Source organism: Fulvivirga maritima, assembly GCF_021389955.1.
Taxonomy (GTDB): Bacteria; Bacteroidota; Bacteroidia; order Cytophagales; family Cyclobacteriaceae; genus Fulvivirga; species Fulvivirga maritima.
Window position 1 is genome coordinate 1,112,572 of sequence record NZ_CP089980.1, and the last position, 230,686, is coordinate 1,343,257.

Sequence of the window (230,686 nt, forward strand, 5' to 3'; positions counted from 1 at the left end):
CCTGAAGTGCTGACCTGCTCCGCCATAACTCAAGCCGGCATGGATGATATCATAATGCTGATTGATAAATATTACTCACACATGCAGCCTTATTTATCTCAGCTTAGAAAACAGCAAAACATTAGCTGGCTCCATGAAAACATTAGCTTTTTATTGAAGCAAAGTTTTTATACCACTCCAGAAGTAAAGCAACAAATTAAAGCAATGGAAAACGAAGTCGGCAAAGGCTCTATTACTCCTCAGGCGGCTGCGCGGAAGCTTTTGGATTTACACCATTAGAATAGGCTGGCAAAATAGAACGAAGACTGTTGGTCACTAACAGAACCATCAGCATTCTTTACTTTAAAGTGATAGGTCTTTTCCACCACCTCACCTACCTGATGATCTGCCGGCGAGGAAAACAATGGCCCATCGCAAACAAAGGAATGAAACTCTCCATTTTCACCACATACATCTACCCCAGCGGGCACTGCTCTAAGCCATTCCTGACTAATTAACCTTCCTACTTGTGAGGTTTGAAAATGCTTTTTATTGGCAGCGCAAATCCGGGTCTTGTAGCCTTTATTCAGAAATTCATTGATCAAATCTTGAGATTTCTCTTTCCATAACGGGTAAACTCCCTGCATACCCGCACTGGCCAGCTTGGCATCTCTAAAGGCTTTGAGGTCTTCTAAAAAAATGTCTCCATACATAATTAGCTCCACTCCTTCTGATTTAAGCTGTTGAATATATTCAGAAATCAGCTTTTCATAAGTGGCATGACTATCATCTTTATGCAAATAGAGCTTTTTTAAAGGAAGGCCTAATGCTGCTGCTTGCTTCTCTATCAAATGTTCAGGCACACCATGCAGCCCCACTCGCTTAAGTTCAGCATCTATAACCGTGTGCAAATGATGGATTTGATACTCATTACTACGGATTATACGATCCAGGGCAAGCATAGAGTCTTTACCTCCACTCCAGCTGATTGATATTTTAGGCTTATTATTAATAGAAAGGCGATTTATTTCTTCTTTTTCTTAAAACCATAAGGACAATGTCTGCAACCACTTTTACAACAATAGCCACGCTTTAAATGATAGGCCTCTGTAAATACATAGAGTCCGTTTTCAATATAAAACATGGCTTCATTATCCTTATTTTTCTTATTCATACAGCATTATAACACGCTAACAGGCTTTTTATCTTCATCTATGGCTACAAAAGAAAATTCACCGGTAATGGCTCTTTCTCTATCTTCTGTATACATCTGCTCTATGAAAATATCTACCCTCACTTTCAAGCTTGTGTTCCCTACTTTTATCACTTCGCCAATCAACTCAATGAGCGTACCTGATGGTATAGGGTGATTAAAATCTACTCTTTCCGATGATACAGTAACCACTCTTTTTCTCGAAAATCTGGTAGCAGCTATAAAAGCCACTTCATCCATAAGCTGTAAGGCTGTGCCTCCAAAAAATGTATCATAATGATTTACAGTGCCCGGAAATACCGCTTTAAACACTGATGTTCTGGAATGAGCTATTCTCTCTTCTAAGTTTTGCATATAAAAAATTATAGTTGATATATCCTGTTCCCTTATGGTTAGCCGGGAATAATTCAGGATAAAAAATTTCACTTAATATCTCAGCTGATTCGGCTATGCTTGGTCCTGGTCTGTTAAAGAAATGGTTGCCGTCTGCCACATACACTTTTCCGTTTTTCACCGCCTTAAGATCACTCCAGCCTTCTTTTTCTGACAGAAGGTGCATTTCCTCCATTGATCTATCCACACCAAAGCCGCAAGGCATTACCACTATGATATCAGGATCTGCTTCTGCCACCTTTTCCCATTTATGATAATGTGAATGTTCTCCATTTTGAGCGAATAGACTTTCTCCTCCGGTCAGCTCCACCAATTCAGGAATCCAATTACCTCCAAGCATAAGCGGAGATATCCACTCCACCATAGCTACAGTGGGCTTATTTTTAACATTGGCTACTTTATCACGGATAGCATTGAACCGCTGAGCAATATTATCTACTAATTTCTGCGCTCTATTTTCTACCTCCAACACTTTTCCTACTCTAAGAATATCAGCAAAAATATCCTGAACCACATTGGGCTGCAGGCTTACTAACTGAGGATTAGAAGAGGTAAGCTTACAAACCGCATTTTCAACATCTTGCAAGCTTACAGCACATATATCACAGAGAGACTGAGTGAGAATAACATCAGGATTAAGCTGCTCTAACAACTCCTCATCAATATTATAAACAGACAATCCCTCTTTGAGCAAATCAATAACGCTATTATCTATCTCTTCGCTAGAGCGGTTAGTGTCAAACTTAGGCGCGGTAAGCACCGGTAGTTTTTCCACCCACAGCGGATAGTTACACTCATGCGACCGACCTACCAACATATGGCCAAGGCCAAGCGCCGCTACTATTTCAGTACTACTGGGAAGAAGAGATACAATGCGTTTCATATTATTTCAATTATTTAAAATAAAAACCATTAGGGCCTATACCTACCTGATAAGAAGTTTGCTCCTGACCAGAAGTAGAATAAACATAAGCAGAGCCTGCAGCTGTAAAGCTTGGAGCCTCAGCAGCCAGCACATTACCAGACACAGGATCAACACCTAAGCCATAAAAGCTACCTTCAAATATAGGGGTACTGGGAAGACTTGTATCATCTATTGACATAGAATAAACACCGCCATTGTAATTATAGTAAAGCTGATCTTCGGAAGCATTAATCAAAAGCTTAGTTATAGCTCCAGAACTCTGTTCTACCTCTACCATCAAATCAACTTCATCATCAGCATCTATTCTAGCCAAATAGCCGGAGCTTATTGCATTATATAAGTCATCATATCCTTCAATGATTCCTGCTCCTGAAACCCATAAATCTCCATTATTATCCAATTGAATTGAATTTGGATTAGCACCAACTTCGATCTTTTTTACTACCTCATCTGCAGCTACGTCGATAACAGCTATAGTATTATCAGTTCCATACCCTCCACTATTTACCACGTACACTTCATCACCTCTTCTCACTAACTTATCTGCTCCTACACCAGTACTAACTGTATTTGTTATTTCATATGTATGCAAGTCAATGATTTTCACTGTCCCAACTATACCTCCTTCTCCCCAGTCAGTAACATAGGCTTTATCATCATCTATTTTTAAAAAATATCTAGGAGAAACTAATCCATCTTCACCAGTAATGGTGGCAATTGAAGTCATTGAGTTAATGTTAATCACCTCTATTTTAACAGACCCCTGCACTATAATAAAACCAATTGAATCTGCGATATACATTGACTGAGCCTGATCACCTAATGGCCTACCTATATACGTAGAGAATACATCATTAAAAACCTTAGCTGAATCTCTGTTGTAGTAAGAAAGACTAGCATCACCACTACCAAAGTTTCCTTCATTAATGATGAAATATCCATTATCTCCCATCGGAGAAATACTTGTTGGCCTGGGATCTCCGTCATCATCAGAACAGGATATTATTGAGATGCTTAAAAGCAGCACCATTAGTTTTAAGTAAAACTTGTTTTTCATAGTTATAATCTAATTAAATTGATATTGAATACTTATTTGATAATGCCTGCCAGGCATAGGTCTGCCACTTCTAATTTCATAAGCCTGGTCTAGCATATTTTTAACACTTCCGCTAAGGCTTACACTATGCTTACCCAAGCTTTGCATATAAACAAGAGATAAATCACTGGTAGCAAAAGCATCTATACTTAAAGTGTTATCTCCTGTAGTGGCTTGCTCGCCAGTGTACTTAAATAAATACACAAGTGAAAGGTTTTTATAGTTGCTACTCAGTGAAACAGAAGCCTGATTTTCAGGAGTATAAATGGTTTGTTTGTGCAATTGAGTTTCGTCTTGCACTGAACCTACCTTTTCTTTGGTAGCCTTAGTATAGGCATATTTACCTGTTGCCTGAAGGCTCCAATTGGGCAAAATATTATAATGGTATTTAAGGCTGAGTTCTACACCTCTTGACTGTAACTGCTCTACATTTTCAGGCAGCCATATACTTCCTCTTGGCACCCATTGAATCCAATTATCAATGACGTTATAGAACCCTGTAAACTCAGCCTGAAGATTGGCTTTTTGAAAAATGAACCCCTGCTCTACGCTCCATCCTTCTTCCGGAATGAGATCTAAATTTCCTGTAGCCCCACTACCTGTCCAGTAGAGGTCATTAAAAGTAGGAACTCTGTAGCTGCGAGCAACCTTAGTTTTAGTCTGCCACTCAGGGCTAATGAAGTACTGCAGGCCTAATGAAGGAAGGAAAGGCACCAACTCGTCATCAATATATGACTGACGAGCCATAAGATTAACTTCCAACTTTTTCATCAACAGCCATTTTGAACCCACAAAAAGCGCCAGCCTATGTCTGTCAGGAATATTGCTACCATAACTTTCTGTCTCAGCCTGATCATAGGTGTAATTGAAACCTACCTGCAGCTCATGATTAGGCTTAAGCCTGAAAATCTTATGAATATCATTGATCCAGGTATTTGACTTGCTAATAGATGCCGGAGCTACATAATCCTTATAATTTAAATAATGATTAACCAGTCCTGAACGTATTTCAAACACACCTTTAGGCCTATTATTCTGATAATGAACTACGGCTCTATGAAATTCATCGGTTTGCGTTTCTATGGCTTTGCCTCCCAAAGAAGCAGCATTAGGCAAATGAATGTCATTATACTGATACCAATATTTAGCTGTTATGCTTTGGCTTTTAGGCAAATCAAAATACCACTCACTCATTACCCCGCGCTGATCTACCTGAGCGTTATCCATTTCCTCTTCTCTGTTGTTAAATCGATTAAAAAATTCGAAATCATTATCAGCCTGATGGGTAAATGCTCGCACTTTAGCCTTTACTATTCCTTTTCCATAGCTGAGGTTAAGGCCTGTGTATTGTTTACCAAAACTGCCGAACTGCTGAAACAGACTCCCGCCAACTCCCTGATGTATATTTTTAAGATCTGTATTAATATGAATAGCACCACCCAAAGCGCCTGAACCCAAAACAGATCCGGAGCCTCCATATTGAATGGCTACATTATCAATAAATGAAACCGGCACCAGAGTAAGGTCTAAAGATCCGTTCATGGGACTTTGCAGGTTGAGCCCTTCCCACATTACAGGAGTATGATTACTACCTGTACCTCTAACTGAAGGCGTAGATAATCCGCCAACACCATAAGACCTGATATTTAACCCACCAGCCTTGGTTAACAGCTCGGCCATATTGCCTCCTTGTCTGTTTTTTAGGTATTGAGAACTGACCGTCTCTATCTTTTCACCAGTCTGAAAATCCTGTATTCTTTTATCTTCAATGCGCACTTCCTGCAAAGTGACAGCAGTAGTATCTTGCCCGTAAGCAGTATAACAGCAAGCAGATAAGAATATTAGGCAAAAGAAATTCCTCATAAATCATCATTCATGAAGCTTTAAGTAGGGAAACAGGAAGGTGCACCAGAAATTAAGCATGGGTCATCTGCCTGAAGCCATAACTCCCGAAAGCTTCGTTGTTAATTGAATATGGCAGGTCTCCTGGCTTGCTCTTCATCATCAGCCTTCCCATCTTTTATGACAGTGACTTTAAGAGTGAATGATGAACACAAATGAGCTTACAGTTGCGGGTACAGCTCCGGAATTTTCTTACAAATCACCGGATTCCCTTTTAATTATTACCTCCTGTAACAGAGGCGATAAACCAAAATTCTCAGCAAAGGTAGCTAAAGATTTATTTAAACCAACAAAGCTTCTTACTTGCACATTAATTTCATAAAACTGTATGTTTGCCTTAGTCATTTACTTTAGCCCACTTTATAAATGAATAAAATTTACCCATACTTTTTCCTTGTCACCTGCCTTTTATTTGCCTGTAATCAGAAACAGGAATCAGCAGAATCTGCACAGCAGAGTTCCGCATCGAAAGAAACGGTAGCCTTAGAAGATGCCGTTAACTTCTCCATAAGGAGACAAGGAAAAGTAACTCACATAGAAGTAAAAGAGCCTTACCAAGGGGCGAGCACTCCCGCTCATTACCTGCTAGTACCCAAAGGAGAAACGGTTCCCGAGCACAGCGAAGAGACAGTGGTAATCCGCACACCGGTATCAAGAATAGTCTGTACGGCCACAGTACACCTGCCTGCTTTAGAAATGCTTGGTGTAGAAAATACGCTGAAAGGCTTCCCCAGCACTCAATTTATTTCTTCTGAAGTACTGACGAAAAGAGTAGAATCTGGCGAGATTAAGGAGTTAGGCATAGACACCAAAATAAATATGGAAACCCTTACAGAGATAGACCCCGAGGTGGTTTTTGGCTACACTATGAATGGAAACTCTCAAGATCTGGAACAAATCAGCCGATTAGGAATACCTGTAGCCCTCCAAGTCGCTTACCTGGAAGAAACCCCACTGGGAAGAGCGGAATGGATTAAGTTTATCGCTGAGTTTTTCGACAAGTCTGACCTGGCTGAAGAGAAATTTCAAGAGATAAAAAAGCAATATTTAGCTGTGAAAGAAAAGGTGAAAAATATAACACATAAACCTACTGCCTTTACCGGTGTTATTTATAATGATGTTTGGTATATGTCTGGCGGAAATAGCTGGGCCGGCCGCTTTTTTGAAGCCGCAGGTATAGACTATTTATGGAAAGATGATGAAAGCACAGGCAGCCTCTCTCTGGCTTTTGAAGCGGTGTATGAAAAAGCAGCTGAGGCCGACTTATGGATAGGTGCCGGTCAGTATAAAAGTCTGCAAGAGCTTACCCAGGCCAACCCGAGATATAGTGAGTTTGAGTCTTTTAAAAACAATGAAGTATACGCGTATATAAAAAGGATTAATAAAAATGGAGGGAATGATTACTTTGAAACCGGAGCTGCTCGCCCTGACTTAATTCTGAGTGATCTGGTGAAAATAGCACACCCTGAATTACTTCCTGAATATGAAACCTACTTCTATCAAAAACTGAATTAATTTGAACGCTTTGCTATCCGACAAACGAAAATATACTATCTCGCTTTGGGTAGCATTGCCTCTGTGTATTTTCATTTTATTTACATTAGACCTTTTTTTAGGCAGTGTACACATCCCTGTAGATGAAATTCTGGAGATCATCTTCACCGGAGAAGGCTCTAAGACCAGCTGGACTAATATCATCTGGCAGTTTCGCATGCCACGAGCTACTACTGCTCTATTAGTAGGTATAGCGCTTTCCGTGAGCGGCCTGCAACTACAAACGCTTTTCAGAAATCCGCTGGCCGGGCCCTTTGTGCTGGGCATCAGCACTGGTGCCAGCCTAGGCGTAGCACTACTGGTAATGGCCGGAGCTATTTTAGGAACCGCTTTCTCCTTTTACATGAACAGCTGGCTCATTATTCTTGCCTCCACCATAGGCTCATCGCTGGTATTATTTCTGGTTTTAGCGGCCTCTTTTAAAGTTAGAGACAGCATGACCTTGCTCATTATTGGTCTCATGTTTGGCAGCTTCACCGGCGCCATAGTAAGCGTACTCCAGTTTTACAGTAATTCCGAAGAAATAAAAATATACCTTATCTGGACCATGGGCAGCCTGGGCCGTCTTTCATGGGATCAGATTATGATACTCATTCCCGTAATCATAGCGGGAATAGCCCTCTCGTTTTCCATGATTAAGCCCCTCAACACACTTCTCCTTAGCGAAAACTATGCGCTTAGCATGGGAGTTAATATTAAAAAAGTGAGGCTAATGATCATCATCAGCACCAGCATATTGGCAGGCAGTGTCACGGCTTTTTGCGGCCCTATAGCCTTCATAGGTCTGGCCGTACCGCACCTTACACGCCTTTTGATCAACACCTCCGACCATAAATACACTCTGCCGGCAGTAGCCATGGGCGGAGTAATCACCATGCTGATTTGTGACATTGTATCCCAAATTCCTAACAGCGAATTTATACTACCTATCAACGCAGTCACCTCACTAATTGGCGCGCCAGTAGTGGTTTGGGTGCTTATCAGAAAGAAAAACGTTAACCGGGCTTTTGGCAAATGATACCTATAGATAACGACGATATAGCCCTGATCCTGAAAGACCTCACTGTTGGGTATGCTAATAAGAAGAAAATAACACCCATTCTCCAAGGCATTAATCTGAAGCTACCTTACGGAAAGCTGATATGTTTTATGGGACCTAATGGCGTGGGCAAATCCACCTTATTAAGAACCATTTCAGGCATACAAAAACCAATATCAGGTCAAATTTTAATAGATAGGCAGGAGATAAGTAGCATGACATCAGAAATGATGGCTAAAAACATCAGCCTGGTTTTAACTGACCGAATAAATGCAGGCAACCTAACAGCCAGAGAGGTGATAGCTCTTGGCCGCTATCCATATGTGAATTGGAATCTTAATTTTAGCAAAAAAGACCTAAAGGCCATAGAAAAGGCCATTAAGCTTACTGATAGCGCCGATTTTATAGACAAAAAAACTTACGAGCTCAGCGATGGGCAGCTACAAAAAGTAATGATAGCCCGGGCTCTGGCTCAGGATACACCTATCATTATATTAGATGAACCTACCGCTCATTTAGACCTGAACAATAGGGTGGCAGTAATTAATTTATTAAAAAAGCTGGCTAAAAACACAGGAAAAGCCATTCTTATGGCCACTCATGAGCTGGATTTAGCATTACAAACGGCAGATCGGTTATGGCTGGCCGGCTTCAACATCCCCATTATTTCTGGTATTCCGGAAGACCTAGTTTTAAACGGAGCCATTGATCATGTTTTTAAATTGAAAGGCTATGATCTGAGAACCGGGCAATTAGAAAAAAGAAGCCTGGGTAAAAAAGTGAACCTCACAGGGCAGGGACATGAATACCTTTGGACAAAAAACGCGCTGGAGAGAAATGGCTTTGAACTCGACCTCAACGCTAAACATACTATTTCTTTTACATTGGAAGGCAATGAAATTACCTGGCAGCTGGAAGGTGAAGGCATTGCTATAACGAACAGCCTGGAAGATCTCATTATAAATCTTAACAAGGCCTTTAAAAACTAAAAAGGGCCTCCCTTTTAAATAAAAAACACTGAAATACAGTTACTTATCAGTATTAAAGCATAAAATAAAACCCCGAAATTAGCTATATAAAGCTTTTTTCGGGGTTTTTGATTTGTTAAATTGTAGTGCCTAATCACAATTAACACTGCAATATATGAGAGATCAAGAGCTTTTCCAACCGCAAGATTACTTAACTCCAAAATGGTACTTATTCAAGAATAGCAAATTAGGTAAGGTTTATAATACTATTCCTTGGAGTCAACTTTCAGAATGTTTGCCAAAGGAAAATAGAGGCCCAGGCGCACCCCGCTGGTTTTCGGCCCAAGGCATGTTTGGTCTAATGTTTCTAAAATCTTATTTAAACCTGAGTGACGAGAAGTTAATAGAACGATTTAATACTGACTGGAGCCTTCAGCTTTTTTGCAATAAATTGTTGGATGATAACCAAAGAATTAAGGATAAGGCCATTTTAAGTAGAATAAGGACGTATATGGCTGATAATACTGATTGGCAACAACTTCAGGAAGTACTCATTCATCATTGGAAAAGAGATATGAATAATACGCATGTTCTCTTAATGGATGCCACTTGCTATGAAAGTTATATTCGTTTTCCTACCGACGTTAAGCTAATCTGGGAAAGTTGTCAATGGGTGTTTGAAAAACAGCTTTACAGATGGTGTAAAATATTAGGTGTAAAGAGGCCTCGCTCCAAATATATAGATCAAAAACGCAAGCAGATGTCTTACGATCGTAGTCGAAAAAAGACATACAAAGCTGGACGCAAGCGTAAAAAGGCATTGATATATCTACTGTCCAAAGGGCTTGGACAGCTGCAGTACTTACTCAATGAAAACCCACAAATACAGCTTCACTTTCAAGAGCGATCATACCTAAAAACAATAAAGAAGGTACTTGAGCAACAGCAATTCTTGCAGCATCATCCAGCTAAAGAATTGAAAAACAGGATAGTATCGCTTCCCAGACCTTATGTCAGGCCTATCGTACGAGGCAAAGAAACTAAAAGGGTTGAGTTTGGAATGAAAGCCCACATGCTTCAGGTTGACGGCATCTGCTTTATTGATGCCATGGAGTTCAGGGCATTCAATGAAAGTACCAGACTAAAAATAAGTAGTTTAAAACATAGATCGATATTTGGCTCCCTTCATCAGCTGGGGGCGGATCGTATTTATGCCACTAACGCCAACAGAAAGTATTTAACAGTAAGGAAAGTGTTCACTTGCTTTCCAAAGAAAGGCCCCAAGGTAAACAAACCTCAGGAAAGCAAACTCAGAAGCCTCATCTCTAACCAGAGAGCAACCGTGATGGAAGGAAGCTTTGGTACCCATAAAACGGCTTACGGCCTGAATAAAATCAAGGTTAAGGGAGAAAAACGAGAAATGATACATGTATTCTTTGCCGTTATGATGGCCAATGCTGTTAAGATGAGCAAAAAGAAATCAGAAGACATACCACTACTTCAGGCCGCCTAAACCTAAATCAGAAAAGCCCCAGGGATCGGTGTGTCTATACTATTCTAAATCGATATTCCTTCAGATTTATTAATAAAACCACTCACGATTTTGCACTTTTCGAAGACGCTAAAGCGGAAGGTGTTCAGATTTATAACAAAAAAAGCTGGACTTAATCAGTCCAGCTTTTATATCTTGTTTTGATTTATGCAATTATCAAGGGAGGCCTAAAAAAGGCAGCACTTCTGAAAAATGCTGCCTCTAATTGAATTATGAAATTTTATTGACAGTCAGCCGACAAGGCATCTCCTTCTATATTCCAATTAACTACCAAAATACCTCTTGCTATCTGATTACAGTATTCCAGGCCATGGGCACTTAAAGTTACACCTGGCAGAACCGTTTGCTCAGACCATCCTTCAAGCGTATCATCATAGTTAGCCACTGAAAGGTTAGCATTATACAGCATCGCATTCATATTATTAACTGCTGTGATATCCCAACTTCCTAAACTCTGATCAAAGGAAGAAGCTCCCTGAAACATTCCAGCCATGTTTGTAACACCACCTACATCCCAGCTGCCTACCTCTTGATTAAAGGAAGTAGCTAAGAAAAACATGAGGCTCATATTTGTAACATTACTCATGTTCCAGTCATTCAAATCACCATTAAATAGAGTAGCCTCATAAAATGCCCTGCTCATATTGGTGACATTACTTAAGTTAGGAGTGTCTTCATAGTTACCTACCACATTAGCACACCCATAAAAAGCACTACTAAAACTTCTCCATGCTATATTACCCCACTGCTCTATAGTCATAAGCTTCTCCGAATTGGCATCTGTTGATTCCTCAAATTTTATTCCCGGAAAAGAACCTGTTATCTCTACATAATATGTGCCTGCCTCTGCATATTCATGAGTAGCATCATCGTTCACCTCGTCATCGTTAGTTCCATCTCCCCAGTTCACATTATAATTAGAAGAAAAATCTGGGTTAACAGGAATAGTAATGCTTTCATTATCTGACTCTGTTTTCCAGGTGGTAACAAAGCCTACAAACTCATTGACATCATTAAGCGTAACCACTACTGATACGGTCTGAGACTCCGCTCCTTCAGCTGACACTTCTACCGTAGCATTTAACTCCTGATTGGTTTCATAATCAAACAAAGCTACATCAGCCACGAAAAGCTCTCCCGTTTCCTCATCAATAGTAAAAGAACCTTCAGGGTCTTCGGTAGCAATAGCAAAGGCCAATGTGCCTTCATTAACTTCGGCAGTTATTGAACCCAGAGAAGCATTTTCTTCAGGGTTTTCATCTATAGTAAGAGAAAAATCGCTGGCAGTAATTACTATTTCCGTCTCTTCTTCTCCACTTCCTCCTCCGCCATTGCCAGGAGTACCAGGACCAGGAGCAGGCGTTACATCACTGCTGTCATCATCTCCACACGCTGCAAATAAAAAAATAAATCCAACGCACAACAGACTTCGAAAATATCTTAAACTCATCTTAAAAAATTATTATTTGTAAAAAAATCACATATTCTGTCTCTAAAAAATCTACCACCCAACTACAAACAACTTAAATGACGGTGTTTACCCAACTGTCTTCATGCTCGAAGACCATATTAACACCCACTCAAAAGCATGAAATAAGGCCAATGGAAAACAATTTTACGCCACCTCACTTCTTAATATAATGGAATGAAACTTTTGAATAATCAAATTAACGAAAATCTACCGACCGATGACAAGCCACAATCGACGAAATGAGTTAATTATCCATAAACGTTCGTCTCATTTTTATTTCGTAAATGATTGATGATCTTTACTATAACTAAAAAAGGCCTATGAAACATATAGTAATTATTGGCAATGGAATATCAGGCATCACTGCTGCCAGGCATATTAGAAAAAAGAAGCGATTTTAGAATCACGGTTATTTCAGCTGAGTCAGAGCATTTTTGGTCGCGCACTGCCTTAATGTACATTTATATGGGCCACATGAAATATGAACACACTAAACCCTATGAAGATGGGTTTTGGAAGAAAAACGACATAGACTTAGTGTATGATTGTGTTTCTACCATCAATATTGAAGAAAAAAGCCTACAACTAACCAAAAACAAAAGCCTGACTTATGATGCTTTAATACTTGCCACAGGCTCGCAGCCCAATACATTTAATTGGCCAGGGCAAGATGCAAAAGGAGTCTGTACTATGGTAAGCTTGCAAGACCTTGAGAACATTCAGAAGCATAGTGCTAATATTTCAAAAGCAGTAATAGTAGGCGGAGGGCTCATAGGCGTAGAAATGGCAGAGATGCTGCGTTCAAAATCAATCCACACTACTTTTTTAGTTAGAGAAAAACGGTTTTGGAATAATACCTTGCCAGAACAAGAGGCTGATTTAGTAGGCCAACATATATTAAAACATGAAGTAGACCTGAGGCTATCCTCGGAGCTTAATGAAATAATTACGGATAACCATGGCCAGGTAAAAGGAGTCGTCACCTCAACAGGAGAAACCATTGAGTGTCAATTTGTAGGTATCACTGCGGGAGTACACCCCAATATTGACTTGGTTAAAAATACTGATATAAAGACGAACAAAGGCATTTTAGTGAATCAGTTTTTACAAACCAACATCCCTGATGTATATGCCATAGGCGATTGTGCGGAGCAAACACAACCTACCGCTAACCGTTCAGCTATAGAGCAAGTATGGTATACCGGTAAAATAATGGGTGAAACTGTAGCCCAAACTATCTGCGGTTCGCCTAAAGCTTACCAGCCTGGGCCGTGGTATAACTCAGCTAAGTTCTTTGACCTTGAATATCAGACCTACGGCAATGTTCCTAACTCACCGCAACCCGATGAAAAAAGATTTTATTGGCAACACCCTTCAGGCAGCCATGCCTTGCATTTTTCATTTCAGGCTAAAACCAACATCTTTTTAGGCGTTAACTCTATTGGTATAAGACTAAGGCATAATTTGTTTGACAACTGGCTTAGAGAAGAAGCAAGCATACAACATGTGATTAAAAATCTTAAAGCGGCCAATTTTGATCCTGAGTTTTTCACTTCACATGAGAAAGAGATTACAGACCTGTTTAATCAACAATATCCTGAGTTAAAAGTGGAATTTTCAAAAAGAAAAAGAATAGCTGGCATTTTCTAAACCAATCAACCTATGCGTATCCTATTGATTCAAAAAACAGGAATGAGCTTATTTATATTGGCCTGCGCCATTTTAATAGCCATGTTATTTATAAACAAATATGAGCTCTCTAACTCCCAATTAGAAAAAGCCTTATCTAAAAATGACTATTCCAAAGCTGCCAAATACCTTACTTCCATATTAAACAAGGAATACACTTCCAGTATCACCTTCAATGCAGACCTTGAAAAGTCACTCGACCGTGCTAACCAAAAAATTAAAAATACATTTAAAATATCCGATAGCAATCTGGAACGTAGCATGGCCAGCTTCTCTAATGAAAACATCACCTTTAACAATGACCTCATCAAGCTACCGAATGACAGCATCAATAATTACAAAAAAGAAAAGCTGCAATCTTATACCAGCTGGATGAACGGGAAAACTTTCGAAACCAAGGCCGCATTAAAAGAAGAGCTACAAGGAACCGTACAAAACATAAACGGAAGCATTGTTAGCAATCTGGGTTTCGATAATTATAAAATCAACACCTTAAAGCTTTCTATTACGCGAGCGGCTAACAGCACTCCTATTCGCAAAAACCCCATGATTTGGCTTTGCCTCACTATTGGGCTGGGCATATTAGGAGCACTGCTTTACATCCTGCCTAAGCTAAGGCTGCTGCCAGGCATTAAAAATGACGGTGTATTCCACAGCTCCCACACTAGCAGAGGCTGGCTCGGTTACAGCATAGGCATTGCTCTTATTTTGTTTTACATCCTGCTCTATTGGTACCCCGAATATATGACCAACTGGATGCTGATGGTAGATCCGGTCAGCAAAACCTTAAATGGAGGCCCTGCCAGTCAATGGTTTTTCTACGGCTTGTTATACACTCTTGCCATTATAGTGATGGGAGTACGAATGTTCATTAAATACAGGCATAGCAAATACCACCTGGCAAGAACAAGCTCTGTTATCTTCTTCCAAACGGCCTTTGCCTTTTTGATACCAGAAATACTCATACTACTGCACCAACCCAGCATGGACCTGAAAAATATATGGCCTTTGAACTATACTTTTTTCTTTGATTACAATATTGAAAACCTGATTAATAGCGGAGGACTGGGACTATTCATGTTAGTTTGGGGCATTGTATTGGTACTCATTGCCGTACCTGTAATTACCTACTTTTATGGCAAAAGATGGTATTGCTCCTGGGTGTGTGGGTGCGGCGGTCTGGCCGAGACTTTGGGAGACCCTTACAGACAATTATCAGATAAATCTTTGAAGGCCTGGAAAATAGAACGGTGGATGGTACATGGCGTCCTTGCCTTTGCAGTTATCATGACCATTGGCACGTTATATACCTATTTTAGCGGAAGCGGTAGTCTCTTAGGATTAGACACTTACTATATTCGTTCCGTTTACGGATTCCTCATAGGCTCTGTATTTGCGGGCGTGGTAGGCGTAGGTTTTTACCCTGTAATGGGTAGCAGGGTATGGTGCCGTTTCGGATGTCCGCTGGCTGCCTACCTCGGAATCATTCAAAGGTTCAAATCTCGATTTAGAATCACCACTAACGGCGGGCAGTGTATTAGCTGTGGTAACTGCAGCACATACTGTGAAATGGGCATAGATGTACGCTGGTACGCGCAACGAGAGCAGAATATTGTGCGAGCATCTTGTGTGGGCTGTGGCGTTTGTGCTTCCGTTTGCCCCAGGGGAGTACTAAAACTAGAAAATGATGATCCTGGCAACCGGTTTGAAAAACCCATTGTAATCAGTAAAGAGAAAATTGAAATCACTAACTAAAACTGACTTACCTAAAACCAATGCATTAGCATCAGCTAATCTTCAGTGAACCGAGGCAATGTAAAAGAGAAAGTGCTGCCTTTTTCCAGCTCACTATGCACATGAAACTCTCCATTATTATCCTTAATGAGCTCCTGACAAAGAATCAGGCCCAAGCCACTTCCTTTTTCATTAGAAGTACCAGCCTGACTGTCTTTATGCCCTAAATCAAATAAACGATCAATATATTCCTGAGACATTCCCACTCCATTATCTATTACTGAAACTTTTACTTTATCACCATAATTAAAAGCGCGTATCTTAATCTCTCCATCAGGATATGAGAATTTGATGGCATTACCAATAAGGTTTCTGATCACAGTATGAATAGAATTAATATCTGCAAGTGCCATTAAATCACTCTCACTATAATCTGATAATGTAATTTTTTTTGATGCGGCGGTAAGAGTATAGAGTTCAATATTTTTAGTAATCAAATCATTGATATCTACCTTAACCAGTTCTAACTTTTGTGTTTTGGTTTGCCTGATGGACCATGCTAAAAGATTATCGAGCAGCTCACTAAGGTTATTTAATGAATGATTGATTTTACCTCCCATTTGTTGAATATCCTCTTTGGAAAGCATATCTATATTATTCACCAACAGATTAGAAAAGCCTTTGAGAGAATTTAAAGGACTCTTAATATCATGCGAGATAATAGAAAAAAGCTGATCCTTTCCCTTATTCATTCGCAAAAGATTTTCTTTCTGTAATTGTATTTTAGCGTTTTTAAAGGCTAATACATCCTTCTTATTTTTATTAGATTGATAGGCCCAATACACTAATAAAAGAATTATAAGCACCAATATAATCACAGAAATGAGGGCATAAGTCAATATGTCTTTTTGCCGCAAGTTAGCTTGTTGTATCTGTTTATCTTTCTGCAATAACTTTATCTGATTTTCCCGATCTTCAGCATTGTATTGTTGCTTGAGCTCTTCCAGGTGCTGATTGTTATTCTCCCTTAATAATGAATCACGAGCATCAGTATTGAGTTTGAGGTAAGCATAAGCCTTTTCATAATCGCCCTGCAACTCTGCAATCCGCATTAGAGTGTTACTGGCGTTTTCCAAGGCTATGTTGGAGTGTGTTTTTATAGCCAAGTCCAGGGCTACTCTGGCGGTATCATAGGCCTGGTGAAGCTTCCCTGTTTGCAGGTAAACATTAGCTATGTCCAGCCTATTCTCTATTAAAAAAATATCATTATTAACTTCTATATACAAATTACCCGCTATTCTATAATAGTCTAGCGCACGATCATACTGCTTATTTTCCTCCATTATTTTACCCAGATTCCCATAAGCAGTTCCTAAATCCTTCTTATCGCCTCTTGCTTGCTTTATTTCTAAAGATTTAAGGAAGTATTCTTCTGCCTTTTCCAAATCATCAAAATACTGCAGATAAACTAATCCAATATTATTTAAGGCTTGAGCCTCTCCTTTGAGGTCGTTGACCTTTTGGAACATATGCAGCGCTTCCGTAAAGTACTGCAATGCTTTTTCCCAATCTCCGGAATAGCCATAGACAATACTAATATCATTAATAGCATTGCCTATCCGCACACTATCACTCAGCTCCTTGTAAATATTGAGCGACTTAAAAATATATTCCAGCGCAACATCATATTGCCCCTTATCCCTTTTTAAGCGCCCCAGATTGATGAGGGCATCTCCAAGGCTTTCTTTATGACCTAGTGCTTCGGCTTCATGCAAACATCTTTCAGCATAGTATAAAGCAGAATCAAGATCAGAATTCTGATAAGCCATAGACAAACTAATCAAACCTTTGATTTTAACGGTATCATCTGCGTTCAAAATCAAGGCTCTGAGGCTATCCACCTTATGCGCCTGACCTTTAGCTGTAAACACGCCTAAAACACAGTACATCAAAATATTAGCTCTCACTAAGAATCTGGGCATCATTAATTTACATATTACTAAACAACGGCGGTAAAAATCATACTTAAATGATTCTTGACAAAAAATATCTCAAGTTTTCATGCTAAAACGATAAAATATTTTTTTTAATACAGCTTTTACCAAAAAATAAAAGGCTGCCGGGAGTCCGGCAGCCTTTCTTAGCTTAAGGTTTTATTATCTATTATGATTTATTGCCTTTGTCTTTAGAGCCACTAGAGCTACCGCCTGGTTTGGCAATAGATTCTCTCATTTCGGTATCCGCTTTGATATTATCCATTTTATAATAATCCATAATACCGAGGTTTCCGGTTCTAAACGCTTCAGCCATTGCTTTAGGCACATCTGCTTCAGCTTCTATTACTTTGGCTCTAGCTTCTTGAGCTTTCGCTTTCATCTCTTGCTCATGCGCTACCGCCATGGCTCTTCTTTCTTCAGCTTTAGCTTCAGCCACCTTCAAGTCAGCAGAAGCCTGATCTGTTTGTAGCTTAGCACCAATGTTAGTACCTACATCCACATCAGCAATATCAATGGAAAGAATTTCAAAAGCCGTACCGGCATCAAGCCCACGCTGCAATACCAGCTTAGATATTTTATCAGGATTTTCCAGCACTTCTTTGTGCGTACCGGCAGAACCGATAGAGGTAACAATACCCTCACCCACACGAGCAAGAATAGTATCTTCACCAGCACCACCTACTAACTGCTGAATGTTAGCCCTTACCGTAACCCGTGCTATAGCTATCAGCTGAATACCATCAGCCGCTACTGCTGCTACTTTAGGAGTGGTAATTACCTTAGGGTTTACTGATATTTGCACCGCTTCAAAAACATCTCTACCAGCCAAGTCAATAGCTGTAGCTTGCTTGAAAGTAAGGTTTATATTGGCTTTATCTGCTGAAATAAGCGCTTTAATAACCGATGGCACATGTCCACCCGCCAGGTAGTGAGTCTCCAGCTCTTTAGTGGTAACGGTAAGACCTGCTTTAGTAGCAGTAATTAGTGAGTTAACCACCACGCCGGGAGGCACCTTTCTAATTCTCATAAACATAAGCTCGAACAAGCCTACTTTTACATTTGAGAATCGGGCAGTAATCCATAGCCCTACAGGAATAAAATAAAGAAATACGAAAAAAACGACGATCCCCAGGAAAACAATGAGGACTATGCCGATACCTGATAATTCCATGATTAAGTAATTGGTTCTACAAAAATATTATTAGTACTAATTTTTATGATTCTTATTTTGGTACCGCTATCCAGGTAATTACCTAAAGATTTTACTTCAAATAGTCCGTTCGTAAACTCAGCCTTACCTATGGGTTTAAGTGTAGATACAGCTACACCTTCATCTCCCACTTTCAATACACTGGTAAGTCCTTCATTTACCTTACTGGAAATAGTATCTTTTAACGAAAATTTTTCCCAGGTACGACCTTTAAAACTGAAGTATAATGATACACCTAATAAAATGGAACCACCTGCTGTGAGCCATATGCCCGCATCTACACCAAAGTAGACAAAGCCTAAATAAAGTCCGAACAAAGCAGCCAAAAAACCAAGAAGACCTACAAAAGTAGTTCCTGGTACGAAAAGGACTTCAACAATAATTAACCCTATTCCTACTATAATAAGGGCTGTAACAGTAATCCATTCTAACATAAGAGAGCACTTAGTGCGATAAAAGTAGTAAAATTATGGAAGCTGTACTGCTTTCCATTCAGTTTTTTTCATAGCCAGATAATGTGAATGAGCCTCATCAAAATATAATTTATCATAGATCAAAGGAATTACATCTACACCATGTAAATCGATTACGCCATATTTATTGAACTTTTTCACAATGACGCTTCCATTACCCAGGTCTACCAGCTCATCATATTTAGGATTAACAATGAGCCTGCCCGCCTTATTGATAAGGCCTTTTTTACCATTTTTGATGATTACATAACGACCATTGTTCTCATGATAAACAGAATCATAGTCAAAAGAAGAAACCTTATTTCCCTGAGCATTAATAAGCCCCATGCCTGAACTGGTTTCTGCTATACTAAGTCCATCCTGAAAACCGCTTACCCAATCATATAATGGCTGCACTACTATTCGCTCTCGTTTATCTATAAAGCCCCATCGGCCCAGAAGCTTGATAGCCGCCAGTTCTTCACTGAAATTACCTACATCATCATATCGGTTAGCTATTCGAAGCCTGTTTTGGTTATCAATAAATCCATACTGCCCATTAATCTTTACTGGATAAAAACCTTCTGTAGGCTTTCTTACTTCCTGATATTTCTCATTACCAGAAGGCTTATTTAATATTCGCCCTTCAAAATCTACCTTCCAAACTGATCCTTCGCTGAGGTACTCCAAGAGGTAATTATCAAAAACCTCCACTTTATTTTGTGTAAAATAAACGGTACCTTCTTCAAAGCTCTTTAGGTTAGTCAGGTTTCTATCTAACTCCAGGTAATAATCATCATTTATAATTTTAATAAACTTCGGCTGCGGAAAAACAATCCATCGGCCTACTTTATCTATAACTCCGTACTCGCCATGAAACTTCACCATCAGGTAGCCATCAATAACCGGAGTTACTTCATCATAAACACAGTGAATCACCTCATCACCAGCCCTATTAATAAACCCCCAATATTCACCTTTTTTTACAGGATAAATATAGCTGGTCTCCGGCCCGATGTTATCATACAGCTGAGTAGACTTCTTCACTCCATGCACATCATATAAAGACCATTTTTTCACTCCGCCCACTTTCTCTCTGCAATAGATCATATCATTACTCAGATATACAGAATCAAAGCGAGCGCTAAGCACCTCTTTAGCATCTTGAGTCATTACTCCCCATTTTTGCTGTTTGCGAAAGGCCACTAAACCTTCAGGAGTATAAACCAATCCATCAATATTTTTAGGAGTCAGCGCGTTACCAACGCTATCTATAAGCCAGGTTTTTTCATTACAATACACCTGCAGATAATCTTCATTTACAGGCTCTATATCATCAAAAGCAAATTTATCTATCTCCTTTTGTTCCTGATCCAAAATCAGCCAGGTATTAAAATCCAGCTTTTGGGGCACCTCTCCGGTAAGGTCAAAATCTTTACTTCCGATAGGGCTAACCATCACCCCATTAGTATTTACCAGGCCTCTTTCATGGTTTTGAAACACCACTGCATAGCCTGACTTAAACGGGCTGATGCTGTCTAAGGTAAAGTCAACCACCTGCTTGCCATTATCATTATAAATGGCCGTTTTATTATCTTTATTTCTTACCGCATAGCGCAGATTTCCCAGCGGAATTATCTCTTTATAACTTAGTGGAATAATTTCCTTTCCACCCAGGTCAACCACCCCATAAAGGTATTCTCTGCCATTTTTATTAGAAACTATAGCTCTTAGGTCAGAAATAGTAATAGAGGCATATTTAAATGGCAATACTATTTTACCTTCAGTAGAGATTGCTCCTAAAAACTCTCTTTGAGAGATCTTTCCCTTCTTAGCTGCTATAAGTAAACGCTTGCCAGAAGGATAAATTTGCATGTATTCAGGCTCAGTAATTATTTCATTACCCAAGCTGATTAGCCCCCAACCTTCTGAGGTTTTATAACCAATAGTATTATTAATCACCTCCAAACCACCTTTGCTCCAGCCCAGAGATTCATACTTAGCAGGTATAACAACGTTGCCCTCGGTATTTTTCAGCCCTTGCTTACCATGATCCTCAAAAAGCTTATACGGATCTCCGGCAATGGATTCAAAACCAAAGGAAAATAAGAAAACAGTAAGATTAAAAAGTAAGAATAAGTGTTTCATCCTCAATGTCGTGGTCATGACAAAATAGCTAATTTTTGCGATATTTGCTCTAAATAATTTGGGATAAACCCGTGCATCACATTTTGCGACTGCAATATAAAAAATTAGAACCATGTATATAGAGCAATTGTATACTTCTTGCCTTGCCGAGGCTGCATATTACATTGAATCTGAGGGGGAAGCGACTATTATTGATCCACTTCGTGAAATTCAGACCTATGTAGATATGGCCCACCAGCGTGGCGCGAAAATCAAATACGTTTTTGAAACACATTTTCATGCTGATTTTGTTTCCGGACATATCGATTTAGCAAAAAAAACCGGAGCCACCATTATTTATGGCCCTAAAGCTCAGCCAGCATATGATGTATACACCGCTCAGGATGGAGAGGTATTTACTATAGGAAAACTTACTATAGAGGTGCTTCATACCCCTGGACATACCCCCGAGTCATCTTGCTTTTTACTGAAAGATGAAGAGGGTAAGAACCATGCTGTTTTCACAGGAGACACCCTATTTGTAGGTGATGTGGGCCGCCCTGACCTGCTTGATGGTGTTATGACCAAAGAAGAGCTGGCAGGCATGATGTATGACTCACTGAATAATAAAATAAAACCACTGAGTGATGACGTAATTGTATACCCTGCTCATGGCCCTGGATCTGCTTGTGGCAAAAACATAGGTAAAGAAACTTTCTCTACTATTGGCAACCAGAAAAAGACTAACTACGCCCTGCAGGAAATGACCAAAGAAACCTTTATTAAAAAGGTTACAGATGGGATTTTGCCTCCTCCTAAATATTTCTTTGAAGATGCACGTATTAACAAAGAAGGCTATTCATCTATTGATGATATCATTGCGAGAAACAATCAGGCACTCTCAGAAGATGCTTTTAAAGCTGAAATTGAAAATGGTGCCATCATACTAGACACCCGTAAGCCTGATAATTTCGAAAAAGGTTTTATTCCTGGAGCTATTAACATTGGGCTTAATGGCCAGTATGCCGTATGGGTAGGCTCTTTACTGAACATCAACCAGCCATTGGTATTGGTGAGTGAAGAAGGCATGGAAGAGGAAGCCATAATCCGCCTTGCCCGTGTGGGGTATGAAAATGTAAAAGGCTACCTGGCCGGAGGCATAAGCAGCTGGAATGAAAGCCTGGATACGGTAGAAAGTGTAAGCCCGAAGCAGGTGAAGCTGACTAATGAAATATTAGATGTAAGAAAGGGAGGAGAATTTAACAATGGCCATATAGAAGGAGCTCAACTGGTGACTTTATCAGAGATGCCTGCTAACCTGGAAGGATTAGATAAAGACAAAACCTATTATGTGCATTGTGCCGGAGGATACAGAAGTATGATCGCCTCTTCACTTATGAAGAGAGCCGGTTTTAAAAATCCTATTAATGTATACGGAGGTTTTAAGGCCATGGAGGAAGCCGGCTTACCGGTATTACTTCCTACTGAAGCTTAAAAAAATCAGGCTGGAATGGGGTAAGAGACCAATTTATAGAACTTATCCCTTTCCTTTTTATTTCTCTCGTTCGGTTCTCTAATGTATTTTTCCGTAGCTGCCACAGCACACAACTCATTTAATGAATAGCGCTCACCAATAATTTCATTAGGCAAATAATCGTATTCATCCAGCAGATACCTGTACACTTTTGCCAGCTTCTTTTTATTTTTTACAGCGCTATATACTTCCAGCAGATCAAGAATAGATCCTTCCTTATAAAGCACTTCATGTAAAGATTCTGCGAGAAAACGGCTTTTAGTCGATAGCATAAGATGCAAAACTGATTAAACAGGCCAACGAATTTCGAAATAATTCATGTAATATTCAACTAAAATATTCTTTTTCAGCTGTGTCTCTAACCTCCATCATCCCCATAAAATAATATTAAAACCTTTTTAATTATGGTTCGTAAAATGGAATATGAGATTTTTAATTTCCATATTACTTTGGTTCATACTACTGGCTCTTTGTTGGCCTTTAGCCATAGTGGCTTTCTTTGTATGGCTTATTTTATTACCCTTCCAACTTTTGGGCTTTGCTATTGGTGGAGTATTTAAAATAGTAGAAGCCATTTTGATGTTCCCTTTCAGAGTAGCCGGTCGCATGACTCGCTAAGCATTTGCGTCAAGCTAAGCATTGACCTCATTTGATCTTTGAAACAATTACATCAACAAATCACCACCAGGCTTTCTACCAATAGTACGGATCGGCTATCAGTTATTTTTATTAAGAAACTACTGTTATTCGGTTGGTTACAGGCCATTTCGTGCATCTTTCCAGTGATTATATTTCTTTCGCTGGCACTTTCTTCGTGGGCATCGGGCTACATTCCTCGTTATGACCTACTACTTATCATCTGCATTCTGGCTCAGTTTATCATGTATAAGACAGGCCTGGAAACTAAAGATGAGGTTTACGTTATCACCATGTTTCATGTGCTGGGGTTGATCATGGAACTTCATAAGGTGCATCATGGCTCATGGTCATATCCAGAAGCTGCTTATTCTAAGTTTTTCGGAGTGCCTTTATACTCTGGCTTTATGTATGCCAGTGTAGGCAGTTATATATGTCAGGCCTGGCGAAACTTGCAGCTACGCACTTTGCGCTGGCCCAATAAGTTATTAGCCATAACCATAGGTGCGGCCATCTATCTGAACTTCATCACCAATGCTTTCTTGCCAGATGTGAGGTTATATATTGCAATAGCCCTCATCATTATATTTTGGAGAACCAAATTTAGCTTTACTCTTGGCGAAAGCACCCATAAAATCTTCGCTATTCTATCCTTCATCCTCATCGGCTTTTTCATATGGCTAGCAGAAAATATAGCCACTTTTTTAGGTGCTTGGCGATATGCTTATCAGCACAATGGCTGGCAAATGGTAGAATGGCATAAAATCACCTCCTGGAGCTTATTGGTCATTGTAAGCATTATTATAGTAGGACAGCTGAAAATTTTCAAAAAAGAAGTTTTCTAACTTTTAAAACATCACGTTTCATTGCAACCGTTTGCGCTCCTCAAAATCGTATAATCTTTTCTAAAACAGCTTCTAACACTGATTTTCAAAGCCAAATTTGAAAACAGCAGCCTCAAAAATGAGTTAGATATTCAATACCTTAGTGAAAAATAACTAAATGCACAGTTCAATGTTAAAATATATACCTCATGCTTTACTGCTGGCATTTTTGACTATAAATATATCATGTCAAATGGCTGTAGAATCAGAAGCACCGCTAATTGTTCAATCTCCATCGGGAGATAATTCTGTATCCTTTTTTATTAATAAAGAAGGAGAAGCAGGCTATACTGTAATGCATAAAGACCAAGCAGTGATAGACTCTTCTTGGGTGAGCTTTGACTTCACCAATATGCCTTCTATTAAAGGAGATCTAAAAGTAGTTAATACTTCTACTGACACTAAAAACGAAACCTGGCCTATGCCATGGGGAGAACAGAAGGAAGTAACTAACCATTACAATTCGCTTACTGTAGAGTTACAAGAGACCTCCGAGCTACAAAGGAAGTTCTCGGTAATTTTTAAAGTGTACGATGATGGTATTGGCTTCAGATACTCCTTCCCTGAACAGGAAAACATGAGCGAAGTATTGATAGCTAATGAAAATACTGAGTTCCAACTCACAGGTGATCATACCGTATGGTGGCAACCTGGAGACTGGGACATCTACGAGCACTTATACAATAAATCTAAGTTTTCAGAAATTGATGCCACCACCAAAAGGGATCATCCTAACCTGGCTCAGACTTACATTCCAGTGAATGCAGTAAACACTCCTGTAACCATGAAAACAGCTGAAGGCTTATACCTAAGCTTTCATGAGGCCAGTCTGATCAACTACTCTGATATGACTTTACAGGTAGATCCTGCTACTTTTAAAATGAAGAGTAACCTGGTTGGTTCTGAAAACACAGAATACAAAGTAAAACAACAAACACCTTTCAATACACCTTGGCGTACCATTCAAATAGGCGAAAGAGCAGGTGATCTTATTGAATCTAAGCTGATCGTTAACCTGAACGAGCCTAATAAGCTGGGAGATGTTTCTTGGTTTAAACCTATGAAGTATGTAGGCATCTGGTGGGAAATGCACCTGGATAAGTCTACCTGGGACATGAGTGCTCAGCAGAACATGGGATCATTCACAGACAATGCTAAACCTCACGGAAAGCACGGAGCCACCACTGAAAATGCTAAATATTACATTGATTTTGCTGCTAAAAATAATATTCATGGCATTTTGGTAGAAGGCTGGAATACTGGCTGGGAACACTGGATTGGTTTTGAAGACAGAGAAGGCGTTTTTGATTTTGTAACTCCTTACCCTGATTATGACCTGGAAGAAGTAGTGCGCTATGGAAAAGAAAAAGGGGTAGAACTGATTATGCACCACGAGACTTCTGCTGCTCCACGTACTTATGAGCAACAAATGGATACTGCCTATAATCTGATGGAAAGCCTGGGCATTCATTCTGTAAAAACAGGTTATGTAGGCAAGATCATTCCTAAAGGAGAATATCATCATGGTCAGTGGATGGTAAATCATTATCAAAAAGCACTGGAAACAGCAGCTAAACATAATATAGCTATCAATGCTCATGAGCCTATAAAAGCTACTGGGCTAAGAAGAACTTACCCTAATTTTATAGCCAGAGAGGGCCTTAGAGGTCAGGAGTTTAATGCCTGGGCCAGTGATGGCGGCAACCCTCCTAACCACCTGCCTACTATTGCTTTCACCAGAATGCTGGGCGGACCTATTGATTATACACCGGGTATTTTTAACATTAAATTAGATCCCTGGAAAAAGGACAATCAGGTAAATACCACCCTGGCGCAGCAACTGGCTCTATATGTAGTTATATACAGCCCTGTACAGATGGCCGCTGATCTACCCGAATATTATGAAGCTCATGATGATGCTTTGCAGTTTATAAGAGATGTAGGAGTTGATTGGGATGAAACTAAAGTTCTGAATGGCGAAGTGGGAGATTTTGTAACTATCGCCAGAAAAGAAAAAGGCACTGATAAATGGTTTGTAGGATCTATTACAAATGAAGAGGCCAGAGAACTGACCATTAATCTGGACTTCCTGGATGATGGCAAAAACTACAAGGCCACTATTTATGCCGATGGCGAAAATGCACACTGGGATGATAACCCTACTGAATATGTAATTAGTAGCGAAGAAGTAAACAAGAATTCACAACTTCAACTTAAGCTGGCTCCCGGCGGTGGGGCTGCCATAAGCATTTTACCTCTTTAATACCACAGAGGTAATTGATAAAATCAAAAAGGCCAGAATTTATACTAGAGCACTTTGCACTATTATAAATTCTGGCCTTTCCTTTTGATAAATGTAAAGAGCTTATTCTTCCTTACACGTTTTCATAATTTCATTCACCTCTTTTACGTTAAGCATGCCTTCAGACCTGCCCCAAGAGTTATAGATAAATGTGGTTATTTCAGCAATTTCCAGATTAGTAAGTCGAGCATTACCGGGCATCACCTGATCAAACACTTTACCGTTTATAGTGATTTCACCATACATTCCATTCTTAATGATACAAGGCACTTCTTTTATTCTGCCATCTAAATAATCAGAGTCTTTTAAAGGTGGATATAAAGAAGCCAGCCCCTCACCACTATCCTGATGACAATTACTACAGTGCCTGTCATACAATTCCTTCCCAGCATAAATGTACTGATCAAGCTTAGCATCACCTGTAGAAACCATCGGTTCCTTTTTAGGCTCACTCACCTTAGTGGTAGACTCAGTGGAATTGTTTGAAGATCCTCCACACGAAAACAAAAAGCCAGAAGCCGCTATAAGCAAAAATAAATTTCTCATATCAACCTTCTTTTCTAAGTACTTCTATGTCTTTCATTAACACATTAACATCATCTGGCTTAGTACCATCATATATGCCTCTAATGTGTTTGTTTTTATCTACCAAAATAAAGGCTCCGCTATGAATATAGCCACCTGGCTCTGAAGGGTCTTCTGAAGCGCTTACCATATAACTGGTTTGTCCCAGCTGGTAAATGGCGTCTTTATCTCCGGTAAGAAAGTGCCATTTGTCGGTATTTTCTACTCCTAATTTTAATGCAAATTCTTTTAACACATTCACACTGTCATGCTTAGGATCTATAGTGTAAGAAACCAAGGCTACATCAGACACATTTTGGATAGAGTCATAGATACGAAGCATCTGAGCATCCATTTTAGGACAAATAGTAGGGCATGAAGTAAAGAAAAAGTCCGCTACATATATTTTATCTTTAAAAGTATCATTACTCACCCAGTTGCTATCCTGATCTACAAATTTAAAATCAGCTATAGTATGGTATACAGTATCTGTTTCACTGTATTCATGTCTTCCTAAATAAGGTAATTTCTTATCCCCAGACTCTTGTGATCCACCGCACGAGACAGCCAATGCAGCTATTATTACTGCTAAAATTATTTCAAACTTCCTTTTTTTCATTTTTCTCTCTTACTTTTTTGTATAACCTGATGGCTAACATCAGAACTACCGTAAAACCGATTAGCCCCGCCAAGCCCCAAACCATACTTAGTGCATTTTTTAATATTATGATAAAGACAATACCTACCAGTAAAATGGTGGCTACTTCGTTCCAAATTCTTAATTGCTGTGAAGAATATTTATAAACATCCTTCTGTAAGGATTTATATATTCTATGGCAAATAAAATGATAAACGTAAAGCAGCAATACCAGCGTGAGCTTGATGTGCATGAACCCTTGTGATAGGTAAGCAGGCACATAACTGAGTACCCAAGTACCGAAGATCAAAGTAAGAATGGCTGATGGCCAGGTTATACCAAACCACAGCCTGCTGCTATTTCTTTTGTATTCTTTTATGAGGATAGACCTGTCAGGCTCAGGTTTTTCACTGGCTTCCACCTGATAAATAAATAGCCTGACTATGTAAAATAGCCCGGCAAACCAGGTTACAATAAATATAACGTGTAGTGCTTTTACGTATAACATTTGGCGCCAAAGTTAAGCACCAAATGCCAGTTTAAAGCGGATCATAGGGAGAATCTTTATATGACATCACTTCTATATCATCACCTACTTTAATTTCACCAAACTCTATAGGCACTGCATGTTGACCAAATACCACTTTACCATCTACCTTTTGTTTGGCCAAAGTAGCCAAAGGTTCTTTTCCTCGCTGCCCGGTAACAGGATCTATAGTGGTAAGCACACACCTGACGCAAGGCTTTAAGCCTCTAAAGTTATTATTCCCGATTTTAAAGTCTTTCCAACGCAGCTCATCATAAGCTTCTCCTCCAGAAAAAATAAGATTTCCTCTAAATCGATCAACACTCAGATGCGTTCCTGCTTTCTCATTAATGTCATGGACTGACTCCGAGCCTACCATAAGTATAGGATAGCCATCAGCAAAGCTTACCGTTTCCTCTCCCTTAGCCCATTCTGCACTTATTTTTCTTTGTGATGAATCAGGCATATAAACGACTTTGCAAGCCAGCCCGGCCTTTTCCCCGATCCAGCTGCCCCAGTCCTCCTCACATTCAACAGCATCTACTGTATCATCCCAAATCGACACTTTCACGGGCTTGCCATCTTTGTACTCAAAAGGAATGGTGAGGCAATCACCAGATTCCCGGTCTTTAATTTTAAAGCCATTTACCTCCATAGTCACTGCAAATGACAATAGCTGGCTGTGCTTCCTAGCTGTAATAAAACGGTTATTTTCATCTACTAACATATAGCGCCTGTCATACTGAAGGCCACGAGGCTCTACTTTAGCTTCGTTAAGCCGTACGCCAGGCAGAGATTTAATAGGGTAAATTATTATTTCATTTAGGAACATAACCGATTTTTTAAAACCTTATTAATCAAATAAACCAGATAGAGTACTGCTAAGTTTATGCCACGCCTAAATGTATTATAAACCGGTAAGCCTTTCCAGGTCTGTTCCTTTAAGATCTTCCAGAATATCAATATCATTAAGCAGCTTGGTTTGACTGCAAGTAAGCCCATTTTTATCAATCAGCTTCATGGTTTCACTAAACACATTAGGAGTACTCCAGTGGCTCAGATCAAACACATCATGTAACTGTTTCATGCCAATAAGGTAATAGCCACCATCCTTAGCCGGACCTACCACCACATCAGAACTCTCCAGTTTTTTAAAAGCAGTATTTATAAGGTCTACACTCAAGTCATAAAGGTCCGTTCCTATAAGGCATACAGACTCATAGCCAGACTGGAAAGCCCTACGAAAGGCATTGGACATTCTCTCGCCTAAACCATCACCTTGTTGCAAAAACTTTTGATATGTGTCAGCGTCCCACTGATCTTCTTCATCAATAAAACCTGAATAATAAACCGCTCTATCAATCTCCTCCAGCTTATCAGTAACTACCTGAGTATGAATAAGTAGGTTTAGATACACGTTTAAAGCTCGCTTATCTCCAATAGATTTTGCTAACCTGGTCTTCACTTTTCCTATTTCAGGATTCTTTACAAAAATTATCAATAGCTTCTTCATTCGTGCTTCGGTAAAATGTGAAAAGAAAATTGCACTCTTTCCTTTAAATAAATTTCATAAAACAAATAAAAAATAACAACTCCGTACTCCATTCCTGTTAACCAAAGTTTTTCACTAAAGCCTGTTTGTGAATAACCTAGGTAACTGAAAAATATCATAAAACTCCATACTACTACAAAACGGTATTGTGTAAACACCGCCAAAGCCAATAATGGAGTGATATACCAAGGATGTATAGTAGTAGAAAAGAGTAAGTATATGAAAAGACACCAAAGCATAATACCTGGTGTTACAGTGCTGTATTTATGTTTATAAGTGTAAAACAAAACAGAAAACAGGGTAAGCAATGGCAATATTTTACCGGCCACCCCTATAATATTATAGCCTACTGCTCTAAAGCCCACATAACGGACCAAATAATAGATGCTGGCATTGAATTCAAACTTCTGAAAATATAACGCCAGACTGGAAGTCATACCATGAATAAGATCAGGGCGAGCCATTGGCATAAAAACCAAGGCTGTAAATAGTAAAATCATTCCATAGTAAGATAAGCATCTTTTGAAGGGAAGATATCGGAGAAATACTGGCAGGAAAATTAAAGGAATAAGCTTAGTGGCTATAGCCAAAGCCATAAATAAGGCCGAAGGCCACAATTGATTTTTGTTAAAGAAGTAAATACTCAGTAACAAGAAAAAAATCATGATGGCTTCGAAATGTAAATTGCCAGTGAGTTCTATAATCACCAACGGGTTCAGCGCATACAATAAGGCATTGCGAACCTCTAAACCGTACTTCTTTAACAAAGTTATAAGCAAGAAAATACTTCCACATTCTGCTGAAATTATAAACACCCGCATAACAATTGCGCTCCCCATCACTGAATTAGGGAACAGTTTAACAGCCAACCAAAAAACATCTTGAGCTATCGGCGGGTAGACAGTGTAATACTCGGGAGAATTAAGCAAGGCAAATAGCCGACTGGTAATGCCAGGCACATTTTCACTACCAGGCTGCATATAATAACTCGGCAACTGAGCAAAGGGCTCTATACCATGTATCAGCAAGCGGCCATCCCAAACAAAACGATATATATCATCTGAAAGCACAGGTATATCTAGTATAAATAAAAGTCTAAATACTATTCCAACTGCTATGAGCCAGCCTACTTTTGATGTTTCCAGAAAGGTGATTAACGCCCCGTAACATATAAAAAGAACGGTATAAGCACCTATTAACTCCAGGCTATCATGCCGCTCAACTTTAAGTATTAAAAATCCATAAGCCAACAAAGAAATCAGTATTGCTAAAGACACAATCAGATACCGCTTTCTCTTATCCACGTTTTATTGGTTTTACTGAAAACATAAACACTAAGGCAAATCCCACACTAAGCATAAAATGAAATAATATTAATTTATAATCATTAAGATAAAACCCTAAAGCCACTCCAAAAGCAAAGTACAAACTCATAACTGCTTCCATTAAAGCAAGCATACTCCACTTAGGCTTAACATAGACATTCCCAGCCCAGGAGTCCTTACTCGAAATTACATTAAATTTAGGTGTTCTCACAAAAGGCGTTTTCTTGCCCAGCCAGCCTTCCATTACTGCTAATCCGTTATGCAGAGACAACCCCATTGAAACGACTAAAAAGGGGATAAAAAGCTTCAAAAAACTCCGCAGATGACCTCCTCGCGAGTTTACAGTGGCAACCAGATAGTAAAAAGCTATGGAGAAAAAGCCAATCAGCAGCACCCATCCATATGTGAATACCTTTTGATAATATTCATTCTGAGCAGATAAATACAGTAAAGGCACGCTAAGAACCGCAGAAATAAGCACACACATAAACACCGAGCTATTGAACAAGTGGAAAAAAGCATGGATTTTATTTACCCAACTCATGTTTGCAGATAACACCTTTCCAAAATGTTTTCTGGCGGTTTCTGCTGCTCCTTTATTCCATCGATATTGCTGAGATTTGATTGCAGACATAATTACCGGCAGCTCCGCCGGAGATTCAAACCGCTCCAGATATTTAAACTTCCAGCCTTTCAGCTGTGCTCTATAGCTTAGATCAAGATCTTCTGTAAGTGTATCCGCCGACCAGCCTCCGGCCTCTTCAATGCAACACTTCCTCCATATACCGCCAGTGCCATTAAAATTAATAAAGCTACCTGCATGCTGTCTACCTACCTGCTCTACAGAAAAATGCGCATCCAGAGCAAAAGCCTGGAGTTTCGTCAAAAAAGAATAATCTCTATTGATATGCCCCCAGCGTGTCTGAACCATGCCGGTATCATCAAAAAACTCACTCAATGCTGTCTTCAAAAAGTAAGAATCGGGCAAAAAGTCAGCATCAAAAATGGCAATATACTCTCCTTGCGCCAAGGTTAAGCCGTGCGCCAATGCCCCAGCTTTAAAGCCAGTTCTATCAGACCTGGTAATATGTTTTATGTCTACACCTTTAAGCCTCCACTCATTTACTTTAGCATCAATAACACCCACCGTTTCATCAGTAGAATCATCTAGCACCTGAATTTCCAGCAATTCTTTGGGGTAGTCAAAAGAGCAAACAGAATCTATTAAGCGTGCGATTACATATTTTTCATTATAAACAGGCAGCTGCACCGTCACTTTAGGGTATTCCTTTAGCGGAATTGTGCGCTTCTTTTTAACAGCTCCATTAATATAATGCCAGCTAAGGTGTAACTGTCCGATGCTAAACAAGCATATAAAAAGCAATGACAGCACATACAGCACCAATATTGTAATTTCAAAAATCATAAATACTTAAAAATAGTCCATATGATTTTATAGCCAGCCATAACAGTTCCTTTTATAGTACCTGATATTTTTGAAAAGCCTATTCGCTGTCTGTAATTAACGGGCACCTCCACACATTTCATCTTTTGCTTAGCTGCCTTGAGTTGCATTTCTACCGTCCACCCATAAGTCTTATCCTGCATATCTAAGGCCAATAACTGATCATATTTAATAGCCCTAAAAGGACCCAAATCAGTAAACCTCACTCCATACAATAATCGTAACAGGCGAGTGGCCAGCCAGTTTCCAAATATTTGCTGGGGCGTCATAGATCCCTTTTCCTTTGCCCCCTGAGCTCTAGAACCTATTACCAAATCGGCGTCTTCTTTGATAATAGGATTGATTAGATTGACCATCTCTTCCGGATAATCAGAATGATCTGCATCTAAAAAGACTACTATATCAGTATCTGCCAGCTGCTGCAAGTACGCAATGCCTTTGAGGCAAGCACGGCCATATCCTTTCTCAGGTTCCTTTAACACTGTAGCTCCTGATTGCAGCGCCACCTTTTCAGTATCATCAGTAGAAGCATTGTTCACCACTATCACCTCCTTCACTAAATCCTTAGGAATTTCATTAATCACCTCACCCACACCATTCTCTTCATTAAAAGCAGGGATAATGACACGTACTATTGGTGGTTCATTCATAAGCAAGCGAGCTAATACAGTTACACTAAAACAAAAAAGTGTCTTAACTTATAGACTTTCTATAAGCTAAGACACTTAATATGATTATCAAGCTTAAATTAATAAGCTCTCGCAAATAATACTTTCCTCTTAGAAGGTTTTCCTGAGTAAATACAAACGCCTTCCTCTTCCTCAGCATCCATAGGAATACACCTGATAGTTGCTTTGGTTTCTTCTTTAATTTTCTCTTCTGTTTCGGCAGTACCATCCCAGTGAGCAGCTACAAAACCTCCCTTTCCATCAAGCACTTCCTTAAACTCATCATAAGAAGATACTTCTGTAGTCAACTCCTCTCTAAAGTTCATGGCCTTAGTGTAGATGTTCTTCTGAATATCTTCAAGCAAATCAGTGATATACTGAACAGCCTCATCTTTGGCTACAACCTTCTTCTCTTTAGTATCTCTTCTGGCTATTTCTACAGTACCATTTTCTATATCTCTAGGGCCTATGGCTATTCTTACCGGAACCCCTTTCATTTCATATTCGGCAAACTTCCAACCCGGAGAGTTAGTATCTCTATCATCAAACTTAACGCTAACACCAAGTTTTAAAAGCTCTTGTTTAAAGCCATCAGCCACTTCTCTAATACTCTCTAACTGCTCTTCAGTTTTAAAAATAGGCACTATCACTACTTGAATAGGCGCCAATTTTGGAGGCAATACTAGTCCTTCATCATCAGAGTGCGCCATTATGAGTGCGCCCATTAACCTGGTGCTCACTCCCCATGAAGTACCCCATACGTGCTCTAGCTTACCTTCTTTATCGGCAAATTTCACATCAAAAGCCTTGGCAAAATTCTGCCCCAAAAAGTGAGAAGTTCCTGCCTGAAGGGCTTTACCGTCTTGCATGAGCGCTTCAATACAGTAAGTATCAATAGCTCCAGGGAATTTTTCACTTTCTGTTTTCACCCCTTTCACTACAGGCATAGCCATAAATTCTTCAGCAAAAGTGGCATATATATTAAGCATTTGAACAGTTTCCGCCTCCGCTTCTCTTCTGGTAGCATGCGCGGTATGTCCTTCTTGCCATAAAAACTCTGCTGTTCTAAGAAAAAGTCTGGTTCTCATCTCCCATCTCACCACATTAGCCCATTGGTTTACCAAAATAGGCAAATCTCTATATGACTGAATCCAGTTTTTATAAGTACTCCAAATCACTGTTTCAGAAGTAGGCCTTACTATGAGCTCCTCCTCCAGCTTGGCATCTGGGTCTACTACCACTCCACTGCCATCTTCAGCATTCTTCAATCGATAATGCGTCACTACGGCACATTCTTTTGCGAACCCCTCTACGTGATCAGCTTCTTTACTTAAATAACTTTTAGGCACAAAAAGCGGAAAATAAGCATTAGTATGCCCTGTGTCTTTAAACATTTTGTCAATAGCAGCTTGCATTTTCTCCCATATGCTATATCCATACGGTTTTATGATCATACAACCTTTAACAGCCGAATGCTCTGCCAGATCAGCCTTTTTTACTAATTCGTTGTACCACTTAGAGTAATCCTCACTTCTTTTTGGAAGTCCCTTCGCCATAATGATTTTTGGTATAAAATTTGATGTATTTTAGATTAAAAATCCAATTGTGCGACAAATATACAGATATTCTGTGCTTAACATATATCTGTTTTTTGGAATTGTCGTATAAAGGATTATGTTTATATACAAAACGAGGACAGCCATGAATACATACCTTAAAAAAATTTCCGTAGTAATGGGCCTATCGCTGCTTTCAATACCGGCGGTATTCGCTCAGAATAAAGAATATGATGACTTGTACTTTAACTCTGATGACAGGGTGAAGGTGAAAAAAGTGAAAGCTGAGGATAAAGTAGTTCAAGATATCAACGAGGTAGAGGAACTATCAACAGATCCTACATCAAGTTATTCTGCTAAAAACGTTAATCCAGAGTATATCGCTCGCTACCAATCAAAATCTCAAGAAGATTATAATAGTAACAGTGAATATGCTGAAGATGAGTATTATGACGAAGATTATAATAACAACACCAGCAATCCTAACTATTCTACCACCACATATAGCAATAACAACTACAACAACCAAATACCGGTAAGAGACCGATTTGGCAATGTAAATTATTATAACAGCTATTCAGACGTATACTATAGTGACCCTTTCTATTATCAAGGCACTGCGTTTGATCCTTTCTACAGACCTTACTATGGATATGGTGGCTTTAGAGGGTCAATGTACAGACCATATAGATCTGGCTGGAATGTTTCTTTAGGCTTTGGCAACACCTGGGGCTGGGGTGGTGGCTGGTATTCAGGAGTTTCAGTAGGATATGGCTGGGGTTCTTATGGCGGTTATTATGATCCTTTCTTCTATGATTCATTCTACGGCTATCCTTCTTATTATAACAGATATTATGGAGGATACTACGGTGGTTATTACGGATACCCTAGAAATGTAGTGGTAATCAATAACTATGAATCAAGAAGTGACAGAACCTTCAAAAGAGGTGCTTCTACATCAAGAAGCAGAGTAGCTACTACTAACAGAAGTAGATCTTCTTCTAGTAACGGAAGAACAAGCACCGTTTCAAATGGAAGAACCGCTTCTACAAGCAGAGATTATAGCAACACGCAAAACAGATACTACAGAAGATCAAGACAGTCTGTAAGTTCAGCTAGTAACAACCGTTCGTCTACTGGCTCAAGAACATCTTACAACTCTAGATCATCAAGATCTTCTACATCTAACTACAATACGTCTAACAGTTCTTCTAGAAGTGGCAGAAATTATAATTCCAATTCTTCTTCTAGCAGATCTTCTACTAACCGTAGTTACAGCGCACCTAGCAGATCAAGTAGATCTTCTACTCCAAGCTATAACAGATCTTCAGGTAGCAGAAGTAATAACAGCTACAGTGCACCTTCAAGATCTAGAAGTTCTAGCAGCTCAAGAAGCTATTCTCCTAGCAGCAGAAGCAGTAGTTCTGGCGCCAGCAGAAGCAGCGGCAGATCTAGCTCAGGCGGAAGTCGCTCAAGACGAGGTAACTAAGATTATAAAGACGGAAATTTAGTTTTAAATCATGAAAATCACGAAAAAGCTTATTTTTATAAGCATGGCACAGCTTTGCCTTGTTTTTATAACAAAAGCACAAGATATAACCACTCCATTAAGTATTAACTATTATGACGCCGGTAATTTTGCAGGTACTGCATTATCGCTAAGCAGAACTTATAATGGAGGTAGCGCCCGTATGCAGGGATTAGGAGGAGCACAGGTAGCTCTAGGAGGTGACATTAGCTCTGCATCGTCTAACCCAGCTGGACTGGGCTTCTTTAATCGCTCAGAATTCTCTTTTAGCCCTACGTTTAATGTTCCTAGCACAAGCTCTAACTACCTGGGAATGTCTACTGACGACTCCAGGCTCAATCTTAATTTCGCTAACCTGGGAGTGGTATTAAATCACTCAAAGGGAGATTTAGTACAGAGCAAGTGGCGTGGAGGTTCATTTGGAATCAGCTTAAACCGTATGGCTGATTTTCAACAGCAAATTACTTATGAAGGCTCTAGTTATAACAGTGAATACTTAAGAGATAAAAATGGCGATTTCATTTTAGACGAAAACGACAACAAAATACTTTCTTTAGATCCTACTGCTCCAAAAGACTTCATTGAATACACTGTCCTTAACTCAGATTATTCTGTCAACCCAGACAACGAAATAACATTTACAAATGATTTAACTGATCTTGCGTATAGAACTTATCTAATTGACATCTTCAATGAAGGAGGTGATGACTTTGTTGATAGAGATATTTACCAAACAGATGGCAACGGCAATTTAATTGAAGATCAAGACGGCTTTTACATACCCGCTTACCCTGAAGAAGGATTAGAAACCAGACAACAAGAAAGCATTAAATCAAGAGGAGGCATTTATCAGGTATCATTAGCTTACGGTGGAAATTATAACGACAGAATTTATTTTGGAGGAGGTTTAGGTATTCTTTCTTTAAATAGAGAAGTAGAACGAGAGTACATAGAACAGCCTACGCAGACTACCTTAAGGCAGCTTACCCTGACTGATAACTACAATCAAAATGGTATTGGTATCAATGCTACTTTAGGTTTTATTGCCCGACCTATTAATACATTACTTATAGGTGCTACTTACACAACTCCAAGCTATTATAGCATAGAACAGACACAAGAAACCACCTTATCTGCTAGCTATACAGGGGCAACATCTTATAGGTCTGAATATGAAGAGCACGGATTTATCTATGATAACTTCAATTACAACCTCAGAACCCCATCCAGATTATCTGGAGGATTAACTTACTTCTTAGGCAAAAGAGGTTTTATCACCGGTGATTTCGAAAGAGTAAATTATGCAGGGGCCAATTTATCGGGTGCTAGCGACGGTGTGAGCTTTCAACTCGACAACGATGATATTGACAGACTTGAAGCAACTTATAATTACCGAGCTGGTATAGAGCTTAGGTTTAATACCTTCAGAGTAAGAGGTGGTTATTCTTATTTTGGAGACCCTATAAGCGATAATGATATAGATGAAAGCATTAGTCAAGTATCTCTAGGTGGAGGAATCAGAACCCAAGATTACTTTATTGACTTAGCTGTAAGAAGAGTAATTAACAATGAATTTGGAGTTTCTCCTTATGCAGGAGCTCCTCAAGCATTGGTAGAAAACAACAGAACTGCTGCTACTATTTCAGTAGGGTTTTTCTTCTAAAAAACATTCATGACTAGTCCTAAAAAAAGGCTGATTAGAAATTCTAATCAGCCTTTTTTTATTTTTTCTATTAAGTTCTGTAATCCTTCTTTTGAAGACCAACTTATGACAGCACGCTCATAAAAGGGCTTTCTTTTCTGAAACAGCTCTTCCAGAATGTCATTCACATTTTGAGAGTCTGAATGAAGCTTTGGCCGTTTACTCACTTCCATCTGCCCCATTCTGGCCACGAGCTCTGCTACTGTTTCATCGATAAATATGCTTAAAGCATGTTCATTAATAAAATCCATATTATCAAAAAAACAAGGCACTCCCCCTCCGGTAGACAAAATGCAGTGCTCATTACTTTTCAAAATAGACTGCAAAGTCATACACTCTATTTGCCTGAAATAATTCTCTCCCTCTTTAGAAAAGATTTCAGCAATACTTCGCCCCTCATTTTTCACAATTTCCTCATCCATATCAATAAAGGAGAGGTTCATTTCTTTCGCCAACAGTTTACCTACAGTGGTCTTGCCACTGCCAGGCATACCTATGAGAACTATATTTTTATTGAGCAAGGGCATTCACCTCATCCACTTCAGGCACATCGTTATAATGCCATTTACCTAAAACTACGCCATCATGAAGCATCATTACTCCAGGATTAGCCCTTATCATCGCTTTTAATACTGTAGCATCTGTCAGATAAAATGGCGCTGCCAGCTGGTATTCATGTCTAAACGCCTCAAAGTCATCAGGATTGGCAGAGGTCAGAACTATTGGCTCAATCCCTGCTTTCAAGTTATCAACTAAAGCAGTAATTTCTTCCATATGCTCTTTATTGGTCTTTTTTGTATCATAAAATACTAACACCAACTTATTGCCTTTAAAACTTTCCATGGTATAATCTTCGCCCTCCGGACTTATAGCCTGGTAATCTGTTATTTTAGGGGTAGATTCCTTTTCATTTATCACTTCAGATGAAACATACTCGTAGCCATCATCTGGCATCAAGTATTTTTGAGAGGTCACTTCCCCTCCATCCTTATCTGTAAAAGTATATTCAATAATAGGAGATTCTTCCGCCTTCATATTTGCGGGCAAGCTATCTCCTATTTTATAGGGTCTAAAATCTATATAAGGCAAATGCTCAATAGCATAAATACCAATTATAAAACTGAGTACAGTAACACCTCCTACAATGAAATGCCCCACTTTAGCAGGCAACTCCTGAGCGTATTGCTTTCTATACCAGAAAAGGTGCAATACAAAAACCATAAGAATCACATCTTTATAAAAAGACTGCCATGGATCTAGCGGAATAGCATCGCCAAAACACCCACAGTCTGTCACTTTATTGAAATAAGCAGAGTAGAAGGTCAGAAAGGTGAAAAACACCATAAGCCCGAGCAGCACCCAGGTAGTGATTTTCATTTTATAATTTAGCAATACAGCAACACCTAGCACCACTTCCAGCACTATCATGATAAGACCTATTACTAAAGCGGCCGGAATGAAAATCTCGAAGATAGATCCAAAATCTGTAGAAAAAACATCAAAGTATTCTTCTAGCTTAATTTTAGTACCAATAGGATCATTTAGCTTTATTAAACCAGAAAAAATAAATAATGCTCCCACGAAAACCCGTGAAAAAATGTCAATTGCTTTTCTAATCATTTTTAATGTAGTTAAGCTTTATCAATGAAAAAACAGAATAATTAATCATATCCTGATAATTTGCTTTTACACCTTCAGAAACCAGGGTTTTACCTTGATTATCCTCTATTTGCTTCACTCTGAGTAGTTTCATAAGAATAATATCTGTGATAGAACTCACTCTCATCTCTCTCCACGCCTCTCCATAATCATGATTTTTATTCATTAGCAAATCCAAGGTCTCCTCCACAATACGATCATACACTGGCTCCAATTTTTCATAAGGAATCTCTAGCGCATCATCATCTATCAGTTCCATTTGAATAACGGCCATGATACAGTAGTTAATAATACCTACAAACTCAGAGGTAATATCTTCACCAACCTTTTGCATACCCCCTTTTTCTTGTATGGAACGTATACGTTGGGCCTTAATGTAAATCTGATCTGTAATGGAAGGCAATCTCAAAATCCTCCACGCAGTGCCATAATCTTTTGTTTTCTTTTCGAAAAGTTCTTTACACTGCTCTATAACCTGCCTATATTCGCTAACGGTTTTATCTATCACCGGTAATGCCTGTTTTTAAATTATTATTTTATTTCAAAAGTGGGGAAAGATACAGTTTTTTCAAATAAAAGTACGCTTAACATTAGCGGAAATCTACTTAGCCTGGCCAAGCCTGTGGTCATGGGAATATTAAATGTTACACCCGATTCTTTCTTTGATGGCGGACAGCATAACACGGAGAAAGAAGCCATAAAAAAAGCAACTCAGCTACTACAAGATGGCGCTGACATGATTGACATAGGCGGCTATTCTTCTCGGCCTGATGCTATTGATATTTCTCCTGAAGAAGAGATAAAAAGGATAGTACCTACTATAAAAAACATAAAATCAGAATTTCCTAAGAGCATTATTTCCATAGACACTTTTAGGGCTAATGTAGCAGAAGCAGCAATAAATGCGGGAGCAGACATTATAAATGACATTTCCGGAGGCACACTAGATGATACAATGTTTGATACTGTAGCCCAACTAGATGTTCCCTACATACTTATGCATATGAAAGGCACACCTCAATCTATGCAAAAAGAAACCGCCTACGATGACCTACTTTTAGACATCCTTGATTTTTTTCAAAAAAGTTTGAGCAATCTTCGTGAAAAAGGCGTTAAAGATATAGTACTGGATCCTGGATTTGGTTTTGCAAAAACAGTAGATCAAAATTATGTATTACTAAAAAATTTACACTATTTTGATTCTTTAGGGCTACCTTTGTTAGTAGGCATCTCTCGTAAATCTATGATTTACAAGGAGCTTAACATTGAGCCTGCAGAAGCACTCAATGGAACTACTGTATTAAACACTATGGCCCTGATGAACGGCGCTAAAATCTTAAGGGTTCATGATGTAAAAGAAGCTGTGGAGGCTGTAAAACTTTTTAATTTGACATATAACTAAATAAATTGATATTACTTTTTAGCATAGGTTTTTTAGAAGTAAGTTGGGTTGACATCTTCGATATTATGCTGGTAAGTGTGCTACTTTACCAGGTATACAAACTTATGCGCGGAAGTGTAGCTGTAAAAATCTTCCTCGGCGTATTATCTCTTTACCTTTTATACCTGATTGTACGCGCCCTGCAAATGGAGTTGCTAGGCTTGATTCTAGGGCAATTCATGGGAGTAGGTGTGTTAGCCGCTATTATTCTATTTCAGCCAGAGATCAGAAAATTCTTATTACTAGTCGGTAAAACCACTGACTTCAACAAAGGAGACTTTTGGAATAACCTTTTTATTTGGAAGAAAAGAGCCGCGAAAGAAACGTATAACATCACTCCTATAATAGAAGCTTCAAAAACACTTGGAGGATCTAACACAGGAGCACTAATAGTAATATCAAAAGACTCAGAGCTCAAATTCTACGCTGAATCAGGTGATATTATAGATGCGCAATTATCAAAAAGGCTACTTTTATCTATTTTTAACAAATACAGCCCACTGCATGATGGCGCTGTGATTGTATTCAAAGGAAAAATAAAAGCTGCCAGATGTGTGCTGCCAGTATCTGAAAGTGATAGCTTACCTGCACAGTTTGGTTTGAGACACCGTGCAGCATTAGGTATGTCTGAAGTAACTGACACCATAGTGCTCATTGTATCTGAAGAAACAGGACAGTTTTCTTTGGCAAGAAATGGCAAGCTTACTCATAACTTATCACCGCAAGAGCTTAGGAAAAAAATAAATGATTACCTGCACTCAGAAGAGCAAAAAGAAGCAAAAGAAGAGGAAGTAGTAGAAAAAGAAACTTCTAAAATAAAAGGAGAAGCTAAAGCAGGCATTTAACCTATAAAAAAGGCCGCCTCTAAGTGGGCGACCTCATTCATTTTATTTTATCACTTTAAGCTCTTTACCAACTTCGGTAAATGCTTTAATGGCTTTATCTAAGTGTTCTTGATCGTGAGCAGCTGATATCTGCACCCTGATTCTGGCTTGCCCTTTGGGCACTACAGGATAAAAGAACCCTATCACATAAATCCCTTTTTCTAACAAGCTTTCTGCAAATTGTTGAGCCAAAGGTGCATCATATAACATAATAGGAACTATAGGATGCTCACCTGGTTTTATATTGAATCCTGCTTCAGTCATCGCTTCTCTGAAGTATTTAGTATTCCACTCCAGCTTATCTCTAAGGTCTGTAGTTTGGCTTAGCATATCTATCACAGCAATAGACGCCCCGGTTATTGAAGGTGCCAGTGTATTTGAAAACAAATAGGGTCTTGACCTTTGTCTTAACAGTTCCACTATTTCCTTTCGAGCAGCGGTAAATCCTCCTGAGGCTCCGCCAAGCGCCTTACCTAATGTTCCTGTAATAATGTCGATTCGGCCCATTACATCTCTATACTCATGCACACCTCTACCCGTTTTACCCATAAAGCCAGTGGAGTGACACTCATCAGACATCACTAATGCTCCATACTTATCTGCCAGATCACAGATTTTATCGAGCTGCGCAATCGTTCCGTCCATAGAAAACACACCATCAGTCACTATTATCTTTTCTTTAGCTCCTGCCTCGTCTGCTTCTTTCAACTTAGCTTCCAGATCAGCCATATCATTATGATTGTATCTGTAACGCATGGCTTTACACAGTCTTACACCATCAATAATAGATGCATGATTTAGTGAGTCAGAAATAATAGCATCTTCAGGACCTAAAAGAGGCTCAAAAACTCCTCCATTGGCATCAAAAGCAGCAGCATAAAGTATGGTATCTTCCATACCTAAAAACTCAGAGATCTTGTCTTCTAACTCTTTATGAATATCCTGCGTACCACAGATGAAACGTACCGAAGACATTCCAAAACCATGAGTATCAATAGTAGCTTTTGCTGCCTTTAGCACTTCTGGGTGAGAAGAAAGTCCTAAATAATTATTAGCACAGAAGTTAATCACTTCTTTCCCTTCAGTAGTTTTAATATCAGCTCCCTGCGGGGTAGTGATCACTCGCTCACTTTTATATAATCCGGCCTCCTTAATAGAAGCTAATTCTTTTTCTAATTTTAACTTCAGCGTATCGTACATAGGTTATTCTTCTTTTTTTGGTCTTTTCTTAATTACAGGTCTGGGTTTGGCCTTTGGCTTTTTCTCTTCTTCTGTAGCCTCAGGATTTATCTCTTCTTCCTTAGTTTTTATAACAGGCTTTTGCATTTTCGGTTTAATAACCGGCTTTACCTTCTTTACTGGCGCATCTTCATTAGGATGTTCCTCTTCACCCGATTTTTTAGGAATTTTGGGTCGCACCATTTTTGGCTTCACAGGTTTTGGCTTAGCTTCTGCTACATTATCCGAATCTTCATTTTTGGGCTTGCTTTTCATCTTCGGCTTCATTACTGGCTTCACCTTTTTTACTCCTTCCGCCTTTTCACTTTCCTCTTTAGCGGAAGCAGCTGGCTTGGTCATTTTTGGCCTTACCATTTTAGGTTTCGGCTTAGCCTCACTCCTCTCTTCTTCGTCTTTCGGAGTAATTTTTGGTTTACCCATTTTGGGCTTCATCACAGGCTTAGCCTTAGCAGCTTCACCACTTGTAGTTGCCCCCATTTTCGGCTTGGCCATTTTCGGTTTACTTATCTTTGGCTTTGCCTCCTCCTCAGTCTCTGCAGACTGAATAGTTTTTGGTCTTACTGGTGCTTTTCTTTGAGGCTTCACCTCTGCCACCTCTTCAGTAAAAGGAAACTTCCGTCTCAACGGGTTCAATAGAAACTTCTTTTGAGAAGTAAAACTATCAGGGTGAATCTGCTCAAAAATACCTTTAAGATTTGCCCAAAGAGCCTCATCCTGCTCTTTAAACTGATCATTATTGATCTTCTTTTTATATAAATATTCCTCGAAGCTCATTAAGGCAAATATATAAATTTATGACGTAGATAAGGTTTGCTCTTAAGGATCATTTGCTTTAAAGGTTTTTTGGTAATTTCGCACCACAAAAAAATAGATAGACGTGATGGACAGAATTCTTGTAACAGGTGCATGTGGACAATTAGGATCTGAATTAACCTTAGCCCTTAGAGAATTATATGGAAATGAAAATGTTATAGCATCAGATGTAAGACCTGCCGAAGGAGATCTTTTGAATGGCCCTTGCATTATACTCAATGCTATGGATAAAAGTGATGTTGAAAATGCCATTGATGACCACCAGATCACACAAATCTATCACTTAGCAGCCATACTCTCTGCCAAGGGAGAAAATGACCCGAAATTTGCCTGGGATTTGAATATGACCAGCTTGCTTAATATTTTGGAACTGGCTCGCGATAAAAACCTTGATAAAATCTATTGGCCCAGCTCCATAGCCGTTTTCGGACCAGATACACCAAAGGACAACACACCTCAAAACACTATAATGAGCCCCACCACTGTGTATGGAATAAGCAAATTAGCCGGTGAAAGATGGTGCGAATATTTCCATAATAAGTTTGGAGTGGATGTAAGAAGCCTAAGGTACCCAGGCCTTATTGGCTATAAAGTAAAACCCGGAGGAGGAACCACAGACTATGCCGTGGACATTTTCTACAAGGCACTGGAAGAAAATAAATACGAAAGCTTTTTAGAGGCAGACGCGTACTTGCCTATGATGTATATTAACGATGCCATAAAAGCTACCATCAACCTAATGCAAGCCAAGTCTGAAGATGTAAAGGTGAGATCCAGCTATAACATTTCGGCTATGAGCTTCTCTCCTGAAGAAATTGCTGCTGAAATAAAGAAATCTCTTCCTGATTTTAAAATTTCTTATCAACCAGATTTCAGGCAAAAAATAGCCAGTTCATGGCCCAACTCAATAGATGACTCTCAAGCTAGAGCTGACTGGAACTGGCAGCATGAATATGACCTTTCAAAAATGACATTATCAATTTTAAAAGGCCTTAAAGAATTACTCAACAATTAATTTACCTGTTTTAGTAAGTGAACCTGTAGTTAATTTAATTACATAAAGTCCACTTCTTAATCCAGAGCTAATTACCGTGTAACCAGCTTCTGCATGACTTTCCTGAGCATAAAGCAGCTGGCCTGCACCTGAATATACTTCTAAATTTAAGGCTTCAGAATTGTCGGCTCCTGTATATATTTTCACATCTTGCCCTTCTGCTGCAGGAGATGGGAATATGGCAAAGGACTTTACACTGGTATTGAAAACGGCCTTTATAGCCACGTTATGCTCCGTTCCGTCATAATCTGTTTGCAACAAGCGATAGTAAGATGTACCATAAATCGGATTTCTGTCTAAAAATGAATAGCGTTGCTCATCACTAGTAGTTCCTCTTCCAGCTATTTGCTCTATATTTTCAAATACCTTACCGTCTGTAGATCTTTGTATAGTAAAGTAGTCATTATTTTCTTCTGAGGCTGTAGCCCAAATTAAATTAACATTTCCATCAACTAACTCATAATTAAAAGAAAGCAATGTAATAGGTAATGGCGCACTCCCATTATTTTGAACAAAATCATAAATATCAGGGAAATCATTTCTTAGATCATTATCAACATCCTTTTCAGAACTATCAGGCACAAAATCTCCGGCCACTCCAGAATATGATCCTGCGTAAACATTTCCTGTACCGGTATAATCTCCTTGATTAGAAGAGCCAGACTTATAAAAGTCACCACTTACCACCAAACTACCAGATGAAGCCAGTTCTATTTTATTAGCCATTGTAAGATTTCCTAATATTATCATCACTGCACCCGGATCAATAACCAGATTCATCGATTTATTAGTAAAAACAACATCTCCGTACACTACCAATGTATCAGATACTGTAAAATCGTAAGCATCTCTATTAGACTGAAAACTTAAGGCAGTAACTGATCCTGGCGCTGGAGCAGGTGCTGTACCCACACTTATATATCCATTTATTTGGAAATTTCTAGCCACAACAGGCAAATTGGCAGTTTCTGGCGCTGAACCATCCACCCAAGAGCCATTTGAAGACCACGAGCCAGTATAATTATTTTGGGAAACCTCTTGAGCCTCTGCGTAATAAGAAGCCACTACCATCAACACAAATCCTACAATCGCTTTCATAATTCTAAATGTTATATTCTTTTATTTAAAAAAGACATTAAAAGTAACCTATGTAAGTTACAAGCTTAATTTTAATTATTTCCCATAAATACGAAATATAACCTGCAATCAGATTTAAAAAGATTGGATTTTTTCAACATTTCTCCACGTATTACATTTTTACACGAAATAGTAATACATAAATTATTTTATTTTATGTTATTTATTACATCAAAATTGATCAGTTTTTCCTTTCCTCATTCTCTCGTATATTTGGGTCAAACATTCAAGAAGTGCTATGAGCTTATATCAGAACCTTACTGAAGCCATTGAAAATGGCATTTTGACTATTACCATCTCAAGACCTGAAAGCTTAAATGCTTTAAATACTGAGACTTTAGACGAGCTAAGAACAGCCATACAAGAAGTATATGACAATAAAGAGATAAGAGGAATTATAATAACGGGGTCTGGTGAGAAGTCATTCGTAGCCGGCGCTGATATTAAAGAAATTGCTCAGCTCAATGAACTCAACGCCAGAAAATTCGCAGAAAACGGACAAGAAATATTCTCTTTAATAGAGCAATGTGAAAAACCGGTGATTGCTGCTGTTAATGGATTTGCTTTAGGCGGAGGGTGTGAACTTGCTATGGCTTGCCACATAAGAATTGCCTCTGAAAATGCCAAATTTGGGCAACCAGAAGTAACTTTAGGCATCATTCCAGGATACGGGGGTACACAAAGACTTACCCAACTAGTAGGTAAAGGAAAGGCTCTTGAGCTTATTACTACCGGAGATATGATCAGTGCTAACGAAGCCAAGAGCATTGGCTTGGTAAACCACGTGGTAGAAACGCAGGATGAACTCATGGAGCTCAGCAAAAAAATCATGTCAAAAATAGTATCCAAAGCTCCTCTGGCTGTAGGCATGGCTATCAATTGCGTTAATGCCTTTTATGCTGAGGAAAACGGATATCAGACGGAAGCCAATAGTTTTTCTAACTGCACTAAAACAAAAGATTTTCAGGAAGGAACCACAGCCTTTATAGAAAAAAGAAAGCCTGAGTTTGAAGGCGAATAGAGATTCTTCTTTATGAGTAAAATAAAGAGCTTGGCGAGCCAAACCGCTATCTACGGTATTAGTAGTATTTTAGGTCGGCTCCTAAACTACGCGCTTGTCCCTATTCATACAGACTTATTTCCTAACCCTAATGATTTAGGAGTAGTAACGGGTCTTTATGCCTATACAGCTATATTTTTAGTTCTCTATACTTTTGGTATGGAAACGGCCTTTTTTAGGTTCGCCACTAAAGATAACAAGGAAGATACCTATAACATTACGGCTTCCTTTGTCTTCTTTTGTAGCACTGTTCTATCTATATTAATATTTTTATTTTCAGACACACTAGCTGCCTGGGCGGGCTATCCTGATTCCTCCAACTTAGTGACGTGGCTAGCCATTATTTTATGGATAGATGGACTACTTGCCATTCCTTTTGCACGAATAAGACTTGAAAATAAAGCCAAGCTGTTCGCTACGGCCAGAATAATCAATATAGTAATTAATGTAGGCCTTCAGGTTTTATTCCTCTATCTAATACCACTAATAATAAGAAAAGGTTGGACAGGAGCTGAGTGGTTGCAAACGGTATATGATCCTGACTTAGGCATTGGTTACATCTTTTTAGCCAACCTAATTGCTAACATATTACTACTTGGTATACTCGGCAAATGGCTATTAAAGGTGAAACTCACCTTCAACTCACAAAAGCTGAAGCCCATATTAATATACGCCTCTCCTATTCTCCTCACAGGGCTAGCTGGCATGCTTAACGAGCAACTAGACAAAATATTAATAGAGAAGTTTCTGCCTGACCACTTTTATGACGACATGACCAGTACGGCAGCAGTAGGAGTATATGGCCAGACTTTCAAGCTCAGTATTTTCATGATGCTGGCCATTCAAGCATTTAGATATGCAGGAGAGCCTTTCTTTTTCAGCAATGCAAAAGACAAAAAGGCACCTGAGTTATTTGCTAAAATCATGCACTACTTTGTACTGTTAAGCCTGCTTATTTTCCTTATGGTTAGTATAAATGTAGAGTTAATTGGTTTTGTATTCCTAAGGAGCTCCACCTACAGAACGGCATTATACCTTGTACCGATACTACTTTTAGGCAAACTCTTTTATGGAATATACATGAACCTGAGCATTTGGTTCAAACTTACAGACCAAACCATGTACGGCACTTACTTCAGTATTTTTGGTGCAGCCATCACTATTATAGGAAATATCTTACTTATTCCCGTCATTGGTTATACAGGCAGTGCCATAACATCAGTATTATGTTATCTTTGCATGACTATCATCTGCTATAGGATTGGTAATAAGAAATACCCTATCCCATATAACTTCAAGATTTTATCAGTATACATAATAATAGCCTGCATAATAGCTGCTGGCACACAATTATTTAAACTGGAGAACTTTTGGATGGATAGCATTGTAAAGTTGGCAATATCTTTGTCTATAGTGATGTTTATTTACTTTATAGAAAAACCCAAACTGGTAAAGAGATAACACTCTTATTTTTTTAGTGTAGAAACAAAAAATAAACGCAAACAATGAATATAATAATACCGATGGCCGGCCGTGGGACCAGGCTTCGTCCGCATACACTTACTGTTCCGAAACCCTTAATGCCTATTGCAGGAAAACCCATCGTAAGGCGATTGGTCGAGGATATTGCTAAGGTGTGCGATGATCAATTAGATAAAATAGCATTCATTATAGATCGTGATTTTGGCCCTCAGGTAGAAGAAGATTTAATCAAAATATCCGAAGCTGCAGGAGCCGAAGGCATCATCTGTTACCAAGATGATAAATTTGGAACTGCTCATGCCGTTCTGTGCGCCAAAGAATTACTGGAAGGAAATGTAATTGTGGCTTTTGCCGACACTTTGTTTAAGGCAGATTTTAAATTAGACACTTCTCAAGATGGTATCATTTGGGTCCAGCAAGTAGAAGATCCATCTGCTTTTGGCGTAGTAAAGCTTGATGATGACCGTGTTATCACAGATTTCATTGAAAAACCACAGACCTTCGTATCTGACTTAGCCATTATAGGTATCTATTTCTTTAAGAGTGGAGAAACCCTACACAGTGAGCTACAGTACTTGGTAGATAATAAAATTCATGACGCTAAAGGTGAGTACCAACTTACCGTAGCTCTAGAGAACATGAAAAAGAAAGGGACTAAATTTGTTCCTGGTCAGGTTACAGAGTGGTTAGACTGCGGTAATAAAGACGCCACAGTTTTTACCAATATGCGTTATTTAGAATACCTTAAAGACCACGATCACAACCTTATCTCAGAAAGCTTTAAGCAAAAGAACTGTGTTATAATACCCCCTGTATATATTGGAGACAACGTAGAAATAGAAAATTCAGTAATTGGACCTTATACCTCTATTGGTGCTAACACCATTATTAAGAGCTCTATTGTGAAGAATTCTATTATTCAGACCAATACTAAAATAAATAATGCCAACTTCAAAAACTCGATTTTAGGAAATTTCGTTACTTTTGAAGGTAAATCGGATGATTTTAGTATAGGAGATTACAATAGTTTTCAATAATATTCTCTATGGGCTGGAGCAAAAAGAACTTTATCATACATATTATTTTTTGTGCTATTATAGTTTTAATAGCCCCAACCCAGAGTATAGCTCAAAAAAACAAAAACAAAGGTAATAACTCTGCATCTAAACTAAGAGATGCAGAGTACTACTTTACTGAAGGTGAAAAATACTTCATACTGGAAGATTACGCCAAAGCACTCGTACTCTTCCAAAAATCATTAGATGTAGCTCCAGACAACGCCACCGTCCATTATAAAATAGCTCAAATCTATGCCGCCGGGCAAGAGATGGATAAAGCGCTTATAAACATCAAAAAAGCGCTGGACTCTGACCCCGACAATAAGTACTTCTATGTACTTGCCGGCGAAATCCACACTCAGATGGGCGATTTTAAGAATGCAGCCTCTACCTATGAGCAAATGACCTCCACAATAGAGGATACGGATCAGTACCTCTTCGAGCTGGCAGCCATTTACCTTTATCAGCAAGACTACGACAAGGCTGTAGAAGTTTACGACAGAATAGAGAAACACTACGGTCCCAATGAAGACGTAATATCTCAAAAACAAAAGATATACCTAAGTAATAAAGAATTTGATAAGGCCTTGCAAGAAGGTCAAAAACTTATTGATACTTACCCTGAAGAAGAGCAATTCGTTCTTAACCAGGCAGAGGTTTTACTATCCAATAACAAAACCGAAGAAGCCAGAATCTTACTTAAAAATTTCTCAGAGCAGAACCCTGATAACAGCATGAAGTCCAGGTTGGTTCTTTCTGAGCTAGACCGTAAAGAAGGTGATATGGAAGGCGCTATTGCTAATATGGAAATAGCATTTAAAGATCCCTCTCTTGATATTCAGGAAAAAATACAGATTCTGGCAGAATACAGAGTATCTATGACTCCTGAAGAGTTGAAAAACTCAGGCGTTAAACTTGCTGAATTATTAGTAGAAGCTCACCCCGAAGTGGCAGACTCTCACATTATATATGCAGACATACTACAGACAGTGGGAGAATTACCTCTGGCTAAAGATGCTTACCTTAAGTCTTTAGAGCTAGACCAGTCTAATTTCGCCGTATGGCAAAATATATTGCAAATATTCATTCAGCAAAATAAAATGGACAGCGTGCTCCTTTTTTCTGATCAGGCATTAGAGCTGTTTCCTAATCAGGGCTCATTATATTACTTCAATGGTTACGCCAACCTCCGCAAGCAAAACTATCAAGAAGCAGTATATGCATTAGAGCAAGGCAAGCGCCTTTCCAGCTCCAACTTATCATTAGTAAGTGCCTTTAACAGTATGCTAGGTGATGCCTACAATGGCACCGAGCAATTTGCCAAATCTGATAAAGCCTATGAAGCCGCATTAGATTTCGACCCTGAAAACTATGCTATTTTAAACAACTACAGCTATTTTCTTGCTCTAAGAAAAGAAAAGCTTGATGAAGCAGAAAAAATGGCGGCTAAAACCGTAAAGAACAACCCGGATAATGCTACTTATTTAGACACTTATGCTTGGGTACTTTTTACTAACGGCAAATACAAAGAGGCTAAAAAAATTATAGAGCAAGCAATAAACACAGGAGAGGTTACCGCTGTTTTTCATGAGCATTATGGAGACATCCTCTATAAACTGGGGCAGGTAGATGCCGCAGTAAAACAATGGCAAAAGGCCAAAGAAATGAATCCAAAATCTGAACTAATAGACAAAAAGATCGCTGACAGAAAACTATATGAATAAACTTCCCCTAATCCTAATAGTAAGTCTCCTTATCTTTTCTTCGTGTAGCAAAAAAACAACCGGAATAAAATGGAATTTTCTGGATAAGAATAAGCTGGACGTTCAACAGGTAGATTTTGATTACTTTTCAGGAAAAGCCCGCATAGATTTCAAAAATGGAGATACAGACCTTAAGGCTAAAGCCAATATCCGTATCAGAAAAGATAGTGTCATTTGGATTTCCTTCTCAGCTGTAGGCATACAGGGAGCCCGCTGCCTCATTAATCAAGACTCCATAACCATCATGAATATGATGAAAAAAGAATACTCTGTATTTAATTATGACTCTTTGAGTAAGCAATTTAATTTTGAGATTAATTATGCTACTATACAAGCCATAGCATTAGGCAATTTAGTAGTGCCACGTAGTAAAAATGATGAGGTAGAGAAAAAAGAAGACTTCTATTTGCTGAAACAAAAACAGGGGCACATAGATGTGGACAACTACGTTAACTCTAAAACCATGAAAGTGGAGAGGATACAAATGACTGAAAAAGGATCTAAAAATACAGCTGAAATGAAATACAGTGATTTTCAGATGCTTGAAAAGCATGCCTTTCCTTATTCTGGGTTAGTATCTATTTTATATTCAACCAAAAAAGGCACCTTAAACACTGTTATAGAGTTGGAATACAGTAAAGCAGAAATTGAAGACAAAGAACTCAAGTTTCCTTTTAGCATCCCAAATAAGTATGAGCGTAAGTAAAAACCTGAGTCTAATTTTCGTATTTATTCTATTTTGTGGAGTTTCTACTTCTTTTGGGCAAAAATCAAAAGCTCAGTTACAAAAAGAGAAGCAGGACAACCTTAAGAAAATAGAAGAAGCTGAGAAAATCCTGAAAGAAACCACAGGTAAAAAGCAAAACACTCTGGGCCAGCTCAATGCGCTTAATCAAAGAATTAAAACGCAAGAAGACCTTATAGGATCTATCAGAAAAGAAATCACTTTACTTACTGAAGAGATAGAAGAAAACAATCAGATTATCTCTTCTCTGGAGCAAGATCTCGAGAAATTAAAAGAAGAATATGCAGCCATGGTCTACGCCGCACACAAGGCTAACCAGGGATTTAATAAGCTGACTTTCATTTTTTCGGCCAAGTCATTTAACCAGCTACTCATGCGCCTCAAGTATATGGAGCAATATAGTGATGCCAGAAAAAATCAAGCTGAAGAAATAGTAAAGGTTCAGGAAACACTGGGAGCTCAGGTTACAGTTATTGAGAATAAAATGACTGAGAAAAATGACCTTTTAGCCGAGCAGCTAGAAGAGAACAAGAGCCTCTCAAGCCTGAAACAGAACCAAAACCAACTGGTTAAAAACCTTCAGAGGCAGGAAAATAAGCTAAAAGATGACCTTACAGAAAGAAGAGAAGCTGTAGCCCGACTAGATAAGATCATCAACGATATTATAAAAGAAGAAATGGCCAAGGCCAAGGTAGCCGAAAAGAAAGATACCGAAGCCAGCCTCAAACTCGCCAATCAGTTTGCAGATAACAAATCAAAATTACCATGGCCGGTATCAGGCTTTGTATCTCAGAAATTTGGAAGACAAAACCACCCCGTATTAAAAAGCATAGTCTTAAATAATACAGGCATTTACATACAAACCAAGGAGAATGAAAAGGTAAAAACAGTATTTACTGGTGAAGTAAAAACCGTGGCCTTTGTACCCCTGATAGGAAACACTGTAATTGTCACCCATGGTGGCTACTTCACCGTATACGCTGGTTTAAAAGATGTATTTGTTAAAAAAGGGCAGGAAATTTCTACAGGACAAGAGATAGGCACTATACTCACTAATAAAGATGGTGTTTCCGAATTGCGTTTCGAAATATGGAAAAACTCGCAGGCCACAGATCCACAACAATGGCTAACCAGAAAATAAAAAACGAACTTTTTACATCTTAAATATCTTTTATAACAAACAAACGTTTTTTCACATGGAATATTTATGTATATCTTTGTGAGAAGCCGAATTTTGAATATTTACAAAACTAAGGCACACTGAATTCTCGTATATCAGTGAATAGAAAAGTAGAAAAAAACATTTAATTTAAATAAAGACGGAAATGAATAGCATGTTAGCATTTATGCCTGGAGGCTGGGAATGGGTAGTAATCATCCTGGTAGTATTAATATTTTTTGGTGCTAAGAAAATACCTGAACTGGCTCGTGGTCTTGGTCGTGGAATCAGAGAATTCAAAGATGCTACCAATGAGATTAAAAGAGATATTGATGACTCCTCAAGAAGAGACGAAGAGTACAGAAGAAGAGATGAGGAATATAGAAGAAGAGAAGAGGAAAAACCACGTGATATTCCTCAGGAGAATGTAAGATAATTCATTTTCATTTCAACTGATCTATTCAATCAATAAGCTCAAAACAACCCATTGGAACTATATACTTCTTTAAATCTTATACAAGAAGATTTAAAATCAGGAAAAACTACGTGCTGTGAGCTGGTGGAGTATTATCTAAAAAACATTGAAGACAATAAACATCTTAATGCCTTTTTAGAAGTATACACTGAAGAAGCTAAAGACGCAGCCAAAAAAGTAGACGTTAAAATAAAAGAAGGCACTGCAGGCCCACTAGCCGGACTGGTAGTATCTATAAAAGATGTACTATGCCATATAGATCATGGTTTGCAGGCATCTAGCAATATCCTGGAAGGATTCCAATCTCAGTTTAATGGCACTGCCATACAAAGGCTTATTGATGCGGATGCTATCATTATTGGCAGAACTAATTGCGATGAATTTGCTATGGGTTCTTCCAACGAAAATTCAGCTTTCGGACCTGTATTAAATGCCATTGATAATGAGCGCGTTCCTGGAGGCTCTTCAGGCGGTGCCGCAGTATCAGTGCAAGCAGATATGTGCCTGGTAGCACTAGGCTCCGACACAGGCGGATCCGTAAGACAACCCGCCGCTTTTTGTGGCGTTATTGGCCTTAAGCCAACTTATTCAAGAATTTCAAGGCATGGGCTTATGGCCTATGCCTCCTCTTTTGACTGCATAGGACTTTTAGCGAAAAATGTAGATAGCATAGCTGCTACGCTAGAAGTAATTGCCGGGGCCGATGACTATGACAGTACCGTTTCTCAAAAACCAGTACCTGAATATTCAAAAAACCTCGCGCCAGAACCTCAGTACAAAATAGCTTATATCCGTGAAACCATGGAAACAGAAGGCATTAACCAAGAAGTTAAGGCCAAGACTGTAGAAGCTATTGAAAAACTTAAGCAAAACGGCCATGAAGTAGAGGTTGTAGATTTTCCTCTTTTAGATTATCTGCTGGCCACCTATTACATACTTACTACTGCTGAAGCGAGCTCTAACCTATCACGCTATGACGGTGTGAAGTATGGCTTCAGGAGTCCTCACACCCATGATCTGGAATCTATGTATAAAAAAACCAGAAGTGAGGGATTTGGTCATGAAGTAAAAACAAGGATCATGTTAGGAACCTTTGTGCTTAGTGCCAGCTATTATGATGCGTACTATACTAAAGCACAAAAAGTAAGGAGAATGATAAGAGACGAAACAAAAAAAATCTTATCTAAATATGACTTTATTGTGTTACCTACCACCCCCACTACTGCATTTAAGTTAGGGGAACATAGCGAAGATCCCTTAGAAATGTACCTGGCTGATTTATTTACCGTTCAGTCATCTGTAAGCGGGCTACCTACTATTTCCATACCTAATGGAAAAGACAAAGGTGGATTACCTATAGGTCTTCAGATAGTATCTGATGACTTTCAAGAAGAAAAAATATTAGCATTTTCGGACTATTTAATCAATCTCAATTGAGAAGACATTTCACGGCACTATTATTTTTTTGCGCATCGTCTGTTTCGTATGCCCAATATGACCCATCAGTTTTTGATGCGTCCATTTTTGATAGAACCATAAGCGTATCTCGTGCTCCTGAAAAAGAGGATAACTCATCTATTGACCTGGCCATGTTCGAGACTGATTCTCTCGGAGATTACTATTTCCCTGAATCAGAGTACGAATTTATTCCTGGCGAAGTAGATTTTGATGTTATCAAGGATAGGTTATCATGTATTGAAAATGAGATTCCATTACATTATAATGAAAGAGTTCATGCCTTTGTAAACTACTTTGCGGTAAAAGACCGTGAGTACACGCGCATGATCCTTAAAAAGGAAAAACCTTTACTTCCCTTTATTTGAAAAGTACTTGAAGAAGTACAATATGCCGGAAGAGCTGAAATACTTATCTGTAGTAGAATCAGGCCTTAACCCAACGGCCGTTTCCAGAGCTCAGGCAGTAGGCCTTTGGCAGTTTATGTCCTTCACAGGAAGACACTTCGGCCTGCATCAGGACTGGTACATGGATGACCGTATGGATCCAGATAAATCTACTGAAGCAGCATGCCGATACCTAAAGCAATTGTATAACATGTTTGACGATTGGGAGTTAGCTATTGCTGCTTATAATACCGGACCAGGAAACGTGCGTAAAGCCATAAGAAGATCAGGGTATAAAGAGACTTTCTGGGAAATATATCCTTACCTTCATAGAGAAACCAGAGCTTATTTACCTCAATTTATAGCTATTGATTATATCATGAGTTATGCTCATGAACATAACTTCCTGGAAGACAATCTGGAATATCAAATAGAATCTGATACCGTAAGAGTTTCTAACTATCTCCATTTTCAAACATTCGCTAACCAGGTTAACCTTTGTCTTGATGACATCCAAAAGCTGAATCCGGGTCTTAAGCGTAATGTAATACCTGAAAATGTAAAGAACTATCCTTTTAAAGTGCCTGCTGATATTAAGGCTGACTATATGAGCAGCATGACTGCCATACTTGACTCAGCTTCCAAAGTAGGTAAAAAGGAATTGGAATATCTTGCTCGTAATACCGTAGGTAGTACTTATGGTAGAGATAAGCTAGTGTATAAAGTGAGATATGGAGATGTACTGGGTAAAATAGCTCAAAGATATAATGTAAGGGTTAGCGACATTAAAAAATGGAACAACCTACACAGTAACACTATTCGCATTGGTCAGAGATTAGCCATTTGGCAAAATGGAGGACAACCAGTACCTAGTTCTGCTCCGCGGACTACCGTAGTAAGCACTAATGCCGATGGTTCTAAATTTTACGTAGTGCAGCCTGGCGATACACTTTGGGACATCTCCAGAAGGTTTAATAACATTACTTTAGCCGAACTAAAACAAATGAATCAGCTAAAATCAAATGATATTAAACCAGGACAGAAACTAATTGTTAGCAAATAGTACGGAATCTCCGTCGCTAACAATTATTAAATCTTTCTGCTTTTGATAGTGACGGAATTACCTTTGTCGGGTTATTACTATAGAAAACAATGAATTAGGTGCGGCCTTTACCAGGGGCCGGAAACAATTATCAGCAATGAAAAATATCAGCTTAATAACCTTAATAATTTTAATTATTGCCGGCTGTTCCGGTACAGGTAAAAAAAACAAAGGGCTACTGCCTGATGCCAGTGGTGGTGCTGGAGAAATTATCATAGTAATGGACTCTGCCCAATGGAATGGAGAAGTTGGGGATGCCATAAAAACTACGTTTAAGCAAGATGTGCCCGGCCTTCCTAGAGAAGAGCAAATGTTCAAAATCAACCATGTTGATCCTCGCAAACTAACTAGCTTCTTAAAATCTGTTAGAAACCTCGTTTTTGTGATGACTACTGATGACAATAGCGCCGGTTCTAAAATATTAAGGAACTACTTCACTAAATCATCATTAGACAGAATTAATAAGGACGAAAATCTTTTTATCCATACGGCTGACGATGAATATGCTAAAGGACAAGAAGTGATGTATTTATTCGGCCAAAGCAGTGAATTACTGGCTCAACATATAAGAGAGAATAAAAATAGTCTTCAAAAATTCTTTAATCAGGCAGAAAAAGAGAGACTTTCAAAAACATTATTTGCCAATTCTCCTAAAGGACTTACTGAGCTACTAGAAAAAGATCATGGCTGTACCATGACGCTTCCTTTTGCCTATAAACTGGCCGTAAATGAAGATGGTTTTGTGTGGTTCAGACAAATGAATGCTGAAAATGATAAAAACATATTCATCACTTATCGTCCATATACTTCAGAAAGTATCTTTCAAAAAGATCAACTCATTCAATTAAGAGATTCTATTGCTAAAAAGCAGCTTTTTGGTGACCCTGATGAACCTAACTCTCACCTCATTACAGAAACCAATGTATCACAAGTACCAGTGGAAGTAGAGCACCAAACCTTTAAGGGCAAATACTCTATGCAAATGAAAGGAATCTGGAGAACTAATAATGTAACAATGGGTGGTCCGTTTATCAGCTACACCATTTTAGATGAAGAACAGAACCGAATTTACTACATAGAGGGCTTTGTTTATAGCCCTGGAAAAAACCAACGTGAATACATGAGAGAAATGGATGTTATTTTATCCACTTTCGACACAAAAGGCTCTCCTCAAGCTTCGGCTAAATAAGCTTTCTTTTGTACCTTTAGATTCAAAAGAACAATAATTCTAAATTTATTCCTGTAAGCACATCACCGTATGGCACGGTGATGTATTTGGAGCATATTACGCCTATTTTATACTTTGCTAATCATTACTTATGGCTATAAAAATAAGAAAAGAAGATGCCCTCAATTACCATTCTCACAACCAGCCTGGTAAAATTGAGGTAGTACCTACTAAGTCACTTAGTTCGCAACTAGACCTCGCCCTGGCTTACTCACCAGGCGTGGCAGAACCCTGTAAAGAAATAGCAGCTAACAAAGATGATTCCTATAAATACACATCTAAAGGTAATCTGGTGGGAGTTATTTCTAACGGAACAGCCGTTTTAGGGCTGGGAAACATTGGAGCAGACGCCTCCAAGCCTGTTATGGAAGGTAAAGGAGTATTATTTAAAAAATTTGCAGGTATCGATGTTTTTGACATTGAGATCAATGAAGAAGACCCTGACAAATTTATTGAAATAGTAAAATCTCTGGAACCTACTTTCGGTGGTATTAACCTGGAAGACATCAAAGCTCCTGAAAGCTTTAAGATAGAACAGGAGCTCAGAAAGCAAATGAGTATTCCGGTAATGCATGATGATCAGCATGGTACTGCTATCATTTCGGCCTCTGCCCTACTCAATGCGCTGGAAATCATTGATAAAAAAATTCAGGATATAAAAATAGTGGTTAACGGTGCAGGTGCTGCTGCTATTGCTTGTGTGAAATTGTATATCTCTTTAGGAGCTACTAAGGAGAATATAATCATGTGTGATAGTAAAGGAGTGATCAACACCCGAAGAACCAACTTAGACGAAACCAAATCTGAATTTGCCATAGATACTGAAGTGGATACTCTTCAGGAAGCTATCAAAGGAGCTGATATGTTCTTAGGCCTTTCCATTGGAGATATCCTTACGGCTAATGACCTGGAAGGAATGGCAGAAAACCCTATTGTATTTGCACTTGCCAATCCTAACCCTGAAATTGGTTATGATTTGGCTATGAGTACGCGGGAAGATATAATTATGGCTACGGGCCGTTCAGACCATCCTAATCAGGTGAACAACGTATTGGGCTTCCCCTACATTTTCAGAGGAGCATTAGATGTACGAGCCACTTCTATTAATGAAGAAATGAAACTAGCGGCTGTTCATGCCATTGCCAATTTGGCCAAGCAGCCTGTTCCTGAGCTCGTGAATAAGGCTTATGGAGATAACAAAATTCAATTTGGCAAAGAGTATTTAATACCCAAGCCTTTAGATCCAAGACTGATCACCACTATTTCTCCTGCAGTAGCTAAGGCTGCCATAGAAACTGGTGTGGCCAGAGCTGAAATAACTGACTGGGAAAAATATCATATTGAACTTCAGCACAGAATAGGTATTGATGAGAAATTAATGTCTCGCATTATCAACAGAGCTAAAAAACAGCCACAGAGAGTTGTTTTTGCTGAAGCGCATGACCTAAAAATACTGAAAGCAGCTCAGATCTTGCAAGATGAAAAAATTGCTTGCCCTATCTTATTAGGTAATCGTGAGTCTATTCAAAAGCTTATTGAAGAGCATAATTTAGACCTACAAGACTCTACTATTATTGACACGGCTGAAGAAAAGGATAAAATCGAAAAATTCGCCGTTTCTTATTATGAGAAAAGAAAGCGCAAAGGAGTGACTTTAGCAGAAGCTAAAAAACTGATGCGCGAAAGGAATATGTATGGCTGCATGCTGGTAGAACATAATGAAGCCGATGCTATTATTTCTGGTCTTACTAAAGATTATCCTAAAACCATCCTCCCTGCTTTACAAATTATAGGCATGGAAAAAGAGGTAAAGAAAGTGGCCGGTATGTATATCATAGTAAACAAAAAAGGAACTTTCTTCTTTGCTGATACTACTGTAAATGTAGACCCTACTCCGGAAGAGTTGGTAGACATTATTGGCATGACAGCGCGAGGTGTTAAATTCTTTGATATTGAGCCTAGAGTAGCTATGCTTTCTTACTCAAACTTTGGCAGCAGTAAAGGAGACGTGCCTGACAAAGCGAAAAAAGCAGTACAGCTGGCTAAAGAAAAATTCCCTGATCTTATTATTGATGGTGATATCCAAGCCAATGTGGCTATAGATAAGGAAATGCAGCAAAGCAACTATCCTTTCAGCGCATTAGCAGCAAAAGGAGCTAATACACTGATTTTCCCTAACCTGGCTTCAGGTAATATTGCCTATAAATTATTAATGGAAATAGGTGGAGCTGAAGCTATTGGCCCTATTTTGTTGGGTATGAATAAACCTGTTCATATATTGCAGCTTGGTAGCTCTATTAGAGAAATAGTAAATATGGCCGCCATAGCAGTAGTAGACGCGCAGTTATATAAAAAAAACAACCCTAAATAATGATCACCTATCTCAAGGGAAAATTAGTTTATAAAGACCCAACTTATGTTATTATAGATGTTAATGGAATCGGGTACCACGTGAATATTTCACTTGGTACCTACTCCAGCATCAAAGACGCAGAAAACATCTTACTTCATACTTACTTACATATAAAGGAAGACTCTCATACTCTTTTTGGCTTTGCTGATGAAAATGATAAAAAAATGTTTTTGAACCTGATCTCTATTTCAGGAGTAGGACCTAGTACAGGGCTTATGGTTCAATCATCACTTTCAGCGGCAGAATTACAAGAAGCTATTGTAAATGAAGAGGTTAAAACCATTCAGGGAGTAAAAGGAATAGGAAGTAAAACTGCTCAAAGAATCATTCTGGAGTTAAAGGATAAACTGAAAAAAGATACTTTAATTCAAGGATCTGATAATTTAAAACCATTATCACACAATACTGTCAGAACTGAGGCGTTATCCGCCTTACTAACGCTTGGCATTAATAAATCTTCTGCTGAAAAAAGTATAGATCGCATCCTTAAAAATTCGAAAAATACAATTACATTGGAAGAATTAATCAAGCTTTCATTAAAAAACGCCTAGACTAAACCAACTTTTAGTGTTGATATTTAAGAGATTTCATAAGTCGCTCTTTGCTACATTATGTGCTTTTGTAATTTGGGTGGGACTAGACTATTCTGTAAGCTCTAAAGGTCTCAACTTTAGTTCAATAGAAAGTTTGGAATACTTCCTGCTTCAGGAGCAAGATACTACTAAACAAGATACTCTGAAGCGAGATTCTGCACGTAATGTACCGTATACTCCCTCCAGACAGCCGAACTATCAGCCTAGCGACAGATACGGAGATCCTTTTAGTAATTCTACGAGTTCTTCTCCGTTAATGTTACAAGATCCTGCTAGTTTACAGCTAGATGTAGACATAGATACAAGCATGAATTACACCATCTATGAAAAAATAGGTGATGTAAACTACAGGCCTACTTCTTCTATGACTTTTGCGGAGTTTAAACAATATCAGGAAAAACAACAGCTAAAAGATTATTGGAAAAGTCGGTCTGAAGGACTTGACGGAGAGAGTGCCGTAAGTGGCAGAAATTTGATTCCCCCGATTTACATCAGCCCGGTCTTCGACAGAATATTTGGAGGTACTTATGTAGAAATCATACCCAGAGGTTTTGTAACGCTAGACTTTGGTGGCAGATGGCAAAGAATAAGCAACCCTAACATTCCTATAAGACAGCAGAGAAGCGGTGGCTTTGAGTTTGACCAGCAGATAAGCATGAATGTAGTAGGTAAAGTTGGGGAGAAACTTCAGGTAACAGCCAATTTTGACAACAATAACTCCTTTGACTTTGAAAATAACCTCAAAGTAGAATATACAGGTTATGAGGAAGATATCCTGCAAAAACTAGAAATAGGAAATGTAAGCTTACCCCTTAATAACAGTTTGATTACAGGAGCTCAAAACCTTTTTGGTATCAAGGCTCAAATGCAATTTGGAGACTTATATGTAACCACTGTGGCCTCTACTCAAAGAGGTAAGTCAGAGTCAATAACTATAGATGGCGGTGGTGCCCAGGGTCGTGAGTTTGAAGTACAAGCCTCTAACTATGACGAAAACAGACACTTTTTCTTAGGACATTTTTTCCGCGATAATTACGAAGACTGGTTATCTACTATTCCTAACATTAACTCAGGTGTAAATATTACTCGACTAGAAGTATATGTAGTTAACACCAATAATAATACTCAGACCTTAAGAAATGTGGTGGGTCTTATGGACTTAGCTGAGCCTGACACTGAAAACTTATATAGAGATACCTGGAGTAATGGAACTGCTACCCTGGCTAATGCCAATGGAGCCAATAGCTTGTTTGAAGCCATTTCTGGCATTACTAAAAATGCTGACCAGGTAGATGGTGCATTACAAGGGTTAGGTCTGGAAGATGGCCTTGATTATGAAAAAATCACTAGTGCGCGTAAACTGGATTTAAGTGAATACACTTACCATACTAAGCTCGGTTATGTAACCCTTAATAGAAGGTTACAAAATGATGAGGCCTTAGCCGTAGCCTATCAGTATAGCTATAGAGGACAAAACTATCAGGTGGGTGAATTATCAACAGACTACAGCAGCCGACCTGAGGATAATGTAATATTCTTAAAATTATTAAGACCTAAGAAAATAAGCATTACTGATAACCAAAATTTCCCTGTGCCTACCTGGGATTTAATGATGAAAAACATCTATAACCTTAGCGGCACTAATATAGAAGAGGAAGGTTTTGAACTAAGAGTAATTTACCGGGATGACAATACTGGTATTGATAACCCTCAACTACAGGAAGGTACTGAGGCCAGTCAAGATCCACTGATCAGACTGCTTAACCTGGACAGGCTAAACCAGAACGAAGACCCGCAGCCTGATGGTAACTTTGATTATGTAGAGGATGTAACTATTGATTCAGAAAATGGCCTTATCATATTTCCGGACCTGAAGCCCTTTGCAGATCCTCTGAGAGAAGCATTTCAAAGTGATCCACCGGGAAGGCAGCAGACTTTAATTGACAAATATGTCTATGATGAGCTTTATGAACAGACCAAAATTGACGCAGAACTCGTATCCAACAAAAATAAATATGTAATAGTAGGTAAGTATCAGGCAGGATCCTCAACCGAAATAGTTATTCCCGGATTTAATATCGCCGAAGGCTCTGTGAGAGTCTACGCCGGAGGATCTCCACTACAAGAAGGAGTAGATTATCAGGTAGACTATACTTTTGGAAAGGTAAATATCTTAAATGAAGGCGTACTCAACTCAGGAAAGCAAATCACTATTTCTTATGAAAAAGCCGATTTATTCAACTTCCAATCAAGAACGTTACTGGGTGCCCGTTTTGACTATAAATTAGATGATGATGTAACTTTTGGAGCTACCTTACTCCACCTAAATGAAAGGCCGCTAATTTCAAGAATAAGCGTGGGTAATGAACCTATCAGAAATACCAAATATGGTTTTGATGTTAACGTGCAAAAGGACTCGCGCTTTCTTACCAAAATGTTGGATAAGCTCCCACTCATTCAGACTAAGGAACCTTCAAGCATTTCATTTAATGCTGAATTTGCACAGTTAATACCCGGCACCTCAAACATAGTAGATGGAGAAGGTACTTCATATATTGATGACTTTGAAAGCTCGGCCACGCCATATTCTCTCAGCAATCCTACCACCTGGAAACTCGCGGCTACACCGGAAACTGATGACAACCGCTTCTTTGGAGAGTCTGCAGACCTGGAAAATGGATACAAAAGAGCTCGCTTAGCCTGGTATACTATTGACAACCTCTTTTACCGTAATGACAGGAGAAAGCCTGACAACATTACTGATGAGGAACTGGAAAACAACTATGTGAGACAAGTTATTCCGCAAGAGATTTTTCCTAATAGAGATCAAAATGTAATTAACATTCAACAGACCTTTGACTTAGCCTATTACCCGGCAGAAAGGGGCCAATATAACCTTAATAGCAATGAAACTAATAACGACGGTGTATTCACTAATAATGCCAGCATAAGAAGAAACTGGGGAGGTATAACCAGTGCTATTAATACTGAAATAGATTTTGACAAAGCCAATATTGAGTATATTGAGTTTTGGCTTATGGATCCGTTCATTAACAATGCTAACGGAAACATTAATGATGGTAGAGGAAACAACAGACCCAATACTACCGGTGGAGACATGTACTTTAACCTGGGTACTATTTCTGAAGACGTTATTCCTGACAATAAACATGGCTTTGAAAACGGCCTCCCGGCAGATGGGTATTCCCTTGATGCACCTGAAGGAGTTGAAGAGATCAGCCCGTGGGGATATACCACTACTCAGCAGTTTCTAACTAATGCTTTTGACAACTCACAATCAGCAAGAGCTAATCAAGACGTAGGACTAAATGGTATGGGTAATGACAAAGAGAGAAACTACCCGCAATACCCTCAAAAATTCAGACAATTAGAAGATCCTGCAGGTGATGACTTTAACTACTTTTTAGGAGATGAATTAGATCAAAGAAATGCAGGTATACTAGAAAGGTATAAGAGCTTCAATGGTATGGAGAACAACTCCCCCGTAGTTTCTAACAATAATGCACTTTACACAGAATCTGGTTCTACCCTTCCTGATAATGAAGACCTTAACGGAGACAATACCCTAAACACGCTTGAAGAATACTACGAGTATAAAGTAGATCTTAATCCGGGAGATTTGGAAAACAATGATTACGTGGTAGATCAGGCTACTACAGATGAAGGAGTCAATTGGTACCTGTTCAGAATACCTATTAGACAATCAAACCTTAACAGCTACGGTAATATTTCAGGATTTAAATCAATAAAATACATAAGAACCTATCTCACTGACTGGCAAGAACCGGTAGTACTTAGAATGGTTAATTTCCGATTTGTTGCCAGCCGCTGGAGAAGATACACTAACCCTATAGAAGATGCCGATTTTGGAACTATAGATGATAACAACCTGGGATATGATGACCTTACCGTATCTGTAGTGAATGTTGAAGAAAATGGAGCAGGTAGCATTAACACCTCTCCATATGATACCCCTCCCGGCATAAACAGAGATAGAGATAATACTTCTTCAGTAGAAAGAAGGCTTAACGAGCAGTCATTACAGCTAACTGTAGAAGGTCTGGAAGATGGTCATGCCGCTGCGTCATTTAAACAAGTGGCCTTTGACTTGATCAACTATGGTAGAATAAAAATGTTTTTACATGCTAACAGTGAAAATGCTGCTGATGATGAAGTCACAGCCTTCCTGAGATTAGGATCTGATGTTGATTCTAACTACTATGAGATTGAAGTGCCACTCAAAATTTCGAATCCATCCTCTTCTGATCCTGAAGTAATATGGCCAGAAGAAAATGAAATAGATATGGACATGGATCAGCTCTACTCACTAAAAGCTGACCGTGACGCTGATGGAATAAGCAAAAGAGAACTCTTCCCGCTAGATGGGCCAAGAGTGGTAGGCAATAACAGGATAAGGCTTCGGGGTAATCCGGATATGAGTGCGGTCACCTGGCTTACTATCGGGGTACGGAACCCTAAAGATGACGGGCAAACCAAAGATGCCATAGTCTGGGCTAATGAGCTCCGAGTCACAGACTTTGACCGAACGAAGGGCTGGGCTGCCAATGCCACCTTAAATGCCAAACTTGCCGATTTCGCTAATATTACCGCTACTGCACGACATACTACTTTTGGTTTTGGGGGTATTCAATCAAAAATTGCCGAAAGAACCAGAGAGGAAACAACGGCTTATGATGTGTCTGCTAATGTGAATGTAGACAAACTTCTGCCTGATCAATTAGGTCTAAAAATACCCATGTACGTCAGTTATGAAAAAACTACTATCAAGCCAAAATTTGACCCTGCTAACCCTGATATAACACTAGAAGCCTCTTTACTTAATAAGAGTGTAGAAGAAAAAGCAGAATATGAAAGCATAGTTACAGACATTACTACAAGGAAAAGTATCAACTTTACTAACGTAAGAAAGGTTAAAACTAACCCTGAAGCCAAAAAGAGGATTTATGATATAGAAAACCTATCCTTTAGCTATGCTTATAGCGAAATGGAAAGGCACAACTTTAATCTTAGGGAGCAGCTTTACAGGAACTATAATGCATCTATTGCTTATAATTACAGTACACAATCCAAACCTTGGGAGCCTTTTCAGAATGTTAAATTCTTAGACAAGTCATACCTACAACTTATTAAAGACTTCAACATAAACTTCCTCCCAAGTAATATTGCTGTGAGAGGAGAGCTTCAGCGTAGACTGGAAAAAACAGTTTATAGAAACAGTGAGAACGTATCTAGCCAGACTAACTTTGAAAAGTACTTCTACTTTAATAGAACTTATAATCTACAGTGGGATCTAACCAAGAACCTAACACTTGATTATAATGCCCGTGCAGCTGCTGTAATAGATGAACCGGACACTGACCCTAATGGAGGTTTAAGCCAGTCCTCCAGGGAGCTAATAACTGCTGATCAGTATCAAGATTCAATCATGACCAACCTTAAAAATCTGGGTCGATTGAAAAACTTCGATCAAAGCATTAGTGCCAATTATCATTTACCAATAGATAAAATTCCTTTGACTGACTGGGTAGCCACAGATTATCAATATCAGGCCGGTTATTCCTGGACAGCAGGGCCATTATATACAGAACCAGAAGATCAAGCATTGAATTTTGGTAATACCTTGCAAAACAGTAGAGATAATACAGCCAGAGGAAAATTAGATCTGGTTAAACTTTATAACAAAGTAGGTTTCCTTAAAAAGATTAACAACCCTACCAGAAATACCAGAAGAAGCTCTCTAAGAAGAAACCAGGCTCAGGATAGCACTGAGACTAAGCAATCGGAAAATAAATTCGGAAAAGGCTTCTTAAGAATGCTTATGGCGGTAAGATCTATTAATGGTACCTATACCTTAAGGGAAGGAACTTTATTGCCCGGTTATACAGGTCGCCCTTTCCTATTTGGCATGGACAGCAGCTTTAATGAACCTGGCTGGGGCTTCATTCTGGGTTCACAAGATCCATCGATCAGATATCGCCTGGCAGATAAAGGTTTAATAACAAGAAACACTGATCTTACAACACCATTCACTCAAACAAAAACAGTGGACTATAATATAAAAGCGAATATAGAGCCATTTAAAGACTTAAAAATTCAGCTTAATATGCAGAAAACTAAGAGTTCTTCGTATCAGGAAATATTCCATATGAACGCTGACTCTACTATGTTTGAGAGTATTGGTCAGACCAGAAGCGGCGCCTATTCTGTTTCTTTCTTAAGTATTGCCACGGCATTTAAGCGAGATGACAGTAGAAATAACTCTCCCGTATTTCAGGATTTCGAACAATACAGAATGGAAATCCTGGATGAATTTGAAAGAAATACTGGGGTAAGATATGATACTAACTCACAAGATGTACTTATTCCTGCTTTTATAGCGGCATATTCAGGCAAAAGCCCTAATAGTGTTAGTTTGAGCCCATTCCCAAGAACACCATTACCCAACTGGAGAATTGATTATGCTGGATTAGGAAAAATAAAGGCATTGGCTAAAATATTTCAGTCTATCTCCATCACACATGGTTATCAATCAGACTATACAGTATCTAACTATAGTAGTGAAGTTTCTTATTCTGATGGCATAGACTTAACCAATGGAATTGAATCATATAACCGTACACAGTTTGCTCGAGACATAGATGGCGAGTTCAACCCTATGTACTTCATAGATCAAGTGGTCATTCGCGAACAATTTGCTCCGCTAATAGGTGTCAACGTTAGAACCAAAAGCAGACTATCTGTAAGGGCCGAATACAAAGTAGCTAGAGATGTAGCCTTGCAGGTAACTAATGCTCAGGTTACAGAAATGAGAAGTAACGATGTAGTATTAGAAGTAGGTTTTACTAAAGCGAATTTCAAACTTCCATTTAAATCTCAAGGAAGAGTTATTTCTTTAAAGAACGACCTTACATTCAGACTGAATGTAACCGTACGAGATACGGAAACCATACAAAGAAAAATAGATGAAGTGAACACAGTTACTGATGGTAATTTAAACTTTCAATTAAGGCCAAACGTTAGCTATGTTCTAAATGAAAAGCTAAACATCCAATTTTACTTTGAAAGAAGCATTAATGAGCCAAAAATATCTAGCACGTTTAGAAGAACTACCACCCGAGCTGGCTTCCAATTACGATTTAGTTTAGCTCAGTAAAATTTTAGCATTACAAAATAAGGATGTATTTTTGGCCATTAACTTAATAAAGCAACTTATGAACATACCTGAATCATTAAAGTACACAAAAGACCACGAGTGGGTGAAAATTGAAGGCGACACAGCCACTGTGGGTATCACTGATTTTGCTCAGAGCGAACTAGGTGATATTGTTTATGTGGAAATTGAAACTGAAGGAGAAGAAGTAGAAAAAGGAGAAGTTTTCGGTACAGTAGAAGCTGTAAAAACGGTATCTGATCTGTTTATGCCTATTAGTGGTACAGTAGAAGAAGTAAATTCTGAACTAGAATCTGCTCCAGAATTGGTAAATGAAGATCCTTACGAAAAAGGTTGGTTAATCAAAATAAAAATAACTGACACTGATAGTTCAGAATTATTATCTGCCGAAGAATACAAAGAAGTTATAGGAGGATAAGACGTGAATAAATACCTCATTGGAGCGTTTTTATGGTCTCTCCTCATTTTAGTTCTTACACTTACACCAGGAGAGTCCGTTCCCGACGTCAGCCTGTTTGACTATGATAAGCTAGGGCATGCATTTATCTTTTTTGTATTGTCTTTTTTATCAATAAACGGCATTTACAGACATCCTAGATGTCAAGCGCGTATCACTAAGGCAGTGGTAATTGGGGTATTATTTTCAGCATTTTATGGGTTCGCTATAGAACTCATTCAAAGCGTTATTCCTGGTAGATCTATGGAAGCTATGGATGCCGTAGCCAATATAATTGGATCTATTTTGGGATTATCTTTGTTCTACCTAATGAATAAGCTTAGAACATAAGCTATTAATAAATTTTATTTTGTATATTTGAGTAATACACTCATTAAATTTTTAACACGAAAAAGAGTAGATACAACTAATAATGGAAGCTAAAAAGAGTAAAAAAGCCGACTTGAGAGGAAAATCTGGGCTTTTCTTCCAGATAGGTCTGCTGCTTGCCATGTGTCTTGTAGTTTTTGCTTTTGAATTCAAAAACTATGACGAAGGCGCACAAGTAGAAACCGCTCAAGTCCAAGACGATTTTGAAGACTTGTTGGAAATACCACCAACAGAGCAGCCGCCGCCACCGCCACCAAAAGTTCAGCAACCTGAAATTATAGAGGTTCCTGATGAGGAGGAAATCGAAGAAGAAATTGAAGTTGACCTTGATGTGGAAATTACCGAAGAAGAAGTAATTGAAGACATCATCGTTGAAGAAGCTCCTGAAGAAGAGGTAGCTGAAGAGATCTTCCAAATAGTAGAAGACCCTGCTACACCTCCTGGAGGATACCCAGCATTCTACAAATTTGTAGCTGACAAGTTAAAATACCCAGCTCAAGCAAGAAGAATGGGTATTGAAGGTAAAGTATTCGTTCAGTTCGTAGTAGATACCGACGGAACTTTAACTGACGTTCAGGCTGTAAAAGGTATCGGAGCTGGTTGTGACGAAGAAGCTGTAAGGGTGATTAAAAGTGCACCTAAGTGGAGTCCTCCAAAGCAAAGAGGTAAGCCTGTTAAACAAAGAATTATTCTACCTATCACATTTAAGTTAGGTTAAAAAATACAAGAGCCCGATAGTCATCGGGCTTTTTTTATACCCTTCCCATCCTTACATAGCTTATTCTACTATTCGAGCCTGTACCCAAGCATGCTCAAATAAATGCAGTAAAAGCTAACCTCTGATCTAAATATCAATACAGAAACTACTGTAGCGCGTTAAGCCTAGTTATTCCTAGCCAGATAAGTATTATAGGGCCTCCCTTTTAAATAAAAAACACTGAAATACAGTTACTTATCAGTATTAAAGCATAAAATAAAACCCCGAAATTAGCTATATAAAGCTTTTTTCGGGGGTTTTTGATTTGTTAAATTGTAGTGCCTAATCACAATTAACACTGCAATATATGAGAGATCAAGAGCTTTTCCAACCGCAAGATTACTTAACTCCAAAATGGTACTTATTCAAGAATAGCACCTTGGGGAAAGTTTATAATACTATTCCTTGGAGTCAACTTTCAGAATGTTTGCCAAAGGAAAATAGAGGCCCAGGCGCACCCCGCTGGTTTTCGGCCCAAGGCATGTTTGGTCTAATGTTTCTAAAATCTTATTTAAACCTGAGTGACGAGAAGTTAATAGAACGATTTAATACTGACTGGAGCCTTCAGCTTTTTTGCAATAAATTGTTGGATGATAACCAAAGAATTAAGGATAAGGCCATTTTAAGTAGAATCAGGACGTATATGGCTGATAATACTGATTGGCAACAACTTCAGGAAGTACTCATTCATCATTGGAAAAGAGATATGAATAATACGCATGTTCTCTTAATGGATGCCACTTGCTATGAAAGTTATATTCGTTTTCCTACCGATGTAAAACTACTTTGGGAAAGCTGTCAATGGGTGTTTGAAAAACAGCTTTACAGATGGAGTAAAATATTAGGTGTAAAACGGCCTCGCTCCAAATATATAGATCAAAAACGCAAGCAGATGTCTTACGATCGTAGTCGAAAAAAGACATACAAAGCTGGACGCAAGCGTAAAAAGGCATTGATATATCTACTGTCCAAAGGGCTTGGACAGCTGCAGTACTTACTCAATGAAAACCCACAAATACAGCTTCACTTTCAAGAGCGAGCATACCTAAAAACAATACAGAAGGTACTTGGGCAACAGCAATTCTTGCAGCATCATCCAGCTAAAGAATTGAAAAACAGGATAGTATCGCTTCCCAGACCTTATGTCAGGCCTATCGTACGAGGCAAAGAAACTAAAAGGGTTGAGTTTGGAATGAAAGCCCACATGCTTCAGGTTGACGGCATCTGCTTTATTGATGCCATGGAGTTCAGGGCATTCAATGAAAGTACCAGACTAAAAATAAGTAGTTTAAAACATAGATCGATATTTGGCTCCCTTCATCAGCTGGGGGCAGATCGCATTTATGCCACTAATGCCAACAGAAAGTATTTAACAGTAAGGAAAGTGTTCACTTGCTTTCCAAAGAAAGGCCCCAAGATAAACAAACCTGAGGAAAGCAAACTCAGAAGCCTCATCTCTAACCAGAGAGCAACCGTGATGGAGGGAAGTTTTGGTACCCATAAAACGGCTTACGGCCTGAATAAAATCAAGGTTAAGGGAGAAAAACGAGAAATGATACATGTATTCTTTGCCGTTATGATGGCCAATGCTGTTAAGATGAGCAAAAAGAAATCAGAAAACATACCACTACTTCAGGCCGCCTAAACCTAAATCAGAAAAGCCTTAGGGATCGGTGTGTCTATACTATTCTAAATCGATATTCCTTCAGATTTATTAATAAAACCACTCACGATTTTGCACTTTTCGAAGACGCTAAAGCGGAAGGTGTTCAGATTTATAACAAAAAAAGCTGGACTTAATCAGTCCAGCTTTTATATCTTGTTTTGATTTATGTAATTATCAAGGGAGGCCTATTATATTAATATCTGATACTGTATATCGAAAACTTAAGGAAGATTGATTATTAGAAGATAAACCCTATAACCAGACCGGCAAGAATAATTACTGGAGGAGGAATCTTAGTGAACAGCAAAAGCGCGAAGGTGCAAACCGTAACGGATATATTTAATAAATTCATCTCCAAAGGTAAAAACATTAAAACAGCGGCAGACACCACCATACCCGCACTAGCAGCATTAATTCCTTCAAGAGAGGCCTTGACTATACGATATTTCTTTAAGCTCTCCCAGAAGCGAATAACAAAGAATATAAGAAAGGTACCAGGTAAGAAGATACCAGCAGAGGCAGCTATTGCACCAAGTACTTGCCCACCTACCCCATACTCCTTCATAGACAACGCTCCTATATAAGAACAAAATGAAAATACAGGCCCAGGAACAGACTGCACTAAAGCATAACCAGATAAGAATTCTTGAGAGGTTAGGTAATGCTTGAACTCAACAAACTCACCATATAGAAAAGGAATAAGCACTTGTCCACCCCCAAAAATCAAACTACCATTACGATAAAAATTCTCTAAAAGCAGAATAGGCCTATATCTAGTGAAGTGACCTAATACAGCAATAAACACAAAGAAGCCAGCCCATAAAATAAAATTTGCCCAGCGTATATTTATTCCTTTCTTTTCCTCAATAGGTTGAGCCTTATATTTTAAAGCAGTGAAAGCTCCTCCTATTATCAACATAATAGGGAAGGCAAACGGCGAGCCCGACCCAAAGGTTAATGAACCCGTTAATGCCAACAACCATAGCACCGCCGATGTCTTGGTTTTTACAACTTTATGAGAAATCTTCAACCCCGCGTATGCGACAAAGCCCACGGCCATAGGCTGGATAAAACGAGTAAATTCGGTAGACTCCAACTGAGAGATGGTAATACCCGCAATAGTCATAATAGTTACTGCTGGTATCATCCAAACCAGCAAAGTAAGGTAGGCCAGATTGGGCCCTCCTATTTTAAAACCAATTGCCGTTACAGTCTGTGTAGAAGTAGGTCCCGGAAGAATCTGACACAAGGCATTAAGCTCTATTAAGTCCTCTTCTGTGAGATATCCCCTCTTCTTGACCATCAGATCAAACATAATAGCGATATGCGCCTGTGGACCTCCAAATGCACTCACAGCCAAAACTAATACATCCCGAAGGAATATCAAATATCGAACTCGCTTGAACAAAGCCTCTTTTACTTCTTTAAGCCTATTTCCGCTAATCGCTGATTTAGAAATTCTCCAGCAGTAATGTCATCAAATTGCTTAGGGTGATCAGCATCAATACAATTATCTAAACATGTCAAATCCATATCAGAACGCGGGTGCATGAAGAATGGAATAGAAAAACGACTACTTTTCATTTGATCCTTGGGCGGGTTAACCACTCTATGAATAGTAGATTTCAATTTCTTATTAGTAAGCCTCTCGAGCATATCCCCTACATTAACTACCAACTGTTCGGGTAAAGCAGTAATCGGAATCCATTCGCCATCTCTCCTTAGAACTTGTAAGCCATCAGCACTTGCTCCCATGAGCAAGGTGATTAAATTGATATCACCATGTTCTGCTGCTCTTACAGCATCTTCAGGAACTTCTTCAGGGTTTTCTATAGGAAAGTAATGAATAGGTCTTAAAATACTGTTTCCGTTCTTCACCTTATCGTCAAAATAGTTTTCCTCAAGCCCTAGATATAAAGCAATAGCACGAAGCATTTCCACTCCAGTTCTTTCAAGTCGCTCGTAAACTTCCAGGCCTATTTCCAAAAATTCAGGCAACTCCTTCACGGCTACATTATCAGGATACTCTTCTTTTATAGGATCTCCATCAGTTACCTCTTGACCAATATGGAAAAATTCCTTTAGGTCACCGGTTTTTCTTCCCTTAGCATGCTCCTTTCCTTTCCCCACATAACCGCGTTGTCCTGCTAAGCCCTCAATTTCATATTTCTGCTTAACGTCATCAGTCAAGGCAAAAAATTGTTTTATGCTGCTGTATAAGTTTTCAGACATTTCATCAGTTAGATAATGTCCCTTAATAGCCACAAATCCAATGTTATTGTAAGCGTTACCTAAATCTTCTACAAACTGCTTACGTTGAGCTTCAGTACCATTCCTAAAATCATTTAAATCTAACGATGGCACCTCATCATATAAAATATCAGGCATATTTATTCATTTTTGGGTTCAACCCTGCTAAAATACATGAAATAATCGTCAATTCATCAACTCATAAAAGGTAAACTAAGTAGTATAGATTGAATTAAAACATGATTTTCAGCATAAAAAAAGCCCTACTCACAAAGTAAGTAGGGCTTTAATATATTATTCTTTACAGTTAGACTTTGATCTCAACATCAACTCCACTAGGTAATTCTAATTTCATTAATGCATCAACAGTCTTAGTACTGTTAGAGTAGATATCAACTAGTCTTTTGTAAGTACATAGTTGAAACTGCTCTCTTGATTTCTTATTAACGTGAGGTGATCTCAACACAGTAAACTTCTCCTTTATTGTAGGAAGAGGAATAGGTCCACTTACTACAGCTCCGGTAGTTTTTACCGCTCTTACGATCTTCTCAGAAGATTTATCAACCAAATTATGATCGTATGACTTTAATTTTATTCTAATTTTTTGATTCATAACTTTATTAATTAACGGCCGCTCCTTTTACCTCTTCAATTACCTTTTCTGCCAAGTTCTTAGGAACTGGATCGTAATGAGAGAATGTTAATGATGCAGTTGCTCTACCAGAAGTAATAGTTCTTAAATCAGTTACATATCCGAATAATTCAGACAATGGAACATCAGCTTTAATTACTTGTGAATTACCTTTAGTATCCATACCTCTCATCAAACCTCTTCTCTTGTTCAAGTCACCAGTAACAGATCCCATGTACTCTTCAGGAGTTACAACTTCAACTTTCATTACAGGTTCTAGCAATTGAGGTCCAGCTTTTTTAGCTGCAGCTTTGAAACCTAATCTTGCTGCTAATTCAAAAGACAATGCATCTGAATCCACATCATGGAAGCTACCATGGTATAATTCAACTTTCATTGCTTCGATAGGATATCCTGCCAAAGGTCCATTTACCATCGCTTGCTCAAATCCTTTTTGAACAGCTGGGATAAATTCTTTAGGGATAACACCACCAGTAATACTGTTTACAAATTGTAAACCTGGTTTGATATTACCATCTTCATCAGGATCAGCCGGGCTAAGTTTGAATACGATATCCGCAAACTTACCTTTACCACCAGACTGCTTCTTATATACTTCCTTATGATCAACTAAAGTAGTAATGTCTTCTTTGTATGCTACCTGAGGAGCACCTTGGTTAACCTCTACTTTAAATTCTCTTTTCAGACGATCCATGATGATGTCAAGGTGAAGCTCTCCCATTCCTCTTAGGATAGTTTGACCTGTTTCTTCATCAGTGTTTACTTGTAATGTAGGATCTTCCTCTACCAACTTAGCGATAGCCATACCCATTTTATCAACATCGGCCTGAGTTTTAGGCTCGATAGCATAACCAATTACTGGCTCAGGGAATACCATTGACTCTAGAACGATCTTATTACCTTCGTCACAAAGAGTATCTCCGGTTTTGATATCTTTAAATCCTACTACGGCAGCAATATCTCCAGCGTGTAATTTCTCAATTTGATTTTGCTTATTAGCATGCATTTGGAAAATACGAGAGATACGCTCTTTCTTATTTGTTCTTGTATTGAATACATAAGAACCTGAATCTAATAATCCAGAATAAGAACGTACAAAGCAAAGTCTACCAACAAATGGGTCAGTAGCGATCTTAAATGCAAGTGCACTAAAAGGAGCTTCTGTAGATGGTCTTCTTGATATTTTTTCTTCAGTATCAGGATCAGTACCAACGATGTTATCTCTATCTAATGGAGACGGTAAAAGTTCCATTACATAGTTAAGCATTGTTTGAACACCTTTGTTTTTGAAAGCTGATCCACAAAGCATAGGAACGAAAGCTAAATCAATAGTAGCTTTTCTTAAAGCAGCTATTACTTCGTCTCTAGTTATAGATTCAGGATCTTCAAAATATTTTTCCATCAAAGTTTCGTCGTATTCAGCTACGGCCTCCAATAGGTGCTCTCTGTAACTGTCTACTTCTTCTTTCATGTCGGCTGGAATCTCTACCTCGCTAAATGTCATACCAAGGTCTTCATCATTCCAAACCATAGCTTTCATTTCCACTAAGTCTACAACTCCTTTGAATCCAGCTTCAGCTCCGATAGGCAACTGTAAAGGCACAGCCTTAGTTCCTAACATCTCCTTCACTTGCTTACATACATTCAAGAAGTCTGCTCCATCACGGTCCATTTTATTAACGAAACCGATTCTAGCCACTTTGTAGTTATCAGCTAATCTCCAGTTAGTTTCTGACTGAGGCTCTACACCATCAACAGCACTAAAAAGGAACACAAGACCATCTAATACTCTTAATGATCTGTTTACCTCTACTGTAAAGTCAACGTGTCCTGGAGTATCTATAATGTTAATGTGATACTGCTCTCCGTTATAAGGCCAAAATACAGTAGTCGCAGCTGAAGTAATTGTAATACCTCTTTCCTGCTCCTGCTCCATCCAGTCCATGGTAGCTGCACCGTCGTGAACTTCACCGATTTTGTGGCTTACACCAGTATAATAAAGAATACGTTCTGTAGTTGTTGTTTTACCAGCATCGATGTGTGCAGCGATACCTATGTTTCTTGTTAATCTAAGATCTCTTGCCATTTTAAAAGATATTAAAATCTAAAGTGTGAAAATGCTTTATTTGCTTCAGCCATTCTGTGAGTATCATCTTTCTTTTTCACAGCTGCTCCTTCACCCTTAGAGGCAGAAATAATTTCACCAGCAAGTCTATCTCGCATGGTTTTTTCACCTCTTAATCTAGAGTAACGAATCATCCACTTAATACCTAGAGTAATCTTTCTATCAGGACGCACTTCCATAGGAACTTGAAAAGTTGCACCTCCGACTCTTCTACTCTTCACCTCTACAGAAGGCATGATGTTATTCAATGCTTTCTTCCAGGTTTCAAGACCATTTTCACCAGTCTTATTTTCTACTTGCTCTATAGCTTCATAAAAAATGTTATAAGCAATACTTTTTTTGCCATCCACCATTAGGTAGTTTACAAACCTGGTAACAAGTGTATCTTGAAACTTAGGATCTGGCAGAATATACCTTTTCTTTGGTTTAGCTTTTCTCATTCTATTCTACTGATTTATTTTTTTGGCCTTTTAGCACCGTACTTTGATCTTCTTTGCAGCCTACCATTTACTCCGGCTGTATCCAGCGCACCACGAATAATGTGATACCTAACACCTGGTAAATCTTTTACTCTACCACCTCTAATAAGCACGATAGAGTGCTCTTGTAGATTGTGACCTTCACCAGGAATGTAAGCGTTAACTTCCTTACCATTAGTAAGTCTAACCCTTGCTACTTTTCTCATAGCCGAATTCGGCTTCTTTGGGGTAGTTGTATATACCCTTGTACATACTCCTCTTCTCTGTGGACACGAATCAAGAGCTGGTGACTTCGATTTGGACACCAATTTCTTTCTCCCCTTTCTTACCAATTGTTGAATAGTAGGCATTATATAATCTTTAGTTTTATACCTTTTTTAAAATTCGGACTGCAAAGGTAAAAAAAACAGTCCAATTATTCAAATAGTTTAAATAAATTAATTATCAATTATAAACAAGACTTTCCCGCTTTTTGTGAAGAAAGTCTTGTTTTGAATATCCTTTTATAAAGCTTATCAGGCTTCGCCTACCGTTCCCCCGAAATTCAAGGGAAACTTAGGTGCCTCTTCAGTCTTTTTTATAGGGCCGAACGTATCTTCATATCTTTGAATATTATCATTCAAGGCATTTAGTAAACGTTTGGCATGCTCTGGAGTAATCACGATCCTGGATTTAACCTTGGCCTTTTGTACTCCTGGCATAAGACGAATAAAGTCTATTACAAACTCACTATTAGAGTGAGCAATCATCGCCAGATTAGCATATACACCTTCAGCTGTTTCTTCTGAAAGCTCTATATTGATCTGATTAGGATTATCTTTCTTTTCTTTATTATCGTCAGCCATTTCTAATTAGTTGTTCTGAAGTTCCTTTTGCTTGGCTTCTTCGTTAGAAGCTACCAAACCATCATACTCCTCTTGTGAACCTACAATTACATCTTTGAAAGATCTCTGACCTGTTCCTGCAGGAATTAAGTGTCCTACAATTACGTTTTCTTTCAAACCTAACAGGTGATCTGCTTTACCTCTAATTGCCGCTTCACTCAATACTTTAGTTGTCTCCTGGAATGATGCTGCTGATAAGAAACTTTCTGTTTTCAATGAAGCCTGAGTGATACCTTGTAATGTTGGCTTAGATACCGCTGGCATAGCTTCTCTAACCTGTACAAGTTTCAAATCTTTACGCTTCAATGTAGAGTTCTCATCTCTAAGTTCTCTAGGAGTTACAATCTGACCTGGCTTGAAGTTTTCAGAATCACCGGCATTGGTAACTACTTTCTTATCAAGTACTAAGTCATTTTCTTCTCCAAATACAAACTTATCAACTATCTCATTAGTCAAGAAACTGGTATCTCCTGAATCAAGAATCTGCACTTTCTGCATCATCTGACTTACGATAGCCTCAATGTGCTTATCGTTTATCTTCACACCTTGCAGACGGTAAACTTCCTGAATCTCATTCACTAAATACTCTTGTACTGCTGTTGGTCCTTTAATAGCCAAGATATCAGCTGGAGTAATTGCTCCATCAGATAATGGATAACCTGCTTTTACAAAGTCATTATCCTGTACAAGTATGTGTTTAGATAGTGATACCAAATATCTCTTCTTAATACCATCCTTAGACTCGATGAAGATTTCTCTGTTACCACGTTTGATACCTCCGTAAGTTACTACACCATCTATCTCAGAAACTACAGCTGGGTTTGAAGGGTTTCTTGCTTCAAACAATTCTGTAACTCTAGGAAGACCCCCTGTAATATCTCTTGATTTACCCATAGTTCTTGGAATCTTAGCAAGAATTTGTCCCGCTTTGATTTTATCTCCATCGTCCACAGCTAAGTGGGCTCCTACAGGTATGTTATAAGATTTACCATCGTTCTTACCATTAATTCTAATGGCAGGGTTCTTAGTTTTATCTTTAGTATCAGTAATTACTTTTTCTCTGTGACCAGTTTGCTCATCAGATTCTTCTTTATAAGTAATTCCTTCTATAATAGATTCGAATTCAATAGTACCATCAAACTCAGAAAGAATAACCGCGTTATAAGGATCCCAGAATACAAGCTCATCACCTTTTTCAACCTTTTGACCTTCTTTCACTTTCAAGAAAGCTCCATAAGGCACATAGTTGGTCATCAGTACTGTTCCTTTCTTCTCGTCAACCACTTTGATCTCACCAGTACGTCCCATGATTACTTCTATCTTCTCACCTTCTTTATCAGTGGTTTTGATAGTTCTAACTCCTTCGAACTCGATAACACCATCAAATTTAGCTTTGATGTTTGCATCTACTGCAATGTTAGAAGCAGTACCCCCAACGTGGAAAGTTCTAAGTGTAAGCTGAGTACCAGGTTCACCGATTGACTGTGCTGCTATTACACCCACAGCTTCACCAGCATGTACCATCCTACCTGTAGCCAGGTTACGGCCATAGCATTTGGCACAACCACCTTGCTTAGTTTCACAAGTAAGTAGTGATCTGATCTCTACTTCTTCTATATTACTTTCGTCAATAGTCTTAGCGATCTCTTCAGTGATCTCATCACCTGATTCACAGATTAACTCATCTGTTACAGGATCATAGATATCATGAACAGATACTCTACCTAAGATTCTCTCTGATAATGCCTCTACAATATCCTCATTATCTTTAAGTGCAGCTACAGTCAGACCTCTTAAAGTACCACAATCATCCTCAGTGATTACTACGTCCTGAGCCACATCCACCAAACGTCTGGTTAAGTAACCCGCATCCGCAGTTTTCAATGCTGTATCGGCAAGACCTTTACGTGCACCGTGAGTAGAAATAAAGTACTCTATTACATCAAGTCCTTCTTTAAAGTTAGAAAGAATAGGGTTTTCAATAATAGCACCCACTGAACCTGCAAGGTTCTTTTGTGGCTTAGCCATCAATCCTCTCATTCCACCTAACTGACGAATCTGCTCTCTAGATCCCCTTGCACCTGAGTGCATCATCATATAAATAGAGTTGAATCCTTGATCATCTTCAGCCAACTGAGTCATCAATGTGTTAGTAAGCTGAGTATTGATCCTGGTCCAAATATCAATTACCTGATTGTATCTCTCATTATCAGTGATAAGACCCATTAGGTAATTATTCCATACAGCATCCACTTCCTCTTTGGCTTGATTTACAAGCGCCTCTTTTTCTTCTGGAATAGCTACATCATTAAGTCCCATTGAAAGACCACCTTTGTAAGCCATTTGGAAACCAAGCTCTTTAATATCATCCAAGAAGTGAGCTGTTCTTGCCATTCCTGATACTTTAAAAATATCAGAAATAATCTGTTGAAGCTTTTTCTTAGTTAAGAGTTCGTTTACAAAGCCTACTTCTTCTGGCACGTGTTGGTTTACAAGAACTCTACCTGCTACTGTTTCCAGTAAAGTATTTTCAAGCTCGCCTTTTTCATTACGAACTTTAGTTCTCACCTTAATATACGCGTGCTTAGAAAGCCTCTTCTCGTTTATCGCAATGATAACCTCTTCAGCGCTGTAGAAACTCATGTTTTCTCCTAGCACAGGATTATCTTCAGTTCCTCTTCTTCCCTTAGTTACATAGTAAAGACCAAGTACCATATCCTGAGAAGGTACAGTAATAGGTGCTCCGTTAGCAGGGTTTAGGATATTATGTGATGAAAGCATCAACAATGAAGCCTCCAAAACAGCTTCCTGACCTAGAGGTACGTGAACGGCCATCTGGTCACCATCAAAGTCAGCGTTGAATGCTGTACATACTAATGGGTGTAGCTGGATCGCTTTACCTTCTATAAGCTTAGGTTGAAAAGCTTGAATACCTAATCTGTGAAGTGTAGGAGCCCTGTTAAGCAATACCGGATGTCCTTTCAACACGTTTTCAAGGATATCCCATACTACAGGATCTTTTCTATCTACTATCTTCTTAGCAGATTTTACTGTTTTAACAATGCCTCTTTCGATCAACTTACGGATAATAAACGGCTTGAATAATTCTGCCGCCATATCTTTAGGTAAACCACATTCGTGCAGTTTTAACTCAGGACCTACTACAATTACAGAACGACCTGAATAATCTACCCTTTTACCCAATAAGTTTTGACGGAAACGACCTTGCTTACCTTTAAGCATATCACTTAAAGATTTTAAAGCTCTGTTTCCATCTGATCTTACAGCATTCACTTTTCTGGAGTTATCAAACAGTGAATCCACAGCTTCCTGAAGCATCCTTTTCTCATTTCTAAGAATTACTTCCGGTGCTTTAATATCAATTAGTCTCTTCAGACGATTGTTCCTGATAATTACCCTTCTGTAAAGATCATTCAAATCAGAGGTAGCGAATCTACCACCATCCAAAGGAACTAAAGGCCTAAGTTCTGGCGGAATAACCGGCACCATTCTGATCACCATCCATTCAGGGCGATTTTCAATTCTTGTTTTTGCTTCTCTGAATGCTTCAACAACTTTAAGTCTTTTTAAAGCTTCCGCTTTTCTTTGCTGTGAAGTATCAGTTGCAGCCTGATGTCTTAACTCATAAGAAAGAGTGTCTAACTCAGTTCTTGCCAATAACATTTCAAGAGCCTCAGCTCCCATTTTGGCAATAAATTTATTTGGATCATCATCGTCTAACAATTGATTCTCACGAGGCATTTTATCCAGAATATCCAGATATTCATCCTCAGTAAGGAAATCCATTTTAGCTATACCATCTTCCTCTTTGACACCTGGTTGAATAACCACATATCTTTCATAGTAAATGATTTGATCCAGCTTCTTAGTAGGTAATCCTAATAAGTAACCAATTTTATTTGGCAACGACTTGAAATACCAGATGTGAGCTACAGGGACAACCAATTCAATATGTCCCATTCTTTCTCTTCTTACCTTCTTCTCAGTAACTTCAACACCACATCTGTCACAAATTATACCTTTATATCGTATCCTCTTGTATTTTCCACAATGACACTCCCAGTCTTTCACAGGCCCGAAAATACGCTCACAGAACAATCCACCCATTTCAGGCTTATAAGTTCTGTAGTTAATTGTTTCAGGTTGAGTAACTTCACCATGAGAGCTCTCTAAAATAGACTCAGGTGATGCCAAACTGATAGTAACCTTGGAAAAGTCGAGGTTTAGCTTTTTATTCTTTCTGAATGACATAATTTGAATATTTGATGTCAATGTTCAAGAGGTTTTCACCTCTTGAACACATGTAATTTTTATATTAGTCTAAAGTGATTTCCAACGCTAATCCACGAAGCTCGTGTACTAGTACGTTGAATGACTCAGGTATATTTGGCTTCTTCATGTTTTCACCTTTAACAATAGCCTCATATGCCTTCGCTCTACCAATAACATCATCCGACTTGATGGTAAGAATCTCTTGCAACACGTTTGATGCACCGAATGCTTCAAGTGCCCAAACCTCCATCTCACCAAATCTCTGACCACCAAACTGGGCTTTACCTCCCAATGGCTGCTGAGTAATAAGTGAGTAAGGTCCGATAGATCTAGCGTGCATTTTATCATCTACCAAGTGACCCAGTTTAAGCATATAAGCTATACCTACTGTTACTGGTTGATCAAATCGCTCTCCTGTGAGACCATCATACAAATATGCTCTACCATAGTCAGGTAATCCTGCTTCGCTAAGTTCTGCAGCTACTTCTTCCATAGAAGCACCATCAAAAATTGGCGTAGCATAACGTCTACCTAACTCTAACCCGGCCCAGCCTAAAACAGTTTCATAAATCTGACCCAAGTTCATCCTTGATGGTACACCAAGAGGGTTCAAACAAATGTCTACAGGCGTTCCGTTTTCAAGGAATGGCATATCCTCATCTCTCACGATCTTAGCAACAACCCCTTTATTACCGTGTCTACCTGCCATTTTATCACCTACTTTAAGTTTACGCTTCTTAGCAATATAAACTTTAGCCAGCTGAACAATACCTGCAGGTAATTCATCACCAACCTCAAGAGTAAATCTTTCACGCTTAAATTCTCCAGCGATCTCATTTCTCTTGATGTTATAACTCTTCACAAGTTTGAACACAATATCATTAACTCTTTCATCTGTAGTCCAGTTATCAAGGATTACATCTGAAACCAAGTTAACTTCCTCAGGAACATTATAAGTACTTTCATCCTTATAAATGTTTTTCTCTGGGAATAGATTGTGCTCTATATTTTTTCCAGAAAACTTAACTCCTTTGCTAATTAGCTCATCTCCAAATTTATGTCTTACTCCCTGGCTGGTTTGTCCATCCAATAAAGTAGTCAATTTTTCGATCATTTGAGCTCTTAACCCAAGAAGTTCTTTACTGTATTTACTCTTAAGAATTTCAACTTCTTTCTTAGCTTTGGCTCTTAACTCTTTATCCTTCTTAGGTCTAGAGAAAAGCTTAGTATCAATTACCACACCTCTTAATGAAGGTGAAGCTTTAAGAGAAGCATCTTTAACATCACCAGCTTTATCTCCGAATATAGCTCTTAAAAGCTTTTCTTCCGGAGTAGGATCTGTTTCCCCTTTAGGAGTAATTTTACCAATTAGAATATCGCCTTCTTTTACTTCAGCTCCAACTCTAATGATACCATTTTCATCTAAATGCCTTACAGCTTCTTCACTAACGTTAGGAATTTCAGAGGTCAACTCTTCCTCTCCACGCTTAGTGTCTCTAACTTCAAGCTCATACTCATCAATGTGGATAGATGTATAAATATCATCTCTTACCACTTTCTCAGAGATTACAATAGCATCCTCAAAGTTATACCCTTGCCAAGGCATGTAAGCCACTCTCAGGTTTCTACCTAAAGCAAGCTCTCCTCCTTGTGTGGCATAACCCTCAACTAAAGGCTGTCCTTTAAGTACTCTCTCTCCTTTTTTAACTATTGGAGTAAGGTTAATACAAGTATCCTGGTTAGTTCTTCTAAACTTAATCAGGTTATATGTTTTAGTATCTTCATCAAAGCTTACAAGAAGATCATCATCAGTCATATCATATCTAACAACAATTTTCTTAGCATCAACAAAGTCAACCACACCATCACCTTCAGCCAATACCAAAGATCTAGAGTCAATAGCAATACGTCCTTCCAAACCAGTACCAACAATAGGAGCTTCAGGCTTCAATAATGGAACAGCCTGACGCTGCATGTTTGATCCCATCAATGCACGGTTAGCATCATCATGCTCCAAGAAAGGAATCATAGATGCCGCCACTGACACAATCTGGTTAGGAGCAACGTCCATGTATCTAACTTCTGCGGGTTCAACCACAGGGAAGTCACCTTCAAATCTTGCTTTTACTCTCTCATTAACAAAGTCACCAGTCTCTTTCAGAGGTGCATTTGCCTGAGCGATATTGTGAGTATCTTCTTCTTCAGCAGTAAGATATTTCACATCACCAGTCATATCTACTTTTCCTTCATTTACTTCCCTATAAGGAGTTTCAATGAATCCCATGTTATTCACTTTAGCATGAACACATAAAGAAGAAATAAGACCAATGTTAGGACCTTCAGGTGTTTCAATAGTACATAAACGTCCGTAGTGAGTATAGTGAACGTCACGAACCTCAAAACCAGCTCTTTCTCTTGATAGACCACCAGGACCTAAAGCAGACATTCTTCTCTTGTGAGTAACCTCAGCAAGCGGGTTGGTCTGGTCCATAAATTGAGACAACTGGTTAGTACCGAAGAACGAGTTAATAACTGAAGAAAGTGTTCTTGCATTAATCAAGTCCACAGGTTTGAAATCTTCGTTATCTCTAACGTTCATACGTTCTTTAATAGTTCTGGCCATTCTGGCAAGACCTACACCGAACTGAGTATATAACTGCTCACCAACAGTTCTTACTCTTCTATTACTTAAGTGATCTATATCATCAACTACAGCTTTAGAGTTAATTAAACCAATAAGATATTTTACAATAAGTATAATATCCTCAGTGGTAAGTACTCTTTGCTCAGAGTCAATATCAAGACCTAACTTTTTATTTATTCTATATCTACCTACTTCTCCTAAATCATAACGCTTCTCACTAAAGAATAGACTTTGAATAATATCTCTAGCAGTTTGCTCATCAGGAGCTTCAGTATTTCTTAATTGTCTATAAATCTGTTCAACCGCTTCTTTTTCAGAGTTAGAATTATCTTTAGCAAGCGTGTTGAAGATGATAGTAAAATCTGTAACGTTTACATCCTCTCTATGCAGAATTATTGACTTAGATCCTGAATCTACAATTGTTTCTATGTCTTCATCAGTAAGAACGTGATCTCTTTCGAGCAACACTTCATTACGATCTATAGAAACCACTTCTCCAGTATCTTCATCTACGAAGTCTTCTGTCCAGGTTTTAAGTACCCTTGCAGCAAGTCTTCTTCCTTCAGCATCTTTTAGATCTTTCTTAGTAGCTTTAACTTCTTCAGAAAGACCAAACAGATCTAATATATCTTTATCTGTACCATAACCTATTGCACGGAGCAAAGTAGTAACAGGGAATTTTTTCTTTCTATCAATGTAAGCATACATCACGTTGTTTACATCGGTAGCGAATTCTATCCATGACCCTTTGAAAGGGATAATTCTTGCAGAATAAAGCTTTGTACCATTAGTATGTTTACTTTGGGCAAAGAACACACCAGGGGACCTGTGTAACTGAGAAACTATAACCCTTTCAGCTCCATTAATAACAAAAGAACCTTTTTTGGTCATATAAGGGATGTTCCCCAAGAATACTTCCTGTTCGATGGTCTCAAAATCTTCATGATCCTCATCATTACAGGTAAGCTTTAATTTAGCCTTTAAGGGCACAGAGTACGTAAGCCCTCTATCGATACACTCATCAACAGAGTATTTAGGAGGATCAACTATATAGTCGATAAACTCCAACTCAAAATTTTCTCTGGAATCAGTAATGGGAAAGTTCTCAGAAAAAACTTTGAATAATCCCTCCTGTTCCCTTTTTTCGGCAGGTGTTTCTAGCTGAAAAAAGTCCTTAAAGGATTGTAATTGTATATCAAGGAAATCAGGATAATCTATAATCTTCTTAATGGAAGAAAAACTGATTCTTGCGTTTTCTTTTTTACTAGCCAAAGCTTTTAAAATTTAAATTACAAGATTTTGTAAATGGCCACCGAATCTAATGATTCTTAAGCCTTAATGTATGTTGAATGTAAAGTAGCTACAAACAGCAAAAGACCCCGATTAATACCGGGGTCTAACTTTTTGTTAGACGACCTATTGTATGTCGCCAAGGCTTATTTCAACTCAACCTCAGCCCCAGCTTCTTCAAGCTGCTTTTTAAGACCTTCAGCTTCGTCCTTAGACACGCCTTCTTTGATAGCTTTAGGAGCGCTATCTACGATTTCTTTAGCTTCTTTAAGACCTAATCCAGTTAATTCCTTCACCAATTTCACGATAGCTAATTTAGCTCCACCTGGTGATTTAAGGATTACATCAAATTCAGTTTGCTCAGCTCCAGCATCGCCACCTTCACCGCCAGCAGGTGCAGCAACTGCAACAGCTGCAGCAGCAGCAGGTTCGATACCATGCTCTTCTTTAAGGTACTCTGCTAGTTCATTAACTTCTTTTACTGTAAGTTCAACTAGTTGATCTCCAAGTGCTTTAACGTCTGCCATTTTATTCTTATTTAGTCAATTATTCTTTTTAATTTAATTAATTTTCTCGCTCAGATAATGTTTTTACTAAACCTCCAAGTATATTCTTTCCACTTTGAAGCGCAGAAACAACATTCTTAGCAGGAGATTGAAGTAAACCAATAACCTCGCCGATGAGCTCTTGCTTAGATTTAAGCTCGCTCAAAGTTTTAAGATTTTCTTCACCGAAGAAGAAATCTCTATCTACGGAAGCAGCCTTTAACGAAGGTTTTGCAACACCTTGTTTTTTTCTATATTCAGTAAGTACTTTACCTGGCAAATTTGCCACCTCTTCTGAAAACAAAATCCCAGAGAATCCCTTCAGGCTTTCATTCAAACCTTCGAAGTCACCTTCTATGTTTTCTAAAGCTTTCTTGATCAAAGAATTTTTGTATACTCCGTACTCCACTCCTTTATCGAAACAAATGCGTCTGAAAGCGTTTACCTGAGCAACAGATAGACCTGATGCATCAGTGATATAGAAGTGAGGGTTCTTATTGAACTTTTCAGTAAGAGAATCTATAATTTCTGATTTTTCTTGCCTTGTCATGATTTTAATCCTGAAATTGATTGTTTGTCAATAGTTATCGAAGGACTCATCGTAGAAGAAATGTTAATTGTTCTAAAATAAGTTCCTTTTGCAGAAGCAGGCTTTAACTTGGCAACTGTTTGTAACATCTCCTGAATATTTTCAGTGATCTTCTCAGGTGAGAAAGATGTTTTACCAACACTTACGTGGATAATTCCAAACTTATCAACTTTGAAATCAATCTTACCAGCTTTTATATCCTGAACAGCTTTACCCACTTCTAAAGTTACAGTACCTGATTTAGGGTTAGGCATTAAACCTCTTGGACCTAAAACACGACCTAATCTACCCACTTTAGCCATTACGGTAGGCATGGTAATGATAACATCCACATCAGTCCATCCACCTTCAATTTTCTTGATATAATCATCAAGTCCTACGTAATCTGCGCCAGCGTCTTTTGCTTCTTGCTCTTTATCAGGAGTACATAAAACAAGAACGCTTAAATCTTTACCAGTACCATGAGGCAATGTAACAACCCCACGCACCATTTGATCAGCTTTTTTAGGATCTACACCTAAACGGATATCTAGATCTACTGAAGAATCAAATTTAGTGTAAGAAATTTCTTTCACCAGATTTGAAGCCTCATCTAAAGCATATTCTTTAGTAGAGTCTACTTTTTCGCGAGCTGCTTTCTGATTTTTTGTCAGTTTTGCCATTGTGCTTTTATTTTAACTCCAAGGAGCTGTTCCAGTTACTTTTATTCCCATACTTCTAGCCGTTCCTGCTACCATTCTCATAGCTGACTCAACCTCAAAAGCATTCAAATCAGGCATTTTAGTTTCGGCAATAGTTTGCACTTGTTCCCAAGTTACACTACCGATCTTAGTCCTGTTTGACTCGGCTGATCCTTTTTTCTTTTTGGCAGCTTCTAAAAGCAATACTGCCGCAGGAGGGGTTTTTACTACGAAGTCGAATGACTTATCGCTATAGATCGTTACCAAAACAGGTAACACCTGTCCTTGTTTTTCTTGTGTTCTAGCATTAAACTGCTTGCAGAAGTCCATGATATTGAGACCCTTAGAACCTAATGCAGGACCAACTGGAGGTGATGGGTTAGCCTGGCCACCTCTTATCTGCAATTTCAAGTATCCACTAATTTCCTTAGCCATTATCTTAATCTAATTTTTCTACTTGCATATAGTTCAATTCAACAGGTGTGTTCCTGCCAAATATTTTTACCATTACATTAAGTTTCCTTCTTTCTTCAAAAACCTCTTCAACAGTACCTGTAAAACCACTGAATGGACCATCCATTACTTTTACAGATTCGCCGACTATGTATGGTGTTTCTAATTTCTCCTCAAACTCGTCAATCTCATCTACCTTACCTAAGATCCTATTCACTTCTGATTGACGCAAGGGAACAGGGTCTTTAGAAGATCCTGTACCGTTATTTCCCAAAAATCCAATCACTCCAGGCACACTAGTTACCAAGTGATTAGCTTCTCCATTACTTAAATCTGCAGATACGAGAACATATCCAGGGAAGAAATTTCTTTCTCTTACCCTTTTCTTACCATTCCTCATTTCATAAACCTTCTCTGAAGGGATTAATACTTGAGGAACGAAATCAGTTAATTTCTCACGCTCTACTTCAGTTTCAAGATAAGCTTTAACTTTCTTTTCTTGACCACTTACAACTCTAACCACATACCATTTAAGATCACTCATTATCTAGTCTGATTAAAATTGGTCGTAAAAAAAGTCCATTCCGGTTTGGAAAACGTAATCCATTAAGCCTATCAATAACGCAAAGATAAAAGATGCTACAAGTACTAATATAGAACTATTTTGTAGTTCACTATACTTAGGCCATGTAACCTTGTTTTTCATTTCGTCATACGACTCAAGAATAAAAGATTTTAACTTTTGCATCTGGCTTACTTTTTAATGTTTTGCACGGGTGGAGAGACTCGAACTCCCAGCCAATGGTTTTGGAGACCACTACTCTACCAATTGAGCTACACCCGTTTATTTCTTTACTTTTACCTCATTTTGGGCTTTAGTACTTCAGTCTAAAACTCGACTCTTCGTAATCCGACCTCAAAATGGTTTGCAAAGGTAATAGAAAATTTAAGAAAATAAAAGCGTTCCGATAAAAATCGAAACGCTTTATGTAGAATATCTTTATATTATTCTATGATTTCAGTTACCTGACCAGAACCTACTGTTCTACCACCTTCTCTGATAGCGAATCTAAGTCCTTTTTCCATAGCTACAGTGTTGATCAATTCAACAACGATAGATACGTTATCACCAGGCATAACCATTTCAACGCCTTCTGGAAGCATGATCTCACCAGTAACGTCAGTAGTTCTTAAGTAGAACTGAGGTCTGTATTTGTTAAAGAAAGGAGTGTGACGACCACCTTCTTCTTTAGAAAGAACGTAAACCTCTGCCTTGAACTTTTTATGAGGAGTTACAGAACCTGGCTTACAGATTACCATACCTCTCTTAATGTCAGTTTTTTCAATACCTCTAAGAAGAAGACCAACGTTATCACCAGCCTCACCTCTATCTAATATTTTTCTGAACATCTCAACACCAGTAACTGTAGACTTAAGTCCTTCAGCACCCATACCAAGAATATCAACAGGATCTCCAGAGTTAATAACACCTCTTTCAATTCTACCAGTAGCCACAGTACCACGACCAGTGATAGAGAATACGTCTTCAACAGGCATTAAGAAATCCTTGTCGATAAGACGCTCAGGAAGAGGGATATAGCTATCAACTGCATCCATCAATTCTTCTACTTTAGCAACCCACTCAGCTTCTCCGTTAAGAGCACCAAGAGCTGAACCTTGGATTACAGGAATATCATCACCAGGGAAATCATAATCAGAAAGTAACTCTCTGATTTCCATTTCAACAAGTTCTAATAACTCAGGATCATCTACTAAGTCAACTTTGTTCATGAATACCACAAGAGCAGGTACACCTACCTGACGAGAAAGCAAGATGTGCTCTCTAGTTTGAGGCATAGGACCGTCTGTAGCAGCCACTACGATGATAGCACCGTCCATTTGGGCAGCACCAGTAACCATGTTCTTCACATAGTCAGCGTGACCAGGACAGTCAACGTGAGCATAGTGACGGTTAGCAGTAGCATACTCAATGTGTGAAGTATTAATTGTAATACCTCTTTCTTTTTCTTCAGGAGCGTTATCGATTGAAGAGAAATCTCTGTTATCAGCAAGTCCTTTGTCTGACAATACTTTAGATATTGCCGCAGTTAAAGTAGTTTTACCGTGGTCAACGTGACCGATTGTACCAATATTCACGTGGGGTTTTGAACGGTCAAAATTTTCTTTAGCCATATTTGAAAATCCCTAGTTTAGTTAAAATTATATTCGTTATTTAAATTATCGCTTCTTTCTAAATGCGTATAGAGAACCATCTTACCGTCATTATCTCTAACAAACGGAAATGATCCCTACATCATTCGACTTACTCTTACGGCTAAGAAATTAATTCTAAACCAAAAGAGCCAAGAAGGGGATTTGAACCCCCGACCTCTTCCTTACCAAGGAAGCGCTCTACCCCTGAGCTATCTCGGCTGATTATTCTGAGCCAGGAAATACATTATTTTAAACAATGTCCTACCTCAAGGCAGGCTTCTTGGCCCAATGCCGAGAATTGGCAGGCACTTTACCTTGAACTCACAAAGAGCGGGAGACGAGGTTCGAACTCGCGACCTACAGCTTGGAAGGCTGTCGCTCTACCAACTGAGCTACTCCCGCTTGAATTCTATACAAATTTCCTGGTTTATGAGTAATTTTCAAAACTCTTCCAGGCTCTGTATTAAACATTACGTTTAAAAGAGTGGGGGGAGCAGGATTCGAACCTGCGTAGGCTTGCGCCAACGGATTTACAGTCCGTCCCATTTGGCCGCTCTGGTATCCCCCCAATGCATCTTTTCATTAAAGAACTCCTTTGATTTTCGGCTGTTTTTGTGTGCCTTTTGATCAAAGAGAGTGCAAAACTATGCGCTTTTTTCTTTTAATCAAACTTTCGCCTAAAAAAAAGATGATTTTTTTTCCTTTAGTCCTAAAAACGCCCTCTATTGCCATTTAATCAATAAAAAAGAATTTCATTTATTACCTTATGACCAAACTCCTTTTCTAAAATTTTCATTATTTCCATTTTAGAATGGTTAAGCTGGTGCTTTAATGGTGCTGAAAGAATCTCCACGAATAGCACCTGATCTTTTACGAATATCTTACCTGTACGGTTGGCTATGGTATTACCCATAAGCTTTGTCCAGCTATCTACCAGGCGAGCTTCATCAAACCGGCCTTTTAGACGATAGGTATCTAACAGAGAATCTATTGCTTCCTTTACAGAAGATATGTCTGACTTCCTTTTATCAAATTTATCGAAATTTCGCTTTTTCATTGTATCACTGTACCTCGGTTCACTTTATAAAAGTTAGCAGAGATATTTAGTTCATTTAATATTGTTCTGGTTCTCTCTTCCCTTGCGTCTGTAATGAATATTTGACCAAAGTCATGATTTACCACTCTTTCCATAAGGTGCTGAATTCGACGGGAATCTAATTTATCAAATATATCATCTAACAAAAGAATGGGTTTGAATTTTTTCAGTTCTCTGATAATATCAAAGTGACCCATCTTTAAGGATACTAAAAATGTCTTTTGTTGCCCCTGTGATCCAAATTTTTTCAAAGGCTTGCCTTCTATTACAAATCTAAAGTCATCTCTATGCACTCCCATGGTAGTTCTTTCCAAAGCTAAGTCTTTCTTAAGAGCATTTTTGTATGATTCTACAAAATCAGGATCAGAAGCCTCTGACCGATAGTGAATACTCACTGTTTCGTTTCCTTCTGAGAGTTTATCATAATGGTTCTGAAAAAGCTTTTCAAAATCCTCTATAAAGTGCCTCCGCCTTTTATTTATTTCTTGTGAAAGCGTAACTATATGCTCATCATAGACCTTCAACAATTCATAATCAGTACGACCGACAGACCCGAAACGCTTCAATGCGCTATTTCTTTGTTTTAAGTATTTAGAATAGGTTATGAGGTTATCCAGGTATTCCTCATCTATTTGGCTAATGATGGCATCGAAAAATTTCCTCCGAGCTTCACTCCCATCTCTGATAATATCAGTGTCATTTGGTGCGATAAGTACTACGGGCAGTTTACCCACATGTTCGCTCAAGCGAGAATATTCCTTCTTATTTACTTTAAAGGTTTTTCCTTTTCCCTCTTGATAAGAACATAGTACAGGAAGTAACTTTTCGGAAAGCATAAAATCTCCTCTAATGGAGAAAAAATCTTCGCCAAATTTTACATTTTGACTATCAATAGTATTAAATGCACTCCTAGTCATAGACAAATAATGAATGGCATCTAGCAGGTTAGTTTTACCACTTCCGTTCTCTCCTACCAAACAATTCACTTCGTTTGAAAAAGTGAGTGCTACTTCTTCGTAGTTCTTAAAACCAAACAAACTCAATTTTTCAATGTGCATTAACTTTTTTTACTTATTTTCGCAATCCAAATTATTGGATTCAAAATTACTATTATGGCAACTACAACAAAAGGAAAGTCAAAATCTAAATCCTCAGCCAAATCCAAATTCAATAAGGAAACCTACATGCACTGGTTCGAGAGCATGTTGTTCTTAAGAAAGTTTGAGGAGAAAGCAGGCCAGTTATATGGTCAACAAAAAATCAAAGGATTTTGTCACCTGTATATAGGACAAGAGGCTTGTGTAGCAGGCTCTATTTCAGCATTAGAAAGAGGTGATAAACACATAACTGCTTATAGGGATCACGCGCACCCTATTGCATTAGGATCAGACCCTAAGAAAATTATGGCTGAGCTTTTTGCTAAGGAAACGGGTATTTCTAAAGGTAAAGGTGGCTCTATGCACATGTTTGATAAGGAAAACAATTTCTTTGGAGGACATGGTATAGTAGGTGGACAGGTGCCTTTAGGAGCAGGAATTGCTTTTTCAGAAAAGTATAACAAAACAGGCAAATTATGTATGTGCTACATGGGAGATGGTGCCGTAAGACAAGGTGCATTTCATGAAGCGCTTAACTTAGCTATGACCTGGAAGCTTCCTGTAATCTTTGTTATAGAGAACAACGGGTATGCTATGGGTACTTCTGTAAAAAGAACTTCTAACGTAACTGAGCTATATACTTTAGGTGAAGCTTATGATATGCCTTCTGAGCCAGTAGATGGTATGTCTGTAGAAGCTGTTTATGAAGCAGTAGAAAGCGCAGCCGAAAGAGCTAGAAACGGAGAAGGACCTACTTTATTAGAATTCAGAACTTACAGATACAAAGGACACTCAATGTCTGACCCTGCTAAGTATAGAACTAAAGAGGAATTAGAAGAGTATAAAGGAAAAGATCCTATAGAGCAAGTGAGAAAAACCATACTGGATAATAAATATGCCAGCGAGGATGAAATCTCAGCTATAGAAAAGAAAGTAAAAGATGAAGTAGCAGAATGTGTGAAATTTGCTGATGAGTCTGACTACCCTAAACAGGAAGAAGCTTTCAGAGATGTTTATGCTCAAGAAGATTATCCTTTCGTAACTGACTAAGGAAACAATACTTATAAAAGAAGAAACAGGATTTTTTAAATTCCTGTTTCTTATGTTTAAAGTTATTACTAGCTTTGCAGCCTTTAAATTTTTTCGCAAATGGCAGACAAAAAGAAAAATAATACTACCGAACATCACAATGAGCTATTAGAAAATCCTGAAGCTCTTGCAGATCAGTTAACCAAAACTGAAGAATTCCTAGAAAGGAATAAAACCATTGTGCTCGCTATACTAGCCATTTTTGTGGTAGGGGTAGCAGGATATTTCGGTTTTAAGTATTATAAAAGCTCTCAAAATGATAAAGCACAAAATGAAATGTTTCAGGCTGTGTACTATTTTGAAAGCGACAGTTTAGATTTAGCTCTAAATGGCGATGGTAATCGTTTAGGCTTTTTAGACATAATTGATGAGTATAGCATTACCAACGCGGCTAATCTGTCTCATTACTATGTAGGAGCAGCTTACCTTAAACAAGGTAAATTTGACGATGCTATTTCTCATTTAAAAGAGTTTAGTGCCGATGATCTTCTCATACAGGCACGTGCTTATAGCTTAATAGGAGATGCTTACATGGAAAAAGGAGAATTTGATAGTGCTGCCAGCTATTTCCAAAAAGCCGCTGACTATAAGCCTAATAAGTACTTTACTCCAGAATATTTAATGAAAGCAGCTTTAGCTTACGAAAAACTGAACCAAGTTGACGATGCTAAAGAATCTTATAACAAGATCATTGATAAATACTGGGACTCTAACTTAGTACAAACTGCTAAGAAATATAAGGCAAGACTTGGTGCATAACACACCAGAAAAGCAATAGCTTAAAAGAAATTGAAAGGGATAAGGTATAAAATCTTTATCCCTTTTTTATTTTTGAATAAAATTAAAAATACACATGGCTTCATCTCAAAAGAACTTAAGTGATTACAGTTCGAAGAATATTCAAGATATCAGTAATAAGAAATTTGCGATAGTAGTTTCTGAATGGAATGACGAGGTAACAGAAGCTCTTTATTCCGGAGCCTATGAGACCTTAATAACAAATGGTGCTGATAGAAATAATATCATCAGAAAAAATGTACCTGGCAGCTTTGAGTTAACCCTTGGAGCTCACTGGATGGCTGCAGAAGATGATATTGATGCAGTAATATGCCTCGGGTGCGTTATTCAGGGTGAAACAAGGCACTTTGACTTTATATGTGATGCTGTAGCTCACGGTATTACTAATGTCAATCTTAAATTTGCCAAGCCTGTAATATTCGGAGTACTCACTACCGATAATCAAAAACAAGCCTTAGATAGAGCTGGAGGTAAGCATGGGAACAAAGGTGATGAAGCAGCCATCACTGCCATAAAGATGCTAGGATTTTAAAACAAAAAGGCTGTCTAAGAAATAAGATTTAAGTGAGACAGAGGTACTCGAAATCCTCATTATAATGAATAATAGAACATTTCGAGTACTTCAATGTGAAATCTACTAATCTATTTACTACTTTTTAGACAGCTCCTTTCTTCTCTATTTATTAGAATGTATACCTTAGTCCGAGCTGCATCTGCCACCTAGAAATAAGTCCGGTATCTGTAACAAAAGTACTATTTAACGCTTCATTAAAGTTATAGGTAGGCTCACCTGAAGCATCTACCTCCACTACACTAACAGGCTGCACACTACGCGGCATTTGTCTTACACCCCAGTCTGAGCTCAATAGATTACCCGCATTTAACACATCTAAGCTAAACTGGATAGTATTTCCATTATTCAATTTATAGTCCTGTAAAAGCCTAAAATCAAAGCGAGAATACCATGGGCTGAGTGCTCCATACCTTTCAGCATAGTCTCCACGGTTATCACTTAAATAATCATCATTTCCAATATAACTTCTATAGGCTTCTCTATTTTGTGCCGATACAAAGTTCATTTCATCTAACTCAGCATCAGTAGGAATATAAAGTAGATCATTTAAAACTGAACCATCACCATTTAAATCTCCAGCATAAGTGTAGCTGTATCTTCCTCCTTTTGCATATTCCAAGAATAACGATAAGGTGGTAGCCCAATGGTCATTTCCATACTTAAAGGTCTTATTAACATTACCGACAAAGCGGTGCTTATTACCGTATATAGATGGAGATAAAACCGCTCTATTAGCATTACCTACCACGGGATTAATAGAGAAGGCATCACTAGAAATTTCAGCTTCTATTGAAGAAACAGTTTTAGCATCTAAATAATTATAAGCCAGACTAGCATATAACCCATTATCCCATTTTTTCTTTACCTCGAGCGTTAAATTAAAGCTTCGCCCTTCATCTGTATTAGTGAAAACATAGTTAGAAGCTACTCCGCCGTTAAATGTAACAATATCTTCTGGCTGATATCTACCTCTGTTATCTACGCCACTTAACTGACCTGATGGCGTCCTCAAGCTATAATCTCTTACCATCATAGCATTAATATCTTTTGTATAACTGAGGTCTACAGTAGCTACTAATCCTTTGGATATTACTTTATCCACCCCTAAAGAAGATCTCCATACCTGAGGAAATTTAAAATCTGGAGCCGTAACATTTAAAAAGCCAGTAAACGGGTTAGCCACCTGGTTTCCTATCCATACAAAAGGTAAACGACCAGTAAACACGCCACTACCTCCTCTTAGCTGTAGTGTCCCGTCTTTGTTCACATCCCAATTAAAACCGACTCTAGGAGAGGCCAAAATAGTAGCATCTGGCAGCTTGGTATTATCGAAAGTTACAGGTTGATTATTTTCGTCGAAATAAACTACGTCATCAGTGTTTGGAGTAATGTTATCAGAAGTATTGAAATACAAAGGCTTATCGAACCTTACTCCTAAGGTCAAGGTGAAATTATCACTCATTAACCACTTATCTTGAGCATAAAAGGCTAGCTGCCCGATCTCAGATTCGGCCATTGCCCAGCCATCATTGGCATTATTAAAATCAAATGTGGCTCTTGCCTCTGCCACGGTAGCATCCCATTCACCATTATTAACCTGAGTAATAAAATCTTCTATGTTAGTAGAAGAAAATATGCTTGGGCCATAGCCAGTTAGGTTAAAGGAGTTTTCAAACATAAATTTCTCGAAAGAAACGCCTACCGTGAAGGTATGGTCTCCCACATACATTTCGAAGTTATCACTAGCCTGAAATACCTGCTGCTCCAGGGTGTTATTTATTGAAAAAGGCTCATGCCCCACAATTATGTAGTTACTTCCATCTTTAGTGAGGTTTACCGGAGGGAAAGGAGTACTAAATGGATCTCTATAATCATCAAAATAAGTGTAGCCTAATTGAAGTTTATTAGAAAACTTGTTACTAAAAAGCGACCTCAACTCTACCAACCATGAGTCAATATTATTATTCATTTGGTAGCCTGAGTTTTTAAATTGAAGTGTATTGGCGTCAGGCCCTCTCCTACCAATAGCTGTTGGATGTGCTGGTTTTTCTTTTGTAGCTCTCAAAAAATTATAAGTTGCGGTAAGCGTGTGATTATTATTGATATTATAATCTAGCTTCACTATCCCTTTTTGGTTTCTGGTATCGAGGGTAAAACCTTCATAAGGCCCTGTTTCATATCCAAATCTATCATATAAAAGAGAGCTTATTCTTTCCAGATCTGTAGCTAGTACCCGTGACTCATTAACTGCACCAGTACCTCTGTTAGCCACAAAGCTAGAGCCTAAATCCTCTCTTCTGTCAAGTTCAAAATTGGTAAAGAAAAAAAGCTTACTCTTTATTATTGGGCCACCTAAACTAAAACCTGCTTGCACCTGCCTAAGATCTGCTTCCAGCACATCTTCTCCTTCCACCTTGCTACCGAGTAAGTCCTGATTTCTAAAAAAACCAAATACAGTACCATGGAAATCATTAGTACCACTTTTCGTAACTGCATTTATAGAGGCTCCTGTAAAACCTGACTGCGTAACATCATAAGGAGCCACCGACACCTGTATTTGTTCAATCGCATCTAAAGAAATAGGCTGGGCATCTGATTGACCTCCCGGAGTGGCGGCATCTAAACCAAAAGGGTTATTAAAAATAGATCCATCTAATGAGAAATTATTATACTGATCATTTCTTCCTCCGAAAGAATTCCCGTCAGAGGATGGTGTAAGCCGGTAAATATCACTAGCTGATCTGGTAATGGTAGGCAGCTTTTTAATTTGGTCGTTAGAAAAGGCTATTTCTGCACCGGTACGATCACTGTTAAACGTATCATCGCCAGCACCTGAAACCACTACTTCTTGCAAAGTAGTAACATCCGGATCTAATGAAATATTTAAGACAAAGGTCTCTCCTAATACAAGCTCAATTCCCTTGAACTCCTGAGGATGGTGCCCCACATAACTGACTTTGACGATATAAGGTCCGCCAACCTTTAAATTAGGGAGAGTATACTTCCCGTCCAATCTGGTAGAGGTGCCATACTCCACCCCTGTTGGCTCATGAATGGCAATCACATTAGCTCCTGGTAGTGTAGCGCCGGTTTCATCCGTTATTGTTCCTCTCATGCTGGCTGTAGTCACCCCCTGGGCTAGTATTTTTTGACATGACAGCAACATTATCATTGCAAAAAGCAAGACTGATCTCTTCATAGGTTTAAGTAGATTATTTAGGTTAAATTTTACCCCAAATTAGCCCTTTCCCTATAATAAGATCAAATTATTGCATCAATTTTAAACATAAGATCACCAAAAAATCACTTTTTCATCCTAACATGACTTATTATCCCCCTCCAAAACACTAACATATATTCGGAATTCCTATCCGTATTCCAAAACAGAAAGGGGCTGTATCAAAAGCAGTCACTTGATTAGTGAATGTCAGGTTGTGGTACTCGAAGTGTCTTCCTATTTAAAAAGAGAAAGATTACGAGAGCCAGAGTCTGACTTAAAACTTACTTTTGATACAGCCCCTATAAAATATTGTAAATGCTAAGCTTAGATTAAGCTATCTATCACTGCATTTAGCGTAGAGCTAGGTCTCATAGCCTGTGAAGTAGTCTGGTAATCAGGGTTATAATAACCACCGATATCCTGAGCTTCTCCCTGCACCCCGTTTAATTCATCTACGATCTGTGTTTCTTTTTCACTTAATTCAGAATACACTTTTTCGAAAGTTGCTTTTAAGGTTTCATTTTCTGACTGTGCTGCTAATGCTTCAGCCCAGTATAATGCCAGGTAAAAATGACTACCTCTATTATCTAACTCACCTACTTTACGTGATGGTGATTTTTTATTTTCCAATAACTTACCTGTAGCTTTATCAAGTGCATCCGCCAAGATCTGTGCTCCGTTATTATTATAGGCATCACTCAAATGCTCCAAAGAAGCTGCCAAAGCAAGGAATTCTCCTAAAGAATCCCATCTCAAATGGTTTTCTTCAATGAACTGTTGCACGTGCTTAGGGGCTGAACCTCCTGCACCTGTTTCGAACAATCCACCACCATTCATTAATGGCACGATAGAAAGCATTTTAGCACTTGTTCCAAGCTCCAGAATAGGGAATAAATCAGTTAAGTAATCTCTCAACACATTACCTGTTACTGAGATAGTGTCTTTTCCTTCTTTTACTCTTTTCAAAGTAAATTCTGTAGCTTCTACCGGTGACATGATTTGAATATCAAGCCCTTCAGTATCGTGCTCAGGAAGATATTTATTTACTTTTTCGATTAATTCAGCATCATGAGCTCTGTTTTTGTCTAGCCAGAAAATAGCAGGAGTATCAGTAGCTCTGGCTCTGTTTACTGCTAGTTTAATCCAGTCTTGAATAGGAGCATCTTTAGCCTGACACATTCTCCAGATATCACCAGCTTCTACCGTATGTTCGATAATAGTCTCTCCTGCATTATTGATTACCTTAACAGTACCATCAGCAGGTATTTCAAAAGTTTTATCATGAGAGCCATACTCTTCTGCCTTTTGAGCCATAAGACCTACGTTAGGCACTGTACCCATAGTAGTAGGATCAAATGCGCCATTCTTTTTACAGAACTCAATGGTAGCATCATATACACCAGCATAACTGCTATCAGGTATTACCGCCTTAGCATCTTGCTGCTGACCTTCTTTGTTCCACATCTGGCCTGATGTTCTGATCATAGCAGGCATAGATGCATCTATAATTACATCACTAGGTACATGCAGGTTGGTAATTCCTTTATCAGAATTTACCATAGCTACATCTGGTCCTTCAGCTAATGCTTTTTCAATATCAGCTTCTACTTCAGCTCTTTTATCATCAGGAAGGGTTTTAATTCTGGCTATAACATCTCCTAATCCATTATTAGCATCAGCACCTACTGATTTTAAAGCTTCACCATGTTTTTCAAAAACATCAGCAAAGAATACTTTTACAGCATGTCCGAAAATGATAGGGTCAGAAACCTTCATCATAGTGGCTTTCATGTGTAGAGAGAACAATACTCCTTTAGCTTTAGCATCAGCTATTTCTGCTTTAAGGAATTCTATCAGTTTATTTTTGCTCATTACAGTAGCATCAATTACTTCACCAGCAAGCAAAGCTACTTTTTCTTTAAGCATCTGAGATTTTCCTTCTTTATCTACAAATTCGATTTTCACACTACCATCAGCTGGTACTGTAACTGACTTTTCATTGGCTCTGAAATCTCCTTCAGCCATAGTAGCCACGTGAGATTTAGAATCAGAAGACCATGCCCCCATGCTGTGAGGGTTATTTTTAGCATATTGCTTTACAGATCCTGGAGCTCTTCTGTCAGAGTTACCTTCTCTAAGCACAGGGTTAACTGCACTACCTTTGATCTTATCATACCTGGATTTTATATCCTTTTCCTCGTCATTTTTCGGTTCTTCAGGATAATCAGGCAATGCGTATCCTTGTGCCTGCAATTCTTTAATAGCAGCTACCAACTGAGGTACAGAAGCACTGATATTTGGTAATTTAATGATGTTAGCTTCAGGGTTTTTAGCCAAATCACCTAGTTCAGAAAGGGCATCAGCTATCTTTTGCTCATCAGTAAGCTTTTCAGGGAAGTTAGCTATGATTCTTCCTGCCAAAGAAATATCTCTGGTTTCGATGTTTACGCCGCTTTGTCCGGCAAATGCCTTTATTATTGGTAAGAATGAATGAGTTGCCAGGGCGGGGGCCTCATCAGTTATGGTATAAATTATTTTAGCTGTGTTTTCACTCATGATCTCTTATGCCATTTTTGATTATTGAATATGTCTTAAACCTTATTTAAAGGGCTGCTAAATTAACAATTTTAAAGGTGGTATCTAAATGTCGAATTAGATTAATGTGTTACCATTAATGAACTTAATTTTTAGGTAATCTGTAGTATCTTTAAGCAAATATATTCTCAAATAGTTATGTCATTTCTCTTTTTTATTCACTTGATTTTATTGCCTTTTTCCACTCCCAGCACAGCAGATGTTGATGTTTGTATAAGTTCGGAAGAAAAAAAAGTTATATGAAATAATAAACGAATACCGCAAGGAAAAGAAGCTTGCTCCTCTTCCATTTTCATCTAAGCTCACTGCTGTAGCTCAAGCTCATGCTAAAGATCTTTCTGAAAACTATGCCTTTGACCCCAAGGGAAAATGCAACCCTCACAGCTGGTCAAAAGAGGGTGCTTGGACACCCTGCTGCTACACAAACGACCACAAGCAAGCTCAATGCATGTGGGATAAGCCTAAAGAAATAGCTGGCTATGAAGGTTCAGGCTATGAAATAGCCTATTACAATAGTGGTGGCGCCAAAGCTGATAAAGGACTGGAAGGTTGGAAAAAAAGCCCCGCACACAACCCTTTAATTATTAATTCAGGAATGTGGGAAAAAGCCCATTGGCAAGGAGTAGGAATAGGGATTTATAAAGAGTATGCAGTAGTGTGGTTTGGAGAAGTTGCAGACGAGCAAAATCAGATCATCACCTGCAACCTCAACTAAGCTACTAGAGATTAGTAGCTTTCATCTTCATTAGGGAAATCTCCAGCCTTCACATCATTAACATAATTGGCTGCAGCCTCAGTCATAATGGTCTGTAAGTCTGCATAACGTCTCAAAAACTTAGGTTTAAAGTCTTTGTTCATGCCCATCATATCATGAACTACAAGCACCTGACCATCTACATTGCCACCGGCACCAATACCAATGATAGGTACAGACACCTGCTCAGCCACTGTTTTGGCCAAAGCCGCAGGCACCTTTTCTAATACAATAGCAAAACAACCTAGCTCTTCAAGAAGCTTAGCATCACTAATTAATTTATTAGCTTCTGCTTCTTCTTTTGCTCTTACAGAGAAGGTTCCAAATTTATTAATAGACTGTGGTGTAAGCCCTAGGTGCCCCATAATAGGAATACCTGCACTTAATATTCTTTTCACAGACTCTTCTATTTCTGCCCCTCCTTCAATTTTTATTCCGTGAGCTCCAGTTTCTTTCATTACTCTCACTGCAGAACGAATGGCTGTTTCCGGATCTCCCTGATAAGTACCAAAAGGCAAATCAACTATAACCATAGCTCTCTTACTAGCTCTCACCACAGAAGCCGCATAATAAATCATGTGATCAAGAGAAATAGGAAGGGTAGTTTCATACCCAGCCATGACATTAGCTGCCGAATCACCAACTAAAAGCATCTCTACACCGGCTTCATCAAGAATACGAGCCATGGTATAATCATAGGCGGTGAGCATTGATATTTTCTCGCCGTTATTCTTCATTTCCCGAAGACGCTGAATGGTAATCTTCTTTATATCACTTTTATGTACAGACATGTAATTTTTATTTTGTATTTGGAATCACAAACTTAAAATTTGTTCCTTCCAATTCCTCACTTCTCACCTGAATTTCAGCATTAAGCTTGTCAGCCACCTTTTTCACTATATAAAGCCCCAAACCTGAGCCTTCACTTTTTTCAGTAGCTCTATAAAACATGTCAAATATATGAGGCAGCTTAGAGGCTTCTATTCCCTCTCCATTATCCTCAATCTCCAGTACAGCCTTTTCCTCATCTACCTGCACATCTACCTTAATATAAGAATAATCTTTATGCTTTGAGCGATATTTAATGGCATTAGAAATCAGGTTGTTAAGTATGATCCTGATTCTTGTTAAGTCAGAATAAAACTCTATCGGTTGGTGTACATTGGTTACAATTTCTAGCCCTTCATTATCTCGAGTGTAATAGTAACTGGTAATGCTACTATTTATTTCCACCATAAAGTTAATAGACATATGAGGATCATTGATCCGGTCATTTCTGGATATGCTGAGCAAGTCTATCACTAGTGCATCTAGCCGCTTAACACTAGATTCTATTTTAGCTATACACTCTGCTTTTACCTTTTCATTTTTTTCCAAACGAAAAACATCTATTAAGCCCAAGATGGATCTAAGCGGAGACCTTAAATCATGAGAAGAATGGTATATAAAGCTATCCAGCTCAAAATTAACTTTTTGAAGCTCTATCAGGCTAGACTTGGTTTCTGTAATATCTTTAATGATACAATCTACCACTCCTTCTTCTTCATAAAGAATGGCTCCGAAGGAAATCCATAAAGATGAACGCCCCCAACCCTTTATTTCAAGTTCGAGATCATCTATACTACCCCCCTCTTTTAAGAGTTGATATATTATTTTGGAGTTTTTTTCTCCAATTATATCCTGGCATTTAGTCCTATGCCTTTCATCTACAGTAATGAAAAACAGGTCCCAAAACTTTTCATTAGCTTCTAAAATAATTCCTGTGGTAAGGTCATTCCTCACCATGGCTATCATAGAGTTTTGAAACAGATTTCTATATTTATCACCTCCCAGCTTAGTATACCCCTTTTGCTCTTTTAAGGCAGTAACATCAGTATAATACGCTTTCGCCCATATGGCCTCTCCCTCAGCATTTCTTTTGAGAGTAGCCTCTGATTTCATCCATAAATATTTACCTGTAACAGGCCGAACACGAAATATCTGCTCATAGGTAGTGATTATACCATTAATAAAATCTACCAGGTGATTAATGACCTTATTTAAATCTTCGGGGTGGATGTGTTTGCGCCACAGGCCATCCATAGGTATAACTTCATCCGGTGAATACCCGAACAACTGGCGCATTTGAGGGGAAAAATAAAGCCTATTGTTTTCAAAGTCCCATTCCCAAAATATAGCTTTTCCCTCTTGCTTAAGGTCAGCTCCCTCTCCTTGTCGTATGACAAAGTCTGGCTTATCCAGCCGCTCCAGAAGATCTGTAACTTGAACAAATTTCAATGTTTTATAAGAAAAAGGTTATTTAAAAAATAAGTTATGCTTTGAACACAACAGGCTAAAAATTACTTAAAATTATTGTAAGTATACAACCTTTTTGTTTTTGTCTAACTCTACCGCTACATGATCATTAATAGTAGTAGCAAGCTCATAGCCAGCATACTTGGTGGAGATAGGAAACTGAGTATGACTTCTGTTTACTAATACAGCCGTTTCTATTTTCTTCACTTTTACATTAAGAAATGCTTTAAGACTGTATGCCATAGTTCTTCCAGTATTCATAACATCATCGATCAGTACAATACACTTATTCTTTAGCGAGGCATTATCACAATCTAAACTGATATCACTTTGAGTAGGAGCAAATTTATCCAGGTTTAAACCTATTAATTTCACTTTAAAACTTGCTATAACCTCCAGATCATTTTGTAATAACTTAGCCAACTCATACCCTTGAGAGTGTATTCCTGCTAATATTATTTCTTTCTCCTGAAAATTGTTTTCATATATTTCATACGCCATTCTTTTTATTTTTTGGCGTACCTGATCATCCGTTAGTATTAAACTCTTCTCTTCCATAGCTTAAGGTATAGGCATTACTTTACTGTCCTTAAATGTAGAAAGAATTACAAGAGATTGCATGTTATCTACTACTTCTATATTCGTTACTCTTTCTAACATCAGCTTTTGGTAAGCAGCTATATCCTCAGCAATAATCTTCAAAATAAAATCTCCCGATCCTGTAACATGATGACACTCTATAATCTCATCTATCTCGCTAATACTTTGAGTAAATAACTCAATATTATCCTTATTATGTCCTTTCAGAGTAACCATCACAAAAGTACTTACTCCCAACCCAACCTTTTGAGTATTCAGTTTTGCATGATAGCTTTTTATAATGCCCGACGTTTCCAATTTCTTCACACGTTCCAAAGTAGGGGCAGGGGAAAGTCCTATCTCTTGAGCCAGTTGTGCATTTGTAATTTTAGCATTGGCCTGCAAAATCCTTAGTATCTTAAGGTCTATCCTGTCTAATTTTACTTTATCCTTCATTGATTTACCAAATAATATTTGGTGCGAAGATAGCCAGAAATTGTAAGGATATTGAACTAAGTCTGCAATATTGCAAAATAGTTTTTCAATGTTTAACCGTTAATCTAAATGCTTTTTGGTCGTCTCCAACTTTAGATTTCAACACATAAAGGCCATTATTTAAGTCGCTAACCTTAAATTCTATCAGTTGATATCCATTTAGGCTAGAAAAATCATATTGCTTTACGACCTGACCTCTTATGTCATATAAAAAGAAGCTCCCTGAGGTTTCTTCTGCTGTCACCACTCTTAAGAAAACAGCGTCAGGCGAAGGATTGGGCCTAGGCGGTAATACTACAATATCTGATGCTCCACTACTTTGAACACATTGTGTATTATTACTCAAATTTGTATCAGCAACCCCCCTTACCAAACCAAAGGCTGAAATACACAAATACTCAGCATTTAATCGATTAATAGTGAAATCTAAGGTAATGTTTCTTTGCTGACCAGGTAATAGTTCAAGAGGAATAATTCGTTCGATAATCACCTCATTCCCCATATCTACATCAAGCCTGATGCTATCTAATGAGATGGTTCCATTATTTCTAAGATTAAGAATTATGGCATCGTTCTGATAAAAAACGTTAGCCAGCTCTAATTCAAGATTAGGATCTAATACGCTAATAATCTGGGATGTAGTATCTGTACACTGCTCAGCACTGAAAGCAACCAGATCCACCCAGTAATCGGCCTCCTCTACAAATGTATAAGACACATTTTCATCTGTACTCTCTGCCACATCTCCAAAATACCATCTATAGCTCTCTGCTCCAATTGATTCATTAGTAAAATCAACATCTAAAGGAGGGGCTCCAAAAGTGATAGATGGGCTAAACTGAGCAATAGGAGCTTCATAAATTGCCAAATCGGATTCGCCTTCATAGGTACAACCATTTTGGGTATCAACTAACAAGCTAAGCTCATAGGTACCTGCATTATCAAAAGCATAATAAATAGATGAGTCAGACCCAATCACTACATTTGAATAACTCCACTCACGCACAGATGCGGCATCAGTACCGTAATCTGTAAGATCATAAATATGAGTCTCTGAATTATCACAATTAAACTCTGAAGCAAATGATAAATTGGGTACTGGGTTAACTGTAATAGTTTTGTATTCTGTAGCCGAACATAAATTCTCAGAAGTTACGGTTAAACCTATGTTATAGTTTATGGGGTATTCAAATGTAATACTTGGATTTTGCTCACCACTGTAAACTCCACCAAGATCCCAAGCCCAAGAGATATTATCAAACCCCAGTACGGGTTCGCTCAAATCTGTAAATTCTACTTCTTCATTTAAGCAAAGCTTATCATAGCTAAAATCCACTTCAGGAGCCGGGTTAACCACCACTCTTTGTTGGAGGGAATCTTTACAGCCATTAGTCGTGGTTACCGCTAACTGCACATCATATCTACCATCCTCTGTAAAATTATGGGTAGGGTTTCTCTCCGTTGAGAATTCACCATCGTCAAACTCCCAATTCCAGGCTTGTAGGTTAGCATCACCAACTTGGGTAGCATCAATAAACTGAGTAAGCGAGCCCTCGCAAGCCAATTCATTACTAAACTGAACGTTAGGCAACTGGTAAACACTCACACTCCTGGTTAAGTCTGACTCACAACCAACATCATTGGTCACATTAAGCGTAACATCAAAAGTACCGGGGTCTCCATATTCAAAAAGTGGATTTTCCAGGCTAGAGGTATATCCATTGCCAAAATCCCAATCATAATCCGTGATATTTCCCTCCGACTGGTTACTAAACTGCATCGGGGTGCCTACACAGTCATCATTCACCTGAAAAGCAGGAACGGGACCTTCATTTATATTGGTAAGCACATCAGTAGCTTCTGCAGCACAGCCAGGAATACTGGCGATTAGTTTTATTTCCTTATCACCCCCACTAGGAAACTCATAATTAAGGTTTTGGGTATTATTAACAGAGTCACCATTTACCTGCCACTCCCACGACAAATTACCTTCAAAAGTATCTTCTGTGGTATTAGTAAAAGTATAAACATCATTGGTGCAAACCAGCCCAGTAGGTAGATCAAAAGAGGGAACCGGCTCATCATATATCGTAATGTCCTTCTCAACAAAATTGCTACAGCCATTAGCGCTTTCAACTGATAAGTTAACCGTATAATCCCCTGAAGCAGCATATTGATTACTCGGATTTGCCTCAGCAGACGTGTTAGAATCTCCGAAAGACCAGTCGTAGGAGGTGATATCCCCTGAGTTGTTAATATTAGAGAATTCTACTGGGGAGGTGGAGCAGATGGTTTCGTTATTGAAGTTGATGTCTGGGGCTGCCTCTAGCTTAACCTTCACAAAGTCACTGAATCTAAGTATATCTTCGCCTAAAGACTTCGTTAATGTTATAGTATATCTACCTGAGGTATTATAATTTATAACATTTAACGCATTCTCTGAAATAGGAACCGAAGAATTACAAAAATCATCAAATGTAACTTTCAAAATATTATTTGTATTAAATTTTGTAAAAAAACCTACCAATCTAGATCTGTTAGTCTTTATAACATTAAGTGACCAACTTGCATTAGATCCTGTAGCTCCCAAGGAAGATACTTGAGCTTCCTTTTCAAAGGCCTCTCCAAAATCAAGTGAATACATAGCTCCATTTCTTGTAACTACTAGTGCAGAGTAAACTCCTCCCTCAAATAATATTTTTGGGCCCGTAGGTTGTGTTATGGTGCCATCAATATATATTATTTCTTCGATCACAGCACTCAGATTATCCTTATCAAAGTCTATTCTAAATAGCCCCTGTAAGGACCCCGCCAATATAATCCAATGATCATTTTTAGCAATCATATCAAAGCTTGCCAACTGAGAGGCTCCGCTTATTGTAATATCTTGGTTTGTAACCGGAATGGATATATCAAGAACAGAATAACTTAAATAAGTTATTTTGTTGTTAGCAAAATTGGATATAAACAAATTAACCTTATTGTCATAGACCTTTGCCTTAATACAGTTAGGATTACTTAGAATTGCAGATCCCAAATCCAGCCTCTCTACTACAGGAGAGTTTGAGATTTGAGCACCAAAATTTAATTTCAAGATGCTATTGGATGAAAAGCCTACTAAATAACCAATATAGTTTCCATCCAAATTTATTAGATCAAATGAAATAGGTTCCTGAATTATTCCTTCAGGAAGTATTACCTCTTCTCTTTGCCCCAAAAGATTCATTTCATCATCAAGCTCAATAAAAAAAAGCTTGCCATTACCTCTATTAGGTATAAATAAGTAGTTATCTGCAAAGGAAAAACAACGAGCTTCAAAAGGAAGAGATAAAGACGACAATGATAGAGTAGAAAAATTTGGAATTAATTCGCTAACCTTTTCTGAACAATAATCCCAATCATACGATTCTCCTTCCACTTCGTTATGTGTGCTTATTAAAAAATTTTCGCCCTTACAGACACTATCAGAAAGAATAATACCTTGAGCAAGACATTGCAGTGATGTACTAATTAAAATTATTGATATGACGATAAATTTCATTTAAACTTTAGCTCTTAAAAATTATTCATCTTGTTGGCAAAAAATAAACAGAAAACACAACCACTAAATAGCAAATAATCAATTAAAGGGTAGCATATTTCTATTCCAAAAAACTTACTATCATACATTTTTTCAGTCAAATAAATTCTACCAAAGATGTCTAATAATAGATTCACCAATAAAAAAATTGAACTTCACTTTTTTAAAAGATATCTGTAAGTCAACTTTTGTTATCTAAATAGCTATAAACTGTCTAGAATTCAATGTTTAATTTTTTATTCACAGCCAAGTAATTTGAAGTCAAAAGTATTTCGTATCTAGGGTCATAATCTATTTTACTAATACCATCATTTATCACTCTATAGATATCAAAATCAGCTAATAATTCAAAAAAGTCTTTTAGATACGTCTTTGAATTATAATTGGCAAAACTGAATTCAAATTGGATAAAGTATATGTAAGGTAACATATTTTTTGAACCGTGAAAGACTTCAAGTTCAAATCCTTCAACATCTGCTTTTAAAAAATCAATTTGACGAATATCATTCTCATAGCAGAAATCATCAAGAGAAGTAAGTGTGATTTCCTCTGATTTGTCTAATTTTTGATTAAAACCTGTATCCATTCTTTCAAATACAGAGGCCCAACCTGACCCCTCCGTATCAAAATATAGCTTTCTTCGTTCTTTATTAGCACCAAGACCTAAATTCTGCAAATGAACTTCATTAATATTTCCCAGCTTAGAATTTAGTTGTTTAAAAGTGAACCTTGACGGTTCAAAACAATAAATATCCTTCTCAAAAGAAAATTATTTCAATAAGATGTCGGTATACTTTCCATTATTAGCACCTATATCAAAGATCACCTTTTTCCCTTCTGAGTTTATAAGTTGATTTGCAATTAATTTAACAAGGTTAATCTCACCACTTGATTCAATCATCCCACCCAACCCATAATTCATTCCCCTCAAGCTTATTCTGTACAACCTCTCAAAAAGTGGTTGCATTATTTTTTTACCAACAAAGAAATCTTTTATACTCATAAATAAAACCTCCTAATGTATAAACTTCACTTGTCTTAAATACTAACAGAACTCTTAGCACAATTCTATACTCCCGTTTTATAAGGGTAATTTTCATACTTCCAGACTCAGTCTGGTTTCTAATAAAATAAAACTAAGGTAAAATTCTCAAGCCATGCAGTATATATTTAACCAATTTCTTAACATAGCTTTGCTTAGGATTATTCGCGAAACACACATTTTCAAACACTCTATTTACACTATCAAATGCTTCCAAACCCTCCGCCTTCTTTAAGTAATATTCTTGCCATGTTTCTTGTTCCCAATGCTGAAAATATTGCCCGCCTCTTTCCTTTGTTTTTCTCCTAGTAAGCCATCTCAAATGTATTTGATTTGCAGATCTTAATGGATAATGTTTAATCTCAATTGTGTTTTCACACACAATCCCCATGTGAGTAGGCCAGATCTTATCCTTCTCCCATTTCAAATTTTTCCTATGCTTGATCATACGAGGCTCACTCCATGCATAAGGACTAAAATGCGTAATATGCTTTAAATCAACCTCAAAATCCCCTGTAAATCGAATATCTTCAGTCTTATTTAAATCAAAGCTAAAATCCACCTTTTTACCATTAATATAATGAAAACAACCTATTTGCTCACTAATAAACTTTCTAGGATTACCTCTGTAAATTTCATCAGAATCTTGAATGCCCCACCAATCACCATCAACCCATTCATTTTTAAATGAATTAAATATTTCTGCTCTCACCCCATCTGCATATGGCTCATTATCATGCTTAAATGGAACAATTTTAGAATTTGATAGTGCAAGTTCTTTTACATTTCCCCATGTACCATTAGTACTCTCATTATCGTATATTATGACTTTGTCTGCCCACTTACTTGCCAGGTTAAGTGAAGGCAACAATATCCCTTTCATTCTTAATTACTGTTGTGGCATAGATTTTAAAGCTTCTCATGCATTCAATATTTTATCATAGAGATTCTCCACTACTTCAAATGATCTATATTTCAACGCATTTTTCACAAAATATCCATGATCTCTGATTTCGACAATTTTATTTATTTTATCCATTTTAGATTTAAAATAGGTATCTTCATCCATCATATGGATATTTAATGTTACTCCCAAATGATTTCTTTCTAAATAATTCATTTCATCTCCAACTCCTTCAGTAATCAACACAGGAAGTCCTGCGGCAAGGTATTCACCAACCTTAACAGGAGATAAATATTTTGACACTTTTGTTTTCCTATAAGGGGCAACAGCAAAATCGGCAGCACTTAGATAAGCATTAACTTCTTCATGTGGAACAAATAACTTTTTCACATTATTGCTAGAAATAGCATATAAAAAGCATTTTTTTCTAAATTCTTCTTCTTCAATATTAGAAAGTATAATAACAAATAAGTTGTCATTATAATATGATAGCATTTTTTTCAGCAATATAAATATCTCATCACCATAATATATACCTCCAAATTTACCTACATAAATAGCTACCTTTGTTCCACTAGGAATATTCAAGTTTTTTCTAACATCTTGGCTTTTATAAGGGTCGTAGAAAAATTTTTTTATATTTACCCCACAAGGAGCTGTAAACACCTTATCTGGGGCTACCCCCTCCTTCTTCAAAAAAGATTCATAATTTTCACTTACAGTTAAAATGAACTTGGCTTTCTTTTTTATTTTTCCCTCCCAGTGCTTCTGTGCAATAAATCTAGGGTCATATTTACTCCAGGTACCGGTTTCTAGCATATAATCTGCGTGGGGTTCAAAAGATTCTACAACGAAAGGTAAGTCATTTTTATTCGTTACCAATAGTGCAAGGGCCCCAGCAGGTGCCCCTCTGGCAATAATTAAATCAACAGAATTGTCTTGGCAAATTTTTAATATTTTCTTTGGAAATGTAACAAAGTCTATAATCTTTGTAATCAATGTTAGATGATAATTTTGACTCAATAATGGGTAGTATACAATACCACTCTCTTTTAAGTAATTAACCTTTTCGACACTTCCCATTTCTCTCTGCGTATTTGTAAATATTAATGAATTAACCCTATCATGCTTACTTAGAATAGAGAGGTGTGGAAATATAGTAGCAGAAGTAAGAGGATCATCAAGATTCCAATACCCTATAAAAAGTACATTCATTTTTTTCATTAAACAATATTGATCTTCACAAAAGTTATTTAATAGCAATCTTAAGCGCTTTACATACTTGCCATTTACTCAAGTAAGACTTAAACATTATTGATTTAATTTTTCGTTTAAACCTTAGCAAATCACAATCAGATAACTTCATTTTTTTCAACTCTTCATATATTTTAAAATATCCACTTTCAAGTGAGTTAATATTTGACATGGCTGATTCATGGCCGGACCTATATTGATAAATAACACTTGTAGTAAAAGAATAAAGCCCTGATTCACCAATTGAAATATAAAACAACAAATCTTCCCCATGAGTAAGATTCTCTAAAAATTGATACTTCTTTGCTCTTCTTCTCTTTATCATCCAAGTTGGTCCAAAAAAACATTTTCCTGAAAGTGATATTAGCTCCCTGAATGGCAATCCCTGAAATTCAGGGCAAAACAAACGTTCAGGGACAGTACTAGCATTGTTGAAAACCTGCACTTTTCCATCTACAAATTCAATGTCAGGATTATGATTGAATATACATAACCTATCAATCAAACTGTTTTGAGGGAGAATATCATCGCTATCAAGAAAACAAAAGAAATCTCCCCTCATGTTTTCCAAACCAACATTCCTAGCGGCACTCACACCTCTATTTTTTTGTTTAAAATAATAAATACGGCTATCAGAATAAGAATGAATAATTTCTTCGGAATTATCGCATGAACCATCATTTATAATTAACAACTCCCATTTCACATATTCCTGATTAATTACTGAATTAATACTATCGACTAAATACTTACCACTATTAAATACTGGCATTATAATAGAAACTAAGGGGTCATTTGTAAGCATCTTTCTATTTGTTGAATCTTTTTTTCGTAAGAATTATTTGAGGCTATCGTCTTTCTCTTATTAACCTTCTCCTTAGAACTGCAACTGCCCAAGTTCTTACTGACCTCATCAAGTAGTTGTATCCATTCTATTGAAGAAGATGCCATATAAATTAATTCAACAATTGGCAGATATTCTTTAGAGAAGGAAGTTATAATTGGCTTCCCAGAAGAAAGGTATTCCCAGAATTTATGAGGAGAGGCATAATTAAAATAGTACTCGTCCTTGTAGGCGATTAGCAACATATCGGCTGCCTCAAAATAAATGCTTAATTCTTTTGCTGGAACTGCGTTGAGGGCAAACACATTCTGATTTAATAAAAGATGATCTGGCACAGACTCCTTATTACTTCCCAAAAAAATAAAATCAACATTTGAATTATTTTCTACTGCCAGAGTTAGTAACTCCCAGTCAATAAACGACATGGCGAGATTTCCAACATACAACGCCTTAATACTATTATTACCAGGAAGAATTATTTTTTTTTTGGAACGCTCAAGAAAATTAACTCCATGAGTAATAAGATGAGTATTCTTATTAAATCGACCAAGTCTTGCAACTATATCTTGAATAACACCTATGCAAAGGTCTGCCGTTTTAGCAGCCAGTTTTGTATTATAATCCTGATTCAAATCCACAATATGTGATATACTCATGACACGTTCAGGCAAGGCGTCAAAATCAAAAAATACGGAATTATCAAACGACCATACAATATCAAAATTAACAGCACATAGCTTCTGTAAATTCAAAAACTCACGCTGTATAATGAATCTACGTAAGAACTTTGGATAAAACCGAAGCCCCTTCGGAAAGCCCTTATAAGAAACAGTAGTTACTCCATCAAAATCAGTAGTTGAAACTTTAGAAATATTAGTTGGGGGGTTGAGAAAAAAAACATTATTTCCTCTTCTAGCCAAATAGATAGCATAGTGATGCTTGGAAACAAAAATATGAGACCAAGATTCCGGAGATATCAATAAAATAGTCTTGTCAACTAATTTGTTATCTGTCATTAAATCTGACTATTTATAAGTTTTAAAAGCTTAGTAGGGTCAACTTTTAAATCAAATTTTTGATTTCTAATATAATTGAATTCCTCACATTTTAAAAAGGTATATTTAACACCTATTGCAGCAGCCAATAAATAATATAAACTGTACCAATATCCTTCATTTAAAAATAAAAGTTCAATCACTTTACTTTTTTCACTCATGAAAATAAGGTTAGTCATTGAAGCACCATGAGGGGATATTATGACATCAGCATTGTAAAAAAGATTAACTTGATCGCTGAAAGACATATCTTCTAAGTAATATTTAAAAAAGCCTTTAGCACTAAGCATTTCATCAATTTCGGCTTCATTAACAACTTTCCTAAATGAATTTTTTGATCTGGAGATATAAACCTTAGTGTGGTATCTTGGGGTCAAATCTACGCCTCGAAAGATACTATTACGCAACCAGTTGATAGCTAAAGGCGAAAACAAATCATCTAAATCTGAAGTAACCCTCCTAAATTGAGGAACAATCAATTCCTTAATTAATGCTTTTTCATAATTCCATTCCATAATATTTTCCTTTGCAACACCTAAAAGCTGTAAAGAATCAATTTGAAATTGTTTTGGATTTTTATTTATAATTACAATGACATTTCCCAAATCATGTTGTACAGCTTGTAAAAGCGGCAAACAATCAACCACCCAGTGAAAATAGTTATAATAAGGTGCCTGCACATATATATTAACTAATGATATTGCTTTAGGTATGATTCTTTCATTCTTTATTAACTTATAGCGGATTAACTTTCGTGGATTAGCCTTACTAAGAAGCTCTTTCTTTGTAAAAACTGTTTCCGTATAAATTCTACCCTCTGAATCTATTGGAATAGCTTGCTCTCCTATTAAAAATGATTTTCTTAAAAGAAAAAAATATTGTTCTGGCAAAACAAAAGTTCCCTTTCCAATAAAATATGAATGCTGACTTCCTATTTCATTAAGTCCGTTTTTACTAAACTCAACAATCTCCTGTGTGGTATATTTCACTTTAGAAGTTTGTATGGAATTTCTATTAGTAGGAAGTACAATATCACGTTCTGCTTTCAACCTCTCATTCCATGCTCTATAAAATATTTTTTTTAACAAGAACCTAGTTATACTATTTCCATAAACTAATTTCCTTAAGAATCTTACCATACTGCTCTCCAATCTTCTTCGTAGAAAAGTTTTCATATTCATTTATTGCGGCATCCTTCAATCCAGCATTTAAACATTTAGTTAATGCTTGAAGCCAACATTCAACTGTGTTAAATTCAACAAGAACATCATCTTTAGTAAGACCCAATTCTACTATCCCTCCAACCTTTGATGCCAATAACTTAGAGCCACAACTTAAAGCCTCTGCACAAACAACTGAAAAAGTTTCGTATTCAGTAGGATGAAGAACCGCCTTACATTTTTTCATCTGAGCTGCAATTTCATTAGAAGAGAGAGGGCCCAACAACTTAATACAATCATCAGCCTCATTCTCGATAATCCAACTTCTCATGCTCTCATAGAGTGGCCCATGTCCGGCTATTCTAAGTTGATATTTTCTATTATTCTTTTCCGTAAAATAATTAAATGCTTTCATGGCAATAAGTGGCATTTTAGGCCATTTCCATTGGCTCACCATGAAAAAATAATTTGATTCTGAAATATCTGTATCTCCGCCGAAAAACTCATCATCAACGATATTTGGGAGTATATACACTTTTAAACTTGTTTTACTAAACTCCTCAATATCCCGAGCCAATGATCTAGAAACGGTTATTAGAGGTATCTTATGAGAAAATACTCTTTCAATTCGTGGAAGCCTATAAGGTACTCCAAAGTTATAATGATAGGCGCTCCAATGCTCTGAAATAACTACCGGTTTTGAAATAAAAGGCTTGATAAATTTCCAGTAGGTCAACAGGGGGTATGCAATATGAACATTTATTATATCAAAATTTCGACTCTTTCTCAATATCACTAATTGAGAAAATAACCACATGAAATATAGTAGCTCGTTAAAGCGCCAAAATTCAAATGGCAAGCCAATGAGAAGCTGACTTATATTTCCCCCCCTCCTAAACGAAAAAAATAATTTCCTTTTAAAAATTTCAAAATGAAGTACCCTACATATAAAATCACCTGATAGACTGTCAACATGTCGTTTAATCCACAGTGCCTCTTTAGGAAAAAGCTTATTAGGATACCAGTTGGTTACATGTAATACTCTCAAAACTTAAAAATCGTTTTCCTTATACAGTATTGCAAAGTCCTCCAATTCACTCCCCTAAATGGGTTTAAGATTACAGCTATGAGCATCAATTTAATAGCTCTAAAATTCATTTTACAATGCATAAAAAACTCTGCACGCTCCCTATGATAAAGCGTAATGTCAGCTAAATAAGGCTTAGAAAATTCATCCTCCATCTGTCTTATTTTTCGTAAATCATATTGCTGCAATGAATCATGCCCAAACTGTGCCCTCTCTTTAGCTAGAAACTGGGTTACCTTTTGAGTTATCAATTTTTTGTACGAATTATCGCCTTTTGAAATAGAACTGGAAACATTCCTATAATAGTAAAGGACTTCCGGCACATTTGTAGTCTTATACCTTTCTATTATCCTAAGAGCCAAATCGTAATCCATATTATTTTTAAAGTATGGCCTAAAAACTTGTCCAATGCTATCCAAAACGTCTCTTCTAATAAACATAGATGCATCTCCATCAGTATTTGCATACCTCATATTCTCCTTAATTAAAGTAAAATCCGTTTCTTTATTTCTAAATACTCCCAAAGGCCTACCAGACTCAGACATCCGCTCCATTGAATGACCACTCATATATATGTCTGGTCTAGAATTTAATAAACTTATCATCTTTGCAAAGCGGTTTGGTGTACTTATATCATCGGCATCATGAATAGTGATGATTTCTCCAATGGACTTTTCAAATAACTTTTGAACAGTGACAGGCTTATGATAATTATGCTCGTTATGAAATGTCTTAATTCTTTTATCTGAATAAGAATCAATAATATATTTAGTGCTGTCAGTAGACCCATCATCTGCAATTAATAACTCAAAATCAGTAAATTTTTGAGCTAAGATCGAATCAATTGACTCTTTTATAAACCTCTCAGCATTATATGCTGACATTAAAACTGACAGTTTGCACATTTAACATTAACTTAAAATATTATTTAATTTTTGGATCTGCTCCATCAAATTCAATCGTTTGGTATTTTCAAAATTAAAATTATACCCACTAGCGACTTTTAATAGGTTTTCACTCATCTCAAGCACATCCCCTTCCTCGCTTAGAAATCCATTAACACCATGTTTAACAATTTCTGGTATCCCTGAGTGATTAGTAGATATAACTGGTTTCCTTAGAGAAAGAGCTTCTATAATCGCTACAGGAAGTCCTTCGGAATCCCCATCACTTGCCACCATTGAATGCTGTATAAAACCCTGGCAACCAGTCATTAATCCTAAAACCTTATCATGTTCAAGGGCTCCTTTAAATTCTATTATAGATGAAAGTCCAAGACCTCGAACAATTAATTTGCATAAAGACAAGTATTCCCCATCCCCTACCATTATTAATTTAAGCTTATTATTGCTCCTATAAGCCTCATGAAAAGCCATAATCGTTAAAAATGGAGCCTTCTTCTCTACAAACCTACCTACAGCCAAGAAATAACTTGATTTTTCACAATTCAAACCATCTTTCTTATAAAGAAAATCCGTTCCACATGGAATTATTTTAATTTTATCAAGTTCAGCACCTAAACTTAATAGTTGTTTTTTCATATGAGCAGATACCACTATCAAATTAGATGCATAATTTAGAACATCTTCGTAAAATTCTCTAGTTGCATACTTAAATTTGTAGGCATCATGTCCGTGAAAATGTATGGTATAAGGAATATTAGCATTCACACAGGCCCTATAACAGACTTTTGCAGTAACGCCATATTCAATTAGGACATGCGTTACTCTTCTTTTAAGAAGATAATTTGCTAAAATCCTCTGTTGTTGAGAGTAGAAGGATTCCTTCAAAAGGATACGTTTAGCATACCTGATAAGACGAATAAAGAAACTGTGATTCCCAATATATACTGAATTCTCATTCGAGAGTACTCCATTGTTAATTGTAATCAAGACTTTTTCTCCATCCAGATACTTAACATGATTAGCAATAAAGGTCTCTGAATATTTCCCTAAACTAGGTGCAACAATTGCCAATACTTTCATAAAAATCTCTTAATGGATAATTTAGCACTCTGAACAGCTGACAGCTTAGGCAAATAATCTGCTGAATTTGGCATTTTTTTTAGGAAAGAGTATTTTTCATAAAAGTTGGAGAGCCTAATATCTGATTTATTAATCGTCTCTCTTCGAATTGCACCCACGCATAATTCAGCAATAAAATAATCGTGAGGATTCCATATGCTCATGCATTCAAAATAACTTATTTCTCCGTTAATTCCATCTGCAAAACATTGAAGCACTTCAATATCAACATCCTCATCTATGGGTTGGAGTCCATCTGGTTTATTTTTCCTCAAATGCTCTTGATGTCTCACTGTTGGGCAGGTTAATATGACTTGTCCATCTGGGTTAAGACAATTACATATATTTTCATAGAATTTCTCACGGTTTCCCTTTGCAATATGCTCAAACACATCTAGCAAAATGACAACATCAAATTTCCCTGAAGGAAAGTCTGATGTCAAATCCATACTATAGTAGTTTAGATTAGAGTTTTCAAAAATGCAACTAGCTATAGAATGCAGATGACTACTGATATCATAAGCCTCTACTTTTGCCTTTGGAAAATGCTTGCTAAATTCATAAGAGCTCCACCCTAGTCCATAGCCCAGATCAAGAATTCTACTTGTACCTTTTGGAATTCTTCGAATAGTTCTAAAAATAGCATTTTCAATTCTCTTATTAGGTTTAAAAAAATCTTGTATTAATTTATCTGAAAAATCATCATAAAACCTCTTAATATCCTTTTCATCTAACATGAACCACAATTTTAATTAATATCAATACTCTTATTCATTGTAATTAAACGACTTTATAAAATCTTCATTTACCCTTTCAATTATTTTTATACTTTCAGGATTCAAATCAACCTTATAACGTGCTTGCCCCGTAATTTTGCTTGACCATCTTTTCCTATATTGAATATCCAATTCATTTTCAATTTCATTAATATCAAATTTCAATTCACAGAAATCGGCTATCCCCTTTAAAACACTCCCTTTATCATTTAAAAAATCCTCGTATCTTATAATTTTAACTTCATCTGGATGCTGGGACTTATACTCTAAACATAATTGTAAATACTTATTCCACCGGTAAGACAAAGTCTCTACTATATTTCTGGGAGAACATCGCAACCAAGCAACATTCAGAAACAAGCCATTAAAATCATATTCAAGCCTTTCCAAAATTGACGCGACATTATCTCTTGGATCCCTTATAACGTATATCACTCTAAACTTAAACAAAGAAATATATCTTAAGTATGGCAAAATAGTTGCAAATCCAGGTACTTTAACAATGTAATATTTATTAATATCAACAAACAATCTCAAAGAAAAAGTAAATTTTTGAAGAAAAATGATAGGATACAAATACCATGTATACTCTGGGTCATCTAAAATGTTTTTTTTTGTTGCTCTAGCTAAAAGATTACTAATAGCACTTGTTCCCGAACGTTCGCAACCAACAACTAACACTTTCATTCGTAAGAAAAATAATGTTCAACTAATACTCCATCATTGAGTTTTGGCAATTCTCCTGAGCCAAAATAATCTCCACTATCAACATAAAAACTAACAACATCAACATAATCAGAAAGTATTGACCTATCAACAGATGCAATTCTTATATCAATTGAATAATTTCCATCGAACAATGGTAATTTGTTCAACGTACAAGATATTGAGTTTATCCCGTTATGTATAATTAAAGAATGAGAAGTAAATTGATTATTGCACAAGAACTTGGTATTTCCATATTTATCCTTGAACAATAACCTTATTAAACCTTCAAATGATTCCCCGACATACTGAATTCCTATCTCAATTTTTAGTTTCACACCACTTGCAATAACATTATTGGGGTGTGATGAATAAAAATTAATATTCTTAATCATCAGGTTAGATTTATCCTTTATTATGGATAAATTTAAAGTATCGTTATCCTTTTTAGATAAATTGGTATATAATCCTACTATAGAGGAAATATTACCTTGGGATTCTAGTTGTCCACCGTTAAGTAAGACTCCAAATCCACATAATTTCTCAACAGCAAGAATATTATGACTCACAAACAAAACCGTCCTTCCTTCATTCTTGCTCACCTCATCCATCTTACCCAGACATTTCTTTTGAAACTCGGCATCGCCTACAGCTAGTACTTCATCGACGATTAAGATCTCTGGTTCTAAATGAGCTGCTACGCTAAATGCCAGACGGACTTTCATGCCTGAGCTATAGTGTTTCACAGGGGTGTCAATGAATTTCTCAACACCACTAAAGGCCACTATCTCATCAAACTTGGCTTTTATCTCAGCTCGTTTCATGCCCAGGATAGTACCATTTAGGTAAATATTTTCCCTACCACTAAGCTCCATATGGAAGCCTGTACCTACTTCAAGTAGTGAAGACACACGGCCATTGATTTCAAACCTACCTGTAGTTGGTTCTGTAATCCTGCTAAGGATTTTCAAAAGGGTGCTTTTACCGGCTCCATTTCTGCCAATAATGCCTACTGCCTCGCCCTTTTTTATTTCAAAATCAATATCCTTCAGCGCCCAAAAATCTTCTTTTGTATTACTGGTCTTACCTAGTAATTTTGACAATTTGGCACCGAAAGCATTTCTGAGATCGCCCTCCTTTTTATGGCCAATCTCATATTTTTTACCTAGTCCTTCGACTTTTATTGCTACATCTCCCATCTTTAGACTACATCTGCCATTATACGCTCTACCTTTTTAAAGTAGAAAAGCGACGATATAAACAAAATAATTATTATTGAAAAAGAAATCAAGCTATATACTGATGGAGGTTGCTGTCCTAGTAAAGTCCACCGAAATCCTTCGATCACTCCGACCATCGGGTTAAGGTAATATAGTACATTAGCCCAATCAGGAAGATTATTCATAACTAGTGATGAAGGGTATCCTACTGGAGTGGCATATAACCCAAATTGAACCAAAAATGGAACAACATGCTTAAAATCACGAAAGCGAATGGTTAGTGCACTCATCCATATACCTACCGCCAGGGCAGATATCATGGCCATAATTAAAAACAAAGGAAAATAAATGATATTAATTGAAGGGGTAAATCCGTAAATCATCATTAATACCACCACCAGAAATAACCCAATAGAAAAATCTACCAGCCCTACTACGGCTTTAGATAAAGGAATTACTAACCTGGGGAAGTAAATTTTCTTAACCATTTCCTGAGCAGAAATGATAGAATCTCCTGCTTGCGCTAATACAAAAGAAAAATAACTCCATGCAGCCATTCCTGATATCGCAAAAAGAGGATATGGAACATCACCAGTATCTACTTTTATAGCTCTACCAAAAACCATAATAAATATTAACAAAGTAGCTAATGGCTGAATGAAAACCCATATCAGACCCAATGCTGTCTGAGCATACCTCACTCTCAAGTCTCGGTAGGCTAGAATTAAAAATAAGTCTTTATATTGAAATAATTCCTTAAGATTTAGGCGTAAACCTTTTTTATTTGCATCAACTACTAACTTATGCATTCTAAGTCTATACTTTTTATCACTCCCTATCCTCCCGGAGAAGCTCCGAGTCAACGCTTTCGATTTGAACAGTATTTAATGTTATTAAAAAACGAAGGCTTTAGCATTGATTTTCAGCCATTTCTAACCGAAAGAGGATGGTTTACTCTTTACAAAGATGGTAAATTCATCCTCAAACTTTATCATTTTACTAAAGGATTTGTAACCCGTTTTTTCACTTTATTTAAAATATACAATTACGATTTTATTTTTATTCACCGGGAAGCATCTCCCGCCGGACCACCTGTTTTTGAGTGGTTTATATCTAAAATATTAAATAAAAAGATAATTTACGATTTTGATGATGCTATTTGGCTAGAAGATCCTGACGAAAGTGGCTCTTTTAAAAGTAAAGTGAAATGGAAAAGTAAGGTGAAGCGTATTTGCCAATGGAGTTGGAAGGTAAGTGCCGGCAATCAATTTCTAGCTGATTTTGCTTCAAATTATTGTAAAAACGTAGTTATTACTCCTACTACTATTGACACGGAACATCAGCACACACCAACTTTAAAAGAATCTTCTCCTTCCCAAAAATTAGTTATTGGCTGGACAGGCACACACAGTACGCTACAGTACCTCACTCCTCTTATTCCTATAATTGAGGTGCTAGAAAAAGAATATGAATTTGACTTTCTAGTGATCTCCAACAAAAAACCTGGTTTTCCATTAAAATCATTAAAATTCATTCCCTGGAATAAAAAAAGTGAAATTGCTGACTTACAAAAAATAGACATAGGCGTAATGCCTTTAAGTGATGACCTGTGGTCACAAGGTAAATGTGGCTTTAAAGCGCTTCAATATATGGCTCTTAAAATTCCTGCTCTGGCTTCTCCTGTAGGAGTAAACACTCAAATAATTGACAATGGAATTAATGGCTATCTGTGTAAGACAGATAATGATTGGCTGAAGTATTTAAGAGAATTACTTAAAGATTCAGAAAAAAGGCAAAGAATGGGGGAACAAGCCAGGGTTAAAATCGAGAGTAACTATTCGGTCTCTGCCGTCTCTTCTAAATTCTTATCTTTATTTAAAGTGGAGTAATAGTAAATAATGATTAAACCCACCAAATAGAACGGCATAAGAGGAATTTTATAACGGGAAAGCGTACCGAAATTATAGGATGAGATACCTACTGCAAAGGCGAATACTACCGAAAATGTAATGCAAAATAATACATCTGGTTGAAATAAGTATTGGAAAAAGTTCCTTACCCCAAATTTCCACATCATCCATAGTGTTAAAAACAAAAAGCCCATGGCTTCTAAAGAGGATAGTAACATCAATGGGTTACGCACTTCCCAAAGATAGGGCCTGAATAAAGATACATTCACTGCCGAAGGAAATAGCTTTATCATACTCCCAAAAGAACCATCAAGCTCTCCTAGCGTATATCCGGAATTCTCTCCTTGTCTGGCTCCCCAGCCATACCGAATATCATAAGCTGTTACTTGAGCTGTGGTGGCAATATTTTCTAATGCATATTTAGAATTTTGTTCACCGACCTTATCAATAGCAAAATAGCCGACTCCAAGTGCAACCAATAGTAAAAATGGAGCTAACATAAACTTCAATGCTATGGATTGGATTTGCTCAATTTTACTAACAAAGTACCATAGAATAAGTGCCGGAAGGAAACAAAGCAATATGTAGACTTTAATTTGCAATATCAAAAATGAGCAGAACGCAAGAATGACAATATTAACAATATTCCAACTACGTCTTAAAAAGAGCTGATCAAAGCTATAGGTAATCCACGCTATTGCGCCTAATGTTACTGTATCCTTCAATATACCAGACCCCCAAAAGAACACAGAAGGCACAAATAATATTGCTAAAGCCAGCCAATTGTTCATTACCGGATATTTAGTACTAAAAGTCATGTACATAGCCCACATACCAGAAAAGCTTAGTGCTGCAAAAATTACAGCAGTAGCAGAATAGGTAGAAAAGGTTATCAAATCGATAAGGGAGACTATTTTTATTAAAAAGTAAGAGTGCTCATCTCTAAAGTACCAGATATGTGAAGCATAGGTATATACTCCCTCATAATTACCATCTGCAGTGAGCATTTTATATCCTGTAGAAAAAGAATCATTAAAGGCCTTCCAAACCCAACGACTACCATGGGTATGGTAAGCAAACGTATCTCCTCCTCCATAATAAAACTGATATACCATTCCTATGGCAATGGCCCCTACTATTTTTACGCTAAGACCTGGAATGAAATACTTCATAGTGCTTTCATTACTCACATATGGCCTAATGATGTACGCCAAAACATACACCACTATCAGCACAATAGGAGTTACTATAAAGTCTTTTAATTCCATTGATATGATCTAAAAATCACGAAGCTTTTCACGAGCTTTTCTATGGACATCATCTTTGCGCTTAGCTTGCTTTTTCACTAGCTTATAATAGCGCTTAGACTCACGGTCATTACCTTCCTGTTTATAGATATCTCCCAAGGCCAACAGTGAATAATGATAATAACCTGTGTCTGTAGCCTCAATCTCTTCAGAAAAGTTTTTTGCTCTTATATAATAATACTTTGCCTTTTCATTATTATGCTCAGATTCATAAATCTGTCCTAGAAAAAAAGCAGCATAACGACCACTGGTTCCTTCATAGCCTATCATGTCATCATCTATTCGCTTAATGATTTGCTCTGCCACTGGCTTAGCAGCACTAAATCTGCCAGAAGAATATAGCAACCGGGCATAATACCTATGAAAATAAGGATTATCAGGGTAAGTAGTATGAAGGTACTCCCCTATTTGTAATGCTTTAGGTCTATTATTTTCATAGCTATTGAGTATTCTCATGAGAAACACCATAGCTTCAATTCTGGTATAAAAGGCATTGTAAGAAACTTCCGTTAACTGTTTAATACCTAACTTCTTATCTCCTTTAGGGAAAAATGCGATTATTGGCTTAAGCAACGGATAATTCTCTGGCACCCAAACAGAAAAGTAATTATATAAGGCCTTACCAAAAAGCAGCTCGGGGCTCAAGTCAGCATCATCTTCAATCTCATTCATGTAATTAAGAGCACTTTTACCTACCACTGCAGATTTAGCCCACTTGCTCCGCTCTTCTGTAGAGTACAGCCTGCCTTCAAAACCATAAGCGGCGGCAAGAAAAAAGGAGGCTTCTACCTTATGTTTAGGTTTATCATACATCTTTTTAGATATAGTAATAACCGTATCCATGTAAGCTAGAAAGGTCTCATCATGACTGGTATTATCCATGTCCGGCATAATTTTCCACCACTCACTAAGGCCTAGTAAAAAGTATGGCAAAGGATGGCCAGGATGCTTTTGTTTTAGCCATCGAAATTGTTGCTCAGCTTTGGCAAACTTGAAATTATAAAGATCGTTCATCGCCTGATTAATTTCTATCTGAAGTTGCATATCAGATAGCAATATCACCTGCTTATCTTCCTCATTATCGCTCTGAGCAAAAGAGAAAGATAGTACTGAACAATGGAATAATAATATTAAAAACCACCTCATAATTAGTTGCATAAAGATATATCTTTATTTTTTCTTTGCCTTATGATATTAATAATCCTTGTCATAAACGGTTAAAAGGTATCCTATGGTTCTAAGCGGCAGAAGAAAAAATATATGTTTCGCTTAATTTGCATCAATGAACAAAAACAACACCACAAATAGCTCCTTCTTTGATATCAACAAATGGGCTGCTTTTGCCCTGATCTGTGCTGCCACTCTTGTACTCTTAGTAGCTAAAAAAGTTTTAGTAGAAAACAATACTGCTGCATTTGAAGTATTGGAATCTAGAGGAGAAATAGGCGTTTTTCAGCTTCTAAACACGCTCCAATACCTTTCCGTTCCTATAATCTATCTAATCAAATTTACCTCTATAGCCTTCGTATTATGGGTAGGGTCATTTATGTTTGGTTACAAAATCACTTTTGGACAAGTATGGCAGGTAGTTGCCATTTCAGAGCTTGTTTTCTTAATACCAGAAGTACTCAAAATACTTTGGTTCACCACCATTAAAACGGATCCTAACTTATTTGAAATCAAATCATTCTACCCTTTTTCCTTAATCACATTATTTGATCCTTATGAGCTACCCAAAAAATGGTTTTACCCATTAAAAGCCTTAAATGTTTTCGAAGTAGTATATTGGTTCATACTTGTAAGTGGCATTCATCATATGGCAGGAAAAAGAAAGAAAATTGCTTTCAGTATTGTATTTTCCTCTTACTGTCTTTTCTTTCTGCTTTGGCTGGGCTTTTACCTGATCGTTTATAAGTGATTAAAGCCATTGATAAAATTGTTCATCTATAAAGTTTCTTATTGGCATACTAATTACGCCTTAATATGGTTAATTGTGCATAGTTCCTTATTTTCGCTTTCTAATTAAATAATTTAACATCCTAATGGAATTTAAAAGAGTCAACAATATTGCTGGTTGGATCGTATTCACCATAGCTACCATTGTCTATCTATTAACCTTAGAGCGCACGGGCAGCTACTGGGATTGCGGTGAATTCATTGCAGTATCTTACAAATTGATGGTTCCACACCCTCCCGGAGCCCCCTTCTTCTTACTTATTGGCAGAATATTCTCCTTCCTTGCCTTTGGTGATGGCACTCAGGTAGCTTACTGGATTAACGTTTCCAGTGCTCTCAGCAGTGGCTTTACCATACTTTTCCTTTTCTGGACTATCTCTATGTTCTCCAGAAAAATGCTTAAAATAAAATTAAACGAGAAACTATCTTCAGAGCAAACCTGGTTGATAATTGGCGCCAGCGCAGTAGGCTCTCTTGCATATACCTTTTCTGACTCTTTCTGGTTTTCAGCAGTTGAAGCTGAAGTATATGCCATGTCATCTTTCTTTACTGCTTTTGTTGTATGGGCTATTTTGAAATGGGATCTTATTGAAGACGAAAGCAGAGCTAACAGATGGTTGATACTTATTGCTTATATGATGGGGCTATCCATTGGCGTTCACTTGCTGAACCTGGTAACTATCCCTGCTTTAGGACTTATCTATTACTTCAAAAAATACAAGCCAACCCAATGGGGATTAATAGCTACTATGGCTATTAGTGGCGGACTTATTATTTTAATTAACAACCTCATTATCCCTGGCTTACCAAGCTTAGCAGGTAATTTTGAAATCTTTTTTGTTAATACACTAGGCCTGCCATTTGGATCTGGAGCCATATTCGTAGGGGCTCTTGTTATTGCTGGTCTTATAATAGGAATAAGATATTCGCTTACCCATCAGAAAGCTTTACTGAACACTGCTCTTTTAGGGCTTACGTTCATTCTAATAGGTTATTCTTCTTACGCCATAGTAGTAATTCGCTCTAACTATGACACGCCTATTGACGAAAACAATCCTGAAGACGTAATGTCTTTCGTAAAATACCTTAAGCGTGAGCAATATGGAAGTCGTCCGCTTTTATATGGTCAGTACTATACCGCTCAGGTTACAGGCACTAAAGAAGGAGCTCCCCAGTATGTAAAAGGAGACCATAAATATGAAATAGCAGATAGAAAGTTTTCTTATGAGTATGATCCTACGCAAATGACTTTCTTTCCGAGAATGTACAGCAATGATCCAAGACATATTCAGAGATACCTCGAGGTAGCTGACTTAGCTGAAGGTGAAGTACCCAGCTTTGTAGATAACGTAGAGTTTATGCTAAAACACCAGTTAGGCTGGATGTACATGCGATACTTCATGTGGAACTTTGCAGGAAGAGAAAGTGACATTCAAGATGCTGACTGGCTAAGACCTTCTGACTGGTTTAAGGATGTACCAGAAGAATTAGCCACCAACAAAGCCAGGAATAACTTCTTCATGATTCCTCTCATATTAGGACTTGTAGGGCTTGTATTCCAACTTATAAAAGACAAAAAGAATTTCGCAGTAGTAACTATGCTGTTTTTCTTAACAGGTATAGCTTTGATTTTATATCTGAATTCACCGCCTATAGAACCTAGAGAAAGAGATTATATATATGCAGGTTCATTCTATGCCTTTGCTATATGGATCGGCTTCTCGGTACTGGCAATAGCAGAATTATTAAAGAAATATACAGGTGGCAAGCTAGCTGCTATGATCGCTACTATTTTATGCCTTACCGGCCCAGCTATTATGGCGCAACAAGGTTGGGATGATCATGATAGAGATGACCGTTATTTCTCTGTAGATTCTGCTAAGAACTTCTTAGCCTCTACAGCACCAAATGCCATTCTTTATACTGGTGGTGATAATGACACTTTCCCATTATGGTATGCTCAAGAAGTTGAGGGCTTTAGAACAGATGTAAGAGTAGTAGTATTAAGTTATTACAATACTGACTGGTACATTGCCCAAACCATGAGGCAGGTATATGAATCCGAACCGTTCCCTTATACTTTAACTTTTGAAAACTATAAGCAAAACGGCCCTAACGACTACTTACCTTATGATGACATGGGGTTAAAAGTTATTGACTTAAAGCAGTTTTTAACTCTCTTAAAAAACAATGACAAGCGTTTAAGAGCTAAATATAGATCTGCTAACGTAGTACCTAGTCGCACTTTCTCTCTCAATGTGGATAAAGATAAAGTGAGAAAGCTAGGAATAGTACCTAAAGGCATGGATAGCTTGCTTGTAGACAAAATGGTATTTAGTCTGAAAAGAGGTAAAAATGCATTAGAGAAAAAGGACTTAGCTATACTAGATGTTATTGCTTCGGCAGACTGGGAGCGCCCTATTTATCTTAACAACACTTCTATTCAGCAATTTAACATTGACATTAGCCAATACGCTATTCAGGAAGGTAACGCTTACCGCATTTTACCGGTGAAAAACCCTAACCCTGATACTGATTTTGTAGATACAGAAACTATGTACGATAACTTGATGAATAATTTCTATTATCGTGAGTTAGATAATCCAGATGTTTATTACAATCAGGACTACAGAAACTTTGTATTAAACCACCGCACCAGCTTTAACACATTGGCGGCGGCACTTATTAATGAAGGCAAAACAGAGAAAGCAAGAAAAGCCTTATTGTTTAGCCTGGAAACAATGCCTGACGAAGCCGTTCCTTATGACTATACGGCCACTCGTACTTTAGCATTATTATTTGAGGTGGGAGAGAAAGAAAAAGCTGTAGAAATAGCTAAAATTATTGGAGACAGAGCCATAGAAATGGTTGATTACCTAATCGCTGAAAATGCAGATCTTGGTATGGAACTCCAAAGAAATTTACTGGTACTACATGAGTTACAAAGAACACTTAACCGAACTGGAGAAGGTGAACTGGCTCAGAAATATGAAGAGGCTTACAACAAAGCTCTTGGCAACCTTCAGATAGATAGACGAAGGATGTAAAAGTCACAAGACATAAAAAAAGCGGGTTGAAGCCCGCTTTTTTTATGTCTTATTTTCAAATGTTTTATTTCTCCATAATACAGAATAAATCAAGAGCTCCATCTGCCTGATCTGTAAGCAAATAGTCAGTATGATGTATTTGGTTAACCAAACTATCATTACTGGTTTTTAGTTTATTCCTGTTCATTCTGTTCAGTAAATCATAAGGAATTCTTAATAAAGGTGCTGGTAATCTATATTGAAGATTTAAAATATCAAATCTGGTAATCTTCTCCACACTCTTCTTATTCATTTCATAGTACTCCATAACCTTATCATTTCCGGCTACACCTTTCATTTCTACTTTAGGAAATACGGTTTTTGCCAAATTTTCCAGCTCTGTAGCTTTATACTCACGTATATGCCAAGGGTTTCTGGTAAGTGTTTTTTTAATATTTGGAGTAGTAATAAGCGCTTTTCCTCCAGGCTTCAGCACTCTATGAATCTCCTGAAGGTATAACTTATCATTTTTAATGTGCTCTATCACCTGAAAGCTAATGATCACATCAAAAGAATTATCTGCAATGCCTTCAAAAGGAGGTATATTTCCTTGAATCAGTTTTACATCTGGGTATTTCTCTTGAAGATCATCTATTACTTCCTGAATCTTATCTATTGCAGTATAGCTGGTACATTTATCCTTTAGCAAGGCTATGCCCCTACCTTCTCCACAACCTATTTCAAATAAATCACCATGCATGTACTCTTCAGCCAAATAATAGGCTTTTAATAGTCTTTGGTGAATAGGGTTGTCAGAGGCAATTTTATCAGAAGCAATCTCGGTAGTATAAACACTCATTATATTTATTATTTACAACAAAGTAAACGAATTAAAACAAATACCTTTTAATGGTTTTTTATTTTAAACGGCAAAACATGTAACTTCCACCCACCAACTAACATCTAAACTGCACGTTATTAATCATTATGCGTTTATTTTCAATTTTACTTCTCACAGTTTTTGCTTGGGTTCAGAGCTACGCTCAAAGTTCGTTATCAAAAGTGAATTTCGCCTATAAGTATGATCCTGATAGCGAAATTGAAATCTCCCAGAAAGCATACATTAAGCAAGATTATATTGAATACAACTTACTGTTAAAAGTAAACAAAACGTATTCTTCTATTAAAGATTATGATATTAGTTTTTTTTCTACTCCATCTATTAATGCTGATTTAACCGCCATTCCTAATCTTCATATAGATACTTTAAACATTAATGCGCTTAGCAATAGTTATAGCTATCAACTGACTTTCCCTAAAGAAATTGAAAGTGAAATTATAGTCGCTCAGGTTTTAAGCAAGTCTTCGGGTTTCACCTACTATTCATATGTGAGACCCTCTGATGATGTACCTTTCAAAAGATTTATGCCTGGCCAGGCTTTCAAAGATTGGCTTCCTACAGGACTTTACACCGTTAATTACCCTGATAATCTTTTCGCCTTCTATTATGATAATGATTTCCCTCCGGCACTGCCACCCATGCCATCTAACTCATCAGAACCTCAAAAGGCCATGGAAATTGACTCCATTATTAGCATTAACTCTAACCAGCTTTTATTAGGAGAAAAAGGTTTATATTTAATTCAACAGGACACTACTTCTGCCATAGCAGTTAGCTTTAGGGTAGAAGATAAGTATTTTCCTAAAATGGTGAGAATAGAAGATCTGATCACCCCCTTAAGATACATCACTACTAAAGAAGAGTATGAAGCCCTGCTTCAGGTGGAGGGTGATAAGAAAAAGTTTGATCAGTTTTGGCTAGACCTCACTAATTCACCCGAAAGGGCAAAATTGATTATAAAAAAGTATTACAAGCGGGCGCAGTATGCTAATCAATTCTTCACTAGTTATAAAGAAGGCTGGAAAACCGATATGGGTATGATCTATATTATCTACGGCATGCCAGATGAAGTAGAAGTAACTAATGATGGAGAAGAGTGGCTATACAAGGCTACCCCACAGCTTCCTAGCCTGACTTTTAAGTTCATAAATGCCCAAAATATATTCAGTGATAAAAATTTTGTACTAATTAGAGAGCGAAAACATGCGGCAAATTGGTACAGAGCTATAGATTTGTGGCGAAAAGGGAGATTTTAATTTATATGGCTGACAATAAAGAATACATATTTGGCACCAGAGCAGTTCTGGAAAGCATTCATGCAGGTAAAGAGATTGATAAACTACTGGTACAAAAAGGCCTGTTTAATGACCTCACTAAAGAGCTCATGAAAGAAGCCAAGGCACATCATATACCGGTTTCTCAGGTGCCTTTAGAAAAGCTTAACCGCATTACCAGGAAAAACCACCAGGGCGCTATCGCCTTTATAGCAGCGGTAAACTATGCCTCTCTTGATAATGTAATCAATGAGGTGTATCAAAAAGGGAAAGAGCCTTTTTTCTTAATTCTTGATCGTGTAACTGATGTGAGAAATTTTGGAGCCATAGCCAGAACGGCAGAATGCTCCGGGGTAGATGCCATCATAATACCCAGTAAAGGAAGTGCCGCTATTAATAACGATGCCATGAAAACTTCTGCTGGGGCGCTCAACTATATACCTGTATGCAGAGAAGACAATCTTAAAACTACTATTAAATTCCTTCAGGAAAGCGGTATTCAAATAGTAGCATGTACTGAAAAAACAGATAGTTATATCTATAATATAGATTTTAAACAGCCAGTAGCCATACTTTTAGGATCAGAAGAAAACGGTATTTCGCCAGAATATCTTAAAATGTGTGACTTTAGGGGCAAAATACCTATGACAGGAAATATAGCCTCACTAAATGTATCCGTATCTGCGGCAATAGCTATTTATGAGGCTGTAAGGCAAAAAGGAGCTGAGAGTTTATAAAAACTCAGCTCCCTTTTTATCTTTTACATCTGCCACAAAGTCACGGAACTTCGCTTCCTGATCCTTTTTGCAGATTAATAATACATTATCACATTCGGCCACCAGGTATCCTTCCAGGCCTTGTGCTATTATCAATTTATCTTTAGGGCCTTTTAAAATACTGTTATTAGTATCGTAAAGCAGCGCATTGGCCTGCACTACATTATTTTCACCTTCCTTATCTGAGAGTTCATGTAGTGAGTTCCATGATCCCAAATCTGACCAGCCAAACTCGCCAAGCACTACAAATACATTATCGGCTTTTTCCATGACACCATAGTCAATAGAAATATTGCCACATTGAGCATAAGTAGTTTGCAAAGCACTTTCTTCTGTTTCAGTATAAAAGTCCTTCTCCATCTCTTCAAAGAGCTCCGCCATTTCAGGTAAATTCTGATTAAAGGCCTCCTGAATGGCTGCTACGCTCCAAACAAAAATCCCAGAATTCCACACAAAATCACCACTCTCCAAAAACTTCTCAGCTAAAGCTCTCTCTGGCTTTTCTGTAAAAGTTTTCACCTTTTTCACATCATCATCAGAGTGAATATATTGAATGTAACCAAAACCAGTTTCAGGCCTATTAGGCTTAAGACCAATAGTAATAAGCTTATCCTTATCTGCTGCTGCCTGCATGCCAATATTAATTACGGACCTGAATGAGTCTTCATTAAAAATAACATGATCAGCGGGTGCTACAGTAATTACAGCCTCAGGATCTTTCTGAGCTATTTTATAGCAAGCATAAGCTATACAAGGGGCCGTATTTCTACGTAAAGGCTCTTTTAGTATCTGATCATTAGAAAGCTCTGGAAGTTGCTCCTTCACCTGATCCGCATATATTCCGTTGGTAACAATAAAAATTCTTTCCTTAGCTATTAAAGGTAAAAAACGATCATAGGTCATTTGTAAAAGAGACCTGCCTGTACCTAAAATATCTAGAAACTGTTTAGGGCGGCTATTACGGCTGTAGGGCCAAAATCGACTTCCTATCCCTCCGGCCATTATCACCAAATACTTGTTTTCCATCTGCGGTTATTATGTTAGTGTTTACTATTCTTATTAAATAATTCCTTCTCTTAGCAAATCATGAAGGTGCACAAACCCCTCTACTTTACCTTCTGCCAGAACAATTATTTGACTAATACTATTTTGCTGCATAATGTTTAGCGCCTTCACCGCAAAATCTCCTTTTTTCATAGTTTTAGCCCCGGTAGACATAATTTCAGAAGCCTTATTTTTTTCAATATTAATGCCTCGCTCTATGGCTCTTCTTAAATCTCCATCAGTAATTATGCCCTGCAGCTCCTTATTGTCATTAACTACTGCAGCGGCCCCAAGCCTCTTAGAAGAAATCTCAATAATTACATCTTTCACTAAGGTATCCCCTTTTACTAAAGGAAGCTCATTATTTTCATAAATATCATCTACTTTTAGGTAAAGTTGCTTGCCTAAAGACCCTCCCGGGTGGTATTTAGCAAAATCTTCACTTGAAAACTCTCGCAATTCCAATAAGCATATAGCCAGAGCATCTCCTATAGCCAGGTGTGCTGTAGTGCTGGTAGTAGGTGCGAGATTGTTAGGACAGGCCTCTTCATCTATGGTAGCATTTAGCACATGATCTGCCTGCTGAGCCAAGTAAGAATTCATATTACTCACTAAGGCCACCAGTTTGGCTCCCGTTCGCTTTATTAGTGGCACTAAAACTTTTATCTCTGGTGTATTACCACTTTTAGATAAACAGAGTACCAAATCCTCTTTCTGAATCATACCTAAATCGCCGTGAATAGCGTCCGCAGCGTGCATAAATAATGCAGGTGTACCAGTTGAGTTAAAAGTTGCAACAATTTTATTAGCTATGATAGCGCTCTTACCGACACCGGTAACTACCACCCTACCGTTTAAATCAAATATTGTCCGCACACACTCTTCAAAATCGTTGTCAACAAAATCAACCAGCTTTTTGACTGCCTCAGCCTCATTTAGAAGTACCTTTTCGGCAATTTTTTGAATATTTTTTACTACCTTCAATTTCCTTTTGCATTATTGGTGAATAAAACTCACCAAAGATAAAAAAATCATGAATAAATGCCCACGTGGGTTTCTAAGGTCCTTTGAACCGAATATAGAGTATATCTATTGAACAATATTTTTAAAACATTGATGATTTATTAAATTTTATCAAAGATTATGACGCTGGTTGAAGAGAAGGAAAATTTAAGGAGTAAGCTAAAAGAAGTTTTTGGCTATAGTCAATTCAGGGGGAACCAGGAGGCCATTATCGAAAATATTTTACAAGGAAAAAATACTTTCGTTATTATGCCTACTGGAGCGGGGAAGTCTTTATGCTATCAGCTACCTGCCTTAATAACAGATGGCTTGGCCATCGTAATTTCGCCGCTTATCGCACTGATGAAAAATCAGGTGGATCAGCTAAATGCATTTGGCATTAATGCGCAGTTCCTAAATTCTACCCTTTCTAAAGGTGAGATCAACAGGGTAAAGCGGGAGTGCCTCGATGGCTCTATCAAGCTATTATACGTAGCTCCTGAGTCTTTAACCAAAGAGGAAAATATCGCTTTTCTACAAAAGGCTAACGTCTCTTTTGTAGCAGTAGATGAAGCCCACTGTATCTCAGAATGGGGACATGATTTCAGACCTGAATACAGAAGAATAAAAGAAATAATAGGGTTATTAGGTAACTTACCTATCATAGCCCTAACTGCTACGGCTACACCTAAAGTGCAGCTAGACATCCAGAAAAACCTGCAAATGGAAAATGCGGATGTCTTCAAATCATCTTTTAACCGAACGAACTTATTCTACACGGTAAAACCGAAAAAGCACGCCAAGAAGCAACTGGTGCAGTTTTTACAGGTTCATAAAGGTAAAAGCGGCATTATTTACTGCCTGAGCAGAAAAAAAGTAGCTGAAATAGCAGAGTTGCTTAATGTAAACGGATTCCGTGCAGCACCTTACCATGCTGGTCTGGAGCCCGCCGTAAGAGAAAAAAATCAGGACGACTTCCTGAATGAAAATATTGACATAGTAGTAGCTACCATTGCTTTTGGTATGGGTATAGACAAACCAGATGTAAGATTTGTGGTACATTATGATGTTCCTAAATCGCTGGAAGGCTACTATCAGGAGACAGGACGTGCCGGACGAGACGGGCTGGAAGGCGAATGTCTCATGTTCTATTCACACAATGACATTAACAAACTGGAGAAGTTTAATAAAGACAAACCAGTGCAAGAGCGCGATAACGCCAGAATACTCTTGCAAGAAATGTCATATTATGCAGAGTCTCCCGTTTGTAGGAGAAGGCAGCTACTCCACTATTTCGGAGAAGAATACGAAGTAGAAAACTGCGGTGGCTGCGATAACTGTGTACACCCTAAAGAAAGATATGAAGCCAAAGAGTATGCTCAAATCGCTATTGAAGCAGCTATGGCTACTGAAGAAAGATTTGGCTTAAACCATCTGGTAGACGTGATCAGAGGGGTTGCCAATCAGTATGTAAATTCATATAACCATGACCAACTAGCGGTTTATGGCAAAGGCAGTGAAGAAACAAAAGATTTCTGGAAATCAGTAGTGAGGCAATCACTCATATATGAATTACTTCAGAAAGACATTGACAATATTGGCGTTCTAAAAGTGAGCGATAGAGGAAGAGAATTCCTTAAAAAGCCACATTCCATTCTTTTCGCTAAAGATCATGAATATGTAGACGCCGGAGATGAGGAAGAAGAAAGCGAAAGAGTAACTAACACTTCTAAGGCATATGATGAAAATCTCTTCAACATATTAAAAAGCCTCAGAAAGACCATTGCTCAACAAAAAGAGCTACCTCCTTATGTTATCTTTCAGGATCCTTCTTTAGAAGAAATGGCCACTATCTACCCTACTAACGAGGCTGAGCTGGCACAGATCAATGGAGTAGGCATGGGTAAAGTGCAGAAATTCGGTAAAGAATTTCTCAAAACTATTACCAAGTATGTAGAAGATAACGACATAGTTACTGCCAGCGAAGTGGTGGTAAAATCATCGGTAAATAAGTCTAAGATGAAGATTTTCATCATTCAGCAGATAGACCGAAAGATAGATCTGGAAGAAATAGCTGAGACCAAAGGTATTGCTTTTGATGAGCTGCTAGATGAAATTGAGCACATCTGCTACTCTGGCACTAAGCTCAATCTGGATTATTATATTGATGATATTCTGGATGAAGAAAGACAAGACGATCTTTATGATTACTTCCTCAATGCAGAAACAGACAGCATAGCTACTGCATTGGAAGATGAAGATAATGAAGACTATTCTGAAGAAGAATTGAGATTAATGAGAATTAAGTTTCTCTCAGAATATGCTAATTAATCCTTGAAAAACCCGAAGAAAAGGCCGCATTTATGTGGCCTTTTTTGTTTTTCAGGACATTTAGGTTTTAAAGGTTACTATTGCCCTGAATAATTTCATAATTTTGCTTCAATTTAAACCTGTAAATATGAACGTACTAATTCTTGGTAGCGGAGGGCGTGAATACACCCTGGCATGGAAAGTTTCTCAAAGTGTAGACTGTGACACTGTATTTGTAGCCCCTGGCAACGCAGGTACTTTACAGTTTGCTAATAATGTAGATATAGATGTAAATGATTTTGATGCTATTGGCCAATTTGTTTTAGCCAATAACATAGAGCTTGTAATAGTAGGCCCAGAAGATCCTTTAGTTAAGGGCATAAGAAATTACTTCGAAGCCAATGATGCGCTTAAAAGCATTGGCTTTATAGGACCAGATGCTGCAGGCGCTCAGTTGGAGGGTAGTAAAGATTTTTCCAAAACCTTTATGGAAAACAACAATATCCCTACTGCTAAATCAAAAACCTTTACCATTGATACTTTAGAGGAAGGCCTGTCTTACCTGGAAAACTGTGATTTCCCCATTGTACTCAAAGCCGATGGATTAGCCGCAGGAAAAGGAGTACTCATTTGCCAAAGCTTGCAAGAAGCTCAGGAGTCATTAAAAACTATGCTGCAAGAAAAGCAATTTGGTGCTGCTAGCGAAAAAGTACTTATAGAGCAGTTTCTTGATGGCATTGAACTATCAGTATTTGTGCTTACAGACGGAGAAAATTATGTTTTACTGCCAGAAGCAAAAGACTATAAACGCATTGGTGAAAAAGATACAGGTTTAAACACCGGCGGTATGGGAGCAGTATCTCCTGTAAGTTTTGCAGATGAAAGCTTCTTAGAAAAAGTAAAAGAAAAAGTAATAGCTCCTACCCTAAGCGGCCTTAAAAAGGAATCTATAGATTATAAAGGATTTATTTTCATAGGCCTTATGAAGGTAAATGACGAGCCTTATGTAATTGAATATAATGTACGTATGGGAGACCCTGAAACACAAGTGGTATTCCCTCGCATTAAAAGTGATGTACTCGATCTTTTTACAGCTGCAGCAGAAGGCAACCTAAACCACTACAAACTGGAGGTTGACCCTAACTATGCCACTACAGTGGTTTTAGTAGCAGGAGGATACCCCGGCAGCTATGAAAAAGGCATTGAGATTAAAGGACTAGCTGATGTTCCTGATGCATTAGTTATACATGCGGGCACTAAACAAGACGGTTACAAAGTTCTAACTAATGGAGGTAGAGTAATGGCAGTAACTGGTCAGGGCAAAACCTTAGAAGATGCTTTAGATGAATCATATACAACCATCAAGCATATCACTTGGAAAGATATGTACTATAGAAAAGACATCGGAAAAGATATTTTAGCCCTTCGAATAGATTAGTATGCTATATTCTTTATCTTTAGTGTGCACAAAAGAATATAAAAAGTAAGCTATGGCGGGATGTAGTTCTTGTGGAACCAGCGGAAAAGCAGCAGGATGTAACAATAACGGAGGCTGCCAAACCGGAGGTTGCAATAAAATGAACGTATTTGACTGGCTATCTAACATGGATTTGCCAGTAGTAGATAAATTTGATATAGTAGAAGTAAGGTTTAAAGGCGGAAGAAAAGATTTTTTCCAAAATGCCGAAAACCTGGAACTTCACACTGGTGATGCTGTGGTAGTAGACGTACCTAATGGTCACCATCTGGGATATGTATCACTGCAAGGCGAGCTGGTTCGCCTGCAGATGCAAAAAAAGAAAGTAGCCCAGGATGAAATCAGGAAGATATACAGACTGGCTCATCAAAAAGATCTGGAGAAATACGAAGATGTACAAAAGAGGGAAATGCCTACGCTCTACCGCACCAGGCAGATTATACATGACCTCAAGCTAGAGATGAAGCTCTCTGACATCGAGTATCAGGCTGATAATAGCAAGGCCACCTTTTACTACTCTGCAGATGATAGAGTAGACTTTAGGGAGCTGATAAAAATATTAGCTGGTGAGTTTAAGATCAGGGTAGAGATGCGCCAGATCAGCCTAAGACAGGAAGCCGGAAGGCTTGGAGGTATCGGCTCTTGCGGAAGAGAGCTATGCTGCTCTACCTGGCTGAGCGATTTCAAGAGTGTTTCTACCAGTGCGGCCAGGTATCAGAACCTGTCATTAAACCCCAGTAAACTTTCTGGTCAGTGTGGTCGATTAAAGTGCTGCCTCAATTATGAGCTAGACACTTACATGGACGCTCTAAAAGATATTCCTGAGTTAGAAAAACCCCTTTTAACTGAAAAAGGCGTAGCTAAACTGCAAAAAACGGACATCTTCAGAAAAATCATGTGGTTTGGCTATGACGATGAAAACACTTGGCACCCTATTGACGTTGAGAGAGTTAATGAGATAGTAACGCTCAATAGCAAAGGTAAAAAGCCTGCCTCTTTGCTCGAAGACGATGTTCCTGGTCAGGGCGAATTCAACAGCCTCAATAGTGACCTGGAAAAAATGGACAAAAAGTTCAATCAAAAAGCTGGCAACAACAAGAGAAAGAAAAGAAACAAAAACAAAAGAAGGAAAGGCCGCAAGCCTAGCAACAACACTAATAAATGACACGAATTGCATTTATCATTATAATTGCTTTTTTAGGAGCATTAGCAGCCTGTGATGAGAACAGGATTTACGAGAAAAATAAAACTTTTGAAAATAAGGAATGGTTAGCTGATTCAACTCAGGCTTTTGACTTTAAAATCAAAGACACTACACTGACCTATAATTTATATTACAATATTAGAAATACTATTTCTTACCCTTTTCAAAACATTTATGTGCAGTATACTCTTAAAGATAGCACTGATAAGGAATTAGATTCTCAACTGATCAATAATGATCTGTTTGACCCAAAAACCGGAAAACCATACGGCGACGGCCTGGGTGATGTTTTCGACCATCAGTTTCCTATCCTTAAAAATTATAGTTTTGACCAAGCAGGTAAATATACTATCACCTTGCAGCAGTTTATGAGAAGAGACACACTGCCTGATATTATTGCTACCGGAATCAGATTAGAAAAAGTAACAGAGGATAATATAGCAGAACAATGAGAATAATTATTGCCGGTGCCGGTGATGTAGGTTTCCACCTTGCCAAACTCCTGGCCTATGAAGAACAAGACATTATTCTCATAGACATGGACGGAGCCAGGCTAAGACAAGCCTCCAGCAACCTCGATGTAGGCACCATAAAAGGCAGTAGCACCTCATATTCTGTTTTGGAAGAAGCCGATGTAGCTAACGCAGATTTGCTTATAGCTGTAACCTCTTCTGAAGAAACCAATATTACCACCACCATTATTGGCAAGCACCTCGGAGCTAAAAAAACTATAGCCAGAATTCAAAATGTAGAATACCTACTCAATAAAGAGAAGCTAAACCTACAGGATCTGGGTATAGATGAAATCATCTCTCCCGAATCTCTGGCAGCAAAGGAAATAAAAAGGCTTCTCAAGGAAATTGCGCTTACTGACACTTTTGATTTCGATGAAGGCCGCCTCTCATTAGTAGGAGTAACTGTAGACGAAAACAGCAAACTCAAAAACAAAACACTAATAGAAGCTGCTCATCTCAACCCGAATCAAAACTTTGTTACCGTAGCTATTCTTAGAGACAGCCAAACTATAATCCCTCATGGAGATAATAAATTTATAGAGGGCGATCATGCCTATTTTATAGCTCAGCCAAACGGCATAAATACTGTTTTAGAGCTATCAGGCAAAAGAAAGCAAGAGATAAAAAACATTATGATACTGGGAGGCAGCAAAGTAGGATTTCATGCTGCCAAAAGGCTTAGTCGTAAGTTTAATGTAAAACTCATTGAGCGTGACCGCGAAAAATGTCATGAACTGGCCGATCAGCTTAAAGACGTAATGGTTATCTGTGGAGATGGTAGAGATGTAGACCTGCTCCAAGAAGAAGCCATTGAAGAAATGGATGCCTTCATAGCCGTAACAGGCAACTCAGAAACCAATATCATTTCCTGTCTTGTAGCGAAAAATAATAATGTTAAAAAAACCATTTCGTTGGTAGAAAACATTGATTATATCCACCTATCTCAAAATATAGGGGTAGATACCATGATCAATAAAAAACTGATAGCTGCCAACTTCATTTTCAGGTATATCAGAAAAGGAGACGTTATATCACTCACCAGTATTCACGGGGTGGATGCAGAAATCCTTGAATTTATAGTAAAAGCTGGCTCTAAAATCACAACCAGAGAGATTAAAGAGCTCGATTTCCCTAAAGGGGCTATAATAGGAGGAGTAGTGAGAAATGGAGTGGGTTATACTACCATGGGAGATTTCCAGTTTAGACCCAAAGACAGAGCCGTAGTACTATGCCGGCCAGAATGCATTCATGTAGTTGAGGAATTTTTCAAATAAAAGCCCTCAGCTGCTTTCATGAACTCACTAAACCACAAATTCACACCTCCTCTTCTCGGCACGCTCCCCTCACTCAGAAGCACATTAGCATTACCGATCTTTTCTGCCGCATCTGTCGCCCCTACCTCTGCAATAATCTTTATCAGTGAAGATGATGAGTTTATAAATAAAGAAATTTCTTGTAACATTCGGCGGCTTCTTATCCTTTACCTTTCAGTGTTTGTTGTTAACGCATTAGGCCTCTCTTTATCAGATAGAGATATTGCCGTTATACATCAGTCAAATATTGATACCAGACTTGGTGATCTCGGTCCTGTTAATAATTTTGCAGGCTTAATTGAATTCAGCAAACCTTCGATATTAGAAAAATTGCTCGGAGTCCTTTAAAACCATTTACTTAATTAGCCTGGAAACCGTCTTATTTTTGAAGAAGCTAACCTCCAGTAAATAAAATATATTATATTAACAACGAAAGACATTTAGATGCGGTTTAATTTTAAATTAATACTAAATATACTCGGAATACTATTGATTTTCAATGGCATTTTCATGCTTCTATGTCTTCCTTTTTCTCTCTACTACCGAGAAACATGGTGGCACCTGGCCGCATCTGGTGGCATCACAGCCCTGGCAGGTGGCATTATTACAGCCTCCACCAGAAAGAATGCTAACAAAGAATTAAAGAAAAAAGATGGCTATCTCATTGTAACCATGGGCTGGCTTATCATGTCCTTTTTCGGCACCATCCCTTACCTACTTTCAGGTTCCATTCCAGACCTGACTAATGCCTTTTTTGAAACCATATCAGGCTATACCACTACAGGGGCATCTATCATTAATAACATAGAAGGTGTACCAAAAGGCATATTATTTTGGAGAAGCCTTACCCAATGGATTGGCGGTATGGGAATAATAGTACTAGCAGTAGCTATACTACCGATATTAGGTATTGGAGGAATGCAGCTCTTCGTAGCGGAAGCTCCTGGCATTTCACCAGACAAAATGAAGCCGCGAATAAAAGAAGTAGCCAAAAGACTATGGTTTATGTACCTAGGCCTTACCGTGGCCGAAACCATTTTATTAATGTTTGGTGGCATGACTTTTTTCGATGCTATCAACCATTCGCTCACCACCATGGCTACCGGTGGCTTTTCTACTAAAAATGCCAGTGTAGCCTACTATGAATCTGCATATATTCAGTATGTAATTATTGTATTCATGTTCCTGGCAGGTACTAACTTTACTATCACCTACTTTGGCCTTAAAGGAAAATTCAGAAAAGCCTGGGATAATGAGGAGTTTAGAAATTATTTCTTCATAACCCTGATCCTTTCCATTTGCATTTCCTTCTTTGTATTTTCTTCCAAATGGGAAAGCTTCGAAAAGTCGTTCAGAGATTCTCTATTTCAAGTAGTGAGCGTTATCACTACCACAGGCTTTGTTACCGCAGACTACACCGCCTGGGCTCCATTCTTAACTATAATCTTTTTCTTACTTATGTTCATGGGAGCTTCCGCCGGTTCTACCGCAGGAGGCATTAAAGTAGTACGCCATACATTACTATTCAAAAACTCATTCCTGGAAATGAAGCGGCAACTACACCCATCAGCTATTATTCCTGTACGCCTAAACGGCATAGCAGTAAGCCGAGACATCACCTATAATGTGCTAGCCTTTATCATGATTTACCTTCTGGTATATGGAGTAGGTGTATTTTTATTATCGTTTACCGGAGAAGAATTTGATACTGCACTGGGTGCCGTAGCCACCTGCTTAGGCAATATTGGCCCTGGACTAGGCGCCGTAGGACCAGTAAATAACTTTCATGAAATAACAGGCTTCGGAAAATGGCTACTCTCCTTCCTTATGCTCCTAGGCCGACTAGAGCTATTTACCGTTTTAATGTTGTTCAACAGAAATTTCTGGCAGAAGATTTAAGCAAGCCATGAATGCTCATCTTTTCAGATGAGTTAAAAGTACATTTTATATTTTCAGGGTAGTTATGAATTAACGAGTATTTCGGCTTATCTGAGATTCCCATTGAGATAATCTTCAGAAATAAAATGAAGTGTCTGAAATTTGATTGAGAAAATTATTTCCTTCAGCACACTTTAATATCTAGAATTTCAGCTAATCCCTTCAACCATCTCTAAAATATAAAGCATAAAAAAAGCCGATTATTTTTCAATAACCGGCTTTTCACTTAGTAGCGGGAGCTGGACTCGAACCAGCGACCTTCGGGTTATGAGCCCGACGAGCTACCAACTGCTCCATCCCGCGATGTATCGTTAATATTAAAATATATCGCTTTTTGTATGTTAAAAACTTATCTTTTTAAGTTTCTTACCCCTCTCTTTCTTAAAAGGAATACAAATGTAGTGTTCTGATTTTACAAAGTCAAGAGGTGGCGTAAAAAAAATTCATTTATTTTAAAATTCTCTTCCTGAAGATAACTAAAAGAAGCATTTTGAATTAAAAGACTACCTTTGCAAAAAATTAGAAGCATGACTGAAAAATCTCATAAAGCTGGTTTCGTCAGTATAATAGGAAAACCTAATGTAGGTAAGTCCACTCTTATGAATCAGATGGTAGGAGAAAGATTATCTATTATTACCTCTAAGGCACAAACTACCCGCCATAGAATAATGGGTATAATCAGTGGTGAGGACTTTCAGGTCATTTATTCTGATACTCCTGGCATTATAAAACCTGAGTATGAATTACACAACTCCATGATGAAGTTTGTCTATTCTTCTCTGGAAGATGCCGATGTGGTGCTATTTGTTACTGACATTTATGAAAAATTTGATGAGCAGCTGGAAGAACAATTAAAAAAGATCAATCAGCCTTTAATATTTATTCTTAATAAAATAGATCAGGCAAAAGGTACGCAGGCCAATGACAAGCTAGATTACTGGAAAGAAAATATAAAGGCAGATGCCTATCTGGCCGTATCAGCTTTGGAAGGCTTAAATGTAGATACTATTTTTAACACTATTGTAGAGCTACTGCCTGAGCACCCGGCCTATTTCCCAAAAGATGAGCTTACTGATAAGCCGGAAAAGTTTTTTGTGGAAGAAATAATCAGAGAGAAAATATTTCTGAACTACAAAAAGGAGGTGCCTTACAGTACTGAAGTGGTGGTTACTGAATTTAAAGAAGATGAAACCATTATTAGAATAAGGGCTGAGATATATGTGGAGAGAAAAAGCCAAAAAGGCATTATAATAGGTAAAGGTGGCGAAGCATTAAAAAAAGTGGGGATAGCCTCCAGAACAGAACTAGAACAATTTTTCGGTAAACAAATTCACCTTGAAACCTTTGTTAAGGTAGCAGAGAACTGGCGAAAAAAAGAGATTAGCCTTAAGAGGTTTGGGTATCGATCTTAATTTCCTTTAGAAAAAATTAAACATGGCAAATATATTAGCAATTGTAGGCAGACCAAACGTTGGTAAATCAACGCTTTTCAACAGGCTTATTGAAAAGAAAAAGGCCATTATGGATGATGAAAGCGGAGTGACCCGTGACCGTCATTATGGCTATGCCGAATGGACTGGCAAGCACTTCACTGTAATAGATACCGGAGGGTATGTTACAGGCTCAGAAGATAAATTTGAGTCTCAAATAAGAACTCAGGTAGAACTAGCCCTTGACGAAGCCACCGTAATTTTATTTATGGTAGACAGTTACATGGGACTCACTGATCTGGATAAGGATTTTGCCAATGTTTTACGATCATCATCTAAGCCTATTTATTTGGTAGCCAATAAGGCAGATACTACTGAACGTATTCATATGGCTAACGAATTCTATGCTTTAGGCATGGGAGAAGTTATTCCTATTTCTTCTGCTAGTGGATCAGGTACGGGTGAGTTACTAGATGTAATAGTAGAGCATTTTGACGAGGGAGATGAAGATCCCGACGAAGGAGTGCCCAAACTAGCCATATTAGGTAGACCAAACGTAGGTAAATCTTCTTTCCTTAATTCACTGTTAGGGGTAGATCGCACTATAGTTACTGATGAAGCCGGCACTACCAGAGATGCTATCAATACCCGCTACACCATGTATGGTAAAGATTTTATTCTTACTGATACGGCGGGGATAAGGAAAAAATCTAAAGTAAAGGAAGATATTGAGTTTTACTCAGTACTTAGATCTATCCAAGCACTGCAAGATAGTGATGTGTGTATCATTTTAGTAGATGCTGAAAGAGGCTTAGAAGCTCAGGATATGAGTATAATCTCTTTGGCCATTAAGTATAATAAAGGTATTATGATAATGGTCAATAAATGGGACTTAATAGAAAAAGACACTAAAACAGCTGATGTTTATAAAAAGAGCATTCAGCAAAAGTTAGGTCAATTAGATTTTATTCCGATTATTTTTACTTCGGTAACTAAGAAGCAAAGAATTTTTCAGGCAATAGAAAAAGCCATAGAAGTATATGATAACAAAACGGCAAAAATCTCTACTTCTGAGCTTAATGACACCCTACTTCCAGAGATAGAAAGATACCCTCCACCAGCTTTAAAAGGTAAATATATCAAAATTAAGTACGTTACACAGCTTCCTAGTCAAGTTCCTACCTTCGCTTTTTTCTGTAACCTTCCACAGTACATAAAAGCGCCATACGAGCGTTTTTTGGAGAATAAAATCAGAAAAAGCTTCGGTTTAGAAGGTGTACCAATCAGGTTATTTTTTAGAAAAAAATAACTTCTATTTGACAGGTATCAAGATTGTATATATATTAGAGCCAAATTCAAAACCTGAAACATATGAGAAAACTATTAACATTCTTATTGGCTTTTACATTTTCGTTAGCATTTGTAGCCTGTGACAACAAAGCAAAAGAAGAATCTGCTTCAGAAGAAGTAGAAGAAACAGTTGAAGAAGCTGGCGACAGCATGGAAGAGGCTGCTGAAGATGTAGAAGAATCAGTAGAAGAAGCTGCTGATGAAGTAGAAGAAGAAGTTGATTCAGTAGAAGTAGAAACTCCTGCTGAATAAAAATATCTTTTATTAGAAAAAGGCTTTAGGGAGTTTCTCTAAAGCCTTTTTTTTTGATTTATATTTGCAGGGGATGACAAGTTCTGAAAAGAAATTTAAAGAAGCACTAAAAAAATACCTGCCAGAAAAATCCATTGACTATTGCCACTGGCTTTGGCATGAAAATGATTTTTCTCTAAGAATAAAGAAAAGAAGGGCCTCCAAACTTGGTGATTATAGGTTTGACCCTGCTACGGGCAGGCAAAGCATTTCTGTTAATAATAACCTTAACCCCTACTCATTTCTGATTACTTACATTCACGAAGTGGCTCATTTGGTGACTTACTCCATTCATAAAAGAACAGTAAAACCTCACGGGGCAGAGTGGAAGAAAAATTTTCGTAAACTGATGACTCCCATGCTTACTACGGAGATATTTCCGCAATCTGTACTGCAGCCTCTAAAAGAATATCTAAAAAACCCGAAAGCCTCCTCTTGTAATGACCATACTCTTATGGCTGCATTAAGGCTGCATGACGCACATGGGAGCCTCCAGCTGAGTGATATACCTACTGGAGAGCTATTTAAATTTAAAAACCGGGTTTTCAGAAAGGAAAGTTTACGTAGATCACGCTATGTCTGCTGCGAAGTAAGCTCAAACTTAAAATACCTTATCTCCAAAATGGCGGAGGTAGAAAAGGTATAACTAAATAGTAAGTCGCCTTTGTATGAGCTGGTCTACCAAAGAATAGAAACGCTTTGGCGCCATAGTTCGCCATTTATCTATCTGTAGGCTCCCTCCCATATTAATGTACATATCTACATTATAATTTTTAAGTTCGTCTTGCACAAACTCCGGAAAATTAACCGCTGCCACCCAGCCGTCCTCCACATCTTCAAACCACTCCTCATAGTAACTATCATCTGAGCCATGATAATTAAAAATATTCTCACCTATGAGGATATACTTATTAATGCCGTGGTGTGCATAGTTTTCAATAATATTACGCTTCAGATGCATAATATCATTGTTGATAGCATCATTCCACTCTCCTATAAATTCCATGATAGCAAATCCCTCATGGTAATCTGCATACAGAACTTTTATATAAAGCGTTTCTGATCCTATAAAATCCCAGGCAGGGTCTATGTAGTAACCATAAATATTTTCCGAATAAAGATCATGGTTATATTCCTTTCCATAAAAAGGAGAAAGACTATCTTCTGCCGGGTTATAAAGGTGTAGCCACCTGTAATATGGTTCTATTTCGTGCATTCTATCTTACGTTATCAATCACATTCCTCACAGAGCCGTGTTGCTTCAAAAGCTTTTCCGCCTCTTCTCTGCTAATAGACAGCTCTTCCATAAGCATACGTGTACCTCTATCTACAAGTTTATTATTGCTTAACTGCATATCAACCATCTTGTTACCCTTTACGCGGCCTAACTGAATCATTACAGAAGTAGAAATCATATTTAGAACTAACTTTTGTGCTGTTCCCGCCTTCATTCTGGTACTACCGGTAACAAACTCAGGCCCTACTATGGCCTCCACAGGAAATTTTGCCACGGCTGCTAACGGGGAGTTAGCATTGCATGTAATACAACCAGTAACTAATCCTTGCTCATTAGCTCTTTCCAATCCTCCTATCACATAGGGCGTGGTTCCTGAGGCGGCTATACCTATTACCACATCACCATTATTAATATCAAACACCTCCATATCTTTCCAAGCCTGATGTTCATCATCTTCAGCAAATTCCACAGCCTTTCTTATGGCACCATCTCCACCAGCAATAAGACCAATTACTTTATTATGAGGCATGCCATAAGTAGGCGGAATCTCAGAGGCATCTAATATACCTAACCGGCCGCTGGTACCGGCTCCGATGTAAAACAAGCGGCCTCCTTCCTTCATTTTTAGGACTATCTCCGCCACTAAAGCTTCTATTTGAGGGATGGCTTTCTCTACTGCCTGGGGTACGCTGGCATCTTCTTTATTTATATTCTGAAGCAATTCCTTTATGCTCATTTGCTCCAGGTTATCAAAATTAGAACTTGACTCGGTTGTACTCATCTTTCTATAATACTGTTTTGGTGGAACAATGTTAAACCAGCAATAGGACTTTCAATAACAAGTTTCAATATTATTCCCTGCTCTGCGGCTACCTGCCTTAAAATATTATTATAGTAAAAAGCTATAGAACCTGTAAAGTGTACCGGCAACTGATCGAAGTTTTCGTACTTTTTCACATTCTTCTCCATAAAAAGCGTAAAACCTCTATGCACTAGTGCACTTACGTAAGGGTGATGAACATGGTGAAATAAAAATCTGCTGAATTTGGCCAGATATCGGTTAGGCATGGGCCTTTTATAAACATTTTCCAGCACCACATCTTTAGTTATCTCGTATTGCTTCACCAGCTTATCCGCCAGGTCAGAGTCCATATCCCCTCGCAAAAAGTCAGACACCAAATTAATCCCCAGCCAGGCACCACTCCCTTCGTCGCCTAATGCATAGCCCAGAGAAGGCACATTACTAATTATGTCTCTGCCATCATACAAACAAGAGTTAGTACCCGTACCCAATATGCAGGCTATGCCTGCCTCATGACCGCAAAGTGCTCTGGCTGCTCCCATGAGATCATGATTCACTCTCACTATCGCATTAGGAAAAGCCTCTGTAAACACTCGCTCTAAGGAAGCTATATTGTCTTTAGATGAACAGCCCGCTCCATAAAAGAATACCTGATGCACCTCATGATTTATCTGTGGTTTTAAAGACTCCATAATCTCAGCTCGTATATCTTCTTCCTTTTGCTGGTATGGGTTTATTCCTGCTGACTTATATTGCTCTACAGCTCCTTCCGAATCTATAAGACGCCAGTCTGTTTTGGTACTACCACTGTCGGCTATTAATATCATAAATCTTTAAATGGCTTATTTTTCGTATATTAAGTAATAAAGTTATGTGATTATGAATTTAAAATGCGCAGCTGTACTGATATGTTTATTAATATTTGCCACCAGCGCTTGTAATGATGATGATACTGCTCAACCGAATACAAGCACGTTACAGCCGGTAGGAGCATCTTCTCACGATTTTCTTTCTGATGAAAATTATGAAAGCCTAAATATAGAAATACAATATATGACCGGCTACGAACCTTCATCTGCTGTTTTAAATAGTTTAGAAAGCTTTCTTTCAACGATATTGAATAAACCAGCAGGAATAGTATTCATTAAAAATGAAATAGTTGCTGAAGGAAAAACCACTTACAGCGCAGCTGATATTAGAGCCCTGGAGCAAATTAAGCGTACCCAATACACCAGTAATAAGAATATTGCAGCTTATTTTATTTTCCTGGATGGTGGGTATAGTGAAGATTCGTCTTCTTCAAAAGTATTGGGCATAGCTTACCAAAATAGTTCCATGGCCATATTTCAAAAAACCATTGAAAGCCTGAGCGGCGGCATTGGCCAACCCAGCACCAATCTCTTAAGCTCTACGGTAACTCAGCATGAATTTGGTCATATTCTCGGGCTGGTAAATAATGGCACTGACATGGTTGCCCAGCATCAGGATGTGCCCCATGGCAAACATTGTGATGATGCTGACTGCCTTATGTACTGGACTGTAGAAAACAGTAATAACTTGGCTGATCTATTAGGCATGAGTAGCCCACCTTCCTTAGATACCAATTGTCTTGCAGACTTAAAAGCTAACGGTGGCAAATAACTATTTTTTCAACTGTCCCACTACCTTAAACTTATCAAATACATTCTCGTTATGAGGTGCATCTACCAGCTCTGGCGTAAGGTCTTGTCCGGCCCAGTGTTCATAATGCTGACCATTGCGCCATAGCCTTGAGCTGGTTACATCATAAATCTTACCCTGATAAGCTACCCAAATATCATCTTTATCTTGCCCGTTTCTAAGCGCCAGCTGGCCGATTGTATAAGTGGGAATATCATTTTCATTCATAAAAATGTCTTAGATCAAAAATTTGTATTTTTTTAGATTATAAAAATGTGGAATTTTATGCTCAAATAAATCAAGTCTGGCAAATATGAGAAATTTAAGATTGCTATTCTTCATGATGATTCCTATTGCTGCTTGCAATCAGGGATATTCCAAAAAAAGAAGATAGCACTAATGACAACCAGTTAAAGATCAGAGCTCAAGAGCTGGCCTTGAACTACACATTGGTAGATACACATGTAGATTTACCCTACCGATTAAAGCACAGCCATTTTAACATAGAGGAAGATCAGCAAGAGTTAATCTCCACTAAAAAAGGTGATTTTGACTTTGAAAGAGCTAAAATTGGAGGCCTTGACGCTCCTTTTATGTCTATTTACATCCCTTCTGACTATCAGGTTAAAGGTGGGGCACCGGCATTGGCCGATTCACTAATAGACATGGTAAACAGCATAGCCACGGCACTACCTGAAAAATTTGAGGTGGCCACTTCTCCTGCTGATGTAGAAAGAATAGGCTCCGAAGGAAAAATAGCCCTGCCTATGGGAATAGAAAACGGAGCCGCCATTGAAGATAGCCTGGGCTATCTGACTCACTTCAAAGAGAGAGGTATTAGCTATATCACACTTACTCATGCTAAAGACAATCTCATTTGCGATTCATCTTATGACACCGCTTACACGTGGAATGGTCTCAGCAAATTTGGCGAACAAGTGGTTCTGGAAATGAATCAATTGGGAATAATGGTTGATGTATCTCACATTTCTGATAGCGCTTTTTATGATGTAATGAGAATTTCAAAAACTCCGGTAATTGCTTCTCATTCTTCTTGCAGGCATTTTACGTCTGGCTTTGAAAGAAATATGTCTGATGACATGATTACCCTTTTAGCTAAAAAAGGAGGAGTGATCCAAATTAATTTCGGGTCTACCTTTGTAGATGATGTGTCTCGCGAAAAAAGTGATGCTGCGGAAAAATACATGAAAGACCATAACCTTACAGAAAGTGACAGCCTATTCATCACCTACCTTACTCAAAACCCTATTTACAGTAACCTTGATAAAGTGGCCGATCATATTGACCACATAGTGCAGCTCGTAGGTATTGATTATGTAGGTCTGGGTTCTGATTTTGATGGCGTAGGAGATACTTTGCCTACAGAGCTAAAAGATGTCTCTAATTATCCCAACCTTATTTATACTTTATTAAAAAGAGGATATTCTGAATCAGACATAGAAAAAATATGCTCTAAAAACATTTTCAGAGTTTGGCAAGAAGTCATTGATTACGCTGAAGACATAGCCACTCCTTAAGAATAATGGCAAAAGGCTGTCTTCAAAAGTAGTTGCTTTAGAAGACAGCCTTTTGTTTGATAACGCCTAAAAAGCACCGAACTTAAATGTAATCACATAGTTTAGGCTCTCGAAATCACTGCTTTTGGTCAAAAGCAAATCCATGTCTTTAGTAAACCTTTTGGTTACGCCTAGGGCCAATCTAAAATTTCTGGTTACGTTTACTTCTGCAGTAACCCCTGGCTCCAGGTACCAAAATACATCATCATCAATTAGGTCATCCAGATCGTCATCAGTATCATCATTTCCATCCAAATCATCATGATAGCCTAACCACCCTGCTCCTGAAGCTATGGGAAAAGTAACATGCACCACCTCATCAGAAAAAATGATGGGTTCTATAAATAAACCTCCATATCCTCCTAAAAGCACTACATCATTATAAAAATAAATATCTGAGTACTCAGTAGAAGGAATTACTCCGTAAGCTTCAATCCCGAGAGCCACCGTACTGTTTATAATCCAGCCGCCACGTACGCCTGCCATCATAAGGGCTTTATCTCTAAACTCCCCTGCTTTAAAAGACAGCGCCCCAAAACCTCCGGAATGAAAACCTCCGCCAGACAGCGTTTTTTCGCCTTTGTGATAATGATAAGAATTATATTTTTTCACCACATCATCTGTATTGTCAATAGTCTGAGCATATATCACACTCACTAAAAATGAAAAAGTTAAAGTAAAGATTAGATTTTTCATGATTGATAGCCGTTTTACAAAAAAGACAATACGAATATGTCTACGTTTCCAAAACTGGATTTTTTATATCACCGCTTATCTCAGTTTTTAGCCAATCTCCATTAATCATCCTTAAAGCAGTAATATATTCGTTTGTATAGGTATGGAAATAACAAAACGCTATTATAAAGTAATTACACTCAGCATTTTGCTGATGTTGGTTGCCTCCGTTTATTCCTGTCAAAAAATGGTGCACAAATACTGGGTTGAGGCATCGGCGATAAAGGAAGTATCATTAAGATCTGAAACACCTTCATTTAGAAAGCATGTAACTTCTACCTTAATTAATAATCTAATAAAGCTGGAAAGAAAAGCATTGAGCAAGATCCAACATTAAGAGCATCCCTCTCAAAAATAATTTGTGTATTTTTGAGGTTACTATCATGTTTGGATTATTCAAAAAGAAAAGAGACGAGCAAAAGCTTCCGCAGTTACTTGATTTAAACGGCGAAGCTTTGCAAGAGGGTGATTTGGTAAAAGCACTGCGATATGAGCTGGGCGAAGCCAAGCTCATTTTGGAAGAAAATACTTACTACTATGAGTCCATTAATAGTGGAGAGAAAGTAATATGGCTTAAAATGATAGATGCCTACACAGAAAATCAAAAAGTGCTAAAAAAATCATAGCACTATTCTTCCACCTCTTCCCATTCAAGGGTATCTACTAATGCCGCCACCTGCTTTTCTAACTTCTTAAGAGATTCCGGTGCGCCGTGGTAATCTTTGACTTTTTTCACTTTCCCTTTATGGTTAAAAGTAAGGTAAGTCGTAGGCATGTCAGAAATATTAGCAGTATACTCCTTTTCGTATTCAAAGAACTTTCCTTCTTCAAAAGCTGAGATCAATGCACTTAGCTGGCTATCACTGATTTTAGCTTTATAATCTCCTTTAAGAGGTAAATGCTGCACGGCATGTAGCTTCGCAGTATTATCCGCAAATATTTCTAATGAATATTCCGGGCAAGTACCAAAGCATGGCGTTTTCTCCATTTTTATGATAGGATCTTCTTGTGCCTCAGTTTTTTGCGTGGTTTTACAAGAAATTATAGTTATTAAAAGAAGCAATAATAAATTTTTCATAGTTCGATATTAAAGATTTTTTGTCAAAGAGTCTTATATTGAATACTAAATGTTTTTTAATGGCAAGTGTATGAAGAAAGTTTTACCATTTATTTTGATTTCCATTTTTGTTTTCACCTCTAGCTATGAGGTCTATTCACAAAAAATGGACCAGCTCAACCAGAAGTTTGAAATTATTTGCTACGCCACTGATGTGAGTAGCGGGGTAAGAATATTACCACCTAAGGCCCCTGGCAACGCCCGGCAAAGCTCCGCCAATATAGAAGTTAACTATGGTAGCGGTTTCACCCCAGAAGCCAGAGCAGCATTCCAAAGAGCAGTAGACATTTGGGCTACTTTACTAAACTCTTCTGTTACAATAAAAATAGATGCATACTGGAGACCTTTAGGTGAGAATGTGCTAGGTAGCGCAGGATGGAATAATGCCTTTAGAAATTTTGAAGGTGCACTAAGACCAGACACTTGGTACCCTGTAGCATTGGCAGAAAAAATGGCCAATCAAGACCTGAATGATCCTGAAAGCGCTGATATAGTAGCTAACTTCAATAGCGATTTTAATTGGTACTTGGGCACAGATGGAAATCCCGCAGCAAGTCAGTATGATCTGGTGTCTGTGGTTTTACATGAAATAGGCCATGGACTAGGTTTTGTAGACTCCTTCGCCTATGAAGAAGGTATTGCAGGCTATGGTTTAGGAGGAAGTGTGGTATTCCCTTTTATTTTTGATACTTATGTAGCTAATGCCAGCATGGAATCTTTAATGGATGTTCACCCTAACTTCTCAAGTGAATTGGGAAGCGCCGTAACCAATGGTAGCGTTTATTTTAACTCTCCCATAGCTATGGCTAACCATGGAGACATAAAACTTTACGCCCCAGAAACTTGGAACCCTGGTTCCAGCATAGCTCACTTAGATGAAAGCACTTACAACAATACAGAGAATGCTCTAATGACTCCTCAAATAGGTCCGCAAGAGACTATGCAATCTCCTGGCCCTATAACTATGGATATGTTTACTGATATGGGCTGGACTTACACTTACATCAATCATACACAATTACCTAATACCGAAGATATTAATGCGGACAACTATGAAGTAGTAGCCTCCATCTCCAGTGACAATGGGTATGATGCTAATAGCGTTAAGCTCCACTATTCAAGAGATGCTTTTACCTCTGAAGATGAAGAAGTGACAATGACCCCAACCGGTAATTCCAATGAATTTTCAGCTGTAATCCCTTCACTCCAATTGCAAGGGACTTTATACAGTTACTACATCACCGTAAATGATGACTTAGACAGAACCTTCTATAAACCCTCATTAGCTCCAGATTTTTTCTATTCTTTTAGAAGTGATTATGATACTGATGCCCCTATTATAACGCATGAAGGCCCCAGCTTTGTAAGGGATACCGATAATGAACTGGTTCTTGAAGCAGTAGTAAGAGATTTCCTTCCATTAGAAGAGGTTATAGTTAACTACAATGTAAATGGAGGAGCAAACCAAACAGCAACATTTGTATTAGTTGATGAATTTGACAGCTTATACCAAGCGACAGTAAACCTTACACCTTTAAACCTACAAGAAGGAGATATTTTTAATTACAATATTTCAGCAGTAGACCAGGCAGGAACAGCAAATAGTGCGAATTACCCCGCCAGCGGAAACATCTCAATACCAGTAGTAGCTTTGGCTCCTTCAGTAGTAAAATACCGAAATGATTTCAACAGCCCTTCTGATGATTTCTTTGTTAGTAACAATTTTAGAATTAGTACTCCTTCAGGCTTCTCCAATGGCGCCATTCACTCTGATCACCCCTACCTAGATGGTACAGGAACTAATCTTGAAAGCGACTATACATACATGATGCGCGTACCCATTATTTTAAATGATCAAGATGCTACTATTACTTTTCGTGAAGTAGTGTTAGTAGAGCCTGGTGAAACTGGCTCCAGTTTTGGTGGAAGCGACTTTTATGATTATGTAGTAGTTGAAGGCTCTAATGATGGCGGTCGTACCTGGATTCCTTTTACTGATGGCTATGACAGCCGTCTTAACTCAGAATGGCTTTCAGATTATAATGCTAACATGGATGCAGACAATAATTCCACCACACAGGGAACGTCATCTATGTATTCGGAACACATTATTGACATGTTAGGTGATGGCAACTTCGAGCCCGGTGAAGAAATCCTGATTCAATTTAGACTTCATGCTGATCAATTTGCACACGGCTGGGGTTGGGCTATTGATGATTTAGAAATACAAACCGACAGCGAAGGACCAGAGATAAGACATAACTTTGAAAATTATATTTTAGAGAACTTAGGCTTTTCTGTACTCACTGAGGTTACTGATAATTATGAGGTAGATAGCGTGGCCATAGAGTTTTTTAAAGATGGAGAGCCTATCACAGTATTTCAGTTCGATGCTAATGCTGCCAATACTTATGAGGCAATATTAAACTTTGAAGGTCTGGAGCTAAATGAAACCTTTCAATATAGAATCATAGCTTTTGATAACAATGAGCCTGAAGCTAATATCTCCTACCTGCCATCAGAGGATACTTTTTTCAATGTTACCTATCTCAACTTTGGTAGCCCTGCCGCTTCCTATTCATTCAATGGCAGCTCATCGGCAGACGATTTTATTGGCAACTTCTTTGAAATTACTGATGCCGGAGACTTTAGCTCACCACTGATCCAATCCGTGCATCCTTATTACACTGGCTTTGGAATAGGAGATAGTAGTAACTTCACTTACACACTCAAGACTCCAATTACTATTGATGCCAACAGGCCACTAATTGGTTTCAAAGAAGTAGTATTGGTAGAGCCCAACTCTTCGGGCGTACCAGGAGATGCCAGCTACAGAGATTATGTGGTAATAGAAGGTTCTGCAGATGGCGGTACTACATGGCATCCGTTCGTGGAAGGGTATGATTCAAAAATTAATTCTGACTGGAGTCAGGCTTTTTCTAACTCAGCAGATGGAAGTGAATCATTATTCAAATACAGAGTGGTAAATATGACCAGATCAGGAAACTTCAGTGATGGTGATGATGTGATTATTCGATTCAGGCTGCTGTCTGACCGTGAAATAAATGGCTGGGGCTGGGCCATTGATGATTTTGAGGTGCAAACAGAAGCTATTGCATCTGTAGATGAAGAGCTCAATTTCCAAGAGCTAACTTTTTACCCTAATCCGGCTAGAAGTACACTCTCATTGTCTATAATAGATTCATTGCCTTTAGATCAATTAACATTAAAAATGTTTAATAGTAAGGGACAAAATATCTACCAAAATGAATTTGAAGGCGGAAGTTATAGCTTATCTGCTACCATTGACATCAGTAATCAGCCTTCTGGTATTTATCTGGTAAATATCTCTACCGAAAAAGGATCTGTAACCAGAAAAATAATTATTAGTCAATAAATAGCCATATAAAATAATAGAATAACAGGGGTAGGCGAAATGTGGTTTTGATTCTAAGGTTTTTGCTTTAACTTTGTGCCAATTTATACAAAAGCATATTTCGCAAACCACACAAACATTTTTAAATGCCAAGAGATAGGAGCATCAGGTCGGTTTTAATCATTGGAAGCGGACCTATTGTTATTGGACAAGCATGTGAATTCGATTATTCGGGATCACAAGCCTCTCGTTCACTAAGAGAAGAAGGTATAGAAGTCATTCTGATCAATTCCAACCCGGCAACGATTATGACTGACAAGGTCACTGCAGACCACATTTACCTCAAGCCACTCACTAAAAAATCCATTAAAGAAATCCTTGAAAAGCATAATGTTGACGCTGTACTACCCACCATGGGAGGTCAAACAGCGCTTAACCTGGCCATTGAATGCCAGAAAGCTGGACTTTGGGATCATTATGGAGTAAAAATAATCGGGGTAGACATCGATGCGATCGAAACTACAGAAGATCGTGAGAAGTTCCGATTAAAGATGAATGAACTGGGGGTTAATGTATGTAAAGGTGAAACAGCCACTTCTTTCTTACAAGGAAAGGAAATCGCACAAGAGATCGGCTTTCCTTTAGTAATAAGGCCTTCATATACCTTAGGAGGTTCTGGAGGAGGTTTTGTAAACTCACCCGACGAGTTTGAAAAAGCACTTACTCACGGGCTACATACCTCACCTATTCATGAAGTACTTATTGAGCAAAGTATCCTTGGATGGAAAGAATACGAGCTAGAGCTACTGAGAGATAATAAAGGTAATATTATCATCATCTGTTCTATCGAGAACTTTGACCCTATGGGGGTTCATACAGGAGACTCTATTACGGTAGCACCTGCCATGACCTTGCCTGACACCGTTTATCAGGAAATGCGTAACCTCGCTATTAAAATGATGAACGGAATAGGAATGTTCGCAGGAGGCTGTAACGTTCAGTTTGCTGTTAACCCTGATGATGATTCTATAATAGGAATTGAAATCAACCCAAGGGTATCAAGATCATCAGCACTGGCATCTAAAGCTACTGGTTATCCTATTGCTAAAATAGCGGCTAAACTGGCTATTGGCTATAACCTGGATGAACTAAGCAATGCCATTACAGGCACTACTTCTGCTTACTTTGAGCCAGCATTAGATTATGTAATTGTAAAAATACCTAGATGGAACTTTGATAAGTTCCAGGGTTCTGACAGACACTTAGGTCTCTCTATGAAATCTGTAGGAGAGGTTATGGGTATTGGAAGAAACTTCCAGGAAGCCCTTCAGAAAGCCTGTCAGTCATTAGAAATAAAAAGAAATGGTCTGGGAGCGGATGGCAAAGAGCTTACAGATCAAAAAGCAATATTAGAAAGTCTGGAGCACCCTAGCTGGAACAGACTATTCCATATCTATGACGCCTTTAAATTGGGGGTTTCTTTCAAAACCATTGAAAAACTCACCAAAATAGACAAATGGTTCCTCAACCAGATTGAAGAACTTATTCTGCTAGAAGACGAAATAGAGAAACATACCATAGATACACTTCCTTTTGACCTGCTTAAAGAAGCTAAAGAAAAAGGATACGCTGACAGACAACTTGGTCATTTGATGAGATGCCTGGAAAGTGAAGTATTTAACAAGCGTAAAGAGCTTGGCCTTAACAGAGTTTACAAACTTGTAGACACCTGTGCTGCCGAGTTTGAAGCTCAAACACCATATTATTACTCTACTTTCGATCAGGAAAACGAATCTAAGGTTTCTGATAAAAAGAAAGTAATTGTACTAGGTTCAGGACCAAACAGAATTGGTCAGGGTATAGAGTTTGACTATTCATGTGTACACGGAATCCTGGCTGCTAAAGAATGTGGCTATGAAACCATCATGATCAACTGTAACCCTGAAACAGTATCTACTGATTTCGATGTGGCCGATAAGCTATATTTCGAGCCTGTATTCTGGGAGCATATCTATGAAATCATTCTTCAGGAAAATCCTGTAGGAGTAATAGTACAGCTCGGCGGACAAACCGCTCTGAAACTGGCTGAAAAGCTTGAGAAATATGGAATTAAAATACTAGGTACTAACTTCGAGTCTCTGGATTTAGCTGAAGACAGAGGTAGTTTCTCTAATATTTTGAAAGAGAATGACATTCCTTACCCAGAATTTGGAGTAGCGGAAGATGCAGAAACAGCCATTGAGTTATCAAAAGATATCGGATTCCCGCTATTGGTAAGACCATCTTATGTATTAGGAGGTCAAAGCATGAAAATTGTGATCAATGAAACAGAGCTGGAATCACACATAGTAGACATATTAAGAAACATCCCTGGTAACAAAGTATTACTAGACCACTTCCTGGATGGCGCTATAGAAGCTGAAGCTGATGCCATTTGTGATGGTGAAGATGTTTATATAATAGGTATTATGCAGCACATAGAGCCTGCTGGTATTCACTCCGGAGACTCATACGCTGTATTACCACCGTATAACTTGGGTGATTTGGTAATAGCTCAAATAGAAGCTTTTACTAAAAAAATAGCCCTGGCACTTAATACAGTAGGTCTTATAAACATACAGTTCGCTATAAAAGATGATAAAGTGTACATTATAGAAGCTAACCCTAGAGCTTCTCGTACGGTACCATTCATTTGTAAAGCGTATGACGAACCTTATGTGAATTATGCCGTTAAAGTAATGTTAGGGGAGAAAAAAGTAAAAGACTTTACTTTCAGCCCTATGAAAAAAGGATATGCTATAAAAGAGCCGGTGTTCTCATTTGAGAAGTTCCCTAACGTAAATAAAGAGTTAGGACCTGAAATGAAATCTACCGGAGAGGCTATCTACTTTATTGAAGATCTTATGGATGATTTCTTCCTAAAGATCTATTCAGAAAGAAACCTATATTTAAGTAAATAGGTTGTTACTTTAAATAGAAAGCATATGGGATTTTTAAAAACTGTAATAATTGCTTGTCTTATCATCTACCTTATCAATAAGGTATTTGGTATGATCATAAAGTTTTTAGCTGGTGGGTCTACTGCCAACCAGCGCAGTGGAAATGGAAACAGAAGCTATAACCACACACAATCAGCCAATTACAGGCAAAACGGTGATGTTAATATTGATTATGTTCCAAAAAATAATTCCCATAAAGACGTAAATGACTTCAAAGGAGGAGAATACGTAGATTACGAAGAGGTAAAAGAATAAGTTATTTATAGATAATTTTAGTAATTTATACCCCGTTTTGTCTCCTCAAAGGAGATAAGAACGGGGTTTTTTAATTTTTAGACATTATGACATCAATTGATTTTTATAAATACCAGGCCACAGGTAATGATTTTATTCTTATAGACAACCGTGATCCTCAGCTGGAACTCACTAAAGAAGAGATCGTTTTCTTGTGCGACCGTAAGTTTGGTATTGGCTCAGACGGCCTTATACTCATCCAAAATCATGAAGAATATGACTTTGAGATGGTTTTTTACAACCCTGACAGTAGCCAGAGTCTCTGTGGTAACGGTAGCCGCTGTGCGGTTAACTTCGCTAAATTCTTGGGAATTATAGATTCTACCACTAACTTCCTGGCTTTCGATGGAGCCCATTTTGCTGAGATACTTGATAATGGAGAAGTCAGACTAAAAATGTCTGATGTACAAAATGTCAGGCTTATGGCAGATGGTATATTTGTTGATACAGGTTCCCCGCATCTTATTAAGTATGTAATCAATATTGATAACTACAGAGTATATGATGAAGGCAAGGCCATAAGAAACGGAGGCCTCTTCAAATCTGCTGGCGTAAATGTAAACTTTGTAGAAATTACCGGTGCTGATGAAATATTTGTAAGAACATATGAAAGAGGAGTAGAAAACGAAACCTTATCATGTGGTACCGGTGTTACAGCAGCTGCGCTTGCCTCTAGCACCAAAGAGCTCAACTCTCCTATCAAGGTAAACACCAAAGGTGGTAATTTAAGCGTTGAGTTTAATAAAAATGAAGATATGAGCTTCTCCGATGTTTATCTTTTAGGCCCAGCCAAAGAGGTTTTTAAAGGCTCTATTGAATTGGATAAATAATTTAATAAATAATTAGTATAAAAGGCCTTAACTTTAGGCACAGAAAATATTGTAACTAAGAGCAAGTATGTTAAAGTTTATAACAAAAGTGTTTGGTGGTACCAAGTCCGAAAAGGATATTAAGAAATTGATACCAATAGTTGAAGAAGTCAACAAAGAATATGCTCAGCTAACGAATATAAGTGATGATGAACTGAGAGGAAAAACCAGAGAAGTTCAGGATAAAATCGACTCCTCTCTTAAATCTATAGATGATCAGATAGCAGACCTTCATCAGCAGACTGAAGATAATCCTGACTTGGATATTCACACCAAAGAAGAAATTTTCTCCAAAATTGACAAACTGGAGGAAGACAGAAATAAGGATCTTGAAAAAGTATTGAAGACTGTACTTCCTACTGCTTTTGCTATAATCAAAGAGACTGCTCGTAGGTTTAAAGAAAACGGCAAAATGGAAGTAACAGCTACTATGCTGGATAAATCCATTTCTGCCAAAAAGAAAAACGTAGAAATTCAGGGCGAAACGGCTATCTGGCATAACAAGTGGATGGCAGCTGGCAATGAAATCACCTGGGATATGCTACACTATGATGTGCAAATCATAGGTGGTATAGTGCTACATGAAGGTAAAATAGCTGAGATGGCTACTGGTGAAGGTAAAACTTTAGTAGCAACCCTCCCCGCCTTCTTAAATGCATTGGCAAAAAGAGGCGTTCACATAGTTACGGTAAACGATTACCTGGCTAAGCGTGATAGCGAATGGATGGCTCCTATTTTTGAATTCCATGGATTAACCGTAGACTGTGTTGACAGGCATGAGCCTAACTCTGATGAAAGAAGGGAGGCATATCATGCAGACATCACTTATGGTACCAATAATGAGTTTGGCTTCGACTACCTACGTGACAATATGTCTCGTGACCCTAAAGAACTAGTTCAGAGAAAACACCACTATGCTATGGTGGATGAGGTAGATTCAGTACTTATTGATGAAGCCAGAACACCTTTGATCATTTCCGGGCCGGTACCTAAAGGAGATGAGCACGAGTTTTATGACCTAAAACCACGTATTGGCAAACTAGTAGAGGCTCAAAGAAAACTAGTATCTCAGTATTTAATTGAGGCTAAAAGACTGATAAGTGAAGGAGATGAAAAAGCAGGCGGATTATCATTATTCCGTGCTTACAGAGGTCTTCCTAAACATAAACCTCTTATTAAATATTTAAGTGAAACTGGTGTTCGTCAGATTTTACAAAAAACTGAGAACTATTACCTTCAGGATAATCAAAAAATGATGCCTGAGGCGGATGATCCTTTGTTCTTCACTATTGATGAAAAGCATAACAGTATAGAACTTACTGAAAAAGGTATTGACCTGATTACAGGTGAAGGTGAAGATCCTAACTTCTTCATCATGCCTGATATAGGTACTGAAATAGCTGACCTTGAAAAAGATGAAGTTCTTTCTGATGAAGATAAAGTAAGCAAGAAAGATTCACTGATTAAGGACTACGCTGAGAAATCTCAAAGGATCCACTCAGTGAACCAATTATTAAAAGCATATACGCTCTTCGAAAAAGACACAGAGTACATCATAGTAGATGGAAAAGTAAAAATTGTAGATGAGCAAACTGGTCGTGTAATGGACGGAAGAAGATACTCTGACGGATTACACCAAGCCATAGAAGCAAAGGAAAATGTGAAGGTAGAAGATGCCACACAGACCTACGCTACCATTACATTACAAAACTATTTCCGTATGTACCACAAATTAGCTGGTATGACGGGTACTGCAGAAACAGAAGCTGGTGAGTTCTGGGAAATTTATGAGTTGGACGTAGTAGTAATACCTACAAACAAACCAATAGCCCGAGCCGACAGGCAAGATATGGTGTATAAAACCATCAGAGAAAAATTCAATGCTGTAGTAGATGAAATAGTTGTACTCACCGAAGCAGGGCGTCCTGTACTGGTAGGTACTACCTCGGTAGAGATATCTGAGTTACTAAGTCGTATGCTTAATATGCGTAAGATTAAACACCAGGTACTCAACGCCAAGCAGCACCAGAGAGAAGCAGAAGTGGTAGCCGAAGCGGGTAAACCAGGTACCGTAACCATAGCTACAAACATGGCTGGTAGAGGTACTGACATTAAGTTATCAGCAGAGTCTAAAGCTGCTGGTGGTTTAGCTATTATCGGTACAGAAAGACATGAATCAAGAAGGGTAGACAGACAGCTTAGAGGTAGATCTGGTAGACAAGGAGACCCTGGTTCTTCTCAATTCTTCGTATCTCTGGAAGACAACCTGATGAGGATGTTTATGCCTGAGAGAATAGCTAAAGTGATGGACCGCTTAGGCCTGGAAGAAGGAGAAGTAATCTCTCACTCCATGGTAACTAAATCCATTGAAAGAGCTCAGAAAAAAGTTGAAGAAAATAACTTTGGTATACGTAAAAGATTGCTGGAATATGATGATGTAATGAACTCTCAAAGAGAGGTAATCTACACCAGAAGGAAAAACGCCCTTTTCGGAGAAAGATTACAGTTAGACATCATGAACATGCTGTACGATACCTGCGAAGATATTGTACTCAATACCAAGGGAGCTGGTAACTATGAAAGCTTTAAACTTACCGTGCTAGGTGTTTTAAGCATTGATTTTGAAATCAGCAAAGAAGAGTTTGAGAAAGTATCATCAGAAAAACTGGCTGATGACCTTTATAACCAGGCTTTAGAGCATTACAAAAGGAAAAACCAAGAGACTGCTAAAAGGTCCTTCCCTATCATACAGGATATTGAAGAAACAAGAGGAGCAACTATTGAAAATATTTTGGTTCCTTTTACTGATGGCAAAAGACAAATCGGAGTATCTTCTAACCTTAAAAAGTGTGTTGCTACTGAAAACAGAGAGCTGATTCGCTCAATGGAAAAAATGGTAACACTAGCCCTTATTGACCAGCTTTGGAAAGATCATTTAAGAGAAATGGATGATCTGAAACAAAGTGTTCAGAATGCGGTATACGAGCAAAAAGATCCTTTATTGATTTATAAATTCGAAGGATTTGAATTATTCAAAAGGTTCATTGCTAAGGTAAATGAAGACACCATTTCATTCCTTCTTAAGGCAGATCTTCCTGTTCAGGAGGCTCAAGACGTGCAAGAAGCCAGAGCTCAGAGAAAGCAAAAACTGAAGGAGCAAAAAGATGAATCTAAATCCTTATTAAGTGGAGGCAGCAATGCTCAGGCTCAAGCCAGCGCTAACAGACCTCCTGCCGAAAAAACTATGCCTATTAAAGCAGAAAGAACTGTAGGTAGAAATGATAAGGTAACGGTTCAATATATGGATGGAAGCATTGTTAAAGATGTGAAATTCAAAAAAGTAGAAGAAGACATCAAAAATAATAAGTGCGTACTGGTTGAGGAATAAGCAATAACTATGAAAAAAACTGTTCTTTACTGCTTGGTTGGCTTTGCCTTGCTATCAGCATGTAGTCCTAAGACAAGCACCTCTTCGTCATCAGGAGAGGTGTATAAAGAGGATTTAAAAGCCTATAGGCCTGTCTATGAAAAGCCTGTAGAAAAGCATGACACCATCGCTCAGGCTAATGAAAGCTATGCTGATGTAGACATTGAGCCCACAAATGATGTAACTGAACCTCTAAACAATGTTTTAGATGAGATTGATGGTCTCAGAAGTAACACCAGATATATAGATGGTTTTACAATTCAGGTATACTCAGGCACCAATAGAGAAGATGCCAGACTGGCCAGAGGTAAGGTTTTTTCTGTACTACCAGAGGCTAACCCTTCTTTAAAATTCGATGAGCCTAATTTCAAGGTAAAAGTAGGCAAGTATTACTCTAAACTTGAAGCTCAGAAACCCTATGCTCAATTAAGAAAGAAATTCCCCGGAGCATTAATTATTCCTGAAAGAATATATATACAGTAAATGTCATTAAAAGAAAAAGTTAAGGAACTGGCAAAGCAAAATGTGCAGGATGTAATAAGCATCAGACGGCACCTACATGCTAACCCGGAGCTTTCCTATCAGGAGTTTAACACGGCTAAATATGTAGCTGCTCAGTTAAAGGAAATGGGCATCACGCCTAAAGAGGGCATTGCTGGCACCGGCCTTGCCGCTGTTATAGAAGGTAAGAATCCTTCTAAAAAAGTAATAGCCCTACGTGCAGACATGGATGCTCTCCCTATTAAGGAGGCTAATGACATTGATTATAAATCTCAAAATGAGGGAGTAATGCATGCTTGTGGTCATGATGCGCATACCGCTTCATTACTGGGAGTTGCTAAAATACTTACTCAGCTCAAAGATGAGTTTGAAGGATCTGTGAAGCTTATCTTCCAACCAGGAGAAGAGAAAAACCCTGGTGGCGCCTCTTTAATGATAAAAGACGGTGTTTTGAAAGATCCTGCACCTGTGAATATTCATGGTCAGCACGTTATGCCTCTCATACCTGTAGGTAAAGTAGGCTTTCGTGAAGGCATGTATATGGCCAGCTGTGACGAAATATATTTAAAGGTAATAGGAAAGGGAGGCCATGGCGCTGTTCCTGAACTGGCAGTAGATCCTGTGCTCATTACTTCTCACATTATTGTAGCACTGCAGCAGGTGATAAGCAGAAATGCCAGCCCCAAAACGCCTACCGTACTCACATTTGGTAAAGTAATAGCTGATGGAGCTACTAACATCATTCCTAACGAGGTAAATGTAGAAGGCACCTTTAGAGCTATGGATGAAACATGGCGAGCTGATGCTCATGAAAAAATAATTAAAATGGCCAGCGGCATAGCCGAATCTATGGGCGGCTCCTGTGAAGTAGAAATTTCAAAAGGATACCCTTACCTGGAAAATGATCCTGAGTTAACTAAAAAGTCAAGAACGGCTGCTGAGGAGTACTTAGGAGAAGAAAATGTAGTAGACCTTGATCTATGGATGGGAGCAGAAGATTTTTCGTTTTACACACACGAAATACCTGCTTGCTTTTATAGGTTAGGCACAAGAAATGAAGCCAAAGGCATCACTTCTTATGTGCATACACCTACTTTTAATATTGATGAAGACGCCTTAGAAATAGGCGCCGGGCTTATGGCCTGGTTAGCATTAAAAGAGCTAGCAGAATAACTGCTAGCTTTCATCTTCTTCATCTCTGGCCAGCTCGCCAGTAATAGCTTCAGATACGTTTATGATATGATCACCAACCCTTTCTATAAGGTTATATAAGTCGGCATATACTATTCCGCTCATCACATCATAATCTCCCTTCTCAATATTCTTTAAATGCTTTTTCCTTAGCTTATCACGCTTCTTGTTGATAGCAGCTTCTTTTTCTATAGCCTGGTTCAAGGTCACTTTAGAGTAATCTATATTCAGGTTATTGATCATTATATCAAAAGCCTCATCAACCAGCTCCAGCATACCTGCCAAATTTTCTATTTGTCCGTCTGAGAACCAGTTTTTACCATCACTCTTTCTTTCAATTGTTAATGACATCTGGTAAAAAAGATCTCCTATTCTTTCCAAATCATTTATGATAGAAAGCATTCCCCTAAGGCGGAGTGAAGCCTCATTACTAAGATTAGAGGTAGATAATTTAGATAGATAATCAGCTATTTCAACCTCAACTCTATCTGTAATTTCCTCATACTTCTTAATCTTACGCATCATCTTGCCTCGCTCCTTGTTCTTCTTTTTCTTAAGAAGGTTCTGAGCATAACCAGACATTCTCTTAGTAAGATCAGCAAACTTGGCTATTTCCTTTCTGGCTTCTTCCAGAGATATTTCCGGTGTTGATAATAAAGGGGTAGAAATATATTCTAGTCTAAACTCTTCTCCATCTCCTTTTGATTTCACCATTCGGGTAACCAAATCAGCTATTTTATTTACAAAGCCTATAAGTAGTAATACGTTGATAAGGTTAAACGTAGTATGGAAATAAGATAGTGCTAAAGGTACTGATTCAGGATCATTAAAAGGTGAAGTTCCTCCCCTTACATCTACCATAAACCATTCTATTCCACTCAAAAACCCCCTAAAAGTGCAGAGCATCCAGATGACCCCAAATATATTAAATATAAAGTGAGCTCGTGCTGCTCGCTTAGCATGCACATTAGCTACCATAGCGGCTAAGTTAGCAGTAATAGTAGTACCAATATTCTCTCCTAGCACCATAGCTGCAGCCAGATCAAATGAAATCCAACCTTGGTTAGCCATTACTAAAGTGAGAGCCATAGTAGCACTAGAAGACTGTACAATTACAGTAAGGATAGTACCTATAACCACAAAGAGTAAAATAGAGAAGTAGTTACCATTTGTATATTGCGCCAAAAATTCCAGCACCTCTGGGTTAGACTTCAAGTCAGGAACAGCATCTTTTAATGCTTCAAGTCCCATGAATAATAAAGCAAAACCAATGATAACCTCAGCCCATGATTTTAATTTAGCCTTAGAGGCGAATAATAACGGAGTACCTACTGCTATAATAGGTAAGGCTGCTGCCGCAATTTTCATCTTAAACCCTACCAGCGAAATAATCCAAGAAGTAATAGTGGTTCCTATATTAGCCCCCATTATCACTCCTATTGACTCTACTAATGAAAGTAAACCTGCATTCACAAAGCTTACCACCATAACTGTAGTAGCTGATGAAGACTGCACTAATCCGGTAAGCAGAAAACCCGTAAATACCCCCGCCCATCTGTGCGATGTCATAGCTCTCAGGATATCCCTCATGCGGCCACCTGCCACCTTCTGTATCCCCTCACTCATTACCTTCATACCATATATGAAGAAACCAAGCGATCCTAAAAGAGTAAGGAAATCAAAAAAATTATACTCCATGTTGTTAAATTTTGCCGCGCAAAGTTAGTTAACTCAAGTGGTTAAAAACTTATCGAATATTAAGTTTATGTTAAGTTCAATTGTATTGATAAGCCAAAATTGCAATTTTGATGGAATTTAACCAGTAATTAGCTCCATATTTATGAATATCAATGCTTAAGCGCTTCCAAGAATTAACAATACTTTTACATTCAGAATGAAGAATTCATTTTTTTAAGCCATAAATTCGCATCTTTTAAAATTTTGACTTTTGTCTCCCAATCAGCGAAAAAATATTGTAAAACAAGCCATGGTCATAATAGGTGCCATGCTTATATTTCTATTCTCCATAGATATGATGGGCGAGTCCTTCAGCCACCTGGGCCGTGGAGTAGCTGAGTCAATATTATTTGCTACCTCCAATCCTTTTATTGGTCTTTTTATAGGACTTCTAATTACTGCTATTATTCAGAGCAGCTCCACCAGCACTTCTATGATAGTAGCCCTGGTAGCCTCCGGTGCCATCACTATTGCCGAAGCAGTACCTATGATTATGGGAGCCAACATAGGCACTACGCTCACCAGCACCATAGTGTCTTTAGGGTTTATTACTAAAAAAACTGAGTTTAGAAGAGCCATAGCTGCCGGCACGGTCCACGACTTCTTTAATATACTAACCACGCTGATTCTGTTCCCCCTGGAATATTATTATGGCTTTATCTCTTCCTTGTCTCAATATATAGCCAACATGCTGGTAGAGACTAATTCCGACAGTTCTCTTAATGAATATGGCTTTAAGCTCTTCCATGCTTTCCCTATTACTCCTTATGTAGTAGAGAAAATCAACAATGGGTTTATCAGCCTGGCACTAGCCTTTATTCTGTTATTTGGCTCTATAAAAATTCTTTCTAAAGTGATCTACAAAATGATCATAGGCGAGTCTCAAGACAAGTTAAGAAATTTTGTATTCAACCGATCATTAAAATCTTTTGCCTGGGGGGTAGGCCTTACTGCAGCGGTTCAATCCAGCTCGGTAACTACTTCGTTAATGGTTCCATTTGTAGCCACGGGCAGAGTATCCTTAAAAAAAGTAACTCCTTTTATATTCGGAGCTAATGTAGGCACTACTATCACAGCCTTTATTGCTGTACTTTTTAAATCTAACGCGGTAATAAGTATTGCCATCACGCACTTATTGTTTAACCTTATTGGTGTAATTATATTTCTGCCGTTCCCTTTTATGCGCAGAATACCTATAAGGCTGGCCGTTATGTTTGGCAAACAAACCATGAAGTACCGAATTACAGGCTTCATCTATATTATCCTTACTTTCTTCCTTATTCCTTTTACACTTATTTATTTTAATAAGAATGCATCTCAGGTTAATGAGCTGACCTATTTAGTAAAAGAAAAAGATAAGAGCTACGAAAGAAAGGTGATTAGAAAGACACTGCCTAATAACCGAAATATGATTATGCCTTCAGGGGTGGAGGCTGATCCGGGAGACATCCAGCAGAGCTCTGTTTTAAATATTTATAGAAACAAAAAATTATTTTTCATCAACAACCGCTTCTTCCTTATTAATAAACCGGGGTTTTGCTGGGATGATGAAAATAAAAAAGGAAAATTTCAGACCTGCATCACCCAAATATTACCAAACTGGGACGCTGATTTTGCTAATGATTCCGTGTATGTGTACACCCGTACATTTTATGACAGAAAAGCAAGCGACTCTTCTTTATACCGCTACTACATAAGCATACCAGAGCAGCTCCTTTTAAAAACAGAAAAGGTGAACAACAAGGGACAAGTCACGCTCTCAGAGAAACTCATCAGAATTAATAAAAATTAATTACTTAGTCCATCCTAAAACCTCATAAGTTTGTTAATGACTATGATTCATTGAATTCTGGTTAACTTGCAACGCAATAAAACATCAGGGTTTTATCTATTAATTATTAATCAAATTAAAAGTGAGAGAAAAGAAAGGCTTATTAAGTTTCTTAAAAGTAGATAACCTCATAGATCATCTAACTGATTTTATAGAATCTAAAGTAGAGGTTTTTAAAATGGAGTTAAAAGAAGAGCTTGCCGCACTTCTTTCTAAAGCAATAGTAACAGTACTATTAGGGCTTACTGCATCTTTTTTTCTTCTATTTTTCAACATCGCTATTGGCTACTATTTAGGCTATCTACTGAAAAATATATTTTACGGTTTTCTAATCGTTTCACTCTTTTATTTAATAGTTTTCATTATATTTTTCTTATTAAGGAACCAACTAGGTTTAAGAGAGTTAATTGAGAAAAAACTAAACGAACTACTAAAAATTAAGAGTAAATAACCATATGGCAACTAGCATAAAGGAACATTGGGAAGAACTATCCGAAAAACACCGAGATAATTTGAAAGCAGATATTGAAGCATTTGTAGACCGAAGTAAAGACCTTGCTCTCGGCGCAGTAGTGATAGGCGGTGGCTTTGCCCTTTCTTATTATTTAATAAAAAAAATGGGAGGAGGCAAAAAAGTAAAAGTAAGTAAAAAGAAAGATTATAATGACCAAACCAGTGAAGTGACCATAGAAAAGCAACCTTCTATGTTGAGCAACGTTGGTCATGTAGTACTAACTGAAATTACGGTATTCTTATTAGCCATAGCCAAAGAGAAGCTAATTCAATACCTACAAAATATCAATACCGAAGAGGAGAATAATGAGTATACTGAGCACTCTTAATCAACGAAAAGTTACAGGACAGAAATCACTGGCCCTACTTATTGATCCGGATAATGTAGAAGAACCCGCTGATCTGGGCAATCTACTTAATCTGGCTAAAGAGTGTTATGTAGATTATATTTTTATAGGAGGCAGCTTAATTACACAAAGCAATGTAGGCAAGATTGTTAATACCATAAAAAAGGAATGCTCTATACCTACTATCCTTTTTCCTGGCAATAATATGCACATAGACCTCAGTGCGGATGCTATTTTGTTTCTCAGCCTTATTTCTGGTCGCAACCCGGAGTTCCTTATTGGTCAGCATGTGGTAGCCGCTCCTATACTTAAAAACAGCGGTATTGAAATATTGCCTACGGGCTATATGCTCATTAACTCAGACACTACCTCTGCAGTGTCTTACATGAGCAACACCTCTCCCATACCTCCGGATAAGTATTCTGTAGCGGCCTGCACAGCTATGGCAGGAGAAATGTTAGGTCTTAAGCTAATTTTCATGGATGCCGGCAGTGGAGCAAAAACAGCCATTACTCCTAAAATGATCACTCAAGTGAATAGATCTATCAACGTGCCTTTGATAGTTGGAGGGGGAATAGACACGGCCACCAAGGCAAAACAATCACTAGAAGCGGGAGCAGATATGATTGTAATAGGCAATGCAGCAGAAAAAAACCCCAATCTAATGATTGAGGTTTCTGAAAAGATTTATGACTTTAATAAGAGCTTAAACATTCATTAATGTTTCTCTCTTTCTCATTTTACCAGCAGGTATACCATACATCATCTTAAATCGTCTACAGAAATAAGCAGTATCTTTGTATCCACAGGCTTTACCTATGTCTCTGATACTCATTTTTGTAGTTCTAAGCAGGTTTACTGCATGTTCCATTCTTTGGTACTCAATGTAATCCTGAGGATTAATACCTGTAAGGGTTTTAAAGTATTGCCCTACATAGTCCTCTGATACATCAGCCACTTCTGACAACTTCTTATTAGTTAACTCACCTGAAAGGTTATCTTTAATGTACTTAAAGAGTTTAATCAAGCGAGGATCTTTGAAATAAGTACTATTAGTAGCCATTTGCTCTACGAATAGTCTGTTTTCAATAATGTGTCTGATTACTTCTACTACTAAAAGCTCAGTTTTAATCTTCACTACTCTCTGGTTTCCTTCCAGTCTATTTTCTTGCTCCTTAATAATCTCATAAATGATATTATTTACTTTGCTATTTTCTAAAGCAAAAGGAGGAATATCAAGTGCAGTAAAGAAGTTTACAGTATCAAAAACTTTTGTTTCAAAAACAATTGAAGTAAAATCAGCTACTGGTACAGCAGAAGGATCATCTACATGTGTTCTGAAGTATTCCGCCTGCTTATACCCAAACTCTTCTAAAGTTAGTTCTGGACTTCTGTCATCTACATTACCAAAAGTTAGAGGTGTATTTCTAACCGCTGGAATGAAAAGTGCATGCCCCTCTGTCAGCAACTCATCCTCGCTTCCGTAGCGTACAACGCCCTTTTTGAGGATTAGAATTGTGTTCTCTGTGTCCTGATAGTCCTTAATAGTGAAGGGGTGTAATACCTTTATATTATTGGACTTTACAAACTTAATTCCTAAGGATTCAATTATTTTATTGTAATCTTCCATCAACTTACTGTATTTTAACAATACGCAAATTTAATGAATAAAATCATCATAGCATGCACTTTTCTAAGAAATATATCACTTTTTTTATATAATCGGTGAATAACTACTTTAAAAGCTCGCGAGATATTACAATTTTCTGAATCTCAGAGGTCCCTTCGTAGATTTGAGTGATCTTCGCATCCCTCATTAAACGCTCTACATGGTACTCTTTTACAAAGCCATAACCACCATGTACTTGCACTGCTTCCACCGTTACATCCATAGCTGTTTTAGAGGCAAAAAGCTTAGCCATAGCCGCCGCTTGCACAAAATCTTTACCTTGATCTTTAAGACTAGCTGCATTTAAGCATAATAATCTGGCGGCTTCTATATGAGTAGCCATATCTGCCAGTTTAAATTGTATAGCTTGGTGCTGACTAATTTCCTTTCCAAATGCTTTTCTTTCTTTAGAGTACTTTAGTGCAAGTTCATAAGCTCCAGAGGCAATACCTAAGGCTTGAGAGGCAATACCAATTCTTCCACCATTCAACGTGGTCATAGCAAACCTGAACCCAAAGCCATCTTCTCCAATACGGTTCTCTTTAGGTACTTTCACATCTGTAAACATTAGAGAGTGAGTATCTGAGCCCCTAATGCCCAGCTTATTTTCTTTCTTACCTACCACAAAGCCATCCATCCCTTTCTCTACTATTAAAGCATTAATACCCTTATGCTTTTTCTCAGGATCAGTCTGTGCTATTACTATATAAAATTCAGCACTATTACCATTGGTAATCCAGTTTTTAGTACCATTAAGCAAATAATAATCTCCTTTATCTTCTGCTGTAGTCCGCTGGCTAGTGGCATCAGAACCGGCCTCTGGCTCTGATAGGCAGAAGGCTCCTATCACCTCACCTGAAGCTAATCTGGTCAGGTATTTCTGCTTTTGCTCTTCAGTACCATATTTTTCAAGCCCCCAACATACCAGTGAGTTATTTACTGACATAGCTACGGAACAAGAGGCATCCACTTTAGAGATCTCTTCCATAGCCAAGACATAAGAAATGGAATCCATACCCCCACCATTATATTTTGGGTCTACCATCATACCCATAAAGCCCAGCTCTCCCATTTTCTTAATCTGCTCAGCAGGAAAGATCTGTTTTTCATCCCTTTCTATCACTCCAGGAAGCAATTCATTTTGAGCAAAATCACGAGCAGCGTCCCGTACAGCTAACTGCTCTTCAGTAAATTCAAAATTCATAGTATTCAGTTTATTCATGAGAAATTATCCTACCCTCCTTTAGTGATCAAAGAACAAAAAAAGAGGGATTGTTATGCATGCATAACAATCCCTCCTAATTTACAATTATTTTGATAAACTAATTCTAACTAAAGGCCATTATCTTAAGCCTTTAAGCTTGAATTAGTCTCTATTTCCTAAGAATATACTAACATAATACAGTAATGTTACTAAAGAACCCAGCGCTGCTACCACGTAGGTCATTGCGGCCCATTTTAAGGCATCTTTAGCCATTCCATACTCATTATTATCTACTATGTGTCGGTCTTTCACCCAAGCTAGCGCCCTTTTACTGGCATCAAACTCTACAGGTAGCGTAACTAATGAAAACAGTGTCATTACTCCATAAGCACCAATGATCACCAATAATACCAGCTGTATAGGGAATGTTTGGAAAAGGAAAAATCCACCAAACAGCATCACCATCATAATAATGTTCAAAATCTTAGCACTGGCATTTTGGATTGGCACCATGGCCGATCTAAATTCTAACATGCTATATGCTGTAGCATGCTGTACGGCGTGTCCACATTCGTGAGAAGCAACAGCGGCTGCAGCTGCATTTCTTCCATGATACACCCCTTCACTTAAATTTACAGTTTTGTTACCCGGGTTATAATGATCCGACAAATGCCCTGGAACGGACACCACCTGAACATCATGAATACCATGATCTGCCAGCATAAGCTTAGCAATCTCGGCCCCAGATAAATTCTTGTTTAATGGTACCTGCGAATATTTCTTAAACTTGCTCTTAAGCCTTGACTGTACTGCAAAGCTTAGGATACCAAAGACGATAATTATTACCCAAATCATATCTTATAATGCGTTTTTAATCTTATTAACCAAACCCGTTGTGGAGTATCCATCGACAAGGTCAATGGTTTTTACCTCTCCTCCACTTTTAATAACAATATCTGAGCCAACAATATTCTCTGTCAGATAGTCACTTCCTTTTACTAAAATATCTGGCAAAATTTCAGTTATCAGTTCCAGCGGAGTATCTTCTGAGAAGTAGGTTACGGCATCTACAAAACCCAGGGCGCTGAGAAGTCTGGCTCGCGCATACTGATCGTTAAGGGGCCTTTCATCTCCTTTGAGTTTTTTCACAGAGGCATCTGTGTTAATAGCTATGATAAGTTTATCGCCTAAAGCAGCGGCTTTTTCAAGGTAATCTACATGACCTAAATGCAGGATATCAAAACAGCCATTAGTAAATACTACCTTTTCATCTTTTGCCTTCCAGGACTTTCTTAAAGCAAGAAGATCATTAAGATCAACTATTTTCTGTTCCGTTTTCACCTTTTTTCTTTGATATCTGACTTAAAAATAAAGACAATGCTCCTACTACTATAATCACAAGTGTCTGCCATCCGTGGAATATAAAGGTAAACGGGATGGCCTTTTCTTCAGGTAAATTATAAAGCAACACCAAGCCTAAGGGTACCAGTATGTGAAAACTACCAGCCCCACCAGGTAAAGGTAACGCCATGGCTATACCTCCTATAACGAAAATAGTAAGGGCAGCCAATACTCCAAGATGGGAAGTTTCTGGGAAAGCCAGCATCACCAGGTACATCATTAAATAATAACACACCCATATAAGCAGCGAGTAGAGTATAAACAGAAATCTTTTTTCTAAATGAAATATACTGGTTAAGCCACTCTTTAATCCTTGTATTATTTTCTTGGCCTTAGAAACATATCTTAAAGACAAAAATCGTCTGCTATTATATATGTACACTAATAATAACACTACAGCCACTATTAATAATAACACACCTATAATTAAAGTAGTGGAAAAACTACTTCCCCCTGCCGAGGTCAACTTCTCAATTTCATCTGATTTGAAGAAATAAATTAAATTCTCCAATTCTATAAAAAATGATGTAGTGAGTAATATAATGAGAAATATCAGGTCAATTATCCTCTCCATTATTACCGTTCCGAATGAAACATCTACCGGAGTTTTATCTATACGATACAGGTTATAGCATCTTGATACTTCGCCTCCTCTGGGTACAGCCAGGTTAATAAAATAACCCACCATTACCGACATAAAGCTATTACCTAAAGTAGGCTCATGGCCTAATGGCTTTAATAGAAGCTTCCACCGCTCAGCCCTAATTAAATGGCTGGCCACTGCGGCTAAAGCAGATAGTAGTAAAAATTTCTTATCAGCGGCTTGCCAGGTGTTCAGCAAAAAGCTCCATTTGGTCTGCCCTTCTGATACTTCTATATTTTGGAATGAGATCCATAAAAGAAATGCCGTTATACCAATCATAACGGCATATTTTAATGTATTCTTTATTCTGCTATTCATTAAAACTTAAAGCAGTTTATTATTCGCATCAGGGAATATTATTGATGGTTCAAAACTTTTAGCCTCCTCAAAATCCATATGCGCGTATGAGATAATAATAACTATATCTCCTACCTGCGCTTTACGAGCGGCGGGCCCATTAAGACAAACCATACCACTTCCTCTTTCTCCTTTTATAGTATAGGTCTCCAGTCTTTCACCATTATTTACATTTACGATCTGCACCTTTTCACCTTCTATCATATTAGCTGCTTCTAGCAAATCCTCATCTATGGTAACACTTCCCACATAATGAAGTTCCGCCTGCGTAATTTTTACACGATGAATTTTGGATTTTAAAACTTCTATATTCATTGAAATAAGATCAAAAATCTAATTTAATAATTTCATTATCAATTAATCTAACACCTTCTATATAAGCGGCTATGCATATCGCAACGGATTTATGGGCAGAAATGTTCTCTATCGGTTCCAGAGTAGCCGGCTCTACTATTTCCAGATATTCTACCTGAACACCATTCTCCTCCATCACCTTCCATGCATCTCTTTTCAATTTATCCAGGTCGGTACCATTATGCAAATATTCTTTACATAACTGTAATGCCTTATAAAGTGAGGTAGCCTGCTCCTTAGCTGCATCACTAAGTCGGCGGTTTCTGGAAGACATGGCCAGCCCTGATGCTTCTCTAAAAACAGGAACTCTCCTTAACTTCACAGAAAAAGATAGGTCACTAACCATCTGTGCAATAATCACATATTGCTGCAGGTCCTTTTGCCCAAAATAGGCGAAGTCAGGGTTAACAATATTAAACAGCTTAGAAACTACTATACCTACACCATTAAAATGGCCAGGTCTAAAGCTTCCTTCCATCACCTTTTCAAGATTTCCAAAATCAAATTTAACCACTGGAAGGGTAGCATACATCTCATCTACCGATGGGCAGAATACTGCGCTACAGCCAGCTGCTTCTAATAATTTCAGATCATCTTCTAAAGTTCTGGGATACTTATCCAGATCAGCAGCATTATTAAACTGCGTCGGATTTACAAAGACACTACACACCACTACATCAGCCTCAGCAATGGCCTCGTTTATTAATGAAAGGTGCCCTTTATGCAAGGCTCCCATAGTAGGAACAAGGCCTATTGATTTACCGCTTTTGCGGTGCTCTTGTAAGTAACTTTGTAGGGGAAAAATCTCCTTAAAAACCTCCATGAGTACATTTTGAAACGGGGGCAAAAGTAAGTTTTTAGAGATATAATATATGGAAAAACGGCAAAAATTTTGTAATTTTGTGGTCTTATTCTACGCAAACAAATCTCATACACATATGTCAAAACTTCGTATTCTTTATGTAGCCAGTGAAATCAATCCTTTCTTACAAACATCAGAAGTTGCAGAATTTGTAAGGAAATTGCCACAGGCTATGCAGGAAAAAGGGATGGAAATCAGAATACTGGTTCCGAGGTTCGGTTTAATAAATGAAAGGAAAAATCGCTTACACGAGGTAGTACGACTCTCAGGTATCAACATAGCAGTTGGTGAGGAAGAAAAACCTTTAATAATTAAGGTTGCATCTATACCTAACGCCAAGTTACAGGTATACTTTATAGACAATGAAGATTATTTCCATAGAAAGTACGTTTTCCATGATAAAGAAAATAATTTCTATGAAGACAATGACGAAAGGGCAATATTTTTCTGTAAAGGCGTTATAGAGACCGTAAGAAAATTAGGATGGACTCCTGATATTGTTCATTGCAATGACTGGATGACCAGCCTTATACCATTGTACTTAAAAACAACTTACAAAAATGATCCTTTATTTAAGGATGCAAAAACTGTTTTTTCTGTTTACAATAACAGTTTCAAGCATAAGTTTAACAATGACTTGCTTGACAAGGTAAAAATGATGGACATCGAAGATAGCATGCTTACTAATTTACAATCTGCAGATTACTACGGATTTATTAAATTAGGTATGGAGTTTTCTGATGCTGTAATTCAGACTGAAGAAGACGAATCTTTAAATGGACTTTTTGACCAGACTGAAGAAAAGAAAATAGAAACGATAGAAAAAGACGAAAATTTCACGGACTCTTATTACAACTTATATAATGAACTTGTGGGCTAGAACCAAAGGGCTGATTTTACTTTCAGCCCTAACCTTTTTTTCTTGTGAAGAAGATTTCAGTACTGTAGGCCTCCAACCGATAGATAGTTTGGGGGTTTTTTTTGCGGAAATTCCGCTAAAAGACCATATCTCTCAGATATGGCTGGACAGTATTGCTACCGGAAGTATTAACACCGGCGCACAAACAGCACTCTTAGCAGGCCAGTATCAGGATCCTGAGTTAGGACATATTGAAGCAAAAGCATTCGCGGAAATTCTTCCTTCGAGAATTAACCCCGGATCAACCTTTGACGAAAGCGCCACTTATGATTCTCTGGTTATGGAACTCAGAGTAACCTCTGCTTATGGTTTACACGATATACCATTAGAAGTCACTATTCACAGAATAACTGAATCAATTGAAATAGATTCCTCCACTTTTTATTCAACAGCCTCAGAACAGGCTACTGGTGAAATTTTAGGTCAAAGGTCTTTTACAGTGTATGCAGACTCGGCATCTATGACAGTTGAAGACACAAAATTAGATGCTCTTGACCCTGCAGATTCCACTATAATAGCCAACTTCTATGATAGCAATGGCAGATATAGATATCACCATAATGTTAGACTTGATGACAGTTTCGGAGAAGATTTCTTTAATAGACTTAAAAGTGAAGATGCAATCTTTCAAGATTCTTCTTTAACTAGTTTTATAGACTATTTTGCAGGCCTATCCATACAGTCTAATTCAGGGAATTCTATTATTACTTATTCTGTTTCAGGTGGCTCGGCTTTGAGATTTTATTATCATGAAACTAATGATGAAGGCAATGTTGAAGCTAACTCTTTAGCTTTTAATATTAGTAACCGATACTACAACAATATTTCCCCTAACAGAAATATACCTTGGTCTGGTCCAGGTGTATCATCTATCAACTCCTTTTACACCCCTTATGAACTAGGAGAAAAGGTATACGTACAAAGTGGAACAGGTTTAGTAGCGAATATTGATCTATCTTTTTTAAGAGATTTTGGCCAATCAGATTCTACCAGAAATGCTGTAATACAAAGAGCTCAGATATTCTTTAAAAACCCGGAGCTAGAAGGCACATTTGCCCCGCCGGCATCCATTGCTTATTATTCTACCAACACGGAAAATTTACTTGATGGTAGAGTAGCCTTACTAGCAGTTCCATCTGCAGCTAGCAACAGCCAGTTATCATCTACATATGATAGCACTAGAACTGAGTATAAGGCTGACATTCCACATTATTTACGCACAATAGATAGAAACTTAACAGACTATGATCGATTAACGATTTATCCTGCAGGAATGTCACAGAGTGTTAATAGATTTGCAGTAAACAAGGATGATGTTTATATTCATTTATATTACACCGTTCCTGAACCATCTGAGAACTAAAAAATAAAAAAATATGTGCGGCATTGTTGCTTACGTGGGGTCGAGACAGGCTCATGAGGTAATTATTAAAGGTTTAAAAAGGCTAGAATACCGGGGCTATGATAGCGCCGGTATCGCCTTACTTAATAATGGCCTCAATGTATATAAGAAAAAGGGAAGAGTGATGGACCTTGAAAAAACACTCTATGATGAAGATTTAAACAGCCATATAGGTATAGGTCATACCCGTTGGGCTACTCACGGTGAGCCTAATGACACTAATGCTCACCCTCACTATTCTCGCTCTAAAAACCTAGCCATTATTCATAATGGTATTATTGAAAACTACAGTGCTCTTAAGCAGGATCTTATAAAAAAAGGACACGAATTCCTAAGTGAAACAGATTCTGAAGTATTTATTCACTTCATAGAAGATATTCAAGAAAACAACAACTGCTCTCTGGAAGAGGCCGTAAGATTGGCTTTGACCAAAGTGGTAGGAGCATATGCAATCGTTATCATGTCTCAGGACAACCCTGACATGCTTATAGCTGCCAGAAAAGGAAGTCCTTTGGTTATAGGTGTAGGAAAAGACGAGTTTTTCTTAGCCTCTGATGCTACCCCAATCATTGAGTACACTAATGAAGTAGTTTATCTTAACGATTATGAAATAGCCATCATAGATAATAATGAACTTAAACTGAAGAACACTCAGGATGTGCCTAGCACACCTTATATCCAAACGCTTGACATGGAGCTTGAAGCCATTGAAAAAGGTGGTTACGAGCATTTCATGTTAAAAGAAATCTTTGAGCAGCCTCGTTCTATCGGAGATTGTATGCGTGGAAGACTCAGCGCTAACGAAGGCCGTTTGGTTCTTGGTGGCATCAGAGAATATGCAAACAAGCTGGTAAGTGCGGAGAGAATTATAATTGTAGCCTGCGGTACATCGTGGCATGCAGGTCTTGTTGCTGAATATTTCTTCGAAGAATTTTGCCGCATACCAGTAGAAGTTGAATATGCTTCGGAATTTAGATACCGTAACCCTGTAATCAATGAAGGTGATGTGGTGTTTGCCATTTCTCAATCAGGAGAAACAGCAGATACGTTAGCAGCCATTGAATTAGCAAAATCTAAAGGCGCTATTATTTTTGGTGTTTGTAACGTGGTAGGTTCTTCTATTTCAAGAATATCACATGAAGGAGCTTATACACATGCCGGACCAGAAATAGGAGTAGCCAGCACTAAAGCATTTACGGCTCAACTTACCGTGCTTAACATGATAGCTCTTAGAGTGGCTCATCAAAAAGGAACCATCACAGAGAGAAGATATCATGAGCTATTAGTGGAACTAGAAAATATTCCTGCTAAAGTAGAAAAAGCGCTTAAGCTTGATGATCAGATTAAGGCTATTTCTGAAAGATTTCAGAATGCCCGTAACTTCATCTACTTAGGAAGAGGTTATAACTTCCCTGTGGCTTTGGAAGGAGCTCTTAAGCTTAAGGAAATTTCTTATATCCATGCAGAAGGTTACCCTGCTGCAGAAATGAAGCACGGACCTATTGCTTTAATAGATGAAGAAATGCCTGTAGTATTTATTGCTACCAGAGATAGTTCTTATGACAAAGTAGTCTCTAATATTCAGGAAGTGAAAGCCAGGAAAGGTAAGGTAATAGCTGTAGTTACAGAAGGCGATGCACTTATACCTCAGATGGCTGAATTTGTAATAGAAGTACCAAAAACAGATGAAGCGCTTATGCCTATGGTATCTGTTATTCCTCTCCAGTTATTATCATACCATATAGCTGTAATGAGAGGGTGTAACGTAGACCAACCCAGGAACTTGGCCAAATCTGTTACTGTAGAATAAACATCATTACTATATATGCTGGCTTATCTGGCCAGCATATATTCTTTCTTTAGCATCGGGCATATTTTATATCGCTCCTCTTTAGTATCTTCATAAAGAGCTTCCAGCGTTTCATATACATTTTGCAGGCCTATCTTCTCTGCCCATTCAAAAGGGCCATAAGGGTAATTAGTACCCAGCTTCATGCCTTTATCAACATCTTCTTTAGTGGCAGTTCCTTCTTGCACGGTGTAATAAGCCTCATTGATAATCATAAAAATAATCCTGGGAGTAACCATTCCTACCCTATCCATTACCCATTGACAGTCTGTACCCAGCTTTTCACAAGCACTTAACACTTCAGACCGCGCCTCATCAAAAGAAGTTACTTCCATAAGCTCTCTTGATAAAAAACCAGGAATACCGGCAAATCCATACACCTGCCCTTCCGGACGCCCATAGATAAATGCCAGCTCCGTTAAAGAAACCTTCACCGTATTAATAAAAATAATGGCCTTTTCCTCCTGAGCATAAACACCAAACCGTTCAGGTGTTTCGTCTATCTGAAAGTCGAAGACATAATCATAATCACTTAAATCCGGATTTTCGACCTCATCTATATGTGTATAGGTGTGAAGATTCTTAAACTTGCTCTTAACATCATTAACATTTTCTTCGTTACCTATTATTAATAAATCCATATTTTGCAGTTTTATACAAAAATAAATAAATCACCAATTAACCGACATTATGAGTAAAACAATTGTAAATAGCTCCAATGCGCCTGCCCCTATCGGCCCTTATAGCCAAGCCGTAATGATCAAAGATACCCTTTATGTATCTGGTCAAATTGCTATTGACCAAGCTTCAGGCAATATTATTAACGATAACATAGAAGTAGAAACCGAACAGGTAATGAAAAACCTGGAGCACATTCTTACCGAAGCGGGCCTTACCTTTGATCATGTGGTGAAATGTAGCATTTTCGTAAGCGATATGAATAACTTTCAGCTGGTAAATACTATCTATGGCAAATATTTCCTTACTAACCCACCGGCCAGAGAGACTGTGGAAGTAAGCTGCCTTCCTAAAAATGTAAATGTTGAAATATCCTGCATTGCCGTTAAATGACAGTTATTCCACATAAAAGTGAGACTCTTGTTCTGCCGCTTTCGGCAGAACAAATAACCCAATCCTTACGAGCAGTAACCCATCCTGCCACCCTTATGCAGGAGAGAAACAATGACAGCATTCTGTTTATTGGTAATGTTCATCATGATAATTTCAGGATTTCTCGTAAGGTTACCTATCCCCAAAATTACCTTCCTCTTATCATCGGCCGCGTTGAAGCTTCCAGCCGCGGATGTATCATATTCTTAAGATACAACCTGTTTTTTAGCTCTTTTCTATTTCTATCTTTTTGGAGTGTATTTACTCTGTTAGTAGGCTGCTTTTTTATTTTATATCAAAAAGAGTATGGCTATGCCTGTGTGGCCTTTGCTGCCTGCCTGGCAAATTATACTGTCACTATTTTAAACTTCAACAAGCAGATAAAAATGAGTCGAAACCTGATTAACAGAACTTTAAACCTAACCCCTTAATTATTATCCTTAATTAAGTTTTTGTACTTTTGTTGGCCAGAAATCACAAAAAAAATGGACAAAGAAGTACGCGTTAGGTTCGCTCCCAGCCCTACGGGAGCGCTGCATGTAGGAGGTGTAAGAACAGCTCTATATAACTATCTGTTTGCCAAGCAGAACAAGGGTAAAATGATCCTTCGGATAGAAGATACAGACCAGGCAAGATTTGTACCCGGTGCCGAAGATTATATAAAGGAATCATTAGAGTGGATAGGCATTATCCCTGATGAGAGCCCTTATGAAGAAGGAGAGTATGGCCCTTACAGACAGTCTGAGCGCAAAGACATGTATGCGCAGTATGCACAAAAGCTAATTGACGAAGGTAATGCTTACTATGCCTTTGATACCCCTGAGGAACTAGACGCGATGAGAGAGCGCTTAAAAGCCGCCAGAGTGAACACTCCTCAGTACAATGCCATTACCAGAATGCAAATGCGCAATTCTCTGACTTTACCTGAAGAAGAGGTGAAAGAAAAAATTGCTGCAGGTGAGCCATATGTAATTCGCTTAAAGGTGCCTCTTAAAGAGGAAGTAAGGCTCAATGACATGGTAAGAGGCTGGGTTATGGTTCATTCATCAACCATAGATGACAAAGTACTTATGAAGTCAGACGGTATGCCTACCTATCACCTGGCTAACGTGGTGGATGACTACTTAATGAAAATTACCCATGTGATCCGTGGTGAGGAATGGTTGCCATCGGCTCCACTACACGTGCTTTTATATAAATTCTTAGGCTGGGAAGAAAATATGCCTCAGTTTGCCCACCTCCCACTTTTACTAAAGCCTGATGGTAACGGTAAACTAAGTAAAAGAGACGGAGATAAACTTGGTTTCCCGGTATTCCCTATCAGCGGCGTTTTCCCTGGTAAAGATGGAAACCCTGAAACTTATAGCGGCTTTAGAGAAGCTGGGTATCTGCCTGATGCCTTTGTGAACTTCCTGGCCTTCTTGGGCTGGAACCCAGGCACCGAGCAAGAGATATTTACTTTTGAAGATCTGGTACAAACTTTTGCTATTGAAAGAATAGGAAAATCAGGAGCAAAATTCGATATTGAGAAAGCCAAATGGTATAACCAGCAATATTTAAAAGCAAAATCTAACGAGGAGCTAAGTAAGTACCTCAAGAAGGAGCTTGAAGCCAATAATATTGCTTATGATGCTGATATTCTGGAGAGGGTATGCGGTGCTATGAAAGAACGTGTCACCTTCCCGCAGGAGCTTTATACTGAAGGTCAATTTTTCTTTACTCTACCTGAAGAATATGATCAGGGCGTAACCAAGAAAAAATGGACTGAGGTAGCTGTAGACGTCCTTACTGCCTATAAAGAAGAGATTTTGAAAACTGAAGAACTAACTGCAGACTCAGCTAAAGAAATACTAAATAACATATTAGAGCAAAAAGGCGTTAAACTAGGACAAGTGATGCAAGCAGTAAGACTTGCAATTACCGGTAAAGGTGGTGGTCCTGATTTGATGGAGATCATAGAAATATTAGGCGCCAAGAATGTGGCCGATCGAATTCAAAAGGCGATAGAAGAGTTACCGGTAAAACAGGTGAACTAAACTTTTAGAGCTATGGCAAAGAAAGAATCCAATAAAGACAAAAAGAAAAAGGATAAGCCTAAGGTTAATCCTGATTTAAAAGGTTTCGATATTCAAATAGATTCTTTCGGTGAAATTCAGACGAATTATAATATCGATAAGATCAATGAGTTTCTCAATAAAAATGTAGAAGACAAAAAGCTAATTGATAGAGATGACTTTGACAAGCTTAAGAAATCTGATGAAGAAGAATAAGCTTAATGGTCGATTCTAAAAATTAGAAATTATCTAAGATCGTTTTATAAGAGGGTATCAGTGCTGGTACCCTTTTTTTATAGGCTCTGTATTCATCCCCATAAATTTTGATAAGCTTCTTTTCTTCAAGGTAGATGCCTATTGGTAAATATACAAATACACAGAGCACACTAATAAGCGTAGCCAAACGAGAATCATACAGAAAAAATCCTATGAAAATTAGAATTGTGGCTGAGTACAACGGATGCCTGATATAGGATAAAATGCCCTTGGTCTTCAGTTTCCCTGACTCTTCTCTAGCCAATCCTAAAAATCCACTGGTGCTATATTGTTTAAAAGCAGAATTGATAATTATCACACCAATACCGGCGGTAAGCAGGCTAAAGTATTTAATAAAACCCATCTGAGGTATTAACTTAGGTGGAATAAGCGTGCCGTTATAAAAAAGTAATACCAAGACTCCCAGTAAAGCTATAATATTATAAAATATACGATACCCGGCTACTGACAAACCCAACTTGCTACTGACTGCTTCTTTAACCCTTACTGTTGCCAACCCGCTATGCAATACAAAGTATACCAGCCACCCCACTACCAATAGTAAATAATCTATATATAAAGGCATTTTAAAACTACTAAAAAGTAACATCACCCTTGATTATAGGCGATAAATTTTATATTTGTTAGGCAGCAATTTAACTAAACCTTTACGTTTAAAAAACATGGCAAGCACAAAGATTGGAATATTAAAAGAAGGAAAGATCCCGGTAGATCGTAGGGTACCGTTTATACCTGCACAGGCTAAAGAGGTAAAGAACACCTTTAATGTAGACCTCATCTGCCAGCGAAGTGATATCAGATGTTTTGAAAACGATGAATACAGAACTAATCAGGTTACGGTAACAGACTCTGTGGCTGATTGCGATGTGCTGATGGGCGTAAAAGAGGTGCCGATAAAAGACCTCATAGAAAATAAAACCTATTTTTTCTTCTCACATACTATAAAAGCTCAACCTTATAATCGAGCGCTGTTGCAAGCCATTTTAGAGAAAAAAATAAGGCTGATAGACTACGAAACACTTACTGATAAAACCGGTAAGCGAATAGTGGCTTTTGGAAGGTATGCGGGCATAGTAGGTGCTTATAACGCCATTTGGACCTATGGTAAGCGCTATAATTTATATCATATCAGAAGAGCCCACGAGTGTTTCGACCTGGATGATCTTAAGACCGAATATAAAAAGGTAAAACTACCTCCTATAAAAATTGCCTTAACCGGTGGTGGCAGAGTAGCTAAAGGTGCCATGGAAGTGCTCATGGGAATGGGTATAAGAAGGGTGTCTCCTGCTGAATTTCTATATAGAACTTTTGACTTCCCGGTTTTTGTACAATTAAATAGCAGAGATTACAATACCCCGAAAGATGGCTCTGACTTCGTGAGAAATGATTTCTTCCAGCATCCAGAAAACTATGAAAGCAGCTTCTTGCCCTATGCTGAGCAAGCTGATATGCTCATTGCCGGAGCATTTTGGGACCCCAGGGCGCCCGTTCTATTTAAGCGAGAAGACATTTGTACCCCAGAGTTTAAAATAAAGGTTATTGCTGACATCACTTGTGACATAGAAGGCTCTATCCCTTCTACCAAGCAGCCCAGCACTATAGATGATCCTATCTATGACTATGAACCCAGCCAAGGCATAGTAGAACAAGCGCTTACTGATGAAGGAAATATAACAGTAATGGCCGTAGATAATCTGCCTTGCGAGCTTCCCCGCAATGCCTCTCAAGATTTTGGGCGCGAGTTAATTGACAATGTACTTCCTCATTTATTAGGAGAAGACAGCGATTCGATCATAGAGAGGGCTACTATTACAAAAGATGGCGTATTAACCCAAAAATATACTTATCTTCAAGATTATGTGGAAGGCAACTGATTTTTGATCTGAAACAATATTTTTTCTACATTTAAGCTAATGTACAAGGAAACTGAACTGATTTGTAAATCAAGAGTATATACAACAGAGCTTTTAAATACTCTTCCGGAAGGATATCATTATCATAATTTAGAGCATACCAGAGATGTGGTGGAAGCAGCGGCTGACCTTTGCTCAAAGGAAAATCTTACTCCTAAAGAGACCGAATTGGTAATAATAGCAGCTTGGTTTCATGATGTAGGATATATTTGCGGGAAGGAAAAGCATGAAGAAAGTGGGTGTGGTGTTATGCGTGACAAACTCAGCGAATGGGGCATGAGTAATGAAGATATCACCGTGGTGGAGTCTCTTATTAAGGCTACTGAAATGCCACAAAATCCTGATTCCATATCAGCCCAAATTCTTTGTGACTCAGATTTATACCACCTCAGCTCTACTAAGTTCAAAAGAAGAACGGAATCCTTAAGAAAAGAACTGGCAGCTATTCATGGAGTTAATTTTTCTCATGAAGATTGGTGTCTCAGAACCCTTGAGTTTATTGATAAACATAAATATTTCACCAAATACGGCACTGAGGTCTTGGAACAACAAAAAGAAGGAAATAGGGAATGGTTAAAAGAAAACTGTGCCGACTATAAATCTGATGAAATAAAAAGACTGGAAGAAAAGCTTAAAAAGTTAAAAAGGGGAATCCCCCACCGAGCCTGAAGCGAAAAGTAAAAAAGTGAAAAAGCCAGGTAGAGGAATAGAAACTATGTTTAGAATCACCTCTAAAAATCACCTTACGCTCAGCGGCATGGCTGATAACAAGGCCAACATCATGATCTCTATTAACTCCATAATATTATCAGTGTTGGTATCATTGCTGTTTCGTAAGCTAGATGACTACCCTAACCTGATTATACCTGGAATAATGATGGTAGCTGTATGCCTTACCACCATTGTTTTTGCGGTTTTAGCTACTCGCCCTAACATTTCATCTGGTACTTTTACCAGAGAAGACATAGAGAGCAGAAAAACGAACTTGCTATTTTTCGGCAATTTTCACAGTATGGAGTTAGATAACTACATGTGGGGAATGCAGGAAATGATGAAAGACTCTGATTTTTTATATGGCAGTATGATCAAAGACATCTATTTCCTAGGCATAGTTTTGGGCAAAAAATATAGAATGCTACGTAAATCCTATACCATTTTTATGTTTGGATTTGTAGCAGCAGTTATAGCATTTATAATTGCCTTTGTGTTTTTCCCTTCTAAATAGTCTGCTCTCGCTGCTCCAGCCAATGGTGAAAATCTACTTGCGCATGGACCTTAGGTAGATCATTTTGAACACGAACATTATTCAGATCCTTATCCAGGTAGCAAGCTTTGGTATTGTCTTTAAGCTGAATTTCCAAAAGCTTGAGAATTTCCTCTTTTAACTTTTCATCAAGAATAGGAAATACCACTTCAATTCTACGGTATAGGTTGCGCTTCATCCAATCAGCAGAGCCTTGAAATAAGATATTTTCTCCATTATTATAAAAACAGAAAACTCGGGAGTGCTCCAGATACCGGTCCACTATACGCTTTACTGTTATATTCTCACTCAGCCCTTCTACTCCTGCTCTAATGCAACAGATGGCCCTAACTATCAACTCTACTTTTACTCCGGCCTGACTGGCTTCATAAAGCTTATCTATCATAATATCATCTTGCAGGTTATTTAGCTTCAAAATGATATGTCCTTTGCCTCCTTGCTTTACATTTTCTATTTCCTGATCTACTAATGCCTTAAACCTATCAGTAATATTGAACTGAGACACCAAAAGCTGTTTGAATGGCGCTATCTCTTCTCTTGTTTCCAGGTAAGTAAACACCCTGCCGAGCTCATCAGTCAACTCTTCATGATTGGTAAACAGGGCTTCATCAGCATAGATCTCTGCCGTTTTTTCGTTGAAATTGCCCGTACCGAAATACCCATACTTTATTTGCTCACCGGAAGGAAGTTGCTTAGTAACCATGGCTACTTTAGCATGCACTTTTAGCCCAGGTATGCTGTAGATAATCTTTATGCCTGCCTGTTCCATTTTCTCAGCCCAAACAAGGTTATTCTTCTCATCGAAGCGAGCTTTTATTTCTACAAAAACAGTAACCTTTTTTCCATTGTGCGCGGCACTTATAAGTGCATTACTCACAAAGGAATTAGCGGCAATTCTATAAAAAGTAGCTTTAATCTCCGTAACATCAGGATCCATAGCCGCTTCATTAAAAAAGCGGAGCACATAATCATAACTCTGATAAGGAAAATGCAGCATAAGATCCCCCTCATCTATCGCTAGAAAAACAGAGGAAGTGTTCTCTAGTTTCTGTTTCCTGATAGTCTTTAAAGGCTCATTTTCCAGTTTTGGTTTAATCGGATTAGGCAAATCGAATAGATCATACATATTATGATATCTGCCACCCGGCACTATATCATCAGCCTCTAATTGAAACTTTTTAATCAGAAAATCAAGCAGATCTTCCGGCATGTCACTATCGTATAAAAACCGGGAAGGGACACCCAAATTTCGCTTTTCTATCTGCTTTCTTATTTTTTTAACCAGATTTCCAGAGTATTCATCATCAATATTAAGGTCTGCGTCTCGGTTAAGCTTAATAGCATACACACCTCGCACTTTATAATTTTGAAACAAGAAGCCCAGATTCTCCCTAATAATATCATCTATAGCGATATAATAATAGTAGCCATTTTCTTTTGGCAACTCCACAAACCTAGGTAGGGAATCAGTAGGTATGTTTACATGTGCATATTCTATATCACCTGAGGCATTCTCTAAAATCATAGCAAAATACAACGCACGATTGTCTAAATAAGGCGTTCTGGAATTATCTCTGCTTAATATTACGGGCTGTAGGTAGGAGAGCACTTTGCTTTTAAAATAATGCTCTACTGGTTTACGATGCTCCGGAATGATGGGCTCTTCCCTATAAAGAATAATATTATGCTGCTTCAATTCAGGAATAATAACCTCTCGCTTGATCTCGCCAAATTCCTCTTGCTGTTTATGCACCTCTTCTAAGATGCTTTCTAAGATCTTCTTAGGCTTAGTATTAAACTTTTTATTGATCTTTTTCTTATCGATATCAACGATACTGCGTATTGAAGCTACTCTAACACGAAAAAACTCATCAAGATTAGATGAGTAGATCGCCAAAAATTTAATTCTCTCATAAAGCGGAACAGCCGTATCTGCCGCCTCCATAAGAACCCTTTTATTAAACGAAAGCCAGCTCAGCTCTCTATCATTATACCTTTCAGTGTCTTTCATTTGTTTATCAACAGCTGACCCTTAGATAAAGTTAGGTGAATGGGAATAAAAAAGGGCTGCTCTTATGAACAGCCCTTTTTATGCTAAAATTTTATTGTTTTATTACCTTATAAGTATGACTCCCCTTATCATCAGTAAGTGTAAGAAAATACATTCCCCTAGAAACAGTAGAAACATCTAATATATTGGTTCCATCAACATTATTAGATGCTAAAACCTTGTTCCCATTCATATCTGACAAAACGTAACTATAAGAAGATGCAAGGTCACTTTGTAAATACAAATCATTAGTAACAGGGTTCGGATAAATAGAAATTCTATCATCTAATTCATCACCCAAACCTGTAGTTAATGGTTCTTCTACCTCAATAATATCAAATTCATCCCGTGCAGATATTTGATAATCATTTTCAAACTGCCCTATTATTCCTACAATATCCACTTTTCCTATAGGTATTTCCATTCCTATTAAAGGGTGCGTACTGCCACCTATTCTGAAAGTGAAATTATTAGAACCATCCGTAAAAGCTGAGTTCCCTGATTGAAAAGTTCCAGACGTAATAAATTCCACTCCCTCAATTTTAACCAGTTCTGACTCTTCATTTTCTCCAATTTCACTAATGGTCAACACTTGTGCTTCAGGAATAGCAGCACCTGACTTAAGTAACTCAATGGTAATGGGAGACTCAGATATCTGCAATAAATTGTTATAACTGCTTAAAATACCACTTACCAAGATACTATCCCCTTCTTCATACTGCTCAGACTCATTTCCAGGATCAAAACTCCTCACCACAATACCGGCAGTGCCATCATAAATCACCCTATTATCATCATTGTTATTTCCTCGGTCTATCACTACACCTGCTATACTTACTGATTCTCCAACAGGAACTTCTCTTGCTTCTGCGATACTCAACACTTCAATTTCTCCTTCCTGCCCTGTAACACGAAGTTGGTAATTACTCATCATGGTACTATGAACAATATTTGCTGAGTACTCTTCTCCTTCAGAGGTAGGAGTAAACTTCATGTAGATAGTATTTGATTGATCTAACCCTTCTTGTGGAATTTCTAAATATTGAGTCCAGTTTTCATTATCAAGAGATACTTCAAAAGCTCCACTTGCCTCTACAGTAATGCCTCCCATCAAATTATAACTATTAAGACTATACTGTTGTACCTTGGATGAGCCAATAGGAACGAACCCAAAATCAGGATTAAAATTAGCTGTATTTCCGAATAAAAGAGGTAATGCAACATTTCCCCAGATACTGCTTACCCATTCAGGGTGATCAACAAATGGATTTCTGTTTCCTTGCCACTCAAAGACGATATTATTTCTATCAATTTCCTCTTGAGAAACAGGATCCTGCTCATGCCACTCAAGCAAAGTATAAAGTACGCCGAATTCAGGTCTTCCTGATAACGACAGTCTATCTACCAACTCAAGGTCAAGAGATGCACTATTATATCTGGTAGCCATGTAAAACATCATTCTGGCTACATCTCCCTTTATTGCATCTCTCGGCTCCCAATAATCATCATTAGTGTAGGTATCTGCAGCTTCTCCCTCCTCATTTCCAGCAGTATGTTCTACATTGTTAAAATCTTTATTACTCCTACTTGAGTTAACACTGGCATCAGAGGGCCTCAAATGATGGAAATCAGTATAAGCAGTATCACTTTCTTCAGGAAAACCATGAGACTTAGCCCAAATATGTTCCCGATTCCATGTATCTCCACTACTACCAATATTACTTGCTAGTTCTGAGCGATCACTATAAAAAAGAATGATACGGCCCTCATTTGCAGGATCGGCATCAGCTACTTCAATAAAATCTTTTACTTGCTCATATGAAAAACGCGTATGATTTCGGATAATTTCATGTAACGCCTGTTGGAGATCTTCGCCATACACACCATCTGTATCATCATAGTAACCCTCAGGAGCTTGAGAAAATGCTACTATACTAACTAACATCAAAAAAATAACTCCTAGAGTTCTGGCTATTCGCTTAATAAAAAAGTTATGGTTCATTATAAAAGGGTATTTCTAGTTCATTCAATAAATTAAGAAACAATAAACAACAAAAAGGACTACCTCATAGAAGTAGTCCTTTTTATTTATTCATTATAATTCACTAGTTCTCAAACAGAATATACTCTCCACCTGAAAGAACTACGTGCATACTTTTAAGACCGTCAGGATAGGTATCAAAAGAAACTAGTACTCTTTGCCCCTCTTCATAACCAGGGAAATTCTCTAATAGGATATAACTAAGGCCAGCTAGAATATCTTCATCACTCCAGCTATTAGTATTGAAGTTTCCATAAGAAGCTAAGTTACCTCTAGCTGATTCGCTTCCAATTTCTTCATTAGCTGCAATAGCATCATAATCGCTTCCTGAAAGGGTATATCTAATAGTGTTATCAGGAACCCAAATTCCTTCGCTTTTACCAAATTGTATGGTCCCGCCTGGTGCTTCCCAGCTACCATCGTTAAAATAAACCGGAATTAGGTAAGAACTTGCTTCACCTCCATAGTAATCAATATATACAACCTTAGTTTCACCTTCTACTGCATAAGGGAATAATGAGTTAAAATAGATAGGTAAATTATGTGTAGCCTCTCCAAAGTCATCAAAATTAGGATACGACTGTCCCAAAGCTTGATAATCATCAGAAGTAGGAACGAAAAGCGTATACCAAGCTCCATCCAAAGAACCTAAAAGACTTGTACGTTCAGTTACCTGTCCGCTGCTATAATAATCGTAAGTCAAAGAGATTACATCTCCATCTTCAGCCTCAGGTACTTTTAAATCAGCAGCAGCTATTATTTCAGACTGACTACTTAAATTAGGATATTCTAATTCAAGTGCTGTATAATCTGCTCCGGTTAATGTAATTTCCTGCTCAGCAAAAACAGGTACATATAAATTAAAAGTTACTGTTGCACTAGAACCTCCTCCAACATTAGGATATAAACTATCAAGTAGTGCTGGTATATATTCTTTTGCATCTTCATAAGACCTAAAATACTCAACAGAATCAAGTTGTTTGGCAATTAAACCGTAATCATCTTCTGTAAGTGTAAACTCAAGTTCGCTAGCAGGAAATCCATTACCTCCATTTGCCTCATCAAGTTCTTCGTAAACTTCATCCATTGGGTCACATGCGGCCATAAAAAGCATCACGAGACTACATATATAAACTATATACTTATTCATTTTTGACAATTTTTTTAGAATTTGATTTTTACTCCAGCAGTCCACTGTCTACCTATTCCATAATAGACATTTACATTATCAATTGTCTCTGCATCAGTAGCATCAGACACATATTCAGTATTAAATAGGTTAGTTACGTTTCCGTATAATGAAGCGGAAATATCTCCTATTTCAAAATCAAATACTGCATTCAAATCAAATAATCCGAAATCAGGTATTTTCCAAGGTTGAATCCCTCTAAAATCTTCACCACTTCTGCTATTAGGTTCAAAGTATGCATAGTTATCTGCATAATAGTTATAGGTAGCACCAACTTTTAAGTTGTTTACTATTGTATAATCAAGCCCTAAAGAAAGTGTGGTCTGCGCTGAATTACCTACTTTTAAGTCTTTAAGATATAAGTTATCTATCACAGCCTCTACCTCTCCATCTTCATTAAGCACATTTACAGCTTGTATATCATTCTGCCAAGTCCAATCTCCCATTGAGAACATTCCTCTTAAAGTAAATGTACTTACTGGACTATATGTGAAATCTAATTCTAAACCTTGGTGTAAAGCCTCTACTCCTGTAAGGTTTAAGAACACCAATTGATTGGTTGAAGCGTCATTATAAGATGCTGTTAATGTTCTATCTTTCCACTGTGTTCTGTAAACGTTAAAGTTAGCATTGAATGCAGTGCTTCTAAAACCATAACCCACTTCATAACTTAATATCTTCTGGTTTTCTGCATCACCGTTTATATCATCGTTATTATTATCTGGGAATACAGCGTCAAAACCTGGAGCTTTTTCAAAGTAACCTACATTAGCAAATACATTGTGATTACGAGTTAGGTTATAGTTAGCTCCACCTTTAATTTGATAACCAAAGAAATTATAGTAATCTGTTTTTTGATCAGAATCACTATCTAATTTTTGGAAGAAATCAATTCTTTGGTAAGAAGTGTTAGATGCTGCTAATGATAGGAAAGTAGATAATTTATTAACAGTATATTCTCCTTGTGCAAAAACGCCTTCCCACAGAACTTTTCCATCATTGTTATAACTAAACTTATCTCCTACACCTATAGCTCTGTTAGGGTTATTTACATCATCATCACTTAAATAATATTGCGCTCCCAATAAATTTTTGATTTCTCTATAATGGTGACCCACATAATATCTAAGATCAACCCCTGCTAATAAATCTAAGTTAGAGTTGATTTCTTTATTGTACGTACTTAACACTCCATACCACTCATGCTTGTTAACAGAGTTATATAAGTAAGACAAAGCACTTCCATCAGGGTTTGCCGCATTTTCAGCTGCAATAGCGTCAAAGTCTATAGGACCATATTCAGCTGCTCCGTTTCCAGGTAACCTTGGCTCACTGTTTAGGCTTCGGCCACCACCTCCACCATCACCTATAGAGGCGTATACAGCAGTAGAAAGTTCAGAAGTTTCATTAATAGTCCAGTAATGGTTTAAAGAAAATTGTGGTTTATGATAATAGTTATCTTCTGCGTTAACTACATCTCCATTTAAAACTCCCCAGTCAGAATTAAATTTAATTCCTTGCGGAGCATCTCTAAATGTCTGCATTGTATGCCTGTTCTGACGCTGTCCATGCCACTGAGGTGCACCAAAACCAGTCAATGAAATAGTGTGTTTTTCATTGATCATTTTTGAAACATTTAAGAAATAGTTATATGACTTAAATTGCAAACCGTCAGCCCAGCCATCTCCTTCTATCTTAGCTGCAGCTACAGTTACTGCCCAATTATTTTCGGTTAAGCCAGTAGAAAGAGAAAATCCTAATTTGTTATAGTTATCATTACCTATTCCATAATAAAGATATCCGCCTTTTTCAGCATCAGTGGTTTTAGTAAGAATGTTTATAGTACCACCTATTGAAGGTACCGCCACTTTAGATGCTCCAAGACCTCTTTGAACCTGCATAGATCTTGTTACATCTGTTAATCCTGCCCAGTTAGACCAGTAAACATTACCATTTTCCATGTCATTAACAGGAACTCCGTTAATTAACACAGCAACGTTCTCATCATTAAACCCTCTAACAGTAACCCTTGAATCACCAAAACCACCACCTTGTTTGGTAGCATAAATACCAGGAGAAGTTTTCAATAACTCAGGAAATTCTTGGTTTCCTGCCTTCTCAATAATATAATCTTCCTTAATGGTAGAAACAGCTACTGGAGTTTTTCGGTCTACAGCTACTGAAGCAATAATTTCAATCTCATCCAAACCAACAGCATCAACAGGTAGACTTATCTCTCCTACTTTAGCCTCTTGCCCTGCACTTACATCTACTGCTAATTCCTTTGACTGATAACCTACATAAGTAATTACAATGGTTTTGTTTCCTGGATCAACATTACCAATCTTGAAGTTACCTCCTAAATCTGTAGTGGAACCTTTGGTAGTTCCTTTGACAACCACGTTAGCTCCAATGAGGGGCTCGCCGCTGTCTGCGTCTAAAACTTTACCACTTATAGTCCCCGTTTGGGCGAAAGCGGAAAAGCTCGTCATCACCAATAAAGTGACAACAGTAATTCCCAATTGTAAAAATTGTTTCATTCCTTGTTTGTTTGGTTTGAAAATAGATTAATTTATTACATAAATAATTTTTGCGTCGCAAAGATATACTATTCCCAATGGTTTGGTCAATCAGCAAATTTTATCTTAATGAAAAATATATCACTCCAATATTAATTTAATGTTAAGAATGAAGAAGATGTTGATGGCAATTGAATGAGAATTAGTAGGTTATTTGATACGCGGCTCCAAGATAATATACTGGAAAATGAATATCCAATCTTTTATCAACTGTTTTTTCTGATATCGATTGCAGACCATTTTAAGCCTTCTATTTTAACCTTAAAAATCAAGGCTGATCATGTACTTTACTTCATCAAAAGTCATAATAACGGTTACTTATAGGTAACTATCTATAATAAATCCTGTGAAGGCATTGTGTTGTTATAAATAATTAGATCGGAGCTTTTCCTCCTTAATTGAAGGGTTACATACTCCAAAAGTACCCGCACTTAAAATTTACCAAAAGTAGGTTGTTTACCAGTGTCTATTATATTAATTTGGAAATTCCGTCAATTGCTTAACTTGGCATAGTTTTAGATTACCAAAGAACATAAAACCTGTAACGGATCAAATGAATAATATAACAAAACATATTATAGTATTAGGCTTGGCTTTTACACTTGTAGGTATTCTATCTTTAGAAGGCCTGGCTCAAGGTGATATTATTAATGATGTTAAAGAGGCTATCAAAACCGGTAGCTCAAAAGAAACTGCTAAATTCTTCAATCAAAACGTAGACGTAACGCTTGATGGAGAAATGCAAAGCTATAGTAAGACCCAGGCGGAGTTTGTAATGAAAGATTTTTTCAAGAACAACCCTCCTACCAGCTTCACCATAGTGCATCAAGGAGCGTCTAAAGGAGGTCTTCCTTATGCCATCGGCCAGTATATTTCTAACAAACAGACCTATCGTGTGTGGGTGAGAATAAAGAATTCTGATGGAAAGTATCTTATTCATGAAATAAGTTTCATCAAAGAATAGATAATAAGTCATTTATAGTAAAGAAGCACTGATTAAATCGGTGCTTTTTTTATTTTTGCACGATGGAATTGAGCTACCTGACCGAAGACGCTATAAACTATTTCATTAAGACAGCTCTTAATGAAGATGTAGGAGATGGAGACCACTCTTCTCTCGCTGCTATACCTGAAAACGCACAAAGTGAAGCCAAACTTCTAATTAAAGATGATGGTATTTTAGCGGGTATTGAACTTGCCACTAAAATTTTCCATTTTTTTGACCCTAACTTATCAATAAGCATTCTTAAGAATGATGGAGATGTGGTACAAAAGGGAGATGTAGGCTTTACCGTAAAAGGATCTGCCCGATCTATACTAACCTGCGAGCGATTGGTACTTAACTGTCTTCAGCGTATGAGTGGTATAGCTACCTATACTAATTATCTTTGTAACCTCATAAAAGGTTCTCAAACTCAACTGCTCGATACCAGAAAAACCACTCCGAACTTCAGGCTTCCTGAAAAGTGGGCTGTAGCCATTGGTGGTGCTAAAAATCACCGATTTGCTTTGTATGACATGATCATGCTTAAAGATAATCATATTGACTATGCAGGAGGCATCAAAAATGCTATTCATGCTACCAAAAGCTATCTTAAGGAAACTGGAAAGTCTCTGAAAGTAGAAATTGAGACCAGAAACATAGAAGAAGTGAAGGAAGTATTAGCCATTGGAGATATAGATATTATTATGCTGGATAATATGATACCTTCTGAAATGAAAGAGGCAGTACGACTGATAGATGGCAAGTATGAGACAGAAGCCAGTGGTGGAATTACAGAGAAAAGCATTATAGAAGTGGCTGAATGTGGGGTTGACTATATCTCTGTAGGTGCTCTAACTCACTCAGCAAAAAGCCTTGACATCAGCCTAAAAGCAAGCTAACTAAAATTACGCATTTAATTATTTTCAATAGTAAATCATGATTGTAAAGACTAAAAAGTATAAGCTAGAGAACGGAACTTATATTAAACTAGGTTTAGTGAATATACTAAAACAGCAGTGGTGGGTGTTTTTAATTGCTCTGGCTCTATGCTCAGGTTATTTCATTATACCTAATGCATGGTGGTTCATAGGCACAGCCATAGCACTCGTTCTTTATTTCTTATTCTGGCTTATCCAGTTTACGGGAGTTACGCAAATGGAACAAACAAAAATGCTATTTGAAAAACTCTCTTATGAAATTAATAGTCAGCAAATACTCATAAAACTTAACCCACGCCAGGGTATGCCTATTAAATGGGATCAAGTAAAAAGTGCTAAAATAGGCAAAGACTATATTTTACTAGTGATTAACAAAGCTCAACTTATTCATTTACCATTTAGAATTTTCAACACTGAGAATGAAAGAAAATTCGTAGAGAGCATCCTTAAAAGAAAAGGATTAGTAAAATAAAAAACACTAAATAATAAAGCATTGTAAGGATCTTAAGCTACCAAGTTTAAGATCCTTTATTTTATCTGCCATATGGAGCCTTTTGAAGATAATAATAAGCGTAAGAGAACCTTTACCATGAAAGAAGCAAAGGTAAAGGCTGCCGATTTCTGCGCTTATCAGGAAAGAACGCAGCAGCAGGTAAGAGATAAGCTTTATGATTATGGCCTCAGGCAACATGAGGTAGAAGATGTACTTACTGATCTCATAACTGAAGGCTTTATCAACGAAGAGCGCTTTGCCAGAAGCTATGCCGGAGGCAAATTCAGAATAAAAAAATGGGGCCGTTTGAAAATATTACAAGGCCTTAAGCAACTAGGCCTATCAGAATATTGCATAAGAAAAGGAATGTCTGAAATAGACCAAGCAGATTACTCTGAAGCTCTCCATGACATTATTAACAAAAAGAACCGTACACTGAAAGAGACCAATCAATTCATCAGAAAAAGGAAGATAGCCACTCATGCTATTCAGAAAGGCTATGAACCTGACATGGTTTGGGACATACTTAGAGATATGGATGAGTCAATATAACTCCACTTCAGCAGCCGGTATTTCATCAGTAAGAATCACTACTTTACCACTCATTTCCTCTAGCATTGGCTTCATAATCAACTCTGCATTAGTGCGAGTCTGCTCTAGTATTCCTGAGTTTTCTGCAGCTTTTTTAATCTCTCGCTCGGCATTTTTATAGGCCTTTTGAATAAATGCCTTTTCATCTTTCAACGGATTAGTCTGTATATCATAAATACGGGTGTTCTCCATATCCAGTTTATAATAACAAATTTCAGGCTCTGGCAACCTCAAATAAATAGTGTCATTAGCCACTTGAATGTCATTCACCTTCACTTTTGTGAGGTCAATACACCCTACAGCATGCCCGGCACTTATCAAGGCTATTTTAGAATCTGGCCCCAACTTAAATAGTCTGAAATATTCCTTGCTTAACTCCTTAAGCTCGGTAATCTCTTTAAAATTATACCTCACCAGCTCCATTTTCCCTAGCGACTCTACCTTTTCCAGCACCGTACTATTATTGATAATGGTCTTTGGCTCCTCCTCTGTGTGGCTCTCAAAATACAGCCAGCTGCCTAATACTAAGACCAGCAGCCATGGAAGAACATATATTAATAGCCTAAGCATTCTCATAAATCCGTAACTTTCTTTATCGTCTAATGTATAATATATTAACAAGAAATTTTGTTTCAGCGATTATTAAAACTATTTATATGTGGCAAATCTGCATTGATACTGGAGGAACTTTTACAGATTGTATAGCCCTATCTCCTGAGGGTGAGACCAGTAGACTTAAAATATTAAGTAGCAGCCGACTAAAAGGTAAAGTATTAGAAAGAACCTCTCCTAGCAGCTTCAAAGCGGAATTTAACTGGGGTATTGAAACTGATATTTTTAAAAATTTCCATTTTAGCCAGTCAATTAATGAGCACAATGCGCTAATAGAATCCATCGATTTTCAGAAAGGCATTATTCACCTTAATAAAGAGATTGACATTCTCCCTGGTGATTTTGCCATCACCTCTAATGAAGAAGTACCGGTATTGGCCTCTCGCATACTTACAGGCACTGCCCTTGACAGTCCATTTCCGCCTATAGACATGAGGCTTGGCTCCACCAAAGGCACCAATGCATTGCTAGAGCGAAAAGGAGCCTCGGTAATATTTATTACTACCAAAGGCTTCAAAGACCTGATTAATATTGGCACACAGCAGCGTCCTGATATTTTTGCGTTAAATATAATTAAGCCAGATCCTCTATATAAAGAAGTAATAGAGGTTACAGAAAGGATAGATAAAGACGGTAATGTAATTACAAAAATGACTGATTCTGAATTGGAGAAACTTTCTCAAAGCCTGAGTCATTTACCCCAAGACACTTCTTTCGCCATAGCCTTCATGAATAGTTATAAAAACCCAGCTCATGAACTTCAGGTAGAACAACTCATAAAAAGCAAAGACTTCAAATTCATTAGCACTTCATCTACTATCTCTCAAAACATTAAAATATTAAGTCGGGCAGAAACCACCATAGCTAATGCTTATTTGCAACCAATAATTGAAAACTATATAAAAGGAATCACCGATAAACTACAAGAAGGCTACTTAAGAATAATGACCAGTGCAGGAGCCATAGTTAATTCTGGTCATTTCACGCCCAAAGACAGCTTACTCAGTGGCCCGGCGGGAGGAATAGTAGGAGCAAAAACCATTGCTGAAAAATCTGGCTACGATCAAATCATCACATTTGATATGGGAGGAACCAGTACAGATGTGGCTATCTACGATAAAAATTATGATTATAAATATGAAACCCAAGTAGGAGATGCTCAAATTCTAAGCCCAAGCCTGGCCATAGAAACCATAGCGGCTGGAGGTGGCTCTATTTGTGACATAAAAAGTGATATTATGCAAGTAGGCCCCGAAAGTGCGGGTTCATCGCCAGGGCCAGCTTGCTATGGAGACGGCGGCCCACTGAGCATTACTGACCTTAACTTATTATGCGGCCGCTTAGTGGATTCTAATTTCAGTATTCCACTAAACTCTGAAAAAGCCAAAATGGCATTAAGTGAAATAATAGCGCCTACTGATGAAAATTTACTGGCATTCTTACAGATAGCCAATGAAAAAATGGCGGAAGCAATTAAAAAGGTATCGGTAAGAAAAGGGTACGCTCCTTCTGACTACGCTATGGTCACCTACGGCGGCGCCGGAGGCCAGCATGCCTGTGCTATAGCTGATCTACTCAATATCAAAACTATAATTGTACCTTATGATGCTGGGTTGCTCAGCGCCTATGGTATTAGCCAGGCAGATATAGAGTATTTTACTGAAAAACAGATTTTACAACCTTTTGATGAAGCCAGTAATACACTTGATAGCATCTGGAATAAGCTAAAATCACAAGCTACTCAACAGCTCATCAACCAGGGATTCACACAAGGCGATATCTTTATAAAATCCCAATTGCTTTATCTACGCTATGCCGGGCAAGAAAATACTGTAGAAATAGATGCGGCTTCTACTCAAGATTACAAACAAGCCTTTAAAGAAAAATATAAATCTATCTATGGCCATTGGCTTGACAATCGTGACATTGAACTGGAATCAGCAAAGGTAATTGCAGCCATCAATCCTGACAAGCAGAAATCAATCCCTCACTCACTTCAAAAATATGCTCCACAAGAGCAAGGAGCCCAATCATGTCTTACTAAAAATGGCAGAAAAGAAGTGAATTTTTATGTATGGGAAACGATGAATCCTGGTGCAGAAATTCTTGGACCGGCAGTAATTACCAGTAATAACTGTACACTGTATATTGAACATGGTTGGAGTTTTGAACTAGATGTTCATAACCACGCCATTATGAAAAAAACAGTAAATGATGATACGCTCGCTTTAAAGCCTGAAACCGAAAAAGCCAATTTGGAGCTTTTCAAAAACAGATATGCCGGCATAGTGGAAAAGATGGGAAGCCAACTGGAGAGAACATCCTTTTCTGTTAATATAAAAGAACGATTAGACTTCTCATGTGCTCTTTTAGACGATAAAGGTTATCTGATCGTAAATGCGCCTCACATTCCTGTCCACTTGGGTAGTATGGGAATATGTGTGAGAAAAGTGATTGAAGTGATCTCCATTGAAGAAGGAGATGTAATCATTACTAATCACCCTGCCTATGGCGGCTCCCATTTGCCCGACATCACTTTAATCACAGGTGTCTTTGCGGACAATCAATTAGTCGGTTATTTAGCCAGCAGGGCTCATCATGCTGAAATAGGAGGTAAAACCCCAGGATCTATGCCTACCGATGCCACTGCTTTAGAAGAGGAAGGAGTAATAATACATCCTCAATACCTTGCTAAAAACGGAAAATATCTGTGGGATGAAATTAGTAACGTATTTACATCAGCAAGATACCCTACACGCTCACTTCAGGAGAATATTGCAGACCTCCAAGGTGGCATTGCTTCATTAAAAACAGGAGTTTATGAACTACAAAAGCTCTGCTCTCAATTTGGGGTTAATGCGGTAAAATACTACATGCAATCGCTAAAAGGATATGTAAATACCAAATTATGGGAATCCCTATCTGAAAAAGCAGGCCATACGTATGAAGCTACAGAATATTTGGATGACCACTCAATACTGCATTGTACCATTTCCTTTGAAAAAGAATCAGCCATTTTTGACTTTACAGGCACTTCAGATACACACCCTGGTAACCTGAATGCTACTGAAGCCATTGTAAATAGCGTTGTATTATATGTCTTAAGATTATCTATCACTGAAAATCTTCCTCTAAATGAAGGGTTGACCTCAAATATAAAGGTGATATTACCTCATGGCATGCTTAACCCTGATTTTAGCAAAGAATCTCCTGCTGTAGTGGGAGGAAATACCGAAATCAGTCAAAGACTTACTGATACGCTATTAAAGGCCTTAAATATGGCTGCCTGTAGTCAGGGAACCATGAACAATGTTCTGTTCGGCAATAATAAATTCGGCTATTATGAAACCATTGGCGGTGGTACCGGAGCTGGAGCAGGCTTCAACGGAAAAGATGCTATTCATCAGCACATGACTAACACTAAAATAACTGATCCTGAAATTATGGAATACAGATACCCGGTAAGGATTAATAAGTTTGGGATCAGAGAAAATAGCGGAGGAAAAGGCCTATGGAATGGAGGAAATGGTATTATTAGAGAAATCGAATTTTTAGACAATCTCGATTTAACAGTACTTACTCAACACCGACAAACTGCTCCTTATGGATTAAAAGGTGGAGAGGATGGTCTAACAGGAAATCAACAATTAAAACAACAAAATCAAATAAAAGAGCTATTACCAAGCGATTCTGTAAAAGTTAAGCCAGGTGATGTGTTATGTATAAATACTCCTGGAGGAGGAGGCTTTGGAAAATCAACCTAATAGCCTTACTTCATCTTCATTAACAATAAAAGATAAGCTATGCCCAAAGGGTATAGCCAAATTATAAGGCTCATGCCCCGCTGGAAAATCAAAGCATAAAGGATAAGAGTAACTTTCAAAATGGCTCCAAATTAAATCCTTTATGTTTTTTCCAAAGGGTATAGAAGTATCTTTCATCCCAGAAAAATCACCGACAATAACTCCGGCCAGCTCATCAAACTTACCTGCTCTTCGTAATTGGGTGAGCATCCTGTCAATTTTGTATAAATATTCATCTATTTCCTCAATCAACAGTATCTTACCTTTGGTCTGTACTTCTGTTGCTGTCCCTAAGCTATCTGCCAATAAAGAAAGATTACCACCTATCACTTCGGCATTAGCTGTTCCCTGTCTGCTTCCACCTGACATCGGGACTGAATAATCCACCCTTCCTTCAAAAAGGATATTCTTCAAACTACTTATTGATTCCATTACACCTTCATAGCCAAATTGTGCAGGCATTACTCCATGAATACTCTCTATGTTATTATTATTCAGAGCTACATGCATGGCTGTAATATCACTAAAGCCAACCAACCATTTGGGATATTTTTTAACACCAGAAAAATCAATTCCATCGATAATACGGGTCATACCATAGCCACCTCTAGCACATAGCACCGCCTTGAGTTCAGGATTATCAAGAAAACTCTGCAGTTCGGCCCTTCTTACTTCATCTGTGCCCGCAAAATAGCCTTCCGAAGCATATAATTGCTCACTCAACACTACCTCCAGCCCCCATTCCTGGAAAACGGTAAGTGCCTGAGAAATTTGCTCAGGAAGTATCATCCTGGATGGTGACACTATTCCTATTTTATCTCCTTCTTGTAATAATGGTGGTCTTAAATTCATAGGGTATAAAAAAAGCCCCAGCGGGGCTTCATGTATAAGGTTTCAATATTTTAGTTACCTGCAGGTGTAACACCCATTTTCTTAAGTACTAAATCACTGATATCAAATTTAGAATCGGCATAAAGTACTACATCCACACCGGCAATTTGTCCATTCAGCACATAAGTATAACCATTTTCTTTAGCTACAGATTCAATGTTATTACCTACTTTTTCATAAAGAGGCTGCATTAAATCAGCTTGTTTTTTTTGCATAGAGCTCTGTGCATCTTGCTGAAACTTTTGGATTCTTTGCTCCAATTGAGCCAGTTCAGTTTCTTTATCCTGACGGATAGCTGCATCCATTGTAGATGCTCCTTGCTGATAAGCCTGTAGCTTTTCCTGATACTCTTGATATTTTGCTTGTAATTGATTTTGTAACTGAGTATTGTGTGCTTTAAGATCAGACTCCACTTGCTTAGCTTCTGGCATTTGGCTCAATATATAATCCACATCGGCATAGGCAATTTTCGTGGTCTGCGCCTGCACGGTAGCAAGCCCTAAAAACGCAAAAGCTATAATGGTTAAAAATAATTTGTTTTTCATGATATATTTAAATTAAACATTCTACTTTATTACATCATTTGGATCTCCCAATCCCAGCTCATCAAGTACATAATCAGTATAGTCATGCCTGGGGTCAGTATATATCATTACCAACTCCCCTGATTTATCGAACATAATTGCTAATCGCTGTTCTTTACATACACGCTCTATAGCCTCAAATATCTTGTCTTGAACTGGCTTTACCAGCTCCTTTTTCTTTAAAAAGAATAATCCGTCGAATCCAAATATCTTTTTCTGATAAGCCTTTAGCTCATCTTCCTTTCTTTCTATTTCAGCCAATCTGTCCTTTTTCATCTCGGCTGTTAGTAAAACCTCCTCAGCATGAAGCTCACTGTACATAGATTCTATGTCCTTAGACATTTCTTTCACTTCATCCTGCCAGCCTTGAGAGAGCGTTTCTATCTCTCCCTGAGCTTCTTTATACTCAGGCATTTTGCTAAGTATATAATTGGTGTCTACATATCCAAATTTTTGTCCGTAAACATTAACGAACGAAAATAATGCCAAAAATAAAACAAATAGGTTTTTCATAGGTCAATAGGTTTATGGTTTAAATAATCAAACACTATTTTCATCCTCAATCACTAACCTCAACTTATCTGATTTGCTGACCAATGGTAAAGTGGAACTGAGGCCCACTTCTTTCAGTATCTCCTGGTACAGTATCAAACCCATATCCCCAGTTAATACCAATCAAACCAAATGCGGGCATAAATATTCTGGCACCAAATCCAGCTGATCTATAGTTTTCAAAAGGATTAAATTCTTGATAATTATCAAAGTTATTACCTGCTTCCGCAAATACAAAACCATAAATAGTAGCAGCCTGACCAGTGGTTACAGGGTAACGTAACTCAAGACCAAATTTATCATATACAATACCTCCTTCTATTCTACCAGAGCCACTTACTCTATCGTAAGGAGGAGTTAAAGCATTGTTTTGATAACCACGTAAACCAATTACGTCCGTACCTAATACAAAGTTTTGTCCTGCAAGACCATCACCACCAAGGTTAAACCTTTCAAATGGTCCTATACCAGCATCACTAGAATATGATCCGATAAATCCGAAATGCGCTTTAGCTTCCAAAACTAATTTACCTACTACTGTTAAGTAATACTTAGAATCGAACATCCATTTATGATATTCTATCCATTTATACTGTTCTGAAGCTTCAGCATTGTCATAATCTATATCTCTCCATAAAGAATAAGGAGGTGTAAATGAAGCACTTAAAGAAATTGTTGATCCACCTGTAGGATACATCGGGCTATTTACACTATTTCTAGATAAGGTAGAATTAAAAGTAATACTGTTAGCTGAACCATTACTAAAGTCCAGACCGCTAAATCTATAATTGTCCAAACCATATACCATGTAAGATAACGAATTGGTCCAAGAGAAATAATCATCAGGCCAACGTAGTCTCTTTCCTAATCCTACAGTAATACCTTTAACCGAAATGTGAGCATTATAATTACCAAAAGAAGGAAGATACTCAGCCACACCGTCTCCATCTCTATCTTCATATTGTCTTTGTCTTTGTATAGAATAGTTAGCGCTTACAGTAAACGAATTTGGCTTTTTACCTCCTAACCAAGGTTCTGTAAATGAAACTGAATAGTTCTGATATTGACGACCGGTTGCCTGCACTCTCATAGATAGTTTTTGTCCATCACCAGTTGGTATTGGGTTGAACTTACCTTTCACCAAATTCCTCATAGAGAAGTTGTTCAGAGATAATCCCAGGGTTCCTACAAATCCGAGTTGGCCTCCCCAACCTCCTGATAGTTCAATTTGGTCACTAGATCTTTCCACTAGATTCCATTCTATATCTACGGTTCCATCTGCAGGGTTTGGTTTTGGAACAGGGTTAATTTGTTCTGGGTCAAAATAACCTAACTGAGAAAGCATTTGCTGAGTACGTATTAAATCAGATCTGCTAAATTTTCTTCCAGGAATGGTATAAAGCTCTCTTCTTATAACATGATCTCTGGTTCTTTCATTACCAGCGATGATTACATTCTTGATAGTAGCTTGCTCCCCTTCGTAGATTCTCATTTCCACATCAATTGAATCTCCTTCTACGGCTACTTCTACAGGGTTAACTCTGAAGAATAGATATCCATCATCCATATATAGACCGCTGATATCAGTACCCTTAGGGTTAAAAGAAAGTTTTTTATCTATTAGCTCCTTATTATAAACGTCTCCTTTTTCTATAGCCAATACTTTATCCAAAGTAGCATCATCATAAACAAAGTTACCTGTCCAAATAATGTTCCTGAAGTAGTACTTTCTACCTTCTGAAATTTCAATATCAATGTTTACGGAGTTCTCATTGTTGGCATAAACAGAATCTCTCACTATTTCTGCATCTCTGTATCCGTGAGAATTATAAAAGGCAATGATATTGTCCTTATCATTCTCATATTCTGCCTCAATGAATTTCGTGGAATTGAAGAAATTTAATTTGACATTATCATTAAGGAACTCCTTCAACTCTTTTCCTGAAACTTCGTAAGTAGAATCTACAAAGCTTTTAATGTTTTTAGGCTTAGTGGCCCCAACTAACAATTCTGCACCCCGCTTGAAAAGAGAAATTCTAACACGCTCGTTAGTTTTCTTCATTTTCTTTTTTATCCGATTATTGTCGAACACTTCGTTGCCAACTATGTTAATCTTGTTAACCTTCACCTTGGCATTAGGATCCACAACAATTCTTAATTTAACACCATCCTGGTTAATAGTGTCCTCTTGCTGAATCACTTTAACATCAGCATAAAGGTAGCCTTTGTCTACATAGTAATTTTTTACGGTCAGCTCTGTATTCCTTATAATTGCATCACTAAGGATTCTACCTCTAATAAGGTTTAGATCTTCCCTCAAGTCCGTTTCCTTAGATTTTTTAACTCCCTCAAAGGTAAAACCGGTAAGCCTTGGGCGCTCTGACAGCGCAATATTGAGATATATTTTTTCCCCTTCAATCTTATCAATTTGAATGGATACATCTCCTACAAGACCATGTTTCCACAGTTTCCTTATAGCCCCACTAATCTGATCCCCGGGCACTTTGATCTTATCGCCAACCTTAAGGCCACTTAGTGAAATAAGAGCGTTTTTATCCAACACCCTTAAACCCGTTACCTGAATATCAGCAATAACATATTCTTGTGGGTTAGAGTAGTTCAGTCCCCCTTCATTATCGGAAGATGTATTAGCCCTCCTTCTGAATTGAGCTTCTGAGGAATTAATAATAATAAAAATAAATGCAAGGAAAAATAATGTCTTCTTCATTAATATCAAGTATTCACTTGTTCGCTAATTCTACCAAATCGCCGTTCTCTTTTTTGATATGATATAATGGCCTCATGCAAATCTTCGCGTCTGAAATCAGGCCAAAGTTTTGGTGTAAAATAAATTTCTGTATATGCCAGCTGCCATAGCAAGAAGTTACTAATCCTCATCTCACCACTGGTACGAATTAATAATTCAGGATCTGGCATTTTAGCTGTATTGAGATATGCCGCAAAGTTTTCATCGTTGATATCTTCAATATTAAGCTGATCATCTTTCACATCATTAGCCAAACGCTTAACTGCCTGTAATATTTCCCAACGACCACTATAACTTAATGCAAGCACTAAAGTAAGGCCTGTATTATCCTTCGTATCTGCTATTGCTTCAAGCAGTTGCTTACGACATCTTTTGGGTAAAGCGTCCGTATCTCCTATAGTGGTAAGTCTAACGTTATTTTTATGGAGAGTTTTTAATTCTTTTTTAATAGTAGCTACTAAGAGCTCCATAAGCCCTAGAACTTCCTCTGGCGGTCTGCCCCAGTTTTCTGTAGAAAAGGCATATAATGTAAGGTATTCAACCCCTAGTTCAGCACAGCCCTCTGTTGCCTCGCGCACAGCTGTGATGGCATTCCTATGACCAAAAATCCTGGCAGCGCCTTTATTTTTAGCCCATCTTCCATTGCCATCCATAATTATAGCAATGTGCTTAGGAAGCAGTTCTTTTACGATATTTTCATTTGGCATGGACACAGAAACGCAAAATTAACTTTAATAATATAAAAAAGCCTATTTTATGCTTTTTTTTAATTTCTTCTGTAATTTTTCTTGTAGGGGCTGGTAGGGCAAGGAATAGTATAAAACGCATAGTTAAGTGTAACTCCTATAAAATAATAGGCATCATTATCATATTCATTTCCGTACTGATAATCCTTTAATACGCCATCTCCGCCACTTACATTGTCCAGATAATCAAAAAATGTTTTTCTGGCACCGAATTCAACGCCAAGATACCATTTTGGATTTAAAATATACTTAATTCCGAGGCCAAAAGGGATAGAAGGTTGCACATTACTATACTCCTCAGGTTTTTCGTCCATTCCTGAGACTCCAAAAATAGCGATACCTCCGAAAAAATAAGGAGTCCATCTTAGCATAGTTTGTTCCCTCCATTTAAGGAAATGATATTCAAATACTGTAGAAGCTTCAAATAGAAATATATCAAAACTAGCATCTCGCTGATCCGCAAAAATATCGATAGGCGTTTTGGAATCGCTACCAGACAGCTGGCCTGCAGTAGCACCAATGCGAAAACTTACGGCACTACTAATATTAGACCGAAAGAAAACTGTACCGGCAGGTTTAATAGAGTTTAAATTAATACCCCGGGAGAGATCTCCGGAATATTTAAAACCACCTAAGCCGAAGCCCACTTCAGTTTCCTGAGCTTGAGCACCAGCGCTTAAGAGCAATAAATAAATAAAAAAGGGAAAACCTAAGATAGATCTCCCTATAAACAATTCCTTGATTCTATTCATACTATCTGAATTTAGCTCTTCTGTAAGTAGCACCTATTATAAAGGCCACCTTAAAAGAGCTAACGAAGTAAAGGTCATTATCATTGCGATTGCCCCTAATATTAGTTGGAGACTCTGACCCGTAACCTCTTATTTTTTGTTCTCCATTAACGTCAATGGTGTTATTATATATTTCTGCAATGTTAGGATTAGATAAATCTCTGAGTTCATTAGTAGACCCTCCTGTGCTCACTCTAGACAAGTCACTCATGTATCTGGCTAAAGCGGCATCATCTCCGGTAAATCTGTCAGGATTCACATAATTTCGACTAACATCATCCAAATAATCAGTAAACAAATATCTCATTCCCGTTTCTATAGAAATATCAATCACCTGATTAAGTCTATATCTAAACCCTATTCCTAATGGAATAGCTACTTGTATTCTGCTATATGGTTCTATTCCTTCATTTTGATCTCCCGGCAACAAATCAGCATTTTGACCTTCGGTACCCAATGGTTGTAGATCTACCCAAGTGCCCGCCTCATCCAGTCCACTTTCTTCAGGAACATATGCCTGTGGATTATGATGAAATACTGTAACCCCTCCAAAAACATAGGGAGTAAATTGCACCCTATTTATATAGGTAGATTCATTTTCTAATAAGTCAAAAACAGCAACAACAGTAAGTTCCTTTATTCTATTTCTAAAATGCAGGTTTCTTATATATCTGAATTTAGCATTTTCATCATTAGGGTCTGCAGACTCGTAGTCGCTACCAGAAACGGTACCATAAGTAAATGATGCTCTTAATGAATATCTAGGGCCAAACCTACGTCCAAAAAAGATACCTATACCGGGCTTAGTAGCAGAGAAATCAGTACTTACTCTATCTGGTAAAGGAGACAGGTCTCCAAAATAATTAAAGGCATTTACAGAAATACCCACATAGTTGTACCTTTTATTGCCAAATGTGTTTTTCTTCCCCCTATAACTAGTCATTCGCTTGTTATTGCGCTTGACCTTCCTACTTCGGATTTGAGCATTACCATCTTGAATTGAGACAAGATAAAAAATTAGGCAGATGGCAATAGTAAAAAATCTCTTCATTGTAATCCCTTTATAAAGCTAACCTTAAGACTAATACATAAAAGTTATCAAAAGTAATCATTAATTCCTTTCTTTTACAAATTAATTTCTGACGTCTAATCCCCAGTTCAGCTTCTGTCTCAGAGTTTTAAAATAACTATTATCCTTTAATTTTACCAGTTTTGCTGTAAAACTCTCTTTTTTTATTGTAAGTCTTACACTGCTATCCACCACTTCAAAGCGAGAATCGAGAGATATTAAAAAATTATTACTTCTGCCTTCTATAGTAAATGAAAGCTCTGACTCATCAGGAACCACAATTGGTCTAATGGTTAGGTTATGAGGGCTAACCGGAGTAAGTATGAAGTTATCAGAATGGGGCAACACCACGGGGCCACCACAACTAATGGAATATCCGGTAGATCCTGTAGGGGTAGATAGAATGATACCATCAGCCCAATATGAGTTTAAAAACTCACCATCAATATAGGTATGCACCACAATCATAGATGAGGTGTCTTTCTTTAGAATAGTGAAGTCATTAAGCGCAAAATTCAGGTCTCCAAATAGGTTGTCATCAGACTCTAATCGCAATAATGTTCTTTCGTCCAAATCTATGTTTCTTGAAAAAAGGGCATCAATGGCATTTCTAAAATCAGACTTAGCCGTAGTGGCCAAAAACCCCAATCTACCAGTATTAATACCCAGTATAGGCACATCTTTATCTCTAATATGAGTGAGTGCTTCCAGCAAAGTACCATCTCCTCCTAGGGTGAGCATGTAGTCCAATTCGCTCAGGTCTTCACCTAATTGATACACCTCTACTTTACCTGAATCAATATTATTATTTATAAGGTGTTCATTAAACTCTGAAGATACAACGATATCCGTTCTTCTCTTTTTTAATTCATCAAAAACTGATTGAATAACATCTTCAGTATCTCGAGTAAATTCCTTACCATGAATACCTATTCTCATCTAATCAAATGGATTTATCGTAACCGTAAATAACGTTTAAATATCAAGATACCTTAGAAGCATATCTAGCCTCTCTTTTTCATCATCCTGAACTTTAGTTTCTTGAAATCTGGCTATGATTTTATAACCAAATCGTTCTAGTGTAGCCACTATATGTGTTAAATCTAAACGGTTTAGTTTCAACGTAAGTTTTATTTTAGATGGATCTAGTTCATCCTCTTTAACACTACTGCTGAGTATTTTTGCATTATTCTCTTCAACCAGGCGGCTGATTTCTGACAAAGAATAATCTATTTGGCTAATAGAAAGGACTACTATTCCACCCGGAATTTGCACAGCGGCAGACTGCGCAAAGGAAGTTATGGTGTCTTGCACCGTAATTACCCCCTTATATTTATCTTGATCATCTAACACGCCTACCATCTGCACATTATTATCTGAAGCAATTTTTATTACTTCATAAAAGTGGGAGCTATCATGAACGTAGCAGTTAACTCCCATTAAGTTAAAGGATGATATGTTGGCTTCAACATCGTTAGCCTCAAGTATCATGTCTTCAGTAATTAATCCCATAAAAGACTCATCTTGCACTACAGGCAATTGATTACATCTCAATTCTTCCATCCATAAAATAGCCTTATGTGCCGGGTCAGTGGCTTTTAATGGCGGAATCATATGGTTTACTAATTCTTCAGCTATCATTTTGTCTAGCATCTAAGAATTCATTTAGGATTAAATTAAATTTTTCAGGATGCTCCATCATAGGAGCATGGCAACATTTATCAATAAACTTAAGCTCAGAATTAGGGATAAGCTTATTGAATTCATGCCCCACCATGGGTGGAGTTATGGTATCATTCAAACCCCAAACTAATAATGTAGGCTGAGTAATTTTTGGTATCTCCTTAGCCATATTATGTCTTTGGGCTGATTTAGCTATAGCTACTATTCTTAAACACTTAGGAATACTCTTAGTAGTCTCAAATACTTCATCTATAAGCTCTTTGGTAGCTGTTTTAGGATCATAAAAAGTATATGCCACTCTTTCTTGAATGTATTCATAACTTCCTCTTTTAGGGAAAGACCCTCCCATAGAGTTCTCAAATAATCCTGAACTACCCGTAAGTACTAAATTTGTTACTCTTTCAGGGTTTTTCAAAGTATAAATTAACCCTACATGGCCTCCTAGAGAGTTACCAATGAGAGTCATTTTATCTAATTCTTTAAAAGCTATAAATTTCTCCAAAAATGAATTTAATCCATCAAGACCGGCTTGCTTTAGGGGCATGTCATATATAGGTAATAAAGGAATGACTACCCTGTAATTATCTTTAAAGTAATTTACAACTCCTTCCCAATTACTTAATGCTCCAAAAAGTCCATGTAATAAAACTAACACCTCTCCTGACCCTTCGTCTATATATCTAAATTTATTTTCTTCTTTTATAGTTAATGCCATAATTCTTTATGTGACTGATACTAAAGTAAACAAAAATGAGCAATTAAACTGCTTTGTCATTATAACTTGCCCAATTTTTCAACATCTCTAAACCGTATTGAGTAAGGGCTGCTTCTGGGTGAAACTGCACGCCCCAAAGCGGTAAATTAAGATGTTTTAAAGCCATATTTTCTCCTTTTTCTGTAGTAGCGATTACCTCATATTCCGGGCTCTGCTCTACTAAAAGTGAGTTATAGCGTACAACGTTAATCTTTTTAGGTAAATTCTTAAAGAGAATATCTCCTGAATGCTCTATTTCACTGATTTTTCCGTGCATAGGTGCTTGTGCCTTAATCAGTTTACCTCCAAAAAATTCACCTATTGCCTGATGCCCGAGGCAAATGCCTAGCATTGGCAATTTCTGATGATAATACTCCACTACTTCCATAAGATTACCTGCCTTGCCTGGTGTTTCAGGACCGGGCGATAGTACTACACCATCATACCGCCTGGCAGTAATCAAATCTAGTGGTACATCATTACGAAAGACTATACTCTTAATCCCTAATTGGCTAAAATAGTCAACGAGGTTATAGGTAAAAGAGTCAAAATTATCAAGTAACAGGATCTCCTTCAAGCATTTCCTTTATGGTGTCAAACAAATCATGAGCAAAGGGCACAATAACAGAGCAATATTCTACCATGGTAGGAGCAAAGATGAGCACATATGGATACACTACTGAGTTTACCATCCATTTATCTGGCAACTCTAAACCAAATGAAGTGCTAAGCCATAGTATTACACTTAACCCAAATGTCCATTTTAATATTCCTAGAACCGCGCCTGCCAGGTTATCAAGTGAGCCCAGCAGGGTTAGGTCCAATATTTTCTTTAGTCCTTTACCTAGCATATGAACTAAAAATACTATAAGAATAAAAATAAGGACAAAGGATATATATGGCAGCAGTTCTCCGCTAAGATTAAAGTTGCTCTCCAGAAAGCTCATACCCTCATGAAGTAACTTAAGCCCGCCGATTACGGCCAATACAAAAGCCAATACGGTAATAATCTCTAACAAAAAACCTTTGCTATACCCTTTGTAGGCTCCAAACAAAATGAAGCCCAGTAGAACAATATCTATTATACTCAATTATTTAGTCAATGATTCTTTAACAATACTAGCAATCATCTTCCCATCTGCTTTACCGGCCAGCTGCTTAGTAGCGGCTCCCATTACTTTACCCATATCCTGAGGGCCTGTAGCACCTACCTGCTCTATGATGGCTGCAATTTCAGTTTTTAATTCATCCTCTGAAAGCTGCTTTGGTAAATATCTGTTAATAACTTCTAACTCTAATTTTTCTTTTTCAGCCAAATCAGCACGTCCTTCTTTCTCATATAGCTCTGCACTATCTTTTCTTTGCTTGGCAGCTTTAGTCAAGAGTTTCAATTCTGCATCTTCGCTAAGTTCTTCTGCTCCTCCTTTTTCAGTTGCTGCCAATAAAATGGCTGATTTAATAGACCTTAATGCTGTAAGTTCATCTTTTCTCTTTTCCAGCATGGCCGTTTTTATATCCTGATCGATCTGTTGTTTCAAGCTCATATGTGTATATTTTCTTTTTCTAGTTATTACTTTTGCGTATATATTCAATACAAAGGTATAAATATTCAAAAAACGAATGACTCGGTTAAGTGTAAATATCAACAAGATCGCTACTTTAAGAAATGCCCGCGGAGGCAATAACCCTGATGTAATTAAATCAGCTCTGGACTGTGAACGCTTTGGTGCTCAAGGAATAACAGTGCACCCCAGACCTGATGAAAGGCACATCAGATATGATGATGTAATAGAGCTTAAAAAAGTCATTACTACAGAATTTAATATAGAAGGCTACCCTGACGACAGGTATATGGAGTTAGTAAAAAGGGTAAAGCCAGCCCAAGCCACCTTGGTGCCTGATGGCCCACACGTGCTCACCTCTAATGCCGGCTGGGATACTGTGGCTCATGAAGAATTCTTGAAAGAGATCACTGCAGATCTTAAAAAAGCAGGTGTTCGTGTATCTATTTTTGTAGACCCAGATAGCAAAATGGTGGAAAATACTGCTAAAATTGGCGCTGATCGGGTGGAGTTATACACTGAAAGCTATGCTACCAAATATTTTGAAGATAAAGAAAAGGCCATCTCTCCATTTAAAAAGGCTGCTGAAGCAGCCTCCAAAAGTGGATTAGGCATAAACGCTGGACATGACCTTGATCTTGATAACCTGGCATATCTGGCTAAAGAAATCCCTGAGATTGATGAAGTATCTATTGGTCACGCACTAATCTGTGATGCCCTGTATCTCGGCCTTGAGAACACTATTCAAATGTATCTTAAGCAATTGAAGGTTTAGTAAGAGAGGAATTAATCTTCCTCTCCATCTTTACTTATAGAGCCAAGTCCTGAAACATTAGATATTACCTTTTCAGGATTGCCTTTATATGAAACCCCTCCTACACCGCTCACAGAGGCGTTTAAAGTCTCTTCTACATAAACAGAAGCACCTCCTACTCCACTAATTTCAATAGTACAATTTTTACTTTTCAGTTCATCAGCCTCATAGCCACCTGCTCCGCTCAACTGCACGCTTTGCTCTTCAGCATTTCCGCTGAGCTCTACAGCGCCAGCACCTGATACGTTTATTTTTAGTGCTTTAACTTCTACCTCCAGGTTAATAGCGCCGGCACCTGACATACCGATTCTCAAATATTCTCCCTCAATAGGCTCCACACTTTCTATTGATGCTGCTCCGCCTATTGTTATAGCTTCAATAGTAGTATAGTTAATATCTAAACGAATAGGTTCATCACTATCAATACTTACTTCAGAGTCGATATACAAAACACCATCTCTTATATCATAGGTTATAAATTCATGTAAATTTTCATCTGTGGTAAGCGTTACTCCGGGGTTATCAGCCTTTCTAAGAAACACTTCATAATTTCCCCCTAGCTCTACTTCTTCAAAGGGTTCCAGCTTAGTCTCTTTAGATATAATTTTACCATTTCCCTTTTCCTGAACGTAAGAATCGCAGGCCACTATACTTAATAGTGTAGCCAGCAAAATAATTTGTGGTAATTTGAACTTCATGATTTTATTGATTAGTGTCGGTAATATAAAAAAATTACGAGACTAACAGAATCGCACACCTACAATATTGTTAATATGTAGCGGTTACGCTATTTTTGAGCTTCCAATTTTTTACCTCGTAGAAATTATGCAAAAAGATAAAGTAATTTTCGATCTTATCGACAAAGAAAAAGAAAGACAAGAGTCCGGTATAGAGCTAATTGCCTCAGAAAACTTCACTTCTCCGCAAGTAATGGAAGCTATGGGCACTGTACTTACCAACAAATATGCAGAAGGCCTACCCGGCAAAAGGTACTATGGCGGCTGCGAGGTAGTTGATGAAATTGAACAACTAGCCATAGATAGAGCTAAAGAATTATTTGGAGCAAGCTGGGTTAATGTGCAGCCTCACTCCGGAGCTCAGGCTAATGCAGCAGTAATGTTAGCTGTTTTAGAGGCTGGAGATAAAATATTAGGATTTGACCTTTCTCATGGTGGCCACCTTACCCACGGTTCTCCTGTTAACTTTTCAGGAAAACTATATAACCCTACCTCATACGGAGTAGAAAAAGAAACTGGTCTTATTGATTGGGATAAAGTGGTAGAAACGGCCAAGAAAGAAAAACCAAAGCTTATTGTTTGTGGAGCTTCAGCTTATAGTAGAGACTGGGATTATGCTACACTTAGACAAGCAGCTGATGAAGTAGGCGCCTTATTATTAGCCGATATATCACACCCTGCTGGTCTTATTGCCAGAGGATTATTAAATGATCCTTTAGAGCACTGCCACATAGTAACTACTACTACTCACAAAACCCTTAGAGGTCCTAGAGGTGGTATGATCATGGTTGGAGAAAACTTTGAAAACCCCTGGGGGACTTAAAACTCCTAAAGGACAGATTAAAAATATATCAGCTATACTAGATTCAGGCGTATTCCCTGGAACTCAAGGAGGCCCATTAGAACATGTAATTGCCGCTAAGGCAGTAGCTTTTCAAGAAGCTCTTTCTGATGAGTACCTGGATTACGTAGTGCAAGTAGCTAAAAACGCCAAAGCTATGGCAAAAGCGTTCTTAGATAAAGGATACAAAATCATTTCTGATGGTACTGATAACCACATGATGCTTATAGACCTTAGATCTAAAGAGCTTACTGGTAAAATCGCTGAGAATACTTTAATAAAAGCAGACATTACCATTAACAAAAACATGGTTCCTTTTGATGATCAATCTCCATTTGTTACTTCAGGCATGAGAATAGGAACAGCAGCTATCACTACCAGAGGTATGAAAGAAGCTGACATGGATAAGGTAGTAGAGCTTATTGATAAATGTCTTATCAATCATGATAATGATGGTGAGCTAAGCCAAATAAAATCAGAAGTAAATCAATGGATGAAGCAATTTCCATTATATAAATAATACGTGGTACCTAAATTAGATCAGTTCGATGATGAGCAGGAGATGTCCTTTTTGGATCATCTCGAAGAGTTGAGGTGGCATCTGGTCCGATCTCTAGGAGCTATTTTACTAGTTTCTATAGCGGCCTTTCTTATGAAAGACTTTGTCTTTGGCACAGTCATTTTCGGGCCAGCCAAGCCAGATTTCTGGACATTCCGCATGCTTTGTAAGCTTGGAGACTTCGTTCATATACCTGCTATTTGTATTGACAGTGTTCCTTTCAAGATACAAAGTAGGCAAATGACCGGGCAGTTCACCATGCACATTACTACATCAGTAGTAACTGGTCTTATTGTTACCTTCCCATATGTGTTTTGGGAAATTTGGAGATTTATTAAACCAGGGCTTTATAGCACTGAAAGACAGAACACCCGAGGAGCCGTTTTCTTCGTTACTTTATTATTTTTATTGGGAGTTCTCTTCGGATATTATATATTGTCTCCGCTGTCAGTTAATTTTCTAGCTAATTATACAGTAAGTGAGATCGTTTATAATGAATTCGATATCACTTCATATGTAGGTACATTAACCACTCTGGTACTAGGTAGTGGAATTTTATTCCAGCTCCCCATAGTGGTTTATGTACTTTCAAGAATAGGTATTATTACCCCTGAAATCATGCGTACTTACCGTAAGCATGCCATAGTAGTGATACTCATTCTGGGGGCCATACTTACACCACCAGATCCGCTGAGCCAGATACTTATTTCGTTTCCACTCTTCGGGCTATATGAGTTGAGTATTATGATCTCCAGACAGGTTACTAGAAAACAGCGCAAACAAGAATTAATGAGTCAACGAGACAACGAATATTAAAATGAAAAAATCAATCGCTATAGGAGGTGATCATGCGGGTTTCAAGTACAAAGGCATGATCTCAGAGTATTTAAAATCTTTAGGGTACACAGTAAAAGATTTTGGAACCTATAGTGCTGATTCGGTCGATTATCCTGACTTTGCCCATCCTGTTTCTGAGGCCGTAGAAAAAGGAGAGTTCCCTTTCGGGATTTTAGTATGCGGCAGTGCTAATGGTGTAGCTATTACGGCTAATAAGCATCAGGGCATTAGAGCCGCCATTTGCTGGAATGAAGAGTTAGCTTCACTGGCCAGAGAACACAATAATGCTAACATATTATGCATTCCGGAAAGATTCATTTCTGAAGAAACTGCCAAAAATATAGTTAAAACCTTCCTATCTCATAATTTTGAAGGAGGCAGACATGCTCGAAGAGTAGGAAAGATGAGCTGCTAACTTTTCAGGTAGTATACTTCACCTTCTTTTCTATACCTCATTTTCATCTCAGGAAGTTTATCAAATATAGCTGGCATCACTTCGTGCTTATCTATAATTACCTCAGGAGTATCTTCACTAAATCCTTGCTGAATAATAGTGAGGTTATCATAGTATTGAGGATTACGGAAAAGACCTTCTACTAACTCCCAATTTAGAAAAGGAGTAGCTGGAGTAGCATTTTGGTAAGAAGCGATATTTTTATCTAACACTAATATTCGTTTACCTTCCCATTTTTCACCTTCAGTATAATCTACCATGTACTTATCATTTAACATGTACCTGGAAGTAAAAAAAGAAGTCAAAGTAAGCCCCCAGACTAAACAATACTGTAGCCACTACAAATAATGTAAACACTATTTCGGCTATCCACCGGCGATGGAATAGTAAAAAGGCATGCACTATAAAGAAGGACAGATAAGGCACAAATATCATCATAATATTAGGTGCAAGCTCTCCACTAACTAGAGCGAATAAAACTGAAAATATAAGCCACAAAAACATGACTTGAGCTAGTCGACCTTGATAGTTATTAAACCTGGCCCGCTGGCTTATTCTAAATAAAGAGAAAATAAAAAAGCTCAGTGGCACTGAGAAGATAATGAGTATCTCTAGTAATGAAACGTAATTATCTGTCTGAAACTGCCAAATAGGGTTCAAATAATTATAGATAAAAACGGTAAGTCGGTGTTGCAAAAGGAAATAGCATGAAGTAAGCAACAAGGGCAGTACTAAACCAAAAATCATCAGCAAATACCTTCTGGCTACTGTACCTGTAAAAAGCATAAAGCAGATTATTACAGCTATTCCAAATATGATATAAGGCAGATAAAAAAGGCTGGCCACACCTAAATAAATACCTATGTTAAGAATTTTCTCATCTTCCTTAGCCCTGAATTCTATATGATTGAAAAGGTTATCTATCGCTAATAACAAAAAGGTAAGCCCCATGAGTACGGGCGTAAGCGTAAAAAAGTCAAAAAAGAAAGACATTAAAAGACCATACACTAAACCGGGCACATAGTTATTTTCATTATACGCCTTACTATCTAATAATAGCTTATTAAAAATCAGACACTGAAACGCTACCAGAAATAAAGATATGACCTGATAAGCTTGCTGCGACCTACCAAAAAAGAAATCAATTACAGCATATACTAAAGCCGAAAGGGGAGCAATATTATCCCAAACGCCTTCATATAAAGAAGCGCCACTATTTAATTTTTCTCCTACCAGCATATGGCTGAGCTCTGGAGCAGTAAGACCGCTATCACTCAATATTACCGGTAGTCTGAGGGCCAGTAGCAGAAAAAATATAATTACCAGCCTGTATGGATCGTTTATTCTAAAGTAACTAAGCAAAAAAATTTCAATTTTGTGAGCCCTTCTTCAAAAGTAAATGAATATTTTAAAAGCTCGGAAATATATACCTGTTAAAATTTTACGCAAGGTATGCATTGGTTATATCGGAACCTAATTTCATGCTCCTCTGTACTAAATAAAGCGATGTAACCATAGCATTTAGCATGCGTTTACAATTAAAAATATGATATTTGCAAGTATGAATGAAAGCAAAAGACAACAGAAGTTTTCCAGGTTAATTCAGCGCGATTTCAGTGACATCATTCAAAAAGACAAGCAAGGTATATTCACTAATAACTTTGTTACAGTTGCTGATGTGAGAATGAGCCCTGATCTCAGCGTGGCAAAAATCTATTTATCTATGATGCTCGTAAAAGATAAAGAAGGGCTGCTAGATAAAATAGATATGCACAAAAGTGAATTGCGCAGAGATTTAGGCAATAAAATAGGAAAACAAGTACGGATAGTACCCGAACTTATATTTTATGTTGACGAAGTGGAAGAAAGAGCCTCAAGAATTGATAAATTAATAGATGATTTAGATATCCCGTCAGAAGACGAGGATGATGACAAAAACGATTAATACTTGAACCTTCCATTTTTCATAGCCCGTAAGTACTTCTTTTCTACGAGAAAGAGAAATTTCATAAATATCATTTCTCTTATCTCAATGGCCATAGTAGCCATATGTACTGCAGCACTTATTATTGTGCTGTCAGTATTTAACGGGCTTGAAGGTCTGCTTCGCTCCCTTTACACTGCTTTTGATCCCCAAATAAAAGTGGAAGCTGTGCAGGGCAAATCATTTCATTATACTGATGAAATGAAGCAAATGATTCAATCTACAGAAGGAGTCGGGATAATCACTGAAGTAATTGAAGACTACGCCTATGTCAGGTATAGAGATGCTGACATGGTGGTAATTATAAAAGGAGTAAGTGATAATTTTCTTGATCAGAAAAGGATTGATTCTGCTATAGTTAGTGGTGAACTAAAACTACATGAAAACGGTATTAACTACGCTATTATAGGCAGAGGGGTACAATACACCTTATCCATTATGCCCGGCGCAGACGTATATCCGCTACAAGTTCATTACATAAAAGATGTAAAAGCGGGCTCATTAGACCCCAGTAAGCTATACAGCCGTAAAAATATTTTGCCCGGCAGTGTTTTCGCTATCGAAAAAAATTACGACGAAAATTACATATTCGTGCCCTTAACCTTCGCCAGAGAGCTGCTTGACTATGAAGACAAAAGAACCTCTTTAGAAATTAAGGTAAATGATGATGTTAACATCAACAGCGTGAAAAAAGCATTGCAAGCTAGCTTAGGGAATGAGTTCAGGATTCAAAACAATGAAGAGCAACACGCTGACCTGTATAAACTACTCAACCTGGAAAAGCTGTTTGTATTCATAGCCTTTTCCTTCATACTGGCTATTGGTTCTATCAATATCTTCTTTGCCCTTACCATGCTGGCATTAGATAAGAAAAAAGATATTTCTATTCTTTATGGTATGGGAGCCAGTAACTCCCTTATCAAAAAAATATTCGTTACTGAAGGCGCCATAATATCACTGGGAGGAGCTTTAATTGGACTGGTATTAGGAGGCTCAATATGCTGGATACAACAGAATTATGGCCTTATTTCTATGGGAATGGAAACCGCAGTACTGGAAAATTATCCTGTCAAAATGAAATTTTCCGACTTTTTATACACTTCATGCAGCCTTGTTTTTATAACTTTGCTCATTTCTTACCGACCGGCCATCATAGCCACAAGATACAATACTGCTAAACACCTATAGCACTAGAATAAGAATAATTTGTAACAAAATCCTTATGTTGCAACACCGAAAAAATATTTTCTCAAAATTTTGAATAGAAAAAACACAAGTGTATTTTAGGTGTTTTAACTCTTTTTTAGAAGCAATTATAACGGCAGAGTTGCATATTTTCCCGTAATTTGCGAGTTCGGTTTGTATAGTATTTTATGAAAGTATCAGCAGCGCAACCTTTTCAGATTATATATTCACTCTACCAGCACGAATATTTAGGTTATTTGTTCGAATCATTTGTTATTCATTTGGACGACAAAGGTAAACTTACCCTTCAACATCAAAATATCTCAGCCAAAAATGCCGCTGAGTTTAAAGAAGGATTAGATACCACAGATTATGAACTGATAGAGCTAATGGATTCAATGCAGCAGGTATCAGTAATTAAGCACTTTAACAAAAAGAATGTAAAGCCTGAAGAATTTTTTCCTAAGGTCTATGACGATTCTAAAGGCAATGAACTTCTCCAAAATGAGATCAACGGATACATGGAGAGAAGAAGAGCCAAAGTATTGGAGAGACTCAAGGGAAAAAGGGTTTTTGAAATGGGTAACGATGGTGAACCTGCCTGGAAAGAGATCGAGGTATTAGAAAACAAGGCCACTGTACTTTTTCATTTCAGAAGAAACGAAGACAACACACACTACTTCCCTACTATAAAATATAACGGAGAGAAGGTTGATTTCCAGTATCAGGGTGCTTACATCATCTGTAAAAATCCCGCCTGGATGGTGCTAGACGGCAAACTTTACTCATTCGAAAAAAATGTTGATGGCAAGAAGCTGGCTCCCTTTTTGAACAAAAAGTTTATTGTAATACCTAAAAATGTAGAAGAGACCTATTACAACAAATTCGTAGCTCCGCTTATCGCCTCTTTTGATGTCTATGCCAAAGGCTTTGAGATCAACACAGAAAATTATGATCCTATACCATTGCTCACCATCTCTGAGTTGGCTGGCAATACCTCTAACCTCTCCCTATTTGATAAAAACAAACCGGAGCAGGTAGATAGCGGCAAAATGATTTTCGAGCTGTCATTCAAATACGGCCCGTTTACTTTTAAAGCCAATAATATAGGACCTGTATCTGTAACTGTAGAAAAAACCGGCGAAAGCTACACCTTCCATAGAGTGAAAAGAAAGCTCGATGATGAAAAAGAAATCATCCAGTTTTTACAAAGCTCTGGTCTGCAACTGCGCAACTACAAAGTAACTATTAATAAAACCACTGCTTTTGCCTGGCTCGACACTAACCGTGATGAACTGGAGAAGCGAAACTTTAAGCTTAACCAGAAAGGAAAAGGCGAGAAAAAGGTATTTTATTGGAGAATATCGCATAAAAGTAGAAGTAAAAGAAAATATTGACTGGTTCGATATTCACGCGGTAATCCAATTTGGTGATTATGAAATTTCCTTCAAAGAGCTCAGAAAACTAATAGTAAAGAAGAAAATGGAAGTAACGCTGCCTAATGGCGAAATAGCGGTAATTCCTGAATCTTGGCTCACCGAATACTCAGAACTATTTGCCTTTGCAGAAGAAGATGAAGACGGCACACCAAAGCTGAAGAAGCACCACCTTGCTCTGGTTCAAGATCTTGAAAATGGAAATCTTGCCAAAGTTACCATGAGCAGAAAGCTGGAATCCCTTAAAGGTTTTGAAGAAATAGAAGATGCCTCCTCTCCTAAAAGTTTTAAAGGAGAGCTCAGACCATACCAGAAAGCAGGTTATAACTGGCTTATGTTCCTTAACCAATATAAGTTTGGCGGCTGCTTGGCAGATGATATGGGTCTTGGTAAAACTGTACAAACGCTCACTATGCTACTAGCTCAAAAAGAAGCTGGAGTAGAAGGAGCTTCTTTACTAATAATGCCCACCTCTCTTATTTATAACTGGGAGATGGAAGCCAAGAAATTTACGCCTAAGCTCAAAGTTTTTACCTACACAGGCACTAATCGAGAGAAAGACCCTACCAAATTTGCCAAATATGATATCATAGTTACTTCATATGGTATTGTTAGGCTAGATGTTGATATTCTAACTGAGTATTATTTTAACTATGTGATTCTGGATGAATCTCAAGCCATAAAAAACCCGGCTTCTAACATAGCTAAAGCGGTAAGAGAATTAAATGCCCGCAACAGGCTCATTCTAACTGGTACGCCTTTAGAAAATAGTACAATGGACCTCTGGTCTCAAATGCACTTTATTAACCCTGGGTTACTCGGTAGCCAAAGTTTTTTCAAAAACGAGTTTCTTAATCCTATAGAAAAGAAGCAGGATGAGGACAAAATGAGAAAGCTTAATGCCATTATAAAACCATTTATTCTGCGTAGGCACAAGTCTCAGGTAGCTACAGAGCTTCCTGAAAAGGTGGAAAACATTCAATATAGCTCCCTTACCCCTGACCAGGATAAGGAGTACGAAAAGGTGAAGTCCTTCTATAGAAACAAGATTCTTGAGAATATAGAGAATCAAGGGCTTAACAAGTCTCAATTATTGCTTTTACAAGGATTAACTAAACTCCGACAAATAGCTAATCACCCTAAATTGGTAGATCAGGAGTATGACGGAGACTCAGGTAAAATGGAAGATGTAATTCTCAAACTGGACAATGCCATTAGGGATGATCATAAAATCCTTATTTTCAGCCAGTTCGTAAAGCACCTTTCTATTTTAGCAGAACATTTAAAAGAGAAGAAAATAGACTTCGCTTACTTAGATGGCTCCACTAAAGACAGACAAGGGCAGGTAGAGCGCTTTCAGAATACCCCTGAGCTAAAGGTATTCCTCATCTCCCTAAAAGCTGGTGGATTAGGACTCAACCTCACCAAAGCGGATTATGTATTCATTTTGGATCCTTGGTGGAACCCTGCTATAGAAGCACAAGCTGTGGATAGAGCTCACAGGATAGGCCAGGAAAATAAGGTGTTTACCTATAAGTTTATTACTAAAAATACAGTTGAGGAAAAAATCCTTGCTCTACAGAAGCACAAAAGGCGATTGGCTAGCGAATTAATCACTACAGAAGAAAGTTTTGTAAAAAGTCTTTCACAATCTGACATAGAATCATTATTATCATAATATTAAAAAATGATAATAATCAATGAAATCTGGCGATATCTATGAACCTAAAGGCAAAATAGGTAAGAATGCATTACTTATAACAGTCCTTCTTATAGTAACTATAATACCTGCTTTGGCTATTGCTTATGCGTTCGCCACCTGGTATACACCTCTTATTTATGCTAATCTTATCATCTGTGTAGCATTTGGAGTGGCTTTAGGGTATTTAATATTCCCAATAGTAAAATGGGGACATGTAGTAGGCTATAAAAATGAATTAATATTCATAGCATTTATCTGGGCAGTGGCCATGTATTTCCAATGGGCCGCGTATGTTACTCTGGCGGTTAATTTAGATACAGAAGATAATTCTACCTCCTTTGTCTTTAGTGATTTCTTATATTTTGCTGCTCAGCCTTGGCACTTAGTTGCAGTTATTTCAGAAATATCAAAATATGGACTATGGGCAATAGGATCTACCACTTTTAAAGATTTTGGACTATGGGTAGTATGGTTCGCCGAAGCTCTAATATTAATTGTAACTATGATAGGAGTTAACCAAAAATGGTCTACGTTTCCATATTCTCACACGGAAGCAAACTGGATTCCTAAAACCCTCCTTAAAAGAAGGATGCCTTTAAATAGAGGATTTTCCAAATTTATAGAAGGATTAAAAAATGACACCCTGGAACCATTTACAGAACTTCCATACGCTGATCCTGACAGCAAAGTATATACAGAAATAGCTATTTTCACTACCAAAAACGACTCACAGTCTTTCTTGGCATTTTACAATAAGCAACTTAAAACAGGTAAAGACGGCAAAAAAGAAGAAGAATACAAAAGAGCCAGCGATTTCTACGCACTTTCAGAAACACAGAAAGCACAGCTAGTGGAGCATTATTCCTGAACTTCCTTCTTCAGCTTCCACCGTTTATGGGTCCAAAGATAGCCTTCGGGTTCATCTCTTATCAGTCGTTCTGTTTCACGAGCATATGCCTCCACAATATCATGGTTCTTCTCATAAGGAGGCTCTCCGAGCTTTACAAACTCCACCTGATATTGCCTTCTTTTAGGCCTGGTCACTCTAAAAAATAATACTGGAAAGTTAAGTGTTTGAGCCAACTGCTCGGCACCCGTAAAAAAGGCTGTATCCTGATTTAGAAACGTAGTCCAGTACTTGGTAGACTTTCTTCTGGGAGACTGATCCGCTACCATAGCTATTACACGTACTCTTTCCTTTGTTTTAAGAATGGTGCGGAGAATCTTACTTTTATCTATAGGCTCACCCCCAAAACGCGCTCTGGTATCATACATTAACTTATTAAAACTGGCATTAGATAAGGTCTGGTACACCGCATCTACCGGGTATGAAAGATAAACACAGCTTGCCTGCGAAGCCAACTCCCAATTAAACTGATGAGTAGCCATTACTACAGCTGATTTCCCCTTTGCCAGTTCATCGTTAAGCATTTCGAAATTAACCATCTTCACATGCTTCATCAGTGTTTTCTCTGAAATGGTAAATGCCTTGAGGGTTTCCACTGCAAAATCCATAAACCTATGATAAAATGCCTTAGCTATGGCCTTTCGCTCTTGCTCAGTTTTCTCAGGAAATGAATTTTTAAGGTTTTGATATACTACCTTTTTCCTATAGCCCACCACATAGTAAACTACAAAAAACAGCACATCAGACACCCCATATAAAAACCATAATGGCAGCCTTGAAAGTAATTTTATAATAAACATACGATCCCCAAAATTAGTCATTTATTTAGAAGAAGGGATCAAAACTATTTCTAAACTGTTATTTTCGCGAAGTAAAAGCTAAACAATGAAAGATAAAGTAGTAATAATCACAGGAGGATCATCAGGTATAGGCTATGCTTTAGCCGAAGTATTTGGCAATAACGGATCTAAAATTATGATCACGGGCCGTAAGCAGGAAGCTCTCGATGAAGCTACCGGCAAGTTACAGGCTCAGGGTATAGATGTGATTTCTTTTTCAATCAGATGTTAGCAAGGAAGAAGATAACCAAAAAATGGCTGAAGCAGCGGTCAATCATTTTGGTAAAATCGATATTCTCATCAATAATGCGGGTATATCTATGCGCGCGCTATTTTCAGAACTGGATCTTTCGGTAGTAAAAGGGGTGATGGATATTAATTTCTATGGTGCTCTATTTGCCACTAAATATTGCTTACCTGAAATAGAAAAAAATCAGGGTTCCGTGGTTGGCATCTCTTCCATAGCCGGTTATCGTGGTCTGCCCGGTCGTACAGGATACTCCGCTTCCAAGTTTGCTTTACAAGGTTTTTTAGAGGTACTGAGAACTGAGATGTTAAAGAAAAATGTGCATGTACTCACCGCGTGCCCAGGTTTTACAGCTTCAAACATTCGCAAAAGTTCACTTACTGCTGATGGCTCACATCAGGGTGATTCTCCGAGAAAAGAAGAGAAGATGATGTCTGCAGAAGAATGCGCTAATCATATTTATAAGGCCACTAAAAAAAAGGAAAAAGTTTCTCACGCTCACTGCGCAAGGAAAGCTTACAGTATTCCTTAACAAGTGGATGCCTGGCTTCATGGATAAAATGGTGTATAATGTAATGGCTAAAGAGGAAAATTCTCCTTTTAAATAAGCTTTTCGCCACTATTATAACCATAATAATAGTAGATTATACTATATTTGCCTACACGGTATTTTAACTATGATACATAAATATTTCAAACTTGATAAGAACTACATTCTGGAACAAGCCCAGATGGAAAGTGAGCGAGAACTCATTGTGTACCTTATTGACTTTGTAAAGAAGTATTATCAGGATCAGTTTAATCCGCTAGGGTTAGTAGATGAGCCTGTTAAGCTCATTAAAGCCCACAAAACTGAGTATACCGATAGGCTACAAGAATTTTACAGAAATCTGGCTGGTGTTTATAGATATAAAAACTCTGACAATCAGCTAGAACTCTTGTTTGATGGTCAGGATCATTACGCTAAATATGCTCGTGACTGGAAACAAGCTTATAAAAATTGGCTGATAGAATTCTGCGGCAAGCCTAACTTCATAAAAGCAGTATTAGAACTTACTGTATTTTTTCCTGAAGGAAAGAGAGCCGAACTGGCCGAAAACAGAATGAAGAACTTCATTCATCACCAATTCGACTTAAAAATCTATAAGCACAGAGGCATTATAGAAATGAAAATTGCTTAAGATAGGCTTATCTTTTTATTTCAAATCCTTTAAAATCTTTCAAGTCTGATTCCTCAACCAATACTTGGTCTACCCGAGACTGCTCTGATCCTTGGTGCAGCCACTCTACGAAGGGCTTCATCTTTTCGTCATCACCTTCAGCCTCTACATAAACACTACCGTCAGGTTCATTTCTCACCCAACCTTGAATACCCATTTCTGAGGCCATCTTTTGTGTATTGGCTCTAAAAAACACCCCTTGTACTTTACCTGTCACTCTAATATTCAAATGCTTCATACTTAAACCTCCTTTACTATTTCCTTTCCTGAAGAAGTTCCGATTCTGTCGGCTCCTGCCTGAATCAACTCTATGGCCTGTGCTTTTGTTTTAATACCTCCGGAAGCCTTTATACCCACCTGAGAGGGCAGGACCGACCGCATTAGCTTGATATGTTCTACTTGAGCACCCGCAGGAGCAAAGCCGGTAGAAGTTTTCACAAAATCAACTCCGGCATCAGCACATAGCTTACAAGCCACTTCTATTTCTTCATTATTTAAATAGGCCGTTTCAATAATCACCTTCATTATACAAGAATGCTCATGGATAAGCTTGCTACATTTGGCCAACTCTATCTTAGCCCACGGCATACCTGTTTTAAATGCAGATACATTCATAACAATATCCAATTCATCAGCGCCATTATCTATGGCCACTTCTATCTCTCTAATTTTGGCCTCTGTCATCTGATACCCGAGCGGAAAGCCCACCACTGTTACCATCTGAATATCCATATCTCCTATTTCTCGAGCTGCCTTTTTCACCCAAAATGGAGGTACGCATATCCCTCTGAAATTATAATCTATAGCTTCCTGAACCAGCACATCTACATCTTCAGCGGTCATGGTAGGCTTTAGATTAGTCTGTTCTATGTACTTATGTAAATCTTTCATAGTGACTTAAAAATAAAAAAGCTGCCTCTAAAGGCAGCTATATTTAGTGAACAATTCCACATTCTTTACAAAGTTTCCGTTTTCCGGGTTTCCGCTTTTTAGGCTTTTTCTTATGCCCGAAATAGGATGGATCAGAATATTGAGGTTTCTTCATTTCTTTAGCCATTTTCCTATCTCTTTTGGCATTAGCCTCCATCAGCTCATAAAACTCTTCCTTCTTATTCTCCAGATCCTTCTTAAACCATGAGCGGAAAGACTGTTTGTTTTTTTTACTCTTCCTGGACTTTTTCTGTTTAGCAGAATTAGTATCAGCCTGGGCATTTTCTGCATAAGGTTCAAAAGAATTACTTCTGGTATTCTTCTTATCTGCCTGTGCCTGACTGGTAAATATTATTCCAATAGTAAAAAAAGAAAACAACAATAAAATCCGACTCATATCAACTAAGTTAAACATTCTCAATTAATAACAAGAATGCTGTACTTTTATTGTGTTTAGCGGCTCTTAGGAGCAAGCATGGTTTGTTTTCGTCTGTATACCCAGGGAGCTTCTGCTTCCGATTCACTCCAAAGACCCACTTTCTGATCTCTGGCCCCCTGCTCTAAAGCCGCAAGACCTTCTTCTGCCTTATATGTCCAGGCTAAACCTTTGCTTACCAATTCAGAATTGAGGTTTACACCATTTTTAAGAACAACTACTGCGAGCTTATTCCCCCATCTATCCTTACCCTTCAACTGTACTGTTACTTTTTTCTTTAAGGCCAACTTGGTTGTAAACTCCTTCGCCTCTTCAGAAAACTGCTGTCCTGCTTCAGGACAATCCACCTCACTTAGCAACACCGTTATGGTTTCATTATCTTCAGAAAGCACTTCTAAAGTGTTTCCGTCGATCACATTAATCACCTTGCCAGAAATCTCTTCTGCAAAAAGATTTGGCGCATTAACGAGCAAAAAAAATAATAACAATTGTCTCATAATAAAGCCTCCTATGTTCTAGTATTTAATACTTTCAGGAGGCTTTAGGTAAGTCTTAAAAAGGGCTTTAATCGCAGTATTGCTGAAGAAAATAAGAAGCTTTGCTATCTCCTAATTCCTTAGCTCTAGTCCAGCTTTCACAGGCCTTATCTGCCTCTTCTAACTGGTAATAAATGTTGCCTTGAACTTTATAATAAGAAGCATTTGAATCATCTAATTTTATGGCCGTTTGAATAGCTTCCAAAGCTGCTCCAACTTTATCAGCTGATACTTTAGCATTAGCCAAATTATAATGTGCGGCGGCATCATTTGGAGTAAGCTGAATCACTTTATTATAATCAATAATGGCCCCTTCGTAATCTTCATTTTCCTCCTTCAAATAAGCACGGTTATAATAGGCATCTGCATATTCAGGATCTTTGGCTATAACATCATTCAGATCAGCCATTGCAGCTCTCATGTTTCCCAAAAAGAGGTTAGCTCTAGCACGGTTCATATAAACATCCGCACCTTTTTCACCTCCATTAATAGCTGCCTGTAAATCTGAAAGTGCATCTTCATAATTTTCTGTCTCTATAAGGGCCTTTCCTCTATGGTAGTATGTTTCTGCAGATTTATTACCCGCTTCTATGGCGTCATCAAAATAAGAAACCGCACGGCGATAATCCTTCTGTTGATAGTAAGACTCGGCCATATAAAACACTAGCTGACCGTCTGGCTCACCAGTAATCTCCATGAC

206 protein-coding genes, 5 tRNA genes, 2 pseudogenes and 1 riboswitch (2 of these 214 running past the window's edge) are annotated in these 230,686 nt (G+C 37.9%); of the genes and pseudogenes, 94 read left to right on the forward strand and 119 right to left on the reverse strand.

The window, feature by feature from the left end:
• A protein-coding gene (meaB, locus tag LVD15_RS04525; protein WP_233779125.1) for a methylmalonyl Co-A mutase-associated GTPase MeaB crosses the window boundary here: on the forward strand, positions 1-279 show its end. It extends 705 nt beyond the left edge of the window; 279 of the gene's 984 nt are visible here — the last part of the coding sequence; the start codon falls outside the window, past its left edge; it ends in the stop codon at positions 277-279.
• Here the strand turns inward: meaB and LVD15_RS04530 are convergent.
• From LVD15_RS04530 to LVD15_RS04555, 6 genes are read right to left on the reverse strand one after another with little or no spacing between them, the layout of a single operon-like run.
• Entirely contained in the window at positions 276-1,007 is a 732-nt protein-coding gene (locus LVD15_RS04530; protein WP_370687414.1) for a Dph6-related ATP pyrophosphatase, read from the reverse strand. The genes meaB and LVD15_RS04530 overlap by 4 nt on opposite strands.
• On the reverse strand, positions 1,004-1,153 hold the full coding sequence (locus tag LVD15_RS04535; protein ID WP_233779127.1) for a C1orf53 family protein: 150 nt from the start codon (positions 1,151-1,153) through the stop codon (positions 1,004-1,006). The genes LVD15_RS04530 and LVD15_RS04535 overlap by 4 nt, the downstream gene beginning before the upstream one ends.
• Before the next feature lie 6 nt (positions 1,154-1,159).
• Positions 1,160-1,546, reverse strand: a complete 387-nt coding sequence (locus tag LVD15_RS04540) for an acyl-CoA thioesterase (RefSeq protein ID WP_233779128.1) — start codon at positions 1,544-1,546, stop codon at positions 1,160-1,162.
• Positions 1,497-2,468 (reverse strand): BtuF-related (seleno)protein, encoded by a 972-nt coding sequence (locus tag LVD15_RS04545; RefSeq protein WP_233779129.1) that lies wholly within the window; start codon positions 2,466-2,468, stop codon positions 1,497-1,499. Before LVD15_RS04545 ends, LVD15_RS04540 begins: the two co-directional genes overlap by 50 nt.
• Before the next feature lie 10 nt (positions 2,469-2,478).
• On the reverse strand, positions 2,479-3,567 hold the full coding sequence (locus LVD15_RS04550; protein WP_233779130.1) for a YncE family protein: 1,089 nt from the start codon (positions 3,565-3,567) through the stop codon (positions 2,479-2,481).
• 9 nt (positions 3,568-3,576) lie between these two features.
• Entirely contained in the window at positions 3,577-5,469 is a 1,893-nt protein-coding gene (locus LVD15_RS04555) for a TonB-dependent receptor plug domain-containing protein (protein ID WP_233779131.1), read from the reverse strand.
• A gap of 96 nt (positions 5,470-5,565) precedes the next feature.
• Positions 5,566-5,775: riboswitch (cobalamin riboswitch) on the reverse strand.
• Positions 5,776-5,874: 99 nt separating this feature from the next.
• On the opposite strand from LVD15_RS04555, the gene LVD15_RS04560 reads away from it, so the two are divergent.
• From LVD15_RS04560 to LVD15_RS04575, 4 genes are all read left to right on the forward strand, one after another.
• The gene (locus LVD15_RS04560) at positions 5,875-7,023 is read left to right on the forward strand and encodes an ABC transporter substrate-binding protein (protein ID WP_233779132.1); all 1,149 of its coding nucleotides are present in this window, start codon (positions 5,875-5,877) and stop codon (positions 7,021-7,023) included.
• A 1-nt stretch (position 7,024) separates the two neighbouring features.
• Positions 7,025-8,080, forward strand: a complete 1,056-nt coding sequence (locus tag LVD15_RS04565) for a FecCD family ABC transporter permease (protein ID WP_233779133.1) — start codon at positions 7,025-7,027, stop codon at positions 8,078-8,080.
• A complete protein-coding gene (locus LVD15_RS04570) occupies positions 8,077-9,090 on the forward strand; it encodes an ABC transporter ATP-binding protein (RefSeq protein ID WP_233779134.1) in 1,014 nt (337 codons plus the stop codon). Before LVD15_RS04565 ends, LVD15_RS04570 begins: the two co-directional genes overlap by 4 nt.
• 154 nt (positions 9,091-9,244) lie before the next feature.
• Complete coding sequence (locus LVD15_RS04575; protein ID WP_233776421.1) at positions 9,245-10,582, forward strand: transposase; 1,338 nt, start codon at positions 9,245-9,247, stop codon at positions 10,580-10,582.
• Positions 10,583-10,841: 259 nt separating this feature from the next.
• Here the strand turns inward: LVD15_RS04575 and LVD15_RS04580 are convergent, their stop codons facing one another.
• Positions 10,842-12,071, reverse strand: a complete 1,230-nt coding sequence (locus LVD15_RS04580; protein WP_233779135.1) for a BspA family leucine-rich repeat surface protein — start codon at positions 12,069-12,071, stop codon at positions 10,842-10,844.
• Between the two features lie 366 nt (positions 12,072-12,437).
• Here LVD15_RS04580 and LVD15_RS04585 point away from each other — a divergent pair, with 366 nt between their 5' ends.
• Positions 12,438-13,742, forward strand: coding sequence for an NAD(P)/FAD-dependent oxidoreductase (locus LVD15_RS04585; RefSeq protein WP_306416861.1), 1,305 nt, complete (start codon positions 12,438-12,440; stop codon positions 13,740-13,742).
• A 12-nt stretch (positions 13,743-13,754) separates the two neighbouring features.
• A complete protein-coding gene (locus LVD15_RS04590; RefSeq protein WP_233779136.1) occupies positions 13,755-15,536 on the forward strand; it encodes a 4Fe-4S binding protein in 1,782 nt (593 codons plus the stop codon).
• Between the two features lie 35 nt (positions 15,537-15,571).
• Here LVD15_RS04590 and LVD15_RS04595 read toward each other — a convergent pair whose 3' ends face one another.
• The 4 genes from LVD15_RS04595 to LVD15_RS04610 form a co-directional block, all read right to left on the reverse strand.
• Entirely contained in the window at positions 15,572-17,500 is a 1,929-nt protein-coding gene (locus LVD15_RS04595; RefSeq protein ID WP_233779137.1) for a sensor histidine kinase, read from the reverse strand.
• A gap of 178 nt (positions 17,501-17,678) precedes the next feature.
• Entirely contained in the window at positions 17,679-18,683 is a 1,005-nt protein-coding gene (floA, locus tag LVD15_RS04600; protein ID WP_233779138.1) for a flotillin-like protein FloA, read from the reverse strand.
• A 2-nt stretch (positions 18,684-18,685) separates the two neighbouring features.
• Positions 18,686-19,156 (reverse strand): NfeD family protein, encoded by a 471-nt coding sequence (locus LVD15_RS04605; protein WP_233779139.1) that lies wholly within the window; start codon positions 19,154-19,156, stop codon positions 18,686-18,688.
• 33 nt (positions 19,157-19,189) lie between these two features.
• A complete protein-coding gene (locus LVD15_RS04610; protein ID WP_233779140.1) occupies positions 19,190-21,340 on the reverse strand; it encodes a WG repeat-containing protein in 2,151 nt (716 codons plus the stop codon).
• Between the two features lie 94 nt (positions 21,341-21,434).
• Between LVD15_RS04610 and LVD15_RS04615 the strand changes: the two genes are divergently transcribed.
• Complete coding sequence (locus LVD15_RS04615) at positions 21,435-22,796, forward strand: MBL fold metallo-hydrolase (RefSeq protein WP_233779141.1); 1,362 nt, start codon at positions 21,435-21,437, stop codon at positions 22,794-22,796.
• Positions 22,797-22,801: 5 nt separating this feature from the next.
• On the opposite strand, the gene LVD15_RS04620 is transcribed toward LVD15_RS04615, so the two are convergent.
• The gene (locus tag LVD15_RS04620) at positions 22,802-23,107 is read right to left on the reverse strand and encodes a hypothetical protein (RefSeq protein ID WP_233779142.1); all 306 of its coding nucleotides are present in this window, start codon (positions 23,105-23,107) and stop codon (positions 22,802-22,804) included.
• A gap of 151 nt (positions 23,108-23,258) precedes the next feature.
• Between LVD15_RS04620 and LVD15_RS04625 the strand changes: the two genes are divergently transcribed.
• The 3 genes from LVD15_RS04625 (at position 23,259) to LVD15_RS04635 (ending at position 26,618) form a co-directional block, all read left to right on the forward strand.
• On the forward strand, positions 23,259-23,453 hold the full coding sequence (locus LVD15_RS04625; protein ID WP_233779143.1) for a hypothetical protein: 195 nt from the start codon (positions 23,259-23,261) through the stop codon (positions 23,451-23,453).
• A gap of 38 nt (positions 23,454-23,491) precedes the next feature.
• Positions 23,492-24,316 (forward strand): DUF817 domain-containing protein, encoded by an 825-nt coding sequence (locus LVD15_RS04630; protein WP_233779144.1) that lies wholly within the window; start codon positions 23,492-23,494, stop codon positions 24,314-24,316.
• A gap of 169 nt (positions 24,317-24,485) precedes the next feature.
• Complete coding sequence (locus LVD15_RS04635; RefSeq protein ID WP_233779145.1) at positions 24,486-26,618, forward strand: glycoside hydrolase family 97 protein; 2,133 nt, start codon at positions 24,486-24,488, stop codon at positions 26,616-26,618.
• A 102-nt stretch (positions 26,619-26,720) separates the two neighbouring features.
• Here LVD15_RS04635 and LVD15_RS04640 read toward each other — a convergent pair whose 3' ends face one another.
• The 9 genes from LVD15_RS04640 to proS all read right to left on the reverse strand — a co-directional run bounded on the left by LVD15_RS04640 (position 26,721) and on the right by proS (position 34,950).
• Positions 26,721-27,203, reverse strand: coding sequence for a c-type cytochrome (locus tag LVD15_RS04640; protein ID WP_233779146.1), 483 nt, complete (start codon positions 27,201-27,203; stop codon positions 26,721-26,723).
• A gap of 1 nt (position 27,204) precedes the next feature.
• Entirely contained in the window at positions 27,205-27,840 is a 636-nt protein-coding gene (locus LVD15_RS04645; RefSeq protein ID WP_233779147.1) for an SCO family protein, read from the reverse strand.
• The gene (locus LVD15_RS04650) at positions 27,821-28,366 is read right to left on the reverse strand and encodes a CopD family protein (RefSeq protein ID WP_233779148.1); all 546 of its coding nucleotides are present in this window, start codon (positions 28,364-28,366) and stop codon (positions 27,821-27,823) included. Before LVD15_RS04650 ends, LVD15_RS04645 begins: the two co-directional genes overlap by 20 nt.
• Before the next feature lie 31 nt (positions 28,367-28,397).
• The gene (locus LVD15_RS04655; protein WP_233779149.1) at positions 28,398-29,216 is read right to left on the reverse strand and encodes an MOSC domain-containing protein; all 819 of its coding nucleotides are present in this window, start codon (positions 29,214-29,216) and stop codon (positions 28,398-28,400) included.
• A 75-nt stretch (positions 29,217-29,291) separates the two neighbouring features.
• On the reverse strand, positions 29,292-29,897 hold the full coding sequence (locus LVD15_RS04660; protein WP_233779150.1) for a TIGR04282 family arsenosugar biosynthesis glycosyltransferase: 606 nt from the start codon (positions 29,895-29,897) through the stop codon (positions 29,292-29,294).
• Positions 29,894-31,240, reverse strand: a complete 1,347-nt coding sequence (locus LVD15_RS04665) for an MptA/MptB family glycosyltransferase (RefSeq protein ID WP_233779151.1) — start codon at positions 31,238-31,240, stop codon at positions 29,894-29,896. The genes LVD15_RS04660 and LVD15_RS04665 overlap by 4 nt, the downstream gene beginning before the upstream one ends.
• Positions 31,233-32,687 (reverse strand): cellulose synthase family protein, encoded by a 1,455-nt coding sequence (locus LVD15_RS04670; RefSeq protein ID WP_233779152.1) that lies wholly within the window; start codon positions 32,685-32,687, stop codon positions 31,233-31,235. Before LVD15_RS04670 ends, LVD15_RS04665 begins: the two co-directional genes overlap by 8 nt.
• Complete coding sequence (locus LVD15_RS04675) at positions 32,684-33,376, reverse strand: glycosyltransferase family 2 protein (protein ID WP_233779153.1); 693 nt, start codon at positions 33,374-33,376, stop codon at positions 32,684-32,686. The genes LVD15_RS04670 and LVD15_RS04675 overlap by 4 nt, the downstream gene beginning before the upstream one ends.
• Before the next feature lie 98 nt (positions 33,377-33,474).
• Entirely contained in the window at positions 33,475-34,950 is a 1,476-nt protein-coding gene (gene proS / locus LVD15_RS04680; protein ID WP_233779154.1) for a proline--tRNA ligase, read from the reverse strand.
• A 145-nt stretch (positions 34,951-35,095) separates the two neighbouring features.
• On the opposite strand from proS, the gene LVD15_RS04685 reads away from it, so the two are divergent.
• The gene (locus LVD15_RS04685; protein ID WP_233779155.1) at positions 35,096-36,439 is read left to right on the forward strand and encodes a hypothetical protein; all 1,344 of its coding nucleotides are present in this window, start codon (positions 35,096-35,098) and stop codon (positions 36,437-36,439) included.
• 31 nt (positions 36,440-36,470) lie between these two features.
• Positions 36,471-38,141, forward strand: a complete 1,671-nt coding sequence (locus tag LVD15_RS04690; protein ID WP_233779156.1) for an OmpP1/FadL family transporter — start codon at positions 36,471-36,473, stop codon at positions 38,139-38,141.
• Between the two features lie 47 nt (positions 38,142-38,188).
• Here LVD15_RS04690 and LVD15_RS04695 read toward each other — a convergent pair whose 3' ends face one another.
• Genes LVD15_RS04695 through LVD15_RS04705 form a run of 3 tightly spaced genes read right to left on the reverse strand, consistent with a single transcriptional unit; the run spans position 38,189 to position 40,347 of the window.
• Positions 38,189-38,707, reverse strand: coding sequence for a shikimate kinase (locus tag LVD15_RS04695; protein ID WP_233779157.1), 519 nt, complete (start codon positions 38,705-38,707; stop codon positions 38,189-38,191).
• Positions 38,691-39,800: a BT_3928 family protein gene (locus LVD15_RS04700; protein WP_233779158.1), complete on the reverse strand. Its 1,110-nt coding sequence runs from the start codon at positions 39,798-39,800 to the stop codon at positions 38,691-38,693. The genes LVD15_RS04695 and LVD15_RS04700 overlap by 17 nt, the downstream gene beginning before the upstream one ends.
• A complete protein-coding gene (locus LVD15_RS04705; protein ID WP_233779159.1) occupies positions 39,793-40,347 on the reverse strand; it encodes a DUF1599 domain-containing protein in 555 nt (184 codons plus the stop codon). Before LVD15_RS04705 ends, LVD15_RS04700 begins: the two co-directional genes overlap by 8 nt.
• Positions 40,348-40,386: 39 nt before the next feature.
• On the opposite strand from LVD15_RS04705, the gene folP reads away from it, so the two are divergent.
• On the forward strand, positions 40,387-41,241 hold the full coding sequence (folP, locus tag LVD15_RS04710) for a dihydropteroate synthase (RefSeq protein WP_233779160.1): 855 nt from the start codon (positions 40,387-40,389) through the stop codon (positions 41,239-41,241).
• A gap of 5 nt (positions 41,242-41,246) precedes the next feature.
• Positions 41,247-42,125 carry a diadenylate cyclase CdaA gene (cdaA, locus tag LVD15_RS04715; RefSeq protein WP_233779161.1) on the forward strand — a complete coding sequence of 293 codons (879 nt, stop codon included), beginning with the start codon at positions 41,247-41,249 and terminating at the stop codon, positions 42,123-42,125.
• Positions 42,126-42,167: 42 nt separating this feature from the next.
• Here cdaA and kbl read toward each other — a convergent pair whose 3' ends face one another.
• Together kbl and LVD15_RS04725 are read right to left on the reverse strand one after the other, a co-directional pair.
• Positions 42,168-43,364, reverse strand: a complete 1,197-nt coding sequence (gene kbl, locus LVD15_RS04720) for a glycine C-acetyltransferase (RefSeq protein WP_233779162.1) — start codon at positions 43,362-43,364, stop codon at positions 42,168-42,170.
• 3 nt (positions 43,365-43,367) lie between these two features.
• Positions 43,368-44,177, reverse strand: coding sequence for a hypothetical protein (locus LVD15_RS04725; RefSeq protein ID WP_233779163.1), 810 nt, complete (start codon positions 44,175-44,177; stop codon positions 43,368-43,370).
• 106 nt (positions 44,178-44,283) lie between these two features.
• Here LVD15_RS04725 and LVD15_RS04730 point away from each other — a divergent pair, with 106 nt between their 5' ends.
• The gene (locus LVD15_RS04730) at positions 44,284-45,231 is read left to right on the forward strand and encodes an NAD-dependent epimerase/dehydratase family protein (protein ID WP_233779164.1); all 948 of its coding nucleotides are present in this window, start codon (positions 44,284-44,286) and stop codon (positions 45,229-45,231) included.
• On the opposite strand, the gene LVD15_RS04735 is transcribed toward LVD15_RS04730, so the two are convergent.
• Positions 45,217-46,368, reverse strand: a complete 1,152-nt coding sequence (locus LVD15_RS04735) for a T9SS type A sorting domain-containing protein (protein WP_233779165.1) — start codon at positions 46,366-46,368, stop codon at positions 45,217-45,219. The two genes, LVD15_RS04730 and LVD15_RS04735, sit on opposite strands and share 15 nt — an antisense overlap.
• A gap of 277 nt (positions 46,369-46,645) precedes the next feature.
• Here LVD15_RS04735 and LVD15_RS04740 point away from each other — a divergent pair, with 277 nt between their 5' ends.
• The 18 genes from LVD15_RS04740 to LVD15_RS04825 all read left to right on the forward strand — a co-directional run bounded on the left by LVD15_RS04740 (position 46,646) and on the right by LVD15_RS04825 (position 71,767).
• Positions 46,646-47,428 carry an enoyl-CoA hydratase/isomerase family protein gene (locus LVD15_RS04740; RefSeq protein ID WP_233779166.1) on the forward strand — a complete coding sequence of 261 codons (783 nt, stop codon included), beginning with the start codon at positions 46,646-46,648 and terminating at the stop codon, positions 47,426-47,428.
• A 12-nt stretch (positions 47,429-47,440) separates the two neighbouring features.
• Positions 47,441-48,928 (forward strand): lipopolysaccharide biosynthesis protein, encoded by a 1,488-nt coding sequence (locus LVD15_RS04745; RefSeq protein ID WP_233779167.1) that lies wholly within the window; start codon positions 47,441-47,443, stop codon positions 48,926-48,928.
• Between the two features lie 44 nt (positions 48,929-48,972).
• Entirely contained in the window at positions 48,973-49,986 is a 1,014-nt protein-coding gene (locus LVD15_RS04750) for a sugar phosphate nucleotidyltransferase (RefSeq protein ID WP_233779168.1), read from the forward strand.
• Positions 49,987-49,994: 8 nt separating this feature from the next.
• A complete protein-coding gene (locus tag LVD15_RS04755) occupies positions 49,995-51,731 on the forward strand; it encodes a tetratricopeptide repeat protein (protein ID WP_233779169.1) in 1,737 nt (578 codons plus the stop codon).
• Positions 51,724-52,476: a lipoprotein insertase outer membrane protein LolB1 gene (gene lolB1, locus LVD15_RS04760; RefSeq protein WP_233779170.1), complete on the forward strand. Its 753-nt coding sequence runs from the start codon at positions 51,724-51,726 to the stop codon at positions 52,474-52,476. Before LVD15_RS04755 ends, lolB1 begins: the two co-directional genes overlap by 8 nt.
• Positions 52,463-53,656 carry a murein hydrolase activator EnvC family protein gene (locus LVD15_RS04765; protein WP_233779171.1) on the forward strand — a complete coding sequence of 398 codons (1,194 nt, stop codon included), beginning with the start codon at positions 52,463-52,465 and terminating at the stop codon, positions 53,654-53,656. The genes lolB1 and LVD15_RS04765 overlap by 14 nt, the downstream gene beginning before the upstream one ends.
• Positions 53,657-53,840: 184 nt before the next feature.
• Positions 53,841-54,110 (forward strand): Sec-independent protein translocase subunit TatA/TatB, encoded by a 270-nt coding sequence (locus tag LVD15_RS04770; protein WP_233779172.1) that lies wholly within the window; start codon positions 53,841-53,843, stop codon positions 54,108-54,110.
• Positions 54,111-54,161: 51 nt separating this feature from the next.
• Entirely contained in the window at positions 54,162-55,586 is a 1,425-nt protein-coding gene (gene gatA, locus LVD15_RS04775; protein ID WP_233779173.1) for an Asp-tRNA(Asn)/Glu-tRNA(Gln) amidotransferase subunit GatA, read from the forward strand.
• Positions 55,583-55,972 carry a hypothetical protein gene (locus tag LVD15_RS04780; RefSeq protein ID WP_233779174.1) on the forward strand — a complete coding sequence of 130 codons (390 nt, stop codon included), beginning with the start codon at positions 55,583-55,585 and terminating at the stop codon, positions 55,970-55,972. The genes gatA and LVD15_RS04780 overlap by 4 nt, the downstream gene beginning before the upstream one ends.
• A gap of 7 nt (positions 55,973-55,979) precedes the next feature.
• A complete protein-coding gene (locus LVD15_RS04785) occupies positions 55,980-57,053 on the forward strand; it encodes a lytic transglycosylase domain-containing protein (RefSeq protein ID WP_233779175.1) in 1,074 nt (357 codons plus the stop codon).
• A gap of 136 nt (positions 57,054-57,189) precedes the next feature.
• Positions 57,190-58,281: a DUF4837 family protein gene (locus tag LVD15_RS04790; RefSeq protein ID WP_233779176.1), complete on the forward strand. Its 1,092-nt coding sequence runs from the start codon at positions 57,190-57,192 to the stop codon at positions 58,279-58,281.
• 130 nt (positions 58,282-58,411) lie between these two features.
• A complete protein-coding gene (locus tag LVD15_RS04795; protein ID WP_233779177.1) occupies positions 58,412-60,691 on the forward strand; it encodes an NADP-dependent malic enzyme in 2,280 nt (759 codons plus the stop codon).
• The gene (ruvA, locus tag LVD15_RS04800) at positions 60,691-61,284 is read left to right on the forward strand and encodes a Holliday junction branch migration protein RuvA (protein WP_233779178.1); all 594 of its coding nucleotides are present in this window, start codon (positions 60,691-60,693) and stop codon (positions 61,282-61,284) included. Before LVD15_RS04795 ends, ruvA begins: the two co-directional genes overlap by 1 nt.
• Positions 61,285-61,303: 19 nt before the next feature.
• Positions 61,304-68,521, forward strand: a complete 7,218-nt coding sequence (gene sov / locus LVD15_RS04805) for a T9SS outer membrane translocon Sov/SprA (protein WP_233779179.1) — start codon at positions 61,304-61,306, stop codon at positions 68,519-68,521.
• 58 nt (positions 68,522-68,579) lie between these two features.
• The gene (gene gcvH, locus LVD15_RS04810) at positions 68,580-68,957 is read left to right on the forward strand and encodes a glycine cleavage system protein GcvH (protein WP_233779180.1); all 378 of its coding nucleotides are present in this window, start codon (positions 68,580-68,582) and stop codon (positions 68,955-68,957) included.
• 3 nt (positions 68,958-68,960) lie between these two features.
• A complete protein-coding gene (locus LVD15_RS04815) occupies positions 68,961-69,326 on the forward strand; it encodes a VanZ family protein (RefSeq protein WP_233779181.1) in 366 nt (121 codons plus the stop codon).
• Positions 69,327-69,408: 82 nt separating this feature from the next.
• Positions 69,409-70,083, forward strand: coding sequence for an energy transducer TonB (locus LVD15_RS04820; protein WP_233779182.1), 675 nt, complete (start codon positions 69,409-69,411; stop codon positions 70,081-70,083).
• Positions 70,084-70,429: 346 nt separating this feature from the next.
• Complete coding sequence (locus LVD15_RS04825; protein WP_233778216.1) at positions 70,430-71,767, forward strand: transposase; 1,338 nt, start codon at positions 70,430-70,432, stop codon at positions 71,765-71,767.
• Positions 71,768-72,026: 259 nt separating this feature from the next.
• Here the strand turns inward: LVD15_RS04825 and chrA are convergent, their stop codons facing one another.
• From chrA to recF, 22 genes are all read right to left on the reverse strand, one after another.
• Positions 72,027-73,196: a chromate efflux transporter gene (gene chrA, locus LVD15_RS04830; protein WP_233779183.1), complete on the reverse strand. Its 1,170-nt coding sequence runs from the start codon at positions 73,194-73,196 to the stop codon at positions 72,027-72,029.
• Positions 73,197-73,204: 8 nt separating this feature from the next.
• Positions 73,205-74,176 (reverse strand): isopenicillin N synthase family dioxygenase, encoded by a 972-nt coding sequence (locus LVD15_RS04835; RefSeq protein ID WP_233779184.1) that lies wholly within the window; start codon positions 74,174-74,176, stop codon positions 73,205-73,207.
• 169 nt (positions 74,177-74,345) lie between these two features.
• On the reverse strand, positions 74,346-74,651 hold the full coding sequence (gene rpsJ / locus LVD15_RS04840) for a 30S ribosomal protein S10 (RefSeq protein WP_009581876.1): 306 nt from the start codon (positions 74,649-74,651) through the stop codon (positions 74,346-74,348).
• A 7-nt stretch (positions 74,652-74,658) separates the two neighbouring features.
• On the reverse strand, positions 74,659-76,776 hold the full coding sequence (gene fusA, locus LVD15_RS04845) for an elongation factor G (protein WP_233779185.1): 2,118 nt from the start codon (positions 76,774-76,776) through the stop codon (positions 74,659-74,661).
• 11 nt (positions 76,777-76,787) lie between these two features.
• Complete coding sequence (rpsG, locus tag LVD15_RS04850) at positions 76,788-77,255, reverse strand: 30S ribosomal protein S7 (RefSeq protein WP_233779186.1); 468 nt, start codon at positions 77,253-77,255, stop codon at positions 76,788-76,790.
• Between the two features lie 14 nt (positions 77,256-77,269).
• On the reverse strand, positions 77,270-77,644 hold the full coding sequence (gene rpsL / locus LVD15_RS04855) for a 30S ribosomal protein S12 (RefSeq protein WP_202242120.1): 375 nt from the start codon (positions 77,642-77,644) through the stop codon (positions 77,270-77,272).
• Positions 77,645-77,809: 165 nt separating this feature from the next.
• Positions 77,810-78,139, reverse strand: a complete 330-nt coding sequence (locus tag LVD15_RS04860; protein ID WP_202242119.1) for a DUF3467 domain-containing protein — start codon at positions 78,137-78,139, stop codon at positions 77,810-77,812.
• Between the two features lie 6 nt (positions 78,140-78,145).
• A complete protein-coding gene (gene rpoC, locus LVD15_RS04865) occupies positions 78,146-82,450 on the reverse strand; it encodes a DNA-directed RNA polymerase subunit beta' (RefSeq protein ID WP_233779187.1) in 4,305 nt (1,434 codons plus the stop codon).
• A 64-nt stretch (positions 82,451-82,514) separates the two neighbouring features.
• Positions 82,515-86,387 (reverse strand): DNA-directed RNA polymerase subunit beta, encoded by a 3,873-nt coding sequence (rpoB, locus tag LVD15_RS04870; protein ID WP_233779188.1) that lies wholly within the window; start codon positions 86,385-86,387, stop codon positions 82,515-82,517.
• A 164-nt stretch (positions 86,388-86,551) separates the two neighbouring features.
• Positions 86,552-86,932 (reverse strand): 50S ribosomal protein L7/L12, encoded by a 381-nt coding sequence (gene rplL, locus LVD15_RS04875; RefSeq protein ID WP_233779189.1) that lies wholly within the window; start codon positions 86,930-86,932, stop codon positions 86,552-86,554.
• Between the two features lie 37 nt (positions 86,933-86,969).
• Positions 86,970-87,500: a 50S ribosomal protein L10 gene (gene rplJ, locus LVD15_RS04880; protein ID WP_233779190.1), complete on the reverse strand. Its 531-nt coding sequence runs from the start codon at positions 87,498-87,500 to the stop codon at positions 86,970-86,972.
• Positions 87,497-88,201 carry a 50S ribosomal protein L1 gene (gene rplA / locus LVD15_RS04885; RefSeq protein ID WP_233779191.1) on the reverse strand — a complete coding sequence of 235 codons (705 nt, stop codon included), beginning with the start codon at positions 88,199-88,201 and terminating at the stop codon, positions 87,497-87,499. Before rplA ends, rplJ begins: the two co-directional genes overlap by 4 nt.
• Positions 88,202-88,213: 12 nt before the next feature.
• Positions 88,214-88,654, reverse strand: a complete 441-nt coding sequence (gene rplK, locus LVD15_RS04890; protein WP_202242113.1) for a 50S ribosomal protein L11 — start codon at positions 88,652-88,654, stop codon at positions 88,214-88,216.
• A 4-nt stretch (positions 88,655-88,658) separates the two neighbouring features.
• The gene (nusG, locus tag LVD15_RS04895; RefSeq protein WP_202242112.1) at positions 88,659-89,216 is read right to left on the reverse strand and encodes a transcription termination/antitermination protein NusG; all 558 of its coding nucleotides are present in this window, start codon (positions 89,214-89,216) and stop codon (positions 88,659-88,661) included.
• A 12-nt stretch (positions 89,217-89,228) separates the two neighbouring features.
• On the reverse strand, positions 89,229-89,420 hold the full coding sequence (gene secE, locus LVD15_RS04900) for a preprotein translocase subunit SecE (protein WP_233779192.1): 192 nt from the start codon (positions 89,418-89,420) through the stop codon (positions 89,229-89,231).
• 23 nt (positions 89,421-89,443) lie between these two features.
• A tRNA-Trp gene (locus LVD15_RS04905) sits at positions 89,444-89,516 on the reverse strand.
• Between the two features lie 161 nt (positions 89,517-89,677).
• Positions 89,678-90,865: an elongation factor Tu gene (gene tuf, locus LVD15_RS04910; RefSeq protein WP_233779193.1), complete on the reverse strand. Its 1,188-nt coding sequence runs from the start codon at positions 90,863-90,865 to the stop codon at positions 89,678-89,680.
• 168 nt (positions 90,866-91,033) lie between these two features.
• A tRNA-Thr gene (locus tag LVD15_RS04915) sits at positions 91,034-91,105 on the reverse strand.
• A 110-nt stretch (positions 91,106-91,215) separates the two neighbouring features.
• Positions 91,216-91,288, reverse strand: a tRNA-Gly gene (locus LVD15_RS04920).
• An 83-nt stretch (positions 91,289-91,371) separates the two neighbouring features.
• Positions 91,372-91,454: transfer RNA gene (locus LVD15_RS04925), tRNA-Tyr, on the reverse strand.
• A 168-nt stretch (positions 91,455-91,622) separates the two neighbouring features.
• A complete protein-coding gene (locus LVD15_RS04930; protein ID WP_233779194.1) occupies positions 91,623-91,943 on the reverse strand; it encodes a DciA family protein in 321 nt (106 codons plus the stop codon).
• Positions 91,940-93,040 carry a DNA replication/repair protein RecF gene (gene recF, locus LVD15_RS04935; protein ID WP_233779195.1) on the reverse strand — a complete coding sequence of 367 codons (1,101 nt, stop codon included), beginning with the start codon at positions 93,038-93,040 and terminating at the stop codon, positions 91,940-91,942. Before recF ends, LVD15_RS04930 begins: the two co-directional genes overlap by 4 nt.
• A gap of 54 nt (positions 93,041-93,094) precedes the next feature.
• Here recF and pdhA point away from each other — a divergent pair, with 54 nt between their 5' ends.
• The 3 genes from pdhA to ribH all read left to right on the forward strand — a co-directional run bounded on the left by pdhA (position 93,095) and on the right by ribH (position 95,498).
• Positions 93,095-94,129, forward strand: a complete 1,035-nt coding sequence (gene pdhA, locus LVD15_RS04940) for a pyruvate dehydrogenase (acetyl-transferring) E1 component subunit alpha (protein WP_233779196.1) — start codon at positions 93,095-93,097, stop codon at positions 94,127-94,129.
• Positions 94,130-94,228: 99 nt separating this feature from the next.
• Positions 94,229-94,927, forward strand: coding sequence for a tetratricopeptide repeat protein (locus tag LVD15_RS04945; protein WP_233779197.1), 699 nt, complete (start codon positions 94,229-94,231; stop codon positions 94,925-94,927).
• A 94-nt stretch (positions 94,928-95,021) separates the two neighbouring features.
• Positions 95,022-95,498, forward strand: coding sequence for a 6,7-dimethyl-8-ribityllumazine synthase (gene ribH / locus LVD15_RS04950; protein WP_233779198.1), 477 nt, complete (start codon positions 95,022-95,024; stop codon positions 95,496-95,498).
• A gap of 151 nt (positions 95,499-95,649) precedes the next feature.
• Here ribH and LVD15_RS04955 read toward each other — a convergent pair whose 3' ends face one another.
• Positions 95,650-98,739 carry a TonB-dependent receptor gene (locus LVD15_RS04955; protein ID WP_233779199.1) on the reverse strand — a complete coding sequence of 1,030 codons (3,090 nt, stop codon included), beginning with the start codon at positions 98,737-98,739 and terminating at the stop codon, positions 95,650-95,652.
• Between the two features lie 345 nt (positions 98,740-99,084).
• The gene (locus tag LVD15_RS04960; RefSeq protein WP_233779200.1) at positions 99,085-101,316 is read right to left on the reverse strand and encodes an NADP-dependent isocitrate dehydrogenase; all 2,232 of its coding nucleotides are present in this window, start codon (positions 101,314-101,316) and stop codon (positions 99,085-99,087) included.
• A 286-nt stretch (positions 101,317-101,602) separates the two neighbouring features.
• Between LVD15_RS04960 and LVD15_RS04965 the strand changes: the two genes are divergently transcribed.
• Positions 101,603-102,070 carry a CAP domain-containing protein gene (locus LVD15_RS04965; protein WP_233780934.1) on the forward strand — a complete coding sequence of 156 codons (468 nt, stop codon included), beginning with the start codon at positions 101,603-101,605 and terminating at the stop codon, positions 102,068-102,070.
• Positions 102,071-102,081: 11 nt separating this feature from the next.
• Here the strand turns inward: LVD15_RS04965 and panB are convergent, their stop codons facing one another.
• From panB to LVD15_RS05060, 19 genes are all read right to left on the reverse strand, one after another.
• Positions 102,082-102,900 (reverse strand): 3-methyl-2-oxobutanoate hydroxymethyltransferase, encoded by an 819-nt coding sequence (gene panB / locus LVD15_RS04970; RefSeq protein WP_233779201.1) that lies wholly within the window; start codon positions 102,898-102,900, stop codon positions 102,082-102,084.
• 7 nt (positions 102,901-102,907) lie between these two features.
• Positions 102,908-104,386 (reverse strand): PAS domain-containing sensor histidine kinase, encoded by a 1,479-nt coding sequence (locus tag LVD15_RS04975; protein WP_233779202.1) that lies wholly within the window; start codon positions 104,384-104,386, stop codon positions 102,908-102,910.
• A 72-nt stretch (positions 104,387-104,458) separates the two neighbouring features.
• Complete coding sequence (locus LVD15_RS04980) at positions 104,459-104,962, reverse strand: phosphoribosyltransferase family protein (RefSeq protein ID WP_233779203.1); 504 nt, start codon at positions 104,960-104,962, stop codon at positions 104,459-104,461.
• Positions 104,963-104,965: 3 nt separating this feature from the next.
• Complete coding sequence (locus LVD15_RS04985) at positions 104,966-105,439, reverse strand: Lrp/AsnC family transcriptional regulator (RefSeq protein ID WP_233779204.1); 474 nt, start codon at positions 105,437-105,439, stop codon at positions 104,966-104,968.
• An 85-nt stretch (positions 105,440-105,524) separates the two neighbouring features.
• A complete protein-coding gene (locus tag LVD15_RS04990; RefSeq protein WP_233779205.1) occupies positions 105,525-109,019 on the reverse strand; it encodes a PKD domain-containing protein in 3,495 nt (1,164 codons plus the stop codon).
• A gap of 253 nt (positions 109,020-109,272) precedes the next feature.
• Positions 109,273-109,809: an FkbM family methyltransferase gene (locus LVD15_RS04995; RefSeq protein WP_255763405.1), complete on the reverse strand. Its 537-nt coding sequence runs from the start codon at positions 109,807-109,809 to the stop codon at positions 109,273-109,275.
• 18 nt (positions 109,810-109,827) lie between these two features.
• A complete protein-coding gene (locus tag LVD15_RS05000; RefSeq protein ID WP_233779206.1) occupies positions 109,828-110,061 on the reverse strand; it encodes a hypothetical protein in 234 nt (77 codons plus the stop codon).
• Between the two features lie 133 nt (positions 110,062-110,194).
• A complete protein-coding gene (locus LVD15_RS05005; RefSeq protein ID WP_233779207.1) occupies positions 110,195-110,983 on the reverse strand; it encodes a glycosyltransferase family protein in 789 nt (262 codons plus the stop codon).
• Between the two features lie 36 nt (positions 110,984-111,019).
• Positions 111,020-112,228, reverse strand: coding sequence for a glycosyltransferase family protein (locus LVD15_RS05010; RefSeq protein WP_233779208.1), 1,209 nt, complete (start codon positions 112,226-112,228; stop codon positions 111,020-111,022).
• A 25-nt stretch (positions 112,229-112,253) separates the two neighbouring features.
• On the reverse strand, positions 112,254-113,063 hold the full coding sequence (locus LVD15_RS05015) for a glycosyltransferase family 2 protein (protein WP_233779209.1): 810 nt from the start codon (positions 113,061-113,063) through the stop codon (positions 112,254-112,256).
• The gene (locus tag LVD15_RS05020) at positions 113,042-114,118 is read right to left on the reverse strand and encodes a glycosyltransferase family protein (protein WP_233779210.1); all 1,077 of its coding nucleotides are present in this window, start codon (positions 114,116-114,118) and stop codon (positions 113,042-113,044) included. The genes LVD15_RS05015 and LVD15_RS05020 overlap by 22 nt, the downstream gene beginning before the upstream one ends.
• Entirely contained in the window at positions 114,118-115,245 is a 1,128-nt protein-coding gene (locus LVD15_RS05025; protein ID WP_233779211.1) for a glycosyltransferase family 61 protein, read from the reverse strand. Before LVD15_RS05025 ends, LVD15_RS05020 begins: the two co-directional genes overlap by 1 nt.
• A 13-nt stretch (positions 115,246-115,258) precedes the next feature.
• On the reverse strand, positions 115,259-116,365 hold the full coding sequence (locus tag LVD15_RS05030) for a glycosyltransferase (RefSeq protein WP_233779212.1): 1,107 nt from the start codon (positions 116,363-116,365) through the stop codon (positions 115,259-115,261).
• A complete protein-coding gene (locus tag LVD15_RS05035; RefSeq protein ID WP_233779213.1) occupies positions 116,362-117,288 on the reverse strand; it encodes a glycosyltransferase family 2 protein in 927 nt (308 codons plus the stop codon). Before LVD15_RS05035 ends, LVD15_RS05030 begins: the two co-directional genes overlap by 4 nt.
• Before the next feature lie 27 nt (positions 117,289-117,315).
• On the reverse strand, positions 117,316-118,389 hold the full coding sequence (locus LVD15_RS05040) for a glycosyltransferase (protein ID WP_233779214.1): 1,074 nt from the start codon (positions 118,387-118,389) through the stop codon (positions 117,316-117,318).
• Positions 118,386-119,165, reverse strand: coding sequence for a class I SAM-dependent methyltransferase (locus LVD15_RS05045; protein ID WP_233779215.1), 780 nt, complete (start codon positions 119,163-119,165; stop codon positions 118,386-118,388). The genes LVD15_RS05040 and LVD15_RS05045 overlap by 4 nt, the downstream gene beginning before the upstream one ends.
• A gap of 30 nt (positions 119,166-119,195) precedes the next feature.
• A complete protein-coding gene (locus LVD15_RS05050) occupies positions 119,196-119,891 on the reverse strand; it encodes a sulfotransferase family protein (RefSeq protein WP_233779216.1) in 696 nt (231 codons plus the stop codon).
• Positions 119,888-121,108 carry an ABC transporter ATP-binding protein gene (locus LVD15_RS05055; RefSeq protein ID WP_233779217.1) on the reverse strand — a complete coding sequence of 407 codons (1,221 nt, stop codon included), beginning with the start codon at positions 121,106-121,108 and terminating at the stop codon, positions 119,888-119,890. Before LVD15_RS05055 ends, LVD15_RS05050 begins: the two co-directional genes overlap by 4 nt.
• A 2-nt stretch (positions 121,109-121,110) precedes the next feature.
• Positions 121,111-121,938 (reverse strand): ABC transporter permease, encoded by an 828-nt coding sequence (locus LVD15_RS05060; RefSeq protein WP_233779218.1) that lies wholly within the window; start codon positions 121,936-121,938, stop codon positions 121,111-121,113.
• Between the two features lie 78 nt (positions 121,939-122,016).
• Here LVD15_RS05060 and LVD15_RS05065 point away from each other — a divergent pair, with 78 nt between their 5' ends.
• Positions 122,017-123,018, forward strand: coding sequence for a glycosyltransferase (locus LVD15_RS05065; protein WP_233779219.1), 1,002 nt, complete (start codon positions 122,017-122,019; stop codon positions 123,016-123,018).
• Here the strand turns inward: LVD15_RS05065 and LVD15_RS05070 are convergent.
• Both LVD15_RS05070 and LVD15_RS05075 read right to left on the reverse strand, forming a co-directional pair.
• Complete coding sequence (locus LVD15_RS05070; RefSeq protein WP_233779220.1) at positions 122,964-124,307, reverse strand: hypothetical protein; 1,344 nt, start codon at positions 124,305-124,307, stop codon at positions 122,964-122,966. The two genes, LVD15_RS05065 and LVD15_RS05070, sit on opposite strands and share 55 nt — an antisense overlap.
• A gap of 9 nt (positions 124,308-124,316) precedes the next feature.
• Positions 124,317-125,492 carry a tetratricopeptide repeat protein gene (locus LVD15_RS05075; protein ID WP_233779221.1) on the reverse strand — a complete coding sequence of 392 codons (1,176 nt, stop codon included), beginning with the start codon at positions 125,490-125,492 and terminating at the stop codon, positions 124,317-124,319.
• A gap of 136 nt (positions 125,493-125,628) precedes the next feature.
• Here LVD15_RS05075 and LVD15_RS05080 point away from each other — a divergent pair, with 136 nt between their 5' ends.
• Together LVD15_RS05080 and LVD15_RS05085 are read left to right on the forward strand one after the other, a co-directional pair.
• Complete coding sequence (locus LVD15_RS05080; RefSeq protein WP_233779222.1) at positions 125,629-126,264, forward strand: hypothetical protein; 636 nt, start codon at positions 125,629-125,631, stop codon at positions 126,262-126,264.
• A gap of 124 nt (positions 126,265-126,388) precedes the next feature.
• Positions 126,389-129,349: a glycosyltransferase family 117 protein gene (locus LVD15_RS05085; RefSeq protein WP_233779223.1), complete on the forward strand. Its 2,961-nt coding sequence runs from the start codon at positions 126,389-126,391 to the stop codon at positions 129,347-129,349.
• Positions 129,350-129,413: 64 nt separating this feature from the next.
• On the opposite strand, the gene LVD15_RS05090 is transcribed toward LVD15_RS05085, so the two are convergent.
• On the reverse strand, positions 129,414-130,187 hold the full coding sequence (locus tag LVD15_RS05090) for a class I SAM-dependent methyltransferase (RefSeq protein ID WP_233779224.1): 774 nt from the start codon (positions 130,185-130,187) through the stop codon (positions 129,414-129,416).
• A gap of 128 nt (positions 130,188-130,315) precedes the next feature.
• Between LVD15_RS05090 and LVD15_RS05095 the strand changes: the two genes are divergently transcribed.
• Both LVD15_RS05095 and rlmB read left to right on the forward strand, forming a co-directional pair.
• Positions 130,316-131,485: a GWxTD domain-containing protein gene (locus LVD15_RS05095; protein WP_233779225.1), complete on the forward strand. Its 1,170-nt coding sequence runs from the start codon at positions 130,316-130,318 to the stop codon at positions 131,483-131,485.
• A 5-nt stretch (positions 131,486-131,490) separates the two neighbouring features.
• Complete coding sequence (rlmB, locus tag LVD15_RS05100; protein WP_233779226.1) at positions 131,491-132,240, forward strand: 23S rRNA (guanosine(2251)-2'-O)-methyltransferase RlmB; 750 nt, start codon at positions 131,491-131,493, stop codon at positions 132,238-132,240.
• On the opposite strand, the gene LVD15_RS05105 is transcribed toward rlmB, so the two are convergent.
• Positions 132,235-133,305 carry a mannose-1-phosphate guanylyltransferase gene (locus LVD15_RS05105; RefSeq protein WP_233779227.1) on the reverse strand — a complete coding sequence of 357 codons (1,071 nt, stop codon included), beginning with the start codon at positions 133,303-133,305 and terminating at the stop codon, positions 132,235-132,237. The two genes, rlmB and LVD15_RS05105, sit on opposite strands and share 6 nt — an antisense overlap.
• Before the next feature lie 33 nt (positions 133,306-133,338).
• Entirely contained in the window at positions 133,339-134,307 is a 969-nt protein-coding gene (locus LVD15_RS05110; protein WP_233779228.1) for a KpsF/GutQ family sugar-phosphate isomerase, read from the reverse strand.
• A gap of 159 nt (positions 134,308-134,466) precedes the next feature.
• On the opposite strand from LVD15_RS05110, the gene recQ reads away from it, so the two are divergent.
• The 7 genes from recQ (at position 134,467) to LVD15_RS05145 (ending at position 143,043) form a co-directional block, all read left to right on the forward strand.
• Positions 134,467-136,656, forward strand: a complete 2,190-nt coding sequence (gene recQ / locus LVD15_RS05115; protein ID WP_233779229.1) for a DNA helicase RecQ — start codon at positions 134,467-134,469, stop codon at positions 136,654-136,656.
• Between the two features lie 127 nt (positions 136,657-136,783).
• Entirely contained in the window at positions 136,784-138,073 is a 1,290-nt protein-coding gene (gene purD / locus LVD15_RS05120; RefSeq protein ID WP_233779230.1) for a phosphoribosylamine--glycine ligase, read from the forward strand.
• A 52-nt stretch (positions 138,074-138,125) separates the two neighbouring features.
• Positions 138,126-139,277 (forward strand): PSP1 domain-containing protein, encoded by a 1,152-nt coding sequence (locus tag LVD15_RS05125; protein WP_233779231.1) that lies wholly within the window; start codon positions 138,126-138,128, stop codon positions 139,275-139,277.
• Entirely contained in the window at positions 139,274-139,768 is a 495-nt protein-coding gene (locus LVD15_RS05130) for a gliding motility lipoprotein GldH (RefSeq protein ID WP_233779232.1), read from the forward strand. The genes LVD15_RS05125 and LVD15_RS05130 overlap by 4 nt, the downstream gene beginning before the upstream one ends.
• Positions 139,765-141,105: a Trk system potassium transporter TrkA gene (trkA, locus tag LVD15_RS05135; RefSeq protein WP_233779233.1), complete on the forward strand. Its 1,341-nt coding sequence runs from the start codon at positions 139,765-139,767 to the stop codon at positions 141,103-141,105. Before LVD15_RS05130 ends, trkA begins: the two co-directional genes overlap by 4 nt.
• An 18-nt stretch (positions 141,106-141,123) precedes the next feature.
• Positions 141,124-141,492 carry a hypothetical protein gene (locus tag LVD15_RS05140; protein WP_233779234.1) on the forward strand — a complete coding sequence of 123 codons (369 nt, stop codon included), beginning with the start codon at positions 141,124-141,126 and terminating at the stop codon, positions 141,490-141,492.
• Between the two features lie 96 nt (positions 141,493-141,588).
• Positions 141,589-143,043, forward strand: a complete 1,455-nt coding sequence (locus LVD15_RS05145; protein WP_233779235.1) for a TrkH family potassium uptake protein — start codon at positions 141,589-141,591, stop codon at positions 143,041-143,043.
• Between the two features lie 269 nt (positions 143,044-143,312).
• Here LVD15_RS05145 and LVD15_RS05150 read toward each other — a convergent pair.
• A tRNA-Met gene (locus LVD15_RS05150) sits at positions 143,313-143,385 on the reverse strand.
• A 224-nt stretch (positions 143,386-143,609) separates the two neighbouring features.
• Here LVD15_RS05150 and era point away from each other — a divergent pair.
• From era to LVD15_RS05170, 4 genes are all read left to right on the forward strand, one after another.
• A complete protein-coding gene (gene era / locus LVD15_RS05155) occupies positions 143,610-144,494 on the forward strand; it encodes a GTPase Era (RefSeq protein ID WP_233779236.1) in 885 nt (294 codons plus the stop codon).
• A 22-nt stretch (positions 144,495-144,516) separates the two neighbouring features.
• Positions 144,517-145,821, forward strand: coding sequence for a ribosome biogenesis GTPase Der (der, locus tag LVD15_RS05160; RefSeq protein WP_233779237.1), 1,305 nt, complete (start codon positions 144,517-144,519; stop codon positions 145,819-145,821).
• 62 nt (positions 145,822-145,883) lie between these two features.
• Positions 145,884-146,114 (forward strand): hypothetical protein, encoded by a 231-nt coding sequence (locus LVD15_RS05165; RefSeq protein ID WP_233779238.1) that lies wholly within the window; start codon positions 145,884-145,886, stop codon positions 146,112-146,114.
• A 73-nt stretch (positions 146,115-146,187) separates the two neighbouring features.
• Positions 146,188-146,799, forward strand: coding sequence for a SprT-like domain-containing protein (locus LVD15_RS05170; RefSeq protein WP_233779239.1), 612 nt, complete (start codon positions 146,188-146,190; stop codon positions 146,797-146,799).
• On the opposite strand, the gene LVD15_RS05175 is transcribed toward LVD15_RS05170, so the two are convergent.
• From LVD15_RS05175 to LVD15_RS05185, 3 genes are read right to left on the reverse strand one after another with little or no spacing between them, the layout of a single operon-like run.
• The gene (locus tag LVD15_RS05175) at positions 146,800-147,369 is read right to left on the reverse strand and encodes a hypothetical protein (protein ID WP_233779240.1); all 570 of its coding nucleotides are present in this window, start codon (positions 147,367-147,369) and stop codon (positions 146,800-146,802) included.
• Position 147,370: 1 nt separating this feature from the next.
• Positions 147,371-148,171, reverse strand: a complete 801-nt coding sequence (gene murQ, locus LVD15_RS05180; protein WP_233779241.1) for an N-acetylmuramic acid 6-phosphate etherase — start codon at positions 148,169-148,171, stop codon at positions 147,371-147,373.
• A complete protein-coding gene (locus LVD15_RS05185; protein WP_233779242.1) occupies positions 148,168-149,019 on the reverse strand; it encodes an N-acetylglucosamine kinase in 852 nt (283 codons plus the stop codon). The genes murQ and LVD15_RS05185 overlap by 4 nt, the downstream gene beginning before the upstream one ends.
• Positions 149,020-149,071: 52 nt before the next feature.
• Here LVD15_RS05185 and LVD15_RS05190 point away from each other — a divergent pair, with 52 nt between their 5' ends.
• On the forward strand, positions 149,072-149,833 hold the full coding sequence (locus LVD15_RS05190; protein WP_233779243.1) for a zinc metalloprotease: 762 nt from the start codon (positions 149,072-149,074) through the stop codon (positions 149,831-149,833).
• Here the strand turns inward: LVD15_RS05190 and LVD15_RS05195 are convergent, their stop codons facing one another.
• A complete protein-coding gene (locus LVD15_RS05195) occupies positions 149,834-150,079 on the reverse strand; it encodes a cytochrome b5 domain-containing protein (protein WP_233779244.1) in 246 nt (81 codons plus the stop codon).
• 125 nt (positions 150,080-150,204) lie between these two features.
• On the opposite strand from LVD15_RS05195, the gene LVD15_RS05200 reads away from it, so the two are divergent.
• On the forward strand, positions 150,205-151,389 hold the full coding sequence (locus LVD15_RS05200; protein ID WP_233779245.1) for a dipeptidase: 1,185 nt from the start codon (positions 150,205-150,207) through the stop codon (positions 151,387-151,389).
• Between the two features lie 66 nt (positions 151,390-151,455).
• On the opposite strand, the gene LVD15_RS05205 is transcribed toward LVD15_RS05200, so the two are convergent.
• Positions 151,456-152,124, reverse strand: coding sequence for a hypothetical protein (locus LVD15_RS05205; RefSeq protein WP_233779246.1), 669 nt, complete (start codon positions 152,122-152,124; stop codon positions 151,456-151,458).
• Between the two features lie 422 nt (positions 152,125-152,546).
• On the opposite strand from LVD15_RS05205, the gene LVD15_RS05210 reads away from it, so the two are divergent.
• Entirely contained in the window at positions 152,547-152,789 is a 243-nt protein-coding gene (locus LVD15_RS05210) for a hypothetical protein (protein WP_233779247.1), read from the forward strand.
• Positions 152,790-152,791: 2 nt separating this feature from the next.
• Here the strand turns inward: LVD15_RS05210 and LVD15_RS05215 are convergent, their stop codons facing one another.
• Positions 152,792-153,241: a DUF6438 domain-containing protein gene (locus LVD15_RS05215; protein ID WP_233779248.1), complete on the reverse strand. Its 450-nt coding sequence runs from the start codon at positions 153,239-153,241 to the stop codon at positions 152,792-152,794.
• Positions 153,242-153,311: 70 nt separating this feature from the next.
• Between LVD15_RS05215 and LVD15_RS05220 the strand changes: the two genes are divergently transcribed.
• The 7 genes from LVD15_RS05220 to LVD15_RS05250 all read left to right on the forward strand — a co-directional run bounded on the left by LVD15_RS05220 (position 153,312) and on the right by LVD15_RS05250 (position 165,919).
• On the forward strand, positions 153,312-156,677 hold the full coding sequence (locus tag LVD15_RS05220) for a T9SS type A sorting domain-containing protein (RefSeq protein WP_233779249.1): 3,366 nt from the start codon (positions 153,312-153,314) through the stop codon (positions 156,675-156,677).
• Positions 156,678-156,802: 125 nt separating this feature from the next.
• Positions 156,803-159,616, forward strand: coding sequence for a carbamoyl-phosphate synthase large subunit (gene carB / locus LVD15_RS05225; protein WP_233779250.1), 2,814 nt, complete (start codon positions 156,803-156,805; stop codon positions 159,614-159,616).
• Positions 159,617-159,640: 24 nt separating this feature from the next.
• Positions 159,641-159,910: a DUF4834 family protein gene (locus LVD15_RS05230; protein WP_233779251.1), complete on the forward strand. Its 270-nt coding sequence runs from the start codon at positions 159,641-159,643 to the stop codon at positions 159,908-159,910.
• A gap of 86 nt (positions 159,911-159,996) precedes the next feature.
• Positions 159,997-160,779, forward strand: a complete 783-nt coding sequence (dapF, locus tag LVD15_RS05235) for a diaminopimelate epimerase (RefSeq protein WP_233779252.1) — start codon at positions 159,997-159,999, stop codon at positions 160,777-160,779.
• A 67-nt stretch (positions 160,780-160,846) separates the two neighbouring features.
• Positions 160,847-164,206, forward strand: coding sequence for a preprotein translocase subunit SecA (secA, locus tag LVD15_RS05240; protein WP_233779253.1), 3,360 nt, complete (start codon positions 160,847-160,849; stop codon positions 164,204-164,206).
• 9 nt (positions 164,207-164,215) lie between these two features.
• On the forward strand, positions 164,216-164,728 hold the full coding sequence (locus LVD15_RS05245; RefSeq protein ID WP_233779254.1) for an SPOR domain-containing protein: 513 nt from the start codon (positions 164,216-164,218) through the stop codon (positions 164,726-164,728).
• Positions 164,729-165,919 (forward strand): M20 metallopeptidase family protein, encoded by a 1,191-nt coding sequence (locus LVD15_RS05250; protein ID WP_233779255.1) that lies wholly within the window; start codon positions 164,729-164,731, stop codon positions 165,917-165,919.
• Between the two features lie 3 nt (positions 165,920-165,922).
• Here LVD15_RS05250 and LVD15_RS05255 read toward each other — a convergent pair whose 3' ends face one another.
• Entirely contained in the window at positions 165,923-167,635 is a 1,713-nt protein-coding gene (locus LVD15_RS05255; RefSeq protein ID WP_233779256.1) for a Na/Pi cotransporter family protein, read from the reverse strand.
• A gap of 250 nt (positions 167,636-167,885) precedes the next feature.
• Here LVD15_RS05255 and LVD15_RS05260 point away from each other — a divergent pair, with 250 nt between their 5' ends.
• The 4 genes from LVD15_RS05260 to LVD15_RS05275 all read left to right on the forward strand — a co-directional run bounded on the left by LVD15_RS05260 (position 167,886) and on the right by LVD15_RS05275 (position 171,086).
• Complete coding sequence (locus tag LVD15_RS05260; RefSeq protein ID WP_233779257.1) at positions 167,886-169,466, forward strand: Na/Pi symporter; 1,581 nt, start codon at positions 167,886-167,888, stop codon at positions 169,464-169,466.
• Between the two features lie 121 nt (positions 169,467-169,587).
• Positions 169,588-169,956 carry a phage holin family protein gene (locus LVD15_RS05265; RefSeq protein ID WP_233779258.1) on the forward strand — a complete coding sequence of 123 codons (369 nt, stop codon included), beginning with the start codon at positions 169,588-169,590 and terminating at the stop codon, positions 169,954-169,956.
• 4 nt (positions 169,957-169,960) lie between these two features.
• Entirely contained in the window at positions 169,961-170,347 is a 387-nt protein-coding gene (locus tag LVD15_RS05270; protein WP_233779259.1) for a hypothetical protein, read from the forward strand.
• Positions 170,325-171,086 (forward strand): phosphoglycerol geranylgeranyltransferase, encoded by a 762-nt coding sequence (locus LVD15_RS05275; protein ID WP_233779260.1) that lies wholly within the window; start codon positions 170,325-170,327, stop codon positions 171,084-171,086. Before LVD15_RS05270 ends, LVD15_RS05275 begins: the two co-directional genes overlap by 23 nt.
• Here the strand turns inward: LVD15_RS05275 and LVD15_RS05280 are convergent.
• The 7 genes from LVD15_RS05280 to panC form a co-directional block, all read right to left on the reverse strand.
• Positions 171,072-171,995, reverse strand: coding sequence for a helix-turn-helix domain-containing protein (locus LVD15_RS05280; protein WP_233779261.1), 924 nt, complete (start codon positions 171,993-171,995; stop codon positions 171,072-171,074). The two genes, LVD15_RS05275 and LVD15_RS05280, sit on opposite strands and share 15 nt — an antisense overlap.
• Before the next feature lie 103 nt (positions 171,996-172,098).
• Entirely contained in the window at positions 172,099-173,238 is a 1,140-nt protein-coding gene (locus LVD15_RS05285; protein ID WP_233780936.1) for an acyl-CoA dehydrogenase, read from the reverse strand.
• Between the two features lie 162 nt (positions 173,239-173,400).
• A complete protein-coding gene (locus LVD15_RS05290) occupies positions 173,401-174,093 on the reverse strand; it encodes a zinc metallopeptidase (RefSeq protein WP_233779262.1) in 693 nt (230 codons plus the stop codon).
• Between the two features lie 3 nt (positions 174,094-174,096).
• Positions 174,097-174,579 (reverse strand): D-glycero-beta-D-manno-heptose 1-phosphate adenylyltransferase, encoded by a 483-nt coding sequence (gene rfaE2, locus LVD15_RS05295; protein ID WP_233779263.1) that lies wholly within the window; start codon positions 174,577-174,579, stop codon positions 174,097-174,099.
• Entirely contained in the window at positions 174,554-175,600 is a 1,047-nt protein-coding gene (locus LVD15_RS05300; RefSeq protein ID WP_233779264.1) for a lysylphosphatidylglycerol synthase transmembrane domain-containing protein, read from the reverse strand. The genes rfaE2 and LVD15_RS05300 overlap by 26 nt, the downstream gene beginning before the upstream one ends.
• 6 nt (positions 175,601-175,606) lie before the next feature.
• The gene (panD, locus tag LVD15_RS05305) at positions 175,607-175,954 is read right to left on the reverse strand and encodes an aspartate 1-decarboxylase (protein ID WP_233779265.1); all 348 of its coding nucleotides are present in this window, start codon (positions 175,952-175,954) and stop codon (positions 175,607-175,609) included.
• Positions 175,955-175,964: 10 nt separating this feature from the next.
• The gene (gene panC / locus LVD15_RS05310) at positions 175,965-176,816 is read right to left on the reverse strand and encodes a pantoate--beta-alanine ligase (RefSeq protein ID WP_233779266.1); all 852 of its coding nucleotides are present in this window, start codon (positions 176,814-176,816) and stop codon (positions 175,965-175,967) included.
• A 115-nt stretch (positions 176,817-176,931) separates the two neighbouring features.
• Here panC and LVD15_RS05315 point away from each other — a divergent pair, with 115 nt between their 5' ends.
• The 3 genes from LVD15_RS05315 to glmS are packed head-to-tail and all read left to right on the forward strand — an operon-like array spanning position 176,932 to position 180,986.
• The gene (locus tag LVD15_RS05315) at positions 176,932-177,735 is read left to right on the forward strand and encodes a glycogen/starch synthase (protein WP_233779267.1); all 804 of its coding nucleotides are present in this window, start codon (positions 176,932-176,934) and stop codon (positions 177,733-177,735) included.
• Complete coding sequence (locus LVD15_RS05320; protein ID WP_233779268.1) at positions 177,719-179,137, forward strand: DUF4270 family protein; 1,419 nt, start codon at positions 177,719-177,721, stop codon at positions 179,135-179,137. Before LVD15_RS05315 ends, LVD15_RS05320 begins: the two co-directional genes overlap by 17 nt.
• Positions 179,138-179,150: 13 nt before the next feature.
• Positions 179,151-180,986, forward strand: coding sequence for a glutamine--fructose-6-phosphate transaminase (isomerizing) (gene glmS, locus LVD15_RS05325; RefSeq protein WP_233779269.1), 1,836 nt, complete (start codon positions 179,151-179,153; stop codon positions 180,984-180,986).
• Between the two features lie 23 nt (positions 180,987-181,009).
• Here glmS and LVD15_RS05330 read toward each other — a convergent pair whose 3' ends face one another.
• Positions 181,010-181,666 (reverse strand): 3-hydroxyacyl-CoA dehydrogenase family protein, encoded by a 657-nt coding sequence (locus LVD15_RS05330; protein WP_233779270.1) that lies wholly within the window; start codon positions 181,664-181,666, stop codon positions 181,010-181,012.
• Positions 181,667-181,715: 49 nt separating this feature from the next.
• Here LVD15_RS05330 and LVD15_RS05335 point away from each other — a divergent pair, with 49 nt between their 5' ends.
• The 4 genes from LVD15_RS05335 to LVD15_RS05350 are packed head-to-tail and all read left to right on the forward strand — an operon-like array spanning position 181,716 to position 184,405.
• Positions 181,716-182,096, forward strand: coding sequence for a Rid family detoxifying hydrolase (locus tag LVD15_RS05335; protein WP_233779271.1), 381 nt, complete (start codon positions 181,716-181,718; stop codon positions 182,094-182,096).
• A complete protein-coding gene (locus LVD15_RS05340; protein ID WP_233779272.1) occupies positions 182,093-182,566 on the forward strand; it encodes a hypothetical protein in 474 nt (157 codons plus the stop codon). The genes LVD15_RS05335 and LVD15_RS05340 overlap by 4 nt, the downstream gene beginning before the upstream one ends.
• A gap of 54 nt (positions 182,567-182,620) precedes the next feature.
• Complete coding sequence (gltX, locus tag LVD15_RS05345) at positions 182,621-184,171, forward strand: glutamate--tRNA ligase (RefSeq protein WP_233779273.1); 1,551 nt, start codon at positions 182,621-182,623, stop codon at positions 184,169-184,171.
• A gap of 12 nt (positions 184,172-184,183) precedes the next feature.
• Entirely contained in the window at positions 184,184-184,405 is a 222-nt protein-coding gene (locus LVD15_RS05350) for a hypothetical protein (RefSeq protein ID WP_233779274.1), read from the forward strand.
• A 22-nt stretch (positions 184,406-184,427) separates the two neighbouring features.
• Here LVD15_RS05350 and LVD15_RS05355 read toward each other — a convergent pair whose 3' ends face one another.
• On the reverse strand, positions 184,428-185,030 hold the full coding sequence (locus LVD15_RS05355) for a methyltransferase family protein (protein ID WP_233779275.1): 603 nt from the start codon (positions 185,028-185,030) through the stop codon (positions 184,428-184,430).
• A gap of 97 nt (positions 185,031-185,127) precedes the next feature.
• Here LVD15_RS05355 and LVD15_RS05360 point away from each other — a divergent pair, with 97 nt between their 5' ends.
• From LVD15_RS05360 to LVD15_RS05370, 3 genes are read left to right on the forward strand one after another with little or no spacing between them, the layout of a single operon-like run.
• A complete protein-coding gene (locus LVD15_RS05360; protein WP_233779276.1) occupies positions 185,128-186,339 on the forward strand; it encodes an NAD(P)-dependent oxidoreductase in 1,212 nt (403 codons plus the stop codon).
• Positions 186,340-186,378: 39 nt separating this feature from the next.
• Positions 186,379-187,047: an HD domain-containing protein gene (locus tag LVD15_RS05365; RefSeq protein ID WP_233779277.1), complete on the forward strand. Its 669-nt coding sequence runs from the start codon at positions 186,379-186,381 to the stop codon at positions 187,045-187,047.
• Positions 187,048-187,063: 16 nt separating this feature from the next.
• A complete protein-coding gene (locus LVD15_RS05370) occupies positions 187,064-187,603 on the forward strand; it encodes a Pycsar system effector family protein (RefSeq protein ID WP_233779278.1) in 540 nt (179 codons plus the stop codon).
• Here LVD15_RS05370 and ppk1 read toward each other — a convergent pair.
• From ppk1 to LVD15_RS05390, 4 genes are all read right to left on the reverse strand, one after another.
• Complete coding sequence (ppk1, locus tag LVD15_RS05375) at positions 187,596-189,653, reverse strand: polyphosphate kinase 1 (RefSeq protein WP_233779279.1); 2,058 nt, start codon at positions 189,651-189,653, stop codon at positions 187,596-187,598. The genes LVD15_RS05370 and ppk1 overlap by 8 nt on opposite strands.
• 91 nt (positions 189,654-189,744) lie before the next feature.
• Positions 189,745-191,694 (reverse strand): endonuclease, encoded by a 1,950-nt coding sequence (locus tag LVD15_RS05380; RefSeq protein ID WP_233779280.1) that lies wholly within the window; start codon positions 191,692-191,694, stop codon positions 189,745-189,747.
• Between the two features lie 103 nt (positions 191,695-191,797).
• A complete protein-coding gene (locus LVD15_RS05385) occupies positions 191,798-192,883 on the reverse strand; it encodes a hypothetical protein (protein ID WP_233779281.1) in 1,086 nt (361 codons plus the stop codon).
• Between the two features lie 14 nt (positions 192,884-192,897).
• Positions 192,898-195,462 carry a TonB-dependent receptor gene (locus tag LVD15_RS05390; protein WP_233779282.1) on the reverse strand — a complete coding sequence of 855 codons (2,565 nt, stop codon included), beginning with the start codon at positions 195,460-195,462 and terminating at the stop codon, positions 192,898-192,900.
• Positions 195,463-196,054: 592 nt separating this feature from the next.
• Here LVD15_RS05390 and LVD15_RS05395 point away from each other — a divergent pair.
• The 4 genes from LVD15_RS05395 to LVD15_RS05410 all read left to right on the forward strand — a co-directional run bounded on the left by LVD15_RS05395 (position 196,055) and on the right by LVD15_RS05410 (position 198,469).
• On the forward strand, positions 196,055-196,465 hold the full coding sequence (locus LVD15_RS05395) for a DUF4783 domain-containing protein (protein WP_233779283.1): 411 nt from the start codon (positions 196,055-196,057) through the stop codon (positions 196,463-196,465).
• A gap of 62 nt (positions 196,466-196,527) precedes the next feature.
• Positions 196,528-197,385 carry a carboxylating nicotinate-nucleotide diphosphorylase gene (gene nadC, locus LVD15_RS05400; RefSeq protein ID WP_233779284.1) on the forward strand — a complete coding sequence of 286 codons (858 nt, stop codon included), beginning with the start codon at positions 196,528-196,530 and terminating at the stop codon, positions 197,383-197,385.
• A gap of 37 nt (positions 197,386-197,422) precedes the next feature.
• On the forward strand, positions 197,423-197,896 hold the full coding sequence (locus LVD15_RS05405; protein ID WP_233779285.1) for a YcxB family protein: 474 nt from the start codon (positions 197,423-197,425) through the stop codon (positions 197,894-197,896).
• Positions 197,897-198,013: 117 nt separating this feature from the next.
• The gene (locus LVD15_RS05410; RefSeq protein ID WP_233779286.1) at positions 198,014-198,469 is read left to right on the forward strand and encodes a regulatory protein RecX; all 456 of its coding nucleotides are present in this window, start codon (positions 198,014-198,016) and stop codon (positions 198,467-198,469) included.
• On the opposite strand, the gene LVD15_RS05415 is transcribed toward LVD15_RS05410, so the two are convergent.
• Positions 198,461-199,129: a DUF4230 domain-containing protein gene (locus LVD15_RS05415; RefSeq protein ID WP_233779287.1), complete on the reverse strand. Its 669-nt coding sequence runs from the start codon at positions 199,127-199,129 to the stop codon at positions 198,461-198,463. The genes LVD15_RS05410 and LVD15_RS05415 overlap by 9 nt on opposite strands.
• 35 nt (positions 199,130-199,164) lie before the next feature.
• On the opposite strand from LVD15_RS05415, the gene LVD15_RS05420 reads away from it, so the two are divergent.
• Positions 199,165-202,884: a hydantoinase B/oxoprolinase family protein gene (locus LVD15_RS05420; protein WP_233779288.1), complete on the forward strand. Its 3,720-nt coding sequence runs from the start codon at positions 199,165-199,167 to the stop codon at positions 202,882-202,884.
• On the opposite strand, the gene LVD15_RS05425 is transcribed toward LVD15_RS05420, so the two are convergent.
• The 13 genes from LVD15_RS05425 to LVD15_RS05485 all read right to left on the reverse strand — a co-directional run bounded on the left by LVD15_RS05425 (position 202,876) and on the right by LVD15_RS05485 (position 214,304).
• Positions 202,876-203,775 carry a S66 peptidase family protein gene (locus tag LVD15_RS05425; RefSeq protein ID WP_233779289.1) on the reverse strand — a complete coding sequence of 300 codons (900 nt, stop codon included), beginning with the start codon at positions 203,773-203,775 and terminating at the stop codon, positions 202,876-202,878. The two genes, LVD15_RS05420 and LVD15_RS05425, sit on opposite strands and share 9 nt — an antisense overlap.
• Positions 203,776-203,825: 50 nt before the next feature.
• Complete coding sequence (locus tag LVD15_RS05430; protein ID WP_233779290.1) at positions 203,826-204,359, reverse strand: OmpH/Skp family outer membrane protein; 534 nt, start codon at positions 204,357-204,359, stop codon at positions 203,826-203,828.
• A gap of 21 nt (positions 204,360-204,380) precedes the next feature.
• The gene (locus LVD15_RS05435; protein WP_233779291.1) at positions 204,381-204,911 is read right to left on the reverse strand and encodes an OmpH/Skp family outer membrane protein; all 531 of its coding nucleotides are present in this window, start codon (positions 204,909-204,911) and stop codon (positions 204,381-204,383) included.
• Positions 204,912-204,975: 64 nt separating this feature from the next.
• Positions 204,976-207,678 carry a BamA/OMP85 family outer membrane protein gene (locus LVD15_RS05440; protein WP_233779292.1) on the reverse strand — a complete coding sequence of 901 codons (2,703 nt, stop codon included), beginning with the start codon at positions 207,676-207,678 and terminating at the stop codon, positions 204,976-204,978.
• Positions 207,679-207,683: 5 nt separating this feature from the next.
• Entirely contained in the window at positions 207,684-208,424 is a 741-nt protein-coding gene (gene uppS / locus LVD15_RS05445) for an undecaprenyl pyrophosphate synthase (protein WP_233779293.1), read from the reverse strand.
• Between the two features lie 59 nt (positions 208,425-208,483).
• Complete coding sequence (gene porG / locus LVD15_RS05450; RefSeq protein WP_233779294.1) at positions 208,484-209,215, reverse strand: type IX secretion system protein PorG; 732 nt, start codon at positions 209,213-209,215, stop codon at positions 208,484-208,486.
• 1 nt (position 209,216) lies between these two features.
• Positions 209,217-210,305, reverse strand: coding sequence for a DUF6089 family protein (locus LVD15_RS05455; protein WP_233779295.1), 1,089 nt, complete (start codon positions 210,303-210,305; stop codon positions 209,217-209,219).
• A gap of 81 nt (positions 210,306-210,386) precedes the next feature.
• Positions 210,387-211,262 (reverse strand): NAD kinase, encoded by an 876-nt coding sequence (locus tag LVD15_RS05460; protein ID WP_233779296.1) that lies wholly within the window; start codon positions 211,260-211,262, stop codon positions 210,387-210,389.
• Positions 211,263-211,298: 36 nt separating this feature from the next.
• A complete protein-coding gene (locus LVD15_RS05465; RefSeq protein WP_233779297.1) occupies positions 211,299-211,976 on the reverse strand; it encodes a CBS domain-containing protein in 678 nt (225 codons plus the stop codon).
• A complete protein-coding gene (locus LVD15_RS05470; RefSeq protein ID WP_233779298.1) occupies positions 211,954-212,721 on the reverse strand; it encodes an alpha/beta fold hydrolase in 768 nt (255 codons plus the stop codon). The genes LVD15_RS05465 and LVD15_RS05470 overlap by 23 nt, the downstream gene beginning before the upstream one ends.
• A 43-nt stretch (positions 212,722-212,764) precedes the next feature.
• Positions 212,765-213,337: an anthranilate synthase component II gene (locus LVD15_RS05475; RefSeq protein WP_233779299.1), complete on the reverse strand. Its 573-nt coding sequence runs from the start codon at positions 213,335-213,337 to the stop codon at positions 212,765-212,767.
• Positions 213,315-213,851 (reverse strand): CvpA family protein, encoded by a 537-nt coding sequence (locus tag LVD15_RS05480; RefSeq protein WP_233779300.1) that lies wholly within the window; start codon positions 213,849-213,851, stop codon positions 213,315-213,317. Before LVD15_RS05480 ends, LVD15_RS05475 begins: the two co-directional genes overlap by 23 nt.
• A complete protein-coding gene (locus LVD15_RS05485; protein ID WP_233779301.1) occupies positions 213,852-214,304 on the reverse strand; it encodes a GatB/YqeY domain-containing protein in 453 nt (150 codons plus the stop codon). It lies immediately after the preceding gene.
• A gap of 76 nt (positions 214,305-214,380) precedes the next feature.
• On the opposite strand from LVD15_RS05485, the gene LVD15_RS05490 reads away from it, so the two are divergent.
• On the forward strand, positions 214,381-215,097 hold the full coding sequence (locus LVD15_RS05490; RefSeq protein ID WP_233779302.1) for a pyridoxine 5'-phosphate synthase: 717 nt from the start codon (positions 214,381-214,383) through the stop codon (positions 215,095-215,097).
• Positions 215,098-215,108: 11 nt separating this feature from the next.
• Here LVD15_RS05490 and LVD15_RS05495 read toward each other — a convergent pair whose 3' ends face one another.
• A complete protein-coding gene (locus LVD15_RS05495; RefSeq protein ID WP_233779303.1) occupies positions 215,109-215,834 on the reverse strand; it encodes a head GIN domain-containing protein in 726 nt (241 codons plus the stop codon).
• A 127-nt stretch (positions 215,835-215,961) separates the two neighbouring features.
• Here LVD15_RS05495 and glyA point away from each other — a divergent pair.
• The 3 genes and pseudogenes from glyA (at position 215,962) to rpiB (ending at position 218,525) form a co-directional block, all read left to right on the forward strand.
• Positions 215,962-217,234: pseudogene (gene glyA, locus LVD15_RS05500) on the forward strand (serine hydroxymethyltransferase).
• A 42-nt stretch (positions 217,235-217,276) separates the two neighbouring features.
• Positions 217,277-218,089 carry a twin-arginine translocase subunit TatC gene (gene tatC / locus LVD15_RS05505; protein WP_233780937.1) on the forward strand — a complete coding sequence of 271 codons (813 nt, stop codon included), beginning with the start codon at positions 217,277-217,279 and terminating at the stop codon, positions 218,087-218,089.
• A gap of 1 nt (position 218,090) precedes the next feature.
• Positions 218,091-218,525 (forward strand): ribose 5-phosphate isomerase B, encoded by a 435-nt coding sequence (rpiB, locus tag LVD15_RS05510; RefSeq protein WP_233779304.1) that lies wholly within the window; start codon positions 218,091-218,093, stop codon positions 218,523-218,525.
• On the opposite strand, the gene LVD15_RS05515 is transcribed toward rpiB, so the two are convergent.
• On the reverse strand, positions 218,522-218,842 hold the full coding sequence (locus tag LVD15_RS05515) for a hypothetical protein (protein WP_233779305.1): 321 nt from the start codon (positions 218,840-218,842) through the stop codon (positions 218,522-218,524). The genes rpiB and LVD15_RS05515 overlap by 4 nt on opposite strands.
• Positions 218,832-219,926 carry a hypothetical protein gene (locus LVD15_RS05520; RefSeq protein WP_233779306.1) on the reverse strand — a complete coding sequence of 365 codons (1,095 nt, stop codon included), beginning with the start codon at positions 219,924-219,926 and terminating at the stop codon, positions 218,832-218,834. The genes LVD15_RS05515 and LVD15_RS05520 overlap by 11 nt, the downstream gene beginning before the upstream one ends.
• A 184-nt stretch (positions 219,927-220,110) precedes the next feature.
• Here LVD15_RS05520 and rbfA point away from each other — a divergent pair, with 184 nt between their 5' ends.
• The 5 genes from rbfA to LVD15_RS05545 all read left to right on the forward strand — a co-directional run bounded on the left by rbfA (position 220,111) and on the right by LVD15_RS05545 (position 225,739).
• A complete protein-coding gene (gene rbfA, locus LVD15_RS05525) occupies positions 220,111-220,509 on the forward strand; it encodes a 30S ribosome-binding factor RbfA (RefSeq protein ID WP_233779307.1) in 399 nt (132 codons plus the stop codon).
• A 3-nt stretch (positions 220,510-220,512) separates the two neighbouring features.
• Positions 220,513-221,736, forward strand: coding sequence for an FtsX-like permease family protein (locus LVD15_RS05530; RefSeq protein ID WP_233779308.1), 1,224 nt, complete (start codon positions 220,513-220,515; stop codon positions 221,734-221,736).
• A gap of 185 nt (positions 221,737-221,921) precedes the next feature.
• Complete coding sequence (locus LVD15_RS05535; RefSeq protein WP_233779309.1) at positions 221,922-223,130, forward strand: hypothetical protein; 1,209 nt, start codon at positions 221,922-221,924, stop codon at positions 223,128-223,130.
• The gene (locus LVD15_RS05540; protein WP_233779310.1) at positions 223,024-224,847 is read left to right on the forward strand and encodes a DEAD/DEAH box helicase; all 1,824 of its coding nucleotides are present in this window, start codon (positions 223,024-223,026) and stop codon (positions 224,845-224,847) included. Before LVD15_RS05535 ends, LVD15_RS05540 begins: the two co-directional genes overlap by 107 nt.
• A 22-nt stretch (positions 224,848-224,869) precedes the next feature.
• The gene (locus LVD15_RS05545) at positions 224,870-225,739 is read left to right on the forward strand and encodes a hypothetical protein (RefSeq protein ID WP_233779311.1); all 870 of its coding nucleotides are present in this window, start codon (positions 224,870-224,872) and stop codon (positions 225,737-225,739) included.
• Here LVD15_RS05545 and LVD15_RS05550 read toward each other — a convergent pair.
• On the reverse strand, positions 225,730-226,599 hold the full coding sequence (locus tag LVD15_RS05550; protein ID WP_233779312.1) for a lysophospholipid acyltransferase family protein: 870 nt from the start codon (positions 226,597-226,599) through the stop codon (positions 225,730-225,732). The two genes, LVD15_RS05545 and LVD15_RS05550, sit on opposite strands and share 10 nt — an antisense overlap.
• Positions 226,600-226,663: 64 nt before the next feature.
• Between LVD15_RS05550 and LVD15_RS05555 the strand changes: the two are divergent.
• Together LVD15_RS05555 and LVD15_RS05560 are read left to right on the forward strand one after the other, a co-directional pair.
• Positions 226,664-227,472: pseudogene (locus LVD15_RS05555) on the forward strand (SDR family oxidoreductase).
• 69 nt (positions 227,473-227,541) lie between these two features.
• Positions 227,542-228,045 (forward strand): hypothetical protein, encoded by a 504-nt coding sequence (locus tag LVD15_RS05560; RefSeq protein ID WP_233779313.1) that lies wholly within the window; start codon positions 227,542-227,544, stop codon positions 228,043-228,045.
• Positions 228,046-228,052: 7 nt separating this feature from the next.
• Here the strand turns inward: LVD15_RS05560 and LVD15_RS05565 are convergent, their stop codons facing one another.
• The 5 genes from LVD15_RS05565 to LVD15_RS05585 form a co-directional block, all read right to left on the reverse strand.
• Positions 228,053-228,322 (reverse strand): acylphosphatase, encoded by a 270-nt coding sequence (locus LVD15_RS05565; protein WP_233779314.1) that lies wholly within the window; start codon positions 228,320-228,322, stop codon positions 228,053-228,055.
• A gap of 2 nt (positions 228,323-228,324) precedes the next feature.
• Positions 228,325-228,975: a deoxyribose-phosphate aldolase gene (deoC, locus tag LVD15_RS05570; protein ID WP_233779315.1), complete on the reverse strand. Its 651-nt coding sequence runs from the start codon at positions 228,973-228,975 to the stop codon at positions 228,325-228,327.
• A 43-nt stretch (positions 228,976-229,018) separates the two neighbouring features.
• Entirely contained in the window at positions 229,019-229,411 is a 393-nt protein-coding gene (locus tag LVD15_RS05575; RefSeq protein WP_233779316.1) for a hypothetical protein, read from the reverse strand.
• A gap of 56 nt (positions 229,412-229,467) precedes the next feature.
• Entirely contained in the window at positions 229,468-229,947 is a 480-nt protein-coding gene (locus LVD15_RS05580; protein WP_233779317.1) for a thermonuclease family protein, read from the reverse strand.
• A 67-nt stretch (positions 229,948-230,014) separates the two neighbouring features.
• Positions 230,015-230,686, reverse strand: the end of a protein-coding gene (locus tag LVD15_RS05585) for a tetratricopeptide repeat protein (protein ID WP_233779318.1). 2,442 nt of this gene lie beyond the right edge of the window; the window shows 672 of its 3,114 coding nt (coding positions 2,443-3,114); the start codon falls outside the window, past its right edge — the gene reads right to left on this strand; it ends in the stop codon at positions 230,015-230,017.

Excerpts from the sequence above, each read along its gene's own strand:
- LVD15_RS04535 (WP_233779127.1), bottom strand. The coding sequence starts at position 1,153 with ATGAATAAGAAAAATAAGGATAATGAAGCCATGTTTTATATTGAAAAC.
- LVD15_RS04540 (WP_233779128.1), bottom strand. The coding sequence starts at position 1,546 with ATGCAAAACTTAGAAGAGAGAATAGCTCATTCCAGAACATCAGTGTTT.
- LVD15_RS04545 (WP_233779129.1), bottom strand. The coding sequence starts at position 2,468 with ATGAAACGCATTGTATCTCTTCTTCCCAGTAGTACTGAAATAGTAGCG.
- LVD15_RS04550 (WP_233779130.1), bottom strand. The coding sequence starts at position 3,567 with ATGAAAAACAAGTTTTACTTAAAACTAATGGTGCTGCTTTTAAGCATC.
- LVD15_RS04555 (WP_233779131.1), bottom strand. The coding sequence starts at position 5,469 with ATGAGGAATTTCTTTTGCCTAATATTCTTATCTGCTTGCTGTTATACT.
- LVD15_RS04560 (WP_233779132.1), top strand. The coding sequence starts at position 5,875 with ATGAATAAAATTTACCCATACTTTTTCCTTGTCACCTGCCTTTTATTT.
- LVD15_RS04570 (WP_233779134.1), top strand. The coding sequence starts at position 8,077 with ATGATACCTATAGATAACGACGATATAGCCCTGATCCTGAAAGACCTC.
- LVD15_RS04575 (WP_233776421.1), top strand. The coding sequence starts at position 9,245 with ATGAGAGATCAAGAGCTTTTCCAACCGCAAGATTACTTAACTCCAAAA.
- LVD15_RS04580 (WP_233779135.1), bottom strand. The coding sequence starts at position 12,071 with ATGAGTTTAAGATATTTTCGAAGTCTGTTGTGCGTTGGATTTATTTTT.
- LVD15_RS04585 (WP_306416861.1), top strand. The coding sequence starts at position 12,438 with ATGGAATATCAGGCATCACTGCTGCCAGGCATATTAGAAAAAAGAAGC.
- LVD15_RS04590 (WP_233779136.1), top strand. The coding sequence starts at position 13,755 with ATGCGTATCCTATTGATTCAAAAAACAGGAATGAGCTTATTTATATTG.
- LVD15_RS04595 (WP_233779137.1), bottom strand. The coding sequence starts at position 17,500 with ATGATGCCCAGATTCTTAGTGAGAGCTAATATTTTGATGTACTGTGTT.
- floA (WP_233779138.1), bottom strand. The coding sequence starts at position 18,683 with ATGGAATTATCAGGTATCGGCATAGTCCTCATTGTTTTCCTGGGGATC.
- LVD15_RS04605 (WP_233779139.1), bottom strand. The coding sequence starts at position 19,156 with ATGTTAGAATGGATTACTGTTACAGCCCTTATTATAGTAGGAATAGGG.
- LVD15_RS04610 (WP_233779140.1), bottom strand. The coding sequence starts at position 21,340 with ATGACCACGACATTGAGGATGAAACACTTATTCTTACTTTTTAATCTT.
- LVD15_RS04615 (WP_233779141.1), top strand. The coding sequence starts at position 21,435 with ATGTATATAGAGCAATTGTATACTTCTTGCCTTGCCGAGGCTGCATAT.
- LVD15_RS04620 (WP_233779142.1), bottom strand. The coding sequence starts at position 23,107 with ATGCTATCGACTAAAAGCCGTTTTCTCGCAGAATCTTTACATGAAGTG.
- LVD15_RS04625 (WP_233779143.1), top strand. The coding sequence starts at position 23,259 with ATGAGATTTTTAATTTCCATATTACTTTGGTTCATACTACTGGCTCTT.
- LVD15_RS04635 (WP_233779145.1), top strand. The coding sequence starts at position 24,486 with ATGTTAAAATATATACCTCATGCTTTACTGCTGGCATTTTTGACTATA.
- LVD15_RS04640 (WP_233779146.1), bottom strand. The coding sequence starts at position 27,203 with ATGAGAAATTTATTTTTGCTTATAGCGGCTTCTGGCTTTTTGTTTTCG.
- LVD15_RS04645 (WP_233779147.1), bottom strand. The coding sequence starts at position 27,840 with ATGAAAAAAAGGAAGTTTGAAATAATTTTAGCAGTAATAATAGCTGCA.
- LVD15_RS04650 (WP_233779148.1), bottom strand. The coding sequence starts at position 28,366 with ATGTTATACGTAAAAGCACTACACGTTATATTTATTGTAACCTGGTTT.
- LVD15_RS04655 (WP_233779149.1), bottom strand. The coding sequence starts at position 29,216 with ATGTTCCTAAATGAAATAATAATTTACCCTATTAAATCTCTGCCTGGC.
- LVD15_RS04660 (WP_233779150.1), bottom strand. The coding sequence starts at position 29,897 with ATGAAGAAGCTATTGATAATTTTTGTAAAGAATCCTGAAATAGGAAAA.
- LVD15_RS04670 (WP_233779152.1), bottom strand. The coding sequence starts at position 32,687 with ATGATTTTTGAAATTACAATATTGGTGCTGTATGTGCTGTCATTGCTT.
- LVD15_RS04675 (WP_233779153.1), bottom strand. The coding sequence starts at position 33,376 with ATGAATGAACCACCAATAGTACGTGTCATTATCCCTGCTTTTAATGAA.
- proS (WP_233779154.1), bottom strand. The coding sequence starts at position 34,950 with ATGGCGAAGGGACTTCCAAAAAGAAGTGAGGATTACTCTAAGTGGTAC.
- LVD15_RS04685 (WP_233779155.1), top strand. The coding sequence starts at position 35,096 with ATGAATACATACCTTAAAAAAATTTCCGTAGTAATGGGCCTATCGCTG.
- LVD15_RS04690 (WP_233779156.1), top strand. The coding sequence starts at position 36,471 with ATGAAAATCACGAAAAAGCTTATTTTTATAAGCATGGCACAGCTTTGC.
- LVD15_RS04695 (WP_233779157.1), bottom strand. The coding sequence starts at position 38,707 with ATGCCCTTGCTCAATAAAAATATAGTTCTCATAGGTATGCCTGGCAGT.
- LVD15_RS04700 (WP_233779158.1), bottom strand. The coding sequence starts at position 39,800 with ATGATTAGAAAAGCAATTGACATTTTTTCACGGGTTTTCGTGGGAGCA.
- kbl (WP_233779162.1), bottom strand. The coding sequence starts at position 43,364 with ATGTACGATACGCTGAAGTTAAAATTAGAAAAAGAATTAGCTTCTATT.
- LVD15_RS04725 (WP_233779163.1), bottom strand. The coding sequence starts at position 44,177 with ATGAGCTTCGAGGAATATTTATATAAAAAGAAGATCAATAATGATCAG.
- LVD15_RS04730 (WP_233779164.1), top strand. The coding sequence starts at position 44,284 with ATGGACAGAATTCTTGTAACAGGTGCATGTGGACAATTAGGATCTGAA.
- LVD15_RS04735 (WP_233779165.1), bottom strand. The coding sequence starts at position 46,368 with ATGAAAGCGATTGTAGGATTTGTGTTGATGGTAGTGGCTTCTTATTAC.
- LVD15_RS04740 (WP_233779166.1), top strand. The coding sequence starts at position 46,646 with ATGAGCTTATATCAGAACCTTACTGAAGCCATTGAAAATGGCATTTTG.
- LVD15_RS04745 (WP_233779167.1), top strand. The coding sequence starts at position 47,441 with ATGAGTAAAATAAAGAGCTTGGCGAGCCAAACCGCTATCTACGGTATT.
- LVD15_RS04750 (WP_233779168.1), top strand. The coding sequence starts at position 48,973 with ATGAATATAATAATACCGATGGCCGGCCGTGGGACCAGGCTTCGTCCG.
- LVD15_RS04755 (WP_233779169.1), top strand. The coding sequence starts at position 49,995 with ATGGGCTGGAGCAAAAAGAACTTTATCATACATATTATTTTTTGTGCT.
- lolB1 (WP_233779170.1), top strand. The coding sequence starts at position 51,724 with ATGAATAAACTTCCCCTAATCCTAATAGTAAGTCTCCTTATCTTTTCT.
- LVD15_RS04765 (WP_233779171.1), top strand. The coding sequence starts at position 52,463 with ATGAGCGTAAGTAAAAACCTGAGTCTAATTTTCGTATTTATTCTATTT.
- LVD15_RS04770 (WP_233779172.1), top strand. The coding sequence starts at position 53,841 with ATGAATAGCATGTTAGCATTTATGCCTGGAGGCTGGGAATGGGTAGTA.
- LVD15_RS04790 (WP_233779176.1), top strand. The coding sequence starts at position 57,190 with ATGAAAAATATCAGCTTAATAACCTTAATAATTTTAATTATTGCCGGC.
- LVD15_RS04795 (WP_233779177.1), top strand. The coding sequence starts at position 58,412 with ATGGCTATAAAAATAAGAAAAGAAGATGCCCTCAATTACCATTCTCAC.
- ruvA (WP_233779178.1), top strand. The coding sequence starts at position 60,691 with ATGATCACCTATCTCAAGGGAAAATTAGTTTATAAAGACCCAACTTAT.
- gcvH (WP_233779180.1), top strand. The coding sequence starts at position 68,580 with ATGAACATACCTGAATCATTAAAGTACACAAAAGACCACGAGTGGGTG.
- LVD15_RS04820 (WP_233779182.1), top strand. The coding sequence starts at position 69,409 with ATGGAAGCTAAAAAGAGTAAAAAAGCCGACTTGAGAGGAAAATCTGGG.
- LVD15_RS04825 (WP_233778216.1), top strand. The coding sequence starts at position 70,430 with ATGAGAGATCAAGAGCTTTTCCAACCGCAAGATTACTTAACTCCAAAA.
- LVD15_RS04835 (WP_233779184.1), bottom strand. The coding sequence starts at position 74,176 with ATGCCTGATATTTTATATGATGAGGTGCCATCGTTAGATTTAAATGAT.
- rpsJ (WP_009581876.1), bottom strand. The coding sequence starts at position 74,651 with ATGAATCAAAAAATTAGAATAAAATTAAAGTCATACGATCATAATTTG.
- fusA (WP_233779185.1), bottom strand. The coding sequence starts at position 76,776 with ATGGCAAGAGATCTTAGATTAACAAGAAACATAGGTATCGCTGCACAC.
- rpsG (WP_233779186.1), bottom strand. The coding sequence starts at position 77,255 with ATGAGAAAAGCTAAACCAAAGAAAAGGTATATTCTGCCAGATCCTAAG.
- rpsL (WP_202242120.1), bottom strand. The coding sequence starts at position 77,644 with ATGCCTACTATTCAACAATTGGTAAGAAAGGGGAGAAAGAAATTGGTG.
- LVD15_RS04860 (WP_202242119.1), bottom strand. The coding sequence starts at position 78,139 with ATGGCTGACGATAATAAAGAAAAGAAAGATAATCCTAATCAGATCAAT.
- rpoC (WP_233779187.1), bottom strand. The coding sequence starts at position 82,450 with ATGTCATTCAGAAAGAATAAAAAGCTAAACCTCGACTTTTCCAAGGTT.
- rplL (WP_233779189.1), bottom strand. The coding sequence starts at position 86,932 with ATGGCAGACGTTAAAGCACTTGGAGATCAACTAGTTGAACTTACAGTA.
- rplJ (WP_233779190.1), bottom strand. The coding sequence starts at position 87,500 with ATGACAAGGCAAGAAAAATCAGAAATTATAGATTCTCTTACTGAAAAG.
- rplA (WP_233779191.1), bottom strand. The coding sequence starts at position 88,201 with ATGGCAAAACTGACAAAAAATCAGAAAGCAGCTCGCGAAAAAGTAGAC.
- rplK (WP_202242113.1), bottom strand. The coding sequence starts at position 88,654 with ATGGCTAAGGAAATTAGTGGATACTTGAAATTGCAGATAAGAGGTGGC.
- nusG (WP_202242112.1), bottom strand. The coding sequence starts at position 89,216 with ATGAGTGATCTTAAATGGTATGTGGTTAGAGTTGTAAGTGGTCAAGAA.
- secE (WP_233779192.1), bottom strand. The coding sequence starts at position 89,420 with ATGCAAAAGTTAAAATCTTTTATTCTTGAGTCGTATGACGAAATGAAA.
- tuf (WP_233779193.1), bottom strand. The coding sequence starts at position 90,865 with ATGGCTAAAGAAAATTTTGACCGTTCAAAACCCCACGTGAATATTGGT.
- LVD15_RS04930 (WP_233779194.1), bottom strand. The coding sequence starts at position 91,943 with ATGAAAAAGCGAAATTTCGATAAATTTGATAAAAGGAAGTCAGACATA.
- recF (WP_233779195.1), bottom strand. The coding sequence starts at position 93,040 with ATGCACATTGAAAAATTGAGTTTGTTTGGTTTTAAGAACTACGAAGAA.
- pdhA (WP_233779196.1), top strand. The coding sequence starts at position 93,095 with ATGGCAACTACAACAAAAGGAAAGTCAAAATCTAAATCCTCAGCCAAA.
- LVD15_RS04945 (WP_233779197.1), top strand. The coding sequence starts at position 94,229 with ATGGCAGACAAAAAGAAAAATAATACTACCGAACATCACAATGAGCTA.
- ribH (WP_233779198.1), top strand. The coding sequence starts at position 95,022 with ATGGCTTCATCTCAAAAGAACTTAAGTGATTACAGTTCGAAGAATATT.
- LVD15_RS04955 (WP_233779199.1), bottom strand. The coding sequence starts at position 98,739 with ATGAAGAGATCAGTCTTGCTTTTTGCAATGATAATGTTGCTGTCATGT.
- LVD15_RS04960 (WP_233779200.1), bottom strand. The coding sequence starts at position 101,316 with ATGAGTGAAAACACAGCTAAAATAATTTATACCATAACTGATGAGGCC.
- panB (WP_233779201.1), bottom strand. The coding sequence starts at position 102,900 with ATGTCTGTACATAAAAGTGATATAAAGAAGATTACCATTCAGCGTCTT.
- LVD15_RS04980 (WP_233779203.1), bottom strand. The coding sequence starts at position 104,962 with ATGGAAGAGAAGAGTTTAATACTAACGGATGATCAGGTACGCCAAAAA.
- LVD15_RS04985 (WP_233779204.1), bottom strand. The coding sequence starts at position 105,439 with ATGAAGGATAAAGTAAAATTAGACAGGATAGACCTTAAGATACTAAGG.
- LVD15_RS04990 (WP_233779205.1), bottom strand. The coding sequence starts at position 109,019 with ATGAAATTTATCGTCATATCAATAATTTTAATTAGTACATCACTGCAA.
- LVD15_RS05000 (WP_233779206.1), bottom strand. The coding sequence starts at position 110,061 with ATGAGTATAAAAGATTTCTTTGTTGGTAAAAAAATAATGCAACCACTT.
- LVD15_RS05005 (WP_233779207.1), bottom strand. The coding sequence starts at position 110,983 with ATGAAAGGGATATTGTTGCCTTCACTTAACCTGGCAAGTAAGTGGGCA.
- LVD15_RS05010 (WP_233779208.1), bottom strand. The coding sequence starts at position 112,228 with ATGAAAAAAATGAATGTACTTTTTATAGGGTATTGGAATCTTGATGAT.
- LVD15_RS05015 (WP_233779209.1), bottom strand. The coding sequence starts at position 113,063 with ATGCTTACAAATGACCCCTTAGTTTCTATTATAATGCCAGTATTTAAT.
- LVD15_RS05020 (WP_233779210.1), bottom strand. The coding sequence starts at position 114,118 with ATGACAGATAACAAATTAGTTGACAAGACTATTTTATTGATATCTCCG.
- LVD15_RS05035 (WP_233779213.1), bottom strand. The coding sequence starts at position 117,288 with ATGTCAGCATATAATGCTGAGAGGTTTATAAAAGAGTCAATTGATTCG.
- LVD15_RS05040 (WP_233779214.1), bottom strand. The coding sequence starts at position 118,389 with ATGAAAGTATTGGCAATTGTTGCACCTAGTTTAGGGAAATATTCAGAG.
- LVD15_RS05045 (WP_233779215.1), bottom strand. The coding sequence starts at position 119,165 with ATGTTAGATGAAAAGGATATTAAGAGGTTTTATGATGATTTTTCAGAT.
- LVD15_RS05050 (WP_233779216.1), bottom strand. The coding sequence starts at position 119,891 with ATGAAAGTGTTAGTTGTTGGTTGCGAACGTTCGGGAACAAGTGCTATT.
- LVD15_RS05055 (WP_233779217.1), bottom strand. The coding sequence starts at position 121,108 with ATGGGAGATGTAGCAATAAAAGTCGAAGGACTAGGTAAAAAATATGAG.
- LVD15_RS05060 (WP_233779218.1), bottom strand. The coding sequence starts at position 121,938 with ATGCATAAGTTAGTAGTTGATGCAAATAAAAAAGGTTTACGCCTAAAT.
- LVD15_RS05065 (WP_233779219.1), top strand. The coding sequence starts at position 122,017 with ATGTTATTAAAAAACGAAGGCTTTAGCATTGATTTTCAGCCATTTCTA.
- LVD15_RS05070 (WP_233779220.1), bottom strand. The coding sequence starts at position 124,307 with ATGGAATTAAAAGACTTTATAGTAACTCCTATTGTGCTGATAGTGGTG.
- LVD15_RS05075 (WP_233779221.1), bottom strand. The coding sequence starts at position 125,492 with ATGAGGTGGTTTTTAATATTATTATTCCATTGTTCAGTACTATCTTTC.
- LVD15_RS05080 (WP_233779222.1), top strand. The coding sequence starts at position 125,629 with ATGAACAAAAACAACACCACAAATAGCTCCTTCTTTGATATCAACAAA.
- LVD15_RS05085 (WP_233779223.1), top strand. The coding sequence starts at position 126,389 with ATGGAATTTAAAAGAGTCAACAATATTGCTGGTTGGATCGTATTCACC.
- LVD15_RS05090 (WP_233779224.1), bottom strand. The coding sequence starts at position 130,187 with ATGAGTGTTTATACTACCGAGATTGCTTCTGATAAAATTGCCTCTGAC.
- LVD15_RS05095 (WP_233779225.1), top strand. The coding sequence starts at position 130,316 with ATGCGTTTATTTTCAATTTTACTTCTCACAGTTTTTGCTTGGGTTCAG.
- rlmB (WP_233779226.1), top strand. The coding sequence starts at position 131,491 with ATGGCTGACAATAAAGAATACATATTTGGCACCAGAGCAGTTCTGGAA.
- LVD15_RS05105 (WP_233779227.1), bottom strand. The coding sequence starts at position 133,305 with ATGGAAAACAAGTATTTGGTGATAATGGCCGGAGGGATAGGAAGTCGA.
- recQ (WP_233779229.1), top strand. The coding sequence starts at position 134,467 with ATGACGCTGGTTGAAGAGAAGGAAAATTTAAGGAGTAAGCTAAAAGAA.
- purD (WP_233779230.1), top strand. The coding sequence starts at position 136,784 with ATGAACGTACTAATTCTTGGTAGCGGAGGGCGTGAATACACCCTGGCA.
- LVD15_RS05125 (WP_233779231.1), top strand. The coding sequence starts at position 138,126 with ATGGCGGGATGTAGTTCTTGTGGAACCAGCGGAAAAGCAGCAGGATGT.
- LVD15_RS05130 (WP_233779232.1), top strand. The coding sequence starts at position 139,274 with ATGACACGAATTGCATTTATCATTATAATTGCTTTTTTAGGAGCATTA.
- trkA (WP_233779233.1), top strand. The coding sequence starts at position 139,765 with ATGAGAATAATTATTGCCGGTGCCGGTGATGTAGGTTTCCACCTTGCC.
- LVD15_RS05140 (WP_233779234.1), top strand. The coding sequence starts at position 141,124 with ATGAACTCACTAAACCACAAATTCACACCTCCTCTTCTCGGCACGCTC.
- LVD15_RS05145 (WP_233779235.1), top strand. The coding sequence starts at position 141,589 with ATGCGGTTTAATTTTAAATTAATACTAAATATACTCGGAATACTATTG.
- era (WP_233779236.1), top strand. The coding sequence starts at position 143,610 with ATGACTGAAAAATCTCATAAAGCTGGTTTCGTCAGTATAATAGGAAAA.
- der (WP_233779237.1), top strand. The coding sequence starts at position 144,517 with ATGGCAAATATATTAGCAATTGTAGGCAGACCAAACGTTGGTAAATCA.
- LVD15_RS05165 (WP_233779238.1), top strand. The coding sequence starts at position 145,884 with ATGAGAAAACTATTAACATTCTTATTGGCTTTTACATTTTCGTTAGCA.
- LVD15_RS05170 (WP_233779239.1), top strand. The coding sequence starts at position 146,188 with ATGACAAGTTCTGAAAAGAAATTTAAAGAAGCACTAAAAAAATACCTG.
- LVD15_RS05175 (WP_233779240.1), bottom strand. The coding sequence starts at position 147,369 with ATGCACGAAATAGAACCATATTACAGGTGGCTACACCTTTATAACCCG.
- murQ (WP_233779241.1), bottom strand. The coding sequence starts at position 148,171 with ATGAGTACAACCGAGTCAAGTTCTAATTTTGATAACCTGGAGCAAATG.
- LVD15_RS05185 (WP_233779242.1), bottom strand. The coding sequence starts at position 149,019 with ATGATATTAATAGCCGACAGTGGTAGTACCAAAACAGACTGGCGTCTT.
- LVD15_RS05190 (WP_233779243.1), top strand. The coding sequence starts at position 149,072 with ATGAATTTAAAATGCGCAGCTGTACTGATATGTTTATTAATATTTGCC.
- LVD15_RS05195 (WP_233779244.1), bottom strand. The coding sequence starts at position 150,079 with ATGAATGAAAATGATATTCCCACTTATACAATCGGCCAGCTGGCGCTT.
- LVD15_RS05205 (WP_233779246.1), bottom strand. The coding sequence starts at position 152,124 with ATGAAAAATCTAATCTTTACTTTAACTTTTTCATTTTTAGTGAGTGTG.
- LVD15_RS05210 (WP_233779247.1), top strand. The coding sequence starts at position 152,547 with ATGTTTGGATTATTCAAAAAGAAAAGAGACGAGCAAAAGCTTCCGCAG.
- LVD15_RS05215 (WP_233779248.1), bottom strand. The coding sequence starts at position 153,241 with ATGAAAAATTTATTATTGCTTCTTTTAATAACTATAATTTCTTGTAAA.
- LVD15_RS05220 (WP_233779249.1), top strand. The coding sequence starts at position 153,312 with ATGAAGAAAGTTTTACCATTTATTTTGATTTCCATTTTTGTTTTCACC.
- carB (WP_233779250.1), top strand. The coding sequence starts at position 156,803 with ATGCCAAGAGATAGGAGCATCAGGTCGGTTTTAATCATTGGAAGCGGA.
- LVD15_RS05230 (WP_233779251.1), top strand. The coding sequence starts at position 159,641 with ATGGGATTTTTAAAAACTGTAATAATTGCTTGTCTTATCATCTACCTT.
- dapF (WP_233779252.1), top strand. The coding sequence starts at position 159,997 with ATGACATCAATTGATTTTTATAAATACCAGGCCACAGGTAATGATTTT.
- secA (WP_233779253.1), top strand. The coding sequence starts at position 160,847 with ATGTTAAAGTTTATAACAAAAGTGTTTGGTGGTACCAAGTCCGAAAAG.
- LVD15_RS05245 (WP_233779254.1), top strand. The coding sequence starts at position 164,216 with ATGAAAAAAACTGTTCTTTACTGCTTGGTTGGCTTTGCCTTGCTATCA.
- LVD15_RS05250 (WP_233779255.1), top strand. The coding sequence starts at position 164,729 with ATGTCATTAAAAGAAAAAGTTAAGGAACTGGCAAAGCAAAATGTGCAG.
- LVD15_RS05255 (WP_233779256.1), bottom strand. The coding sequence starts at position 167,635 with ATGGAGTATAATTTTTTTGATTTCCTTACTCTTTTAGGATCGCTTGGT.
- LVD15_RS05270 (WP_233779259.1), top strand. The coding sequence starts at position 169,961 with ATGGCAACTAGCATAAAGGAACATTGGGAAGAACTATCCGAAAAACAC.
- LVD15_RS05275 (WP_233779260.1), top strand. The coding sequence starts at position 170,325 with ATGAGTATACTGAGCACTCTTAATCAACGAAAAGTTACAGGACAGAAA.
- LVD15_RS05280 (WP_233779261.1), bottom strand. The coding sequence starts at position 171,995 with ATGGAAGATTACAATAAAATAATTGAATCCTTAGGAATTAAGTTTGTA.
- LVD15_RS05285 (WP_233780936.1), bottom strand. The coding sequence starts at position 173,238 with ATGAATTTTGAATTTACTGAAGAGCAGTTAGCTGTACGGGACGCTGCT.
- LVD15_RS05290 (WP_233779262.1), bottom strand. The coding sequence starts at position 174,093 with ATGATTTGGGTAATAATTATCGTCTTTGGTATCCTAAGCTTTGCAGTA.
- LVD15_RS05300 (WP_233779264.1), bottom strand. The coding sequence starts at position 175,600 with ATGAATAGCAGAATAAAGAATACATTAAAATATGCCGTTATGATTGGT.
- panD (WP_233779265.1), bottom strand. The coding sequence starts at position 175,954 with ATGAATATAGAAGTTTTAAAATCCAAAATTCATCGTGTAAAAATTACG.
- panC (WP_233779266.1), bottom strand. The coding sequence starts at position 176,816 with ATGGAGGTTTTTAAGGAGATTTTTCCCCTACAAAGTTACTTACAAGAG.
- LVD15_RS05315 (WP_233779267.1), top strand. The coding sequence starts at position 176,932 with ATGTCAAAACTTCGTATTCTTTATGTAGCCAGTGAAATCAATCCTTTC.
- LVD15_RS05320 (WP_233779268.1), top strand. The coding sequence starts at position 177,719 with ATGAACTTGTGGGCTAGAACCAAAGGGCTGATTTTACTTTCAGCCCTA.
- glmS (WP_233779269.1), top strand. The coding sequence starts at position 179,151 with ATGTGCGGCATTGTTGCTTACGTGGGGTCGAGACAGGCTCATGAGGTA.
- LVD15_RS05330 (WP_233779270.1), bottom strand. The coding sequence starts at position 181,666 with ATGGATTTATTAATAATAGGTAACGAAGAAAATGTTAATGATGTTAAG.
- LVD15_RS05335 (WP_233779271.1), top strand. The coding sequence starts at position 181,716 with ATGAGTAAAACAATTGTAAATAGCTCCAATGCGCCTGCCCCTATCGGC.
- LVD15_RS05340 (WP_233779272.1), top strand. The coding sequence starts at position 182,093 with ATGACAGTTATTCCACATAAAAGTGAGACTCTTGTTCTGCCGCTTTCG.
- gltX (WP_233779273.1), top strand. The coding sequence starts at position 182,621 with ATGGACAAAGAAGTACGCGTTAGGTTCGCTCCCAGCCCTACGGGAGCG.
- LVD15_RS05350 (WP_233779274.1), top strand. The coding sequence starts at position 184,184 with ATGGCAAAGAAAGAATCCAATAAAGACAAAAAGAAAAAGGATAAGCCT.
- LVD15_RS05355 (WP_233779275.1), bottom strand. The coding sequence starts at position 185,030 with ATGCCTTTATATATAGATTATTTACTATTGGTAGTGGGGTGGCTGGTA.
- LVD15_RS05360 (WP_233779276.1), top strand. The coding sequence starts at position 185,128 with ATGGCAAGCACAAAGATTGGAATATTAAAAGAAGGAAAGATCCCGGTA.
- LVD15_RS05365 (WP_233779277.1), top strand. The coding sequence starts at position 186,379 with ATGTACAAGGAAACTGAACTGATTTGTAAATCAAGAGTATATACAACA.
- ppk1 (WP_233779279.1), bottom strand. The coding sequence starts at position 189,653 with ATGAAAGACACTGAAAGGTATAATGATAGAGAGCTGAGCTGGCTTTCG.
- LVD15_RS05380 (WP_233779280.1), bottom strand. The coding sequence starts at position 191,694 with ATGAACCATAACTTTTTTATTAAGCGAATAGCCAGAACTCTAGGAGTT.
- LVD15_RS05385 (WP_233779281.1), bottom strand. The coding sequence starts at position 192,883 with ATGAATAAGTATATAGTTTATATATGTAGTCTCGTGATGCTTTTTATG.
- LVD15_RS05390 (WP_233779282.1), bottom strand. The coding sequence starts at position 195,462 with ATGAAACAATTTTTACAATTGGGAATTACTGTTGTCACTTTATTGGTG.
- LVD15_RS05395 (WP_233779283.1), top strand. The coding sequence starts at position 196,055 with ATGAATAATATAACAAAACATATTATAGTATTAGGCTTGGCTTTTACA.
- nadC (WP_233779284.1), top strand. The coding sequence starts at position 196,528 with ATGGAATTGAGCTACCTGACCGAAGACGCTATAAACTATTTCATTAAG.
- LVD15_RS05405 (WP_233779285.1), top strand. The coding sequence starts at position 197,423 with ATGATTGTAAAGACTAAAAAGTATAAGCTAGAGAACGGAACTTATATT.
- LVD15_RS05410 (WP_233779286.1), top strand. The coding sequence starts at position 198,014 with ATGAAAGAAGCAAAGGTAAAGGCTGCCGATTTCTGCGCTTATCAGGAA.
- LVD15_RS05420 (WP_233779288.1), top strand. The coding sequence starts at position 199,165 with ATGTGGCAAATCTGCATTGATACTGGAGGAACTTTTACAGATTGTATA.
- LVD15_RS05425 (WP_233779289.1), bottom strand. The coding sequence starts at position 203,775 with ATGAATTTAAGACCACCATTATTACAAGAAGGAGATAAAATAGGAATA.
- LVD15_RS05430 (WP_233779290.1), bottom strand. The coding sequence starts at position 204,359 with ATGAAAAACAAATTATTTTTAACCATTATAGCTTTTGCGTTTTTAGGG.
- LVD15_RS05435 (WP_233779291.1), bottom strand. The coding sequence starts at position 204,911 with ATGAAAAACCTATTTGTTTTATTTTTGGCATTATTTTCGTTCGTTAAT.
- LVD15_RS05440 (WP_233779292.1), bottom strand. The coding sequence starts at position 207,678 with ATGAAGAAGACATTATTTTTCCTTGCATTTATTTTTATTATTATTAAT.
- uppS (WP_233779293.1), bottom strand. The coding sequence starts at position 208,424 with ATGCCAAATGAAAATATCGTAAAAGAACTGCTTCCTAAGCACATTGCT.
- porG (WP_233779294.1), bottom strand. The coding sequence starts at position 209,215 with ATGAATAGAATCAAGGAATTGTTTATAGGGAGATCTATCTTAGGTTTT.
- LVD15_RS05455 (WP_233779295.1), bottom strand. The coding sequence starts at position 210,305 with ATGAAGAGATTTTTTACTATTGCCATCTGCCTAATTTTTTATCTTGTC.
- LVD15_RS05460 (WP_233779296.1), bottom strand. The coding sequence starts at position 211,262 with ATGAGAATAGGTATTCATGGTAAGGAATTTACTCGAGATACTGAAGAT.
- LVD15_RS05465 (WP_233779297.1), bottom strand. The coding sequence starts at position 211,976 with ATGCTAGACAAAATGATAGCTGAAGAATTAGTAAACCATATGATTCCG.
- LVD15_RS05470 (WP_233779298.1), bottom strand. The coding sequence starts at position 212,721 with ATGGCATTAACTATAAAAGAAGAAAATAAATTTAGATATATAGACGAA.
- LVD15_RS05485 (WP_233779301.1), bottom strand. The coding sequence starts at position 214,304 with ATGAGCTTGAAACAACAGATCGATCAGGATATAAAAACGGCCATGCTG.
- LVD15_RS05490 (WP_233779302.1), top strand. The coding sequence starts at position 214,381 with ATGACTCGGTTAAGTGTAAATATCAACAAGATCGCTACTTTAAGAAAT.
- LVD15_RS05495 (WP_233779303.1), bottom strand. The coding sequence starts at position 215,834 with ATGAAGTTCAAATTACCACAAATTATTTTGCTGGCTACACTATTAAGT.
- tatC (WP_233780937.1), top strand. The coding sequence starts at position 217,277 with ATGTCCTTTTTGGATCATCTCGAAGAGTTGAGGTGGCATCTGGTCCGA.
- rpiB (WP_233779304.1), top strand. The coding sequence starts at position 218,091 with ATGAAAAAATCAATCGCTATAGGAGGTGATCATGCGGGTTTCAAGTAC.
- LVD15_RS05515 (WP_233779305.1), bottom strand. The coding sequence starts at position 218,842 with ATGTTAAATGATAAGTACATGGTAGATTATACTGAAGGTGAAAAATGG.
- rbfA (WP_233779307.1), top strand. The coding sequence starts at position 220,111 with ATGATATTTGCAAGTATGAATGAAAGCAAAAGACAACAGAAGTTTTCC.
- LVD15_RS05535 (WP_233779309.1), top strand. The coding sequence starts at position 221,922 with ATGAAAGTATCAGCAGCGCAACCTTTTCAGATTATATATTCACTCTAC.
- LVD15_RS05540 (WP_233779310.1), top strand. The coding sequence starts at position 223,024 with ATGAACTGGAGAAGCGAAACTTTAAGCTTAACCAGAAAGGAAAAGGCG.
- LVD15_RS05545 (WP_233779311.1), top strand. The coding sequence starts at position 224,870 with ATGAAATCTGGCGATATCTATGAACCTAAAGGCAAAATAGGTAAGAAT.
- LVD15_RS05550 (WP_233779312.1), bottom strand. The coding sequence starts at position 226,599 with ATGACTAATTTTGGGGATCGTATGTTTATTATAAAATTACTTTCAAGG.
- LVD15_RS05560 (WP_233779313.1), top strand. The coding sequence starts at position 227,542 with ATGATACATAAATATTTCAAACTTGATAAGAACTACATTCTGGAACAA.
- LVD15_RS05565 (WP_233779314.1), bottom strand. The coding sequence starts at position 228,322 with ATGAAGCATTTGAATATTAGAGTGACAGGTAAAGTACAAGGGGTGTTT.
- deoC (WP_233779315.1), bottom strand. The coding sequence starts at position 228,975 with ATGAAAGATTTACATAAGTACATAGAACAGACTAATCTAAAGCCTACC.
- LVD15_RS05575 (WP_233779316.1), bottom strand. The coding sequence starts at position 229,411 with ATGAGTCGGATTTTATTGTTGTTTTCTTTTTTTACTATTGGAATAATA.
- LVD15_RS05580 (WP_233779317.1), bottom strand. The coding sequence starts at position 229,947 with ATGAGACAATTGTTATTATTTTTTTTGCTCGTTAATGCGCCAAATCTT.